Annotated in this window: 217 protein-coding genes and 2 tRNA genes (1 of these 219 cut by a window edge); 61 read left to right on the top strand and 158 right to left on the bottom strand. The window is 65.8% G+C overall.

All coding sequences use genetic code 11. The annotated features are described in order from the left end of the window. Positions 1-1,569, top strand: partial view of a Calx-beta domain-containing protein gene (locus tag E4634_RS04435; protein ID WP_167854765.1) — the 3' portion only. 1,002 nt of this gene lie to the left of the window's left edge; 1,569 of the gene's 2,571 nt are visible here — the last part of the coding sequence; its start codon lies off the left edge, out of view; it ends in the stop codon at positions 1,567-1,569. 146 nt (positions 1,570-1,715) lie between these two features. On the opposite strand, the gene E4634_RS04430 is transcribed toward E4634_RS04435, so the two are convergent. Next, positions 1,716-3,668, bottom strand: coding sequence for a pyrroloquinoline quinone-dependent dehydrogenase (locus tag E4634_RS04430; RefSeq protein ID WP_167854764.1), 1,953 nt, complete (start codon positions 3,666-3,668; stop codon positions 1,716-1,718). 291 nt (positions 3,669-3,959) lie between these two features. On the opposite strand from E4634_RS04430, the gene E4634_RS04425 reads away from it, so the two are divergent. Continuing rightward, positions 3,960-4,736, top strand: a complete 777-nt coding sequence (locus E4634_RS04425) for a putative metalloprotease CJM1_0395 family protein (RefSeq protein ID WP_206046792.1) — start codon at positions 3,960-3,962, stop codon at positions 4,734-4,736. A gap of 16 nt (positions 4,737-4,752) precedes the next feature. Here the strand turns inward: E4634_RS04425 and E4634_RS04420 are convergent, their stop codons facing one another. Further along, positions 4,753-4,932: a helix-turn-helix domain-containing protein gene (locus tag E4634_RS04420; protein WP_167854763.1), complete on the bottom strand. Its 180-nt coding sequence runs from the start codon at positions 4,930-4,932 to the stop codon at positions 4,753-4,755. 156 nt (positions 4,933-5,088) lie between these two features. Continuing rightward, complete coding sequence (locus E4634_RS04415) at positions 5,089-6,666, bottom strand: arylsulfatase (RefSeq protein ID WP_135441386.1); 1,578 nt, start codon at positions 6,664-6,666, stop codon at positions 5,089-5,091. 283 nt (positions 6,667-6,949) lie between these two features. On the opposite strand from E4634_RS04415, the gene E4634_RS04410 reads away from it, so the two are divergent. Further along, positions 6,950-7,723: a hypothetical protein gene (locus E4634_RS04410; RefSeq protein WP_135441385.1), complete on the top strand. Its 774-nt coding sequence runs from the start codon at positions 6,950-6,952 to the stop codon at positions 7,721-7,723. Between the two features lie 24 nt (positions 7,724-7,747). On the opposite strand, the gene E4634_RS04405 is transcribed toward E4634_RS04410, so the two are convergent. From E4634_RS04405 to E4634_RS04390, 4 genes are all read right to left on the bottom strand, one after another. Continuing rightward, positions 7,748-7,835 (bottom strand) — tRNA-Ser (locus tag E4634_RS04405). A gap of 110 nt (positions 7,836-7,945) precedes the next feature. Then, positions 7,946-8,770: an NADPH-dependent 7-cyano-7-deazaguanine reductase QueF gene (queF, locus tag E4634_RS04400; RefSeq protein WP_240725083.1), complete on the bottom strand. Its 825-nt coding sequence runs from the start codon at positions 8,768-8,770 to the stop codon at positions 7,946-7,948. Between the two features lie 15 nt (positions 8,771-8,785). Next, positions 8,786-9,559, bottom strand: coding sequence for an ABC transporter permease (locus E4634_RS04395; RefSeq protein ID WP_135441384.1), 774 nt, complete (start codon positions 9,557-9,559; stop codon positions 8,786-8,788). Then, the gene (locus tag E4634_RS04390) at positions 9,556-10,473 is read right to left on the bottom strand and encodes an ABC transporter ATP-binding protein (RefSeq protein WP_135441383.1); all 918 of its coding nucleotides are present in this window, start codon (positions 10,471-10,473) and stop codon (positions 9,556-9,558) included. Before E4634_RS04390 ends, E4634_RS04395 begins: the two co-directional genes overlap by 4 nt. Before the next feature lie 95 nt (positions 10,474-10,568). On the opposite strand from E4634_RS04390, the gene E4634_RS21660 reads away from it, so the two are divergent. Together E4634_RS21660 and E4634_RS04380 are read left to right on the top strand one after the other, a co-directional pair. Next, complete coding sequence (locus E4634_RS21660) at positions 10,569-10,943, top strand: PA2817 family protein (protein WP_206046791.1); 375 nt, start codon at positions 10,569-10,571, stop codon at positions 10,941-10,943. A gap of 29 nt (positions 10,944-10,972) precedes the next feature. Then, a complete protein-coding gene (locus E4634_RS04380) occupies positions 10,973-11,920 on the top strand; it encodes an XdhC family protein (protein WP_135441382.1) in 948 nt (315 codons plus the stop codon). Between the two features lie 56 nt (positions 11,921-11,976). Here E4634_RS04380 and E4634_RS04375 read toward each other — a convergent pair whose 3' ends face one another. Genes E4634_RS04375 through E4634_RS04340 form a run of 8 tightly spaced genes read right to left on the bottom strand, consistent with a single transcriptional unit; the run spans position 11,977 to position 17,709 of the window. Next, complete coding sequence (locus tag E4634_RS04375) at positions 11,977-13,026, bottom strand: ABC transporter substrate-binding protein (protein WP_135441381.1); 1,050 nt, start codon at positions 13,024-13,026, stop codon at positions 11,977-11,979. After that, positions 13,023-13,403 (bottom strand): peptide-methionine (R)-S-oxide reductase MsrB, encoded by a 381-nt coding sequence (gene msrB, locus E4634_RS04370; protein ID WP_135441380.1) that lies wholly within the window; start codon positions 13,401-13,403, stop codon positions 13,023-13,025. Before msrB ends, E4634_RS04375 begins: the two co-directional genes overlap by 4 nt. Further along, a complete protein-coding gene (locus tag E4634_RS04365; protein ID WP_135441379.1) occupies positions 13,400-14,548 on the bottom strand; it encodes an ATP-NAD kinase family protein in 1,149 nt (382 codons plus the stop codon). The genes msrB and E4634_RS04365 overlap by 4 nt, the downstream gene beginning before the upstream one ends. Further along, positions 14,545-15,702 carry a 4-phosphoerythronate dehydrogenase gene (locus tag E4634_RS04360; RefSeq protein ID WP_167854762.1) on the bottom strand — a complete coding sequence of 386 codons (1,158 nt, stop codon included), beginning with the start codon at positions 15,700-15,702 and terminating at the stop codon, positions 14,545-14,547. The genes E4634_RS04365 and E4634_RS04360 overlap by 4 nt, the downstream gene beginning before the upstream one ends. Beyond that, positions 15,699-16,604, bottom strand: a complete 906-nt coding sequence (locus tag E4634_RS04355; RefSeq protein ID WP_135441377.1) for a 5'-3' exonuclease — start codon at positions 16,602-16,604, stop codon at positions 15,699-15,701. The genes E4634_RS04360 and E4634_RS04355 overlap by 4 nt, the downstream gene beginning before the upstream one ends. Next, complete coding sequence (locus E4634_RS04350) at positions 16,601-17,167, bottom strand: elongation factor P hydroxylase (RefSeq protein ID WP_135441376.1); 567 nt, start codon at positions 17,165-17,167, stop codon at positions 16,601-16,603. The genes E4634_RS04355 and E4634_RS04350 overlap by 4 nt, the downstream gene beginning before the upstream one ends. Beyond that, positions 17,167-17,409: a sulfurtransferase TusA gene (tusA, locus tag E4634_RS04345; RefSeq protein WP_135441375.1), complete on the bottom strand. Its 243-nt coding sequence runs from the start codon at positions 17,407-17,409 to the stop codon at positions 17,167-17,169. The genes E4634_RS04350 and tusA overlap by 1 nt, the downstream gene beginning before the upstream one ends. A gap of 30 nt (positions 17,410-17,439) precedes the next feature. Next, positions 17,440-17,709: a YheU family protein gene (locus E4634_RS04340; RefSeq protein ID WP_135441374.1), complete on the bottom strand. Its 270-nt coding sequence runs from the start codon at positions 17,707-17,709 to the stop codon at positions 17,440-17,442. Positions 17,710-17,783: 74 nt separating this feature from the next. Here E4634_RS04340 and E4634_RS04335 point away from each other — a divergent pair, with 74 nt between their 5' ends. Beyond that, positions 17,784-18,299: a glycine cleavage system transcriptional repressor gene (locus E4634_RS04335; RefSeq protein ID WP_135441373.1), complete on the top strand. Its 516-nt coding sequence runs from the start codon at positions 17,784-17,786 to the stop codon at positions 18,297-18,299. A 135-nt stretch (positions 18,300-18,434) separates the two neighbouring features. Here the strand turns inward: E4634_RS04335 and E4634_RS04330 are convergent, their stop codons facing one another. The 3 genes from E4634_RS04330 to prmB are packed head-to-tail and all read right to left on the bottom strand — an operon-like array spanning position 18,435 to position 20,739. Then, positions 18,435-18,662: a hypothetical protein gene (locus E4634_RS04330; RefSeq protein ID WP_135441372.1), complete on the bottom strand. Its 228-nt coding sequence runs from the start codon at positions 18,660-18,662 to the stop codon at positions 18,435-18,437. 7 nt (positions 18,663-18,669) lie between these two features. Continuing rightward, on the bottom strand, positions 18,670-19,779 hold the full coding sequence (aroC, locus tag E4634_RS04325; RefSeq protein ID WP_135441371.1) for a chorismate synthase: 1,110 nt from the start codon (positions 19,777-19,779) through the stop codon (positions 18,670-18,672). Positions 19,780-19,821: 42 nt separating this feature from the next. Further along, positions 19,822-20,739, bottom strand: coding sequence for a 50S ribosomal protein L3 N(5)-glutamine methyltransferase (gene prmB / locus E4634_RS04320; RefSeq protein ID WP_135441370.1), 918 nt, complete (start codon positions 20,737-20,739; stop codon positions 19,822-19,824). A 114-nt stretch (positions 20,740-20,853) separates the two neighbouring features. Between prmB and folE the strand changes: the two genes are divergently transcribed. Then, a complete protein-coding gene (gene folE, locus E4634_RS04315; RefSeq protein ID WP_135441369.1) occupies positions 20,854-21,402 on the top strand; it encodes a GTP cyclohydrolase I FolE in 549 nt (182 codons plus the stop codon). Between the two features lie 162 nt (positions 21,403-21,564). On the opposite strand, the gene E4634_RS04310 is transcribed toward folE, so the two are convergent. The 4 genes from E4634_RS04310 to htpG form a co-directional block, all read right to left on the bottom strand. Continuing rightward, entirely contained in the window at positions 21,565-22,116 is a 552-nt protein-coding gene (locus E4634_RS04310) for a DUF4892 domain-containing protein (RefSeq protein WP_135441368.1), read from the bottom strand. Further along, positions 22,116-22,976, bottom strand: coding sequence for an alpha/beta fold hydrolase (locus E4634_RS04305; RefSeq protein WP_167854761.1), 861 nt, complete (start codon positions 22,974-22,976; stop codon positions 22,116-22,118). Before E4634_RS04305 ends, E4634_RS04310 begins: the two co-directional genes overlap by 1 nt. Next, positions 22,973-23,473: a SixA phosphatase family protein gene (locus E4634_RS21440; protein WP_167854760.1), complete on the bottom strand. Its 501-nt coding sequence runs from the start codon at positions 23,471-23,473 to the stop codon at positions 22,973-22,975. The genes E4634_RS04305 and E4634_RS21440 overlap by 4 nt, the downstream gene beginning before the upstream one ends. A 95-nt stretch (positions 23,474-23,568) precedes the next feature. After that, positions 23,569-25,485: a molecular chaperone HtpG gene (htpG, locus tag E4634_RS04300; RefSeq protein ID WP_135441366.1), complete on the bottom strand. Its 1,917-nt coding sequence runs from the start codon at positions 25,483-25,485 to the stop codon at positions 23,569-23,571. A 414-nt stretch (positions 25,486-25,899) separates the two neighbouring features. On the opposite strand from htpG, the gene E4634_RS04295 reads away from it, so the two are divergent. Continuing rightward, the gene (locus E4634_RS04295) at positions 25,900-28,224 is read left to right on the top strand and encodes a putative bifunctional diguanylate cyclase/phosphodiesterase (RefSeq protein ID WP_240725094.1); all 2,325 of its coding nucleotides are present in this window, start codon (positions 25,900-25,902) and stop codon (positions 28,222-28,224) included. 749 nt (positions 28,225-28,973) lie between these two features. On the opposite strand, the gene sucD is transcribed toward E4634_RS04295, so the two are convergent. From sucD to sdhC, 9 genes are all read right to left on the bottom strand, one after another. After that, on the bottom strand, positions 28,974-29,846 hold the full coding sequence (gene sucD / locus E4634_RS04290) for a succinate--CoA ligase subunit alpha (RefSeq protein WP_135441364.1): 873 nt from the start codon (positions 29,844-29,846) through the stop codon (positions 28,974-28,976). Then, a complete protein-coding gene (gene sucC, locus E4634_RS04285) occupies positions 29,846-31,015 on the bottom strand; it encodes an ADP-forming succinate--CoA ligase subunit beta (protein WP_135441363.1) in 1,170 nt (389 codons plus the stop codon). Before sucC ends, sucD begins: the two co-directional genes overlap by 1 nt. 127 nt (positions 31,016-31,142) lie before the next feature. Beyond that, the gene (lpdA, locus tag E4634_RS04280) at positions 31,143-32,582 is read right to left on the bottom strand and encodes a dihydrolipoyl dehydrogenase (RefSeq protein ID WP_135441362.1); all 1,440 of its coding nucleotides are present in this window, start codon (positions 32,580-32,582) and stop codon (positions 31,143-31,145) included. Positions 32,583-32,636: 54 nt separating this feature from the next. Then, positions 32,637-33,872 carry a 2-oxoglutarate dehydrogenase complex dihydrolipoyllysine-residue succinyltransferase gene (gene odhB, locus E4634_RS04275; RefSeq protein WP_135441361.1) on the bottom strand — a complete coding sequence of 412 codons (1,236 nt, stop codon included), beginning with the start codon at positions 33,870-33,872 and terminating at the stop codon, positions 32,637-32,639. 15 nt (positions 33,873-33,887) lie between these two features. After that, the gene (locus E4634_RS04270; RefSeq protein WP_206046790.1) at positions 33,888-36,746 is read right to left on the bottom strand and encodes a 2-oxoglutarate dehydrogenase E1 component; all 2,859 of its coding nucleotides are present in this window, start codon (positions 36,744-36,746) and stop codon (positions 33,888-33,890) included. Between the two features lie 205 nt (positions 36,747-36,951). After that, positions 36,952-37,656: a succinate dehydrogenase iron-sulfur subunit gene (locus E4634_RS04265; protein ID WP_135441360.1), complete on the bottom strand. Its 705-nt coding sequence runs from the start codon at positions 37,654-37,656 to the stop codon at positions 36,952-36,954. Positions 37,657-37,667: 11 nt separating this feature from the next. Continuing rightward, positions 37,668-39,440: a succinate dehydrogenase flavoprotein subunit gene (gene sdhA, locus E4634_RS04260; RefSeq protein ID WP_135441359.1), complete on the bottom strand. Its 1,773-nt coding sequence runs from the start codon at positions 39,438-39,440 to the stop codon at positions 37,668-37,670. A gap of 6 nt (positions 39,441-39,446) precedes the next feature. Beyond that, positions 39,447-39,806, bottom strand: a complete 360-nt coding sequence (gene sdhD / locus E4634_RS04255; protein ID WP_135441358.1) for a succinate dehydrogenase, hydrophobic membrane anchor protein — start codon at positions 39,804-39,806, stop codon at positions 39,447-39,449. Beyond that, entirely contained in the window at positions 39,800-40,174 is a 375-nt protein-coding gene (sdhC, locus tag E4634_RS04250; RefSeq protein ID WP_135441357.1) for a succinate dehydrogenase, cytochrome b556 subunit, read from the bottom strand. The genes sdhD and sdhC overlap by 7 nt, the downstream gene beginning before the upstream one ends. 302 nt (positions 40,175-40,476) lie before the next feature. Between sdhC and E4634_RS04245 the strand changes: the two genes are divergently transcribed. Further along, positions 40,477-41,763 (top strand): citrate synthase, encoded by a 1,287-nt coding sequence (locus tag E4634_RS04245; protein WP_135441356.1) that lies wholly within the window; start codon positions 40,477-40,479, stop codon positions 41,761-41,763. A 189-nt stretch (positions 41,764-41,952) separates the two neighbouring features. Here E4634_RS04245 and hisC read toward each other — a convergent pair whose 3' ends face one another. The 3 genes from hisC to E4634_RS04230 form a co-directional block, all read right to left on the bottom strand. Further along, a complete protein-coding gene (hisC, locus tag E4634_RS04240; protein WP_135441355.1) occupies positions 41,953-43,008 on the bottom strand; it encodes a histidinol-phosphate transaminase in 1,056 nt (351 codons plus the stop codon). Positions 43,009-43,076: 68 nt separating this feature from the next. Then, positions 43,077-43,152: transfer RNA gene (locus E4634_RS04235), tRNA-Glu, on the bottom strand. 99 nt (positions 43,153-43,251) lie between these two features. Beyond that, positions 43,252-44,505 (bottom strand): putative porin, encoded by a 1,254-nt coding sequence (locus E4634_RS04230; RefSeq protein ID WP_135441354.1) that lies wholly within the window; start codon positions 44,503-44,505, stop codon positions 43,252-43,254. Between the two features lie 394 nt (positions 44,506-44,899). Here E4634_RS04230 and E4634_RS04225 point away from each other — a divergent pair, with 394 nt between their 5' ends. Next, complete coding sequence (locus tag E4634_RS04225; protein WP_135441353.1) at positions 44,900-45,082, top strand: toxin-antitoxin system HicB family antitoxin; 183 nt, start codon at positions 44,900-44,902, stop codon at positions 45,080-45,082. Positions 45,083-45,237: 155 nt separating this feature from the next. On the opposite strand, the gene phoU (E4634_RS04220) is transcribed toward E4634_RS04225, so the two are convergent. The 25 genes from phoU (E4634_RS04220) to ttcA form a co-directional block, all read right to left on the bottom strand. After that, positions 45,238-45,951 carry a phosphate signaling complex protein PhoU gene (phoU, locus tag E4634_RS04220; protein WP_206046789.1) on the bottom strand — a complete coding sequence of 238 codons (714 nt, stop codon included), beginning with the start codon at positions 45,949-45,951 and terminating at the stop codon, positions 45,238-45,240. Between the two features lie 16 nt (positions 45,952-45,967). Then, positions 45,968-46,714 carry a phosphate ABC transporter ATP-binding protein PstB gene (gene pstB, locus E4634_RS04215; protein WP_240725093.1) on the bottom strand — a complete coding sequence of 249 codons (747 nt, stop codon included), beginning with the start codon at positions 46,712-46,714 and terminating at the stop codon, positions 45,968-45,970. Between the two features lie 157 nt (positions 46,715-46,871). After that, the gene (pstA, locus tag E4634_RS04210) at positions 46,872-48,158 is read right to left on the bottom strand and encodes a phosphate ABC transporter permease PstA (protein WP_135441352.1); all 1,287 of its coding nucleotides are present in this window, start codon (positions 48,156-48,158) and stop codon (positions 46,872-46,874) included. Beyond that, positions 48,151-49,539 carry a phosphate ABC transporter permease subunit PstC gene (pstC, locus tag E4634_RS04205; RefSeq protein ID WP_135441351.1) on the bottom strand — a complete coding sequence of 463 codons (1,389 nt, stop codon included), beginning with the start codon at positions 49,537-49,539 and terminating at the stop codon, positions 48,151-48,153. The genes pstA and pstC overlap by 8 nt, the downstream gene beginning before the upstream one ends. A gap of 77 nt (positions 49,540-49,616) precedes the next feature. Next, positions 49,617-50,765, bottom strand: coding sequence for a substrate-binding domain-containing protein (locus E4634_RS04200; RefSeq protein WP_240725082.1), 1,149 nt, complete (start codon positions 50,763-50,765; stop codon positions 49,617-49,619). A 173-nt stretch (positions 50,766-50,938) separates the two neighbouring features. After that, complete coding sequence (gene phoU, locus E4634_RS04195) at positions 50,939-51,661, bottom strand: phosphate signaling complex protein PhoU (RefSeq protein WP_135441350.1); 723 nt, start codon at positions 51,659-51,661, stop codon at positions 50,939-50,941. A gap of 18 nt (positions 51,662-51,679) precedes the next feature. Then, complete coding sequence (gene phoR / locus E4634_RS04190; protein ID WP_135441349.1) at positions 51,680-52,948, bottom strand: phosphate regulon sensor histidine kinase PhoR; 1,269 nt, start codon at positions 52,946-52,948, stop codon at positions 51,680-51,682. A gap of 21 nt (positions 52,949-52,969) precedes the next feature. Beyond that, positions 52,970-53,671: a phosphate regulon transcriptional regulator PhoB gene (phoB, locus tag E4634_RS04185; RefSeq protein ID WP_135441348.1), complete on the bottom strand. Its 702-nt coding sequence runs from the start codon at positions 53,669-53,671 to the stop codon at positions 52,970-52,972. Between the two features lie 77 nt (positions 53,672-53,748). Continuing rightward, a complete protein-coding gene (locus tag E4634_RS04180; RefSeq protein WP_135441347.1) occupies positions 53,749-54,801 on the bottom strand; it encodes a 2-oxoacid:ferredoxin oxidoreductase subunit beta in 1,053 nt (350 codons plus the stop codon). Positions 54,802-54,806: 5 nt separating this feature from the next. Then, on the bottom strand, positions 54,807-56,663 hold the full coding sequence (locus E4634_RS04175; protein ID WP_135441346.1) for a 2-oxoacid:acceptor oxidoreductase subunit alpha: 1,857 nt from the start codon (positions 56,661-56,663) through the stop codon (positions 54,807-54,809). A gap of 2 nt (positions 56,664-56,665) precedes the next feature. After that, the gene (locus E4634_RS04170; RefSeq protein ID WP_135441345.1) at positions 56,666-58,444 is read right to left on the bottom strand and encodes an FAD-dependent oxidoreductase; all 1,779 of its coding nucleotides are present in this window, start codon (positions 58,442-58,444) and stop codon (positions 56,666-56,668) included. Between the two features lie 203 nt (positions 58,445-58,647). Beyond that, positions 58,648-59,256 (bottom strand): transglycosylase SLT domain-containing protein, encoded by a 609-nt coding sequence (locus E4634_RS04165; RefSeq protein ID WP_135441344.1) that lies wholly within the window; start codon positions 59,254-59,256, stop codon positions 58,648-58,650. Continuing rightward, positions 59,253-61,289 (bottom strand): NAD-dependent DNA ligase LigA, encoded by a 2,037-nt coding sequence (gene ligA / locus E4634_RS04160; protein ID WP_135441343.1) that lies wholly within the window; start codon positions 61,287-61,289, stop codon positions 59,253-59,255. Before ligA ends, E4634_RS04165 begins: the two co-directional genes overlap by 4 nt. Positions 61,290-61,300: 11 nt before the next feature. After that, on the bottom strand, positions 61,301-62,203 hold the full coding sequence (gene zipA, locus E4634_RS04155) for a cell division protein ZipA (RefSeq protein WP_135441342.1): 903 nt from the start codon (positions 62,201-62,203) through the stop codon (positions 61,301-61,303). 13 nt (positions 62,204-62,216) lie between these two features. Beyond that, positions 62,217-65,714 carry a chromosome segregation protein SMC gene (smc, locus tag E4634_RS04150; protein ID WP_135441341.1) on the bottom strand — a complete coding sequence of 1,166 codons (3,498 nt, stop codon included), beginning with the start codon at positions 65,712-65,714 and terminating at the stop codon, positions 62,217-62,219. Between the two features lie 152 nt (positions 65,715-65,866). After that, positions 65,867-67,111, bottom strand: coding sequence for a c-type cytochrome biogenesis protein CcmI (gene ccmI, locus E4634_RS04145; RefSeq protein ID WP_135441340.1), 1,245 nt, complete (start codon positions 67,109-67,111; stop codon positions 65,867-65,869). Continuing rightward, positions 67,108-67,590, bottom strand: a complete 483-nt coding sequence (locus E4634_RS04140) for a cytochrome c-type biogenesis protein (protein ID WP_346763329.1) — start codon at positions 67,588-67,590, stop codon at positions 67,108-67,110. The genes ccmI and E4634_RS04140 overlap by 4 nt, the downstream gene beginning before the upstream one ends. Continuing rightward, on the bottom strand, positions 67,587-68,126 hold the full coding sequence (locus tag E4634_RS04135; RefSeq protein WP_135441339.1) for a DsbE family thiol:disulfide interchange protein: 540 nt from the start codon (positions 68,124-68,126) through the stop codon (positions 67,587-67,589). The genes E4634_RS04140 and E4634_RS04135 overlap by 4 nt, the downstream gene beginning before the upstream one ends. Then, a complete protein-coding gene (locus E4634_RS04130) occupies positions 68,110-70,086 on the bottom strand; it encodes a heme lyase CcmF/NrfE family subunit (RefSeq protein WP_135441338.1) in 1,977 nt (658 codons plus the stop codon). The genes E4634_RS04135 and E4634_RS04130 overlap by 17 nt, the downstream gene beginning before the upstream one ends. Beyond that, complete coding sequence (gene ccmE / locus E4634_RS04125) at positions 70,083-70,532, bottom strand: cytochrome c maturation protein CcmE (RefSeq protein ID WP_135441337.1); 450 nt, start codon at positions 70,530-70,532, stop codon at positions 70,083-70,085. The genes E4634_RS04130 and ccmE overlap by 4 nt, the downstream gene beginning before the upstream one ends. Further along, positions 70,532-70,729: a heme exporter protein CcmD gene (ccmD, locus tag E4634_RS04120; RefSeq protein WP_135441336.1), complete on the bottom strand. Its 198-nt coding sequence runs from the start codon at positions 70,727-70,729 to the stop codon at positions 70,532-70,534. Before ccmD ends, ccmE begins: the two co-directional genes overlap by 1 nt. Continuing rightward, positions 70,729-71,472: a heme ABC transporter permease gene (locus E4634_RS04115; protein ID WP_135441493.1), complete on the bottom strand. Its 744-nt coding sequence runs from the start codon at positions 71,470-71,472 to the stop codon at positions 70,729-70,731. The genes ccmD and E4634_RS04115 overlap by 1 nt, the downstream gene beginning before the upstream one ends. A gap of 59 nt (positions 71,473-71,531) precedes the next feature. Further along, positions 71,532-72,218 carry a heme exporter protein CcmB gene (ccmB, locus tag E4634_RS04110; RefSeq protein ID WP_135441335.1) on the bottom strand — a complete coding sequence of 229 codons (687 nt, stop codon included), beginning with the start codon at positions 72,216-72,218 and terminating at the stop codon, positions 71,532-71,534. Continuing rightward, on the bottom strand, positions 72,215-72,799 hold the full coding sequence (gene ccmA, locus E4634_RS04105) for a cytochrome c biogenesis heme-transporting ATPase CcmA (protein ID WP_276606619.1): 585 nt from the start codon (positions 72,797-72,799) through the stop codon (positions 72,215-72,217). Before ccmA ends, ccmB begins: the two co-directional genes overlap by 4 nt. A 26-nt stretch (positions 72,800-72,825) precedes the next feature. After that, positions 72,826-73,671: a tRNA 2-thiocytidine(32) synthetase TtcA gene (gene ttcA, locus E4634_RS04100; protein WP_135441333.1), complete on the bottom strand. Its 846-nt coding sequence runs from the start codon at positions 73,669-73,671 to the stop codon at positions 72,826-72,828. A 592-nt stretch (positions 73,672-74,263) separates the two neighbouring features. On the opposite strand from ttcA, the gene E4634_RS04095 reads away from it, so the two are divergent. Both E4634_RS04095 and E4634_RS04090 read left to right on the top strand, forming a co-directional pair. Beyond that, positions 74,264-75,244 carry a malate dehydrogenase gene (locus tag E4634_RS04095; protein ID WP_135441332.1) on the top strand — a complete coding sequence of 327 codons (981 nt, stop codon included), beginning with the start codon at positions 74,264-74,266 and terminating at the stop codon, positions 75,242-75,244. Between the two features lie 153 nt (positions 75,245-75,397). Further along, positions 75,398-76,036: a TetR/AcrR family transcriptional regulator gene (locus tag E4634_RS04090; RefSeq protein WP_135441331.1), complete on the top strand. Its 639-nt coding sequence runs from the start codon at positions 75,398-75,400 to the stop codon at positions 76,034-76,036. A gap of 39 nt (positions 76,037-76,075) precedes the next feature. On the opposite strand, the gene arsB is transcribed toward E4634_RS04090, so the two are convergent. Genes arsB through E4634_RS04070 form a run of 4 tightly spaced genes read right to left on the bottom strand, consistent with a single transcriptional unit; the run spans position 76,076 to position 80,781 of the window. Beyond that, entirely contained in the window at positions 76,076-77,107 is a 1,032-nt protein-coding gene (gene arsB, locus E4634_RS04085; protein WP_135441330.1) for an ACR3 family arsenite efflux transporter, read from the bottom strand. A gap of 6 nt (positions 77,108-77,113) precedes the next feature. Continuing rightward, entirely contained in the window at positions 77,114-77,590 is a 477-nt protein-coding gene (locus E4634_RS04080) for an arsenate reductase ArsC (RefSeq protein ID WP_135441329.1), read from the bottom strand. 45 nt (positions 77,591-77,635) lie between these two features. Further along, the gene (locus E4634_RS04075; protein ID WP_240725080.1) at positions 77,636-80,113 is read right to left on the bottom strand and encodes an ABC transporter permease; all 2,478 of its coding nucleotides are present in this window, start codon (positions 80,111-80,113) and stop codon (positions 77,636-77,638) included. Beyond that, positions 80,113-80,781, bottom strand: coding sequence for an ABC transporter ATP-binding protein (locus E4634_RS04070; RefSeq protein WP_135441328.1), 669 nt, complete (start codon positions 80,779-80,781; stop codon positions 80,113-80,115). Before E4634_RS04070 ends, E4634_RS04075 begins: the two co-directional genes overlap by 1 nt. Between E4634_RS04070 and E4634_RS04065 the strand changes: the two genes are divergently transcribed. Both E4634_RS04065 and bioA read left to right on the top strand, forming a co-directional pair. Continuing rightward, positions 80,756-81,412, top strand: a complete 657-nt coding sequence (locus E4634_RS04065; RefSeq protein ID WP_276606618.1) for an arylesterase — start codon at positions 80,756-80,758, stop codon at positions 81,410-81,412. The genes E4634_RS04070 and E4634_RS04065 overlap by 26 nt on opposite strands. Next, positions 81,409-82,713, top strand: coding sequence for an adenosylmethionine--8-amino-7-oxononanoate transaminase (gene bioA / locus E4634_RS04060; protein WP_135441327.1), 1,305 nt, complete (start codon positions 81,409-81,411; stop codon positions 82,711-82,713). Before E4634_RS04065 ends, bioA begins: the two co-directional genes overlap by 4 nt. Here bioA and E4634_RS04055 read toward each other — a convergent pair. Next, on the bottom strand, positions 82,710-83,510 hold the full coding sequence (locus tag E4634_RS04055; protein ID WP_135441326.1) for a PhzF family phenazine biosynthesis protein: 801 nt from the start codon (positions 83,508-83,510) through the stop codon (positions 82,710-82,712). The two genes, bioA and E4634_RS04055, sit on opposite strands and share 4 nt — an antisense overlap. 101 nt (positions 83,511-83,611) lie before the next feature. On the opposite strand from E4634_RS04055, the gene E4634_RS04050 reads away from it, so the two are divergent. The 3 genes from E4634_RS04050 to E4634_RS04040 all read left to right on the top strand — a co-directional run bounded on the left by E4634_RS04050 (position 83,612) and on the right by E4634_RS04040 (position 89,349). Further along, complete coding sequence (locus E4634_RS04050; RefSeq protein ID WP_135441325.1) at positions 83,612-84,499, top strand: ion transporter; 888 nt, start codon at positions 83,612-83,614, stop codon at positions 84,497-84,499. Positions 84,500-84,576: 77 nt separating this feature from the next. Continuing rightward, positions 84,577-87,075: a TonB-dependent receptor gene (locus tag E4634_RS04045; protein WP_135441324.1), complete on the top strand. Its 2,499-nt coding sequence runs from the start codon at positions 84,577-84,579 to the stop codon at positions 87,073-87,075. Positions 87,076-87,225: 150 nt separating this feature from the next. Then, complete coding sequence (locus E4634_RS04040) at positions 87,226-89,349, top strand: YgiQ family radical SAM protein (RefSeq protein WP_135441323.1); 2,124 nt, start codon at positions 87,226-87,228, stop codon at positions 89,347-89,349. Positions 89,350-89,485: 136 nt separating this feature from the next. On the opposite strand, the gene hrpB is transcribed toward E4634_RS04040, so the two are convergent. After that, on the bottom strand, positions 89,486-92,041 hold the full coding sequence (gene hrpB / locus E4634_RS04035) for an ATP-dependent helicase HrpB (RefSeq protein WP_135441322.1): 2,556 nt from the start codon (positions 92,039-92,041) through the stop codon (positions 89,486-89,488). Between the two features lie 294 nt (positions 92,042-92,335). Here hrpB and E4634_RS04030 point away from each other — a divergent pair, with 294 nt between their 5' ends. Further along, a complete protein-coding gene (locus E4634_RS04030) occupies positions 92,336-93,796 on the top strand; it encodes an HAD-IB family hydrolase (protein WP_135441321.1) in 1,461 nt (486 codons plus the stop codon). A 7-nt stretch (positions 93,797-93,803) separates the two neighbouring features. On the opposite strand, the gene E4634_RS04025 is transcribed toward E4634_RS04030, so the two are convergent. From E4634_RS04025 to E4634_RS21435, 3 genes are read right to left on the bottom strand one after another with little or no spacing between them, the layout of a single operon-like run. Next, a complete protein-coding gene (locus tag E4634_RS04025; protein ID WP_135441320.1) occupies positions 93,804-94,817 on the bottom strand; it encodes a dihydroorotate dehydrogenase-like protein in 1,014 nt (337 codons plus the stop codon). After that, positions 94,810-98,469, bottom strand: coding sequence for a pyruvate:ferredoxin (flavodoxin) oxidoreductase (gene nifJ, locus E4634_RS04020; RefSeq protein WP_206046788.1), 3,660 nt, complete (start codon positions 98,467-98,469; stop codon positions 94,810-94,812). The genes E4634_RS04025 and nifJ overlap by 8 nt, the downstream gene beginning before the upstream one ends. 46 nt (positions 98,470-98,515) lie before the next feature. Continuing rightward, complete coding sequence (locus E4634_RS21435; RefSeq protein WP_167854759.1) at positions 98,516-98,812, bottom strand: DUF1330 domain-containing protein; 297 nt, start codon at positions 98,810-98,812, stop codon at positions 98,516-98,518. Positions 98,813-98,993: 181 nt separating this feature from the next. Here E4634_RS21435 and E4634_RS04010 point away from each other — a divergent pair, with 181 nt between their 5' ends. Both E4634_RS04010 and E4634_RS04005 read left to right on the top strand, forming a co-directional pair. Beyond that, on the top strand, positions 98,994-99,875 hold the full coding sequence (locus E4634_RS04010; RefSeq protein WP_135441318.1) for a lysophospholipid acyltransferase family protein: 882 nt from the start codon (positions 98,994-98,996) through the stop codon (positions 99,873-99,875). Positions 99,876-99,884: 9 nt separating this feature from the next. Next, positions 99,885-100,841, top strand: a complete 957-nt coding sequence (locus E4634_RS04005; protein ID WP_135441317.1) for an alpha/beta hydrolase — start codon at positions 99,885-99,887, stop codon at positions 100,839-100,841. 38 nt (positions 100,842-100,879) lie between these two features. Here the strand turns inward: E4634_RS04005 and E4634_RS04000 are convergent, their stop codons facing one another. Continuing rightward, positions 100,880-102,301 (bottom strand): M20/M25/M40 family metallo-hydrolase, encoded by a 1,422-nt coding sequence (locus E4634_RS04000; RefSeq protein WP_135441316.1) that lies wholly within the window; start codon positions 102,299-102,301, stop codon positions 100,880-100,882. A 137-nt stretch (positions 102,302-102,438) separates the two neighbouring features. Between E4634_RS04000 and E4634_RS03995 the strand changes: the two genes are divergently transcribed. Beyond that, a complete protein-coding gene (locus E4634_RS03995; protein ID WP_135441315.1) occupies positions 102,439-102,813 on the top strand; it encodes a VOC family protein in 375 nt (124 codons plus the stop codon). Positions 102,814-102,840: 27 nt separating this feature from the next. Here the strand turns inward: E4634_RS03995 and E4634_RS03990 are convergent, their stop codons facing one another. Both E4634_RS03990 and E4634_RS03985 read right to left on the bottom strand, forming a co-directional pair. Beyond that, positions 102,841-103,392, bottom strand: a complete 552-nt coding sequence (locus tag E4634_RS03990; RefSeq protein WP_135441314.1) for an LOG family protein — start codon at positions 103,390-103,392, stop codon at positions 102,841-102,843. Between the two features lie 133 nt (positions 103,393-103,525). Further along, positions 103,526-103,897 (bottom strand): VOC family protein, encoded by a 372-nt coding sequence (locus E4634_RS03985; RefSeq protein WP_135441313.1) that lies wholly within the window; start codon positions 103,895-103,897, stop codon positions 103,526-103,528. Between the two features lie 66 nt (positions 103,898-103,963). Between E4634_RS03985 and E4634_RS03980 the strand changes: the two genes are divergently transcribed. Next, the gene (locus E4634_RS03980) at positions 103,964-104,836 is read left to right on the top strand and encodes a helix-turn-helix transcriptional regulator (RefSeq protein ID WP_135441312.1); all 873 of its coding nucleotides are present in this window, start codon (positions 103,964-103,966) and stop codon (positions 104,834-104,836) included. Between the two features lie 5 nt (positions 104,837-104,841). Next, the gene (locus E4634_RS03975) at positions 104,842-105,234 is read left to right on the top strand and encodes a YkvA family protein (protein ID WP_135441311.1); all 393 of its coding nucleotides are present in this window, start codon (positions 104,842-104,844) and stop codon (positions 105,232-105,234) included. Between the two features lie 93 nt (positions 105,235-105,327). Here E4634_RS03975 and ypfJ read toward each other — a convergent pair whose 3' ends face one another. After that, complete coding sequence (gene ypfJ / locus E4634_RS03970; protein ID WP_135441310.1) at positions 105,328-106,233, bottom strand: KPN_02809 family neutral zinc metallopeptidase; 906 nt, start codon at positions 106,231-106,233, stop codon at positions 105,328-105,330. A 109-nt stretch (positions 106,234-106,342) separates the two neighbouring features. Between ypfJ and E4634_RS03965 the strand changes: the two genes are divergently transcribed. Beyond that, a complete protein-coding gene (locus E4634_RS03965; protein ID WP_135441309.1) occupies positions 106,343-107,797 on the top strand; it encodes a helicase HerA-like domain-containing protein in 1,455 nt (484 codons plus the stop codon). A gap of 288 nt (positions 107,798-108,085) precedes the next feature. Then, positions 108,086-109,921 carry a DUF885 domain-containing protein gene (locus E4634_RS03960; protein WP_135441308.1) on the top strand — a complete coding sequence of 612 codons (1,836 nt, stop codon included), beginning with the start codon at positions 108,086-108,088 and terminating at the stop codon, positions 109,919-109,921. An 8-nt stretch (positions 109,922-109,929) separates the two neighbouring features. On the opposite strand, the gene E4634_RS03955 is transcribed toward E4634_RS03960, so the two are convergent. Next, positions 109,930-110,856 carry a DUF808 domain-containing protein gene (locus tag E4634_RS03955; RefSeq protein WP_135441307.1) on the bottom strand — a complete coding sequence of 309 codons (927 nt, stop codon included), beginning with the start codon at positions 110,854-110,856 and terminating at the stop codon, positions 109,930-109,932. A gap of 139 nt (positions 110,857-110,995) precedes the next feature. Here E4634_RS03955 and trhP point away from each other — a divergent pair, with 139 nt between their 5' ends. Further along, complete coding sequence (gene trhP / locus E4634_RS03950; RefSeq protein ID WP_135441306.1) at positions 110,996-112,336, top strand: prephenate-dependent tRNA uridine(34) hydroxylase TrhP; 1,341 nt, start codon at positions 110,996-110,998, stop codon at positions 112,334-112,336. A 99-nt stretch (positions 112,337-112,435) separates the two neighbouring features. Here trhP and ppk1 read toward each other — a convergent pair whose 3' ends face one another. The 5 genes from ppk1 to E4634_RS03925 form a co-directional block, all read right to left on the bottom strand. Continuing rightward, positions 112,436-114,598: a polyphosphate kinase 1 gene (ppk1, locus tag E4634_RS03945; protein WP_135441305.1), complete on the bottom strand. Its 2,163-nt coding sequence runs from the start codon at positions 114,596-114,598 to the stop codon at positions 112,436-112,438. 182 nt (positions 114,599-114,780) lie between these two features. Beyond that, positions 114,781-115,182, bottom strand: a complete 402-nt coding sequence (locus E4634_RS03940; RefSeq protein ID WP_135441304.1) for a hypothetical protein — start codon at positions 115,180-115,182, stop codon at positions 114,781-114,783. 386 nt (positions 115,183-115,568) lie between these two features. Further along, entirely contained in the window at positions 115,569-116,438 is an 870-nt protein-coding gene (locus E4634_RS03935) for a universal stress protein (protein ID WP_135441303.1), read from the bottom strand. A 38-nt stretch (positions 116,439-116,476) separates the two neighbouring features. After that, positions 116,477-116,719: a hypothetical protein gene (locus E4634_RS03930; RefSeq protein ID WP_135441302.1), complete on the bottom strand. Its 243-nt coding sequence runs from the start codon at positions 116,717-116,719 to the stop codon at positions 116,477-116,479. Positions 116,720-116,852: 133 nt separating this feature from the next. Continuing rightward, positions 116,853-117,881: an AraC family transcriptional regulator gene (locus E4634_RS03925; RefSeq protein WP_135441301.1), complete on the bottom strand. Its 1,029-nt coding sequence runs from the start codon at positions 117,879-117,881 to the stop codon at positions 116,853-116,855. 127 nt (positions 117,882-118,008) lie between these two features. Here E4634_RS03925 and E4634_RS03920 point away from each other — a divergent pair, with 127 nt between their 5' ends. Next, positions 118,009-119,091 carry a PA0069 family radical SAM protein gene (locus E4634_RS03920; RefSeq protein ID WP_135441300.1) on the top strand — a complete coding sequence of 361 codons (1,083 nt, stop codon included), beginning with the start codon at positions 118,009-118,011 and terminating at the stop codon, positions 119,089-119,091. A gap of 159 nt (positions 119,092-119,250) precedes the next feature. Here E4634_RS03920 and E4634_RS03915 read toward each other — a convergent pair whose 3' ends face one another. The 3 genes from E4634_RS03915 to pspA form a co-directional block, all read right to left on the bottom strand. Then, positions 119,251-119,748, bottom strand: coding sequence for a PspC domain-containing protein (locus tag E4634_RS03915; protein WP_135441299.1), 498 nt, complete (start codon positions 119,746-119,748; stop codon positions 119,251-119,253). Beyond that, a complete protein-coding gene (gene pspB / locus E4634_RS03910) occupies positions 119,745-120,008 on the bottom strand; it encodes an envelope stress response membrane protein PspB (protein ID WP_135441298.1) in 264 nt (87 codons plus the stop codon). Before pspB ends, E4634_RS03915 begins: the two co-directional genes overlap by 4 nt. 72 nt (positions 120,009-120,080) lie before the next feature. Further along, positions 120,081-120,761, bottom strand: a complete 681-nt coding sequence (pspA, locus tag E4634_RS03905; RefSeq protein WP_135441297.1) for a phage shock protein PspA — start codon at positions 120,759-120,761, stop codon at positions 120,081-120,083. Positions 120,762-121,164: 403 nt separating this feature from the next. On the opposite strand from pspA, the gene pspF reads away from it, so the two are divergent. The 4 genes from pspF (at position 121,165) to E4634_RS03885 (ending at position 125,668) form a co-directional block, all read left to right on the top strand. Further along, positions 121,165-122,214, top strand: coding sequence for a phage shock protein operon transcriptional activator (gene pspF, locus E4634_RS03900; RefSeq protein ID WP_240725079.1), 1,050 nt, complete (start codon positions 121,165-121,167; stop codon positions 122,212-122,214). A 91-nt stretch (positions 122,215-122,305) separates the two neighbouring features. Continuing rightward, positions 122,306-123,766 carry a succinate-semialdehyde dehydrogenase gene (locus tag E4634_RS03895; protein ID WP_135441296.1) on the top strand — a complete coding sequence of 487 codons (1,461 nt, stop codon included), beginning with the start codon at positions 122,306-122,308 and terminating at the stop codon, positions 123,764-123,766. Positions 123,767-123,886: 120 nt separating this feature from the next. Then, positions 123,887-124,597 (top strand): P-loop NTPase family protein, encoded by a 711-nt coding sequence (locus tag E4634_RS03890; protein WP_135441295.1) that lies wholly within the window; start codon positions 123,887-123,889, stop codon positions 124,595-124,597. A 63-nt stretch (positions 124,598-124,660) separates the two neighbouring features. Further along, positions 124,661-125,668 (top strand): acyltransferase family protein, encoded by a 1,008-nt coding sequence (locus E4634_RS03885; protein WP_135441294.1) that lies wholly within the window; start codon positions 124,661-124,663, stop codon positions 125,666-125,668. A 231-nt stretch (positions 125,669-125,899) separates the two neighbouring features. Here E4634_RS03885 and E4634_RS03880 read toward each other — a convergent pair whose 3' ends face one another. Further along, positions 125,900-127,756 carry a beta-ketoacyl synthase gene (locus E4634_RS03880; RefSeq protein WP_135441293.1) on the bottom strand — a complete coding sequence of 619 codons (1,857 nt, stop codon included), beginning with the start codon at positions 127,754-127,756 and terminating at the stop codon, positions 125,900-125,902. Between the two features lie 120 nt (positions 127,757-127,876). Here E4634_RS03880 and E4634_RS03875 point away from each other — a divergent pair, with 120 nt between their 5' ends. The 3 genes from E4634_RS03875 to ribB all read left to right on the top strand — a co-directional run bounded on the left by E4634_RS03875 (position 127,877) and on the right by ribB (position 131,374). Continuing rightward, positions 127,877-128,890, top strand: a complete 1,014-nt coding sequence (locus tag E4634_RS03875) for a GlxA family transcriptional regulator (protein WP_135441292.1) — start codon at positions 127,877-127,879, stop codon at positions 128,888-128,890. A 77-nt stretch (positions 128,891-128,967) separates the two neighbouring features. Beyond that, positions 128,968-130,149 (top strand): thiolase family protein, encoded by a 1,182-nt coding sequence (locus E4634_RS03870; protein WP_135441291.1) that lies wholly within the window; start codon positions 128,968-128,970, stop codon positions 130,147-130,149. Positions 130,150-130,258: 109 nt separating this feature from the next. Further along, the gene (ribB, locus tag E4634_RS03865) at positions 130,259-131,374 is read left to right on the top strand and encodes a 3,4-dihydroxy-2-butanone-4-phosphate synthase (protein ID WP_135441290.1); all 1,116 of its coding nucleotides are present in this window, start codon (positions 130,259-130,261) and stop codon (positions 131,372-131,374) included. A 34-nt stretch (positions 131,375-131,408) separates the two neighbouring features. Here ribB and E4634_RS03860 read toward each other — a convergent pair whose 3' ends face one another. Then, complete coding sequence (locus E4634_RS03860; protein WP_135441289.1) at positions 131,409-132,659, bottom strand: hypothetical protein; 1,251 nt, start codon at positions 132,657-132,659, stop codon at positions 131,409-131,411. A 133-nt stretch (positions 132,660-132,792) separates the two neighbouring features. Here E4634_RS03860 and E4634_RS03855 point away from each other — a divergent pair, with 133 nt between their 5' ends. Further along, complete coding sequence (locus E4634_RS03855; RefSeq protein ID WP_135441288.1) at positions 132,793-133,176, top strand: VOC family protein; 384 nt, start codon at positions 132,793-132,795, stop codon at positions 133,174-133,176. Positions 133,177-133,189: 13 nt separating this feature from the next. Here E4634_RS03855 and E4634_RS03850 read toward each other — a convergent pair whose 3' ends face one another. From E4634_RS03850 to E4634_RS03835, 4 genes are all read right to left on the bottom strand, one after another. After that, positions 133,190-134,251, bottom strand: coding sequence for a DUF7064 domain-containing protein (locus E4634_RS03850; RefSeq protein ID WP_135441287.1), 1,062 nt, complete (start codon positions 134,249-134,251; stop codon positions 133,190-133,192). Between the two features lie 167 nt (positions 134,252-134,418). After that, positions 134,419-134,814, bottom strand: a complete 396-nt coding sequence (locus E4634_RS03845; protein ID WP_135441286.1) for an MAPEG family protein — start codon at positions 134,812-134,814, stop codon at positions 134,419-134,421. 190 nt (positions 134,815-135,004) lie between these two features. Further along, positions 135,005-135,679, bottom strand: a complete 675-nt coding sequence (locus tag E4634_RS03840) for a nitroreductase (protein WP_135441285.1) — start codon at positions 135,677-135,679, stop codon at positions 135,005-135,007. A 57-nt stretch (positions 135,680-135,736) separates the two neighbouring features. Next, a complete protein-coding gene (locus E4634_RS03835) occupies positions 135,737-136,489 on the bottom strand; it encodes a transporter substrate-binding domain-containing protein (protein ID WP_135441284.1) in 753 nt (250 codons plus the stop codon). Between the two features lie 158 nt (positions 136,490-136,647). Between E4634_RS03835 and E4634_RS03830 the strand changes: the two genes are divergently transcribed. Continuing rightward, positions 136,648-137,118, top strand: coding sequence for a type III secretion system chaperone family protein (locus tag E4634_RS03830; protein WP_135441283.1), 471 nt, complete (start codon positions 136,648-136,650; stop codon positions 137,116-137,118). A 41-nt stretch (positions 137,119-137,159) separates the two neighbouring features. Here the strand turns inward: E4634_RS03830 and E4634_RS03825 are convergent, their stop codons facing one another. The 12 genes from E4634_RS03825 to purU all read right to left on the bottom strand — a co-directional run bounded on the left by E4634_RS03825 (position 137,160) and on the right by purU (position 152,366). Then, a complete protein-coding gene (locus E4634_RS03825) occupies positions 137,160-138,011 on the bottom strand; it encodes an SDR family NAD(P)-dependent oxidoreductase (RefSeq protein ID WP_135441282.1) in 852 nt (283 codons plus the stop codon). Between the two features lie 19 nt (positions 138,012-138,030). After that, on the bottom strand, positions 138,031-139,122 hold the full coding sequence (locus tag E4634_RS03820) for a mechanosensitive ion channel family protein (protein ID WP_240725078.1): 1,092 nt from the start codon (positions 139,120-139,122) through the stop codon (positions 138,031-138,033). Positions 139,123-139,219: 97 nt separating this feature from the next. Next, entirely contained in the window at positions 139,220-139,975 is a 756-nt protein-coding gene (locus tag E4634_RS03815; protein ID WP_135441281.1) for a hypothetical protein, read from the bottom strand. A gap of 59 nt (positions 139,976-140,034) precedes the next feature. After that, entirely contained in the window at positions 140,035-142,815 is a 2,781-nt protein-coding gene (locus E4634_RS03810) for a M6 family metalloprotease domain-containing protein (RefSeq protein ID WP_240725077.1), read from the bottom strand. A gap of 49 nt (positions 142,816-142,864) precedes the next feature. Further along, the gene (locus tag E4634_RS03805) at positions 142,865-144,292 is read right to left on the bottom strand and encodes a DUF3336 domain-containing protein (protein ID WP_240725076.1); all 1,428 of its coding nucleotides are present in this window, start codon (positions 144,290-144,292) and stop codon (positions 142,865-142,867) included. A 108-nt stretch (positions 144,293-144,400) separates the two neighbouring features. Continuing rightward, a complete protein-coding gene (locus E4634_RS03800; RefSeq protein ID WP_206046787.1) occupies positions 144,401-145,120 on the bottom strand; it encodes a hypothetical protein in 720 nt (239 codons plus the stop codon). Continuing rightward, entirely contained in the window at positions 145,107-145,898 is a 792-nt protein-coding gene (locus E4634_RS03795; RefSeq protein WP_135441280.1) for an FTR1 family protein, read from the bottom strand. Before E4634_RS03795 ends, E4634_RS03800 begins: the two co-directional genes overlap by 14 nt. A 10-nt stretch (positions 145,899-145,908) precedes the next feature. After that, positions 145,909-146,241, bottom strand: coding sequence for a cupredoxin domain-containing protein (locus tag E4634_RS03790; protein ID WP_135441279.1), 333 nt, complete (start codon positions 146,239-146,241; stop codon positions 145,909-145,911). After that, positions 146,238-147,566 (bottom strand): sensor histidine kinase, encoded by a 1,329-nt coding sequence (locus tag E4634_RS03785; protein WP_135441278.1) that lies wholly within the window; start codon positions 147,564-147,566, stop codon positions 146,238-146,240. Before E4634_RS03785 ends, E4634_RS03790 begins: the two co-directional genes overlap by 4 nt. Continuing rightward, positions 147,563-148,225, bottom strand: coding sequence for a response regulator (locus tag E4634_RS03780; RefSeq protein ID WP_135441277.1), 663 nt, complete (start codon positions 148,223-148,225; stop codon positions 147,563-147,565). The genes E4634_RS03785 and E4634_RS03780 overlap by 4 nt, the downstream gene beginning before the upstream one ends. Before the next feature lie 54 nt (positions 148,226-148,279). Further along, positions 148,280-151,414, bottom strand: coding sequence for a bifunctional proline dehydrogenase/L-glutamate gamma-semialdehyde dehydrogenase PutA (putA, locus tag E4634_RS03775; protein WP_240725075.1), 3,135 nt, complete (start codon positions 151,412-151,414; stop codon positions 148,280-148,282). 73 nt (positions 151,415-151,487) lie between these two features. After that, entirely contained in the window at positions 151,488-152,366 is an 879-nt protein-coding gene (gene purU / locus E4634_RS03770; RefSeq protein WP_135441275.1) for a formyltetrahydrofolate deformylase, read from the bottom strand. A 284-nt stretch (positions 152,367-152,650) separates the two neighbouring features. On the opposite strand from purU, the gene E4634_RS03765 reads away from it, so the two are divergent. Both E4634_RS03765 and maiA read left to right on the top strand, forming a co-directional pair. Further along, positions 152,651-154,738: a GGDEF domain-containing protein gene (locus E4634_RS03765; RefSeq protein WP_167854758.1), complete on the top strand. Its 2,088-nt coding sequence runs from the start codon at positions 152,651-152,653 to the stop codon at positions 154,736-154,738. Positions 154,739-154,775: 37 nt separating this feature from the next. Further along, on the top strand, positions 154,776-155,414 hold the full coding sequence (gene maiA, locus E4634_RS03760) for a maleylacetoacetate isomerase (RefSeq protein WP_135441273.1): 639 nt from the start codon (positions 154,776-154,778) through the stop codon (positions 155,412-155,414). Here the strand turns inward: maiA and E4634_RS03755 are convergent. Beyond that, a complete protein-coding gene (locus E4634_RS03755) occupies positions 155,411-155,740 on the bottom strand; it encodes a hypothetical protein (protein ID WP_135441272.1) in 330 nt (109 codons plus the stop codon). The two genes, maiA and E4634_RS03755, sit on opposite strands and share 4 nt — an antisense overlap. Positions 155,741-156,079: 339 nt before the next feature. Between E4634_RS03755 and E4634_RS03750 the strand changes: the two genes are divergently transcribed. After that, positions 156,080-156,640, top strand: coding sequence for a flavodoxin (locus tag E4634_RS03750; protein WP_135441271.1), 561 nt, complete (start codon positions 156,080-156,082; stop codon positions 156,638-156,640). Positions 156,641-157,704: 1,064 nt separating this feature from the next. Here the strand turns inward: E4634_RS03750 and clpX are convergent. The 19 genes from clpX to nifE form a co-directional block, all read right to left on the bottom strand. Next, positions 157,705-159,042 (bottom strand): ATP-dependent Clp protease ATP-binding subunit ClpX, encoded by a 1,338-nt coding sequence (gene clpX / locus E4634_RS03745; protein ID WP_135441270.1) that lies wholly within the window; start codon positions 159,040-159,042, stop codon positions 157,705-157,707. Further along, the gene (gene nifM / locus E4634_RS03740) at positions 159,039-159,935 is read right to left on the bottom strand and encodes a nitrogen fixation protein NifM (protein WP_135441269.1); all 897 of its coding nucleotides are present in this window, start codon (positions 159,933-159,935) and stop codon (positions 159,039-159,041) included. Before nifM ends, clpX begins: the two co-directional genes overlap by 4 nt. Further along, positions 159,928-160,377 carry a nitrogen fixation protein NifZ gene (locus E4634_RS03735; RefSeq protein ID WP_135441268.1) on the bottom strand — a complete coding sequence of 150 codons (450 nt, stop codon included), beginning with the start codon at positions 160,375-160,377 and terminating at the stop codon, positions 159,928-159,930. The genes nifM and E4634_RS03735 overlap by 8 nt, the downstream gene beginning before the upstream one ends. A gap of 16 nt (positions 160,378-160,393) precedes the next feature. Then, on the bottom strand, positions 160,394-160,735 hold the full coding sequence (gene nifW / locus E4634_RS03730) for a nitrogenase-stabilizing/protective protein NifW (RefSeq protein WP_135441267.1): 342 nt from the start codon (positions 160,733-160,735) through the stop codon (positions 160,394-160,396). Positions 160,736-160,761: 26 nt separating this feature from the next. Then, entirely contained in the window at positions 160,762-161,295 is a 534-nt protein-coding gene (locus E4634_RS03725) for a tetratricopeptide repeat protein (RefSeq protein WP_206046786.1), read from the bottom strand. A gap of 57 nt (positions 161,296-161,352) precedes the next feature. Then, entirely contained in the window at positions 161,353-162,135 is a 783-nt protein-coding gene (gene cysE / locus E4634_RS03720; protein WP_240725074.1) for a serine O-acetyltransferase, read from the bottom strand. Then, positions 162,105-163,310 (bottom strand): homocitrate synthase, encoded by a 1,206-nt coding sequence (gene nifV, locus E4634_RS03715; protein WP_206046785.1) that lies wholly within the window; start codon positions 163,308-163,310, stop codon positions 162,105-162,107. Before nifV ends, cysE begins: the two co-directional genes overlap by 31 nt. A 17-nt stretch (positions 163,311-163,327) precedes the next feature. Then, positions 163,328-164,536, bottom strand: coding sequence for a cysteine desulfurase NifS (gene nifS / locus E4634_RS03710; protein ID WP_135441266.1), 1,209 nt, complete (start codon positions 164,534-164,536; stop codon positions 163,328-163,330). Between the two features lie 14 nt (positions 164,537-164,550). Then, positions 164,551-165,522, bottom strand: a complete 972-nt coding sequence (gene nifU / locus E4634_RS03705) for a Fe-S cluster assembly protein NifU (RefSeq protein ID WP_135441265.1) — start codon at positions 165,520-165,522, stop codon at positions 164,551-164,553. A gap of 56 nt (positions 165,523-165,578) precedes the next feature. After that, the gene (locus E4634_RS03700) at positions 165,579-165,902 is read right to left on the bottom strand and encodes a HesB/IscA family protein (RefSeq protein WP_135441264.1); all 324 of its coding nucleotides are present in this window, start codon (positions 165,900-165,902) and stop codon (positions 165,579-165,581) included. A gap of 418 nt (positions 165,903-166,320) precedes the next feature. After that, positions 166,321-167,103, bottom strand: coding sequence for a DUF364 domain-containing protein (locus E4634_RS03695; RefSeq protein WP_206046784.1), 783 nt, complete (start codon positions 167,101-167,103; stop codon positions 166,321-166,323). A gap of 2 nt (positions 167,104-167,105) precedes the next feature. Next, positions 167,106-167,519, bottom strand: coding sequence for a hypothetical protein (locus tag E4634_RS03690; RefSeq protein WP_135441263.1), 414 nt, complete (start codon positions 167,517-167,519; stop codon positions 167,106-167,108). Further along, on the bottom strand, positions 167,516-167,839 hold the full coding sequence (locus E4634_RS03685) for a (2Fe-2S) ferredoxin domain-containing protein (RefSeq protein WP_135441262.1): 324 nt from the start codon (positions 167,837-167,839) through the stop codon (positions 167,516-167,518). Before E4634_RS03685 ends, E4634_RS03690 begins: the two co-directional genes overlap by 4 nt. Before the next feature lies 1 nt (position 167,840). Beyond that, positions 167,841-168,143 carry a ferredoxin III, nif-specific gene (gene fdxB, locus E4634_RS03680; protein ID WP_135441261.1) on the bottom strand — a complete coding sequence of 101 codons (303 nt, stop codon included), beginning with the start codon at positions 168,141-168,143 and terminating at the stop codon, positions 167,841-167,843. Between the two features lie 77 nt (positions 168,144-168,220). Then, positions 168,221-168,439, bottom strand: a complete 219-nt coding sequence (locus tag E4634_RS03675) for a CCE_0567 family metalloprotein (protein WP_135441260.1) — start codon at positions 168,437-168,439, stop codon at positions 168,221-168,223. Between the two features lie 11 nt (positions 168,440-168,450). After that, the gene (locus tag E4634_RS03670; protein WP_135441259.1) at positions 168,451-168,918 is read right to left on the bottom strand and encodes a NifX-associated nitrogen fixation protein; all 468 of its coding nucleotides are present in this window, start codon (positions 168,916-168,918) and stop codon (positions 168,451-168,453) included. Between the two features lie 51 nt (positions 168,919-168,969). After that, positions 168,970-169,446, bottom strand: a complete 477-nt coding sequence (locus E4634_RS03665) for a NifB/NifX family molybdenum-iron cluster-binding protein (RefSeq protein WP_135441258.1) — start codon at positions 169,444-169,446, stop codon at positions 168,970-168,972. Next, on the bottom strand, positions 169,446-170,837 hold the full coding sequence (gene nifN, locus E4634_RS03660; RefSeq protein WP_135441257.1) for a nitrogenase iron-molybdenum cofactor biosynthesis protein NifN: 1,392 nt from the start codon (positions 170,835-170,837) through the stop codon (positions 169,446-169,448). The genes E4634_RS03665 and nifN overlap by 1 nt, the downstream gene beginning before the upstream one ends. Positions 170,838-170,841: 4 nt before the next feature. Further along, a complete protein-coding gene (gene nifE, locus E4634_RS03655) occupies positions 170,842-172,248 on the bottom strand; it encodes a nitrogenase iron-molybdenum cofactor biosynthesis protein NifE (RefSeq protein ID WP_135441256.1) in 1,407 nt (468 codons plus the stop codon). Positions 172,249-172,660: 412 nt separating this feature from the next. On the opposite strand from nifE, the gene modA reads away from it, so the two are divergent. Genes modA through modC form a run of 3 tightly spaced genes read left to right on the top strand, consistent with a single transcriptional unit; the run spans position 172,661 to position 175,212 of the window. Next, entirely contained in the window at positions 172,661-173,416 is a 756-nt protein-coding gene (modA, locus tag E4634_RS03650) for a molybdate ABC transporter substrate-binding protein (protein WP_135441255.1), read from the top strand. A gap of 7 nt (positions 173,417-173,423) precedes the next feature. Continuing rightward, a complete protein-coding gene (gene modB, locus E4634_RS03645; RefSeq protein WP_135441254.1) occupies positions 173,424-174,113 on the top strand; it encodes a molybdate ABC transporter permease subunit in 690 nt (229 codons plus the stop codon). A 7-nt stretch (positions 174,114-174,120) separates the two neighbouring features. After that, positions 174,121-175,212: a molybdenum ABC transporter ATP-binding protein gene (modC, locus tag E4634_RS03640; RefSeq protein WP_135441253.1), complete on the top strand. Its 1,092-nt coding sequence runs from the start codon at positions 174,121-174,123 to the stop codon at positions 175,210-175,212. On the opposite strand, the gene E4634_RS03635 is transcribed toward modC, so the two are convergent. The 7 genes from E4634_RS03635 to E4634_RS03605 form a co-directional block, all read right to left on the bottom strand. Then, positions 175,209-176,072 carry a prenyltransferase gene (locus E4634_RS03635; RefSeq protein WP_206046783.1) on the bottom strand — a complete coding sequence of 288 codons (864 nt, stop codon included), beginning with the start codon at positions 176,070-176,072 and terminating at the stop codon, positions 175,209-175,211. The genes modC and E4634_RS03635 overlap by 4 nt on opposite strands. Before the next feature lie 145 nt (positions 176,073-176,217). Beyond that, positions 176,218-177,390, bottom strand: coding sequence for an esterase/lipase family protein (locus tag E4634_RS03630; RefSeq protein ID WP_135441252.1), 1,173 nt, complete (start codon positions 177,388-177,390; stop codon positions 176,218-176,220). A 42-nt stretch (positions 177,391-177,432) separates the two neighbouring features. Beyond that, positions 177,433-177,897, bottom strand: a complete 465-nt coding sequence (locus E4634_RS03625; protein WP_135441251.1) for a hypothetical protein — start codon at positions 177,895-177,897, stop codon at positions 177,433-177,435. A 226-nt stretch (positions 177,898-178,123) separates the two neighbouring features. Then, positions 178,124-179,104 carry a TauD/TfdA dioxygenase family protein gene (locus E4634_RS03620; RefSeq protein WP_135441250.1) on the bottom strand — a complete coding sequence of 327 codons (981 nt, stop codon included), beginning with the start codon at positions 179,102-179,104 and terminating at the stop codon, positions 178,124-178,126. A 146-nt stretch (positions 179,105-179,250) separates the two neighbouring features. Continuing rightward, positions 179,251-180,087, bottom strand: a complete 837-nt coding sequence (locus tag E4634_RS03615; RefSeq protein ID WP_135441249.1) for a transglutaminase family protein — start codon at positions 180,085-180,087, stop codon at positions 179,251-179,253. A 132-nt stretch (positions 180,088-180,219) separates the two neighbouring features. Continuing rightward, positions 180,220-181,026, bottom strand: a complete 807-nt coding sequence (locus tag E4634_RS03610) for a 2OG-Fe(II) oxygenase (protein ID WP_135441248.1) — start codon at positions 181,024-181,026, stop codon at positions 180,220-180,222. Between the two features lie 305 nt (positions 181,027-181,331). Further along, complete coding sequence (locus E4634_RS03605) at positions 181,332-181,670, bottom strand: hypothetical protein (protein ID WP_135441247.1); 339 nt, start codon at positions 181,668-181,670, stop codon at positions 181,332-181,334. 250 nt (positions 181,671-181,920) lie between these two features. Between E4634_RS03605 and E4634_RS03600 the strand changes: the two genes are divergently transcribed. Then, entirely contained in the window at positions 181,921-182,676 is a 756-nt protein-coding gene (locus E4634_RS03600) for a hypothetical protein (protein WP_135441246.1), read from the top strand. A 381-nt stretch (positions 182,677-183,057) separates the two neighbouring features. After that, entirely contained in the window at positions 183,058-184,665 is a 1,608-nt protein-coding gene (pckA, locus tag E4634_RS03595) for a phosphoenolpyruvate carboxykinase (ATP) (RefSeq protein ID WP_135441245.1), read from the top strand. 62 nt (positions 184,666-184,727) lie between these two features. Here pckA and E4634_RS03590 read toward each other — a convergent pair whose 3' ends face one another. The 7 genes from E4634_RS03590 to E4634_RS03560 all read right to left on the bottom strand — a co-directional run bounded on the left by E4634_RS03590 (position 184,728) and on the right by E4634_RS03560 (position 191,060). Next, positions 184,728-185,627, bottom strand: coding sequence for a nuclear transport factor 2 family protein (locus tag E4634_RS03590; protein WP_167854757.1), 900 nt, complete (start codon positions 185,625-185,627; stop codon positions 184,728-184,730). 171 nt (positions 185,628-185,798) lie between these two features. After that, the gene (locus tag E4634_RS03585; RefSeq protein WP_135441243.1) at positions 185,799-186,599 is read right to left on the bottom strand and encodes a sterol desaturase family protein; all 801 of its coding nucleotides are present in this window, start codon (positions 186,597-186,599) and stop codon (positions 185,799-185,801) included. Between the two features lie 136 nt (positions 186,600-186,735). Then, complete coding sequence (locus E4634_RS03580; protein WP_135441242.1) at positions 186,736-187,353, bottom strand: midcut-by-XrtH protein; 618 nt, start codon at positions 187,351-187,353, stop codon at positions 186,736-186,738. Between the two features lie 219 nt (positions 187,354-187,572). Beyond that, positions 187,573-188,166 (bottom strand): midcut-by-XrtH protein, encoded by a 594-nt coding sequence (locus E4634_RS03575; RefSeq protein WP_135441241.1) that lies wholly within the window; start codon positions 188,164-188,166, stop codon positions 187,573-187,575. Between the two features lie 48 nt (positions 188,167-188,214). Beyond that, complete coding sequence (eutC, locus tag E4634_RS03570) at positions 188,215-189,021, bottom strand: ethanolamine ammonia-lyase subunit EutC (protein ID WP_135441240.1); 807 nt, start codon at positions 189,019-189,021, stop codon at positions 188,215-188,217. Continuing rightward, positions 189,018-190,412, bottom strand: a complete 1,395-nt coding sequence (locus E4634_RS03565) for an ethanolamine ammonia-lyase subunit EutB (protein ID WP_135441239.1) — start codon at positions 190,410-190,412, stop codon at positions 189,018-189,020. Before E4634_RS03565 ends, eutC begins: the two co-directional genes overlap by 4 nt. A gap of 93 nt (positions 190,413-190,505) precedes the next feature. Continuing rightward, positions 190,506-191,060, bottom strand: a complete 555-nt coding sequence (locus tag E4634_RS03560) for a leucine-rich repeat domain-containing protein (protein WP_135441238.1) — start codon at positions 191,058-191,060, stop codon at positions 190,506-190,508. Positions 191,061-191,358: 298 nt separating this feature from the next. On the opposite strand from E4634_RS03560, the gene E4634_RS03555 reads away from it, so the two are divergent. Both E4634_RS03555 and E4634_RS03550 read left to right on the top strand, forming a co-directional pair. Further along, positions 191,359-191,553, top strand: a complete 195-nt coding sequence (locus E4634_RS03555) for a (2Fe-2S)-binding protein (RefSeq protein ID WP_135441237.1) — start codon at positions 191,359-191,361, stop codon at positions 191,551-191,553. A 99-nt stretch (positions 191,554-191,652) separates the two neighbouring features. Continuing rightward, the gene (locus E4634_RS03550) at positions 191,653-192,111 is read left to right on the top strand and encodes a bacteriohemerythrin (RefSeq protein WP_135441236.1); all 459 of its coding nucleotides are present in this window, start codon (positions 191,653-191,655) and stop codon (positions 192,109-192,111) included. On the opposite strand, the gene E4634_RS03545 is transcribed toward E4634_RS03550, so the two are convergent. After that, a complete protein-coding gene (locus E4634_RS03545) occupies positions 192,108-192,305 on the bottom strand; it encodes a hypothetical protein (protein WP_135441235.1) in 198 nt (65 codons plus the stop codon). The genes E4634_RS03550 and E4634_RS03545 overlap by 4 nt on opposite strands. A 212-nt stretch (positions 192,306-192,517) precedes the next feature. Between E4634_RS03545 and E4634_RS03540 the strand changes: the two genes are divergently transcribed. Continuing rightward, complete coding sequence (locus tag E4634_RS03540; RefSeq protein ID WP_206046782.1) at positions 192,518-192,958, top strand: ankyrin repeat domain-containing protein; 441 nt, start codon at positions 192,518-192,520, stop codon at positions 192,956-192,958. Here E4634_RS03540 and E4634_RS03535 read toward each other — a convergent pair. The 7 genes from E4634_RS03535 to nifH form a co-directional block, all read right to left on the bottom strand. Next, positions 192,942-193,712 (bottom strand): 4Fe4S-binding leucine-rich repeat protein, encoded by a 771-nt coding sequence (locus E4634_RS03535; RefSeq protein WP_135441234.1) that lies wholly within the window; start codon positions 193,710-193,712, stop codon positions 192,942-192,944. The genes E4634_RS03540 and E4634_RS03535 overlap by 17 nt on opposite strands. After that, positions 193,712-193,978 carry a DUF6129 family protein gene (locus tag E4634_RS03530; protein WP_135441233.1) on the bottom strand — a complete coding sequence of 89 codons (267 nt, stop codon included), beginning with the start codon at positions 193,976-193,978 and terminating at the stop codon, positions 193,712-193,714. The genes E4634_RS03535 and E4634_RS03530 overlap by 1 nt, the downstream gene beginning before the upstream one ends. A gap of 2 nt (positions 193,979-193,980) precedes the next feature. Next, positions 193,981-194,682: a dinitrogenase iron-molybdenum cofactor biosynthesis protein gene (locus E4634_RS03525; RefSeq protein WP_135441232.1), complete on the bottom strand. Its 702-nt coding sequence runs from the start codon at positions 194,680-194,682 to the stop codon at positions 193,981-193,983. Between the two features lies 1 nt (position 194,683). Continuing rightward, positions 194,684-194,905, bottom strand: coding sequence for a putative nitrogen fixation protein NifT (gene nifT / locus E4634_RS03520; RefSeq protein ID WP_135441231.1), 222 nt, complete (start codon positions 194,903-194,905; stop codon positions 194,684-194,686). 85 nt (positions 194,906-194,990) lie between these two features. Next, positions 194,991-196,571, bottom strand: a complete 1,581-nt coding sequence (gene nifK / locus E4634_RS03515) for a nitrogenase molybdenum-iron protein subunit beta (protein WP_135441230.1) — start codon at positions 196,569-196,571, stop codon at positions 194,991-194,993. Positions 196,572-196,670: 99 nt separating this feature from the next. Then, the gene (gene nifD, locus E4634_RS03510) at positions 196,671-198,158 is read right to left on the bottom strand and encodes a nitrogenase molybdenum-iron protein alpha chain (protein WP_135441229.1); all 1,488 of its coding nucleotides are present in this window, start codon (positions 198,156-198,158) and stop codon (positions 196,671-196,673) included. A 111-nt stretch (positions 198,159-198,269) separates the two neighbouring features. Then, a complete protein-coding gene (gene nifH / locus E4634_RS03505; protein WP_135441479.1) occupies positions 198,270-199,184 on the bottom strand; it encodes a nitrogenase iron protein in 915 nt (304 codons plus the stop codon). 454 nt (positions 199,185-199,638) lie between these two features. Between nifH and E4634_RS03500 the strand changes: the two genes are divergently transcribed. The 3 genes from E4634_RS03500 to E4634_RS03490 all read left to right on the top strand — a co-directional run bounded on the left by E4634_RS03500 (position 199,639) and on the right by E4634_RS03490 (position 201,594). Further along, on the top strand, positions 199,639-200,484 hold the full coding sequence (locus E4634_RS03500) for an SIR2 family protein (protein ID WP_206046781.1): 846 nt from the start codon (positions 199,639-199,641) through the stop codon (positions 200,482-200,484). 254 nt (positions 200,485-200,738) lie between these two features. Then, entirely contained in the window at positions 200,739-201,149 is a 411-nt protein-coding gene (locus E4634_RS03495) for a hypothetical protein (protein ID WP_135441228.1), read from the top strand. 10 nt (positions 201,150-201,159) lie between these two features. Then, positions 201,160-201,594: a YciI family protein gene (locus tag E4634_RS03490; protein WP_135441227.1), complete on the top strand. Its 435-nt coding sequence runs from the start codon at positions 201,160-201,162 to the stop codon at positions 201,592-201,594. Between the two features lie 10 nt (positions 201,595-201,604). On the opposite strand, the gene E4634_RS03485 is transcribed toward E4634_RS03490, so the two are convergent. The 7 genes from E4634_RS03485 to E4634_RS03455 all read right to left on the bottom strand — a co-directional run bounded on the left by E4634_RS03485 (position 201,605) and on the right by E4634_RS03455 (position 205,733). Further along, entirely contained in the window at positions 201,605-201,856 is a 252-nt protein-coding gene (locus tag E4634_RS03485) for a hypothetical protein (RefSeq protein ID WP_206046795.1), read from the bottom strand. A 14-nt stretch (positions 201,857-201,870) separates the two neighbouring features. Further along, positions 201,871-202,239 carry a hypothetical protein gene (locus tag E4634_RS03480; protein ID WP_135441225.1) on the bottom strand — a complete coding sequence of 123 codons (369 nt, stop codon included), beginning with the start codon at positions 202,237-202,239 and terminating at the stop codon, positions 201,871-201,873. Between the two features lie 15 nt (positions 202,240-202,254). Further along, positions 202,255-202,566, bottom strand: a complete 312-nt coding sequence (locus E4634_RS03475) for a rhodanese-like domain-containing protein (protein WP_135441224.1) — start codon at positions 202,564-202,566, stop codon at positions 202,255-202,257. Positions 202,567-202,585: 19 nt separating this feature from the next. Continuing rightward, positions 202,586-203,092, bottom strand: coding sequence for a tetratricopeptide repeat protein (locus E4634_RS03470; protein WP_135441223.1), 507 nt, complete (start codon positions 203,090-203,092; stop codon positions 202,586-202,588). A 15-nt stretch (positions 203,093-203,107) separates the two neighbouring features. After that, positions 203,108-204,802 carry a nitroreductase family protein gene (locus E4634_RS03465; protein WP_206046780.1) on the bottom strand — a complete coding sequence of 565 codons (1,695 nt, stop codon included), beginning with the start codon at positions 204,800-204,802 and terminating at the stop codon, positions 203,108-203,110. Then, positions 204,799-205,056, bottom strand: coding sequence for a nitrogen fixation protein NifZ (locus tag E4634_RS03460; protein ID WP_135441222.1), 258 nt, complete (start codon positions 205,054-205,056; stop codon positions 204,799-204,801). The genes E4634_RS03465 and E4634_RS03460 overlap by 4 nt, the downstream gene beginning before the upstream one ends. 119 nt (positions 205,057-205,175) lie before the next feature. After that, positions 205,176-205,733 (bottom strand): hypothetical protein, encoded by a 558-nt coding sequence (locus E4634_RS03455; protein ID WP_135441221.1) that lies wholly within the window; start codon positions 205,731-205,733, stop codon positions 205,176-205,178. A 446-nt stretch (positions 205,734-206,179) separates the two neighbouring features. Here E4634_RS03455 and hmuQ point away from each other — a divergent pair, with 446 nt between their 5' ends. The 3 genes from hmuQ (at position 206,180) to E4634_RS03440 (ending at position 207,975) form a co-directional block, all read left to right on the top strand. Then, a complete protein-coding gene (hmuQ, locus tag E4634_RS03450) occupies positions 206,180-206,482 on the top strand; it encodes a heme-degrading protein HmuQ (RefSeq protein ID WP_135441220.1) in 303 nt (100 codons plus the stop codon). 21 nt (positions 206,483-206,503) lie between these two features. After that, the gene (locus E4634_RS03445; protein ID WP_135441219.1) at positions 206,504-206,905 is read left to right on the top strand and encodes a DUF2750 domain-containing protein; all 402 of its coding nucleotides are present in this window, start codon (positions 206,504-206,506) and stop codon (positions 206,903-206,905) included. 116 nt (positions 206,906-207,021) lie between these two features. Beyond that, positions 207,022-207,975, top strand: a complete 954-nt coding sequence (locus E4634_RS03440; RefSeq protein WP_135441218.1) for a 2Fe-2S iron-sulfur cluster-binding protein — start codon at positions 207,022-207,024, stop codon at positions 207,973-207,975. Positions 207,976-207,981: 6 nt separating this feature from the next. On the opposite strand, the gene E4634_RS03435 is transcribed toward E4634_RS03440, so the two are convergent. The 9 genes from E4634_RS03435 to nifL all read right to left on the bottom strand — a co-directional run bounded on the left by E4634_RS03435 (position 207,982) and on the right by nifL (position 215,796). Continuing rightward, positions 207,982-208,707: a dinitrogenase iron-molybdenum cofactor N-terminal domain-containing protein gene (locus E4634_RS03435; RefSeq protein WP_135441217.1), complete on the bottom strand. Its 726-nt coding sequence runs from the start codon at positions 208,705-208,707 to the stop codon at positions 207,982-207,984. Positions 208,708-208,797: 90 nt separating this feature from the next. Then, a complete protein-coding gene (locus E4634_RS03430) occupies positions 208,798-209,073 on the bottom strand; it encodes a BolA family protein (protein WP_240725072.1) in 276 nt (91 codons plus the stop codon). Positions 209,074-209,083: 10 nt separating this feature from the next. Next, a complete protein-coding gene (grxD, locus tag E4634_RS03425) occupies positions 209,084-209,413 on the bottom strand; it encodes a Grx4 family monothiol glutaredoxin (protein ID WP_135441216.1) in 330 nt (109 codons plus the stop codon). A 48-nt stretch (positions 209,414-209,461) separates the two neighbouring features. Continuing rightward, on the bottom strand, positions 209,462-210,040 hold the full coding sequence (locus E4634_RS03420) for a nitrogen fixation protein NifQ (RefSeq protein ID WP_135441215.1): 579 nt from the start codon (positions 210,038-210,040) through the stop codon (positions 209,462-209,464). Further along, positions 210,037-210,459, bottom strand: coding sequence for an ArsC/Spx/MgsR family protein (locus E4634_RS03415; RefSeq protein WP_135441214.1), 423 nt, complete (start codon positions 210,457-210,459; stop codon positions 210,037-210,039). Before E4634_RS03415 ends, E4634_RS03420 begins: the two co-directional genes overlap by 4 nt. A 7-nt stretch (positions 210,460-210,466) precedes the next feature. Further along, positions 210,467-210,745, bottom strand: a complete 279-nt coding sequence (locus tag E4634_RS03410) for a 4Fe-4S binding protein (protein WP_135441213.1) — start codon at positions 210,743-210,745, stop codon at positions 210,467-210,469. A gap of 108 nt (positions 210,746-210,853) precedes the next feature. Further along, entirely contained in the window at positions 210,854-212,371 is a 1,518-nt protein-coding gene (nifB, locus tag E4634_RS03405; RefSeq protein ID WP_135441212.1) for a nitrogenase cofactor biosynthesis protein NifB, read from the bottom strand. A gap of 225 nt (positions 212,372-212,596) precedes the next feature. Further along, positions 212,597-214,177 (bottom strand): nif-specific transcriptional activator NifA, encoded by a 1,581-nt coding sequence (gene nifA, locus E4634_RS03400; protein WP_135441211.1) that lies wholly within the window; start codon positions 214,175-214,177, stop codon positions 212,597-212,599. Between the two features lie 14 nt (positions 214,178-214,191). Next, the gene (gene nifL / locus E4634_RS03395; RefSeq protein WP_135441210.1) at positions 214,192-215,796 is read right to left on the bottom strand and encodes a nitrogen fixation negative regulator NifL; all 1,605 of its coding nucleotides are present in this window, start codon (positions 215,794-215,796) and stop codon (positions 214,192-214,194) included. Positions 215,797-216,217: 421 nt separating this feature from the next. Here nifL and rsxA point away from each other — a divergent pair, with 421 nt between their 5' ends. The 7 genes from rsxA (at position 216,218) to E4634_RS03360 (ending at position 221,622) form a co-directional block, all read left to right on the top strand. Next, positions 216,218-216,790 carry an electron transport complex subunit RsxA gene (gene rsxA, locus E4634_RS03390; RefSeq protein WP_135441209.1) on the top strand — a complete coding sequence of 191 codons (573 nt, stop codon included), beginning with the start codon at positions 216,218-216,220 and terminating at the stop codon, positions 216,788-216,790. 16 nt (positions 216,791-216,806) lie between these two features. Beyond that, on the top strand, positions 216,807-217,328 hold the full coding sequence (locus tag E4634_RS03385) for an RnfABCDGE type electron transport complex subunit B (protein WP_240725071.1): 522 nt from the start codon (positions 216,807-216,809) through the stop codon (positions 217,326-217,328). A 2-nt stretch (positions 217,329-217,330) separates the two neighbouring features. Next, complete coding sequence (gene rsxC, locus E4634_RS03380) at positions 217,331-218,845, top strand: electron transport complex subunit RsxC (RefSeq protein ID WP_135441207.1); 1,515 nt, start codon at positions 217,331-217,333, stop codon at positions 218,843-218,845. Continuing rightward, positions 218,842-219,930 carry an RnfABCDGE type electron transport complex subunit D gene (locus tag E4634_RS03375; protein ID WP_135441206.1) on the top strand — a complete coding sequence of 363 codons (1,089 nt, stop codon included), beginning with the start codon at positions 218,842-218,844 and terminating at the stop codon, positions 219,928-219,930. The genes rsxC and E4634_RS03375 overlap by 4 nt, the downstream gene beginning before the upstream one ends. Before the next feature lie 4 nt (positions 219,931-219,934). Continuing rightward, on the top strand, positions 219,935-220,591 hold the full coding sequence (locus E4634_RS03370; protein WP_167854756.1) for an RnfABCDGE type electron transport complex subunit G: 657 nt from the start codon (positions 219,935-219,937) through the stop codon (positions 220,589-220,591). Positions 220,592-220,593: 2 nt separating this feature from the next. After that, on the top strand, positions 220,594-221,277 hold the full coding sequence (locus E4634_RS03365) for an electron transport complex subunit E (RefSeq protein ID WP_135441204.1): 684 nt from the start codon (positions 220,594-220,596) through the stop codon (positions 221,275-221,277). Positions 221,278-221,355: 78 nt separating this feature from the next. Beyond that, on the top strand, positions 221,356-221,622 hold the full coding sequence (locus E4634_RS03360; RefSeq protein WP_135441203.1) for an RnfH family protein: 267 nt from the start codon (positions 221,356-221,358) through the stop codon (positions 221,620-221,622). Here E4634_RS03360 and E4634_RS03355 read toward each other — a convergent pair. Next, positions 221,576-224,347: a cation-translocating P-type ATPase gene (locus E4634_RS03355; protein ID WP_240725070.1), complete on the bottom strand. Its 2,772-nt coding sequence runs from the start codon at positions 224,345-224,347 to the stop codon at positions 221,576-221,578. The two genes, E4634_RS03360 and E4634_RS03355, sit on opposite strands and share 47 nt — an antisense overlap. 515 nt (positions 224,348-224,862) lie before the next feature. Between E4634_RS03355 and E4634_RS03350 the strand changes: the two genes are divergently transcribed. Continuing rightward, positions 224,863-225,786, top strand: a complete 924-nt coding sequence (locus E4634_RS03350; protein WP_135441201.1) for a GAF domain-containing protein — start codon at positions 224,863-224,865, stop codon at positions 225,784-225,786. Positions 225,787-225,919: the final 133 nt, after the last annotated feature.

Raw genomic sequence — 225,919 nt, 5'->3', positions numbered from 1 at the left:
GACGACCTCGGCCGGCAGAACCCGTTCCCGCTGGTGCGCGTCGAGGCGCGCCTCGGCGACAGCGTCCTGGCCACTTCCGACGCGGTGCTGCCCGTATCCAGCGAAACCAGCTGTTCCAACTGCCACGGCGCGCTCGCAGATGTGCCGCAGCGGCTGTCCACCGCGCCGCTCGATGCGCTGGTGGATGCCGGCCTTCCGGTCGCCGACCGCCAACAGGACCCGCTGCTGGGCAGCGTGCCGACAGCGGTGAGTATCGAGTACGGCGCGGATATCAACATCCTGCGCTTGCACGACCTGAAGCACGGCGCGACCTACGTCGACACCGGCAACGCGCCAGCGCCCTGCGATATCCTGGGTGCAGCGCCCAACGGCGACCTGAACTGTCTCGCCCGGCAGGCCATCGAGGAGCGCTCGCCGGTAGTCTGCCAGAACTGCCACTACACCCCTGCCCTGGACCTCGCCCAGGTCGGCCCCGTGGCCGGCCCGGCGGGCAGCGAGGCCAATGGCCGCAACCAGTTGGCGCACGAGAGTAACTCACGCGTCATGCACAACCACCACGGCGCCCTCGACGGCCTGTTCCCGGCGATTCCACCCGCGGTGCAGAACCCCCTCACCGGCGCCATCGAGAACCAGGATGCGCGCCTGGCCGCGCTGGAGGAAAACTGCTACCAGTGCCACCCGGGCAAGGATACCCAGTGCCTGCGCGGCGCCATGTACAACGGCGGCATGCTGTGCAGCGACTGCCACGGCGACCTGCAGCAGATCGGCGCGGACTTCTCCGCCGGAGTGTCCTCCGCTGCACTCGGCGCCTTCCAGCTCGGGCTGGGTAACTTCTACGACCCGGACAGCCCGCAGCCGCGCGTGCCCTGGGCCAACGAACCGGGTTGCGGCTCCTGCCACACCGGCGATGCCAACGACAACCTGGCGGGCGAAGCCGACGTCATGGTCAACCACGTGGACAGCAACGGCGTCAGCGACGGTATCCGCCTGCGCCAGGCCTTCCGTCTCGACGACCCCAAGGCCACGCCGATCGTGCCGCAGAACAAGCTGTTCGCCGAACCGGCCGTGCCGGCCAGTTTCAATGGCTTTGCCAACCCCGGCGCCGGCAACCCGCAACTGTACCGGGTGAGCACCGGTCACGGCGGCGTAATGTGCGAGGGCTGCCACGGGGCGACCCACGCGGAATGGCCGGTGGCGGAACCGCTGGCCAACGACAACCTGCTCGCCCTGCAACTACAGGGTCACGCGGGACCGATCGGTGAATGCAGCGCCTGCCACGACACCGCGGCGATGTCCGCGCGCACCCTGGACGGCCCGCACAACATGCACCTGGTGGACGACCCGCGCTTCTGGCGCGAGGCGCACAAGGACCTCGCCAAGCGCGAGAACGGCAGGCCGGGCGGCGGCCTGTGCGGCGACTGCCACGGCGCGGACCACCTCGGCAGCGTGCTCTCGCGTACGCCTGTCGCGCGCAGCTTTTCCGTGGAGGGACAGACACGCAGCGTCGCCGCCGGCGAACCGGTGGCCTGCAACCTGTGCCACAGCCTGGGCAAGAGTTTCGAGCGGTGATGCGCTGCTCGCAACCTTCGCAGTCCGAGGGTTCATGCGTCGGCGGAGACGTCCCGCGGCCTACCCGGGCACCGCACAGCAGGGCTGCACAAACAGGCAAAAAAAAAGCCGGCCTCCCGGGCCGGCTTTGCGGTTAGCGAACCTGCCTACTTCTTCAGCTTGTACGCCACGTAGGAATCACCGAGCGTGGAACCGTACATGCTGTGGCCGCCCGCGGGCATGACCAGGTACTGCTCACCCTCCCACTCGTAGGTGATCGGCACTCCGGTACCCGCGGCGGGCAGGTCACTTTCCCAGACGATCTCGCCGGTGTCGGCATCGAAGGCGCGCAGGGTGTCATCCAGGGTGTAGCCAATGAACACCAGGCCACCCGCAGTGAGCAGCAAGCCGCCGGCGCCCGGGGTGCCCAGGTGAATATCCAGCGGGATCGGCGCCAGCTTCTTGATGCTGCCCAGCGGCACGTCCCAGAGGATCTTCTTGTTGACGATGTCCAGCGCGGTGAGGCCGGCCCAGGGCAGCGGCGCACAGGGCGTGCCCAGCGGCGACATCAGCGGCGCCACTTCCAGCGCATAGCGCGAACCCGGGTTGGCGAAGGCCATCTTGGCGCGGCCCTCCACTTTCTGCGTTTCCTCGGCATTGGCCTTGTCGCGCGGCACCAGTTTCACCAGCATCGGCACGCGGTTGGTCGGCACGTAGATGATGTGGCGGTTCGGGTCGTGGGAGGCGCCGCCCCAGTTGGGACCGCCGCCGGCAGCCGGCATCTGCAGCGTGCCCTGCTCACTCATCGGGGTATAGATCGGGCCGTAGAGATACCCTTCTTCCTCGATGATTTTGCGACAGAAATAGCTGTCGATGAAGTTCATGCCGAGTTCATCGTCCTCGGTGATCTCCAGCTTGACCAGCGGCGGCATGCCCACCGGGAACGGCTGGGTCGGCGACAGCACCTCACCCGGGGGCAGCGGTGACTGCGGCACCGGGCGCTCCTCGATCGGCACCAGCGGCTCGCCGGTGGCGCGGTCGTAGATGAACACCAGGCCCATCTTGGTGTTCTGCAGCAGCGCGGGTACCGGCTTGCCGTTCACCGGGTAGTCGATGAGCATCGGCCGGGTGGGAATGTCGTAGTCCCAGACGTTGTGGTGCACCACCTGCTGGTGCCAGACCACCTCGCCGGTGGCGCCGCGCAATGCGACCACAGAGGTGGTGTAGTGGTTGTCGCCGGGACGCTCGCCGCCGTAGAAATCGTTGGAGGCGCTGGTGGTGGGCAGGTAGACGAGGTCCAGGTCCGCGTCGGCGGCCATGGAACTCCACACGTTGCCCTGGCCGAAGCCGTCGGTGCCCTTGCCCCAGCTGGCCATGGCCGGGTCGTTGGGGTCGCGCGGCACCGGGTCGAATTCCCACAGGTACTCGCCGGTCAGGGCGTCGTAGGCCAGCACGCGACCGCTCGGGGAATCCACACGCTGGTTGTCCGCCACCGCGGAGCCGACTACGACCACGCCGTTGACCACAACCGGGTTGGAACTGGCCACCACCTCGCCGGGCCACAGCACCGGTTTGCTGGTGGGCATCTCGACCACGCCGTTATCGCCGAAGTCGGCGCAAGCCTTGCCGGTACGCGCGTCGATGGCGAACAGTTTGTAGTCCGCGGTGCCGAAGATCAGTCGGGTTCTGCAGGCCGCGTTCTCCGGCGCCTGCTCGTTGACCCAGTTGGCGACGCCGCGACACTTGCGCAGCCCGGTGGGCGGCGTCTGCGGGTCGAACTCCCAGCGCTTGGCGCCGGTCGCCGGGTCCAGCGCGAACACCTTGCGGCTGATGCTGCACACGATCAGGTTGCCCTCGATCAGTGTCGGCTGGTCCTCCAGGGCGGCCAGGCCATCGACCTTGTGCGGGTCGTCGCCGGTGTGGAATTCCCAGGCCACCTCGAGGTCGTTGACGTTGTCGCGGTTGATCTGGTCGAGGGGGGAGTATTTGGCGCCGTCCTGGTGATCGCCGACCACCGTGGCCATGCCGGTGCACGGCAGGGCCAGCAGGCCGAGGATCACGGCGCAACGGCGCAGGGCGCCGACGCGCGCAGGTGTGTCGCGCAGGGTGCGTTTGGTCATGCTACTTCGCCTTTTAAAGGTCTGTATTTTGTGCGGAAACCGGAGTCCCAAGGTTCCCCGCTGATGGCGGGAATGGTTCGACGCCGTACCGCGCTGCATTTTGACCGGGATCAGCATCTTATGCAAATTCGGGTCACTCATATGACGCAAATAGGCACTGCGGTTCCACAACCACTCTTGTCCACCCAGCCCGCCCATTGAAAGCGGCAGTAGATCACGATCGCGTTCAAGTCGGCCTCCGGAGGGCCGATAACCAGAGGAAGCACCCACACGCCGAGGTGACACGCGATCATGCAAGTCGGCTCCCTACCCCCGGTTGCCGCATTCAATGCCGGCATCCAGAACGCCGCGGCCAACGCTGCGCGCCCCGCCACCGCCGATCCCGCGGAAAACGGGACTGCCGGGACGCCCGGGGCAACCGGCGCTGGCACCGCCAGCGGCGAAACTACGCGCGACGAGGCATCGAAACCCGTTGCTGGCAGTACGGCGACCGAAACCCAGCTGGACGAGGAGGAACTGGCACAGCTGCGCCAGCTACAACTGCGCGATCGCGAAGTGCGTGCGCACGAGGCGGCCCACGCCGCGGTCGGGGGCACCCTGACCGGCGCGCCCAGTTATACCTATGAACGCGGCCCGGACGGCGCGCGCTACGCGGTGGCCGGTGAAGTCTCGGTGTCCGCTCCCGCGGCCTCCGACGACCCGGCCAAGACACTGCAACAGGCCGAACAGGTGCAACGCGCGGCGCTCGCCCCGGCCGACCCCTCCCCGCAGGACCGCCAGGTTGCCGCCCAGGCAGCCCAAATTGCGGCCCAGGCACGGGCGGAACTGGCCAGGCAGCCGGTCGAGGAAAACGCTGCGGGAGAGCAGGCCGGGGAAACGGAAGCATCCGGCGAAGCCGCGGAAGCGGCGAGCGAACCGGCCGGGGACAATGTACAGAGCGAGGGTGTCGAGGCTGAATCGCGCGGCACCGAACCGACGCCCGCGGCTGTGGAACAGGGCCTGGCGGGCTACCGAGCCATCCAGACCCCTGATGCGGCTGCCGCACGCCAGCTGGACCTGCTGGCCTGAGGCTCCAGGGCGGTAATTACTTGATCAGTTGCGAGTCGCTGATGCCCAGCGCATCCGCGGCGCGGGTGCGGGTGTTGGGACGCAATTCCGGCGCCTGTTCCAGTTCGCGGTAGGCGTACTGCGAGATCCCCATGCGCTGGGCCACCTCGCGCTCGGTCAGTCGCAGGTGCATGCGCCAGGCCTTGAGTATCGGCATCCCCTCAAACAGGAACTGCTGCACACGAAGTGGCAGTACGCGTGAGTCTTTTCTGTCGCGCGGCGGGACCATGGGGGAATTATAGGGTGGCGTGCGGTCCGAGGCGATAGGTGTTCGCGAGCCGCCGCACGCAACGGCCCGCGTGCGGAAATGCCGTTACTGCACGGCCTTGTCGATAAACTGCTCCACCACGTTGGACATGTCGAAGCTCTTGCCGCCCTGCACAGGCGGGTAGTCCGCCAGCGACTTCAGGTGGGCCTGCATCAACTCGCCCATGGGCTGGATGAGCCAGGAGACCTTCTGCATCAAGTGCCCATAGGAGTCCTTGGAGTCGAAGCTCTCGTAAGGGTCCATGCGGATATTGAAAACCAGCGGCACAGTGCGGGGGACGACATTGGCGTAGTAGTCCTCCTTGGTGGAGAAATGGAACTTCCACGGGCCCATGCGCACCGCGGTCAGCTTGCTCTCATAGTAATGGAAAATGTGGTCGCGGCTGGATTTGTCCGCCTCGCCCATCCAGTAATCGAGGTTGTTCACACCGTCGATATACTGCTTTTTCTGCTTCATGACGCGCTCGGCGACATCCGGCACCCCCGCGGCCGCCGCCAACGTGGTGAATACGTCCTGGTGACCCTGGATGCCGTTCAGCGTAGTGTCCGCGGGGATGTGGCCAGGCCAGCGCGCCATCATCGGCACGCGCACACCACCTTCGTAGGTGGTCATTTTTTCGCCCCGAAACGGTGTCGTCGCACCGTGGGGCCATGAAGAATGCTCCGGGCCATTGTCCGTGGAGTAAATCACAATGGTATTCCCGGTGAGCCCGTTCTGGTCCAGCCAGTCCAGCACCAGGCCGATGTCGTGGTCGTGCTGCAGCATGCCTGCACCGTGAATGTCGGATTCGCTGGTGATGGTCTCCACCTTGCGCAGCCATTCATCGTCCACCCGGGTGTACAGGTGCATGCGGCTGGTATTGAGCCAGACGAAGAACGGCTCGTCGGCCTTGCGCGCGCGATCCATGAAATCCAGCGCGAGGGGGATGACCTCCCCGGCGTCGAAGTTTTTCATGCGCTCCTGGGTAAGCGGGCCGGTGTCCTCGATAGTCTGCTTGCCGACGCGACCGAAACGCGGCTGGTTGGTCGAGTCATTCTTGCTGGATGCGAACGAATGGATGACGCCTCGCGTGCCGAATTTTTCCTCGTAGGCCTCGAGGCTGCCGGAATAGGCCTTGCCGAAATTCTGGTAGTCGCGCTGCTCGGCCTCTTCCTGGGTGTTCAGGTGGTAGAGGTTGCCGAAGAACTCGTCGAAGCCATGCACCGTGGGCAGGTGCTCGTTGCGATCCCCCAGGTGGTTTTTACCAAAATGGCCGGTGCGGTAACCCTGCGCTTTCATGACCTCTGCCAGCGATGGTGACTCCTTCTGCAGGCCGAGCGCATCGCCCGGCTGCCCCACAGTCGTCATGCCCGAGCGAATCGGGTACTGGCCGGTGATGAACGCAGCCCGACCTGCGGTGCAGGAGGGTTGGGCGTAATGATCCGTAAACATCACGCCCTCGCGGGCAATGCGGTCGATATTCGGGGTGCTGTAACCCATCACGGCGTGGTTGTAGGCGCTGAGGTTCGACCAGCCGATATCGTCGCCCCAGATCACCAGGATATTGGGTTTTTCGCTGGCCGCGTGGGCCTCGATACCAATTAACAGGAGTGTGACAAGGAGTAACTGAATCCAGTGCTTCATCGCTTACCTCCAGGACCAATCCATCATCGGGAAGACCGCCCCCTATGCGGGGCGTATGCGAAATGGAGTCTAGTTCAATGCGGGAGCACCGCCAGTGCGGCAATACCCGACACGGACGTTCTTTTATGAGGGAAAGCAGGAAGCGCTAGCTGCGGAGGCGACTGGCGAACCGGCAGGGGCAGTTTGCGTGAATCAATTCTGTCGCCAGACAAGTCCATCTTCGGCGCATGGAGTGTCCACCAGCCACTTGCATCCGCAGGATGTCGGGTGATTGAAGTGTGCAATGACTGCTCGAATTTGTCTCGTTCCGGTGAATATGGCACTCTCCCGGCCGATGATTCTCAGCCCTGACATTCTGTTCATCCACATTCCGAAAACCGCAGGCGTGTCCTGCACAGACTTTCTGTGCGACAACCTTCGCGGTCCCGTCGCCTATTTCTCGATCCACGCGGTCCTCGGCCAGAAAGCGAAAAAATACCGCCGCGCAAACCTGTACCCGGGGTTCAATCATGAAACGCTGGAGGAAGTGCTCGCCGAAAAAAAGAGGATTCATGACCTCAGCGGGCTGGATGTCGAGGATGTGGGGAAGATCCTGACCGTGATTCGTCACCCCTACGACCTGGAAGCTTCCAGCTATCGTTTTTTCAGGAATGCCGGCAACAACTGGCTGCGGGCATTCTCACAGGATCGCAGTATCCTGGAGCGCATCGAACTGGCCAGGGGCTCTTTCAAGGAGTTTGTTGCCGGCTCCGGGTACTTCCGCAAACGGTCGGGTGCGGCGCCGGGCGATCCGGGCTATCGCACCGAAGAGTACTTCCAGGTAGATGGCATGCTTCCGCCGAAACTGCACATCCTGAAATTTGAGGAACTGGGCACTGACCTGCCCGCCCTCATAGAACCCTACTGCGACGGTGCCATCGAAGGAGGGTTTCCGCACACCAATCGCTCAGTCGGTCGTCGCCAGCAAGCCATCGACATCCACATCGACGACGAGACCCGGGCACTGATCGCCGATAAGCATCAATGGGTATTTGACCAGGGGTTTTACGAGCGCTGATGCCCGGGGCCGGGCTGCTTGATATGGCGGTGAGGCAGGGATTTGAACCCTGGATACGTTTCCGTATACACACTTTCCAGGCGTGCGCCTTCGACCACTCGGCCACCTCACCGTGAGGGCGCGCATGATACCACAAGCTCCGGCGGATGCCAGTACTACACGGCGGTGAAATATACCCTTGTTACACCCTGCTCTGGCCCCGCCAGCAGCACCGCTTCCCCGCTACTGGCGGTTCAGCCGCGGCAGCGGCCGGGCGTCGGCCTCGGTGGAGCGCAGGGGGTTGATATCCATGCCCCCACGACGGGTGTAGAAGGCCTGCACCGTGAGCGTTTCCGGCGCCAGCAGGGCACTGAGGTCGACAAACATGCGCTCCACGCACTGCTCGTGAAACTCCTGGTGACGACGGAAGGCGACGAGGTAGCGCAGCAATGCGCCGCGGTCCACGGCCGGGCCGCGGTAGTGCAGCCAGACGCTGGCCCAGTCCGGCTGGCCGGTGACCGGGCACAGCGAGCGCAACAGGTGGCTGTACAGGCTCTCCTCGACGATCTCATCAGCACAGCGCAGCATGGCGGCGCTGGGGGCGACGTCGTCGATGGCAATGTCCTGGGCGTCGATGCAGGTGCCCGGCAGCGCGGCACCCGCGAGGCTCCCCGCCTCCACCGGCAACAGCTCGATGCCTACCGGGGCACCCACCGCCGCAGACAGGTCCCGCTGCAGCAAGGCCAGCACCTCTTCCTCGCTGGCCTGCCGGGTACTGTTCAGGGAGTTGAGGTAGAGCTTGAAGGACTTGGACTCCACCATGTGCGGCGAATCCGCCGGCACACTGAAGCGCCCCACCCGCACCTCGGGCTTGCCGCGCGGGCCGAGCCAGGAAATCTCGTACCCGTGCCACAGGTCGCAACCGTAAAACGGCAGCGTGCCGCCGATTCCCAGTGACGCGCGGGCGCCGCTGCGGGCGATCGGGTAGAGCAGTTCCGGGCTGTAGTGGTCGACCACCGCGACCTGTTTGCCCAGTAACATATCGCCCGCCTTGCCGTTGTCTTCCACCGGCGACCTCCCCCCCTACTGCCGCAGGCGCTTGCCGGTATTCAGCAGGTGCATGCAGTAGAAAAACGCGACGCCGGTGAACAGCGCCAGCATGCCGAAGGCAAAGCCCTGGCTCACGTCCGACACCCCGAGCACACCGTAGCGGAAGGCGTTGACCACGTAGACCAGCGGGTTGAGCCGGGATACAGCGGCCCAGAAGTCCGGCAGCAGGTCCATGGAGTAGAACACGCCGCCTAGGTAGGTGAGCGGCGTGAGCACGAAGGTCGGTACGATGGAAATATCGTCGAAGCTGTTGGCGTACACAGCGTTGATAAACCCGGCCAGCGAGAACAGCGTGGAGGTGAGCAGCACGATGGCGATCACCACCCAGATGTTGTGGATGTGTAGATGGGTGAAGAACAGCGACACCAGGGTCACTACAATCGCCACCAGCAGGCCGCGGGTCACGCCGCCGGTCACGTAGCCCAGCAATACGATGTAGTTGGGCGTGGGCGAGACCAGCAATTCCTCCACGCTGTGGTTGAACTTCGCACCGTAGAAGGACGACACCACGTTGGCGTAGGAGTTGGTGACGATGGCCATCATGATCAGGCCCGGCACCACGAACTGCATGTAGGTGAAGCCGCCCATCTCCCCGATGCGCGAGCCGATCAGCGAACCGAAAATAATGAAATACAGCGACATGGTGATCGCCGAGGGCAGCAGGGTCTGCGTCCAGATACGCATATAGCGGCGCACTTCCTTGCGCACGATGGTCATGTAGGCGTTGTACTTTTCCGTGGAATTCACGCGGCGCCCTCCACCAGTTTCACAAACATCTCCTCGAGGCGATTGGCGCGGTTGCGCATGCTGGCGATCTGCACGCCCTGGCGGTCCAGGGAGGCGAATACCTGGTTGATGGCCTGGCCCTTCTCCACTTCCACTTCCAGGCAGTGATCGTCCATGCGCCGGGTGACGAAGCCCTCGATGGCGAAATCCGCCGGCAGCGCATCGACGCAGTCGAGAATGAACACCTCGCGCTGCAGTTGCCGCAGCAGTTCGCGGATCGAGGTGTTCTCGACGATCTCCCCGTGATTGATGATGCCCACGTGGCGGCACAGGGCCTCGGCCTCTTCCAGGTAGTGAGTGGTGAGGATGATCGTCGTGCCCTCGGCATTGATGCGCTTGAGGAATTCCCACATGGACCGACGCATCTCGATATCCACACCGGCGGTGGGCTCGTCGAGGATCAGCAGCTTCGGCTCGTGGACCAGCGCGCGGGCGATCATCAACCGGCGTTTCATGCCGCCGGACAGGGCCCGCGAGGGGGTGTCGCGCTTATCCCAGATACCCAGCGCCTTCAGGTACTTCTCGGCGCGCTCCTCGGCCAGGGCCCGGGGCATGCCGTAGTAGCCGCCCTGGTTGGCGATGATATCGAAGGGTTTCTCGAAGATATTGAAGTTGAACTCCTGCGGCACGATTCCGATGTACTTCTTCGCCGCGGGAAAATCGACGTCGATATCCGCATCGAACACCTGCACCCTGCCGGCGCTCTTGTTGACGAGGGAGCACAGGATGCCGATGGTGGTGGACTTGCCGGCGCCATTGGGCCCGAGCAGGGCGTAGAAGTCGCCCTGTGCCACGGTGAGGCTGATGCCCTTGAGGGCCTGGAAGCCGTTGTCGTAGGTCTTGGTAAGGTTTTCGATGGTCAGAGCTGGTAACATACCCGCCGTTTCGCGCTGTGAAGGGAACAAAATATTGTACCCGCTATCCGGCCGCGACACGATTGTGAATCTGACCGAGCGGAGGGTATCGCCCCGTGAACGACGCGCAGTACGCCAGCCACTGCCGCGAGCGCCTAAAGGCTTTCGCCAGCGAATTCGTCACCCGCACCAACAGCCTCGACAGCGAGGAACCCCTGCGCCAGCTGGCTCGCGCCTTCGCCGACCTGCCGGCGGACAGCGTGTATATCGAAGGTCCCGCGCTGGTGTCGCGGCTTTTCACCACCTACCCGGATTTCGCCCCGACCTTCCCCCGCGATTTACTGTGGTTCCTCGGCGGCGAGTGCCTGCACTTCATGCCGGACGATGAAATCGCGCTCTACCAGCGCCTCGACGAGGAACGCGAATCCGCCAGCGGACGCGGTGAAATCCTCGACCTCGAGGCCGCACGCAAGCGCCTGCGCGGCGAGTGACGGCATAGACAACGCGGAGACCGAGCAACTTGCACAGTATCGAACTCGACGTCCTGGAGCGCGTGGCCCACTGGTGTGAGCGCGGCGAACGGCCCTGGCTGTGCACCATCGTCAGGACCATCGGTTCCTCCCCCCGTCCGCCCGGCTCGCTGCTCGCCTGCCTCGACAACGGCGAGGTCACCGGGTCGCTCTCCGGCGGCTGCGTGGAAGAGGACCTGTTGCAGAAGCTGGCTGCCGGCGCCATCGACGACAGCGCTCCGCAAGTGGTGGAATACGGCGTTACCGCCGAGGAGAACGAGCGCCTGGGCCTGCCCTGCGGCGGCCGCCTGCTGGTGCTGGTGCAACGCCTCGACGCCGCGGAGCTGGCGTGGATAAACCCCGTGCTGGAGGCGCTGGCGCGCCGCGAATGCACCCTGCGCAGCCTGGATATCGCCAGCGGTACGACCACGCTGCAACCGGTGCCGCATCACGAGCCGCTGGCCTACAGCGAAACCACACTGCGCCAGTGCTTCGGCCCGCAGATGCGCATGCTGCTGGTAGGTGCCGGACAACTGTCGCAGACGCTCTCGGAGCTGGCCCTGGCCATGGGTTACGAGGTGCTGGTCACCGACACCCGCCAGCATGCCCTGGACCAGTGGCTGGGGCCGGACGTCCCGCTGATCCAGGGCATGCCCGACGACGTGGTGCTGGAGCGGGCGGCGGACAACCACTCCATCGTCATCACCCTCACCCACGACCCGCGCATCGACGACATGGCGCTGATGGAGGCGCTATCCACGGATGCCTGGTACGTGGGTGCGCTGGGCTCGGCGCGGACCACGGAAAAGCGCCTGCGGCGGCTGGCGGACCTGGGTGTTCCCGCGCAGGCCATCGCCCGCCTGCACGCACCTGTCGGGCTGCCGATCGGCAGCAAGACACCGCACGAAATCGCGGTGGCGATCATGGCGCAAATCACGCAAATGCGCCGTGCGCATTGAGGACTAGCGACGTGCGCATTGAGGGCTGGCGCCGTGCGCGCTGGCTGATACCCCCGCTAGTCCATCGCCACAGCGACGCTACGCCCATCGACCCAGCGCCGCGGCACAAGATACCGCCCGTGCAGCGCGCCGCGATCCCAGGCGCCGAAGCCGAGTAACGTCCCCTCTTCCCCCTCCGCCGCGGGCAGCCACTTGGTGAGCTCCAGGCCGCGCAACACGCCCTCGCGGGTGGCTTCCGGCGCACTGGCCAGGGCGTGGGCCACCAGCCGCCCCAGGTCCCAGCCCTTGGCCGCGGCGAAACTGGCCGAGATATCCAGCTCGAAGCGCTGCCGCAGTGCGGCCAGGGTGCGATTGCCCTCGCTCCACAGGTCGACATACACCCAGCCCTCGAGATGCGCGGCGAACTGAGGATGGTAGCCACGAATGCCGGCAGAGGTGGTGATCCGTTCCCCGCACCAGCCCGCAGCGTCCAGCGCCGTGTTCACGGCAGCGATACAGTGGCCGAGACCGAGATACAGGCAGGCAGACGTCGCGCTGTCCAGGACCTGGGCGAGCGCGTCGTCGGCGTTTTCGGCCAACGGGTCGATGGCGCTCGCCGCCATCTCCAGCCCGCGGGTACGCGCGGCGTAGCCCAGCGCCTGCACGTAGCCTTCACCAATCGGCGATGCGTCGTATATCACGGCCAGCTCGCGCGCGCCCCGGCGCGCCAGGTAGTCGGCGAGCAGCAGCGGCTCGTCCTGGTGCGAGCCCACCTGCAGCTGGAACATGTAGCGATTGCGGGCGTACTCGGAGCCTGCCCAGTTGATGGTGGGGAGGCCGAACTGTTCCGCCAGGGGCGTGGCGATGAGTGCGTTGTCGCCGATGGCGGGTCCGACCACCAGCAGCGCACCGGCGTCGGCCAGTTCGGCAAAGGCGCGCTCCACGTTGCCCGCCTCGCCCTGGGGCAGGCCCAGGCCGAAGGCGTGTACGAACTCGACAGGATTTTGCAAGGCACCCGCGGCGTGCAGGTCCTCCACTGCCCGGCGCAGCCAGGGCTCGAGATCCACCGGACCGGGCGGCCCCGACGACATGTCGCCGAGCAGGCCGACCCGCAGTGGCGCGGTCATTTCTTGTCGAGCTTGACCGAGAGGCTGTTGACGCAGTAGCGCAAGCCGGTAGGCTGGGGGCCGTCGGTGAACACGTGGCCAAGGTGGCAGCCGCACTGCTTGCAGGTGATCTCGGTGCGGCTCATGCCGTGGCTGTAGTCGGGGGTCTCCTCGATTACGTCATCGCTGGCGGGCTTGAAGAAGCTCGGCCAGCCACAGCCCGCGTCGAACTTGCTGTCGGAGAGGAACAGCGGTTCGCCGCAGCAGCGGCAATGGTAGACGCCGTCCTCTTCGGTATTCCAGTATTCACCGGTGAATGGGCGCTCGGTGCCCTTCTCCCGGCAGACCCAGTATTCGTCGGGTGTCAGCTTGTCGCGCCAGTGTTCGTCGTCTTTCATTCGCTCTCTTCCTGCCTGTCGTAAGTGGCTACCCGGTAGAGTATACGATCCTCGTAGCCGGTGACGACCTCCCGGTAGCCGCACAGGTCGCGGTCCAGCGCCGGGTCGTTGGTGTCCACCAGCAGGGGCCGCCCCTCCAGCGCCGCGATCTTGCCCTTGCCGGCGACGATGCAGATACGCCCGACACCGACCGCGCGGATCACCGCTGGCGAAAACTGCTGGTTGCCGCGACCGAAGATATGGCCCTGCCCGCCGATGGCAGTGACGATAATCTGTGCCGGGCCATCGTGGCTGGCGAGTAGCTGCAGGAGCGTCGCCTCGTCGGCGTCGCTGGCCAGCAGCTGCCCGTCGCGCACCGCATCCACCCCGAGCAGCGTGTTGGGCAGGCCAAGGCGCTCCATGATGGCGGCGGTTGTGGAACCCGGGCCGACCAGGTAGCAGGTTCGCGGGTCCATCTGTTCCACCACCCAGTCGGCGATCTCCGCGGCGACCAGTTCCTCGCTCTCGCGCCCGCCCACCTTGGTGTGCTGCAGGAACCTGCCCTCACCCGGCACCAGCATGTCACCGTAGAAGCGGCTCTTGACCACATCGTGGCGGAACGCCTCCTCGTCGATATCGCGTACCTCGTGCAGCTGCAATCCGACCAGGCCGCCCTGCACGAGCTGGCGCAGCAGTTCTCCCGCCGCCTCGGGAGAGACGGCGAACACCCCGGAGTGCATCTTGACCCCGGCGGGAATGCCCAGCACCGGCAGGCGCTCACCGACCGCGTCGTAGATGTCCCGCGCGGTGCCGTCGCCGCCGGCGAAAAGCAGCAGGTCGATCTGCTCTGCGCCCAGGGCGGTGGCGGCGGCGCGCGTGTCGGCGGCATCGCTCAAGCCGGCTTTTGCGGCGCCGACGACGCGGCAGCTCAGGCCCGCCTCCCGACACGCCCGCTCGCCCATGACGCCGCCCCAGGCGAGGATCTCCACACCGTCCGCCGGCAGCATGGCCAGTGCCTTCAGCGCACGCTGTTCCGCGCGGGTGACGGCCTCGGCGTCGGCCTGTGCCGCAATCTCGCGCACCTGCGCGCCGTCGCTGCCCTTGAGGGCGCGGCTGCCACCGAGGCCAGCCAGGGGGTTGATCAACAGGCCGATACGCAGTTTCATGCACCGTCCTTCGCAACGGCAACGGTGCAGCCCAGCGCTGTCACCCAGCGCTCGAGCGCTGTCGTCGTGCCCGCGGGCAACTGAACCTGGCTGCCGGCCAGTTCCCGTCGCTCGCGATACTGTTTGCGCAGGCGGTCGAAGTTGCCTGCGGCCGTGTCGGTGTCGCAGCCCAACACGGCCTCGCGCAACAGCCGGTCATCGTCGGCGACACGGTAGCGTGCCGCCAGCAGGCTGCGCAGCGTATCGGGCACGGAAGCAGCGCTGTCCAGTGCCAGCGCGGCCTGGGCACCGCTCTTCGTGGACGGCGAATACTCCAACTCGAAAACCTTCGCCAGCGCCTGGCACAAGACCCGCGTGGCGGCCAGCTTGCCGTCCAGGCTGTAGCCGGCGATGTGTGCGCTGCCCAACCTGACGCGCTGCAACAACGCCGGTTCCACCCGGGGTTCTTTCTCCCACACATCGAGCACCACAGCCGGCGCATCCGGTGCCTGCAGGCACTGTAGCAACGCGGCGTTGTCCGCCACCGGGCCGCGGGCGGCGTTGATGAGCAGCTGCCCGGAATTCAGCGCAGCCAATTCCGGTGCCGCCAGCAGGTGGCGCGAGGGCCACGGCGCGGTATCCACCAGGGATGTGTGCAGGCTGATCACGTCGCAGGCGAGAATCTCTGCCAGGGTGGCGGGATGCGGGATACTCCCCGGCGCCAGCCACGGGTCACAGGCGACGCTGGCAATACCCAGCTGCGCCAGGCGCGCGGCGAGCGCGCGACCGATGACGCCGTAACCGACGATTCCCACCCGGCCGCCGGCGAGCAGGCGCTCGAGGAAGTCATCCACCTCGGCGATGGCGCAGAGCACGTACTCGACCACGGAATTGGCGTTGCAGCCAGGCGCAAAAGCGAACGCCACACCCTGCGCGGACAACCACTCGCGGTCGATATGATCGAAGCCGCTGGTGGCGGTGCCGACAAAACGCACCGGGGTGCCTGCCAGCAGTTCGGCGTTCACCGGGGTTACCGAGCGCACCAGCAGCGCGTCGCACTCGCGCAGGTCGGCGCGCCGGATCTGCCGGCCGGGCTTCCGCCGCAGGCTGGCACCCGGCGGCAACAGCGATTCGAGTCCGGGAATGTTTTCATCGGCGAGCACGCGCAGGGTCACGGCGCCCTCCCCAGCTTGTTCCAGCGGGCGACCAGCGGACCGCCCAGGCCCAGTTCGCGCAGGTAGTCGACTACCGCCTGGTTGCCGTCGGCATCCCGGCTGCAGGCCGGCATCGCTTCGAGTTCGGGCACATGCGCTTCCAGCCGGGCGAGCCGGCGCGCCAGCAGCGCCTGCTCCCAGTGCGGTTCCAGCCGCTGCCACAGGCGTTTTGCGCCGCGCAGCGGCAGGCTTTCCATCTGCCCCGCATTGTCGGCGATACCTTCCAGTGAGTCGTAAGCCTGCAACAGGGCGGCGGCGGTTTTCGGACCGATACCCGGTACCCCGGGGATGTCGTCCACTGCATCGCCAACCAGCGCCAGGTAATCGGCAAACTGCCGCGGAGCGACACCGAACTGCGCTTCGAACCCCGCCGCGTCCAGGCTGCGCTGGGCGGCGAAATCCCACCAGCGGTCTTCCGCGTGCTGTAGCAGCTGGCCGAGGTCCTTGTCGCGGGTGAGCACGGTGACCGGCAGCCCTTGCTCCCGGGCGAGCCGGGCGAGGCTGGCGAGGTAGTCGTCCGCCTCGTAGCGCGGACCGCCGAAACAGGGTACGCCGGCGCGCTCGGTGAGTTCGCGGCAGGCCTGCAACTGGAACGCCAGCGCTTCGTCCGGCAGTTCGCGGCTGGCCTTGTAACCGGGGAAAATCTCGTTGCGAAAGCAGCTGCCCAGGCTTTCGTCGAAGGCAGCTGCCACGTGCAGGTCGGGGTGGGTCTGCGCGAGGGCGTCGTAGAGGAAGCCGGCATAGCCGACCACCGCGTTGAGGGGCATGCCCGCCGGAGTGTGCCAGCGATCGGGCATGGAAAACCAGGCGCGGAAGATATACACGGAGGCGTCGACCAGCCACGCCCGGGGAGCGCCGTTCATTGCACCGCGCGGCTGTCGAATTCCAGCGCTGCCAGGCTCAGCCCCGGCCTGTAGTGGTCGGCGAGCGCGGTAAAGAAGCGGGCTGCACGCGGTGGCAGCGACGCCTGCTGCCATGCCCGGGCGCGCGCTGCGACCAGTTCGCGGAAGCCCGCGGTGTCCGCCGGGGTACCGTCGTCGCTAAAATTGTCGACGCTGACCCGGAAGCGATAACCGCAGGCTGACGAGAGGATCCACTCCAGCGCCTGGGGCGTCACTTCCACTGCCTCGAAAGCGGCCTGCTGCTGGGGACTACGGCCCTCCGAGGCGTACCAGTAGCCGAAGTCCAGCTGTTGCCGACGTTCCGTACCGGCGATGCACCAGTGTGCAATTTCATGCAGGGCGCTGGCGAAGAAGTCTTCCCGGTAGTGCAGCTGCGCACAGGCGCCATCTGCGGCGGGTGGCAGGTATACCGGTTCCGCCGCGCCGCCGAAGAGGCGGGTGTTCTCGCTATCAGCGAAGCAGCGGTTGAACAGGCGCTCGAGGTCGCGGCTGTCGAAGCGGGTGTGTGGCAGCGCGCTGCCCATCAGCCGCTCTCGCACTTGCGCAGCCAGTAGTGGAACTGGCCCTCGACCTCTTCCTGCTGCAGCAGGTCGTGGCCGAGGAAATTGCAGAACTTGGGGATGTCGCGGGTCGTCGAAGGGTCGGTCGCCAGCACCTGCAGCACCTCACCCACCGCGATGTCGCGGATGCGGTTGTGCAGCAGCATCACCGGTTCCGGGCAGAACAGACCGGTGGCGTCGAGGATATGGTCCGGTTCGATGGGCATCTCTGTGGTCGTCTCCCGCGGCGTGGCGACTCAGTTTTCGTCCCCGTTATTGACGTTCTCTGCGGCGATCAGTTCAGCGGCCCGTTGCCGTTCGACCAGATCCCACTGCTCGGTGTCGAGGTGGTAGAGAATGCAGAGCTCGCCGCTATCCAGTTGGCGGCGCAAATTGCCGGTTTTTTCGACCAGGGTCAACTCCACCGCGCCGTAATCCGTGCCGTCGCGGCTGGCGAATTCCTCGAGCAGGGCCTGCAGCGTTTCTGCGGCGATGCGCTCGACGGGGACAGCGATGTAGGAGGACATGGCGTACGCGCTTTCTGCCTGGCCGGGATGCGGGGTACTATACGGCCTGCGCAGGGCAATGTGGAGCACGACAGGTGCACAGTACGTTCATCATTACCTTCATTGGCGACGACCGTCCCGGCCTGGTCGAGCAACTCTCCGCCGCCATCGAGTCCAGCGGCGGCAACTGGCACGAGAGCCGCCTGTCACAACTGGGCGGCAAGTTTGCCGGCCTGGTACTGGTCTCACTGCCCGAGGCGCAGGCGGCGACCCTGGAGCAGACCCTCAAGGACCTCGGCGAGAGCGGCCTCAGCGTGCGCGTCACAGCCACCGGCGAGACCCCGCCCAGCGTTGGCGGCCGCGCCATCACCCTCAATGTGCTGGGCCCGGACCGCCCCGGCATCGTGCACGAGATCGCCAGCGCACTGGCCCGGCGCGAGATCAACGTGGTGGAAATGGAAAGCCAGGTGGACAGCGCGGCGATGAGCGGCGAGATGCTGTTTCGCGCCACCATCGACGCCCAGGTGCCGGCGGACAGCGATCTCGCGGAGTTGCAGGAAAACCTGGAGGCCATCGCCAACCAGATGACCCTGGAAATCGACCTGGATTAAAACTTCCGGCTCGAGCGGCCTGGGCTAACCCCTCAGGAGCAGCCCCTCAGGAGCACGCCCTCAGGAGCAGGCCCTCAGGAGCAGGCCCCCAGCACCAGTCCTTCAGCCCCAGACCTCGGTACCGGTCCTTCGGGACTACGTCTCGTCACGCCCGCGCAACAGTTTGCGCAGCCCTATCCACGCCGCCGTGCCCAGCGCGGCCACCGCGATTACCACCCCGATCACCAGCAGCGTGGCCAGCAACAGGTCGCGCATGTCCTGCCAGGGGATGTCGAACTGGTCGACCGCGAACCACACCATGGCGCCGAGGGCGGCGACCCCCAACAACACCGTGCGGTAATAGCGGCGGGAACTGCGTGCCATGGCCGGCTCAGTCGTTCCCGGGCGCGCTGCCGGGAATTGCGGGCGTGGCGCAGTTCACGTCGGCGTTCTGGCCGCGGTGACGCAGCAGGTGGTCCATCAGCACCAGCGCCAGCATGGCCTCGGCGATAGGTGTGGCGCGAATGCCCACGCAGGGGTCGTGGCGACCGTGGGTCACTACCTCGATGGCCTCGCCGCGGGTGTCGATGCTGGCACCCGGCAGGCGAATGCTCGAGGTGGGCTTCAGGGCGATGCTCACGGTGATGTCCTGGCCGCTGGAAATCCCGCCCAGCACGCCGCCGGCGTTGTTGCCGACGAAGCCCTGCGGGGTCAGCAGGTCGCGGTGCTCGCTGCCCTTTTGCTCGACACAGTCGAAGCCGGCGCCGATCTCCACGCCCTTGACCGCGTTGATGCCCATCATGGCGTGGGCGATGTCGGCATCCAGGCGATCGAACACCGGTTCGCCCAGGCCCGCCGGCACGCCGCTGGCGACCACGTTGATGCGCGCGCCAATCGAGTTGCCTTCCTTGTTGAGGGCGGCCATGTAGGCTTCCATCTCGCCGATACGATCGGCATCCGGACAGAAGAAGGGGTTGGTTTCCACCAGGTCCCAGTCGAGCTTCTCGGCGCGGATCGGCCCCAGTTGCGCCAGGTAGCCGCGCACCAGGATACCGTAACGCTCGGCCAGGTATTTCTTGGCGATGGCGCCGGCGGCGACGCGCATGGCGGTCTCGCGCGCGGAGGAGCGACCGCCGCCGCGGTAATCGCGGAAGCCGTACTTCTGGTCGTAGGTGTAGTCCGCGTGCGCCGGGCGGAACGTGTCGGCGATGTTCGAGTAATCCTTGGAGCGCTGGTCGGTATTCTCGATCAGAAGGCCGATGGCAGTGCCAGTGGTGCGCCCCTCGAAGACACCTGAGAGGATGCGCACCTCGTCCGCCTCGCGGCGCTGGGTGGTGAACCGCGAGGTGCCCGGCTTGCGCCGGTCGAGGTCGCGCTGCATATCGGCCTCGCACAGGGCAAGCCCGGGAGGACAACCGTCGATAACGCAGCCCAGCGCCGGCCCATGGCTTTCGCCAAAGCTGGTGACCGTGAAGAGTTTGCCCAGAGTGTTGCCCGCCATCGTCCGCTGCTGCCTGCCGTCCAAAACGGCGCATTATAGCCGTTATCGACGCAGACTTGTGGCGTATTCCTGCAGTTGTGCCGCACTCAGGGCAAACACCCCGTGCCCACCGTTGGCGAACTCCAGCCAGGTGAACGGGACTTGCGGATAAGCCGCCTCCAGCGCCTCCCAGCTGTTGCCCACTTCCACCACCAGCAGGCCCGTGTCCGCCAGGTAGTCCGCCGCGCAGGCGAGAATGCGCCGCGTCAGGTCCAGGCCATCGTCGCCGCTGCCCAGGGCCAGGGCCGGTTCATGGCGGTACTCGTCAGGCATGCCGGCGAGGTCCGCGGCGTCCACATAGGGCGGGTTTGACAGGATAATGTCGTAGCGTGCCGGGGGCAGGCCATCGAACAGGTCCGAAGTGAAAATTTCCACGCGGTCCTCGAGCCCGAACCGCTGGCGGTTTTCCGCCGCCAGGGCCAGGGCATCGGCGTCGATGTCGGCGAGATCGACCTGCGCCTGGCTGTAGTGAGCCGCTGCGAGACCGATGCAACCGCCGCCGCAGCACAGGTCGAGGATGCGGCGCGGCGCAGGCCCGGTATACCAGGGGGAATAGTCGTCGAGGATCAGCTCCGCCAGCGGCGAGCGCGGAATGATGGCGCGAGAGTCACAGGCAAACTCCAGGCCGGCGAACCAGGCGCGACCCAACAGGTAAGGCAAGGGCTGGCGCTGTTCGATGCGCTGCTGCAGCAGCTCCAGCGCGCGATCGCGCTGTGCCGGGGTCACCGCGAGATCGAGGACTTCCTCGCCACAGTCCACCGGCAGGCCGGCGACATGTAACACGAGTTGTACCGCTTCATCCCAGGGATTATCGGTGCCGTGCCCGTAATAGACATCGGCGCCACACAGGGTTTCGTGGCAGTGGTGCAGCAGTTCACCCAGCGTGGATGGCAGCCGGGAATGCGTATCCGGAGTCGACATGGCGAGAGTGTAAACCCGCCCCGGGTTCGATTGCCACGCCGGAGGCGGGTTGTTACCATTCCCGGCCCCGGCCCTGACTGGCCAGATAGATAATCAAACACAGGAGCACTGTCTGTGGAAAAACATTGGGCCGCGATCATCGAAGCAGTCGGCGAAGACCTCGAGCGTCCGGGGCTGGTCGACACACCGAAACGGGCCGCCAAGGCCTTCGAGTTCCTCACCCGCGGCTATAACCAGTCGGTGGATGACGTGGTCAATAATGCGCTGTTTCCCTCGGACTCCAGCGAGATGGTGCTGGTGCAGGACATCGAGCTCTACTCCATGTGCGAACACCACCTGCTGCCGTTCATCGGTAAGTGCCACGCGGCTTATATTCCCACCGGCAAGGTGCTCGGCCTGTCGAAGGTCGCCCGTATTGTCGATGTGTTCGCCCGCCGCCTGCAGATCCAGGAAGCGCTGACCTCGCAGATTGCGAGCACCATCATGGAAGTGACCGGCGCCGAGGGTGTCGGGGTGATTATCGAGGCGCAGCACATGTGCATGATGATGCGCGGCGTGGAGAAACAGAACTCGGTGATGAAGACGTCCGCGATGCTGGGCAGCTTCCGCGATTCGCAGAAGACCCGCGACGAGTTCCTGCAGCTACTGCAGATGCGCCGCTAACGGCGCTCAACCTTCCCGCGGCGCGCAGGCTGTCTCCCGCCATCGCGCGCTGCAAATACCCACAGGCGACACCCACAGGCGACACCCACAGACAGCGGCCACAGGCGCCCGCTCACACGCGATACCCCACAGGCGAACCCCCGCAGAAAAACGCGCCAGGCCTTACTCGACCCGCAGGATTTCCGCGTGCAGGTACTGGCGGTCCGCCATGCGGGCGGCGCTGAACAGCAGTACGCGATAATCGGCTGCGGCGCCCGCCGGCGGGCCATACACCCGGTAGTGCTGGTTCTCGTCGCGTCCGTAGAGCAAGCGCTGGCCGAACACGCCATTGGCCCACTGGGAACCCTGGCCGCAGGCCCGGCTGTCACAGGCAAAAAGCATCTCGCTACTGGCGACCAACTCCTGCTCCAGCCTGGCCAGCACCTGGGCCGCGGTGAAACCGTCGACGACCTGCCAGGTGTAGCGCTCCAGAGTCCCGCTCAGGCGCTCGCTGCGCTTGAACTGCCAGGCGCCGCTGCGTTTCTGGATCGCCCCCAGGCCGACTTCGTAATCAATAACGCTGCGCACCTCATGCTCCAGGCGACGCGTGTGCGGGTAGCCGTCCAGGCGCTCGAGCAAGTCGCCCGGGGCATCGGCGCGCACCGGCAAGGCGAGGAACAGCGCGAGCAGCAGGAAAGGCGACAGGAAGTAACGGGGTAAACGGCGGTTCGGCATCAATCGGCGGCGAGAAATTGGTTTATGCTGCGCGCCAGTGTAACGACACCCTCCTCGAGATGGAAATGGTGTCCGCCCGGCAGCTTCACCAGGCTGGCGTGGCGCAGGTGCTCGCGCTGCGCCAGGTAGTTCTCCATCTGTGCGCCGCCGAGGCCGTTTTCCGCCAGTAGCAGCAGCGCCGGCGCCGCCACCGCAGCCAGGGCAGACTCGATCTGGCCGACGCTAAGCTTTATGGCCGAGGCCCCGCGCAGCCGCGGGTCCGTGGTCCAGCAAAAGCCGCCGTCGCGCGCCACCAGGTTGCGCGGCACGATCAGCCGCGCCGCCTCCGGCGGCAGGCCATAGGCCTCGCGCACAGAGATGGCCTTTTCCAGGGAGGGATACACCGATTGCTGGCGCGACAGGTAGCGGGCGCGTTCGAGCACGAACTGCCGCAACTGGCCGGAGAACTCCGCCTCGGGCGTGGGCTGCGGCACGAGGCCGTCCAGCAGCACCAGGCGCGACACCCGCTCGGGAAAACTCGCCGCATACAACACGGACATGATCGCCCCGCGCGAGTGACCGAGCAGCGCGCAACGCTCCCAGCCGAGATGCTCCAGCAGCGCGTGCAGTTGCGGCAGGTCATCGTAAATCTGGTAGGTGGCATCCACCGAACGCCAGGCGGACTGGCCGTGCCCGGGAAGGTCGATGGCGAGAATGAAGTGGCGATCGAGCAGCGGCGCGAGGCGGGCGAAACTCGCGGCGTTATCCAGCCAGCCATGCAGCGCCAGCACCGGCGGTGCCGCCGGATCGCCCCAGCCGAGTGCCGCCAGGCGCAGGCCCTCGACCTCGAAACTGTAGTCGCGCGCGCCCTGCGGCGTCACAGCACCCCCTCGAATTCGGGGGGTTGTGCACTGAACAGCAGCCGGCCACAGCCCATCGCGGCGACGTCCAGTTGCAGGCTGGCGAAAGCCCCGGGCACCAGCGGCGCCACCCTCCCCGGGTCGTCCAGGTAATAATCGATAAGGCTGGAGACCAATGGCTGGTGCGAGACCAGCACGATGTGCTGCGCGGCGCCGTCCTGCGCGCGATGCTGCAACTCGCTGTCGACCAGGGGGCTGCGCTGGCCCGGAATCAGGGCCTCGCAGGCTTCGCGGCTGGCAGCGGGCAGGCGCGAGCCGATGATGTCGGCGGTCTGGCTGGTACGCAGCCAGCGGCTGTAGAGAATCAGGTCCGGCACGGGAATACCGCGCTGTTCACACAACTGCAGGAACTGGCTGCAGCCAAAGCCGACGTCATCCAGTCCGGTCTCGGTCAACTCGCGATCGCGGTCGCGCACTGCGTTGCCCGCCTGTCCGTGGCGCCAGATCGTTACAATCACCCGTGTCCTACTCCCGCGAATGGCGGCCCGGAGCAAGCCGGGCCAGAACCCGCCAGTCTAGCAAACTGTGCGGCCTGCGGCGCGACCCGCCCGGCTCAGCGGCCGCTCAGGGTCAGCAGCAGTTTGTTCAGCCGCGAGACGTAGGCCGCCGGGTCCTCCAGTTGCCCGCCCTCGGCCAACTGGGCCTGGTCGAACACGATGCTGGCGAGGTCGGCAAAACGGTCCTCATCGGCTTCCTGGTCGAGCATTTCCAGCAGAGGGTGGTGCGGATTGACCTCCAGGATGGGCTTGGATTCCGGCACCGGTTGCCCGGCCGCCTCCATGATGCGTCGCATTTGCGCGCCCATGTCCTGCTCGCCCACCACCAGGCAGGCGGGGGAATCGGTGAGGCGGCCCGAGGCGCGAACCTCGGCGACACTGCTCTCCAATACTTTTGCCAGGCGCTCGACCAGGCCCTCGCTCTGCTTCGCCAGTTGCTCGCGCTCGGCTTTTTCCTCCTCGCTCTCCTCGCCCAGTTCCAGGTTGCCGCGGGCGACGTCCTGCAGCGGCTTGCCGTCGAACTCCTGCAGGTGACCCATCAGCCACTCGTCGATGCGGTCGCTGAGCAGCAGCACTTCGATACCTTTCTTGCGGAACACCTCGAGATGCGGGCTGTTCTTCGCCGTGTTGAAGTTCTCCGCCACGACGTAGTAGATCTTGTCCTGGTTCTCACCCATGCGCGAGACGTAGTCCTCCAGGGACTGGTCCTGGACCGGGGTATCGGTGTGGGTAGTGGCAAAGCGCAGCAGTTTTGCGATCTTCTCGCGGTTAGCGAAGTCTTCTGCCGGACCCTCTTTCAGCACTTCGCCGAACTGTTTCCAGAACTCGGCGTAGTCGTCACCCTCCTGGCGGGACAGTTTGTCCAGCATATCCAGGGCGCGCTTGGTCAGTGCACTGCGCATGGACTCGACCTGCCCGTCCCGTTGCAGGATCTCCCGCGACACGTTGAGCGGCAGGTCGTTGGAGTCCACCACGCCCTTGATGAAACGCAGGTACATGGGCAGGAACTGCTCGGCCTCGTCCATGATGAACGTACGCTGCACGTACAGCTTGAGCCCGCGCGCCATGTCGCGGTTCCACAGGTCGAAGGGAGCGCGTTTGGGCAAATACAGCAAGCTGGTGTACTCCAGCTTGCCCTCGACCCGGTTGTGGCTCCAGGTCAGCGGGTCGTCGAAATCGTGGGAGACATGGCGGTAGAACGCCTTGTATTCGTCGTCAGACACCTCGGTGCGGCTGCGCGTCCACAGCGCGGTGGCCTCGTTGACCGCCTTGTACTGCGGCGCGGCGGGCTCGGCGCCCTCCTCGGGCTCCGCTGCCGGCGGTTCGGACTCCAGCATCATCACCGGCACCGAAATGTGGTCCGAGTATTTCTTGATCACGCTGCGCACGCGGTAGTCGTCGGCGAATTCCTCGCAGCCCTCTTTCAGGTAGAGCGTGACCCGCGTGCCGCGCCCAACTTTGTCGCGCTGTTCCACCGAGAATTCCGACTCGCCGTGGGATTCCCACAGCACGCCGGCGCCGGCGTCATCCCCGGCCTTGCGCGTGTGCACCTCGACGCGGTTGGCGACGATAAATGCGGAGTAAAAGCCGACCCCGAACTGGCCGATCAGCTGGGAATCCTTTTTCTGGTCGCCGCTGAGGTTCTGCAGGAAGGCCGCGGTACCGGACTTGGCAATGGTGCCCAGGTGCTCGATAACCTCGTCGCGGTTCATGCCAATGCCGTTGTCATCGATGCTGATGGTCTTCGCCTCGGGGTCGACATCGACCTGAACCCGGTAGTCGCCCTGGCCTTCCAGCAGGCTCTCGTCGGCAAGTGCCGCGAAACGCAGCTTGTCGATGGCGTCGGAAGCGTTGGAGATCAGCTCACGCAGGAAGATCTCGCGGTTGCTGTACAGGGAGTGGATCATCAGGTGAAGCAGCTGCTTCGCCTCGGTCTGGAAGCCCAGGGTCTCCTTGTTCATCTCGGCGGTCATGGCGTCCTCTTCTGGCTGTTTTGTGCGATGGCTTTGCGCAATTTTGCGACGTGAATCCGCGATTTGCGTCGCGCGCATTTTGATCCGTCGGACATGGGGACCCGGGGCGGGGATTTCAAGGCGCAGCAGGCGGATATTTTCGCTCCAGCGCCGCCGACACGCCTGCGCGATGGAAAATGGCTCAACATCTGTTCAATCTGTGAACCGCGACACATGTGTCAGTTTTCTTTACACACCCCCCCGGCTATATTGATTGCTCGTTCAATGTCGCCGGATTGGCGATATATCACCTGAAACTTCCCCTGTCGGCGAGGGAATCTCGACCGTACGGGCTGACGCTGTCTATTGAGGAGTCTGCATGAGCAGATTGAGCTTGCTGCGAGAGAAGTCGGGAATTGTCCCGGCTTGTGGGCGATGAATCTCGCCGCGCGGCTGGGCAGCATTTTCGGCGTCTGCGCCATCCTGATTGCGGGTCTGCTCAGCGCCGGTGTGGCGCTGCGCGAGTACGACGCCGGCTACCAGGCGTTGCGCGGGGACATGCACAACCTGGTCCTGTCGGAATCCAGCCTGCCATTTCGTCTGCTGCGCGAAGATGCCAACGGACTGCAACGTGAGGCCGGCCTGTTGGTCGAGGACCCGAGGATCAGCACCGCCATCGTCTATGACGCCACTGGTGAACAGATTGCCGTGGCCCGCCAGGCCCGCAGCGAGGGCGCGGCGCCACTGCCCTTCGCCCGACTGCGCGGTACCGTGCTCTCCGACGAACCGGGCGCACTGCTGGTCGACGTTAGCGGCAACGCCCGGCAGCCGAATTACTGGAGCGGCCTGCTGCGCCTGAATTCGCAGCTGCAACTGAGCTACCCGATTATTTCACCGGTGACCCCCGGCACCTTCAGCCAGGATTCAGAGAGCCTTTCGCGCGCACTCGTGGAAGGCAAGTTCGGGCACTCCAACTGGGTGGTCGGCTACGTGCACCTGGGTGTGGACAACCGCAGCCTGGTAACCGATGCGCTGCGCGTATCGTTGGGTACCTTCGCGATTTCCGTACTCGTCACGCTTTTGTTTAGCGGCGTACTGTTTCACTACACGCGGCGCCTTACCCGGCCGTTGCTGGAGATCGGTGCCGCGGCACAGCGCATTATCGACGGCGATTTTTCCACGCCGCTGCAGGTCGACGGAAAGGGCGAGATCGGCGACGTGATGCGCTCCGTCAACGACGTGCTCTACGGTGTACGCGCCTACCGCGCCGAACAGGAACGCGACCGCAAGCAGCTCGCACGCAAGATTGAAGAGAGCGGCCAGCAACTGTCCGAGCGGGACGCCGCGCTGGATAAAGCCGCACAGGAGGCCGAACAGCGTCGCTCACTGATGCGCAAGCTGGCCAACTACGACCGCCTCACCCAGTTGCCCAACCGCCAGCTGTTCGGTGAACAACTGGCGCTGTTGCTGCGCCTGAGCCTGCGCAAGAAGCGCAAACTGGCCCTGTTGTTCATCCAGATCGACGGCTACCGCCGCATCAACGACGCCCTCGGCATGGCCGCTGGCGACATCGTGCTGCGTGAGGTTTCGCGCCGCCTGAGCGCCACCGTGCGCGGCAGCGACAGCGTCGGTCATTTCTTCCACAGCAACGCTGAAATCGCGGTATCGCGCCTGGGCGGCGACGAATTCACCGTGGTCCTCAACGAGGTGGAATCCGAGGACGCGGCGCGCCAGGTGGCCAAGCGCATTCTCGACCAGCTGCGCCTGCCGATCGATATCGAGGGCAAGCAGATCGTGCTGCGCTCCGGGGTCGGCGTGGCCATGGCGCCCAACCACGGCGCCGACGTGGACAGCCTGCTGCGCGCCGCCAGCGCGGCCAAGCAGCACGCCCTGGACGAGGGCGGCGATACCATCGTCTTCTACGAGCGCGCCATGAACTCCGGCAGCGAGCAGCGCCTGCAACTGGAATCCGACCTGCGTCGCGCCATCGAACGCGGCGAACTCGCCCTGCACTACCAGCCGCAGGTAGACACCCTGACCGGCTCGGTGGTCGGCGCCGAGGCCCTGCTGCGCTGGGAACACCCGGAGCTGGGCCTGATTCCCACCGGCGATTTCATCAAGCTCGCCGAGGAGATCGGCATGATCGAAGCCCTCGGCGACTGGGTCCTGATCGAGGCCTGCCGCCAGGTGCGCGAATTCAACAAGGCGGGCCTGAAGCTGCCCAAGGTGGCGATCAATGTCTCCGCCCTGCAGTTCGACGCGGGCTTCGTGCGTCGCATCTCGGAAGTGGTCGCCCAACAGGGCATCCCCCCGTCCCAGCTGGAACTGGCGCTCACGGAGGGCATCATGACCAGCAACCACCCGGAGACGGTACACGCCCTCAGCGTCCTCAAGCGCAGCGGTATCTACCTCTCGGTGGACGATTTCGGCACGGGCTACTCGCCGCTCAGCTACCTGGGCGAATACCCGCTGGACGAGCTCAAGCTCAAGCGCAAATTCCTGCTGCAGGCTGCCGGCAGCGAGAACGGCGCCAAGCTGGTGATCGCGATCATCGCTATGGCCCGCTCGCTTGGCCTGCGCGTGCTGGTCACGGGCGTGGAGACGGCCGAACAGATGCACTTCCTCACGGACAACGGCGCCCACCTGGCCCAGGGCTACCTGTTCAGCGAACCGGTCCCGGCCGACGACCTGGCGCGCATGCTCACGCCCTGGCACTTTGTCCGCAAGATCCAGGACCTCGCGGCGATGGGTGCTGCCTGAGCTTCCCCGCTCGGCTCCCCATTCCCGCGCGATACCACCCCGCTCCTCTCGTGACGCCCTGCCCCCGGGGGCCTCTTTCTGCTCGCGGGGCCGCAGGTACTGCTCGTGGACCGGAGCGTTCACCCCTCGGGGTGAACGCTCCGGTCCCAGCAGCACCGCGCTGGTCGCAAGATTGCTGCGGGATAGGTTCGTGACGGACGGACTGTCAGCGGGGGTGTTGGCCGCTCCAGTCTGGCGCCGCTCCGCGGTGCCCTCAGTTGGTGCCCGATAAAGCGGGGCAGGCTCTCGGGAGCCCGCGAGCGGTCTCCCTCCACGCCCTCGGCGCCAGACGTGATTTCCGCGTCCAACACCCCCGCTGACAGTCCTCGCATTGCCTGAAGCTCCAAGTTCACAGGTTCGAGCCGCAAGTGCCGGGAGACGGGCGGGTGGTGCGCTCGCAAAAGACGCGCCGAAGGAGTGGAGCGAGACCGCTTGCGGGCTCGCGACCGACCGAGGGCACCCCGGAGGGGCGCGATCTTCAGAGCGCTCCGCCCGCGGGTCTCCCGGCAACCCTCGAAGCACACCGGGCCGTGCAGGCGATCACCGCCTGAGTCGAACCGGCAACAGGCAGTCGCGAGCGTGGCATACCTCCACCGCGACTGAGCTTTTGGAGCGAGTGGGGGCATGCCACGCTCGCGACTGCCGGCCAAACAACGCCGACACAAAAAAAGCCCGCACAAAGCGGGCTTTTCGAAAAGAGCCAGGAAAGCTTACCAGCCGGTAACCTCACCCAGCGCAGTGCCGATCTCGGCCAGGGAGCGAACAGTGCGCACACCGGCAGCTTCCAGGGCGGCGAACTTCTCGTCCGCAGTGCCCTTGCCGCCGGAGATGATCGCACCTGCGTGGCCCATGCGCTTGCCTTTGGGCGCCGTGACGCCTGCGATGTAGGACACTACAGGCTTGCTCACGTTGTCCTTGATGAAGGCGGCGGCTTCTTCTTCAGCGGTACCGCCGATCTCACCGATCATGACGATCGCCTCGGTCTTGGCGTCCTTCTCGAACATCGCCAGGATGTCGATGAAGTTGGAGCCCGGGATCGGGTCGCCGCCGATGCCCACGCAGGTGGACTGTCCGTAGCCCGCGTCGGTGGTCTGCTTGACCGCCTCGTAGGTCAGGGTGCCGGAACGGGAGACGATACCGACCTTGCCCGGCAGGTGGATGTGGCCCGGCATGATGCCGATCTTGCACTCGCCGGGAGTGATCACGCCCGGGCAGTTCGGGCCGATCAGGCGCACGCCCAGTTCATCGCACTTCACTTTGCAGTCGAGCATGTCCAGGGTCGGGATGCCCTCGGTGATGCACACGATCAGCTTCACGCCGCTGTTGGCCGCTTCCAGGATGGAGTCCTTGCAGAACGGTGCCGGGACGTAGATCACGGACGCATCGGCGCCGGTCTCGGCGACCGCGTCGGCCACGGTGTTGAATACCGGCAGGCCCAGGTGCTCCTGGCCGCCCTTGCCCGGGGTGACGCCGCCGACCATCTTGGTGCCGTAGGCGATGGCCTGTTCGGAGTGGAAAGTACCCTGGGACCCAGTGAAGCCCTGACAGATGACCTTGGTGTTGGAATCGATAAGGATACTCATTATGCCGCTCCTCCTGCTGCTTTTACGGCTTGCTGAGCAGCGTCGGTCAGGCTGTCCGCAGCGATGATGTTGAGGCCGCTGTCGGCCAGCATTTTCTTGCCAAGCTCGGCATTGTTACCTTCGAGGCGCACGACGACGGGCACTTTCACGCCCACTTCTTCTACCGCGCCAATCACGCCCTCTGCGATCAGGTCGCAGCGCACGATGCCGCCGAAGATGTTGATGAGTACGGCTTTCACCTTGTCATCGGAGAGGATGATCTTGAACGCCTCGGAGACGCGCTCCTTGGTGGCGCCACCGCCCACATCGAGGAAGTTGGCGGGGAAACCGCCGTGCAGGGCGACGATGTCCATGGTGCCCATGGCCAGGCCGGCACCGTTGACCATGCAGCCGATGTTGCCGTCCAGGGCGACATAGTTGAGCTCCCACTCGGCGGCGTGCGCCTCGCGCTCGTCTTCCTGGCTGGGGTCGTGCATCTCGCTGAGGGCCGGCTGGCGGTACAGCGCATTGCCGTCGACGCCGATCTTGGCGTCCAGGCAGTGCAGGTTGCCTTCCTCGGTGATCACCAGCGGGTTGATCTCGATGAGTGCCAGGTCCTTGTCGATGAACATCTGCGCCAGGCCCATGAAGATCTTCACGAACTGCTTGATCTGGTCGCCGGACAGGCCCAGTTTGAAGGCCAGTTCGCGGCCCTGGTAGGGCTGCGGCCCGGCCAGCGGGTCGATGGTCGCCTTGAGGATTTTCTCAGGGGTTTCCTCGGCCACTTTCTCGATCTCCACGCCACCTTCGGTGGAGGCCATGAAGACGATGCGCCGCGAAGAGCGGTCGACGACCGCGCCGAGGTACAGTTCCTCGGCGATATCGGTGCAGGTCTCGACGAGGATCTTGCTGACCGGCTGGCCATTTTCGTCGGTCTGGTAGGTGACCAGGTTCTTGCCCAGCCAGTTGGCGGCGAAATCCTTGATTTCGTCCTTGGTCTTGACCAGCTTTACACCGCCGGCCTTACCGCGACCACCGGCGTGTACCTGGGCTTTGACCACCCACATATCGCCGCCAATCTTGTCTGCCGCTTCCGCCGCTTCTTCAGGGGTATCCACCGCAAACCCCTTGGAAACCGGCAGTCCGTATTCGGCAAACAGCTGTTTGCCCTGGTACTCATGAAGGTTCATGTATCGTCCTGCTTTAGTCCATGTACTGCTGCTTGAAAGTCGGTTTGTCGCGGCTACGGGCTGCGACAACCCCCTATAATGCCTGCGGCGCCGGCGATTGGATTTATTTTACGCGCACAGGCAAGAACTACTTACGCTTCTTGCGGTTCGGGATATGGATAGCATGCCCGTCCACCGCCAGCGCTGCTTCGTGTACCGCCTCCGACAGGGTCGGGTGACCGAATACCGTCAGCGCCAGATCTTCGGTGCTGGAACCGAACTCCATGGCGATCACTACCTGCTGTACCAGGTCGGCCGCCGAGGGGCCGACAATGTGACAGCCCAGGATACGGTCCGTCTCCTCGTGGGCGAGGATTTTAACCATTCCCTCGTACTCGTTGGAAGCCAGCGCGCGACCGCTGGCGACGAACGGGAAGGTGCCCGCCTTGTAGGGCACGCCATCGGCCTTGAGTTCCTGTTCGGTGCGGCCCACCGCAGCGACTTCCGGGTGGGTGTAGATAACCGAGGGAATACAATCGTAGTTCATCTGCGCGGGCTTGCCGGCGATGCGCTCGGCGACCATCACGCCCTCCTCCGAGCCCTTGTGCGCCAGCATCGGGCCGCGCACCACGTCGCCCACCGCGTACACGTGGGGCGCCTCGGTCTCGCAGTAGTCGTTGACGAAGATAAAACCGCGCTCGTCCAGGGTGATACCGCTGTCGGTGGAGAACAACTCCTCCGAGCGCGGCTTGCGGCCAACCGCGACGATCAGCTTGTCGAAGACCTCGGTGTGCTCGCCATCGGCGGTGCTGTAGGCGACGTTCACCTTGCCGTCCTTGACCTCGGCGCTGGTGACCCGTGCACCCAGGCGGATATCCAGGCCCTGTTTCTTGAGGATCTTGCCGGTCTCGGTGGCGATCTGGGTGTCCATCATCGGCAGGAACTCGTCCAGCGCCTCGAGGATGACCACCTCGGCGCCGAGGCGGCCCCAGACGCTGCCCAGTTCCAGGCCGATCACGCCGGCGCCAATCACGCCCAGGCGTCCGGGCACGGACTGGAAGGCCAGCGCGCCGGTGGAGTCGACGATGTGCTCGCCGTCGATCGGCGCCGGCGGAATATTAACCGGCACCGAGCCGGCGGCGATGATCACGTTGCCGGCCTGCAGTTCGGAGACATTGCCGTCCTTGTCGGTGACTTCCACGCGCGCCCCGGAGAGCACGCGGCCGGTGCCCTGCACCACGGTCACGCCGTTGGCCTTGAACAGGCCGGTGATGCCGCCGGTGAGTTGGTCGACAATCTGGTCCTTGCGGCCGATCATCGCCGGCACATCGATACTCGGCTCCTTCACGCCGATGCCGTGGAGGTCGAGGTTCGAGCAGACCTCGTGGTACTTGTAGCTGCTGTCGAGCAGCGCCTTGGAGGGGATGCAACCCACGTTGAGACAGGTACCGCCCAGGCGAACCTTGCCCTTGTCGTCCAGCCACTGCTCCACACAGGCAGTGGAGAGACCCAGCTGCGCTGCCTTGATGGCGGCGACGTAGCCCGCCGGACCCGCCCCGATGACTACGACATCAAACTTATCAGACATGTTTCTTCCTGTGTGATTTGGCCCCCGCCGCCGAACCGCCGGGGGCCGGGTTGATTACAGTTGCAGCAGGATGCGCGCCGGATCCTCGATCAGGTCCTTGATCGCCACCAGGAACTGCACGGCGGTCTTGCCGTCGATCAGCCGGTGGTCGTAGGACAGCGCGAGATACATCATGGGCAGGATCACCACCTGCCCGTCCACCGCCATCGGCCGCTCCTGGATCTTGTGCATACCGAGAATACCGGTCTGCGGCGGGTTGAGGATCGGCGTGGAGAGCAGCGAACCGAACACGCCGCCGTTGGACACGGTGAAGGTGCCGCCGGTCATGTCGTCGATGGTCAGTTTCTTGTCGCGGGCGCGCACGCCGAGGTCGCGGATTGCCGCCTCGATGTCGGCCACAGACATGAAGTCCGCATCGCGCAGCACCGGTACCACCAGGCCATCGGTGGTGGACACGGCGACACCGATGTCCTGGTAGCCGTGGTAGACGATATCGTTGCCGTCGATGGAGGCATTGACCGCCGGGAAACGCTTGAGCGCCTCGCAGGCGGCGCGCACGAAGAAGCCCATGAAGCCCAGCCGGGTGCCGTTGTGCACCTCGGAGAACTGGTCCTTGTACTTGCTGCGCAGAGCCATCAGCGGCGCCATGTTCACCTCGTTGAAGGTGGTCAGCATGGCGGTGCTCTGGGTGGCGTCGAGCAGGCGCTCGGCAATCTTGGCGCGCATGCGGGTCATCGGCACGCGGCGCTCGACGCGCTCGCCCGAGGGCTGCACCGGCGACTCGGGGACCGCCGGGCTGGCCGGGGCCTTGGCCGCCGGTGCCGGGCTCGGGGCCGGCGCGCTGTCGCGCTCCTTGAGATACTTGAGGATGTCTTCCTTGGTGATACGGCCGTTCTTGCCGCTGCCGGGAATCTGGCTTACATCGAGCTGGTGCTCCTCGACCAGTTGCCGCGCCGCGGGACCCAGCGGGACGTCGCCCTCGGCGTCGTCCTCGGCCGCTGCCGGGGCGGGCGCTGCCTGCGCCGGCGCGGGTGCGGCAGCGCCGGTGGCGGCGCCCTGCTCCAGCTGCGCCAGCACCTGCTCGCTCTGCACGGTTTCACCCTCCTTGGCCAGGATGCGGGTGAGCGTGCCGGTTTCCGGCGCCACGACTTCCATCACGACCTTGTCGGTCTCGATCTCGACGATCAGTTCGTCGCGCTCCACTTGCTCGCCTTCCTGCTTGTGCCAGGTGGCGACCTCGCCATCAGCGACCGATTCGGGAAACGCGGGTGCCTTGATTTCAATTGCCATGTGTCGTCCTTCGCACTAAGACACCCAGGGCACTTCAGGCGCCAGGGCGTTATTGATAAACGTCTCCAGTTGCTGCATGTGCAGCGCCATATAGCCGGCGGCAGGTGCCGCCGAGGCGTCGCGACCCACGTACTGCAGGTACACGTCCTTCTTATGATTGAACAGGACCCGGCGCATGTGGTGCTGGCTGGAATACCAGGCGCCCTGGTTCATCGGCTCTTCCTGGCACCATACCGCCTCGCGGATGTTCGGGTAACCGTTGAACACCGCCAGCAGGTCGTCTTCCGGGAACGGGTAGAGCTGCTCGATGCGGATGATGGCGATATCCTCGATCTCGCGCTCCTGGCGCGCCGCGCGCAGGTCGTAGAACACCTTGCCGCTACACATGATGACCCGCTTGACCTTGCTCTTGTCCAGGCCGTCCGGGTCGTCGAGCACCGTGTGGAAACAGCCGCCGGCCAGTTCCTCGACGGTGGAGATGGCCTCCTTGTGGCGCAGCAGGCTCTTCGGCGACATCACGATCAGCGGCTTGCGCAGCGGGCGGATGGCCTGGCGGCGCAGCATGTGGAACACCTGCGCCGGGGTCGTCGGCACACACACCTGGATGTTGTGTTCGGCGGACAGCTGCAGAAAGCGCTCCAGGCGTGCCGAGGAGTGCTCCGGCCCCTGCCCTTCGTAGCCGTGCGGCAGCAGCATGGTGAGGCCACACAGGCGCTGCCACTTGTGCTCGCCACTGGTGATGAACTGGTCGATGACCACCTGGGCGCCGTTGGCGAAATCGCCGAACTGGGCCTCCCAGATCACCAGACCCTTGGGCATGGTGGTCGAGTAACCGTACTCGAAGGCCAGTACCGCCTCCTCCGAGAGCAGCGAGTCGTAGATGACGAACGGCGCCTGGTCCGGCGCGATGTGCTGCAGCGGGATGTGGATGCTCTCGTCTTTCTGGTTGTGCAGCACGGCGTGGCGGTGGGAGAAAGTACCGCGGCCGACGTCCTGGCCGGTGATGCGCACCGGGTACCCCGCCTCGAGCAGCGTGGCATAGGCCATGGTCTCGGCGAAGCCCCAGTTCACCGGGGTGGCGCCGGCGGCCATCTTGCGCCGGTCCTCGAGAATCTTGCTGACCTGGCGCTGCAGCGGGAAACTCTCCGGCGCGACATTGATGTCGTGGGCCAGGGTCTGCAGCTTATGCAGGTCGATGGCGGTGTCGGCTTCATCGGTCCAGTGGTGGCCGAGGTACGGCGACCAGTCGACGAAAAGCGTCTTGTTCGGCTCGGACACCAGGCTGCTGACCAGCGGCTCGCCGCGGTCCAGGGATTCGCGGTAGCGCTCGACCAGGAAGGTGTCCTCCTTCTCCGTGACCACGCCGTCGGCGACCAGGCGCGCGGCGTACAGGTCGCGGGTGGTCTTGTGGCTGCGGATCGCCTTGTACATGGCGGGCTGGGTCACCGAGGGCTCATCCGCCTCGTTGTGGCCGCGGCGGCGGTAGCAGACCAGGTCGATGACCACGTCCTTCTTGAACTCGGTGCGGTAGTCCACCGCCAGCTGGGTGACAAACAGTACCGCTTCCGGGTCGTCGGCGTTGACGTGGAAGATCGGCGCCTGGACCATCTTGGCGACGTCGGTGCAGTACTCGGTGGAGCGCGCGTCCTCGCGTTTACTGGTAGTGAAGCCGACCTGGTTGTTGAGCACGATGTGCACGGTGCCGCCGGTCTTGTAGGCGCGGGTCTGCGACATCTGGAAGGTTTCCATGACCACGCCCTGGCCGGCAAAGGCGGCATCGCCGTGGATCACGATGGGCGTCACCAGCGCACCGGTGTGGTCATCGCGGCGCTCCTGGCGGGCGCGCACGGAGCCCTCTACCACCGGCGAGACGATCTCCAGGTGGGAGGGGTTGAAGGACAGCGCGAGGTGGATCTCGCCGCCCGGGGTCATCACGTTGGAGGAAAAACCCTGGTGGTACTTGACGTCGCCGGACGTTGTGTAGGCGACCTTGCCCTCGAACTCGTCAAACAGTTCCGAGGGGTTCTTGCCGAGAATGTTCACCAGCACGTTGAGGCGGCCGCGGTGGGCCATGCCGATAACGATCTCCTGCACGCCGTAGCTGCCCAGGCGCTGCACCATCTCGGCGAGCATGGGGATCAGGCTCTCGCCGCCCTCCAGGCCGAAGCGCTTGGTGCCGGGGTACTTGGAGCCGAGGGACTTCTCCAGGCCCTCGGCCTTGATCAGCCGGCGCAGCAACTGGATGCGGATGTCCTTGCCGTAGTCCGGGGCGCTGCGCACGGACTCCATGCGGTTCATGATCCAGTGGCGCTCCTCAGTGTTCACGATATGCATGAACTCGGCGCCCACGGACTGGCAGTAGGTGCGCTCCAGGGTGTCGTGGATCTCGCCCAGGGTGGCGTCGGCCTTGCCGATGTGCAGGCTGCCGGTCTGGAAAACGGTGTCGAAGTCCGCCTCGGACAATTCGTGGAAGGACAGCTCCAGGTCGCGCACGTGCTCGCGCTCGGCGATACCCAGCGGGTCGAGGTTGGCCTTCTGGTGGCCGCGCTGGCGGTAGGCGGAAATCAGCTGGACCACGCGGACCTGCTTGCGCTCGTACTCGGTGGCCTGGGAATCGTGGGAAACAGTGGCCTCGGTGCGGATGCGCATCTTGCTGATCTGCGCGAAGCGCTCGCGGATCACCGAGTGGGGAATGTCCTCGGTCTGCACCAGATCAGTGGTAACCCGGGGCAGCTTGTCGAAATAGTCGCGCCACTGTTCGGGCACGCCATTGGGATCCTTGAGGTAGTTCTCGTAGAGGTCTTCCACATAAGTGGCGTTGCCGCCAGCGATGTGGGAGCTCCGCCACAACTGTTCCATTGAGCTTTCTTGCATTGCGGCCCTTCCGGAGTTGGGAGTTGGGCGCCCGCCAGTGGACGCGTTCACCGAATTCTAGCAGTGGTGATCGGCGGCTAAGGACTAGACCTTAGCCGCAAATGCACCAGCGCGTGGCCGCCGCCGCCCTACAGCAGCAGCGGATTCCTCAAAAGCCTTTCCAAACAACAACTTGTGACGATAAGTTAAAGCTATTGCCTGAATATCAGGTTGCCCTGCTCAGCAGCATGTTGCGAATGTGGCCGATGGCGCGGGTGGGATTGAGGCCCTTGGGACATACATTAACGCAGTTCTGGATGCCGTGGCAGCGGAACACGCTGAAGGGGTCGTCCAGCTTCGCCAGGCGCTCGTCGGTAGCCGTATCGCGGCTGTCGGCGAGGAAACGGTAGGCCTGCAACAGGCCGGCGGGACCGATAAAGCGGTCCGGGTTCCACCAGAAGGAGGGGCAGGAGGTGGAACAGCAGGCGCACAGGATGCACTCGTAGAGGCCGTCCAGCTTGGCGCGGTCCTCCGGGGATTGCAGTCGCTCGATGGCGGGCGCCGGCGTGTTGTTCTGCAGGAAGGGCTGGACCTTCTCGTACTGGCGATAGAACAGGCTCATGTCGACCACCAGGTCGCGCACTACCGGCAGGCCCGGCAGCGGGCGGATCACCAGTTTGTTGTCGCGCACGGTGTCGGACAGCGCCGTGATGCACGCCAGGCCGTTCTTGCCGTTCATGTTGAGACCGTCAGAACCGCACACGCCTTCGCGGCAGGAACGGCGGTAGGCTACGGTGGTGTCCTGGGCCTTGATCATCTCCAGGACGTCCAGCACCATCAGGTCCTTGCCGCCAGTGTCGACCTGGAAATCCTGCATGGACGGCGCTGAGTCGGTCTCCGGGTTATAGCGATAGATACTAACTTGCAACATCGTATTCGACCTCAGTAAGTCCGGACTTTCGGCTGGAAGGTATCGACTGTCTTGGGCTCAAAATTGACCGCCCGCTGACCGACCCGCTTGTCGGTCGGGTAGTACATCGAGTGACACAGCCAGTTCTCGTCGTCGCGCTCCTGGAAATCCTCGCGGGCGTGGGCGCCGCGACTTTCCTTGCGCTCTTCGGCGGCGATGGCGGTAGCCTCGGCCACTTCGAACAGGTTGTGCAACTCCAGTGCCTCGATGCGTGCGGTGTTGAAGGCCTGGGACTTGTCTTCCAGCGTTACGTTCTCGATACGCGAGCGCAGCTCGGCCAGTTTAACGATACCCTGCTGCATGAACTCGCCGTTGCGGAACACACCGAAGTGGTTCTGCATGATGCCCTGCAGTTCCTTGCGCAGCTCGGCGGTTTTCTCGCCGCCATTGGAGTTGTTCAGCCGGTCGAGACGGGACATGGCCTGCTCGATGTCGGACTCCGAGGCGTCGCGCATGTCGATGCCTTCACGCAGGGCCTGCTCGATGTACAGGCCGGAGGCGCGGCCGAAGACCACGAGGTCGAGCAGCGAGTTGCCGCCCAGACGGTTGGCGCCATGCACCGAAACGCAGGCCACCTCGCCGCAGGCGTACAGGCCCGGGATCACCTGGTCGTTGCCGTTGGCGTCCACGGTCAGCGCCTGGCCGTGCACGTTGGTCGGGATACCCCCCATCATGTAGTGACAGGTGGGCACGACCGGGATGGGCTCCTTGACCGGATCGGCGTGGGCGAAGGTCCGGGAGAGCTCGCAGATGCCGGGCAGGCGGGACTCGAGGACTTCCTCGCCGAGGTGGTCCAGCTTCAGGAAGACGTGGTCACCCTCGGGGCCGCAACCGCGGCCCTCAATGATTTCCAGCACCATGGAGCGCGCCACCACGTCACGGCCGGCGAGGTCCTTGGCATTGGGCGCGTAGCGCTCCATGAAGCGCTCGCCGTCCTTGTTGATCAGGTAACCGCCCTCGCCGCGACAGCCCTCGGTCACGAGGACACCGGCGCCGGCGATGCCGGTGGGGTGGAACTGCCACATCTCGATGTCCTGCACCGGGAAGCCGGCGCGCAGGGCCATGCCGATGCCGTCGCCAGTATTGATGTGAGCATTGGTGGTGGAGGCGTAGATGCGCCCCGCTCCGCCGGTGGCAAATACCGTGGCCTTGGACTTCACATAGACCGTCTCACCGGTTTCCATGCAGATGGCGATCACGCCAACCACTGCACCGTCCTGGTTCTTCACCAGGTCGGTGGCGTACCACTCGTTGAAGAACACGGTGTTGTTCTTCATGTTGCCCTGGTACAGGGTGTGCAGCAGGGCGTGGCCGGTGCGGTCCGCCGCGGCGCAGGTGCGCGCGGCCTGGCCGCCCTCACCGTAGTTCTTGGACTGGCCGCCGAAGGGGCGCTGGTAGATGCGGCCTTCCTCGGTGCGCGAGAACGGCAGGCCCATGTGTTCCAGCTCGAACACCGCCTCGGGGCCGACGCTGCACATGTATTCGATCGCGTCCTGGTCGCCGATGTAGTCGGAGCCCTTGACCGTGTCGTACATGTGCCAGCGCCAGTCGTCGTTGGGGTCGGCACTGGCGATGGCACAGGTGATACCGCCCTGGGCGGATACCGTGTGCGAGCGCGTCGGGAACACCTTGGAGATCACAGCCGTCTTGTAGCCGGATTGCGCCAGCTGCAGCGCGGCGCGCATGCCGGCACCGCCGCCGCCAACGATGACGCCGTCGAAGGAAATAGTACGAATAGCCGCCATAGTGTTTTAACCCCAGAGGATCTGGATAGTCCAGATGACGTAGACAAAGATGACCAGGCCGCAACCGATCTGGTAGGCCAGGCGCAATACGTTACCCGTTTTGCCCATCAGGCGCTCGGTCAGGTAGTCGGTGCCGACCGACCACATACCGATCCAGGCGTGGGCCGCCAGCGACAGGACCGCCAGCAGGGTAAAGATACGCATGGCGGTGCCTTCGAACATGGATTTCCACTCGGCGTAGCTCACACCACCCAGCAGGGAGGCGCCGATACACAGGAAGTAGGCGACGAGAATGACAGCGGTGACCCGCTGCAGCAGCCAGTCGGAGAGACCGGAACGCCCGAAACTGGTGACAGCCCTTACCATATCCAAGCCCCCGCAATGATGATCAGAACAACTGAAAGCGCGATAACGATACGCGCGCCGAGCACCCCGCCTTCCATGGTTTCACCGATGCCGAAATCCATGATGAGGTGCTTGATGCCGGCCAGGGTGTGGTAGATCAGGCCGGAGACGACCGCCCAGATGACCAGCTTGGCAAACACGTTGTCCAGGCAGTCGCTGAGGGAGGCGAAGCTTTCCGCGCTGTGCAGGCTGACATCGAGCAGCCACAAGAGCACGGCCATGCCGACAAAGAGGAGTACGCCGGAGGCGCGGTGGGTAATGGACGCCCATGCGGTAATAGGAAGCCGCATGGTACCGATGTCCAGGTTAACGGGACGGTTGTCTTTCACGTTGGGTACCATCGTTGGCGCCAGAAGGCGGTTAAAGTGTTCAGCGCAGGACACTGCGAATCGCTGCCCGTTGCGCGCAGCGTGTCAAAACGCGCAAAATTATAAGGATTAAGCGCCCTAATTACAAACCCGCAGTGCAGCGCCAGCCACCGCGAGTACTTGTGGGGAGCACCCTGCACCGGGATAGGGCAAAAGCGCCGCAGAGCCTTTCTGCAAAGCCTTTTGCGAACACCCTGTCGATTGACAAAAAAAGCTGAAACTCTATAGTGAAGCCCCCACTGAGTTACTTGCAGGACCCGCTAATGACCGACAAAAAAGCCACTCTGACTATCGACGGAATCGATGGTCCGATTGATCTGCCCGTCTACTCCGGCACCCTTGGACCCGACGTCGTCGACGTGGGCGGCCTGACCGGCAAGGGCATGTTCACCTACGACCCCGGTTTCGTCTCCACCGCGTCCTGTGAATCACAGATCACCTATATCGATGGCAACAATGGCATCCTGCTGCACCGTGGCTACCCCATCGAGCAACTGGCCGAGCACTCAGACTACCTTGAAACCTGCTACCTGCTGCTGTACGGCGAACTGCCCACCAAGGCGCAGAAAGAAGAGTTCGTGAAGACCGTCACCCACCACACCATGGTGCACGAGCAGCTCGCTCACTTCTTCAACGGTTTCCGCCGCGACTCGCACCCGATGGCGATCATGTGCGGCGTGGTCGGCGCCCTCTCCGCCTTCTACCACGACTCGCTGGACATCACCGACGACAACAACCGCCAGGTCGCGGCTTTCCGCCTGATCGCCAAAATGCCGACCATCGCCGCGATGAGCTACAAGTTTTCCATCGGCCAGCCGTTCATGTACCCGGACAACAGCAAAGGCTACGCGGAAAACTTCCTGCACATGATGTTCGGCGTGCCCTGCGAGCCGAGCAACGTCAGCCCGACCCTGGCCAAGGCCATGGATCGCATCTTCCTGCTGCACGCGGACCACGAGCAGAACGCCTCCACCTCCACCGTGCGCCTGGCCGGCTCCTCCGGTGCCAACCCCTTCGCCTGTATCGCCGCGGGTATCGCCGCGCTGTGGGGTCCGTCACACGGCGGCGCCAACGAGGCGGTGCTGGAAATGCTGGAAGAGATCGGTGACGTCTCGCGTATCGACGAATTCGTTGCGCGCGCCAAGGACAAGAACGACCCGTTCCGCCTGATGGGCTTCGGCCACCGCGTGTACAAGAACTTCGACCCGCGCGCCAAGGTCATGAAGGAAGCTGCCGACGACGTGCTGGCGGAACTGGGTGTCGACGACCCGCTGCTGGCGGTGGCCAAGCGCCTGGAGGAGATCGCCCTGTCCGACGAGTACTTCATCTCCAAGAAGCTCTACCCGAACGTGGACTTCTACTCCGGCATCATCCTCAAGGCCATCGGCATCCCCACCAGCATGTTCACGGTGATCTTCGCCGTCGGCCGCACCGTCGGCTGGATTGCCCACTGGCACGAGATGATCAGCGGTTCCTACCGCATCGGCCGTCCGCGCCAGCTTTACACCGGCCATACGCAGCGCGATTACCTGCCGCTGGACAAGCGCTAGGGCTGCCACCGGATGGGCTCAGGGCTCCCCCCTGATCCCATCTGGTTCTCGCACGGTACACCCCAAAAAAAGTGGGGTCAGAGTCCAGACTCTGACCCCACTTTTTTTACGCCCAGTCCCCTCGTCCACCAGGGCAGCGCTGCCTGCTGCACCAACATCACTTCCGTCCAAAAAGGGCTCTGACCCCTTTTAGAGGATGTCTTCCAGCGCCGTGCAGAACGCATCCATCTCGGCATCGGTGCCGACGGAGATACGCAGGTACTCGCTGATGCGCGGCTTGTCGAAGTAGCGCACGATGATCTTGCGCTCGCGCAGGGCGGTAAACAGGTCCTTCGCCGCGTGCTGCGGGTGCCGGGCAAAGAGGAAATTGGCGGCCGAGGGCAGCACGTCAAAGCCCATCTCGGCCAGGCGCGCGGCGCTGCGCTCGCGGGTGGCAATCACCTGGTCGCAGCAGCGGCGGAACCAGGCCTCGTCCTGCACCGACGCCAGCGCCGCCTGCTGGGCGACGCTGTCCAGGGGATAGGAATTGAAGGAGTCCTTGACCCGCACCAGTGCCTCGATCAGGTCGACGTGGCCGTAGGCCATGCCCACCCGCAGGCCCGCGAGCGAGCGCGCCTTGGAGGTCGTCTGTACCACCAGCAGGTTGTCGTACTCGGGCACCAGGCGCACGGCGGACTCGCCGCCGAAATCGACGTAAGCCTCGTCGATCACCACTACGGCGTCCGGGTTGGCCTCGAGCAGGCGCCGGATCTCCGCCAGGGGCAACAGCACGCCGGTCGGCGCGTTGGGGTTGGGCAGCAGCACTGCCCCCTGCCCCGCCGCGTAATCGTCCACGTCGATACTGAAATCCTCGCGCAGCGGGATGGGCCGGCAGTCCACCGTGTACATGGCGGCCCACACCGGGTAGAAGCTGTAGGTGACGTCGGGGAACAGCAGCGGTGCACCGTGCTTGAGCAGGCCGGCGAAGGTGTGGGCGAGCACCTCGTCGGACCCGTTGCCGATGAACACCTGCTCCGGCAGCAGTCCCTCGCGCTGCGCCAGGGCCTCGCGCAGTTGGGTCGATTGCGGGTCGGGGTAGCGGCGCAACTGGTCCGTGCTGACCGCTGCGAGTGCCTCGAGGACGCCGGGCGCGGGCGGGTAAGGGTTCTCGTTGGTGTTGAGCTTGACCAGCCCGGTGCCGCGCGGTTGTTCGCCGGGCACATAGGGCGTGAGCCCCGCCGCCAGTTCGCTCCAGAATCGACTCATGCGCCCTACTCCTCGCTGTTTCCCCGCCAGAAACAAAAAAACCCGGCAGCGCCGGGTTTTCCTGAAGATGGCATCCCCTAGGGGGTTCGAACCCCTGTTACCGCCGTGAAAGGGCGGTGTCCTAGACCACTAGACGAAGGGGACGCAGTGGTCCGGCGTTTGCCAGAAGCGCGCATTATAAGGAACGCGCGATGCTTTGCAACACTTCCCGTATAAATTAGCCGCGGTCTTTTTTACGGCTGATCAATACTTGAACATCGTGTCGATAATAAAGCGATCGTAGCTCAGCGCACCGCCCTCGTCAGCCAGGTTTACCTCCCCTGCCTCGTTGTCCACGTACCAGGTAAAGCCCAGCGACCACTGCTTGGTCAGGCCCATGCTGCCGCCGATGCGGTGGCCCTTGCCGTCGGTGCCACCACCGGCGAAATCGGAGTCGCTGAGCAGGCCCAGGACCGCGTCGGCCTCCAGGTCCTGGTAGGCGTAGGCCAGGCTCCAGCTGCCCCAACCCGAGACCTTGCCGAGCACGACGCCCGCCTGCCAGCCGATGTCGTTGTCGTCGGCGTCCTGGTTCTGCACGAAGTCGCCGTACACGCTGAGCGGCATGTCCGCGACTGCAAGCAGCAGTTCCGCCGATGCCTCGACCAGCTGGTAGTCATACAGGTAAGTGCCATCCACCGAGCTGTTGCCGAAGAAGTCGTCCTCATAGAACGGTGTTGAACCCTTTGTCGGGAAGTCGAAATAGGCCAGCGCCGCGGTGAGGCTGGCATCGCCCAGCGCCATGCGGGCACCGCCCTGCAGGCCCCAGGCGAAGGCGTCGTTGTCGCCGCCGGAATCGCTCTCCAGCCAGTTGCCGAGGAAGTTGGCGAACAGCGCGCCGCTGTTCCACTGGGCACTCACGCCCTCGGGACGCCAGTCGCCGTCCCACAGGAGGCCATTCTTCTGCGGCCGGTACAGCGGGTTGCTGTATTTACCCGCCAGGATCGCCAGGCTGTCGGTGGCGTTCCATTTGAAGTACGCCTTGTCCAGGGCGATGTCCTTGGTGCTGTTGCCGTTGCCCAGGGTCTGGTTGCCGGACACCGGGTCGTCGCCACCGGTGGACAGGCCGAAGCCGACTTCGACATCGCTGGGCAGTTCGGCGGTCAGGGCGACCCGGGCGCGAATACGGTTGCGCTCGCGATCGTCGCGATTCTCGACATCGATGGTCTCGTAGCGATAGCGGAAGTCACCGGCAACACCGATAGTCTCGGCCCAGTCGGTCGACGCGTTTTGCTCTTTCAGGGTGGCGACGTCCGCCTTGAGTACGGAGAGGTCCTCGACCGGCACCGTGCTGCCCTGGCGCAGGCGGGCGTTTTCCGCCTCCAGCGCCTTCACGCGAGCTTCCATTTCGGCGAACTTCGCCTTGAACTGTTCCCACTCCGCATCCGGAACGGCGGCGCCCGCCTGGGCTGCCCAGGTGAGACCGATGGCGCCGATGGCGCGGTAGAGTTGACGCTGCATGGTATTCCCCCTTTCGCTGGGCGCCGCGAAGCACGACGCCCTCCCTTGCGGGCGGGGGGAATGATAGGTGAAGAACGGGGGGAGTCAACACGAACCGGTGATTCGGGGAAGGTAAGCTACCCTCCCCGCACGGTTCGCGACGGTATCAGTCGACCAGGCCGACCAGTAACAGGGTGAAGGCCACCATGCCGGCGGCTTCCAGCAGAAGAAACTGCAGGCCCACGCGGGGCGGCTCACCCAATTCATTTTTTGCTGCACGTAAGTTCATAAACCACAACTCATCCGGTTGCATTTGTATATACATAATCTACACCAGCGCCATTGTGTTTTCAATGTACATACCTGTGCTAAAGTACCGATTCTTCAACTAAAGTTCCGAAAAAGCCCGCTAGCCATGTCCAAAACCAAGGTGCTGAACATCCGTATCGAGCCCGAGCTGAAAAAGAAGGCCAAAAAGCTCGCCGAGGCCGACGGCCGGTCCCTGTCCAACTGGGTGACCAAGCTCATCAGCAGCACGGTTAAAGATGCCGAACGCCAGAAATCAGGCGAAAAGCCGGAGGAGAAGTCGGCCGAATAGGCGGAACAGGGGCTAGCGGCTGCGGCGCCGCGAGTGCGGTGTCTTATTCAGACAGGCGTAACCTTTCCCATAGTAGACACCCAGGCGAGCGCCGGTGCCGTCACCAGGCGCGCTTCTGCCCGCCTCGGCAGCCGCCATCAAGGCGGACTCACCCGCTACAGGAAGCGGTCCTGCACCTCTTTCAGGCTCAGGTGACGCACGTCCGACCCCTTCACCAGGAAGATCACCTCTTCGCAGAGGTTCACCGCGTGATCGCCGATGCGCTCGAGGGCGCGTGCGCACCAGTTGACCCGCAGCAGTGACTTCACCGCGGCGGGCTGTTCCATCATGTGGGAGATCAACAGCCGGGTCACCGACTCGAATTCCTGGTCGATTTCCGGGTCCTGGGCCGCGGTTTCGATAGCCGCGCTGACATCCAGGCGGGCGAAGGCGTCCAGTGCGCCGCGCAGCACGGCAATGGCCAACTTACCCAGGTGCTTGGGATCGCCCCGAAACGCACCGGCGTCGCGCCTCTCGGCCAGGGTCTGGGCGAAACGGCCGATTTTCTCCGCCTCGTCACCGATGCGCTCGAGGTCCGCGGTCATGCGGATGATGGCTACTACCACGCGCAGGTCGGTGGCCGCCGGCTGGCGCAGGGCTAGGATATCCATGCAGCGGGCGTTGATCTCCACCTCCATCTCGTTGATACGGTAGTCGCTGTTGGCGACCTCGATGGCCAGTTCGAGGTTGCCCTTGGTCAGCGCCTTCAGCGCCTTGCGGCACTGCTCCTCGACCAGGCCACCCATTTCCAGCAGCCGTGCCCGCACATCCTCGAGTTCCTCATTGAAACGGTGCGAGGTGTGTTGATCCAGATTCAGTGAGTCGGCCACGCCGCGCCCTCCCCGGTCAGCCGAAACGGCCGGTAATGTAGTTCTCGGTCAGTTCATGCTGCGGATTGGTGAAGATCTGCTTGGTCTGCCCCACCTCGATCAGCTTGCCGAGGTGGAAATAGGCGGTGCGCTGGGAAACCCGCGCGGCCTGCTGCATGGAGTGGGTGACGATGGCGATGGTGAAACGCTCCTTGAGCTCGTCGATCAGCTCCTCGATGCGCGCCGTCGCGATCGGGTCCAGTGCCGAGCAGGGTTCGTCCATGAGGATGACTTCCGGGCTCACGGCGATAGCGCGGGCGATACACAGGCGCTGCTGCTGGCCACCGGACAGGCCGGTGCCGGGCTTGTCCAGCACGTCCTTGACCTCCTCCCAGAGGCTGGCCCGGCGCAGGCTGTTCTCGACGATCTCGTCCATTTCGATCTTGTTGTGGGCCAGGCCGTGGATGCGCGGACCGTAGGCCACGTTCTCGTAGATGGACTTGGGAAACGGGTTGGGCTTCTGGAATACCATGCCGACGCGGGCGCGCAGCAGCACGGTGTCCTGGCGCGAGTGGTAGATGTCCTCGCCGTCGAGTTGGATATCGCCCTTCACGCGGCAGATGGGAATGGTGTCGTTCATGCGGTTGAGGCAGCGCAGGAAGGTCGACTTGCCGCAACCCGAGGGGCCGATCATGGCGATCACCTCGTTGCCGCCGATGTCCAGGGACACGTCCATGATCGCGTGCTTCTCCCCGTAATAGACGTTCACGTTGCGCGCGGACATCTTCGGGTTGTCGAGCAGCGGGTCGCCGGTGGTCTCGTAGTTGGAGACGTCGGCGTGAGCGTGGATGTCGAGACCCCTGGCCTCTTCCGGCACGGCTGCGTCGGCGGTCTTCATCTGGTTCATGTCGTCATTTCCCTGCATGTCGCAACCTGTGTCATTACTTCAGTTCGAACCGCTTGCGCAGATAGATGGCCAGGGCGTTCATCATGATGAGGAAGCCCATGAGGACCATGATCGCGGCGGAGGTCTTCTCGGTGAACCCTCGCTCGGGGCTGTCCGCCCACAGGAACACCTGTACCGGCAGTACCGTCGCCGGGTCGGTCACGCCGGCAGGCGCGTCCATGATAAAGGCCACCATGCCGATCATCAGCAGCGGCGCTGTCTCGCCCAGGGCCTGGGCCATGCCGATGATGGAACCGGTGAGAATACCCGGCATCGCCACCGGCAGCACGTGGTGGAACACCGCCTGCAGCTTGGAGGCGCCGACCCCCAGGGCCGCCTCGCGAATCGACGGTGACACTGACTGGATCGCCGCGCGCGAGGTAATAATGATAGTCGGCAGCGTCATCAGGGCGAGCACGATACCGCCCACCAGCGGCGCCGAGCGCGGAAACTCGAAGAAGTTGATGAACACGGCGAGACCGAGCAGGCCGAACACGATGGACGGCACTGCGGCCAGGTTATTGATGTTGATCTCGATAAGGTCGGTGAGCCGGTTGGTCGGCGCGAACTCCTCGAGATAGACCGCGGCGCATACACCGATCGGGAACGCCAGCAGGAAGGTCACCGCCAGGGTCAGGAACGAGCCGTACAGGGCCACCCGGATGCCCGCCAGTTCCGGTTCGCGGGAGTCGCCGGCGGTAAAGAACTGGGTATTGAAACCGGACTTGGTGCGCTCGTCGGCGTGCAGCTGATCGAGCCAGGTGATCTGCGCATCCTTGACCCGGCGCTCAGCTTCCGGCGAGTTAGGGTCGACCTGACCCTTCAGGTAGCTGGCCGCCTCGGAATGGGCCAGCAGCCACAGCGACTGGCGCGTACCCACCAATGCAGGGTCAGCCATCACACGGTCGCGCAATTCGTACTCGGCGCCGACGCTCACCAGGCGGTAGAGCATGCGCTTGTCGCTGCGGCTCTTCACCTCGGGGAACATGTCGCGCAGGGAGGACTTGATCACCCCGGCGTAGTTGGCGCGGGACAGGGCTTCGGCATCGGCATCCGGGGCAACGTCCAGGGCATCCGCGGAAAGGTCCAGGTCTATCAGCAGGTACTGTTGGGTGAACGCGGGCAGCCCCTTGCCGACGATATCGAACAGCAGGATGAACAGGAACAGGAAGCCGAGGAAGACCGCGAAGCGGCCCATCCACTGAAAGCGCTTTTCACGGGCGTAGCGTTTTTTCAGCGACGCCTGGATCAGCGCCGTGTTCTTGTAGGTCTCGTTACTCATATTGTTCCCGGTAGCGGCGCACCACATACAGCGCCACGACATTCAACAGCAAGGTGACGAAGAACAGCACCAGGCCCAGGGCGAAGGCCGCCAGGGTTTTGGGACTGTCGAACTCCTGGTCGCCGACCAGCAGGGTCACGATCTGCACGGTAATGGTGGTCACCGCCTCCAGCGGGTTGACGGTGAGCTTGGCGGACAGCCCGGCGGCCATCACCACGATCATGGTCTCGCCGATGGCGCGCGACACGGCGAGCAGGATGCCGCCGACGATGCCCGGCAGTGCGGCCGGTATCAGCACCTTGCGAATGGTCTCGTTCATGGTGGCGCCGAGCCCCAGCGAAGCCTCGCGCATGCTGTCCGGCACCGCGTTGATGATGTCATCGGACAGGGACATGACAAAGGGGATGATCATGATCCCCATCACCAGGCCCGCGGCCAGCGCGCTCTCCGAGGCGACGGTGAGGCCCAGGCTTTCCCCCAACTCGCGAATGAACGGCGCGACCGTCAGCGCGGCAAAAAAGCCGTAGACCACGGTCGGCACGCCGGCGAGAATCTCGAGGATCGGCTTGGTAATCGCCCGGAACTGCTTGCTGGCGTATTCAGAGAGGTAGATCGCCGACATCAGGCCCACCGGCACGGCGATCAGCATGGCGACGAAGGAGATCAGCAGCGTGCCCACCAGCAGCGGGATAAAGCCGAAGGAGCCGGAGGCGCCGACCTGGTCGGCGCGAATGGCGATCTGCGGGCTCCACTGCAGGCCGAACAGGAAGTCCGTGGCCGGGATCAGGCGGAAGAAGCGCACCGCCTCGAACAGCACCGAGAGCACGATGCCCAGGGTGGTGAGCACGGCGATGAACGAGCAACCGAACAACATCCAGGTCCAGATGTTCTCGACGTGGTTGCGCGCGCGCAGGTCCGGTTTGATGCGGCCGAGCACCAGCAGCGAGCCGGTTACCGCGACCACCACCACCAGCGCCAACTTCAGCCAGCCGCTTTCGCTTTTCAGCGCGTTGTACTGTTCCGCCGCGGCGAGTTGCGGCTCGGAGAGTGTCGAGGCATCGATGCCACCCGCGGCATAGGCGATGATCTGGTTGTAGTACAGGCCGAGACGGCTCTCGCTGAGCGCCTGCACGTCTGCGGGCAGGCCGGCGATCACTCGCCCCTCTATAAAGCGCCCCTCGAGCAGCATCCAGACCAGCAATACCAGCAGCGCAGGCAAGGCGGCAATCATTGCCGAGAGATAGCCGTAATGATGCGGCAGGGAGTGCAAAAGATGGATGCCGCCCGCCTGTTGCCCCACGGCGCGGGAGCGGAAGCGGCCCACGGCAAAGCTCACACAGCAGAGCGCGAACAGGACAAGGATTACCGTCGATGTCTGCATGGCGAACTCTTAATAAGGTGTGCGCCGCTCAACGCGGCGCACGGGTTACAACATAAAGGTAGCAGGATGACGCCGGTTCACATCTGCAGCGGTTTGAGCGACTTCACCGCGGCCTGGATTTCCTCCAGTGCCTCTTCTTCCAGCGGGATCAGGCCGCGTTCGGGCAGGTAGCCGTCCTCGCCCATGGCGCGCTCGGAGACGAACTCCTCGGCGAACTCCTGGATGCCGGGAATACGGCCGACGTGGGCCGCCTTGATATAGAAGTACAGCGGGCGCGATACCGGGTAATCGCCGTCGGCAATAGTATCGAAATCCGGGGCCACACCGTCGATCTTCGAGCCCTGTACCTTGTCGGCGTTCTCCTCGAGGAAGCTGTAGCCGAAGATGCCCAGGGCGCTGGGGTTGGCCTCGAGCTTCTGCACGATCAGGTTGTCGTTCTCACCGGCTTCGATATAGGCGCCATCCTCGCGCACGGAATAGGCGATGGTCTCGAAAATGTCGCCGCCCTTGGGCGCCTTGCCCTTCTTCTGGGCCAGCGCGTCGTACAGGGATTCGGGGACGCCCAGTGCAGCCATGGCAGCCTTGATCGCGTCGACCTCGTCGGCGCCGAGCTTGGACAGCGCGTGCAGCGCGGGGATCTGCTCCGCACCGCCGCCCATGGCCAGTTCGGCGAAGGCGTCGCGGGTACCGGAGGTCGGCGGCGGGCCGAGCACTTCGATGCGGGTGTCGGGCAGGTTCGAGTCGACTTCCTTCCAGGTGGTGTAGGGGTTGGGGATCAGCTTGCCATCCGCGCCGGGCACGTCCTTGGCCAGGGCCAGGTAGATGTCCTTCAGCGACAACTCGTACAGGGGCGCCTCGCGGGAGTTGGCGAAGGCGATGCCGTCAAAACCGATCAGGACTTCGACGACGTCCTTGACGCCATTGTTCTGGCAGTCGTCGAACTCGCTCTTCTTGATGCGGCGGGAGGCGTTGGTGATGTCCGGGGTAGCCGTGCCGACACCCTTGCAGAACAGCTTCAGGCCGCCGCCGGAACCGGTGGATTCGATTTTCGGGGTCTTGAAGCCGCTGGAGCGGCCGAAACGCTCGGCGACCACGGTAGCGAAGGGATAGACGGTGGACGAGCCGACGATGCTGATGATGTCGCGGCCCTGGGCGTTGGCCAGGCCGGGAAGGAAGGCTGCTGCTGCGGCAGCCAGCGCCAGTGCGCCTGTCATGCGTCTAGTCACGTGTGAGTCACTCCTGTCTTTTCTATGGTGCGCGATATAGATCGCGCGGTTTGGGCCGGTTCTGCAGACCGTATCGCCGGCCAGTCTATGTACCGTTTGTTACCACAATATTACAAGTCTAAGCCTTTGATTTTATTGGCTTTCACAAAATGCTTTGCGAGACCAACAAAAGGCTACTCTTCATTAACCTTGTCGAGGAACTCCTCGAGGGTCTTCTGGTGGCGCACATCACGGCCGCGCACCAGGTACACCACGTGCTCGGCGATATTCGCCGCGTGGTCGCCGATGCGCTCGAGGCTGCGCAGGGCCCACATCTCGTTGAGGATGGGGCCGATATCGCGCGGGTCCTCCATCATGAAGGTCACCAGCGAGCGCAGCGCGCTGCCGTATTCCTTGTCGACGTCATTGTCCTCGCGCACCACGTCCACCGCCTGCTCCAGGTCCAGCCGGGCGAAGGCGTCTAGCGCCTTGCGCAGCATGGAGGCGACGTGGTTGCCGATATGCCGGACCTCGACGTAATTGGTCGGCGAGAGGTTGTCCTCGGCCAGGCGCACGGCCTGGCGGGCAATTTTCGCCGCCTCGTCACCGATGCGCTCGATGTCGGTGTTGACCTTGATCACTGTCAGCACCAGGCGCAGGTCGCTGGCCGCCGGCTGGCGCCGCGCCAGGATGGTACTGCACTCGTCGTCGATGCGCATTTCCATCTGGTTGACCTCGTGGTCGCGATTGATGATCTCCTCGGCGGCCGCGGAGTCGCGGGCCATCAGGGCATCAATCGCGGCCATGAGTTGGCGTTCCACCTTGCCGCCCATCTCCAGCAGGTGGTTCTTGATCTCCTCGAGTTCGCTATTGAACTTTTCGGAAATGTGCTGCTTGTAGTCGTCCTGTTTCAACATCGTCCTGTGCCCCCGCTGTTATGTCCTTTGAGGGAGTATGATCGTGAACGTACTGCCCTGCCCTGCCCTGCTTTCTATGTTCAAACGCCCGCCGTGCGCCATCGCCACGTGCTTGACGATGGCCAGGCCCAGCCCGGTGCCGCCGGTCATCGACGAGCGGCTGTCGTCGACCCGGTAGAAGCGCTCTGTCAGCCGCGGGATATGCACCGGGTCGATGCCGCGGCCATGGTCCCTCACCGCGAGGTGGTAATCCTCGCCCTGTTTGCGCCAGGATGCAATGACCGGCTTGCCCTGGCCGCCATACTTGTAGGCGTTGATTACCAGGTTGGAGACCGCGCTGTAGAGCTCCCGGTAGTCGCCCGGAATCCGCTCCTGGCATTCGACCTGCAATTGTAGTGGATTGTCCGGGTGCAGGTTGCCCATTTCATCCTGCAGTTCGGCCAGCAGTGCCCCCATGTCGACCTGCTCGTCCTTGGCATCGCGCTCTGTGGTCTCGATACGCGTCAGCCACAACAGGTCCTTGAGCAGGTTTTCCATGCGCGAGGCCTGGCCGTCCATCTGCTCCAGCGCGCGCACATAGGGCGGTGGCAACCCCGAGGTGTCCGCGAGCATGGTGCCGAGGTAACCGGTGATGACCGTCAGCGGCGTGCGCAACTCGTGGGAGACGTTGCCGACGAAATCCCGGCGCATGTTCTCATTCTGCACCCGGTCTGTGACATTTCGTACGAAGAGCAGGATATCGCCCTCAGCAAAGCGCGTGGCGACCAGCATCAGGTGGGTTTTCGGCTCGCCGCCGCGTTCGAACACCAGGGGCGTGGTGTAGTCGCCGGCCTGCAGGTACTGCTTGAACTCGGGGACCCGCACCAGGTTGGTAATCGCCTGGCCGGTGTCCTCGGGGTAGCGCAGGCCGAGCAGCGGCTGCACCGCGTCGTTGCACCAGCGGATTGCGCCGCCGTCCTCGAGGATGACCACCCCGTCGCGCATGGCGGCGAATGACTGCAGCAGGTAGTCGACGGTGGATTGCAGTTGGCTGATGGTCGCGCTGGCATTGCGCTCCTGGCGGTAGATATGCCCCACCAGTTCCGCCCACAGGCCGTGCACGTTGGGCGGCGCCTGGGAGGAGTCGCGCAGCCAGTGCTCCACCAGCCACATCTGCTGTAGCCAGTAGAGCACCACCGCGCTGGTGGCGAGGATCGTTCCAACCAGGGCGTGACCGAAGACCAGGCCCACCAGGGTGCCTGCGGCAATAAACAACAGGACGCGGGCAACCGCGGTAAACCATTTCATCGCTGCGGTTGCCGCCCCGGTTCAGAGGCCGCGGGAGGAGAAGCGGTACCCGGTGCCACGCACCGTCTGGATGAGGCCGCTGTAATCGGCCATATCGGTCTGCAGCGCCTTGCGCAGGCGGCGGATATGCACATCAACCGTGCGTTCCTCGACGTAGACATTGGCGCCCCACACGTGGTCGAGCAGCTGCCCGCGAGTATACGCCCGCTCCGGGTGCGACATGAAGAACTGCAGCAGGTTGAATTCGGTGGGACCCATGTCGACAGGATCGTCGCCGACGAAGATGCGCCGGCTCTCGCCGTCCAGCACCAGGCCGTTGACCTCCAGCCGTCCCTGGTCCTGGCCCGGCGTGGCGCGGCGCAACAGCGCGCGGATCCGCGCGATCAGCTCGCGCGGCGCGAAGGGTTTGGTGATGTAGTCGTCGGCACCGACATCCAGGCCCTGGATGACGTTGTCCTCGGCGGTCTTCGCGGTGAGCATGATCACCGGCAGTTCCTGGGTGCTCTCCTCGCGCTTGAGCCGGCGCAGCAGCTCGATGCCGCTGCCGCCGGGCAGCATCCAGTCGAGCAGCACGATGTCCGGCTTGTTGTCCAGGATACGGGTATAGGCATCCTGGATGTTGTCGGACTCGAGGACGTTAAAATCCGCGATTTCCAGCGCCATTCGCAACATGTCGCGAATGGCGGTTTCATCATCGACAATCAGTACGCTACGTTCTGGCATGCCTGCATCGGTTCCTCGTGGGTTGGACAGCAGGTATTAGATGATGAAATTGTGACCATAACGTTACAAACGCCGGCCTAGCGCAGGCTGGCGTTGATATTTTTCAGCATCTGGTTGCCCGGGCAGAGATCTTCCTCGGTGAGCTGGCTGAGCGGGCGCCGGGAGGTCTCCAGCTGCTCGTGCAGGTCGCGCGAGGCCTTGTCCATATAGATGAGGCCGGTGAGGATGTCGCCCGCCGCGCGATGGCGCTCCATGGCCAGCAGGGCCGAGGTGCGATCGAAGGGGTCGAGGTCCTGCTCCAGCTTGTACAGGTGGATGGAGGAGCCATCGTGCAGGGTCACTTCGTGGCTGTAGCCCGGCTTGTAGTCGGTGGTGATCTCCTTGCGCATGGGCACGAAATCCACCGCGCCGGTGGCTTCGGCGTGCTCGCGTACGAACTCGTAGCTCTTGGTCGAGCCCTTGTTGTTGTTGAAGGTCACACAGGGCGAGACGACGTCGATCAGGGCGAAGCCGCGGTGGGCGATAGCCGCCTTGATCAGCGGCACCAGCTGGGTCTTGTCGCCGGAGAAGCTGCGCGCGACAAAGGTGGCGCCGAACTGCAGCGCGGTGGCGCACAGGTCGATGGCGCTGAATGGGTTGGGCTCGCCCTTCTTGCTCATCGAGCCCTCGTCGGCGGTGGCCGAGTCCTGGCCCTTGGTCAGGCCGTAGCAACCGTTGTTCATGACGATGTAGACCATGTTCAGGTTGCGCCGGGCGACGTGGGCGAACTGGCCCATGCCGATGGAGGCGGTGTCGCCGTCGCCGGAAACGCCCAGGTAGAGCAGTTCGCGGTTGGCCATGGCCGCCCCGGTCACCACCGAGGGCATGCGTCCGTGTACCGAGTTGAAGCCATGGGACTTGCCCAGGTAATAGGTCGGCGTCTTCGAGGAGCAGCCGATACCCGAGAGCTTGGCAATCTTGTGCGGCTCGATGGACAGCTCGTGGCAGGCCTTGACGATGGCGCCGGAGATCGAGTCGTGGCCGCAACCGGCGCACAGGGTGGAGATGGCACCCTCGTAGTCGGCCTTGGTGTAACCCAGGTCGTTCTTCGGCAGCTCGGGGTGGCGGAACTTGGGAAGCTGGTAACTCATACTCTTTATTCTCCCGTGGCGCCGGCCGCGCGAGCCACTTCCTGCGGCTCCTCGTCCAGCTCCGGCATGTGCAGGCGGATCTGCTTGCGGATATTGCGTGCGCTGATCGGCGTGCCATCGAAGCACAGTACCGACTTCAGCTTGTCCGGACCGAGCTCGAACTCGGCCATGAGCAGGGTGCGCAGTTGCGCATCGCGGTTCTGCTCGATGACGAAGACGCGCTCGTGGGCGTGCAGGAAGTCCTCCACCTCGTCGTTGAAGGGGAAGGCGCGCACGCGCATGGCGTTAAGGTGGATGCCCTCGTCCGCCAGGCGATCCAGCGCCTCCAGGGAGGCCTGCTCGCTGGTGCCGAAGTACAGCACCGCCATGTCGGTCTCCTGCCGTGCGGGAATCGTCTCCGGCGCCGGCACGTGCTCCTTCATGGTCTCCCACTTCTTCATCAGGCGCAGCATGTTGCGCTCGTAGGCCTCGCCCTTCTCGGTGTAGACCGCGTACTCGTCGCGCGAGGTGCCGCGGGTGAAGAAGGCGCCGCGATGCGGGTGGGTGCCCGGCAACGTGCGGTAGCAGATGCCGTCGTCGTCGACGTCGAGGTAGCGGCCGAATTCGACACCGGCCTCCAGCTGCTCGGCGGTCATCACCTTGCCGCGGTCGTACTTGCGCGAGTCGTCCCACTCCAGCGGGGGCGACATGTTGTCGTTCATGCCCAGGTCGAGGTCGGTCATCAGGATGATCGGCGTCTGCAGGCGCTCGGCGAGGTCGAAGGACATCGCGCCCATGTCGAAGCACTCGCGCGGCGTCGACGGGAACAGCAGCACGTGCTTGGTGTCGCCGTGGGACGCGTAGGCGCAGGACAGGATATCGCCCTGCTGGGTACGCGTCGGCATGCCCGTGGACGGGCCGGTGCGCTGCACGTTGAACAGCACTGTGGGGATCTCGGCGAAATAGGCAAGGCCGAGGAATTCGCTCATCAGCGATACGCCCGGGCCGGAGGTCGCGGTGAAGGCGCGCGCGCCGTTCCAGCTGGCGCCGATCACCATGCCCATGGCCGCCAGTTCGTCCTCTGCCTGCACGATGGCGTAGTTGCGCTGGCCGGTGCCCGGATCGATGCGCATGCGCTTGACGTATTTCTCGTAGGCGTCGACCACCGAGGTGGACGGCGTGATCGGGTACCAGGCGGCGACGGTGGCACCGCCGTAGATGGCGCCCAGGCCGAGTGCGGTGTTGCCGTCGAGCAGGATCTGGTCGCCCACCTCGTCGGCGGCCTGCACGCGGATACCGATCGGGCAGTCCAGGTTGGCGCGCGCGTATTGGTGGCCGAGTTCCAGCGCGTGGATGTTCGGCAGGATCAGCTTTTCCTTGCCCTTGAACTGGTCCGCGACCAGGTCAGTGAGCACCTTGAAGTCCATGTCCAGCAGCGCGGCCAGCGCGCCGACATAGATGACGTTCTTGAACAGCTGGCGCTGGCGCGGGTCCTTGTACTCTTCATTACAGATGCGCGTCAGCGGCAGGCCGATGATGTTGACGTCGTCGCGCACCAGGCGCAGGTCCAGCGGCTTGGTGTTGTCGTAGATGAAATAGCCGCCCGGCTCCACTTCCTGGATGTCGGCGGCCATGCTCTGCGGATTCACCGACAGCGCGATATCCACCCCGCCGCGGCGGCCGAGGTAGCCTTTCTCGCTCACCCGCACCTCGTACCAGGTCGGCAGGCCCTGGATGTTGGAGGGGAAGATGTTCTTCGGGCTCACCGGCAGGCCCATGCGGAACAGGGCCTTGGCGAACAGGTTGTTGGCGCTGGCCGAACCGGTGCCGTTGACGTTGGCGAACTTGATGACGAAGTCGTTGACGGACTCGATGCTCTTCATGGTTACCGCCCCGCCTTGGTCACGTTGTAGAGGAATTTCTGCATGTCCCAGGCCGAGGTCGGGCAGCGCTCGGCGCACAGGCCGCAGTGCAGGCAGACGTTTTCATCCTTGACCATCACCCGCGTGGTGGGCAGGTCCTCGGAGACATACAGGTCCTGGGCCAGGTTGCCGGCGGGTGCCGTCAGGCTGTGGCGCAACTGTTCCTCTTCGGCATTGCCGACGAAGGTGATGCAGTCGGTCGGGCAGATGTCGACGCAGGCGTCGCACTCGATACAGCGCGCCTCCTCGAACACGGTCTGCACGTCGCAGTTGAGGCAGCGCTCGGCCTCCTTGTAGCCGGTGCCGCGGTCGAAGCCCAGTTCCACCTCGAGCATGCGGTCGGACAGTGCTTTATCCAGTGGCGCGTGGGGAACCGCGTAGCGCTTGTCGGTCTCGATCGCATTGTCGTAGGACCACTCGTGTACGCCCATCTTCTGGCTCAGCAGGCTGGTGAACGGCGCCGGGCGCTCGTCCACGTCCTTGCCCTGGCAGAACAGGTCGATGCTGATCGCGGCCTGGTGGCCGTGGGCCACGGCGGTGATCACGTTCTCCGGGCCGAAGGCGGCGTCGCCGCCGAAGAACACTTTCGGGTTGCTGGACTGGAAGGTGTTGCGGTCGACCACCGGCATCTCCCACTTGTCGAAGGCGACACCGAGGTCGCGCTCGATCCAGGGGAAGGCGTTTTCCTGGCCGATGGCCATCAGCACCACGTCCGCTTCCATGAACACCAGGGGCTCGCCGGTGGGCACCAGGCTGCGCTTGCCGTCGGGGTCGTACTCGGCCATGACCTTTTCAAAGTACATGCCCTTGAACTCGCCATCCTCGATGACAAACTCCTTGGGCACGTGGTTGTTGTAGATGGGGATGCCTTCGTGCATGGCGTCGTCTTTTTCCCAGGGCGAGGCTTTCATGTCCTCGAACGGGCTGCGCACGACCACGCGCACGTCCTCACCGCCGAGGCGGCGCGAGGTACGGCAGCAGTCCATGGCGGTGTTGCCGCCGCCCAGCACCAGCACTTTCTTCTCGATGCTGGTGGTGTGACCGAAGGCCACGCTGGCCAGCCAGTCGATACCCAGGTGCACGTGCTCGGCGGCGTCTTCCAGGCCCGGCAGGTTGAGGCCCTTGCCGCGCGGCGCGCCGGTGCCGACGAAGACTGCGTCGTAACCCTTGTCGAGCACCTCGCGCAGGCTCTGCACCTCGATATCGAAGGTGGCGTTGATGCCCATGTCGAGGATGTAGTTGACCTCCTCGTCCAGCACTTCCGCGGGCAGGCGGAAGGAGGGAATCTGGCTGCGCATCATGCCGCCGCCGGCGTTCTGGTTATCGAAGATGTCGATGCTGTAGCCCAGCGGCGCGAGGTCGCGGGCGACGGTCAGCGAGGCGGGACCGGCGCCGATCAGCGCCACGCGCTTGCCGTTCTTCTCGGCGGGAATCTCCGGCATGCGCGAGGCGATGTCGGCCTTGTCCTTGTTGTCGGCGGCGACGCGCTTGAGGCGGCAGATCGCGACCGGCTCTTCCTCGACGCGGCCGCGGCGGCAGGCCGGCTCGCAGGGCCGGTCGCAGGTGCGCCCGAGGATGCCCGGGAATACATTGGATTCCCAGTTGACCATGTAAGCGTCGGAATAGCGTTCTGCGGCGATCAGGCGGATGTATTCCGGCACGGGCGTATGCGCCGGACAGGCGTACTGGCAGTCCACTACCTTGTGGAAGTACTCGGGATTACTGGTATCGGTCGGTTTCACTGTACTGCTCGTCGGTGACTGGTCGGTGTGCGTATTTTCACTGCGGTTAAACGGCTGGGATTGTGTCACAAGTGGACCCGCATTGCACCCGGTGGGGGCGACGCAATGCGTTACTTTTCCGACACATAAGCGGGTTTTCGCAGGGGATCAAGTCACTGTTGCGCGCCGGTACAAGCGCCCCGGCCGGCGCGCCAGCACCGGGTTCAGAACCAGCCGAAGAACCAGCCGCGGTCCTTCAGGTCTTCCTCGCAACCGGCCAGTTGCTGGCCGTAACTGCCGGCGCGCCGCTCGACGCTGCGCGCCACGTTCTGCAGCCAGTCCTTGGACTTCCAGCTGCCGCGGCTGAAGCCGCCGTGGCCCTCGTGGTAGGCCAGGTACAGGCCGTAGGTGTTGTTCGGGCTGATGCCGTTGCGCCGCTTGGAGCGATGGTTGTACCAGCCGATGAAGTCGATGGCGTCACCGAAGTCGTCGCGGTCGGCGCCATAGTTGCCGGCGTCGCGTACGTATTCCTTCCAGGTGCCCTTCTTCGCCTGGCTGTAGCCGTAGGCGTCGGACGGACGGGTCCAGGGAATGAACCCCATCAGCTTGCGTCGCGGCGGCTTGGCCTTGGCATTGAAACGCGACTCCTGGTGCATGATCGCCATCATCACCGGGATCGGGCTGCCCCAGTTGTCGCGAGCGTCCGCGGCGTCATCGTACCAGTCGTCCTTCTCCTCGAAGATATCGCACAGGTTGTCGGGGTTGCGCGGCGGGCCGGTGGTGCAGCCACCGAGGGTCAGCGCGGCGAGCAACAGGCACAGGCAGCGGATCATTGGGCCACCCCGTGCTCGCGCAACAGTGCAAGGAAGGCATTTTCATCGATCACTTCCACTCCCAGTTCCTCCGCCTTGGCCAGCTTGGAGCCGGCGCCGGGGCCTGCGACCACGCAACTGGTCTTCTTCGACACGCTGCCCGCGGCCTTGGCGCCGAGCGCCTGCAGCGCGGCCTTGGCCTCGTCGCGGCTCATCGCCTCCAATGTACCGGTAACCACCCAGGTCTGTCCCGCCAGCGGCTGGGCCTCGGCCGGGGCGACCTCGATATCTTCCCAGTGCACGCCGGCCTCGACCAGCGCCGCCACCACCGCCATGCTGTGCCGGTCGTCGAAGAACTGACGCAGGTGATCCGCGACCACGGGACCGACATCTTCCACCTCGAGCAGTTTTTCCTCCGATGCCGCCGCGAGCTTGTCGAAGTCGCCGAAATGCCGGGCCAGGCCGAGCGCAGTCGCCTCCCCCACCTCGCGAATGCCGAGGGCAAAGATGAAGCGCGGCAGGGTCGTCGACTTGCTGCGCTCGAGGGCTTCGAGCAGGTTGTCGGCGGATTTCTCGCCCATGCGCTCGAGCGCGACCAGCGGCTCGCGTTCGAGCTTGTAGATATCCGCGACGGTCTCGAGCATGCCGGCGTCCACCAGTTGCTCGACGAGCTTGTCGCCCAGGCCCTCGATATCCATCGCCCGGCGCGAGGCGAAGTGCTTGATCGCCGCCTTGCGCTGGGCCGGACACACGAGGCCGCCGAGGCAGCGCCATACCGCGCCGTCCGCCTCGCGCTCGACCGCCGAGCCGCACACGGGACAACTCTGCGGAAAGTGGATTTCCGCGCTGTCCGCGGGCCGCCGTTCCGCGACCACCGACACCACCTGGGGGATGACGTCCCCGGCGCGGCGAACGACCACGCTGTCGCCGATGCGCACGCCGAGTCGCTCGATTTCGTCCGCGTTGTGCAGCGTGGCGTTGCTCACCGTGACGCCGCCGACGAACACCGGCTCCAGCCGCGCCACCGGGGTGATCGCGCCGGTGCGCCCGACCTGGAATTCGACGTCGAGCAGGCGGGTCATCTCCTCCTGGGCCGGGAACTTGCGGGCGATGGCCCAGCGCGGGGCGCGGGCGACGAAGCCGAGACGCCGTTGCAGGTCCACACGGTCGACCTTGTAGACAATGCCGTCGATGTCATAGGGCAGGCTGTCGCGCTTCGCGGCGAGACGCTCGTAATAGGCTTCGCAGCCGGCGGCCCCCTCCTCCACCGCCATTTCCGGGTTGATACGCAGGCCCCACTCGCGGAACTGTTGCAGGATGGCCGATTGCTCGGGCGGTAGTTCACCGCCCTGCACCAGGCCGTAGCCGTAGCAGCAGAATTCCAGCGGGCGGCTGGCGGTGAGCCTGGGGTCGAGCTGGCGCAGGCTGCCGGCGGCGGCATTGCGCGGATTGACGAAGGGCTTGCCGCCGCTCTCGCGCTGGCTGGCGTTGAGCGCCTCGAAGCCGGCGCGCGGCATGTAGATCTCGCCGCGCACCTCCAGGGTGTCGGGATAGCCCGCACCGCGCAGGCGCAGGGGAATCGAGTCGATGGTGCGCACGTTGGCGGTGATGTCCTCGCCGGTACTGCCGTCGCCGCGGGTGGCACCGCGCTCGAGCACGCCGTCGCGGTACAGCAGGCTCACCGCGATGCCGTCCAGCTTGGGTTCGCAGCAGTAGGCGAGTTCAGCGTCCGGGGTACCCAGCCGGTCCAGCGCGCGGCGCTCGAAGTCCGCCAGTGACTGAGCATCGAAGGCGTTGTCCAGCGAGAGCATGGGCACTTCGTGTACCACCTCGGCGAACTTCTTCAACGGCTCGCCGCCGACGCGCTGGGTGGGCGAGTCGGGGGTGACCAGTTCCGGGTGGTCCGCCTCGATTTCCGCGAGGCGTTTGAAGCAGCGGTCGTACTCGCTGTCGGGGACGCTGGGGTCGTCCAGCACGTAATAGCGGTAGCTCCAGTCCTCGAGTTGCGCGCGCAGCTCGAGGACCTCGTCGCGAAGCGGGGTGTTGCCGGCCATGGCTGTGTCCGTCAGCGCGCCCTGGCCAGCAGGCGGCGCTCGAGGTCGCGGATCAGCTGGCGCGAGTGCTCGAGGGTCTGCCGCGTGAGTACGCTGCGCGATTCGTCGAGCACGTCGCCGCCGAGGTTGCGGGCTACCGCCTGGGCGGTCTCGAGCATGTAGTCGAAGGCTTTCATCATGTCTTCCGGCCCCGGCAGGGTGAGGAAGAACACCAGCCCCGGCGTGTTGAAATCGCCCATGTTGTCGATGTCGAAGACACCGGGCTGCATCATGTTGGCGACGCTGAACTGGATAGCGCCCTTGCCCGCCTCGAACTCGTGGCGGTGGAAGAAGTTCATGTCGCCGAAGCGCAGGTCGCAGGCGAGCAGGATGTGCAGGATGTCCTCGCCGCGAAAGCCGCGCGGGTCGCGGGCCACCACGTTGAGCATGAACACCTCGGACTCCTGGGAGCGCGGCAGTCGGCCTGGGTCGTCGGCGAGCGGTACTGCCGCGGGCGCGGCGTCGGCATGGTCCTCTTCCGCGTCGTCGCGACTGGCGCTGAGGCCGGAGAGAAGGTCTTCCTGCCCGTCGTCGCGCTGACCGCTCAGGTCGGCGGCGAGATGGTCTTCGTCGTCGAATGCCCCGGCGTCGATATCCGTCGCTGCCTCCTGTTCCTGGCGTGCATCGTACTCGGCCTGGGCGGCGAGCAGGTCGCCGCGGCGCACCACGCGGGCGCCGCCGTTGGGCAGCTCCTTCAACCAGGAGAGGTCGTCCGGGCGAGTGGGCTCCTCACCCTCCTCGCCCGTCGGCTGCAATTTCATGCGCACCCCGGAGCGGCGCTCGTTGCGCACCCGGCGCCAGGCGTCCAGCAGCACTGCCACGATGAGCAGTACCCCGATAATCACCATCCAGTCGCGTATCGTCAGTTCCGCCATCACCTAAAACCTGTCAGCTCGCTGCCAGTTCCGCCGCTTCGTCCACGTCCACGCTGACCAGCCGCGATACCCCGGGCTCATGCATGGTCACGCCCATCAGCTGATCCGCCTGCTCCATGGAAATCTTGTTGTGGGTAATGTAAATGAACTGCACTTTTTCCGACATCTCTTTCACCATGCGCGCGTAGCGCCCGGTGTTGGCGTCGTCCAGGGGCGCGTCCACCTCGTCCAGCATGCAGAACGGCGCCGGGTTGAGCTGGAAGATGGAGAACACCAGGGCGATGGCGGTCAGTGCCTTCTCGCCGCCGGAAAGCAGGTGAATGGTGCTGTTCTTCTTGCCCGGCGGGCGCGCCATGATCGCGATGCCGGTGTCGAGCAGGTCGTCGCCGGTCATCTCCAGGGAGGCGGAGCCGCCGCCGAACACGCGGGGGAACAGTTCCTGCAGGCCGCTGTTGACCTTGTCGAAGGTCTCCTGGAAGCGGTTGCGGGTTTCCTTGTCGATTTTGCGGATCGCCGCCTGCAGGGTTTCCAGGGCGGTTTCGAGATCCTCGTTCTGCGCGTCCAGGTAGGTCTTGCGCTCGGATTGCAGGGTGTACTCGTCGATCGCGGCGAGGTTGATCGGCCCGAGCCGGGCGATGCGCGCGGCGATCTTCTCCAGCCGGGTCTGCCACTCGGCTTCACTGGCCTCCTCGGGCATGGCCTCGAGCACGGCCTCGAGATCCTGCTGGGCCTCGGCGAGCTGGCGCTGGATGGTCTCCAGTTGCACCTGCAGGGTCTGGCGGGTGAGGCGCTGCTGTTCCAGCTCGCCGCGCACGCCGCCGGCGCGGTGCTCGATGCCCGAGCGGCGCTGCTCGCACTCGCGCAATTCGTGCTCCACCTCGGCCACGGCCTGGCGGGCCTCGGTGAGCTCGGCCTCGGATTGCAGGCGCAGTTCCAGTTGCGCTTCGAGTTCCTGCTCGAGACCGTCGAGGGGGTCGTTGCTCTCCTGCATGCTCTCGCGCAGGCGCTCGCTGCGCTCCAGCAGCTGGTCGACCTGGGCCTCGGTGCGCGCGATGGTATCGCGCATGGCACTGGCCTGGGTGCTCAGGGACTGGTGGCGCATGGCCAGCTGGTGGGCGGTGTCCTTGTCGTGGCGGGCCTTCTGGCGGTGGCTGTCGAGGCGGTTGCGGGCCTCGTCGCGGGCGGTGAGCAGCTCCTCGCGCTGGCGCGAATCCACTTCCATGCCCTCGATGGCCTCGGCCAGCAGCTGGCGCGCCTCGGCGACGGCCTCCTGCTCCTGGCGAAACTGATCCTGGGCGTCGCGGATATCCGCGGCCAGGCGCTCGCGACGCACTGCAACCTGTTCGAACTTGGCTTCCAGCGCGGAGCGCCGGGAGGCGGTTTCAGCGTGTTGCCGGGAGGCGGACTGCACCGCGCGCTGGCACTCCTCGCGCTGTGATTCCAGCTGGCGCAGGGCGTCCTGGGCCTCGCCCAGCGCCTGTTCCAGGGCCTGTTCGCGCTCCGCGGTCTCGGCCAGTTGCAGTTCGAGTTCCTCCAGCTGCTGCTGGCGCGCGATAACCCCGCCCTGGGCGCCGCTCTCGCGCGCCACGCGCAGCCAGTTGGGACCCAGCCAGATGCCGTCTCGGGTAATCACCGACTCGTGGGGCTGCAGCGAACCGCGCAGCGCCATAGCCTGGGCCAGGTCGTCGGCAGCGCGCACACCGCCGAGCAGCGCGCCCGCGTGGCCGGCGCTGCGCACCTTGCCGGCCAGCGCATCGCCGCCAGCGGCCGCTTCGGCACCGGACTCAACCAGTGCCAGCACGCCCTTCTCCAGGCTGCCGAGCATGCCGCCGAGGCTGCCGAGGTCATCGACGCAGACCGCCTGCAGGTAGTCGCCGAGCACGGTTTCCACCGCCAGCTGCCAGCCTTCGTCGACCTGTAACTGTTCCAGCAGGCGCGGGCGACCGGCCAGCTGCTGTGCCTCCAGCCAGGCGCCGATGCCCTCGCTGGAATCCTCGCGCGCCGCCTGCTGCAGGGCCTCCAGGGAGGCCTGCCGGCCGCGCATCTGTTGCGTTTGCGAGCGCACCTCATTGAGCTGGTCGGCGAGATCGCCGCAGCGCTCGCGCTCGGCGGTGATCGATCCCGCCAGGGCCTCGCTGCGCTCGCCCTCTGCGGCCACCAGCATTTCGGCTTCGGCCAGTTCCTCGGCGAGCAATTCGAGTTCGCCGTGGTCCTCGCCCGGGGCCAGCGCCGCGCGCTCCTCCTCGAGCTGGCGCGAGCGGTTCTGGATGCGGTTCAGCACCTGCTCCAGGTGCTGGATACGCGACTGCTGTACCTCGGCCTGCTGCCGCGGCTGTGCGGCGCGCTGGTTGAACTCGTCCCAGCGCTGCTGCCACTGGTGCATGGCCTCCTCGGCCTGTAGCAGCGCCTGGCCGGAGTCTTCCTCCACGGCCTGCAGCATCTCCAACTCGGGGGCGATGCTTTCCAGCTCCTCCTCCCAGGCCACGAGTTTCTCGCGGTCCTCGCCGAGGTGGCGCTGCGCCTCCTGCAGGCTGGTACCAGTCTGTGCCAGGTCTTCCTCGAGCTGGCGGCTGCGCTCGCGCTGGTGGCGGATGGTCTGCTCGATGCGCGCGACCTCTGCGCCCAGCGAATAATAGTTGGCCTGCACTTTATTGAAGGCGTCGGTGCGGTCCGTGTGCGCCACCCGGTGCTGCTCGATGGCGGTATCGACCTGCTGGTGCTCGGCGTGGATGCCCTCGAGCTTGACCTCGAGTTCGCCGATGGCGCGGGTCGCCGCCTGCACCTGGGTATCCAGGGCGCGCCACTGCAGGGCCATCAGCTGGGCCTTGTGCGTGCGCTCGTCCTCTTTATATTCGCGGTACTTCTCGGCGGCCTGTGCCTGGCGCTGCAGGTGCTGCAGCTGGCGCTCGAGTTCGTCGCGCAGGTCGGTGAGGCGCTCGAGGTTCTCCAGGGTCCGGCGCATGCGGCTCTCGGTTTCCTTGCGCCGCTCCTTGTACTTGGAGATGCCCGCCGCTTCCTCGATGAACACCCGCAGTTCCTCGGGCTTGGATTCGATCAGCCGGGAAATCATGCCCTGCTCGATGATCGCGTAGCTGCGCGGGCCGAGACCGGTGCCGAGGAAGATGTCGGTGATGTCGCGGCGGCGGCAGCGCGAGCCATTCAGGTAGTACTCGGACTGCCCCTCGCGGGCGACCTGGCGCTTGATCGAGATTTCCGCGTAGCGGGCATATTCGCCGCCGACGCTGCCATCGCTGTTGTCGAACACCAGCTCGATGGAGGCCTGGCCGACTGGCTGGCGGTTCACCGAGCCGTTGAAGATGACGTCGTCCATGGACTCGCCACGCAGGTTCTTGGCGGAGCTTTCACCCATGACCCAGCGCACAGCGTCGATGACATTCGACTTGCCGCACCCGTTGGGCCCGACCACAGCGCTCATGTTGCTGGGGAAGCTCACGGTGGTGGGATCGACAAAAGACTTGAATCCCGCCAGCTTGATCGACTTTAATCTCATCTGACTTTAACAGCTCGCTCTATGTCTTTGTTTATTATATATTTTTAGACGTTTTTACTGGTTTTCACGCGAATTCAGAACCACAAGATATAGTGTATCGGTTTCAATCCGATAACACTATGCCTGAGCCGAAAAAAGGCGGGCAATCCGCCTCAGCTGCCGGCGTTGGGCGCCAGGGTGATGCTCACGGGCTGCTCCGAGAGGTCCGGTGCGAGGGGGCCGGCCTGGCCCAGCCAGCTGGCGTTCTCTGCGCCAGGGCGGCCGTCGGGGGAGACCTGGACCTGCACCAGCACCGAGGCGAAACCGGAAATTTTCTGCCCCGCCATGCTGTTGCTGTCGTCCAGGCGAATGGTCACCGGCAGGTCGGCGGCGCGCAGGCGCTGCACGGCGATCGGCATGCGGCTGGTGCCGGCGCCGTCGCGGGCGAGGATGAATACGGTGGCGGCCGGGTCGAGCGTGGCGTCGGCCGGGGCGGTGACACTGACCGTAACCCCCGCGGAGGGACCCGCAGCCGGCGCGGGCCCAGTCGCGCCGGGTCCGCCCGCCGCTGCGGCCATGGCCTGCTCCCGGGGTGGCATGCCCAGGCGCTCGCGGGCGGTGTCGATAACCCCGGAGATCATGCGGTAGCTGTCCGAACCCGGGGGCTCCACCGCCAGCAGGCGCTCCCAGTAGCCCATCGCATCGCGGTACTCGCCCGCCTCGAAGGAGGCCATGCCGAGCAGGCCGAGGGCGGTGCGCTGGTGCGGGTTGATCGCCAGCGCCTGTTGGGCGCGGCGGCGGGTCTCGTCGGTGAGGCTGCGCCCGGCGGCGAGGTAGTGGGCTTGGGCGGCATAGGCCAGGGCGCCGGCATCGCCGGGGGCGGCGGCGGCCAGGGTGTCGTAGTAACGGGCTGCGGCGGCATAGTCCTGGCGCTGCATGGCGAACTGGCCGAGCATCACCGTGTAGTCGAGATTATCCGGACGCTGCGCGGCGCGCGCGGTGATGGCATCGGCCAGGGCCTGCAATTCCTGCGGCGGCATATCGCTGTGCAGGTCCTGCAATTGCCGGGCGATGACAACATCCGGCGCGGCGCCCAGGCGGTAGTAGACGACAACGGCAAACACCAGCAGCACCGGCAGCAGGAGCCAGGCGAGGAAGCGGCGCGCTGCGGGGGGCGGCGCTGCCTGCGTTGCGGCGGGTGTCGCGCCGGCGGTGTCCTCGAGCAGGCGCAGCTTGGCGTCCTCCGCCAGGGCATCGTCGCCCTCCCCGGCCAATTCCTCCCGGCGCAGGCGGTACCAGGCGAGGTTGGCAGCTTCGGGGTCGTCGTCCACCGGCCGTTCGCGCCCGGCCAGCGGTACCAGCAGGAATACGGCGGCCAGCGCCACCAGTGCGGCGCAGGCGAGATAAAACACGGTCATTGGCGCTCGTCCCCGTCACCTAACAGCGACGACAGCCGCTCGCGATCCTGCGCATCCAGCGCCTGCTTGGGCGCCACCGCTTGGCCACCGCGCCGGCGCAGGGTCAGCCAGGCGATCAATGCGGCCAGCGCCAGCAAAATGGCCGGGGCCAGCCACAGCACAGCGGTCGCGCCGGAAAAGCTCGGCCGGTAGCGCACGAACTCGCCGTAGCGATCAACCATGTACTGGCGGATCTCGTCGTCGGAGGCGCCGGCTTCGAGTTGCACGAACAACTGCTTGCGCAGGTCCTGGGCAATCGGCGCGTTGGAATCGGCGATATTCTGGTTCTGGCACTTGGGGCAGCGCAATTCATTGCTCAGGGACTGGTAGCGCTGCTCCAGCGCCGGGTCGGTGAAGTCGTAGGTCTCGATCACCGCCGCGGCGGGCAGGGCCCAGGCGAAAAACAGGCAGGCCAGCAGTTGCGCGTAGCGACGGATCACTGGCCGCCCTCCCCGCCGTACTGGCGATAAAGCGGGCCGAGGGTCTCGCTCCACACGGTGTCGTCGACCACGCCGACATGGCGGTAGCGCACCACCCCGTCACCATCGACCAGGTACGTTTCCGGCGCACCATACACACCCAGGTCCAGGCCCAGCGTACCCTCGCGATCGACGATCACCGCGGTATAGGGGTCGCCGAGGTCACGCAGCCACTGCCGCGCGGGTTCGTCCTGGTCCTTGTAGTTAATGCCGTAGACCGGCACGCCGCGGCGCGCGAGGTCGATCAGGAACGGGTGTTCCACGCGGCAGGTCGGGCACCAGGTGGCCCAGACGTTGAACAGCGCGGGGCGGCCGGTAACCGCAGCCTTATCCAGCGTCGCACCGCCCGCCAGGGCCGGCAGCGAAAACTCGGGAAACGGCCGGTCGATCAGCGCCGAGGGCAGCTCGCGCGGGTCCAATTGCAGACCGCGCACCAGGAACAGCGCCAGTACCGCGAAGATGATCAGCGGCAGGAACAGCTTAAGCCGCGCCGGCATGTGCCACCTCGGGAGCGGTGCGCGCGCCGCGCTGTTGCCGGTAGCGGCGGTCCGCCACCGTGGCGAAACCGCCCAGCGCCATGAAGATGGCGCCCAGCCACATCCAGCGCACCATCGGCTTGTAGTGCAGGCGGATGGCCCAGCCGCCATCGCTGCCGACCGGTTCGCCCATTGCCACGTACAGGTCGCGGAACAGGCCCGGGTCGATCGCCGCCTCGGTCATCATCGAGCCGCCGGCCAGGTAGCGACGCTTCTGCGGCGCCAGCCGGGCAATGACTTCACCACCCTGACTGACCTCGAATTGCGCCTCGCTGGCCAGGTAATTGGGGCCGCGCTTCTGCTCCAGCGCCACGAAACGGAATTCGTAGCCGGCCAGGGTCTCGGTATCCCCCGGGGTCATTTTCAGGTCGTGCTCGATCGAATACTGACTGGTGGCGACGATACCGATCAGCGCCATGGCGAAACCCAGGTGGGCCAGCACCATACCCCAGTAGCTCGGCGCCAACCGGCGCAGGCCGCGGCCGAGGTCGCCGACCCGCTTCACGCGGATGATCACGTCGCGAGCCAGCCCGACCACCAGCCAGGCCGCGAGCAGTACCGCCAGCGCCACCCACAGGTTGAAACCGCCGCCCAGCCAGGGCAGGGTCACCGCGCAGCCCAGGGCGACCAGGGCCGGCACCAGCAACTCCCGTTGCCAGCGCGCGCCGCTGTCCTGTTTCCAGCGCGACAGCGGCCCTAGCCCCATGAACGGCGTGAGCAGCGCCATCAGCGGCACGAACACGGCGTTGAAGTACGGCGGCCCCACCGAATACTTGCCGAAGCCGAGGGCATCCATGATCAGCGGGAACAGCGTGCCGAACAGTACGGTCAGCGTGGCCACCAGGAACACGACGTTATTGGCGAGCAGCAGGGTTTCCCGCGACACCCAGGCGAAGCCGACGCGACTGCTCACCGCCGGGGCACGCAGCGCGTACAGGGTGAGCGAGCCGCCCACGACGATGCCGAGGAACACCAGGATGTACATGCCGCGCGCCGGGTCGGTGGCGAAGGCGTGAACCGAGGTGAGCACGCCGGAGCGCACCATGAACGTCCCCAGCAGGCTCAGGGAGAAGGCAAAGATGGCGAGCAGTACCGTCCAGCTTTTGAACAGGCCGCGCTTTTCCGTCACCGCCAGGGAGTGCACCAGCGCCGTACCCGCCAGCCAGGGCATGAACGAGGCGTTCTCCACCGGGTCCCAGAACCACCAGCCGCCCCAGCCCAGCTCGTAGTAGGCCCACCAGCTGCCGAGCATGATGCCCAGCGACAGGAAGGCCCAGGCGATATTGGTCCAGGGCCGCGACCAGCGCGCCCAGGCCGCGTCCAGTCGACCGCCGAGCAGCGCCGCGATGGCAAAGGCAAAGGCTACGGAGAAGCCGACGTAGCCCATGTACAGCAAGGGCGGATGGATGATCAGGCCAGGGTCCTGCAGCAGCGGGTTGAGGTCGCTGCCATCGGCCGGCGCGCCGGGCAACAGGCGCGCGAAGGGATTGGAGGTGAGCAGTGAGAAGGACAGGAAACCGACACCGACCCCACCCATCACGGACAGTACCCGCGCCAGCATCACCAACGGCAACTGGCTGCTGAACACCGCGACGGCGGCGGTCCACAACGCGAGGATCAGCACCCACAGCAACAGCGATCCCTCGTGGTTGCCCCACACGGCGCTGAACTTGTAGATGTCGGGCAGCAGCGAATTACTGTGATTGGCGACCAAGGCCACGGAAAAATCGTCCTGCAGGAAGACCGTGGCCAGGCAGGCGAAACTGATGCTCACGAATACCAGCATGCCGATGGCCAGGCCCGGCGCCAGGGCCATGGCCGCGACGTTGCGCCGCCAGGCGCCCCAGGCCGGCACTACCGCCAGGCACAGGGACAGGCCCAGCGCCAGGATCAGGGCGAAATGACCGATCTCGGCAATCACTTGCTGTTCCCCCCGGGGCTTGCACCCGAGCGTTCCAGCGCCTCGGCCACCTCCGGCGGCATGTAGTTTTCATCGTGCTTGGCCAGCACTTCCGAGGCCACCAGCACACCGTCGGCATTCAGCTGCCCCGAGGCTACCGCCCCCTGCCCCTCGTCGAACAGGTCCGGCAGGATGCCTTCATAGATGACCGGCACCGTGGCGGCGTAGTCGGTCAGCTCGAAGCGCACCTCGAGGTTGTGCTCGCTGCGCTGGATGCTGCCGTCCACCACCATGCCGCCGACGCGGATGGACTGGCCCAGCGGCGCCTTGCCGGCGGCGACCTCGGCGGGCGGGAAGAACAGGTTGATGTTGCCGCGCAGGCCATAGACCACCAGGCCGATGGCGATACTGGAAAACGCCACCAGGAACAGCACCAGGTACAGGCGTTGTTTGCGAACAGGATGCATCAGGCTTCACTCCCCTGGGTCGGCACACCGCGCTGGCGCCGCGCCTCCGCGCTCATCTCGCGCAGCAGGCGCCGGCGACGGCGCAGCGGCGCTACAACAATCAGCAGCAGCACAACGCAGGTAATGGCGTAGGCCGCCCAGACAAAGGCGCCGTGGCCATCCATGTGCAGCGCGCTGTGCAGATCGTGGAAGTACATCAGACCGCATCGGCCTCCAGGAGTTTGCGCACCCAGCCGGTACGCCGCTCGCGGTCGAGAATTTCCGCGCGCATGCGCAGCAGCAGCGCGCAGGCGAACAGCGCGTAGAACGCTGCAATCATCAGCAGCAGCGGGTACAGCATGCTCGGGTGGATGCTGGACTCGCCGGTGAACTTGATCGAGGCCGGCTGGTGCAGGCTGTACCACCAGTCCACCGATTTGTAGATGATCGGGATATTAACCGTGCCGACCAGGCTCAGCACCGCGCAGGCCCGCGCCGCGGCGGCCTTGTTGTCGTAGGCCTCGTAGAGGGCGATGACCCCCAGGTACAGGAACAGCAGGATCAGCATCGAGGTGATGCGGGCGTCCCACACCCACCAGGTACCCCAGGTGGGCTTGCCCCAGATGGAGCCAGTGACCAGCGCGACGAAGGTCAGCGCGGCACCGATCGGCGCGCAGCACTGCATGGCGATATCCGCCATCTTCATCTTCCAGATCAGGCTGATGGCGCCAGCCGTGGCCATCACGTAGTAGCCGGCCAGGGCCACCGCCGCGGCGGGAACGTGAATATAGATGATGCGGTAGCTGTCGCCCTGGCGGAAATCCGGCGGCGTGAACAGCAGGCCCCAGACCATCCCGACGCCCAGCGCCAGCAGCGTGGCCGGCAAAAGATACTTCAGGATGCTGCCGGAGATGGCGTACAACCAGGGCGGGGAGCCGAGTTTATGGAAGAAGGTCCACATAGCGCGGGCAATTATACAGGGGGCCACATTAGGGACAACTTAAACCGCTCGCAATCGGATCAGGCGTCGATACTGATGCGCAGGCCGGCGGCGGTCGCCAGCGGCGCCAGGGCGATGGCCAGGCAGAACATGGCGCCGAGAATGGCCAGCTGCGGTCCAGCGGGAAAACCCTGGGCCGCGGCGCGCACCGCGGCGCTGCCAAAAATCAGTACCGGCATGTACAGGGGCAATATAAGCAGCGAGATCAGCATGCCGCCGCGCTTGAGGCCCACGGTCAACGCGGCGCCGACCCCGCCTACCAGGCTCATCACCCCGCTGCCGAGCAGCAGGCTGGCCACCAGCGCCGGCAGGGCCTCCAGCGGCAGGTTGAGCATCAGCGCGAACAGCGGGGAGATCAGCGCCAGGGACACGCCGGTCAGCAGCCAGTGGGCGCCCAGGTAGGCGAGCACGGAGAAATACAGTGGCTGCGGCGCCAGCAGCAGTTGCTCGAGGCTGCCGTCGTCGTAATCGCCGCGAAAGATGGTATCCGAGGTCAGCAGGTTGGAGAGCAGCGCAATGATCCACAAGGTACCGGCGGCAAAGCTCGCCAGGGATTTCGGGTCCGGCCCCAGGCCGAGCGGAAACAGCGCCACCACCATGGCGAAAAACAGCAGCGGGTTGAGAATCTCCACCGGCCGGCGCACCGCCAATACCAGTTGCCGGCGCACCAGGCGCAGGCAGAACGCCGGCAGCGAGGGCGCGCTCACAGCAGGCCCCGGCGCAGGCACAGGCGGCGAACGTTGTAGTTGCCGCGCATCGGTTGGTGCGAGGTGAACACCACGGCGCCGCCGGCGGCCACGTGCGCGGCCTTGCGCTCCTCCAGGGCCGCCACCCCGTCGACATCGATGGCGGTAAACGGCTCGTCCAGCAACCACAGCGGGCTGTTGGACAGGTACAGCCGGGCCAGACTCACGCGCCGGTGTTGCCCGGCGGAGAGCGCGTGACTGGGCACGTCCTCGTAGCCGTACAGCCCGACCCGGGCCAGTGCCGCATCGATGGCGGCGGCGCCGAAGTCCGCCTCCCCGGCCACGTGCCAGGCCAGGTTTTCGCGCGGCGTAAGCATCGCTTTCACCGCAGGTTGATGGCCCAGGTACAGCAGCGGTGCATGGCGTTCCACGCGCCCCTCGAAACCGTAGCGCGACAGCCCGGCGAGGATGCGCAGCAGGCTGGTCTTGCCGGCACCGTTGGCGCCCTCGATCTGCACCAGTTGCCCGGGACAGATATCGAAACTGAGCCCGCCGAACAATTCGCGGCCACCGCGCGACAGCGCCAGTTGCTGCGCGCTCAGCAGGGGGCCACTGGCGGCGGCTGCGGTCAGAGGTTCACCACGTTGACAAGGGGGATATGCAGGTCGGTATCGATCTGCTCGGCGCGCAGGGAGCGGAAATCGAACAGCTCACCGTCGGCCAGTTGCGAGGGGGCGACGTTGCGGATGCTGCGGAAAATGGTCTCGGTGCGTCCGGGGTACTCGCGCTCCCAGTCCGCCAGCATCTTCTTCACCTGCACGCGCTGCAGGTTTTCCTGCGAGCCGCACAGGTTGCAGGGAATGATCGGGAATGCCTTGTAGTCGGCGTAGCGGGCCAGGTCCTTCTCGCGGCAGTAGGCCAGCGGGCGGATCACCACGTTCTTGCGGTCGTCGGAGAGCAACTTGGGCGGCATGGCCTTGAGCGTGCCGCCGAAGAACATGTTGAGGAACAGGGTCTCGACGATATCGTCGCGGTGGTGACCCAGGGCGATCTTGGTGGCGCCGATATCCTGGGCGAAGCCGTACAGGGTGCCGCGCCGCAGCCGCGAACACAGGCCGCAGGTGGTCTTGCCCTCGGGCACCACGGACTTGACCACGCTGTAGGTGTCTTTTTCGAGGATGTAGTAAGGAATGCCGATGTCATCCAGGAATCCGGGCAGCACGTCCTCGGGAAAGCCGGGCTGTTTCTGGTCGAGGTTCACCGCCACCAGCTCGAAGTCGATGGGCGCGCTGTGTTGCAGGTTCATGAGGATGTCGAGCATCCCGTAGGAGTCCTTGCCGCCGGACAGGCACACCATGACCTTGTCGCCCTCCTCGATCATGTTGTAATCGACGATGGCGTTGCCGGCGTTGCGCCGCAGGCGTTTCTGCAGCTTGTTGAACTCGGTTTTTTCCTTGCGGGACAGCTCGCGCACGATTTGGGCCGTTAGTGCTTGATTTGGCGGGCATTTTACTTGCTTCGGGCTTGGGGAGTCCAGTTTGGTGGGCTACTTCCCGTTCACCGGCTGGCTGAGGGGTGTTGTACGTTCGCTACTCCGCCGGGCCGGTGAATGGCAGGCGCCTCCCCGGGACCGCAAAGGCGCCATCCATGGCAGCTCGGCCGAGGCCATCCATGGCCTCGGACGTCCCGGGGAGGCGCCTGCCATCCCCCGTCCCTGCAACTGGCGTATCCCCACAGCCGGTAAAGGGGCACCAACGTATTTCGGCAGAGCCGACTTACATGGGGACTCGCAGCGAGAAATTGGCGCCGAGTGGCACCGGAGCGAGGACCGGGAGGTGGAAGGCCCGTGGAGAAAACGTGCGAGGCCATGGATGGCCGAGGCCGAGCTGCCATGGATGGCGCTTTTGCGGTTTTCGGAACGGGCCTTCCGCCTTCCGGGCCGCTAGCCAGCCCAAGCCCAACTACCAGTCAGAGGGACGCCCGACCGGCTTGTATTTTCCCGGGATTCCCCCGACAATGTGCGCCCCGAAATACCCCACCGAAATACCAGCGAGGAACCCACTCCGATGAAAGCACCCGTACGCGTGACCGTCACCGGCGCGGCAGGCCAGATCGGCTACGCCCTGCTCTTCCGCATTGCCTCCGGCGCCATGCTCGGCGACGACCAGCCCGTGATCCTGCAACTGCTGGATATCACGCCCGCCATGGATGCCCTGAACGGCGTCAAGATGGAACTGGAGGACTGCGCGTTCCCGCTGCTGTCCGGCATCGTCTGCACCGACGACCCGAACGTGGGCTTCAAGGACACTGATTACGCTCTGCTGGTCGGCGCCCGCCCGCGCGGCCCCGGCATGGAGCGCAAGGACCTGCTGGAAGCCAACGCGGCAATCTTCTCCGTGCAGGGCAAGGCGATCAACGACAACGCCAGCAAGGACATCAAGGTACTGGTGGTGGGCAACCCGGCCAACACCAACGCGCTGATCACCCAGCGCAACGCGCCGGACATCGACCCGCGCAACTTCACCGCGATGACCCGCCTGGACCACAACCGCGCCAAGACCCAGATCGCGATCAAGACCGGCAAGACCGTCAACGACGTGAGCAAGATGACCATCTGGGGCAACCACTCCGCCACCCAGTACCCGGACCTGTTCAACTGCAAGGTCGGCAGCGACACCGCTATCAGCCTGGTCGACCAGGAGTGGTACGAAGGCGAGTTCATCCCCGTGGTACAGCAGCGCGGCGCGGCCATCATCAAGGCCCGTGGCGCCTCCTCCGCGGCTTCCGCGGCCAACGCCGCCATCGACCACATGCGCTCCTGGGCGCTGGGCACCGAGGGCGACGACTGGGTCTCCATGGGCGTGTACTCCGACGGTTCCTACGGCATCACCGAAGGCCTGATCTACTCCTTCCCCTGCCGCTGCAAGGGCGGTGACTGGGAAATCGTCCAGGGCCTGGAGATCGGCGAGTTCAGCGAAGCCAAGATGAAGGCCACCGAGCAGGAACTCACCGAGGAGCGCGACGCGGTCCAGCACCTGCTGCCGTAATTCCTGCCCGCAAGTTCAGGAAGGCGTCGCCCGCAGGGGTGACGCTTTTTTTTGCCTGTTTTTCATGGGAATCTGCTGGCGCAGCCCGCCGCGGGCGCGTCGGAGAGTCCCGCGCGTGACTTGCCCGGCCAATACTGCTCTAATGCCAGTACCATGACCGAAGCCGCCAACCAGAAAACCTACCACCACGGCAACCTGCGCGCCGAGTTGCTGGACACCGCCATCGCCCAGCTCGGTGAGATCAGTGTCGAGGACCTCAGCCTGCGCGCCCTGGCGCGGGCCATCGGTGTATCGCAGACCGCGCCCTACCGGCACTTCACCGACAAGGGCGAGTTGCTGGCGGCGATCGCCACCCGAGGCTACCACGAACTGTTCGCGGCCCTCGGCGCCGCCCGTGAGCGCGCCGGAGACAACCCCACCGACCAGTTGTTCGCCCTCACCCACGCCTACGTCGACTACGCCGCGGAGAACCCGCAGATGTTCAAGCTGATGTTCGGACCCGCGGTGCAACCGGCAGCGCGCTACCCGGAACTGCGCGAGGCCAGCCGCCAGACCCTGCGGCTGGTGCAGGCGGTGTTACAGCACGGCATAGACCTCGGCCTGTACCGGGCGGCGGATCACCCCACTTACCTGGCCAACGCCGCCTGGTCCGGGATTCACGGCCTGGCGACGCTGCGCGTGGATGCGCCGGAATTGTTCGAGCGGCATATCGACCTGCGCCGGCAGATGGACCTCGGGGTGGCCACGTTTATCGCCGGGATCAGCGCCGCTCCCCAGCCCGCGGCGGGCTGACCCGGGCCCGGCCAGGGCTGCGCATCGCGCGCCCGCAAATTACCCCGCAGAGCCCGGTTCAAACCAGTGCCGCGTGCGGTTGGCGAAGGCCACCAGCGACAGCATCACCGGCACCTCCACCAGCACCCCGACCACCGTCGCCAGCGCGGCGCCGGACTCCAGGCCGAACAGGGATATCGCCACCGCCACCGCCAGCTCAAAGAAATTCGAGGTGCCGATCAGGCAGGCCGGCGCGGCGATCGGGTGCGGCAGGCGCAGCCAGCGCGCGGCGGTATAGGCCAGGGCGAAAATGCCGTAGGTCTGCAACAGCAACGGGATGGCGATGAGTACGATGGCCAGGGGGTTGCCGATGATGCGCTCGGCCTGGAAGGCGAACAGCAGAACCACGGTGAGCAGCAGGCCGAGAATGGAAAACGGTTTCATGCGCGACAGGAAACGCTGCAGGCGCTGGTGGTCGCCGGCGGAATCCAGGGCGCGGCGGGTGAGCACGCCGGCGATCAGCGGCAGCACCACGTACAGCGTGACCGACAGCAGCAGCGTCTGCCAGGGCACCACCACATCGCTGAGGCCGAGCAGCAGCGCACACAGGGGCGCGAACAGGAACACCATGATCACGTCGTTGAGCGAGACCTGGACCAGGGTGTAGGTGGCGTCGCCGCGGGTCAGCTGGCTCCACACGAACACCATGGCGGTACACGGCGCGACGCCGAGCAGGATCATGCCGGCGATGTATTCGGTGGCGGTCTCCGGCGCTACCAGGTCGGCGAACAACACGCGAAAGAACAGCCAGCCCAGGGCCGCCATGGTGAAGGGTTTGATCAGCCAGTTGACCACCAGGGTCAGGGCCAGGCCACGCGGCTTGTCGCCCACATCGCGCAGGGAGGAGAAATCCACCTGCACCATCATCGGGTAGATCATCACCCAGATGAGCACGGCCACCGGCAGGTTGACGTGCGCCAGTTCCAGCGCAGCCACCGCCTGTACCGGCGCCGGCGCCAGCGCGCCGAGCACCACCCCGACGCCAATCGCCAGGCCCACCCACACACTGAGGTAGCGTTCAAACAGTCCCAAGATCGGTTACTCCCCTGCCAATGCCTGCATCGCCGAGCGCAACGCGTCACCGCGCTGCCGGTAAATCCCCGCGTCCACCAGGCGCAAAATACGCGATTCGAGGGTGTCGATCACCCGCGCAAATGCGGCGTCGCGGGCAGCGCCCGGTTGCGCCCGCGAGGGATCTTCCAGCCCCCAGTGCAGGCGCGGTGTGTCCTGCAGCCACAGCGGGCAGGTCTCGCCGGCGGCGCTGTCGCACAGGGTGATGACCGCGTCCGGCTCGCAACCCAGGCCCGCGTCCCAGGCCTTGCTGTGCAGGCCGGCCACCGGGTAGCCACGGGCTTGCAGTGCCGCGAGGGTATCGGGGTGCACTTCACCCGCCGGGGCACTGCCGGCGCTGTACGCGCGCAGGCAGCCGCCGCCGCGGCGCGTGGCAATCGCCTCGGCGAGAATGCTGCGACAGCGGTTATGGGTGCACAGGAATAATAGCGTCAGGTTTTCCACCGGGGCAGCCTGCCAGCGTTTTGTGACGGTTATATTACCCGGGCGTCACAATTCGCGCAGCACCGCCACCGGCGGCGCGGAGACTACCCGCCGCGCACTGAAGACGCCGAGCGTGCCGATCAGCACCGCACCCGCCAACAGCCCGAGGGGCCAGGACCAGGGCGACGGCGTGTAACGCATGTCCAGCGCCAGCACCTGCAGCGCGCCGACACCGACCTCCGCCGCCACCACCGCAAGCACCCCGGCGAACAGCCCGAGTACACTGAACTCGATCGCCAGCGCGCCCAGCACCCGCGAGCGCGGCGCCCCCAGCGCGCGCAGGATGGCGCCCTCGCGCAGGCGCTCGTCGAGGCTCGCCTGCACGCCGGCGATCAACACCAGGGCACCGGTCACCAGGATCACCGCAAGCACCAGTTCCACCGCCGCGGAGACCTGGTCGATAATGCCGCGCACCTGGCTGATCACCTCGTCCATCTCGATCAGCGTGACGGTGGGAAACTCACGCACCAGCCGGTTGAGGAACAGCTTGTCGCCGGGGTCCAGGTAGAAGCTGGTCATCCATGTCGCCGGATAGTCGCTGAGCACCGCCGGCGGGAACACCAGGAAGAAGTTCGGCCGCATCGACTCCCACTGCAGCGAGCGCAGGCTGGCGACCTTGGCCTCCAGCGGCCGCTCGCCCACCAGCAGGGACATGCGGTCGCCTACCTGCAGGCCCATCTGCTCGGCGTAACCGGCCTCCACCGAGACCAGCGACTCCTGCGTATCCGGATCCCACCACTGCCCTGCCACCAGTTCATTGTCCGCCGGTAGCGTGGCCGAGAAGGTCAGGTTGCTCTCGCGCTGGTGCGGCTGGTCTTCACCGGCGTCCTCGCGGCTGGGCAGGTCCACCCCGTCGATCGCCATCAGGCGGGCACGGACCATGGGGAACAGCGGCTCGCTGTGCAGGCCGGCCTCGGCCATGGCCGCTTCCAGGCGCGGTGCATCCGCCGGCGCGATATTGATCAGGAAGTGATTGGGCGTGTTCTCGGGCAGCTGCAGGCGCCATTCCTCGAGCAGCGACGTGCGCACCAGCAACAGCACCAACAGCTGCATGATGGCGAGGCCGAACACCACCACCTGCAGCGCATTGCCGATGCCGCGCCGCTGCAGGCTGCCCAGGGCCAGCCTCCACAGGCTGCCGGCGCGCATGCCCAGCGCGCGGCCGCTGCGCAGCAGTAACAGTGCGCCGCCCACGCCCAGGGCGACCACCACGGCCATGCCGGCCAATACCGCCGCGGTGAGCCGCCAGTCCTGCGAATACCACAACATCAACAACACGACCGCGGCGAAGCCGAGCAGGTAGTCCCCGCCGCTGCGGCGCACCGCTGAGGGCAGGTCCCGGCGCAACACGCGCAAGGGACTGGCGCCCGCCAGCCGCCGTATCGGCGGCCAGGCGAAGGCCAGCACGCAGACCATGGCGGTGACCGCGCCGACCAGGTAGGGGCGCACACCCGCCGCCCCCGGAGTCAGCGGCAGCTCGTCGGCGAACAGGCGGAAGAAGGTCGCCTGCAGGCTCCAGCCCAGCAGGCAACCGGTTACCGCAGCGGCGAGACCGAGCAGTGCCAGGCTGCCGCCGTAGAGCCGGGTGATACTGCCGGAAGTGGCGCCGAGGCTCTTCATCACCGCGACGTAGTCCGCGTGGCGCTCGCTGAAGCGGGCCGCGGCCAGGGCGATGGCGACCCCGGCCAGCACCACCGCCAGGCTGCCCGCAAGCAGCAGGAAACGCTCGGCGCGTTGCAGGGCGCGGCCGATACCGGGCTGCCCGCGGTCCAGGTCCAGCACGCGCTGGTCGCCCGCCAACTGCGGTTCCAGCCACTGCCGGAAGTCCTCCAACACCCCCGGGTCACCGGCGAACAACTGCCGGTACTCGACCCGGCTCCCGGGCTGCACCACGCCGGTGGCGGGGATATCGTCGAGATGCATCATCAGGCGCGGCCCGTAGCCGTAGAAGCCGGCGCCCTGGTCCGGTTCGCCGCGCACGGCGCCGGTCACCCGCAGCTGGGCATCGCCGAGCCCGACCTCGTCGCCGCTTTCCACCTCGAGCAGGGCAAACAGGCGCGAGTCCAGCCAGCTCTCTCCGGGCACCGGCCCGCGCGCGGCCGCCTGGGCCGGGGCGAATCCCGAATCGGCATACAGCAATTCGCCGCGCAGGGGGTAGTTGTCGCTGACCGCCTTGACCGACACCAGGTGCATACGCTCGCCGTCACCAAAGGCCATGGACGGGAAACTCAGGGTCTGTGCCGTACGCAGGCCGCGCCCCTCGGCCTCCTCCAGCCATGCGGAATCCAGCGGCCTGGCACTGCGCAGCACCAGGTCGGCGGCGAGAAAGCGGTGGCTCTCGCGCTCCAGCGCGTCCTGCAGGCGCGCGGTGAACGCGCTGATGCCGGAGACCAGGCCCACCGCGAGCACCAGCGCTGCCACCAGCACACCGAGTTCGCCGCCGCGCCAGTCGCGCGCCAGCATGCGCAGGGAGGCGCGGGCCATCAGGCGGTATCGCCGACCAGTGCGCCGGCCTCCAGGGTCAGCTGGCGCGAGCAGCGCGCGGCGAGGCCGGTATCGTGGGTGACCAGCACCAGGGTCGTGCCCTCCTCCCGGTTCAGTTCGAACAGCAGATCGACGATGCGCTCGCCGGTGTGAGTGTCGAGATTGCCGGTGGGTTCGTCGGCGAACAGGATCGCCGGGCGGGCGGCAAAGGCGCGGGCGATGGCCACCCGCTGCTGCTCGCCGCCGGACATCTGCCGCGGGTAGTGGTCCAGCCGTGCCTCCAGCCCGACCCGGGCGAGGAAGCGCCGCGCCTGTTCACCGGCGCTGTGCTCGCCGCGCAACTCCAGCGGCAGCATCACGTTTTCCAGCGCGGTGAGCGCCGGCAGTAACTGGAAGGCCTGGAACACGAAGCCGACCTTGCGTGCGCGCAGCAGGGCGCGCCCATCTTCGTCGAGTGCGCCGAGGTCCTCGCCGTCCAGCCACACGCGCCCGGCACTGGATTCATCGAGTCCCGCGAGCAGCCCGAGCAAGGTGGATTTTCCGGATCCGGAGGCGCCGACGATCGCAACGGAATCGCCCCCCTTGATTTCCAGCGTTATCCCTTTCAGTATTTCCAGCTCGCCGCCGCCCACAGACACCCGCTTGCCCAGATTTTCTGTCCTGATCATGCCTTCCGCCTTTTCCCTCCTGTTACGGTACACCTGGCTGTGTGGATTATGCCTGTGCCTGCTGCTGGCCAGCGGCGCCCGCGCCGCACCGACCCGGCTCATGGTGCTGGGCGATAGTATCAGCGCCGCCTATGGCATGTCTTTGCAACAGGGCTGGGTGAGTCTATTGGCCGACGAATTGCGCGACGGGGATATCGCGGTGATCAACGCCAGCATCAGCGGCGAGACCACCGACGGCGCCCTGCGCCGCCTGCCGGCACTGCTCGAAACCCACGCGCCGGACCTGGTCATCATCGAACTGGGCGGCAACGACGGCCTGCGCGGCTTCCCCCTGGCCACCCTGCGCGAGAACCTCACGCAACTGGTGACCCAGTCACAGGCTGCCGGCGCCGAGGTGCTGTTGCTGCCCATGCATATTCCGCCCAACTACGGCCGCCGCTACACCGAGGCCTTCCACACCAGCTTTGCCGAGGTGGCGCAGGCCACCGGCGCCGGGCTCGGCCCCTTTATCCTCGATGGCATCGCCGGCCGGCCCGAATTAATGCAGGGGGACGGCATCCACCCGCAACCGGAGGCCCAGGCGCAGATGCTGGCCAACGTGCTGCCCGCCATTCGCGAGGCGCTGCAGTGAGCGACGCCGGCGACAACACACGCAAATTACAGGCACTGGATCGCGAACTGCTGTGGCATCCCTACGCGGCGTCACCGCCGGCTGGGGAGATCTACCCGGTGACCAGCGCCAGCGGCGTGCGCCTGCGCCTGGCGGACGGCCGCGAACTGATCGACGGCATGGCCTCCTGGTGGTGTGCGATCCACGGCTACAACCACCCAGTGCTCAACCGCGCGGTACAGGCGCAGCTCGAGGACATGGCCCATGTCATGTTCGGCGGCCTGACTCACCCGCCTGCGATCAAGCTGGCGCAGCTACTCACGCGCATCACCCCGGAGCCCCTGCAACGGGTGTTCTTCAGCGATTCCGGTTCAGTCGCCGTGGAAGTGGCCATGAAAATGGCCATCCAGTACCAGTACGCGCGCGGCCGTGGCAACAAGCGCAAGCTGGTCGCGCTGCGCCAGGGTTACCACGGCGACACCTTCGGCGCCATGTCCGTATGCGACCCGGTGACCGGCATGCACCACCTGTTTGGTGACGTGCTCTACCCGCACTTTTTCGTCGATGCCCCGGACTGCCCGGTCGACCGCGAGTGCCCGGAGTCACAGATGACCCAGGTCGCCGACCTGCTGGCGGAACAGGGCGAACAGATCGCAGCGGTCATCGTCGAGCCCGTGGTCCAGGGCGCCGGCGGCATGCGCTTTTACTCCCCCGACTACCTGCGCAAGCTGCGCGCCCTGTGCGACGCCTTCGACGTGCTGTTGATCTTCGACGAGATCGCCACCGGGTTCGGCCGTACCGGCAAGCTGTTCGCGCTGCAGCACGCGGACGTGACGCCGGACATCCTGTGCCTGGGCAAGGCACTGACCGGCGGTTACATGACCCTGGCGGCGACCCTGGCCACCGAAGAGATCACCGCGACCATCAGCGCCGGCGAGGGCGGCGCCTTCATGCACGGGCCCACGTTCATGGCCAACCCGCTGGCCTGCGCCACGGCCATCGCCAGCGTGGAACTGCTGCTCTCGCAGCCCTGGCAACGCGAGGTGCAGCGCATCGAAAACGCCCTGGGCAACGGGCTGGCACCGGCGCGCGAGCTGCCCCAGGTCGCCGAGGTGCGCACCCTGGGGGCGATTGGCGTGATCGAGTTGCGCGAACCGGTGGACCTGGCCAGCGTGCAGCCGCGCTTTGTCGAGCGCGGGGTGTGGGTGCGGCCCTTCGGCAAGCTGGTGTACTGCATGCCGCCCTATGTGATGTCCGACGCGGATCTGGCGACGCTGACCGGGGCGATGGTCGAAGTCGTCGGGCAGCTGCCCGGCGGTTAAGCTTCGGCGGCCAGATCCACCTCGCCGCACAGATAGGTCCGCGCGGTACCCGTGAGAAAGACCCGGCCATCGCGCAGGACGCAATCGATATTGCCGCCGCGCGCCGAGATCTGCCGCGCCTGCAAGTCGTCCCTGCCCAGCCGCTTAGCCCAGTACGGCACCAGCGCGCAGTGCGCCGAGCCGGTGACCGGATCCTCGTCGATGCCCACCTGCGGGCCGAAAAATCGCGAGACGAAATCACAGTCATCGCCCGGCGCGGTGGCCACCACGCAGCGCGGCGTGGCCGCGAGCAGCGCCGGAAAGTCAGGCGACAGCGCAGCCACTTCGGCCTGGCTATCGAACACACACAGTTGCTTGTCCGCGCCTTCCACCCACAGAAACTCCCTCGGCGAAGCGCCCAGGGCAGCGGTGACCGCCGCGTCCGCGGGTACCTCGCGCAGGGCGTAGGGCGGGAAATCCAGCGTGAGGGCAGCGCCCTCGCGCGCCACCCGCAGGCGCCCGGAGCGCGTATGGAAGGTCACCGCCGGCGCCGCCAGTCCGAGATGGGTGAACAGGACGTGGGCGCTGGCCAGGGTAGCGTGGCCGCACAGCGGCACCTCGACGGCGGGCGTGAACCAGCGCAGTTCCCAGTCGTCCCCTGCAGGCACCAGGAACGCGGTCTCCGCGAGATTGTTCTGCGCGGCGACCGCCTGCATCAGCGCATCGTCGAGCCAGCCCGGCAGCGGCATCACCGCGGCGGGATTGCCGGTGAACGGTCCGCTGGCAAAGGCATCGACCACGTAGAGTGGGTTGGTCATGTTCTGGTCCTGGGTTTGGGCAAACCCCGGCGCGTTGTGCTGGCCGGGGCGCTTTACTATAGTGGCTGCTCTTCGCCAGGGATAGTGGACCGCCGACGCGCATGAGCACCAGAGAACAGACACCGCTGCAGCGCAGATACTACGAGGTCATCTTCGGTACCGAGACCACCGCCGGCAAGTGGTTCGACCTGGTCCTGATCGCCATCATCATCACCAGCGTCATGGTGGTGTTGCTCGACTCCATCGCCGACTACCACCGCGACTACGGTGCGCTGTTCCTGCGCATCGAGTGGGTGTTCACCGCCCTGTTTACCGTGGAATACCTGGTACGGCTGTGGTGCGTTCCCAACCGCAAGGGCTACGCAACCAGCATCTACGGCGTGGTCGACCTCCTCGCCCTGTTGCCCACCTACCTCTCATTGCTGTTGCCGCAAACGGCACCGCTGCTGATCATCCGCCTGTTGCGCATCCTGCGTATTTTCCGCGTGCTGCGCCTGCTCGCCCTGCTCAACGAGGCCAACGACCTGGCCGGTGCGCTGCACCGCTCAACGCGCAAGATCTTCGTGTTCTTCTCGCTGATGATCATCCTCGCCACGATTTTCGGCTGCCTGATCTATGTCATCGAGGGGCCCGAGCACGGCTTCAACAACATTCCCCACAGCATCTACTGGGCGATCGTCACCATCACCACCGTGGGCTACGGCGACGTCACGCCGCAGACACCGCTGGGGCAGATACTGTCATCTGTGGGCATGCTGATCGGCTACGCGGTCATCGCCGTGCCCACTGGCATCGTCACCGCAGAGATGACCCGCGGCCAGATGCGCGAGCGCGCCGACCGCCTGCGCAACCTGCGCAACTGCACCACCTGCGCCGCCGCAGAAACCGACCCCACGGCACACTACTGCCGACGCTGCGGCAGCCACCTGCCGGCCCCCGGACACGCCCCCGAGACCCAGTTGCGCAGCGAAGACGAGGCCGGCGAATAGGGTCGATTTAGCGGTGGATTCCGCGGCGTCAATTTCCTTATGATGTGCCCCATCCCGCAAGCCACCGGAAGACAACAATGCCTACATTCCTTCCCCGCCCGCTCGCCACTGCGGTTATTGCCGCCACCGCAACCCTCGCCCTTGCGCCACTGGCCCAGGCCCAGAACACCCTGGAGGAAGTCGTGGTCACCGCGCAAAAGCGCGCGGAGAATGTACAGGACGTACCCATCGCCATCAGCGTGTTCACCGCCGAAAACGTCGAGGACCTCAGCGCGCGCAACCTCGGCGACCTCGGCCAGTTCACCGCCGGCGTGGAGATGGACGTGTTCAAGTCGCTGCAGCCGACCTACTCGATCCGCGGCGTGCAGACCAATGACTGGACCGTCGGCTCCGATCCGGCGGTCGCGGTGTATATCGACGGCGTCTACGCGGCGCGCGGCGCCGGCGCCGAGACCGCCCTGGTGGACCTCGCGCGTATCGAAGTCCTCAAGGGCCCGCAGGGTACTCTGTTCGGGCGCAACGCCACCGGCGGCGCCATCCACCTGGTGACCCAGGACCCGGTGTTCGAACAGGAGGGCCGCGCCAAGCTCTCGGTGGGCAACTACGGCCGCGTCGACGGGGAACTGATGTGGAACCAGCCGCTGACTGACGACCTCGCCGTGCGCGTGGTGGCGGTGTCGCGCAACCGCGACGGCTATGTTGAAAATCTCAACGGCACCGACCTCAACGACGAGGACATCCAGGCCATCCGCGGCAGCCTGCTCTGGAACCCGACCCCGGACACCGACGTGCGCTGGCGCCTCGAGTACAGCGAGTTGGACCAGCACTCCGCCGCACGCCAGACCACCATCGCCTCGGTGTTCGAGAACGCCAACCCGGGTCGCAGCTATTCAGACTTCGGCAAGATCCACACTGACTACGTCAACCGCGAGGCCCGCGACCAGTTCGCCACCTCGCTACAGGTGGATCACAGCTTCGGCGACAAGACTTTCACCTCGATCACCGCCTGGCGCGAATTCAACACCGAACTGGATGAAGACCTGGATGGCTCCAACAACCTGGACCACCTGTTCAACTCCAACAACCCGGAAGAGAACGACTACTTCTCGCAGGAATTCCGCCTGACCGGCGCCAGCGACAAGCTGAAATGGACCACCGGCGCGACCTTCTCGCGCGAACACGTCAGCCACCTGACCACCGCGGTCTTCAACGTCAGCACCCTGGAAAGTTTCGCCTGGGCGGAACTGCTCAAGGGCGCTGGCTCCGAGACCTCCGACGTGTTCCTGGCGACCTTCGCCGGCCAGACGCCGGAGGACCTCGAGTACCTCGCCACCCTGAGCAACTCGGAAATCGACGAGCTCGCGCCAAGCTTCCGCCAGCAGCAGAGGGACGCCGGGCTCGACGGTATCGCCGCCTCCTCCTTTGTCTGGGCATTCCTCAACGGCGAGGGCACGCTGGGCGATTTCGGCCTTTCAGACAACCCGTTTATCGGCATCTTCCAGCAGATCCTGCCCAGCCTGCAGCCGCGCATCGCCGCCTACGAGCCCTGGGTCGAAGAGGTCTACTCCGACGGCACCTACGAGAGCTACGCCGTGTACGGCGACGCCACCTACAGCATCACCGACCGCATGAACCTCTCCGCCGGCCTGCGCTACACCTACGACGAGAAAGAGTTCAGCCTGTTCAGCCAGTACCAGAACACCATCGCCGGCGCCAACTTCGGCCTGGCGTTCTACAACAACGGGCAGCCGCTGCTGGACGCCACCCAGTCGGACTCCTGGGACAACCTGTCCGGCCGCGTGGTGCTCGACTACGCCCTGGCCGATGACACCATGCTCTACGCCAGCGTCGCCACCGGCTTCAAGTCCGGCGGCTTCAACAGCCTCAACTTCGGCCCGGACATCGACACCTCCTATGACGAGGAGGAAGTGATCAACTACGAGGTGGGCAGCAAGGGCCAGTACTTCGACCGCTCCCTGCAACTCAACGCGTCGGCGTTCTTCTACGACTACCAGAACCTGCAGGAACTGAAACTGCTGGGCCAGCCGATCCCCTCCTACAACCTGCGCAACTCCGACGCGGAGGGCTACGGTATCGAGCTGGAGACCTACTGGCTGGCCACCGACAACCTGACCCTGGCCGGCAACTACAGCTGGCTGAAGACCGAGTACACCAAGTTCCGCATCCTCGAGGCCGCCGGCGAGACCGAGGAGGACGACCTCACCGGCAAACCGCGGGTCGGCACCCCGGAGCACAAGGTCAACCTCTCCGCCGAGTACCGCTGGCAACTGGGCGACTTCGGCGCCCTGCTGCCGCGCATCGACTACACCTGGAGCAGCGAACGGGTGGAGAGCCTGAACGATCCCGCGCGTGAGATCGACGCGTTCTACCTGATCAACGCGCGCATCGCCCTGCTGCCGGACAACGGCGACTGGGAGGTCGCCCTGTGGACCACCAACCTCACCGACGAGGAACATTTTGGCGAGTACGGTGACAACGGCGACGCGGTGGGCTCCCTCACCGGGGCGCGCATCCCGCCGCGCATGTACGGGGCGGATTTCATCTACAACTTCTAGGCCGGACGCGGGACGCGACACCGGGCGGGGCTCACCAGCCCCGCCCTTCCACTCTCCGCGCCAGTCTTCGGGCCGGTCCCGAGCCTCGTTCTACAGCCGCAGTCGTTTGCGGTACAATCGCCGGTCCATTGCCACTGCCCGACCCGGACCATGCCCACCCCGCTGTTCGACTATCGCAAGTACTGGGCCGAGTGTTTCGGCCCGGCGCCGGAACTGCCCATAAGCCGGGCGGAGATGGACGCCCTCGGCTGGGATTCCTGCGACATCATCATCGTCACCGGCGACGCCTACGTCGACCACCCCAGCTTCGGCATGGCGGTGATCGGCCGCGTGCTGGAAGCGCAGGGTTTTCGCGTCGGCATCATCGCCCAGCCCGACTGGGACAGCGCCGAGCCGTTCAAGGCCCTGGGCCGCCCCAACCTGTTCTTCGGCGTCGCCGCCGGCAACATGGATTCGATGATCAACCGCTACACGGCGGACCGCAAACGCCGCAATGACGATGCGTATACCCCGGGCGATGCCGCCGGCAGGCGCCCGGACCGCGCGGTGATCGTCTACAGCCAGCGCGTGCGCGAGGCCTACCGCGACGTGCCGCTGGTGATCGGCAGCATCGAGGCCAGCCTGCGGCGTATCGCCCACTACGATTACTGGAGCGACAAGGTGCGCCGCTCGATCCTGCTCGACAGCCGCGCCGACCTGCTGCTCTACGGCAATGCCGAGCGCGCTATCGTCGATGTCGCCCAGCGCCTCGCCGCCGGTGAGCCGATCCACAAAATCCGCGACCTGCGCGGCACCGCCTTCGTCTGCAAGCGCGTGCCCGAGGGCTGGCGCGAGGTCGATTCCACCAGTATCGACGTGGTCGGCCCGGTGCAGGCGCACCCGGACCCCTACGCCATGACCCAGGGCGCGGAATGCGCCAGCGACGAAGTGGCCGTGCAGGTCGGCGCGGATGTCGTGCGCGTGCTCGACACGGTGGACGACGCGCGTCCCGCGGTGGTGCGCATCCCCGCCTACGAGGCGGTGCGCGATGACCCTGCGCTGTATGCCCACGCCTCGCGCATCCTGCACAAGGAGACCAACCCGCACAATGCGCGACCGCTGGTGCAAGCCCACGGCGACCGCGAGGTATGGCTCAATGCCCCCCCGCTGCCGCTGACCACCGAGGAACTGGACTGGGTATTCGAGCTGCCCTACACGCGGCTGCCGCACAGCACTTACGGCGAGGCGCGCATCCCCGCCTACGAGATGATCCGCCACTCGGTGAACATCATGCGCGGCTGCTTCGGCGGCTGTACTTTCTGCTCGATCACCGAGCACGAGGGGCGCATCATCCAGAACCGCTCGGAGGACTCCATCCTGCGCGAGGTGGAGAAGATCCGCGACACCTCCCCCGCCTTCACCGGCGTGATCTCCGACCTCGGCGGCCCCACCGCCAACATGTGGCGCCTGGCCTGTAAGAGCCCGGAGATCGAGGCGAAATGCCGCAAGCTGTCCTGCGTGTTCCCCGGTATCTGCAAGAACCTGAATACGGACCAGAAACCGCTGGTCGAGCTGTACCGCAAGGCGCGCGAACTGCCCGGCATCAAGAAGGTGCTGATCGCCTCCGGCCTGCGCTACGACATCGCGGTAGAAACCCCGGAATACGTGGAGGAACTGGTCACCCACCATGTCGGCGGCTACCTGAAGATTGCCCCGGAGCACACCGAGGAAGGCCCGCTGTCGAAGATGATGAAGCCCGGCATCGGCACTTACGACCGCTTTAAGGCCATGTTCGACAAGTACTCCCAGGCCGCGGGCAAGAAGCAGTACCTGATCCCCTATTTCATCGCCGCCCATCCGGGCACCAGTGACCGCGACATGATGAACCTCGCCCTGTGGCTTAAGCGCAACGGTTTTCGCGCCGACCAGGTGCAGACCTTCTACCCCTCGCCCATGGCCACCGCCACCGCCATGTACCACAGCGGCAAGAACCCCCTGAAAAAGATCACCCGCGACGGCGACAGCCTGCCGACGGTGAAGGGGCTCTCCCAGCGCCGCCTGCACAAGGCCTTCCTGCGCTACCACGACCCGGACAATTGGCCGGACCTGCGCCGGGCGCTGAAAAAGCTCGGGCGCAGCGACCTCATCGGCAACGGCAAGATGCACCTGGTGCCGCCGCGCCAGCCGGGCAAGCGCCACCCGGTGGTCGAGGCGGGCACCCAGCCCTTCGCCACCCAGCACAACGGCCTGCCGCGCACACCGCAGGCGCGCCGCCGGCGCACACCGCGCAAATAAAACGGTGGTGTGCCCCGCGAAAGCCGTGCGCTAAAGCTGGCCAGATCCAGGCCAGATTCAAAGGTACTTCAGAGTAATCCCATAGCAGGCCAGCCCGAAGGGGCCGGCCCAGACCGCATCGGCCAGGAGCGTCGGCTCAGACCAGGCCGAGCTGGGACTTGGTGCGCCGGGTCGGCGGCGCCTGCAGCGGGTCTTCCGGCCAGGGGTGCTTGGGGTAGCGGCCGCGCATTTCCCGGCGCACGTCCGCGTAGGCATTGCGCCAGAAGCTGGCCAGGTCCTGGGTGACCTGCAGCGGGCGGCCGGCTGGCGACAGCAGGTGCACCTGCAGGGCGACGCGTCCGTCCGCCACCGTCGGCGTCGCCTCGCAGCCGAACATTTCCTGCAGTTTCACCGCCAGCACCGGCGGCGTCTGCGTGTAATCGATGCGCACGCTGGACCCGGAGGGCACGCCGAAATGCTCCGGCGCCAGGCGCTCGAGGTCCAGCGGCAGCGGCCAGGGCAGCATGGCGCGCAGGATCGTGTGCAGGTCGACCTGGCGGAAGTCATCCAGCCGGCGCACCTCGTTCAGGTAGGGCAGCAGCCAGTGCTCAAGCGAACCCATCAGCGCCGTGTCGGACAGGTCCGGCCAGGGGTTGTCGGTGGGATCGGGGTGGTTGTCGTGCAGCAGTTGCACCCGGGCGCGCCACTGGCGCAGGCCAGCGGTCCAGGGCAGCAGGTCCAGCCCGCGCCGGCGGATCACGCCGAGCAGGGCGCGGCCGCGGGCTTCGCCGGAGACATCCGGTAAGGGCTCGCGGGAGAGCTCCAGGGCACCAATGGCGCGCCGCCGCTCGGCGACGAAACGCTCCTGGCGCAGGTCCCATTCCACCACTTCCTCCTGCTGCACCAGCGAGGACAACACGGTGTTGAAGCAGCGCGGGTTGAGCGCCGCGGCGGTGTAGATACGGTCGCTGTCGCTGCCCGCCTGTCCGCCGATCTCCGCCACTGCAAGCCAGCCCTCGCGCAGCAGCGGGTCGCCCTCGGCCAGTTGCGCGCCGCGGCCGTTACTGAGCAGGTAGTCGCTGCCGCTGTCGCCGCGCCGGCGGCCGATGCGGTCCGGCCAGGCGCTGGCTACCAGGATGCCGACCACGTCGGCGGCATCGACATCCAGGGCAAACTTGCGCGGCTTGTGCACATCCGTGGCCTGGCGCGCGTAACGCCGTGCCTGCAACCAGGTCTGCCGGTACCAGGCCTGGGCGTTGGGCGGACACGACTGCTCGCCCATCAGTACCGCCAGGGTGGCGGCGATGTCCGGGCCGGCATCCGCCAGCGGGTTGCGCTCGGAAAGCACCGCCGCCAGCAGGCAGGCAGTCTCGGTAGCGTGGATGTCACAGCCCACCAACAGCATGTGCGCCAGCCGCGGGTGCAGCGGCACCTGGGCCAGGCGCACCCCGTGCGGTGTGAGCTGCGGCCGCCCGGCCTCGTTGAAGAACACCGCGCCGACCTGTTCGAGGATGCCCAGGGCCTGCTGCCAGGGCGCTGAGGGCGGCTGGTCCAGCCAGGCCAGCTCCGCCGGGTTGTCCACGCCCCAGGCGAGTAGCTGCAGGGTCAGCGGGGCGAGGTCCGCGTGCAGGATCTCGGGGCTGGTCTGCGCCACCAGCTGGCTGTCCTGCTCCTCGGACCACAGGCGGTAGCAATGGCCCGGGGCCAGGCGCCCCGCCCTGCCCCGGCGTTGTTCCGCCGAGGCGCGGGAGACGCGCCGCGTAGTCAGCCGGGTGATACCGGTGCCCGGGTCGAACTCGGCCTCGCGCACCAGGCCGGAATCCACCACGGCGGTGATGCCCTCGATGGTCAGGCTGGTCTCGGCGACATTGGTGGCGAGTACTACCTTGCGCTTGCCCGCCGGCGGCGGGTCGATGGCCGCCTGCTGGCGCGCCAGGCTGAGGCCGCCGTACAGGGGTTGCAGTTGCACATCCGCGGGCAGGCCATCGCGCAGCGCGCGTCCGACCTGGTTGATCTCGCGCTGGCCGGGCAGGAATACCAGCACGTTGCCGTCCTGCTCCTGCAGGGCGCGGCGCACCGCGGCGGCGGTGGGCGCGGCGATCGGGTCGCGCAGGCGCTGCGGACCCAGCTGGTGGGTTTCTACCGGGTACTGCCGCCCCTCCGAGGCTATCACCGGCGCACCGCCAAGCAGCCGCGACACCGCCTCGCCGTCCAGGGTGGCGGACATGACCAGCAGGCGCAGCGGTCCACCCTCGCGGAACAACTCGCGCCCCTGCAGGCACAGGGCGAGGCACAGGTCCGCGTCCAGGCTGCGCTCGTGGAACTCGTCGAAGATCACCAGCCCGACATCCTCGAGACCGGGGTCGGTCTGCAGGCGGCGGGTGAGGATGCCCTCGGTCACCACCTCGATGCGGGTGTGCTCGCTGGTGCAGTTCTCCAGGCGGATGCTGTAGCCGACGGTGCGGCCCACCGGCTCGTCGAGCATCTGCGCCATGCGCGCGGCGGCGGCGCGGGCGGCCATGCGCCGCGGCTCGAGCATGACGATCTTGCGACCGTCCAGCCAGGACTCGCGGACCAGGGACAGCGGTACGGCAGTCGTCTTGCCCGCCCCCGGCGGTGCCTCCAGCACCAGCTCGTGGCCGCGACGCAGGGCCGCGGCGACCTCCGGCAGGCTGGGGTAGATGGGGAGTGTGGAAAAATCGACTATTTTCATCGCGCTATCTTAGCGGAGCTCCCCCGGGCAAGCCAGCTGTGGCGCGCCGGGGAAGCGCCGCCCGGGGGGGCCAGTGCTGCACCCTCGAGCTCGGCTGTTTTTGGGGCGCCAGGCTGCTCCCTGCGCACCAGATCGGACCATCGGGCGGCCACGCCCGGGTGTCCTGTACTCCAACTACCCGACGCGAATCACTACTTTGTCACAGAGAGCGCGCATACTCCCCGCGCTGGCAAGCTTCTTGCTGATCACATATTAACCAGAAACACAGACGGCCCCCCGGGCCGGGGTTGGCCGATGAACACGCTGGACTCACATCTCGACAGCATCGCGAGCAATACAGGTGGCCCCGGCCGCGTGGCCTTCTTCGACCTCGATCGCACGCTGATCGCGGGCTATTCGATCCTCGCCATGGGTATGGAGACCGCCCGCCACGCGGCCACCCGCGGCAAGCTCGCCGACGCCGCCAAGATCATGCAGGAGGTGCTGCGCCAGCGCACCGCCGGCAGCGGCGGCAATTACCACAAGCTGGTCAAGCGCCTGGCGCGGGCCCTCACCGGGGTGGATGAAGCCACCCTGCGCGAGCTCGGCAACCGCGCCTTCGACAACAGCCTGGCGCGCAACCTCTACCCGGAGGCGGTGGCCCTGGTCGAGGCGCACCGCGCCGCTGGCGACCACCTGGTCATAGTCACCGCCGCCAGTCGCTACCAGGTCGAACCGGTGGCGCGCATCCTCGGCATCGACGAGATCTGCTGCACCCAGCTGGAGGTCCAGCAGGGACGCTTCACCGGCAACGTGATCGCCCCGCTGTGCTACGGCGAGGGCAAGACCATGGCAGCGCGCCGTGTAGCGCGCAAGTTCGACTGCCAGCTCAAGCACGCCTATTTCTACAGCGATGCCAGCGCCGACCTGCCGCTGTTGAAAAAGGTCGGCCACCCGGTGGCGGTCAACCCCTCGGAGAAACTCGCGGTGCACGCGCGCAACAAGCACTGGCCGCAACTGCACTTCGCCAGCCGCGGCATGCCGAAGCTGGAGAACATCGCGCGCACGGCGCTGGTGATGGAATCACTGCTGGCGGCCACCGCCCTGGGCGCGATCAGCCGCAAGCTGGGACTGGACCCGGCGCTGAACGCCAACCGCGTCACCCGCATGGTCGGCGACTTCGCCTCCAATTTCGCCGGCCTGGAACTGGATATCGAGGGCTACGACAACCTGCACCGGGAGCGCCCGGTGGTGTATATCTTCAATCACCAGAGCCTGATGGATTCGGTGGTGCTGGCACGCCTGCTGCGCGACGACGTGGTAGCCCTGTGCAAGAAGGAAATGGCGAGCAAGCCGATCATCGGGCCGATGCTGCAGCAGGTGGACACGATTTTCGTCGACCGCGACGAGCGCGACCAGGGCGCCGTGCTCAAGCGCGCGCTGGCGGCGCTGGAGAGCGGCCGCTCGCTGGTCATCGCGCCGGAAGGCACCCGCAGTACCCTGGGTGACATCCAGCCGTTCCGGCACGGCGCCTTCCTGCTGGCGAAAAAAGCCGGGGTGCCGATCGTGCCTATCGTGCTGCACAACGTGAAGGACGCGCTGCCCAAGGGCGCGTTCCTGGTGCGGCCGGCGCGGGTGCGGGTCACGGTGCTCGAGCCGATTCCGGCGCAGTCGATTACCAGTGTGCGCGGCGCCTGCCGCGACCTCGAGGACACCTACAGCGAATTGCTCGGCAAGTCACCCCAGGCGGCGTTACCGCACACGCTCAGCGCGTGAGAGAACCCTACCAGTGCACGCCGGGCGGTGGCTGGTAGCTGTCCAGCACATTGACGTAGTTGGCGCGCAGGAAGGCCGCGGAATCCGTGGCGGTGCGCTGGCTCACGCTTCCCTTCATCTGTTCCACCGACGCGTATTCCCGCTGTTCCAGCCAGTCGCGCAGGGCCTGTAGCACCACCGCCAGGTGGCCCGGGCCGCGGCGCAACAGGGCGCTGCACATGTGGACCACGTCGGCCCCCGCCAGCAGCGCCTTGGCCACGTCGTTGACGTTGTGCACGCCCCCGGTAATCGCCAGCGAACATTGGGTACGGCCGTGCAGGATGGCCAGCCAGCGGATGCGCAGCAGCGCCTCCTCAGAGGTGGACAGCTGCAGTTGCGGGGTGACCTCCAATGTCTCGAGGTCGATGTCCGGCTGGTAGAAGCGGTTGAACAACGCGAGGCCGCTGGCCCCGGCCTCCTCCAACCGGTGGGCGAAATGCATCGGCGCGGTGAACTGCGCCGAGAGTTTCATGACCACCGGGATAGCCACCTGCTCACGCACCGCGCTCAGCACGTCCACGTAACGCTGCTCCACTTTCTGCCCGTCGTCATTGAAGGCGGCGGGTATGTAGAACACGTTGAGTTCCAGGGCGTCGGCGCCCGCCTCTTCCAGGCTCTTGGCGTAACTGACCCAACCGCCATTGGTGGTGCCGTTGAGACTGGCGATCACCGGGATGTCCAGGCCGCTTTTCAGCGCGTGGAGTTGCTCCAGGTACTGCTCCTCGATACTGCGGTAGTTGTCCGGCACCGGGCGGAAGCTGTCCGCCTCGGCATGGCCCAGGGACTGCTGGTGGAAGAAGCGTGCGAGGCGCGCGTCCTCGGCCTCGATCTGCTCCTCGAACAGGGAGTGCATGACCAGCGCCGCGGCGCCGGCATCCTCCAGCCGCCGCGCGGTGTCCAGGTGCCGGGACAGCGGTGAGGCCGAGGGCACCAGCGGGTTTTTCAGGTCCAGCCCCAGGTAGCGCGTGCTCAAATCAACCATCGTGTTTCTCCTTCTCCGCTGCCGGTGTTGCGGCCGCGGCATCTGTACCGCGCTGCGCCTTGACCTGTGCCACCAGTTCCTTGTCGCTCCAGTCCAGCCCGGCGAGTTGCTGGTAGAAGTGGTAGCGGTGATTGACGAAGCGCTGCTCCTCCTCCACCAGTTGTTCGGCCACTTCCGGGTGCGTGTGCCACAGCATGCTGAAGCGTGTCTCGCTCTGCACGTAGTCCCGGTAGGGTACGCTGGGCGGTTTTGAATCCAGTTTCATCGGCGCCTTGCCGCTGTCGATCTGCGCCGGGTTGAAGCGGAACAGCGGCCAGTGCCCGCTGTTCACCGCGAGGTCCTGCTGCCGGTGATTGCCGGACAGGTCCACGCCGTGGGCGATACACGGCGAGTAGGCAAGGATCAGGCTCGGCCCTCGGTGCGCCTCGGCTTCCAGCAGGGCGTGCAGGGTCTGCGTGTCCTTGCCGCCATAGGCGACCCGGGCCACGTAGACGTGCTCGTACTCCATGGCCAGCAGTGCGAGATCCTTCTTGCCTGTACGCTTGCCGCCGGCGGAGAACTTGGCGACCGCACCGCGCGGGGTGGCCTTGGAAGTCTGGCCGCCGGTATTCGAATACACCTCGGTGTCCAGCACCAGGATGTTGACGTCCTCCCCGGAGGCGAGCACGTGGTCCACGCCGCCATAACCGATATCGTAGGCCCATCCGTCGCCGCCGACAATCCACACGCTCTTGCGGCTCAGGTTTTCGGACAGGGTCAACAGCCGGCGGGCGCTGTCGCTGTCGATACCGCGCAGCTGTTCATCCAGTTGTGTGACGCGTTCACGTTGGGCGTGAATCCCTGCTTCGTCACTTTCGTCCGCCGCCAGCAGCGCATCCACCAGCGCGGGGTCGAGTGCATCGCGCAAATCCTGCAATAGTTCGCGGGCCATCTCGCGCTGCTTGTCCACTGCCAGGCGCATGCCCAGGCCGAACTCTGCGTTGTCCTCGAACAGCGAGTTGCTCCAGGCCGGCCCGCGCCCCTCGCCGTTGACCGTCCAGGGCGTGGTCGGCAGGTTGCCGCCGTAGATGGACGAACAACCGGTGGCGTTGGCCACCAGCATGCGGTCGCCGAACAGTTGCGAGGCCAGGCGCAGGTAGCTGGTTTCGCCGCAACCGGAACAGGCGCCGGAGAACTCGAAGAGCGGGTCCATGAGCATGGCGCCGGCGATGGTGCTCTCCTTGAGTTCGCGGCGGTCATAGGCCGGCAGGGAGAGGAAGAAATCCCAGTTGCCGCGCTCGGCTTCGAGCAACGGCGGTTGCGAGGCCATGTTGAGGGCCTTGTGACTGACGTTGGACTTGTCACGGATGGGGCAGATGTCCACGCACAGGCCGCAGCCGGTGCAGTCCTCCGGTGCCACCTGGTAGCTGATGTGGTAGCCCTCGGGGAAACCCTTGGCCTTGACCGGTGCCGACTTGAAGTCTGCCGGCGCGTGTTCCAACGCCGCAGCCGGGAATACCCGCGAGCGGATGGCGCTGTGCGGGCAGACAAACGGGCACTTGCCGCACTGGGTGCACAGGTCGGTATCCCACACCGGGATCTCCAGGGCGAGATTGCGTTTTTCAATCGCGGCGGTGCCCAGCGGGAAGCTGCCGTCGGCAGGCATGGCGCTGACCGGGATGAGATCGCCGCGCCCGGCGATAATCTCCGCGGTGACCCGGCGTACGAAATCGCTGCCGGTCACTTCAGCCGCCACCGGTGTCGGCCCTTCTGCGCCAACTGCCCCGCGCGGTATCACGTGCAGGCACTGCAGGGTTTCGTCGATCGCGCGGTAGTTGAGTTCGGTAATGCGCTTGCCCTTGCGCCCGTAGGTCTTCTCCACCGCGCGCTTGATCGCGTCTATCGCGTCCGCCCGCGGCAGGATGCCGGAGATGGCGAAAAAGCAGGTCTGCATCACCGTATTGATGCGTTTGCCCATGCCGCTGGCCCCGGCCACACCATAGGCGTCGATGCTGTAGAGGGTCAGGTCCTTGTCGATGATCTGCTGCTGTACCTGCGCCGGCAGACTCTGCCACACGCGGTCCGGCGCTTCCGGCGAGTTGAGCAGGAACACGCCGCCGGGCGCAGCGAAGGACAGCACGTCGTACTTGTCGAGGAAGCGCGGCTGGTGACAGGCGACAAACCGCGCATCGCCCTCGCCGACCAGGTAGCTGGAGCGGATCGGCTGCGGACCGAAGCGCAGGTGCGACACGGTCACCGCGCCGGATTTTTTCGAGTCGTAGACGAAGTAACCCTGGGCGTAGAGGTCGGTGCATTCACCGATGATCTTGATGCTGTTCTTGTTGGCGCTCACGGTGCCGTCGCTGCCCAGGCCGTAGAACACCGCCTGGAAGGTGTCCGCGTGTGCATCGGTGCGCACACCCGGGTCCCAGGCCAGGCTGGTGTGACTGACATCGTCGTGTATGCCGATGGTGAACAGGTTGCGCGGACTGGCGGCATCGAGCTCGGCGAACACCGCGCAGACCATGCCCGGGGTGAACTCCTTCGAGGACAGCCCGTAGCGCCCGCCGATCACCCGCGGCATCTGCGCGAAGCGTTCTTCACCGGCGCAGTGCGCCTGGGCGACGGCAGCGAGCACGTCCTTGTACAGGGGTTCGCCGTCGGCGCCCGGCTCCTTGGTGCGGTCGAGTACCGCCAGCGCGCGCACGCTGGCGGGCAGCGCCTGCAGCATGGCCGCTGCGTCGAAGGGGCGATACAGGCGCACCTTGAGCACCCCGACGCGCTCGCCGCCGGCGACCAGGTGCTCCACCGTCTCGTGCACGGTCTCCGCGCCGGAGCCCATCAACACGATGACCCGCTCGGCCTCCGGGTGGCCCTCGTACTGGAACAGGTGGTACTGCCGGCCGGTGAGTTCGGCGAAGCGGTCCATCAGCGCCTGGACGGCGCCGGGCAGTTCGCTGTAGAAGGGGTTCACCGCCTCTCGCGCCTGGAAATACACGTCCGGGTTCTGCGAGCTACCGCGCAGCACCGGGTGCGCCGGCGACAGCGCGCGCGCCCGGTGGGCGTCGACCGCCTGCGGATCGAACAGCGCGCGCAGTACTGACTCGGGTACGGCCTGCAGCTTGGCAACCTCGTGGGAGGTGCGGAAGCCGTCAAAGAAATGCAGGAAGGGAACCCGGCTGGTGAGCGTGGCCGCGTGGGCGATCGCCGCGAGGTCCATGACTTCCTGCGGGCAGTTGGAGGCGAGCATGGCGAAGCCGGTCGGGCGCGCCGCCATCACGTCCGAGTGGTCGCCGAAAATCGACAGGGCCTGGCAGGCCAGCGAGCGCGCCGCGATGTGGAACACTGTCGGCGACAGTTCACCGGCGATCTTGTACATGTTGGGCAGCATGAGCAGCAGGCCCTGCGACGCGGTGAACGTGGTCACCAGTGCCCCCGCCTGCAGCGCGCCGTGAATCGCGCCGGCGGCGCCGGCCTCGCTCTGCATCTCGACCACCCGCGGCACCGTGCCCCAGAGGTTGGCGCGCCCGTTGGCGGACCACTCGTCCGACAACTCGCCCATCGGCGAGGCCGGCGTGATCGGGTAGATCGCCACTACCTCGCTGGCCAGGTGTGCAATGGTGGCAGCCGCCTGGTTGCCGTCGATGGTAACCATGCCCTCGGTGTCTTTCATGCCAGTTCTCCAGGTGGTGGGCGCGGCGCAGCGCCGGCCCGCCTGCTCAGTGATCGTGGAGCCCGCGCACTGCGATCAGGGAGGAACGACTGCAGGCGCGGCGCTGTTCCTCGAGCGCGAGGTACTCTTCGCTGTGGTAAAAATCCGTCAGCGCATCCATGGAGGGAAACTCGACCAGCAACAGGCAATGCGAGGCTTCCGGCCCCTCCAGCACTTCGCACTCGCCGCCACGGGCGAGGTAGCGCGCCTGCGCTTTTTCCAGTAGCGGTCGCACCGCGTGCTGGTAGCGCAGGTAGGCCTCGATATCCAGTACATCCACATCCATGATAGCGTAGGCTGTCATCGGCTCACCCGTTGCCGCGTTGGTCATCACACCGTTAACCAACATACCGGCACATGTCCGATACGCATTGTCCTGTATCAAGAATTGCGCGGCGTTCACCTCGCGCCCGGCGCGACAGCCGATGCCCGATCCCGCCGAAGGCTTTATACTGGAACCCCTTTCACGGCCACGGATGCCCGGCATGTCCATCATCGACAAGAACACCCAGCCCTTCGACGAACAGGCCGCACTGCAAGCGCATATCGAGGACGTCCTCGGTGTGACCGCGCCTTCGGGCACTGCATTGAATGTCCTGCATCGAGTAGTGCACACGGTGTTCAAGCCGGTGGTGGTGGGCGCGGAGAAAATTCCCGAGCGCCCCTGCCTGTTCGTCGGCAACCACAGCCTGTTCGCACTGGACGGCTACCTGCTCGGTCCGATCTTCTTCAACGACCTCGGTCGCTTCGTGCGTGGCCTCGCCGACCGTTTCCTGTTCGCCTCGCCCAAACTGGGCGAGTTCCTCAAGGACTATGGCTGCGCCCTGGGCCACCCGCAGGTATGCTCCGCGCTGATGGAAGCCGGGCAGGACATCATGGTATTCCCCGGCGGTGCCCACGAGGCGGTCAAGCCGGCCAGCGAGATCTACCAGCTGCAGTGGCGCGAACGCTACGGCTTTGTGCGCCTGGCCGCCCAGCACGGCTACACCATCGTACCCTTCGGCACGGTCGGCCCGGACGAGTTGTACGGCCACCTGCTGGAGGGCCAGGACATTCCGGACTCGCCCCTCGGCACACTGCTCAAGCGCCTGGGGGTACTCAACGAGAACACCCGCCCGGACATGCTGCCGCCGTTGCCGGTCGGCGCGCTGGGCACGCTGATTCCCAAGCCGCACCGCATCTACATGGGCTTTGGCGAGCCCATAGACCTCAGCCGCTACGCCGGGCGCACGCCGACCAAGCGCCAGCAGCAGAAGATCCGCGGTGAGGTGGCAGAGCAGATCGAGGAACAGATCGCCCAGATGATGGTGGTGCGGGCACGCAACCGCGGCAACGAGGGCCTGTTGCGCCGCCTGCTGACGATCTGAGTCGCTCCCGTGCGCGCACGCAGATGGCTGGCGCTGGTGGCAGTCGCCGCCAGCGTGCTGGTCATTGCAGGAGCCGGCGTGTTCGGCTGGTATACGCCGCGGCAGATGATCTACCGGCCGCCGCACACGATCGCTGTGACACCTGCGAATGTTGGCCTGGCCTACACGGACTTCACCCTGGAACTGGCGGACGAGGCGCTGTCCATCGCCGGCTGGTGGATGCCCGCGGCCCGGCCCCGCGCCGCATTGCTATTCCTGCATGGCGGCGGCTCGAGCCGCAACAGCGAGTTTTTTCGCAGCCTGGACTTCTACCGCGCATTGGTGGAGCAGGGCATCTCCGTCGCCGCCATCGACCTGCGCAACCACGGCAACTCTGGCAGCGATGGTCGCGGACTGCAGTTCGGGCGCACGGAGAAAATCGACGCGCTCGCCGCCCTGGCCTGGATGCGCGAGCGCAGCCCGGACCTGCCGCAATTCGTGATGGGAGTATCGATGGGCGGCGCCACCGCGCTGCAGGCCCTGGCGGCCGGCGCGGCGGTGGACGGCGTGATCCTGCTGGACCCGGCCCTGGACACCGCCAGCGTGCTGGCCCAGGCCGCCTGGGCCGAGACCGGGCTGCCGCCGGCCCTGTTCGGCCTGTCGACGCGGGTCGCCATTGACGGCTACGGCCTGCCCGGGGGCGAGCAACAGGCGCTGGCGATCGCCACGCGGATGCGCACCCCCACCCTGCTGATACAGGACCCGGAAGACCCGATAGCGCTGGCCGGGTTCGCCCGCGCTGTGGCGTGTGACAACCCACAGATCAGCTACCTGGAAGTCCCCCCTGTGTCCGAAGCTGAGCGCGCCGGACTCGCCTGGAAAGGCAAATGGGGCAGTCATGTGGCCGCCTTCAGCCTCTACCCGGATCAGGTGCTGGAGAGCATCGAAGCGTTTATCGAGGGAGCCGGCGCCACCGCACAGCAGTGACGGCCGGCTTGTGGCGCAAGCCGCTGCGCCGCGAGGGTTTAGCGGTAGAGCTCGCCGCCGTTGGCCACCTGGTACAGGAAGGCGGCATACACCGCGACATTCTGCGCCAGGTCGTCCGGGTCGATCTTGTCCAGGGTATCGTCCGCCGTGTGGTGCAGGTCAAAATAATCCAGGCCGTTCTGCAGCAGGGTGACCACCGGGACGCCGCTCTCGCGCAGGTATTTGAGGTCCGGCCCGCCCCTGGCGCGGTCGTTGCCGGGCACCACACCAAACACCGCCATCGGCTGCGCCAGTGCCAGTGCCGCGTCGCGCGCGCCCTCGCCCACCCCGGTATCGAAGCGCCAGATACGCCCGGCACCGAAATCCGACTCCGCGGCAATCACATGGTTGGCGAGTTCCTCACGGTGCGCCTCGGCGTAGGCTTTGGCGCCGACCAGGCCGACCTCCTCGGCGCCGAACAGCACGATACGCACAGTGCGTGCCGGACCGCGCGGCATGGCATCCATCAGGTGTTTGGCCGCCGCAGTGACGATAGCCACGCCGGCGCCGTCGTCCACCGCACCGGTGCCCAGGTCCCAGGAATCCAGGTGGGCGCCGACCAGCACGATCTCCTGCGGCGCCAGGCGCCCCGGAATTTCCGCCACCACGTTGGCGGACTTGCCGGCGGGACGCTGCTGCGGGGTAAGCACCAGGCGTACGCGCGCGCTGCCGGCGCGGGCCAGTACCCGGGCCAGTTGGTCGGCGTCCGGGGCGGACAGCGCCGCCGCTGGTACGCCGGGGTTGTCGCCGGGCTCGGTCACCCGGCGCATCTGGCCGGTGTGCGGCAGGCGATGGCTGTGGGTGCCCACCGAGCGGATCAATACCGCCAGTGCACCTTTTTCATGGGCGGCGTAGGCCGCCGTGCGCCGTTTGGCCGCCGCCACACCATAGCCGGAACCGTCCTGGGTGCGGGTCATGACCTCGTCGACGAACACGATACGCCCGGCCACCGCGTCCGCCGGAAGCCCCTGCAGCGCGGCCACCGTGGCTACGGACAACACCTCGCCCTCCACGCCCTCGGGGCCGGTGGAGACACTGCCGCCCAGGGTGGTAACGGCCAGCGGCTGCGGAAATGGGGCGGTGATCTCCGCGATTTCCAGGCCGCGCCGCCACACCGGTAGCTCGAAGGGTTCCTGGCGCACATTGCTGAAACCCAGTGCCTTGAGTTTGTCCACCGCCCAGCGGCGCGCCCGCGCCTCCTCCGGCGTGCCGGCCAGGCGCGGCCCAACCTCGGTGGTGAGGGAAGTGACCAACTCGTAGGCCAGGCTCTCCTGCGCGACGCGCTGGGCGAATGCCTGTGCCTCGGCAGCGCCCTCCCCGGCGCGGGCCAGGGACAGCGGCGCCAGCGCCAGCAGGAGCGCCAGTGCCCACGGTGGCGCCAGCGAGTGAGAACGATAGAGAGTGGACAGGAAACGGGACATGCGGGTACCTCCTCGAAACCCCGATACTACGCGTTCGCCCTACAGCCGGGCAACGCGCCACTGGACGAGCGGAGGACCGTCACCAATACTCCAGCAGCCGTCGCGACCGCGGCGCGCCCAACGACAGGATTTTCACCATGCACAAAAGCAAACTGGTCGGCTTCATCATCGACTGCCAGACCGAGGACCTGCAAACCGCCGCGGATTTCTGGAGCCAGGCACTGGGCATGGCCCTGTCCGGCGAAGAGGACGAGAAATACGTAGTCCTCGAGGACCCACACGACGAACTGCATATCGAGGTGCAGAAGGTGGAACACGAAAGCCGCGTGCACCTGGATATCGAGACCGACGACATCGAGGCAGAGGTGCGCCGACTGGAGGCCCTCGGCGCCCAACGGGTGGGCAAGGTCAGCACCTGGTGCGTGATGCAGGCGCCCACCGGACAGCGGTTTTGCGTGGTGCGCAAGTCCTCCACCGCGTTTGACGCCAAAGCCAACGTCTGGGCGGACTAGCCTCGACCGCTCAGGCGGCGCGGGGAATCACTCCGCCGCCGCAAACGCCTGCATACGGTCCACCAGCGCCACCGGGCAGGTTTCCACCAGCAGCAGTTCGCGATGCTGCTGGCGCACGAAGCCCTCGGCGACCGCGTTATCGAGGAAGGCGAGCAGGCTGTCGTAGTAGCCCTCGACATTGAGCAGGCCGACCGGCTTGCGGTGGAAGCCGAGCTGATTCCAGGTCCACACCTCGAACAACTCCTCCATGGTGCCGAGGCCGCCGGGCAGCGCCACCATGCCGTCGGAGGCCTTGGTCATGGTCATCTTGCGCTCGTGCATGTTCTCCACCACATGCAGTTCGGTGACGCCGTCGTGGCGTTTCTCGCGCTCGGCGATGTCAGCGGGAATCACGCCCACCACCCGGCCGCCCGCCGCCAGGGCGGCGTCCGCGGACACGCCCATCAGGCCGACATGGCCGCCGCCGTAGACCAGGGTGATACCGCGCCCGGCCAGTTCCCTGGCCAGCGCCTGCGCCGCCTCGGCATAGGCGGGGCGGTTTCCGGGGTTGGCCCCGGTGTACACACAAATGGATTGCAAGCCTGTTCTCCTTACCTGTTCTGGACTCACTCGCTCTGAACTGAACTGCTCTGGACTGGCCTGGCCTGGACTAACGCGGCCTGCTCCAGCCCGGTCTGGACCAGTTCACTCAGGGACAATCGGATAACCCCGTTCACACGTGCTGGTCGATCAGCACCGGGTTGCCATCGGGATCGAGCATGGCGATATGCGCCGGCCCGCTGCCGCTCTCGTCGGCCTCCTGGGTCAGCGCGATACCCTGCTCGCGCAGGTGGCGCTGGATCTCACGCACGTCGGTGAATTCCTCGAGATTGCCGGCCTGGGCATCCCAGCCGGGGTTGAAGGTGAGCGCATTGCGCTCGAACATGCCCTGGAACAGGCCCAGGGTGGTGTCGCCGTTACGCAGGATCAGCCAGTTCTGGTCCTGGTCGCCGCCCACCACCGCGAAGCCCAGGGCCTCGTAGAATGCTCTTGAGGCCGCGATATCCTTCACCGCGAGACTGACCGAAAATGCGCCGAGTTGCATCGCTCCCTCCTGTTGTCCGCCACTCGCCTGTATTATGGCAGGTCGAGCCGCCAGGTGAATGCCGCAATGCAAACCGACCAACCGCGCTGGCCGTTCCGCTGGGAACTGCTGGTGCGCTACCGCTACATCGAGACCATCGCCCTGTGGGAGGGGCGCCTGACCACGCGCCACCTGTGCGACACCTTCGGCATCGGCCGCCAGCAGGCGAGCAAGGACATCAACAACTACCTGCGCGAGGTCGGTCCCGGCAACCTCGAGTACGACAAGTATCTCAAGGGCTACAAGCCCGCCGCGGACTTCTCACCGCGCGTCACCCAGGGCCTGGCGGACGAGTACCTGCACCTGGTGGCGCGCAACAACGAACTGGCTGGCATGTTCGAATCCCTGGCGCTGGACGTGGGCAATATCGAGGTGCTCGCCCAGCCGGTGCGCGACGTGGCGCCACAGACCCTGCGTCCCATCCTGCAGGCGGCGCGCCAGCAGCGACGACTGGAGTGCGACTACGTCTCGCTCAACCATCCGGACCGCGAGGGGCGCATCATCGTGCCTCACACGCTGGTATTTACCGGCCTGCGCTGGCACGTGCGCGCCTGGTGCGAGAAAAACCAGGAGTACCGGGATTTCGTGCTCAGCCGCTTTCGCGACGTACCGGAGATCATGGACCCCTCGCCCCACGGCGTGGAGGGCGACAGCGACTGGACCACCCGGGTGGAGATCCGCATCGAGCCGCACCCGGGGCTGTCCCCCGCCCAGCGCGAGGTGGTGGAGTGCGACTACGGCATGCGCGATGGCGCCCTCGCTATCGAGACCCGCGCGCGGCTGGTACCCTATGCGCTCAAGCTCCTGCACATCGACCCGCTGGAGGAACGCACGGACCCCATGGCACAGCAGATCGTCGTCGCCAACCGCGACGCACTGGCGCCCTGGCTGTTCGGCTGACAGATATGAGCGAACAACCGAATCCCTACGAAGAGGCCTATAGCGAAGAGGGCCTGCGCGACAAACTGGGCCGCTACGCGAAAACCGCCGGGCGCGAGGTGGTGGAGAAGGCGCTGCTGCTGTACTACGCCGCGCAGCAGGACGACACTCCGCGCTGGGCCAAGGCGACCATCATCGGCGCCCTCGGCTACTTCATCGCGCCGCTGGATGCCATCGTCGACCTGACCCCGGGCATCGGTTACGCCGACGACCTCGGCGTGCTGGCCCTGGCCCTGGCCACCGTCGCCAGCCAGGTCAACGACGACGTGCGGCAGCGCACGCAGGCGCGCCTGACGCAGTGGTTCGGGGGCGAGCAGCCGTCGCCGGAGGGCGGAGACGCTGACAAAGAGAAAGAATAATCCAGCTGAGATAAATCTCTTAACAGATTGTTTTTATAATATTTTTCCAATACTTAAAGCTGATTCTACGCGGTGTTTCAAGCAGCGGTGACGCTACCCCGCCCCCGCCGCAAACGTATCGCAATCCTCCAGGCTGCCGCCCTCGAAGCCGGCGCGGAACCAGCGCACGCGCTGCTCGGAGCTGCCGTGGGTGAAGCTGTCCGGCACTACCTGACGGCCCGCTTCGCGCTGCAGGCGGTCGTCGCCGATCGCCGAGGCGGCGCGCAGGGCTTCCTCCAGGTCGCCGGGGTCGAGCATCTGCCGCTGGGTGTGCGCCGCGTGCCCCCAGATGCCGGCAAAGCAGTCGGCCTGCAGTTCCTGGCGCACGGAGAGCGCATTGACCTCGGCGGCGCTGCGTCCCGCCCCCGCCTGGTGCACTTTCTGGCTGATGCCGAGCAGGGTCTGCACGTGGTGGCCGATCTCGTGGGCCAGCACGTAGGCCTGGGCGAAATCCCCCGGGGCGCCGTGGCGCCGGGCGAGATCATCGAAGAAAGACAGGTCGATGTACACCTGCTGGTCGCCGGGGCAGTAGAACGGCCCCACGGCGGAGGTGGCGCTACCGCAGGCGGAATTGACGCGGCCGGTGAACAGTACCAGGGTCGGGTCGCGGTAGGTGGCGCCGCGGGCGCTGAAGATCTCGCGCCAGGTATCCTCGGTATCGGCGAGCACCACCGCGACGAAATCCGCGCGCTGCTGCTCCGCCTCGCTGAACTCGGCAGTGCGCGGCGCGCTGCCGGACGAACCCCCGGCGAGCAGCGAGAGCACATCGACCCCGAGCATCTGCCCGCCGACCAGCACCACAAGCCCGACCACGAGGATGGTGCGGCCGGTTTTCGAGCGCAGCAGGCCCGGTAAAAAGCGCAGCAGCAGGGGCGCTGCCCCGGCCGCCGCCATACGCGGTGCGCTTTCGCCGCGCCGGTCGTCCACGTTGTCACTACGCCTGCCGTCTTCCCAGCGCATGGGTACCCTCCACTTACAGTCACCCTAATCTAGCAGCCGTGGAAAAACTGGCAAGGCCGCCGGCATGTGGTTAATCTGGCCGGGTTTGCCACAGGAGTTCCCCCGCACCATGAGCATTCTGATCGGCGGCAGCGATGCCGGCCAGGTATTCCTCGATCCGCGCTACGCCAATCGACACGGCCTGGTGGCCGGCGCTACCGGCACGGGCAAGACCGTCACCCTGCAATGCCTGGCCGAGGGTTTTTCCGACCTCGGCGTGCCGGTGTTCCTGGCCGACGTCAAGGGCGACCTCTCCGGCCTGTGCCAGCCGGGCAAGCCGCACCCCAAGGTGGATGAGCGGGTGGAGAAGATCGGCATTGCCGACTACAGCCAGCGCGGCTACCCGGTGGCTTTCTGGGACCTGTTCGGCAAGCTCGGCGTACCGGTGCGCGCAACCATCTCCGAGATGGGTCCGCAGCTGATCTCGCGCCTGCTGGAACTCAACGAAACCCAGGAGAGCGTGCTCACCCTGGTGTTCGAGTTCGCCGATGCCGAGGGCATTCTGCTCGTCGACCTCGCCGACCTGCGCACCACCTTGCTCTACCTGGCCGACCACAGCGCCGACCTCGGCACCGGCTACAGGGTGGCGAAATCCTCGGTCAACGCCATCCTGCGCCGGCTGCTGATGCTCGAGCGCGAGGGCGGCAAGTCCTTCTTCGGTGAACCCGCACTGCAGCTGTCGGACTTCATGCAGGTGACCCGCGAAGGGCGCGGGGTGATCAATGTGCTGGCCGCCGAGACACTGATCCTCAGCCCGCGCATCTACTCCACCTTCCTGCTGTGGCTGCTCTCGGAGTTGTTCGAGACGCTTCCGGAACTGGGCGACCCGGAAAAACCCGTGCTGGTGTTCTTCTTCGACGAGGCCCACTTGTTGTTCAAGGGCGCGCCGAAATCCCTGCTCGAGAAGATCGAGCAGGTGGTGCGGCTGATTCGCTCCAAGGGCGTCGGCGTTTACTTCATCACCCAGAGCCCGGCGGACATCCCGGACAGCGTGCTCGGCCAGTTGGGCAACCGCGTACAGCACGCCCTGCGCGCCTACACGCCGAAAGAACAAAAAGCGGTGCGCGTCGCCGCCCAGTCGTTCCGCGAAAATCCCGCGCTGGACACGGTGAGCGTGATCAGCGAACTGGGCGTGGGTGAAGCGCTGGTCTCGACCCTGCAGAACAAGGGTATTCCCGCGCCCGTGCAGCGGGTGCTGGTACGCCCGCCCAGTTCACGCATGGGCAAGGCCAGCGCCGAGGAACGCAAGCTGCAGATCGAGCGCGATCCCAACCTGCGCCTGTACGGCACCGCGGTGGACCCGCGCTCGGCCCACGAGGTGCTCACTGAGCGCATGAAGGCGATGCAGGCGGAACAGGACGAGGCGGAGCTGAAAAAACGCGCGAAGAAAGCCGGCACCACACCGGCGCGCAGCAGTTCCCGCCAGAGTGTGGGCGAGGCCTTCCTCAAGAGCCTGGCGCGCAGCCTGGGTTCCGCCACCGGCCAGCGCCTGATGCGCGGCATTCTCGGTTCGCTGCTCAAGTGACCCTGGCTGAAGCTTCAGTTTGCCCTGGCACTTCAAGTTGCGCTGGAACTTCAGATTACGCTGAAACTGCAGATTGCACTGGAGCTTCAGTTTGCATGCGAGCCTCAGCTTGCCACAGCGGACACCGCCCGGTCCGGGCGGCCTCCCCGCGGTTGGCAAGCCCGGCCCACGCGTGTATAGTTCCGCCCCGGCTGGCCAGTGATCCTGGCTGAAACCACTGAAACAGCAACCCGCAGGCCCTACCCTGGCACCGCGGGTTCCTGTTTCTTCCAACCCGATGGAAATACTATGTCCCTACGCCTGCTCGGCGCGGTCATCGCCGCCGTCACCGCCCTCGCTTTGTCCGTTGCACCGGTTTTTGCCGAACCCCCTTCCAAACCCGCCGCCATGTCCGACAGCGCAACCGCGTCCGCGCAGGCCCGCGAGCTGTTCGCCGAAATCTGGGCAGGCTACCTGAGCCGGGATCCGGAAGAGCAGACCGACCTCGGCATCAAGGATGACTACGACAAGTGGAAGGACTACTCCAGCGCGGCCCTGGACCGTGAGCTGGCCCAGGACAAGGCCGACCTGGCACTGCTGGAAGCCATCGACAGCGACACGCTGGATGCGGCCACCGCGCTCAGCCACCGCCTCTACAGCGACCGCCTGCGCGCGGAAATCGACGACTACCGCTGGCGCTACTACAAGTACCCGGTCGACCAGATGCGCGGCAAGCAGTCGGAGATTCCCGCGTTTCTCATCAACAAGCACCGCATCGACAGCAGCGAGGACGCTGCGGCCTATATCGCCCGTCTCAACGGCATATCCGGGCTGATCGACCAGGTCATCGAGCGCCTCGAACTCAGCGCTGAGAACGGCATCGTGCCGCCGGATTTCGTGCTGCCCCACGTGCTGTCCGACGCCCGCAACCTGATCAGCGGCGCGCCCTTCGACGGCGGCGAACCCAGCCCGCTGCTGGCCGACTTCAGCGACAAGATCGGCGCCCTGGAGATCTCCGCGGCGGAGCGCTCGCGCCTGCTGCGCGAGGCGGAAACCGCCCTGCTGGAGAGCGTACAGCCGGCCTACCGCAGGCTCATCGCCGAGGTAGAGAAGCTGCAGAAAAGTGCAAGCCACGACGCCGGCGTCTGGCGCCTGCCCGACGGCGATGCCTACTACGCCAACCGCCTGCGCTACTTCACCACCACCGACCTCAGCGCCGAGCAGATTCACGCGCTGGGCCTGGCGGAAGTAAAACGCATCCACGGCGAGATGCGCGCCATCAAGGACAAAGTCGGCTTTGAGGGCAGCCTGAACGAGTTCATGCAGCACCTGCGTGAGGCGGACCAGTTCTACTACCCGGATACAGATGAAGGCCGTGCCCAGTACCTGGCCAAAGCCAACGCGGTACTCGACGACATGCGCGAGCGCCTGCCGGAACTGTTCCTGACCCTGCCCAAGGCGCCGCTGGTGGTGAAGGCAGTGGAACCCTTCCGCGAGAAATCCACCGGCAAGGCGTTCTATACCGCGCCGGCGGCGGACGGCTCGCGCCCCGGCATCTACTACGCCAACCTCTACGACATGCGCGCCATGCCCACCTATCAGCTGGAAGCGCTGGCCTACCACGAGGGCCTGCCCGGCCACCACATGCAGATCGCCATCAAGCAGGAGCTCGAGGAACTGCCGGACTTCCGCCGCTTCCAGGGCTACACCGCCTACAGCGAGGGCTGGGGCCTGTACTCCGAGGCGCTGCCCAAGGAGATCGGCCTGTACCAGGACCCGTACTCGGACTTCGGCCGCCTGGCCATGGAGTTATGGCGCGCGGTACGCCTGGTGGTGGACACCGGCATGCACGCCAAGCGCTGGAGCCGCGAGCAGAGCATCGAGTTCTACGTGGCGAACACGCCCAACGCGCGCTCCGATGCGGTGAAGATGGTCGAGCGTCACGCGGTGATGCCCGGCCAGGCGACCGCCTACAAGGTGGGCATGCTGAAGATCGTGGAGGAGCGTGAGAAGGCGCGCGCCGCACTCGGCGACAGGTTCGACCTGCGCGCCTTCCACGACGTGGTACTGCGCAACGGCGCGGTGCCGCTGTACGTGCTCGAGGAGCAGGTGGACGCGTACATCGCCGCCAACCGCGCGCCCTAGGGCGCGCTTCAGCGGCGCAGTTTCGCCACGCCCTGCACCACCAGCAATACCACCGCGCCGGCCAGCAGGCCGACAATCACGCCGGCCAGGGTCGGCAGCAGCGCACCCAGCGCCGGCGCCATGCCGGCGGCCGCATGCTCCACCGCGTGTCCCAGCGGGTGTATGCCGTGCAACAGGATGCCGCCGCCGACCATGAACATGGCCACGGTGCCGATCACCCCCAGCGCTTTCATCAGCCAGGGCGCGAAGTTGACCAGGCCCTGGCCCAGGCTCCGCTGCACCCTGCCCCAGCCGCTGTCGCGTTCACTGCCGCGCTCGAACAGGTAGAGGCCGATGTCATCCAGTTTGACGATACCCGCGACCAGGCCGTAGACGCCCAGCGTCATCACCAGGGCGATACCCGCCAGCACGCCGATGCGCACGATGAATTCGGACTCGGCGACAATGCCCAGGGTAAGCACGATGATCTCGGCGGAGAGGATAAAGTCCGTGCGCACCGCGCCGCGGATTTTCTCGCGCTCGTACTGCACCAGGTCCACCGCCGGGTCTTCCAGCTTCTGTACCAGCTTGTCGTGCTCGGCGGCATCCTCGTCGGCGCTGTGCAAAAAGCGGTGGGCGACCTTCTCGAAACCCTCGTAACACAGGTACAACCCGCCGGCCATCAACGCCGGGGTGATCAGCCAGGGCGCGATGAAGGATACAAGCAGGGCCAGCGGCACCAGGATCACCTTGTTCAGCAGCGAGCCGCGGGCCACCGCCCATACCACCGGCAGCTCGCGCTCGGCGCGCACGCCGGTGACCTTCTCCGCATTCACCGCGAGGTCGTCACCGAGCACGCCGGCGGTTTTCTTCGCCGCCACCTTGGTCATCAGCGAGACGTCGTCCAGCACCGCCGCGATATCGTCCAGCAATACCAGCAAACTGCCGCCAGCCATGCGCTTCTCCAGCCCGTTTCAGAAGCCCCAAGTGTGCCCGCGGGGGCGCCAAAACACTAGTTCCCGGGTTCTCTGGCGGGTAAAATGCGCGGCTATTTTTTCACCAGCCCGTTTTTGACCAGCACGCGGTAGCCCCGACATGACCACGACAGCAGCGCCGGAACTGCTCTCCCCCGCCGGCACCCTGAAATCCATGCGCTACGCCTTCGCCTACGGTGCCGACGCGGTGTACGCCGGCCAGCCGCGCTACAGCCTGCGCGTGCGCGAGAACGAGTTCAATCGCCTGGAGAACCTGGCCGCGGCGATCGACGAAGCCCACAACCTGGGCAAGCAGTTCTACCTGGCCTCGAATATCGCCGCGCACAACGACAAGGTGCGCAGCTACCTGCGCGACCTCGAACCGGTGATCGAAATGGGGCCGGACGCGCTGATCATGTCCGACCCGGGCCTCATCATGCTGGTGCGCGAGCGCTGGCCGGACCAGGAAGTGCACCTTTCGGTGCAGGCCAATGCGGTGAACTGGGCCGCGGTGGAATTCTGGCGGCGCCAGGGCATCAGCCGGGTGATCCTCTCGCGTGAACTGTCGCTGGAGGAGATCGCCGAGATCCGCGAGCACTGCCCGGGCATGGAACTGGAGGTCTTCGTCCACGGCGCCCTGTGCATCGCGTATTCAGGACGCTGCCTGCTCTCGGGCTACATGACCCACCGCGATTCCAACCAGGGCGCATGCACCAACTCCTGTCGCTGGGAGTACAACGCTCACGCCGCAACCGAATCCGATACTGGCGACCTGATCGCGGTGGACGGCGTCGGCCAGTTCTCACCGCAGGACAGCGCGCCCAGCCCGGCGCAGGAGCCGATGCTGCTGCAGGAGAAGAACCGCCCCGGCGAATACATGCCCGCCTACGAGGACGAGCACGGCACCTACATCATGAACTCCAAGGACCTGCGCGCGGTACAGCATGTGGAGCGCCTGGTCGGCATCGGCGTACATTCGCTAAAGATCGAGGGGCGTACCAAGAGCCACTACTACGTGGCGCGCACGGCGCAGGTCTACCGCCGCGCCATCGACGCCGCGGTGGCCGGCGAACCCTTCGACATGCACCTGCTCGCGGAACTCGACCACCTCGCCAATCGCGGCTACACCGAGGGTTTCTACCGCCGCCACGTGCCCAGCGAATACCAGAACTACGAGGTCGGCCACTCCGGCAATCCCAACCAGCAATTCGTCGGCGAAGCCGTGGCCTGTGACGGTAAGTGGCTGACCATCGATGTGAAAAACCGCTTCGGGGTGGGCGATACACTGGAGTTGATCACTCCCGCGGGCAACCGCAGCTTTGCCCTGGAGGCGCTGGAATCACCCCAGGGCAAGGCGCTGGACGTGGCGCCGGGGTCTGGCCACGTGGTGCGCATCCCGCTGGCCGAGGCCGCCAGCCTGGATGGCGACGGCGGTCACGCGCTGCTGATGCGCCACCTGTAGGACGGCGCCGAAGCAATCCCGGTACGGTAGTTCCACAGCCGCAAGCCAGCGCTTGCGTCCATCTGCGACTGCGCCTTCAATAACTGCGCGCTTTCCCCCTCACTCGGCGCGCGGCGGTACCACGGGCTTCTTGCGCCGACGTTTGGCCGGCACCCGCATGCGCGACTTCGGGTAGCGCGGCAGCTTGCCGGTGGAGAGGTAGCGGTGAATGCTCTCCTGTGAGCGGATGTGCGCCACGCCCTTTTTCTCCGGCACGTAGGCGTTGGCCTGGTCGCGGTCGATGATGCGGCACTTCACGTTGTCGTGCCACTGCTGGTCGAGGATGTCCTGCAGCATCTGCTGCGCCTCCGGGTCCTGCACCGGCGCCATCACCTCCACGCGGTAATCGAGGTTGCGCGTCATCAGGTCCGCCGAGCTGATCAGGTAGCGCGGGTTGCCGCGGTTGTAGAACACGTAGACGCGCGGGTGCTCGAGGTAGCGATCGACGATGCTCAGCGCCTCGATATTTTCCGACAGGCCCTTCACACCGGGCACCAGCGAGCACATGCCGCGCACGAGCAGGCGAATGCGCACGCCTGCTTCGCTGGCCTCGTAGAGCTTCTTCACCAGTTCATGGTCGACCAGGTTATTGCACTTGAGCGTCATGCGCGCGAAGTAACCGGCGCGCGCGTGGGCGATCTCCCGGTCGATGAGCTCGGTGATACCCGGCCGCGTGGTGTGCGGCGAGACCAGCAGCACCCGGTATTCCGGGCGCTTGTAGTTGTACTGCAGGAAATCGAAGACGTTGTACACGTCGCGGCCGATGCTCTGGTCGTAGGTGAGCAGCGTGAAGTCAGTGTAGATGCGCGCGGTCTTCTCGTTGAAGTTGCCGGTGCCGATATGGCTGTAGTAGCGCACCGCGTTATTCTCGCGCCGCTCGATAAGAATCAGCTTGGAGTGCACCTTGAGGCCGGGTATGCCGAACAGCACGTTGATCCCGCTGTCGGTCAGCCGCTGCGCCCAGTCGATATTGGCCTGTTCGTCGAAACGCGCGGCCAGTTCCACCACCGCCAGTACGCGCTTGCCGTTGTCCACCGCATTGACCAGGGCGTCGATCACGCGCGAGTTCTTGGCCACCCGGTACAGGCAGATTTTGATGTCGGTGACCTGCGGGTCCAGCGCCGCGGTCTTGAGCAGGTCGATGAGGTAGTCGAAGGGGTGGTACGGGTAGTACAGCAGCACGTCCTTGTCGCGGATCGCCTCGAACATGCTGCCGGGCTCGTCCAGGCGCGGCACACGGATCGGCGGCAGCGGCTTGAACGCCAGGTATTTCGGCCCGACGTTGGGAAAGCCGATGAAATCCTTGGAGTTGTGGTAGCGGCCGCCGGCGATCAGGCTGTCGTACTTGCCGAAGCGGAAGCGCGCACTGAGGTACTCGAGCAGGCGTGAGGGCATCTCCGCATCGTAGGACATGCGCACGGCGTCGGCCCGGCGGCGCTGCTTGAGGCTCTTCTCCATGCGCTCGAGCAGGCTCTGGGTGATCCCGGTGTCGATCTCCAGTTCGGCGTCGCGGGAGAGCTTGAAGCAATAGGCGTGCGCCTCGTCCACCGGCATGACGCCGCGGAACATCTGCGGCAGGCAGGCGCGGATGATGTTGTCGAGGACGATGAACACCTTGCCCTGCTTGCCCTTGCGCTGCGGGATCTCGACGAAACGGCCGATGCGGTCGGTGGGCACCTCGACCACCGCGTAGCGGTAGCTCTCGCCGGAGCGGATCTCCACGGCGAGGTACAGCGACTCGTCGTTGAGCGTGGGCATGGGCCGGCCGTCGCGCAGCAGGATCGGGTCCAGCTCCGGCAGTACCTTGTCGGTAAAGTAGCTCTGCACAAAGGCCGACTGGCTCTCGTCGAGTTGGCGCTCGTTGATCATGTAGATCTTGCGGCTGGAGAGTTCGTCCATGATCTGTGCATAGATCTGGTCGAATTCCTTCTGCAGCGAGTACACGCGCTTGAGGATCGCCGCCAGCAGGCTCTTGAAGTGCTCGCGGTCGGCGCCGCTGGACACCGAGATCAGGCGCCGCACCTCGGCCACGCGCACGCGGAAGAATTCGTCGGAGTTATTGGAGAAGATACCGAGGTAACGCACGCGCTCGATCAGCGGCACGGTGTCATCGGCGGCCTCCTGCAGCACGCGCGCATTGAACGAAAGCCAGCTCAGTTCCCGCGGGTAATACAGTTCGTGCTCGCGCAGGTCGACCACGCGATTCTTGACGGGGTTGCTCATAGAGTTCCTGTAACGCGTCCCAACGGGAACAATCTAGTACAGATTTCCCGGAAACTGAATTACAAGATTGTGACAACGGCGAGCAAGCACTCGGCCGCCAACAAAAAAAGCCCGGTAATTCCCCGAAACGTTCGGGGCCGGGCTTAAGGTAGGGATCGGTATCAGGAGATCGCAGCGCCGCTTCAGGCGGCCCGGGCAGTCTCCTCGGGGAACGCGCTGCACACGGCGGCAAAACTGTAGTCTTCCATCTGCAGGGCGCGCAGAACCGGCAGCACCTCCTCACTGTCGCGTGCCTCGCTGCGCTTGCGCACCGCGGCGAGCAGGCCCACACGCTTGGCCAGCTGCCAGGTGCCGGTGGCGCGGGTACGGCGGCCGCGCTGCTGGCTGATCGCCTCCTCGTAGGCGAAGATGGCGCGCACCGCCGCAACTTCCGCGGCATCCGTCGCCCCGTAGGCTTCGGTGCGCAGGTCGACGGCACGACGGAACGCCTGCACGGCGAGTTCCGGGTGACCCTGGCGCTGGGCGTTGCGGGCGAACACGTAGCAAAGTTCCGGTTCGCGGATTCGTTCGACGAGTTCGTGCATCTGGCTCCTCCTGTGCCGGTCGCCCGGCGTTGCTTGATGGAGCCATAGTAGGGATAAGCCCGCGCGCGCCACATGGCCGCCCGCGCCACCCGCATGACCGCGGGCGACAACCCGTACAAGAAGCTATTTCTAGCTTTAAGCTTGGCTTACAACTGATTGTTTTCTGGATATTCCGGGCAATAAAAAAGCCCACCTACACGGGGAAGTGAGGCGGGCTAACAGCCGTATGCTTCGGGGCAGAAACATCGGCCAGGGGACGTGTTAGCACGCGCAGGAAGCGACGTGCTATGAAAAACAATAGACCGCCGGGGACAAATAGCAAATTTTTGGTAAAAAATTTTGCCCCGGGGGCCCGAACGGGCCAGCCCCGGGGCGGCGGGAGTCGCTCAGGGCTTGAGCGCCAGGATGTCGGTGTGCAGGTGGGCCAGCACCTTTTCCGCGGTGTTGCCAAGCAACTTGGCGCGCACGCCCTTGCGCCCGACACAACCCATCACCACGATCTGCGCGCGCCGCGCGGCGGCCTCGCTGGCAATCACTTTCTCTACCGGTCCGCGCTTCACCTTGAACAGTTTCTCCGACAGGGCGTAGCGCCTGGCCAGGGTGGCGATCTGGCCGGCCATCGCCTCGCGCGCGTCGCTGACGTACTTGCCCGGATCGACCAGGTCGAGTTCCTTGAGCAGCGCGGGCACTTCGACTGCGGCGATAATGTTGATCTTCTCACCCATGGCCTGCGCCAGTTCCACCGCCTCGCGCAGGATGGCGTCATTGAGCTTTTTCTTGGTGGCGCTGGTGGCGGTCAGGTCCAGCGCGGCGAGCACCGGGGCCGTATTGCGCCACTTGTTGTCGGCGACAATCAACACCGGGGCGGCGCATTCGCGCAACAGGGTCCAGTCGGTGGAAGTGTGCATCAGCGTCTCGCTGCGCTGGCCGGTCTTGACCACGAACTCGAAAGCCTCGTCGGCGCAACGCTCGCACACCCAGTGGGAGACATCCTGTTCCCACAGTACCCGCAGGCGCACCTTCTGCTTGCCCGCGCGCAGCTTGTCGACGGCGGCTTCGAGCTCTTCCTTGCGCTTGGCCAACAGGTGACTCTTGATGCTGGAACGCCCCGCACCCTGCAACTTCAACTGCCCCAGCTGCGCGTGAACGAAGGCGCACACTTCCGCGTCCAGCCCCAGCCGGCCGGCCAGTTCCAGGCCCCGCGGCAGGGCACTGCCAGTGCCTTCGCGGTCGACGATAATCAGGATTTTCCCCATCGGTGATTCCCCGGCTGTTTTCGCCCCGATTATAGGCTTTACGTCGCGGGATACCAGAGGCCCTGCTCGCGGACCGCCCTGCCCTGGCGCTGCAGTTCGCCGAGGGTGCGCTCTACCAGGCCGCTGTGCCAGGCCTGCGCGCCGGCCTCGCTGGCGTCGCGAATACAGGCGCAGATTTGCGCCGGCGTCAGGCCGCCGCTGCGCGAGACGAGTGCGAGGTAGACCGCGGAGCGGGTCATACGGGTAACCTTGTCGGTCAGGTTGAGCAGCGCGTGGTTCATGGCGTCCTCCAGGGTTTGCCCCAGACTACGCGTTCGGGTAGGGATACCCCATTGCCCGCGCCGCCAGGGTCGTGGCCGGGGACGCCAGGCGGCCAGCCTTCACCGACCACAGCCTGGTTAAAACCCAGCGGCGTCACGCCTCCTCCCCGGTGGCCTCGCGAAAATCTGCAGGGGCGACGCCGGTCCAGCGCTTGAAAGCCCGGGAGAACGTGCTCGGCTCGGAAAAGCCGAGCAGGTAGGCGGTCTCTACCACGGAGCGGCTGTGCTGGCGCAGGTACTTGCGCGCGAGCTGCAGGCGAGTGTCCTGCAGCAGGTCGGAGAAGCTGGTGTCCTCATCGCGCAATTTGCGCTGCAGGGTGCGGTTGCTCAGGTGCAGGGCCGCGGCGACGTCATGCTGGGCCGGCGGGCCGTCCGGCAGCATCTCCAGGATCTTGTCCACCACCTGGCGCGCGGTGGACTGGTTGAGGAAGCTGTCCAGGTGGGACTGGGTCGCCTCGTCATTCGCGCGCGCCAGCGCGGGGTCGCCGGTGACCAGCGGTTCGAGGATATCCGAGCGGTACCACTGCAGGGTACAGGTGGGGGCGTCGAAGGCCACCTGGCTGCACAGCAGCGCGGCCCAGCGGTCGGGCGCGGTGGGCGGCGGCCGGTCCAGGCTCACCAGCACCGGCGCCAGGTATTCGCCCAGGGCCAGGGTACACATGCGCGCCACCGAGCCTGCCGCGTAGTCGCGCAGCGCGTGGTAGCCCTGGTCGGCGAGCGGGGTGTCGCCGAGGTCGATGACCACGAACTCGCCCTCCTCCCACATGCGCATGCGCGTCGAGGTACTCACCAGCTTGCCGAAACGCACCAGGCGCCTGAGTCCGTCGTAGACAGTATCGCTGGCCAGCCAGGCCAGCCCCAGGCCGTGCAGCACCGCCGGCTGGATCTGCTGCGCCGCGAGCAGGCCGAAGGCCTCGTCCTCGCTGGCTTCCACGCTGCGCGCCATCAGCGCGCCGAAGCGGTCGTTGGGAATACGCCAGTCCGGGTTGGCGAGCTTGGCGCCGTCGATACCGACCTCCGCCATCAACTCCAGCGGGTCGATGCCGAAGCGCCGCAGGGCCTGCGCCACGGGCAACACGAAAGTGCCCAGTATGGAGTGTTGCAGTGGCGGGGTCTGGCGCATGGCGGGCAAAGTGGTGGCGATGCCTCACTATAGCACCTGGCGGCGCGATTTCGGTGTGACGCGCCGCCGCCCACTTGCGCAATTGCCCGCGCCCGGATACTGTACATTCATACAGTTCTGGTGTTGCATGAAACGCTCCGAGATTCCCATCGTCAACCAGCAGGTGGCGCACCCCGGCCGCGGCGCGCGCAGCAACCGTGAGTCCCGCTACCAGCCCACCCGGGTCGACTGGGACGACGGCATCTGCGGGCCCTCGCCAGTCACCGAGTGCCGCGCGGTCACCGCGCGCAGCATCATCACCCGCAACCAGTCGCCGGACGTGCCGTTCTCGCAATCCATCAACCCCTACCAGGGCTGCGAGCACGGCTGTATCTACTGCTACGCGCGCCCCTCCCACGCCTACCTGGACCTCTCGCCGGGGCTGGATTTCGAGACGCGCCTGACCCGCAAAACCAACGCCGCGGAATTGCTGCGCCGAGAACTGGCCCGCCCCGGCTACGTCTGTCGCGGTATCACTCTGGGCGCCAATACCGACCCCTACCAGCCGCTGGAGAAGGAACACCGCATCACCCGCCAGTTGCTCGAGGTACTGCTGGAGTGCCGCCACCCGGTCGCCGTGATTACCAAGGGCGCCCTGGTGACCCGCGACAAGGACCTGCTCGGGGCATTGGCGGACCACGGCCTGTGCAGCGTGATGATCAGCGTCACCACCCTGGACGCGGACCTGAAACGGCGCCTGGAGCCGCGCGCCGCCTCCGGCGCGGCACGCCTGGCGGCGATGCGCGAACTGCGCGAGGCAGGTGTTCCCGTGGGGCTGCTGTACGCGCCGGTGATTCCCGCACTCAACGACCACGAGATGGAGAGCATCCTGGCCGCGGCCGCACAGGCCGGCGCCACCAGCGCCGCCTATATCCTGCTGCGCCTGCCGCTGGAGATCGCCGAATTGTTCCAGGACTGGCTGGAAGCGCACTACCCGCAGCGCGCCGGGCATGTCATGAGCATCCTGCGCCAGAGCCGCGGCGGGCGCGACAACGACAGCCGCTTCGGCCACCGCATGCGCGGCGAGGGACCCTTCGCCGACCTGCTCTCGCAGCGCTTTCGCGTCGCCTGCCGGCGCCTGGGTATCGACCTCGGCGAACGCGGCGAAGCGCGCACCGACCTGTTCCGACCGCCGCGATCGGCCCAGGGGGATCTTTTCAGCGAGGCCTGATTGCCGGGGGAGTGATGTGCGGGGCCTGGTTTACCGGAGCGATTTGCCGAAAAGTAATTCGGCGGAGGCTGGTTCGTCGGGACTGATCCGTCGGGGGCTTAATCGTCGGGGGCTGGTTGGTCGAAACCGGCGGGGTCGGACCCCGCCGGGGGAGAGGGATTACAGCTTGGAGAATTCCCGGTCCAGGTCGAAGCGGCGCGAGGTCACGTAGGACTCCATGTCCTCGACCCGGCGCAGGGTGGCGTCGAGTTTCTCGCGCGCCCGCTTCAGCCGCACACTGCTCGGCTCCGGGTAGCGGAACACGCGCTTGGGCCGGTAATCGTGGTAGCGCTCGTCGTATTCCATGGCCACACCGATATCGGCACAGTCCTCGATATCATCCTCGCCGTAGCGCGACGGCTGCGGCGACAGCAGTATCCAGGCGCCCACATAGGCCCACAGGGCCAGGGTACCGGTGAACAGGAAGCCGCCGATCCACACCAGGCGCATCACCCAGTGGGCGATATCGAAGTGGTCGGCGAGGCCGGCACACACGCCGGCGATCTTGCCGTCGCGGGTGTTGCGGTACAGTCCCATGCCCCAGCCGCGCGCCTTGCTGCTGCGGGTGCGGCGGTAGGCGCTTTCGTAGTGGGAGTCCTTGCGATTGCGACGACTCATGAATGCTCCTCCTCGCGACTGCGGTTGCGCACCGAATCCCGCCACTCCGGATGGTCTGCATCGAGCAGGGATTCCAGCGTGGCGATGCGCTCGGCGAGCGTGTCCACAGTCTCCAGCATGTGCTCGACGGTTTCGCGGTCTTCCTCGGAGAGGCTGCGCGACGACCGGTTGAGGCTGCGGTAGTGCATGGTGATCCAGATTGGCGCCACGACCACCATGAACAGGATGGTCGGGGCCAGCATAAAGTTCCAGAATTGCATCAGTGGTTTCCTTGGGCAGACTGCGCCGTAGCACTCATGCTGCCATTGTTCCTCGAGAGAGCCAATTCAAGTTCATTCCTGGTTCGGGCGCTGCCCCAGTTCGGACTTCAGGCGCTCCAGTTCGCCGTTCACGCGCTCGTCCTCCTCCAGGGAGTCGATTTCCGCCGCCAGGTCCGGGGAGACGTCGCGCCCCAGGTCCATGGACTCGAGCTGGCTTTCGAGGTTGTCCATGCGCCGCTCGAAGTGCTCGAAGCGGTTGAACGCCTCGTCCAGCTGCTCGCGATGCATCTGGCGCTTGACCTTGATGCGCGATTCCACGGTGCGGCTGCGCATGGTCAGCGCCTTCTGCTTGGCGCGGGCGTCGGTAAGCTTCTGCTGCAGCTGGGCGATCTCGTCGTTCAGCTGGGTGATGTGATCGTCGGCCGCCTTCAGTTCCGTTTCTATCGCCGCGATCTCGTCCTCGATCGCGTACTTTTCCTGCAGCGCGGCGCGGGCGAGGTCCTCGCGGCCCTTGCTGATCGCCAGGCGCGCCTTGTTCTCCCAGCTCTCGGCCTCGGCCTGGACCCGCTCCAGCTTGCGCGCGGCGGTCTTGCGATCGGCGAGCACCCGGGCGGAGGAAGAGCGCACCTCGACGAGGGTGTCCTCCATCTCCTGGATAATCAGGCGGATCATCTTTTGCGGATCCTCGGCCTGGTCCAGCAGCGCGTTGATGTTCGAGTTGATGATGTCGGTCATACGGGAAAAAATACCCATCACAGTTCTCCTGTTGCTCAGTGGCCGGCGTTCCGCCCGGCGTCGCGGGCGGGTTTGGCCAACCAGTAAATCAGTTCAATCACCACTACCACCTGGAAGAAACTCAGCGCCCCCGCGGCCGGGGCAACTGCGATTCCGGTGAGACCACAAAGCACAAGTAACGCAGAGTAGATAACCAATCGCTCACTCAACCTGGGCATTGTCGTTTCCTTTTTTCTCCAGTGGTTGCGGTTTCAGTGTTGCCTCTATCTCCTATCAGGGTTCGTGCCAGAATCTGTAGTCCATTGTTTTTTATGATTTTATTGGGATTCCACGTACGATTTGGCCAAATTACGCCTAACTATTTGGCATATTTAGCCTAATAAAACGGCCTTATTGACCTACTATTTGGTATTATTAACCCATGAAACGTGCTCCCGACACCATGATCGGTAATTCCGCCCTCCTCGCCGAGGCGCTGGACCACATCTCGGCCCTTGCCCCGGTGCCGCGCCCGGTCCTGGTCCTCGGTGAGCGCGGCACCGGTAAGGAACTGGCGGCGCAGCGCCTGCACTTCCTGTCACCGCGCTGGGACGCGGCACTGGTCAAGGTGAACTGTGCCGCCATGGCCGAGGAACTGCTGGAGTCCGAGCTGTTCGGCTACGAGCCGGGCGCGTTCACCGGAGCCACGCGCCTGCACCACGGTCGTTTCGAGCGCGCCGACGGAGGCACCCTGTTCCTCGACGAACTCGGCACCATGTCCCTGCGCCTGCAGGAAAAGCTGTTGCGCGTGGTCGAGTACGGGGAATTCGAGCGCCTCGGTGGGCAGCAGAGCATTTCAGTCGATGTACGGGTGGTCGCCGCCACCAATGCCGACCTGCCGCAGCTCGCCGCCAGCGGCGAATTCCGCGCCGACCTGCTCGACCGCCTGAGTTTCGACGTCGTGCACCTGCCGCCGCTGCGCGAACGCCGCGAGGATATCGCCGAACTGGCGACCCACTTCGGCGTCGGCATGAGCGCAGAACTGGGCTGGGAGCTGTTCCCCGGTTTTGGTGAGACGGCGATGGCCACCCTGCTCGACCACGACTGGCCGGGCAACGTGCGCGAATTGAAGAACGTGGTCGAACGCTCGCTGTACCGCTGGGGCAACGCCGACGCGCCGGTGGGCGAGATTGTCATCGACCCGTTCCGCCGCCCCTGGGCAAGCTCACCCGCAGCGCCGCCGATGCGCTCCGACCCGCCACCCGCAGCTGAACCGGGTTCGGAAACCGCGAACAACGGGAACAGCGGGAACACCAGTGAAGTCAGCGATTTCGCCGCACACATGGACGCACTGGAAAAACAGGTGCTGGTCGAGGCCCTGGCCCGCCACGGACAACACCAGCGGCGCACCGCCGACGCCCTAGGCCTGACCTACGACCAGCTGCGCGGCCTGGTGCGCAAGCACAGCCTCTCTCGCCGCCGGCGCAATTAATCGCCGCGCCCTCCCACCCCGGGGGATGTTTGGAGTATAGTTGCGGCCTTACAATTTCCACCTCCCGCGAGCCCGAGAAAAGGATACGACCATGTCCCTGCCCCTGTCCGACCCGCAACTGCTGAAAACCCAGGCCTTTATCAACGGGGAGTGGGTGGACGCCGACGACGGGGCCACCTTCCCGGTGCGCAATCCCGCCAATGGCGAGGTGATCGCCGAGGTCGCGAAGACCGGCACCGCGGAAACAGCCCGCGCCATCGCCGCCGCGGATGCCGCGATGCAGGACTGGAAGCGCCTGCCGGCCAAAGCGCGCGCCAACATCATGCGCAAGTGGTTCGACCTGATGATGGCGCACCAGGAAGACCTGGCCATCATCATGACCGCCGAGCAGGGCAAAGTGCTGGCGGAGTCCCGCGGTGAGGTCGCCTACGGCGCGGCCTTCGTCGAGTGGTTCGGCGAGGAAGCCAAGCGCATCGATGGCGACGTGATTCCCGGCCCCGGCCCGGACAAGCGCATCGTCTGCATCAAGCAGCCGGTCGGTGTGGTCGCCGCCATCACCCCCTGGAACTTCCCCAACGCGATGATCGCGCGCAAGGCCGCCCCGGCCCTGGCCGCCGGCTGCAGCATCGTCATCAAGCCGGCCACCGAGACCCCGCTGTCCGCCTTCGCCATGGCCGAACTGGCCCACCGTGCCGGCGTACCCGCCGGGGTGATCAACGTGCTCGCCGGCAGCAGCAGCCAGATCGGCGCGGAAATGACCTCCAACCCCATCGTGCGCAAGCTGACCTTCACCGGCTCCACCCCGGTGGGCAAGCAACTCGAAGCAGAGTGCGCCGGCACCATGAAGAAGACCTCCATGGAACTGGGCGGCAACGCGCCGTTCATCGTGTTCGACGACGCCGACCTCGACGCCGCCATCCAGGGCGCGATGATTTCCAAGTACCGCAATTCCGGCCAGACCTGCGTGTGTTCCAACCGCCTGTTCGTGCAGGACGCCGTGTACGATGCCTTCGTCGAGAAACTGGTCAAGGCCACCGCGGAGTTCAATGTCGGCGACGGCATGCAGGAAGGCATTACCATCGGTCCGCTGGTCAACGCGCAGGCGGTCAACGACGTGCACCAGCTGGTGGAGGCCTCGGTCGCAGCGGGTGCTAAGGTCGCTCTCGGCGGCGCCCCCCACGACCTCGGCGAATGCTTCTACCAGCCCACCGTGCTCACCGAAGTGACCTCGGAAATGGCGGTGTTCCGCAACGAGATCTTCGGCCCGGTGGCGCCGGTGGTGCGCTTCAAGACCGAGGAGGAAGTGATCGCCATGGCCAACGACACCGAGTTCGGCCTCGCCTCCTACTTCTACACCCGCGACATCGGCCGCGTGTGGCGTGTCGCGGAGGCCCTGGAGTACGGCATCGTCGGCATCAACGAGGGCATCATCTCCAACGAGATGGCACCCTTCGGCGGCATCAAGGAGTCCGGCTCCGGCCGCGAGGGTTCCAAGTACGGCATCGACGATTACGTCGAGATCAAGTACATGCTGATGGGCGGGCTGGCCTGACAGCGCGTCCCGGGGGCGACGGCGTCGGCCCCCCCCCCCTCATCGCGCCGCCCGCGTGCGGCGCACACCTCAACTACACTGTTACCAAAGCCTGGACCGATGGGTCCCCGGAGCGATTTCGTGAGCAATATCCATTTTGTCGGCGGCGAGAAAGGCGGCGTGGGAAAATCCGTGTTTTCCCGCCTGCTGTCGCAGTATTTCCTGGACCACAGCCAGACCTACCTCGGCCTCGACGCCGACCAGTCCCACGGCACCCTGACCCGCTTCTACCCGGAATTCACCCGGGCCATCAACCTCGACACCTTCAGCAGCATCGACCAGATCATGGAATCGGCGCTGGAGGAGGAACTGCAGGTGATCGTCGACCTGCCGGCGCAGAGCGAGCGCTTTCTCGAGCGCTGGCTGGAGGAGAGCGGCGTGCTGGAGCTGTGTGAAGAGACCGGCACCGGTTTCACCTACTGGTACGTGATCGACGACGGGCTCGACTCGGCGCAACTGCTGCAGAAATTCCTCGGCAAGCACGCGACCAATATGCCCTGCGTTGTGGTGCAGAATCTCGGCTGCGGCAGCAATTTCTCCGCGGCGGACGCCGCGCTGGCGGCCACCGGCGAGGCGGCATCCTGCGTGCGCCGCGCCAGCGTGCCGGAGTTGCACGCGGACACCATGCGCAAGATCGACAACCTCAGCCTGAGCTTCTGGGCGGCGCAGCACCTGAAAGACGCCGACACCCCCGGCCTCAGCCTGATGGAGCGCCAGCGCGCGAAGATGTGGTTGAAAAAGGCCTACCAGGCCATCGGCCAGGCGCTGCCCGCGCAGGCGCCGGCGGTCTAGCGGTTTACTTACTACCGGGGGCTCAATCCCTGGGTCATATCAAGCGCGCAATACCTGGTATTTATGGAAATCCGCAAACTGAACACGCTGCGTGCTCTGGCCGCCCTGATTGTGGTTCTGAGCCACTACAGCAATGTGTCAATGCTTTGGGGAGAGCTTCTGGGCAGCGCCGCCGGCCAGCTCGGCGTAATGTTGTTTTTTATTCTGAGCGGCTTCCTGATGTCTCATTTGTACCTGGAGCACGCTTACGACAAAGCGCGCGCCCGCCAATTCCTGGTGGCCAGAGTCGCGCGGGTCATGCCCTTGTTCGTAGCCGTCGTTCTGCTCTCATATGCGCTGCATAAGCTTGGGGTCAAGTATATCTTTTATGGGGTGATTAATGTTCCCAGCCTGATCTCACACCTCACCCTACTGTCCGGCAGGGATGTATTGTGGACCATAGCGCCTGAAGTACAGTTCTATTTACTTTTCGTTCCATTATGGATGCTATACACGAAGCGTCCGGCCTACCTGTATGCTCTGATGGCCCTGGTTTTTTTGATCCTGGCCGCAATGCATTTCCCGAATCCGATCTGGGGGCACCGAGGGTATATTCTCGACACTAAAATACTGATCGCCCTACCCTACTTTTTCGTGGGGATCGTGCTGGGGCGCTTGTATACATACCGGCAGAAGCTGGCGCCCTGGCAGTCCGCCTGGTATCTGCTCGCCTTGCTGTTGATTTTTTTGCTGTATCCACAGGTGTTCGAGGCGGTCTTTTCTGTCCAGCATGGAACCTGGCAGGACCCGATGGTCCTGTTGGTGATGGGTCTGGCCTTTTTTTTCCTGGTGTTCCTGGTTCCGGACAACAACCGGCTGCTCGCCAACCCCGTGGGGGATTTCTTGGGCAAGATCTCCTACTCTTGGTACTTTTTGCACCTGCCGGTCTTACGACTGATGGGGGAGAATGTTAGCCAGTACCCAGCACTGGCGCTGCCAATTTTTATGGCCTTGTCATTGTTGGTGGCCTACCTGTCCTACAGACTCATCGAAGTGCCAAGCAGGCGGGCGATTCGCCGAAAATTTGCTTGAGCAGGGTGTCTCCAGAACGCCATTCACGCTGGCGCTAGCCGACCGCCGGCTCTGTATTACTGACGCCATTACGGTACCCCCTCCTCAGAAATAGCTGTGTGGGTTGGCTCGCTGCCGCAGATACCCTGGCTGGCAGCCTCGGAGGGCTGGTGACCGGCTGTTGCGGCCGGCTCTCACGTTGGGAACAGAACGGGCACTGTTGCGGAGCCGAGAACCAGCCCCGATCAACCGTCAGAGCTGCATATCCTCGAACGGATTCGGCAGGTCGAGATTGATCGGCAGGCCGCCGACCGCCATTTGCCGCGGCCCGAGATCGACGTCGCCGTCCAGCAGCACGCCGTGGTCGAAGCGGTACACCGGTTCGCGAGTGCCGTCGATCATGCCCTCGTCGTAATCCTCCTGCGCCTGCAGCACCGATTCATTGGCGGCCTGCCAGGCAGACCACTCGCTCTCGGAATAGCGCTGCTGCAGCATGCGCTGTGTGGTGGCCGGGCTGAGCAGCGTCGCGGTGGCGTTGTTGCCGCCGAACCCCTTGGAATTGACGATGGCGTAGGCGGCCTCCTGCGGGTCGAAGCGGCGATGCTCGCGGCTGAAGGCCAGGTGCTCGGTGCGCACATCGCCGGCGAGGTCGTCGATGGTGCTGATGCCCGGGATCACGCCGTGGTGCCACATGCCCAGGGTAGCAGCCACCTGGTCGCCCGAGGCGGCCCCCAGCGAGTGGCCAAGGTAGCACTTGAGCGCCGCCACCGGCCAGCTTTCGATGCCGAAGTTGCCGGCGATGCGGCTCATGATCTCGGACTCGGTGACCCGGTTCTGCGGCGTGCCGGTGCCATGGGCCTGAATGATGCCGTTGTGGCGCAGGGCCTGCTCACCGACGATGGCGCGGGTGGTCGCCATGGCCCGGGCCATGGTGATGTAGTTGCCGACGCCGGGGCCGGAGATGGACTTCTTGTAGCCGTCGGCGTTGACGAACACCTCAGGGGCAGCGCCAAGAATAGTGGCGCCCAGTTCCATGGCCAGGGCGTCGTCGAACAGCACGACCATCTGCGAGGATTCGGCGATGGTGAACCCGCAGTTATCGGCGAAGGGGCGGCAGGCGCGGCGGTGATCAGGCTCCGCGCCCGGGCCCAGACGGTCCAGTTCGCGCAGCTCCTTGTCCGAGGCCAGCGCGCCCATGGAGTAGTAGCCCTCCATGATCTCCGGGTTGATCGGCGCTTCCGCGGCGCCAACGAAGGCGACGCGCGCGCGGCCAGAGCGAATATCGGCAATGCCGTTCTTCAGGTTGTAGAGGAACGAGGCGCAGGCGCCGAGGGTAGCGCCGGTCGAGCCCATCGAACCGAGCACGTAGCCATTGATGAAATCCGCCGGCATCTCGGCCAGGCTCAGGGGGCAGTACTTGGAAGTGACCCGCTTGCCCATGTAGCGCGACTTGAGCATGCCGCCGGCGCCGTTCCCGTCCAGCTGGCCCATGGCGCTGCCGGCGTAGACGCTGATCTGGTCCGCAGGCACCTTGCGGCGAATGACTTCCCAGTCGATGCCGAGGTTGCCCAGGGCATCGGAGGCGGCGCAGACGGTCAGGGCCAGGCCGCGCGGGTGGCTGCGCGCCGGGTACAGTTTGTCCGGCTCGAAACCGGTGGGCAGCTGGCTGGCCGCCTTGACCTCGAACTCGCGGTAGGTGGGCAGGAGAAATTCCTGCTGGCCGCGGATGGTCACGTTGACGTGAGTCACCGAGGTCGGGGTGATGGTCCAGCTGGCGGGCACGTCGTCCGGCAGGTGGCGGCGCTCCAGGTCGAAATTGACCGGGTGGCCGTTGCTCTCGGTGGGGAAGCGCTGGTTCCAGAGCACGGAATCGACGTCGAAGTGCTGCTGCTCGATGCGCCGGATCAGGGTGTGGTCGAGGATGTACTGCTCTTTGTCGAGCGGGTCGGATACACCCATCATGGCGCCGAGGGCGGACAGGGTGCGCACCTGCGTCGGCCGATCCATGGCGGCGTAGGCCAGGCGCGCCACCGCGTGATGACCGGAGGCCCGCCCCGCGCCGTTGAAACCACCGACACTGACGACTACCGGTAAACGCTGCCTGGACATGTATGGGAATCCCTCTGGGTAATGCTCTGGATGATGGGTAAAGTGTACGAGTCCGCCCGGGGCTATTCGAGGGCATTTCTGCCATAATCTATGGCATTATTGCCATCGCGGAGTTCCGCCGTGCACCGTGTCGCCGCCCTGCTCTACCCCCAGGCCCTGGCCACCAGCATCACCCTGCCCCTGGAAATCCTCCAGGCCGCCGCCCAGAGCGCGCGCACCCGCTCGCGCCACAGCCCGGGCGTCAGTTCGGTGCTGGCCGCGGACCAACCCGGCCCAGTGCGCCTGTTCAGCGGCATTACACTGGAAGCCACGCACCGCGTCGAGGATCTGGCCGGGATAGACCTGCTGATCGTGCCGGCAATCTGGCGCAACCCGCAGTCGGTAGTTACCTCGACGTGCGCCTGGCAGCCTGCGCTGCAATCCCTTGCCGCCGGCGAAACCCTGGTCTGCGCCGTCGGCACCGGCGCCACCCTGCTCGCCGCCAGCGGCCTGCTGGATGGGCGCCCCGCCACCACGCACTGGAACTACCTGGACGAGTTCGCCGCGCGCTACCCGCAGGTCCAGTTGAAAACCCGCCACCTGATCACCCAGAGCGACAACCTGTACTGCGTGGGCAGCGTCAACTCGATTGCCGACCTGATGGTGCATATCGTCGAGCAGTGGTATGGCCACGGCATCGCCCGGGCGGTGGAGAACCAGTTCTCGCCGGAGATCCGCCGCCCGTTTCGCGCCGCCGCCTACCAGAAGGACGAGGACCCCAGCCACCATGACGAGCTGGTCGTGGAGGCGCAGCAGTGGCTGCGCGACAACCTCGGCCGGGCGATCAGCATCGGCGAGCTGGCCGAGCGCTTCGGGGTCAGCTCGCGCACCCTCAACCGGCGCTTCCGCCAGGCCACCGGGCACAGCCCGCAACAGTGGCTGCAGCGCCTGCGGGTGAGCGAGGCGCGCGACCTGCTGCGCCGCTCCAACCTGCCGATCAGCGACATCGCCTGGCAACTCGGCTTCCAGGATGTCAGCCACTTTGGCAAGCTGTTCCGGGCACAGGCCGGCATCACTCCGGGGCGCTACCGGGAGGCCGTACGCGGCAAGCTGTTCGGGCCGGAACCGGCGCCGCTCGCGGCCGGGTCGGCTTGAGGAAAACGCATGCCTGTGGCTAAATGAGCGCCCTTTTGGAACGATCCCCCGACGACCCCACAGAGCGACTTATCGGTATGAGTGAAGAAACGGTAGTTATCGTCAACGGTGCGCGCACGCCCATGGGCGGCCTGCAGGGCGGCCTCGCCAGCGTGACCTCCCCCCAACTCGGCTCGGTTGCGATTGCCGAGGCCCTGTCCCGCGCCGGGGTGGCGCCGGACGACGTCGACGAAGTCTTCATGGGATGCGTACTGCCGGCCGGCCTCGGCCAGAGCCCGGCGCGCCAGGCACTGCTGGGAGCGGGCCTGCCCAAGTCCACCGGTGCGGTAACCCTGAACAAGGTCTGCGGCAGCGGCATGCAGGCGGCGATGTTCGCCCACGACAGCATTCTCGCCGGCACCAACAAGATGGTGGTCGCGGGCGGCATGGAGAGCATGACCAATGCTCCGCACCTGATTCCCGGCGCCCGCGGCGGCGTGCGCAGCGGCCATAAGACCATCTACGACCACATGTTCCTCGATGGCCTGGAAAACGCCTACGACGGCCGCGCCATGGGCAGCTTCGCCCAGCAGACCGCGGACGACCGCGGCATCACCCGCGAGCAGATGGATGCCTACGCCATCGAGTCCCTGCGCCGCGCCAAGAGCGCCATCGAGAAGGGCCTGCTGAAGGCCGAGACCGTGCCGGTCACGGTCAAGACGCGCAAGGGCGAGGTCGTGGTCGAGCACGATGAACAACCTTTCAGCGCCGACGAGACCAAGATCCCCAAGCTGCGCCCGGCCTTCGCCGAGGACGGTACGGTCACCGCGGCCAACTCCAGCTCGATTTCCGACGGCGCCAGCGCCCTGGTCCTGACCAGCGCCAGCGAGGCGGAAGCCCGCGGCCTCAAGCCGATGGCGAAAATCCTCGGCCACAGCCGCCACAGCCATGAACCCGGCCTGTTCACCACCGCCCCGATCGGCGCGATCAACAAGCTGCTGGACCGCCTCGGCTGGACGGTGGACGACGTCGACCTGTGGGAGATCAACGAGGCCTTCGCTATGGTGGTCATGATGGCCATCACCGACCTCGGCCTGGACCCGGCGAAAGTGAACGTCTACGGCGGCGGCTGCGCCATGGGCCACCCGATCGGCTCCACCGGCTCGCGCATCATTGTGACCCTGATGTACGCCCTGCAGCAGGCCGGCAAAAAGCGCGGCATCGCCTCCCTGTGCATCGGCGGCGGCGAAGCCACCGCCATCGCCATCGAACTGCTCTAAGCGGGGTCAGAGCCCTTTTCGACTAAAATTGATGGCCTGCCCTTCCGCGGCAGGCATCTTTTGCAGCCGAAAAGGGCTCTGACCCCTGTGTTTTTCCAAGGTATAGCGCATGTCACTGTCCAGCATTCCCGATATTCTCGATGACATTCGCGCGGGGCGCATGGTCATCCTCATGGATGACGAGGATCGCGAGAATGAGGGGGACCTGATCATCGCCGCCGAGGCGGTGACGCCGGAGGTGATCAACTTCTTCGCCAGCGAGGCCTGCGGGTTGATCTGCATGCCGATCACCGAGGAGCGCGCTCGGCGCCTGCAACTGCCGCTGATGGTGCGCGACAACCGCTCGCAGCACGAGACCAATTTCACCGTGTCCATCGACGCGGCGCAAAAAAAAGGCCCGGGCATCAGCGCCGTGCAGCGCGCCCATACGGTACAGGTGGCGGTCGCGGCGAATGCCGGCCCCGCCGACATCCGCCAGCCGGGCCACATCTTCCCGCTGGTCGCAAAGCCCGGCGGCGTGTTGCGCCGCGCCGGCCACACCGAGGCCGGGGTCGACCTGGCGCGCATGGCCGGCTTCGAGCCGGCGGCGCTGATCGTGGAGATCATGAACGAGGACGGCACCATGGCGCGGCGTCCCGAACTCGAGGTCTTCGCCCAGAAGCACGGTCTGCACATCGGCACCATCGCCGACCTCATCCAGTACCGCGCGCTGCACGAGCAGTCCGTCGAGTTGTGCCACAGCAAGCCGGTGGACACCGAGTTCGGACCGTTCACCCTGCATGCCTTCCACGACCTCATCGACGACACCGTGCACTACGCGATGACCTGCGGCGAACTGCGCGAGGACGAGGACGTGCTGGTGCGCGTACAGGGCCTGAACACCCTGCGCGACGTGCTCGGCACCCGCATCGACGCGTCCGCACCCGGCTGGTCGTACCGCCGGGCGATGCAGGCTATTGCGGAAGAAGGTCGCGGTGTGGTGCTGCTGATCGGCCAGGCCTACAACGCAGAGCAGATGCTGGCGGAGGTCGCACAGTTCCCCGAACCAGTGCGGGTGATGGGGGCCGTCGGCAGTGCAGGGCAGCCGAACTACCGGGTGATCGGCACCGGCTCGCAGATTCTCAAGCGCCTTGGCGTCGGCCGCATGCGCCTGATGTCCGCCCCGGTGCACTTCAACGCACTGTCCGGCTTCAACCTGGAAGTCACCGACTTCGTCCAGCCCTGAGTATCCAGCCCCCGCGGGGCCTTGTGCGCCTGCGCTACAACACGCCGAAGCGCACCCACACCGGCACGCTGACCTGCGGCGTGTCGAAGTGGCTGTCGAATTCCCAGGCCCGCGCTGTCACTGACGCCGGACCGATGCGGAAGCCCTGGTCCACGCGATCCATCTCCACACGATAGCTGCCCACCCCGCCGACGCAGGCGGCGGTAGCGCTGTCGCTGGCAACTCGCTGGCCCTGGGTTACCGTCAGCTCCACCGTGAGCTGCGCCAGTGGCGCATCGCAAAACACGAACCCGCGCACCACGAGGTGCCGGTCGGGTACGAAGATGGGGTCGATCCAGTCCCGGGTCACAAAGGTGCTTACCAGCGGCGTCACCTCGATGCTGCCGCCGAGGGGCGGCGGCGAGGGGCGCACCGCGATGTCCACGATTCTCGAGTTCACCGCCTCGGTACCCGAGGCAAATTCGACGCGGTACAGCTGCCCCGGCTGGGCGAGAAACCGTGTGGCGCCGCGCCTGGATTCACCTTCGAAACTGCAGGCCACCAGTTCCAGATTGTCGAGGTCACCGGTAAAAACGCCGACATAGGGCGAACCGGTGTCCGAGGCAAACAGCGCATCCACTTCCTGCGCCTGGCTCACCTGCAGCGTGTACCACAGGGTATCGCCGAGCCTGCTGGTCGCCTGCGGGTCGTTGCAGTAGCGCGGGTCGTAACCGGAGTCGCCGCGCGCCGCGCCCATGTCGGTAGTCAGCGCAAATGGCAGCGCCGCGATCGGCTGCGCGTACCAGAAAAAGTCGTTCGCTGGCGGTATCGGAGACGTCGGGTTGGTAACGGAATGGGGCGAGACGGAAAGCGAGGCGCGTTCGACACCGCCGTCTGCCGGCGAGGACACCATGACCAGGTACTCGGTGCCGGCGACCGCCTGCACGCCGGCGGCATGCGCATCCGGGTGACAATCCTGCGCAGCGAGCGCGCCGGGCTCGCCAGTCCACACCGAGAGCCGCGGGCGAACACCGGTACTGCTGAGAATATCGAAGCGCAGGTACTGGTCGACCGGCGAGACAAAGGACAACCACACCGACTGGTAGACCGGCGTGCCGCAGCCCGGGTCGTCGACAGCGGCGGTCGCCTCGCTCATGTCCAGCGACAGCGAGGCACCGGTTGCAGGCAGCGACAGGGGCGACGCGATATCGTCATAGGTCGGGGGAGCAGCATGGGCGCCAGGCACCCAGGCCAGCGCCAGCAGGCACAGCGTTGCGAGCGCGGGACCGCGGTGAGCGTGAAGCATCTGCAAGACCTCGAGTCACAGCCTGGGCAGGCGGGACAGTCAGTATAGACGCTATCTCGCCACCCTCCCCGGCACCTATACTGTCCGCGTCGGGACACCACCCGGCGCCATGCCAGCCGCCAGGAGTCGCCCCATGAGCGTCGTCGCCCTCAACCACATCAACATCGCCGCCCCGGCCCCGCTACTGGCGCAGGTGCGCGATTTCTACGTGGATGTCGTCGGCCTGGAAGACGGCAGCCGCCCGGAAATGGGCCTGAAGGGATACTGGCTGTACGCGGGCGACGCCGCCATCGTGCACCTGATGGCGCGCGACACCCCGGCGGCGCAGGCCGGTGCGGGCTACCTGGACCACGTGGCCTTCACCTGCACCGGGCTCGAGGCCACGGAACACCGCCTGACCACACTGGGCATCGACTACCGCAAGAACGATTTCCCCGAGCGCGGCTTCGCCCAGTTGATCGTGCGCGACCCCACCGGCCTCGGCGTGGAACTCAACTTCTCGCTAGCGTCCGCCTGAGACAGGCCACGATTCACTCGTAGCCGTTTTCCATCTGCGCGCCGGTGGCCGAGCGCTCGATCATGCCGTAGGCGACCTGGTCGTCCCAGGTGTAGCGCGCCCCACCCTGCTGCAGGGTGAAGCCCACCGCGCCCAGCGCCGCCATGTCCGCGTTGGCCACGCGGAAGGTGGACATGCAGGTGCTGCCGGAAATGCGGTGCACGCCCAGCTCCGATTCCAGTTCGAGGGTGACGTCGTCGCCCTCGGCGAGGATTTCGCGGATGTACGGGATTCTGGTCGCCTTTGCCGGATACATCTTGCCGTCCTGCACCACGTAGGCGATGTTGAACTCCGGCGCCTTGGGGTTGGCCGGGTAGGAGATGGTGCCGAAGGCGCGGCCGTCGGGGAACACCGCGGACTGCCAGCAATGGCCGCGAAAGGCGTCCAGCGGACGCACACTCTGGCGCTTGATGCGCGAGCCCACCAGGCGAAACTCGCGGGTAGCACCGTCGACGGTCAACTCGCCAGTGCCGCGACCCCAGTGTTCCAGGCGCCAGCCGATGCCCATGCTCTGGGCGTCGTCGCGCTCTTTCTGCGACATCTTCGCGACCTTCTCCGGGGAATAGTCCGCGACCCAGGCCGGCGTCTCCATGTGCAATTCGACTTCCAGCTTCACCGGGATGCGCGGCCGCTGTTCCAGCGAGCCGTCGAGCTGGTCGGCGAAGCTGCCGTCGAGGGCCATGCCCTCGTAGGTCATCAGCCAGCGGCGGAAGGGCTCGACACAGCGAAAGGTCAAAGGACCTGCGCCGAATACCGAGGGTTTGCCGTCCGGGCCGAGGCACGGGGGCGCGGCACCGCGGGCCGCATCGAGCAACACGCGCTGGTTTTCCAGGGCGAAGTTGACGTGGTACATGCGGTTTTCCCAGGAGTGCGCCTCACCCTCGATACCGATGCGCGGGAAACCGAAGGCACCGTTTTCCTCGAACAACCACACGGAGGTGCTTTCGCGCATCTCCGGATCATCGGGTTTTTCCGGGAAAAAATAATCGTGTTCCGGGGTCAGGCCGTTGGTCATCTGCGCGAGAGTCAGGGGCATGTGGCGCTCCGTTTGAGTTGTTATGGGCTATTGTTCGGCGACGGAAAAGCAGCGCAAGAGTCTGCACCAAAGCCCACGCGCATGTAAACACTCCTGTTGATTAAGCATACGACCAGGACGCCGCGGCCGGCGCCCGTCCACCCTTCCCGGCCGCGGCGCAGGCGTGATCAGAACACCGCAGTGTAGAGCAGGTACACGGCGAGCACCGTGCCAAAAATATAGGTCGAGAGCGCGCCCAGGAAGCGCAGGGGATGGGGCTTGGCGATGGTCGGTGACAGCACCAGGCCGAAGAACAGCATGTAGCGCGCGAGGGTCACCAGCACCATGCACACCAGCACCCAGGACGGCGGACCCATGGCACCGAGTATGGCGATGACCAGGGCGATGGCCGGCGCGTACTCGACCGTGTTGCCATGAGCGCGGGCGGCCTTGTGCAGCGGGTGCGCGGGGTCGTCCGGGTAGCCGCAGACAATCATGCTGCGCGCGCGACAGATCGAAACATAGAATCCGCCGGCCACCACCAGCAGGACCAGCAGGGCGACACAGAGGTGGGCGATATTCATGGTAAGACTCCTTTTTTATGATTGTTCAGCGATCTTCGTTGTCGTTGGCGGTGGTGAGCGCGCCCCGGTCTGCAGGCTCAGGTCTTTGTCATGCTACTACACGTCCTATGTCCGGGAGGTCGACACTTGACTCTGCGAGGCTGGCAACTGATTCAGGGAAGCTGACGCCTGATTCACGGCGGCTACCGCCTCAGCCATGAAAACTCACGACATCGTCGCGCGCAGTGACACAGGCGTTGACCGGTGCATCCGGGTCGGGATACCCGAAGGAAATCCCGAACAGCAGTTTCAGATCCGCCTCGATGTCCAGGCACTCGCGCACCGCATCGGCGAGGAATCCCAGCGAGGTCTGCGGGCAGGCACCCAGGCCGTGGGCTGCCAGTGCCAGCAGCAGGTTCTGCGCATACATGCCGACGTCCGCCGCCTCGCGCAGGCCGAAGTCCTCCGGCATGAACAGGAAGGCGACATGCGGCGCGTCGAAGAAGCAGAAATTGCGCATGAACTGCGCGTCACGTCCGGCGCGGTCCTCTCGCGCGATACCGGCAGCGGCATACAGCGCGTGCGCGGCGGCGAACTGGCGCTCGCGGTACACGCCCGCATACTTGCCCTCGTAGGGATAGTCGAGGCTGAGCTCGCCGCGGGCAAATCGTTCCGGCAATACTTCACGCAAGCGCTCCAGCGAGGCGCCGGAGGCCACGTGCACCACCCAGGGTTGCGTGTTGCAGTTGCTCGGCGCGCGCCCGGCGAGATCGAAGACCTCGGCCAGGACCGGCGCCGCAACCGGCTGGGGCAGGAAGGCGCGCTGCGAGCGGCGCTCGCGCACCAGCAGGCTGAACGCCGCGCAGTTGGGGTTGCTGTTGCTCATGGATAGTTATCGCTCGGGGCTGTTATCACTCGCAGAGGGCTGTCTCCGATGGCTCGCTCACTGCACCTGGATGGTGACGGGAATCCAGCGGTTGAGAATATAGTCGAGGGTCCCGTTCTGGCGCATCAACTGCAGCGAACGGTTCAGGTCGGCGAGCAGGGCCGGATTGTCCTTGCGCACCGCCCAGGCCAGCATCTCCTCGGTCAGCGGCTTGTACAGGCTGATGAGGTCGTCGTTCTCCATGCTGTTGGCGAGCAGCCAGCTGGTCGGGGCGTCGTGCAGGTAGATGTCGATCACGTCCCCGCGCAGGCCGGCAAAGGCCTGCTCCGGGTTCTCGAAATAGCGGATCTCGGCATCCGGCAACTCGCGCTCGGCGAAGGCGTCGCCAGTCGTGCCCGGCTCCACGCCGACACGCACCCCGGGACGGTAGATAGCCCAGGGCTGCGAGTAACCGCCGACCTTGTCGCGGTGGATGATCGCCATCTGGCCGACCCGCAGGTAGGGCTCGGTGAAGTCGACCAGCGCGCTGCGCTCGGCGGTCACACTGAGTCCCGACATGACCACATCCACCTGGCCTGCCTGCAGTGCGTCGAGCAACTCGCCAAACGGCAGGTTGACGATCTGCAGCGGCCGCGAGAGCATCTTCGCCACCGCCGTTGCCGCATCCACCTCGAGGCCGTACATCTTGCCCTCCTGGGCAAAGGCCAGCGGCGGGTAGTCCGTGCTCATGCCCACCTTCAGCGGCTGGGCGGCCAGCGCCAGGCACGGGGCGAGCCAGAGACAGAGCAGGCACAACAGTTTTTTCAGCATGGGGTTCCTCGCTGGCGTCGACAGGAGCCGGCGGCGGGTGCCGCCGGCGCGCCCCCGACTTTACCACTCCTGCGAGTCGCGCCAAACCGCGGCGGGCCTTGGGCCGCGCCGCCAAGTCACGTATCATGGCGCGATTGAACTGGCAGGCGAACGGCACCATGAGCTCACCAAAATCCCTCACTCTGGCAACCCTCGAAGAATGGCTGACGCGCTCGCGCGTGGAGTTTCACACCTGCGACCAGTGCGCCGGGCTGCACCTGCCCGCACTGCAGGACATCGAGGGCGTGATCGACAGCCGCCTGTTCCTGGAAACCTGGGGCCTGCTGCTGACCACCGAGCTGGAGATCCGACCCATGGCCCTGCTGCCGCTGGCCGCGGACCTCGGCCGCCTGAACATGGATTACCCCACCCTGAAGCTGTTCCAGGACGTGGTCGACGACGCCACCCCGCAGCTGGTGGTCGCCGGCATCCAGCTGGGCGGCGCCGGGCTGACCCTGGAGCAGTTCGCCGGCTATGTCAGCGCAACGGTCTCCGCCACCCGCCAGGTGGCCGAGGAATGCCTGCAGCTGAACTACCTGTTCGCCCCGGCGGACCCGGAACTCGCCCCCGGCTCCCGCGCCCTGCACTGACCCTGCGCTCGCGCTGATCCTGTGCCTGCGCCGACCTTGCACTAGCCGCGCGCCGGCGCGAACCCCGCCAGGCCAAACTTGCGCGCCATCACCGCGTCGAACCACGCGCGCGGCAACAGGCGCTTCATCCAGACCAGCACGACACTGCCGCGCCCGCCGCGAATCACCGCCGGCGGGTGATCGCGCAGTAATTTATCCACCACAGGCTCGACGAACGCCGCGGTCGGCGTGGCCCCGCGCTGCCCGGCCTGGGCGCGGTCCCGAATCCCCACCTCCAGCGGCTGGTAGGGCGACCCCTCCGGCAGGCTCAGGTGCGCCTCGGCGTTGTCGCCAAAGGCCGATTGCACGCCGCCCGGCTGCACGGTGACCACCCGGATACCGAAGGGCGCCAGTTCCATGCGCAGGGCATCGGACAGCGCATGCAGCGCCGCCTTGCTGGCACAGTAGGCGCCGGCGAAGGGCGTGGTGAACAGGCCGACGATACTGCCGATATTGACCAGCTGCGCGCTGCCATTGGCGGCGACAGCGGCGCGTAACAGCGGCAATGCCGCCCGCGCCAGGTCCACCGGTGCGATGGTATTGGTCTCGAACTGCTCGCGCAGGGCGTCGCGCTCGAGGTCCAGCAGCGCGCCGACCTGGGAGCGGCCGGCGTTGTTGACCAGCATATCCAGGCGCCCGGCGCGCTCGCCGACCTGCGCCAGGGCGGCGGCGATACTGGCCGGATCGTTGACGTCCAGCGCCAGGGTGGCGATGCCTTCGGCGGCGAGGGGAGCCAGGCTCTCGGGCCGGCGCGCAGTGGCGAACACGCGCAGCCCGCGACGGTGGAAGGCGCGCGCCATGGCGGCGCCGATGCCGCTGGAGCAGCCGGTGAGCAGGACGACTTTCTGTGACATGGGTTCCCCCCGGGACGGTTCAGGCCTGGTCGGCGCCCGGCGGGATGGGACCCGCACCCTCCTGGGTGGTGTTCAGGGCGCGAATCGGGAACGGTATCACAATGCCCTCTTCCGCGTAGCGCTTGTGCAGCGCTTTGACGAAGGCCGACTTGACCCAGAAGCGCTTGAAATACTCCTCGGCGCGCAGCATCACCGTGAGGTTGATGCTGGAACTGTCGAAGGTGTGGAACAGCACGAAGGTCTCGTAGTCGCTCACCCCCCACTCGTGCTCGCGCAGCACCTGGCGCGCCACCTCCAGTGTCACCCGCTCGACGTGGTCGAGGTCGGAGCTGTAATGCACGCCGACCTCCACCGGCACCGACAGCTCCGGCGAGGGGTAGAAATAGTTGATGATCTTGGACTCCGCCATCACGCTGTTGGGCATGATGATGGTGTTGTTCGGCAGCATGCGAATCCAGGTCGAACGCCAGCCGATCTTGTCCACGAAGCCCTGCTCGCCGGACTCCAGTTCGATGAAATCGCCGACCCGGATCGGCTTGTCCATCACCAACTGCACGCCGGAAAAGAAATTGCCCAGGGTCGGCTGCAGGGCCAGGGCCACCGCCAGCGAGGAGATACCCAGGGAGGCGACGATCGGGGTGATGGAAATACCCAGTGTGCCGAGGATCATCAACAGGCCCAGGGCCAGCACCACGCCGCGGGTGACGCCGACGAGAATGCCGCGACTGCTGCGCAGGGTCTGCGAGCGATCCGCCTGCAGGTGTAGCGCACCGACCACGAAGCGGTCGACGAAGACCAGGATGGCGAGAATCAGCAGGATCTTGGCGGCCAGCATAGCGTTGCCGTTGAGCACGCTCTGGCGCACCCCGAAACGGTGCAGCAGTGCATCGAGAACGAACAGGCTGAGCACGAGGATGGCGATGTTCAGCGGCACCCGCAGGGAGCGCAGGATCAGTGAGTCGTAGCGGAACGGGGTGCGCTCGCTGACCCGCTGCAAGCGCACCAGAATAATGCGCTTGATCACCAACATGACGCAGGCAAAGGCCAGGGCGATCCCGGCGGCGGTCATCCAGGGCGGTATGGGCAGGGCTTGCAGGTCGATCTCGGGCATAAAGTAGGTGTTCGGCGGCCTTCCCGGGATGAAACTGCAAGTTTTGTTCCGGGCGGGCGGGCTGGCTCGCTCAGGGGAGACTCCGTCGCCCGGTCGCTCAGGGCTGGCGCAGTCCCGCGCGCCGCCGCGGCCGGGTGACGCGCAACACCGTGTGCTCCTCGAGTCCGGCGAGGCGGTCGTAGAGGTCGCCCCAGGTGTGCAGCAGCACCGGCAACACCCAGATCAGGGGGATGCCCAGCAACAGGACGCTGCCCGCCAGCAGCAACCCCGCAATCAGGTTGAGGGTGAACATGCGGAACCAGACCGGGGTCACCAGTTCCCGCGAACGGCGCATGGCCGCCCACGGGCCGAGTTGCTTGTCGATCGCCAGGGGGATGGCGAACTGCAGGCAGACCAGCAGGTAGATGCCGGGCAGCACAAAGAACAGCAGGCCGAGCAGGATCAGCAGGTGGGAGAGAATGATCACCAGCAGCAGGGTCAGCGAATGGTCGTACCACTCGAATATGCTCGCCGGACGCGGCGTCAGTCCGCGCGCGAAGGTCGCGCCAAAGATGAACAGGCCGGCGAGCATCGGCAACAGGATGAGACCCTGGACCAGTTCATCGATGAGGCCGGGAAGATTGGGCAGGCCGAAGGAGTACGACCCAGGTTCGTCCGGAGCAAGCAAGAGGAAGGCGCCGTTGAACAGCACGATGATGCCGACATACGCACCCAGCCCGCGCCAGGCAAGACCGAGGCGGCCGCGACTGCCGCGCCAGGCGGCCAGCAGGATGCCGGCCACGGTGAAGTCGCTGCGCTTACCGGGTTCCGTAACCGGGGAGCCCGGCGCCGACCGGGATTGCCCCGTACTCATACCACGCAAAGTCTGGAAGTGAACGAGCGATCACTATACCACGCCGCCGGACACCCGCCCTACTCCCGCCACCGGTAGTTCACGCGCACCACGCTGCCGGCCGGGGCTTGTTCGCCAGGCTGCGCGAGTTCGAACTCGAAGCCGGCCTCGGGAATATCGGCGCCGCCGAAGGGCAGTTTGGGGCTGAGGTAGCGATTGGGCCGCGCATCGGTGAAGCGGCTGACCGGCGCGAACGGGCGCGCCTCGCCCGGGCGCATCTCGCCGTCGCGCGGGTGGTAGAACTGGATACCGCGTTCGAAGGGATCCAGGGCAAACGGGGCGTCTGCGGAGTGCATGGCGCGCAGCAGCCGGTCGTACAGGCGGTACTGGGTGACGCCATCGCGGATACGCAGGTCGTAGAAGGTACCGGCGGCCTTGCGCGACTCGCGCTCGATGCCGGGCAGGTATTCGTTGATGATGGTATAGCCGTAGGTGAGCTCGCGCCCATCCCAGCGCAGGGCCTCCACCGGCGGCCGGCCGTCCAGCAGTTGCTCGCTGCAACTGGCACGCGCCGCCGCTGCCACGTCCGAGGAATAGTAGGGCGGACGCCGCTCGAAACACATGACATCGACAAACGCCTTCTCCAGCAGCGGCTGGGCATCGTCATCGAAGGACCAGGCGCTCCAGCCGTCCTCGCGCTGGAAATAGCGCGGCGGCATCAGCGGCAGTTCGTACTCCTGCGGATTAGCATCGACCAGCAGCAGGTAACCGTGCCCGGGACCGAACTCCGCCGGGTCGTTCTGGCTCCACAGGTACTCACCGTTGTAGTACCAGGCCAGCACACCCGGCCGGTAGTTGATGGAGATTGCCGTCATGCCAGTTTTGGCGTCCGGGTAAAACGTGAAGCCGGGCCTGACCAGCGCCGCATCGTAGTTCTTGCCCGCGCCGAAATCGGCGTAGGGGTCGCGGTACTCGAGTATATAGAACTGCGGCACCGTGAGGTGGTGACTGCCCCCGGACAGGGTGAAGCCGGTGTTGTCCCAGCCATCGATTGACGGGCCCTCGAAGTCCTCGCGAAAGCCCAGCGCGGGCACCAGGATGTTGTCGACCAGCGCGCCGTTCTCCACCGCGGCGGTATCGGTGAAATAGGTGATGCGCAGGTTGACCGCATCACCGCGGAACTCGCTGAGGTCGAACATCGCTGTCACCCACTGCGCCACTGCGCAGGGGTCCTCTGTGGTATCGCCGATATTGTCCTCGGCCAGTTTGCGCTCCTGGGTCGGGTCGCAACCGGCGGCGGTCTCCACCTTGGTGTCGCCGTCCAGGTCGCCGCTGCGCCCGGAAAAACCGGGCAGGGAGCCGTTGCCCTCGTGCCCCTTCTTCCAGGGCATGACGCTGGCCTGGTCATCCACACCGTCCTTGTCCAGGGGCAGCAGTCGGCGGTAGGGCTCGCCGTCGCGCGCAGCCTCTACGTAGAGGTAATCCCACTCGGTCTCGATCTCGAACCACAGGTCCATGGACAGCAGTATCGGTGTCTCCTCATCCACGCCATTGAGGTCAAAGCGCCGGGCAAGACTGCGATTCATGTCGTTGCCCTGCCCCGAGTAGGCCGCCTGCCTGCCATTGCCCGGGCGCAGCGGGCCGAGTTCGATATCCCGGTACTTGGGCGGCAGGATGACCATGGCGGCGTCGCAGGCACCGTTGCCTGCACCACTGGCGTTCATGACCTTGAGGTCGATACCGCCCTTCTTCTCGCCACCAAACTGCGGCGAGCGCACCACGCACGGTTGCAGCCAGCCGAGCACCATGCGCGTCCAGGCGCTCATTTCCTGGGGCACCGGGCTCGCCGTGCTGGACATCACGTCCCAGGCCGCGGTGGAGTTGTTGGTGAGCCGGGCGTAGATGTCCGGCAGTCCCAGGGAGTGACCGAACTCGTGAATAAAGGTACTGACGTCGGTGTACTCGGACTGCATGTTGTAGTCCAGCAGCCACAACCCGTTACCCACCGGGATGCCGCCACGCACGTTCTTGTTCGCGCCCAGTTGCGGGCCGTCGTCGAGGTTGAAGAGCAAGGAGGAGCGATGCGGCCAGATACGGTCGGCGCAGTCCTGCTCGGCCTGGGTGAGCTTGTCGAAGGCATCCGGCGGCGCCTGCACGTTGAGCTTCTCGCCCAGCTTGTACAGCCCCTGGCAGCTCGACTGGCCCTTGCCGGCGACAATCATGACGAAGTGGTCGATGTAGCCATCGGGCTCATCGCGATTACCGTCGCCGTCGAAATCCGCCGGGTCCCACTGGTCGTAGTCCGCCCAGGGGAAGTCCGGGTGTGCCTCAAAGGCGGCGGCGATGGCATCCACCACCAGGTCCTGGGTGTTTTCGTCGTTGCGCCACTCGCCGTTGCCGCTCTGCACCGGGCGGCCGTAGTAATGCAGTGGTTTTTCCAGCTGCACCACCGGGAAGATGTCGCCGGTGATGTTGTAGCGTCCGCGCGACTGGTGCTGGTAGTAGTGGGTCAGGGTGTCCTCGCTGGCGTTCTCCACACCACCGGCGAACAGCAGGTCCTGGAACCAGGCGCGGTTCTTCACATCCTGTTCCGGGTCGCCGGCAAAGCGGTCGTAGCCCTTGTCGGAAAAACGCACCGGCATGATCAGCAGGCGGTGCGGACGCGACGCCGGCGCGGAGACCGGGTGGATGGAATCGCTCTGGATCTGCGGGTGGCCCAGGGCGTCGAAGCGCAGGGCCGCGAGATTGTCGACCATCGCCGCGGCGTCCGCGCCGGCGCTCGCTGCCTGCAGTGGCGCCGCCGCCAGTGCGGTGACTACCGCCAATACCAGGTTCCGCGCAGTGCGGGCCGCGTTTTTCATGTTTGCCTCCGGGGTGTGAAACAGGTGCTGCTCAGCCTGGTGCGGTGATTCAAACCTGGCATCCCAGCTCCGCGCAGATATCTTCGAGGGTGCGTCCGACCTGCGTTTGCAGGCGAATCATTTCAATTTTCGGCCAGGTGCTGCGCTCGCCGAGCCTAATGAGCCGGTAGATTTCGTCCGCCGACAGCCGCGCCAGGATGCGCGTCGGGTTGTGAAAGCGGAACGGCGGGATGATGTTGATATCGCCGACGTAATCCTGGTTGATGATGGCCAGCATGGTGTTGGTGAGCTGGTTCAGGTTCGGGTAGCGCGACAGCTGGCCCTGGGCCAGTTCCATCGAGGCATTGATCCACTCCCGCGCGGTGCGCGTGGCAGCCGCGCGAATCACCCCGCTCTTGGAGCGGCGCCGACGCGAGTCGCGCACGAAGGGGATGACGTGCGGGTTGGTCTGGCTCACCACGTAGTGATTGACGCCGTACAAGCGCGCCAGGCGCTTGGCCGGCAGGTCGTCGCTCACCGCGCCATCCACCCACTTGCGCGAGGGCAGGTAGGCTTTTTTGTCGCCGTGTTTGTCGCGCGCCACCAGCATCACCGGGGGGTAGACGCCGGGCACCGCCGCCGAGGCCATGATCGACTGGCGGATCAGTACGTTGGGTGTGGTGGTGGCATTGAGCAAGCGCGAGGTCTGGTGGGTTTCCGCGGGGGCGATGGAAATGTTCAGGTGGCGGCCGGTATGCGCCAGCGCCTCCTGGAAGGTCAGGTCCGGCACCAGGCGCTCGATGATCGCCTGGATCTCGTCCACCTGCAGGATCTGCGGCCGGATGCGGTGCAGCACGGCCAGCGGGCCCTTCTCCTGCTCGATCTCCTCGACCAGGTACTCCGGGCTGAACATCTTGTGCAGTTCGTTATCGGCGTGGGTGGCGAGGATACTGCCGACAAACGCGCCGCCGCTGGAGCCGGAGAAGATATTCGGCAACAGGTCCTGTTCCAGCAGCGCCTTGACCACTCCCACGTGGAAGTACAACAGCATGCCGGAACCGCTCATCATCAGCGCGGTGCGGCCGAAACAGTGGGCGGCGCGGCGGAAGAAATCCAGGCGCTCCTCCTCGGAGATGTCGGGGTCGTCGACGGTGGCCAGCAGGCGCAGGGAGTCGGCGATTTCCTCGATGTACTCGGCAATCACCTGCTTGGTGCCGAAACGCGCCACCTGGTAGAGGCGTGAACTGCCCATGCCGCCGACGTTGCCGTGGATTCCCTCGTTGAGGGTGAACAGCAGCCCCGCGTGGTCGTGCCGGGCACGCAGGGAGCGCAGGCGATCCAGCCGCTGGCGGATGGAGACGTAGTCGAATTGCGAGGACTTGTCGCGATTTTTCCAGTGCAGCTTGCCGGAGGCGAGGTCGTGGGCGCGGGCCGCCTCGCACCACTCCTCGTAGCTCTCGGCGGATTCCATGGTTTTTTCCAGCTTACGCAGCGACAAATACCCCACCGCTACACTCCACTATTTGCAGCCCCTGTTGATCCTCCAGTGTACCATTTTTCGGCGCCTGGCAGGCGCGTCGGGTGGGCCGCGCCGCCTCAGGCCGCCTCAGAATTCGAACTCCAGCGCCAGGCGCCAGGTGTGGTCGGCCGTGTCATCGTCCAGGCCGAGGATGACCCCCAGTTCCCAGGACAGCGAACGCCGCGACCCGAAGCGCTGGCGACCGAGGATCACCGGCCCCAGTCCGCGCGTGTTCTCCCCGGCGTAGAACTCCAGTGCCGGCTCGAACAGCGGCGCGTAGCGGTAGCGCGCCTGCAGGGCGGCGCTGGTCTCCCACCGGTCGCGCAGGCGCTCACCCCACTCGCGGATCAGGCCGAGGTTGGCGGTGGCGCTGAAACGGCCGAATTCACGCTCCACCAGCAACACGCCGGCAGCCTGCCAGGCATTCTCGCCGTGGCGCTTTTCCAGCTCGAAGAGCGCGCCGAAATCCGCCGCGTACTCCCCCTGCTCGGTGAGCTGCCACAGCAGCTCGGTGGCATAGCCCTCCAGGGACAGCGCCTCGTCCGAGGCGCGTTCGCCGCTGACGTAGAGCTCGGCGAACACGCTGTCAGACAGCGCGGCACCAAAGCCCAGCACATGCTGCTCTGCGCGGCGCTGACCCGAGGCCGGGTCCTCGGAGGCATGGGTTGCGCGCCACTCCAGCTCGCGCTCCATGGGGTCGACATAGGGGTGGTAGACGCGGTCTATGGTCGAGCCGCCCGCGTGTGCAGCGGTGGCCGCCAGCAGCAACGCGGCCAGCACGGGCCGCACGGTGTCAGGCCGGGGCACGACGCTGCCTCCAGGGCGCGCGACCAAGCCACCAGGCGGCGGGAACCGCCAGCGCGCTGCCCAGCCACAGCCAGGCCTGCAGTGGCGCGGGGCTGGCCTCATAGCCGACCACGGCATACAGCAGCTGACCGGGCACAGACTCCTCGCTGAGCCAGGCGGAAGTGTTCCACAGGGGCTCCCCGGGCGCGATCCAGTCGATCTGTTCCAATAGCTGCGAGGACTGCACCACCAGCCCGGCGCCAATCACCGCCACCAGGCACAGGCACAGGACGTAGGCCGCTCGCGCGGACATCGCGCGTAGGCCGCCATAGGCGAGCACCCCGAGGCTGACACCGATACCAGCGCCGATGACCGCGCCGACATAGACCGCGGTGCGCTGGTCCGGCGAGGCGGCGAACGCGGTCACGTAGAGATAGATCTCCGCCCCTTCGCGCACCATGGCGCAGATCACCGCGATACTGAAACCCAGCGCCAGCAAGGGGGATTGCCGGGCGCCGGCCCGCACGCGTTCACCGAGGCAGATGACCAGCAGGCAGGCCGCGAACGCCGCGAGCTGCAGGCCGGCGGTAAGCAGTTCCTGGCCGGTCCCCTCCAGCGCATCGGTGATACTGTCGAGGAACACCGCGAACAGGCCGATACCTAGCACCGCCAGCGGCAGGCACAGGGCGAGCCAGCGCATGGAACAGCGCAGGTTCAGCGACAGGGCGAGCATGACGCTGAGCAGCAGCGCCGCCTCCAGCACCTCGCGCAGAACCAGGACTACCGAGTTGATCAGCACACCGCCACCCTCACTCGACCACCACCCTGCCCTGCGCCGTGCGCGGGTTGAACTCACCGAAGAACGGGTAGATGCCGGGTTGCAGGGGGCCGATAAACAGGGTCGCCTTGCGCCCGCCCATGATCACTTTTTCCCGGTTTAGCTCGTAGCTCTCGAATTCCTCGGGTGTCGGATCGCGGTTGTAGACCACCAGCTTGATCTTGGTCGCGGCGGGAATGCGGATCTCGTCGGGCAGGAACAGGTGGTTGTGTATCTCCAGTTCGTAAACTGGCGGGCCGGCGCTGGCAGCCGCGGCCAGGACACCCAGCAGTAGCGACGGCAACAGGCAAAAAGGCAGTTTCATCGCGGGAAACTCACGCGCACGGCCAGTCCGCCCAATTCGCTGCGCTGCAGGGTGATCCGGGCGCCGTGGGCACGCACGATGTGCTCGACGATGGCCAGTCCCAGGCCGGTACCGCAGGCCGCGTCCGGACTGGCACGGTAAAAGCGCTGGAACACGCGCTCGCGCTGGTCCTCGTCGATGCCCGGCCCGGAATCTTCCACCGCCAGCGCCACGGCGCTGTCGGTCGCAGTGATGCGCACGCGCACCGCGCCGTGGTCCGGCGTGTACTTGCGCGCGTTGTCCAGCAGGTTCTCCAGCAGGATCTCGAGCATAGCCTCGTCGCCCGAGAAGCGGGCCGGTTCATCCCCTTCCAGTTCCAGCGACAGCCCCTTCTCCTCGAAGGCGGGCCACAGCTGCGCGGTCACCCGGCGTGCCAGGGCGTGCAGGTCCAGCGGCGCGAATTTGCCCTGGCGCAATTCCGGGTTGCTGCGGCTCAGGTCCAGCACCTGCTCGACCAGGTGGCACATGCGCTCCACTCCGGCATTGGCGTGTGCCAGCGACGGCTCCCCCGGGGGCAACTCGGCGCCGAGGTTGTGCAGGTGAACCTTGAGAATGCTCAAAGGCGTGCGCAACTCGTGGGCTGCGTGGGTGGCGAACTCTTTTTCCCGCTGGAAGGCGGCGGCCAGCCGCGCCAGCAGCGAGTTGGCGGACTCGACCAGGCGCACCAGTTCCAGCGGCGGCCGCTCCAGCGCGACCGGCGATAGATCGTCGCTGCGCCGCGCGTTGATCTGCTGCCCGAGGTCGCGCAGGGGTTTCAGGCCCCAGCCGACCACCACCCACACCAGCAGCGCGGCGACCGGCAGCCAGAGCACCAGCGGCAGCACCGACTTGAGCACCACTTTTTCCGCGATCAGGTAGCGCAGGTCGGCGCGCTCGGCGACCACGAACACATCGCCATCCGCCGCCACCCGGGTGAACACGCGCCAGCGGTAACCGCCGGAATTGGCAAAGCGGTAGCCCGCCTCGAGTTCGCCGATGGGCTCGACCGACGCCCGCGGCGAGGCGAACAGCAGCTGGCCCGCGCGCCACACCTGGAAGGCGAACTCCTCGCCGTTCCCCGCGCCATTCACCACAGCACTCGCTGCACCAATCGCAGCGGGATCGCGCTGCTGCGCGCCGCCCGAGTAGGCCTGCTGCAGCACGCTGCTGGCGTGGCGGAGCTGGCGGTCCAGCAGTTGCTCCGCCTCGCGCATGGAGATGAGGTAACCGTTGAGCGCGGCGAGAAAGGTGACCAGGGTGAAGGCGGCCATCAGCATCGCCACCAGGTAGGTGCGGATCGATCTCACCGTCGGGGCACGCTGTAGCCGATACCGCGCACAGTCTTGATGAACTTCTCCGGCAGCTTCTTGCGCAGGTGGTGGATGTGTACCTCCAGCGCATTGCTGGCGATCTCCTCGCCCCAGCTGTACAGACGCGCCTCCAGGGCCTCCCGGGTGAGTACCTTGCCGGCGTTCTCCATCAGCGTCTTGAGCAGCATGTACTCCCGGCGCGGCATCTCCACTTCGCAGCCGGCGACGCTGATCGCATGGGCGGCAGTGTCCAGTTCAACCTCGCCCACGCGCACCACGTGGCTCACCGCGACCGAGGACAGTCGGCGCTCGAACACCCGCAGGCGCGCGCAGAGTTCCTGCATGTCGAAAGGCTTGGCCAGGTAGTCGTCGGCGCCGCGGTCGAGACCGGTGACCTTGTCGTCCAGCTGGTCCCGCGCGGTGAGCACCAGCACCGGTGTGCGCAGGCCCTTGCTGCGCAGTTCGCTGAGCACCTGCAGGCCGTCCATGTCCGGCAGGCCGAGGTCCAGCACCAGCACATCTGGCGGCTCGCTGGCGAAAGCCGCCAGCGCCAGGCGCCCGCTGGGCACATGGTTGACCACATAGCCCTGCTTGCCGAGCGCCTGTTGCAGGCCCTCGGCCAGGGAGGAGTCATCTTCTACCAGCAGGATATGCATGGGGCCGCAGTCTAGCCCGCATCGCCGCATGCGGCCAAGCCAGGCGGCGAGGTATCAGGATTCGCGCAGGCTGAACAGGTCGGTGTTGCCGCCGCGGGCGGTCAGGTTATCGGTACGGGTTTTCTCGGTGGCGAAGCGCGCCAGGTAGTGCGGCCCGCCGGCCTTGGGACCGGTGCCGGAAAGCCCCTGTCCACCGAACGGATTGACCCCGACCACGGCGCCCACCATGTTGCGATTGATGTAGGTATTGCCGACCCGGGTGGCGGCGAACACCTCGCGGGCGAAGCCGTCGATGCGGCTGTGCACGCCCAGGGTGAGGCCATAGCCCGAGGCGTTGATCTCCTCGAGCACCTTCGGCAGTTCGTCGCTGCGGTAGCGCACCAGGTGTAACACGGGGCCGAACACCTCCCCCGGCAGCTCGGCCATGCTGCGTACCTGGAAGACCCGCGGCGGCACGAAACAGCCGCGCTGGTGGGAATCGTCCAGCGTGCAGGCGGCGAGCTCGGTCGCCGCATCGCGCATGCGCGCGCAGTAGGCCTCGAGGTGGTCGCGGGCGGCCGGGTCGATCACCGGTCCGATATCCGTGGCCAGCGAGGCCGGGTCGCCCAGGCGCAGCTCGCGCATCGCCCCACCGAGCATGGTGATCACGCCGTCGGCGATATCGTCCTGCAGGTAGAGCACGCGCAGGGCACTGCAGCGCTGGCCGGCGCTGCGGAAGGCAGAGTTGATGACGTCGTCCACCAGTTGCTCGGGCAGCGCGGTGGCGTCGGCGAGCATGGCGTTGAGGCCACCGGTCTCGGCGATCAGCGGCACGATGGCGCCCTCGCGGGCGGCGAGTTGGCGATTGATCGCGGCGGCGGTATCCAGGCCGCCAGTAAAAGCGACGCCGGACAGACGCGGGTCGGCGAGCACCTGCGCGCCGATGCGCGGACCGTCGCCGGGCAGCAGGTGCAGCACGTCTCCGGGGACGCCCGCCTCGTGCAACAGGGCACAGGCGCGCGCGGCGACCAGCGGCGTCTGCTCCGCCGGCTTGGCCAGCACCGTGTTGCCGGCGACCAACGCGGCGGCAACCTGGCCGAGGAAAATCGCCAGCGGGAAATTCCAGGGGCTGATACACAGGAACACCCCGCGGCCGTGCAGGCTGAGCTGGTTGCTTTCCCCGGTGGGTCCGGGCAATTCCTGCACGCCCCACTGGGCGCGCCCCTGGGCGGCGTAGTAGCGGCAGAAATCCACCGCCTCGCGCAACTCGGCGAGGCCATCGTCCAGGGTACGGCCGGCTTCCGCGGCAAGCAGCGCGATAAACTCGTTGCCGCGCGCCTCGAGCAGGTCCGCGGCGCGCTCCAGGCAATCGGCGCGCAGGGCGACGCCGCCGGCGTCCCAGCCACGCTGGGCGGTGCTGGCGCGCGCCAGGGCATTCTCGACCGCCGCCGCGTCCGCCTCGACCACCGACCCAACCACCACCGCGGTGTTCGCGGGGTTGCGAACATCGTGCACCGGGCCGCCCGGACACGCCACGCCGCCGACCAGTGGCGCCGCGCTGAAGCGCTGCCCGCGCACGCTGTCCACCGCCTGCAGCAGGGGCGCCAGCGCCTGCGGGTCCGCCAGGTCGAAACCCGCGGAGTTGCGCCAGGGCTGTGGCGCCTGTGCATAGAGTTCCCGCGGCGCCGGGATCTGCGCGTGACGCAGCGCGGGCTGCGCGCAGGTATCCTCGCGCGGGTCGCCAAGCAGGGTTTCCGCCGGTACGTCTTCGTCCAGGAAGCGGTTGACGAAGGAGCTGTTGGCGCCGTTCTCCAACAGGCGGCGCACCAGGTAGGGCAGCAGGTCGCGGTGGCTGCCCACCGGCGCGTAAACCCGCACCGGCGTGTCCGGCGCTGCAGCGAGCAACTGGTCGTAGAGCAGGTGACCCATGCCATGCAGGCGCTGGAACTCGAAGCGTCCGCCGCGTGCGGTGAGTGCCCGCACCAGCGAGACCGTGTAGGCGTTGTGGGTGGCGAACTGGGGGTAGATGCAATCCTGCGCCGCGAGCAGTTCACCGGCGCACACCTCGTAGGAGAGGTCGGTGTGGCACTTGCGGGTGAACACCGGGTAGTCAACCAGGCCCTGCTCCTGGGCGTGCTTGATCTCGCTGTCCCAGTAGGCGCCCTTGACCAGGCGCACCATAATGCGCCGGCCGCTCTCGCGCGCCAGCGCGGCCAGCCAGCGGGCGACGTGGACCGCGCGCTTCTGGTAGGCCTGCAGCACGAAGCCGAGGCCGTCCCAGCCGGCCAGGGCCGGGTCGCGGGCGAGCGCGGCGAACAGGTCCAGGGACAGGTCCAGGCGGTCGCACTCCTCGGCGTCGATACTGAAACCGATGTTGCCTGCGCGCGCCATCTGCGCCAACGACTGCACCCGCGGCAGCAGTTCGGCCAGCACCCGCTCGCGCTGCCGGTAGGCGTAGCGCGGATGCAGCGCGGAGAGCTTGACCGAGATGCCGTTGGCGCTTTCCACGCCACCACCCGCATCGCTGGCGATCACCTCGATGGCCGCCGCGTAGGCGGCGTGGTAGCGCTGGGCATCGGCGTCGGTGCGCGCGCCCTCACCGAGCATGTCGAAGGAATAGCGGCTGCCCTGGTGCTCGTCACCGCGGCCGCGGCGCAGGGCCTCGCGAATATCGCGCCCGAGCACGTACTGGCCGCCGAGGATACGCATGGCCTGCAACACCGCGCGACGCACCACCGGCTCGCCCATCGAGGCCACCAGCCGGCGCATCAGCGACGGCGGGTTGGCCTGGGTCTCGCTATCCAGGGGGATGATGCGACCGGTGAGCATCAGCCCCCACACGGACGCATTGACGAAGGCGGAGCTGGACTTGCCACGGTGCGCGGCCCAGTCGCCGGAGTGGATCTTCTCGGCGATCAGCCGGTCCGCGGTCTCCTCGTCAGGCACCCGCAGCAGCGACTCGGCCAGGCACATGAGGGCGATACCCTCCTGGTTGGACAGCCCGAATTCCTGCATGAAGGCGTCCAGGGTACCGGCGCGATGACTCTCGCCCCGGCAACGCTCGACCAGGGCGATGGCTTCGGCGCGCACCGCCCGGCGCTGGGCGCCGTCGAGGCTGGTGGCCTCGAGCAGCTCGCGCATGATCGCGGGTTCGTCGGCAAAGGTGGCCGCGCGAATGCGCTGGCGCAGGGTATCGAGGGATTCAGCCACGGTGTCACCTCCAAAAGGGGCGCCATTGTCCGCTCCCCCGCAGGCAACTGGATATCCCCCCTCGCGGGGAGGATCAGAGGATAACCGTGCGCTGGCCGTTGAGGATAACGCGCTGCTCGCAGTGCAGGCGCACGGCCTGGGACAGGGCCGCCGATTCAATATCATGGCCCAGGTGCACCATTTGCTCCACCGAAATCTCGTGGTCGATGGGGCGCACCTCCTGGGCGATGATCGGGCCCTCGTCGAGGTCCGGGGTGACGTAATGGGCGGTGGCGCCGATCACCTTGACCCCGCGCTCATAGGCCTGGTGGTAGGGCTTGGCACCCTTGAAGCCGGGCAGGAAGGAGTGATGGATGTTGATCGCGCGGCCGCGCAGCTTCTCGCACAGGGTGTCGGAGAGAATCTGCATGTAGCGGGCGAGCACCAGCAGGTCGCCGCCCGCCGCCTCGAACACCTCGAGCATCGCCGTCTCCTGCTGCGGCTTGGTCTCGCGGGTGATCGGCAGGTGGTGATACGGCAGGCCGTACCACTCGCTCAGTTCGCGGCAATCCTCGTGGTTGCTAACCACGCCCACGATATTCGCCGGCAGCGCCCCAGCGCGCCACTTGGTGAGCAGCGCACTCAGGCAGTGATCGTACTTGGAGACCGCCAGCATCACCCGCGGCCGCTCGGCGACGCAGCGCAGCGTGTACTCCATGTCGAGTTCGGCGGCCAGCGCCGCCAGGCGCGCGGTGAACTCCTCGAAATCCACGGTGATGCCACTGATATCGAAGACGCAGCGCAGGAAGAAGGTGCGGGTAACCGGGTCGGAGTAGTTCGAGACCTCGGTGATGTTCGCCTCGACTGCGTAGAGCAGGCCCGAGTACAGCGCCACCACGCCGATGCGGTCGGGGCACTTGAAAGACAGGATATAGGCGTCGCAGGCGTCCGCGGCGCTGGCGTACTCGGGCATGGGCTCGGTCCGTGGGGTTCGAGGTGGCGAAGGTCGCGTATTGTTCCAAAGCCCCAACCGGTCGTAAAGGGCGCGGCGGGAGGACTTTCTGTAGATTTGCGCAACTTCGCGTTGCCCCGGCATTCCGCCAAATGATACGGTGCCGGATTTGCCCAGGGACTCATCCGCGACCGATGTGTTATGTCCGGACAATAGCAGGCCTGTTGCCGTGCGCGCTGATGTTGTTGCGTGGGCTATCGCTCGCCTGTGTTCTCTGCACGGGTGCCGCGCTGGCGGACGAACCCGTGCCGGAGACCGGGCCGATTCCCACCATCGAGGCCGCCCGCCGCGAGGGCGACCTGGCAAAAGCAGACCAACTGGCCAACACCCTGCTCGACGTGTCCCGCGCCGGCGGGGCGCGCGAGGACGAGGGCCGCGCCCTGCTCGAACTGGCGGCCAATGCCCGCGACCGCAACGACTACCCGGCGGCCCTGGGCTATCTCGAACCGGCCTTCAGCATTGCCGCCGCCACCGGCGAACCGCGCCTGCAAGCCCGCGCGCACACGCTGCTCGGCCAGGTGTATCGCTTCCAGGCGCGCTACCAGGCGGCGCTGGATGAGGCCTACCGGGCGATGGAAATCTACCTGGAACTGCGCGACCAGGGCGCGATCGGCGATACCTACAGCAACATCGGCACCACCCTGGAGCGGGTCGGCCAGTACGAACCGGCCCTCAACGCCCACCTGCAGGCCCTGGAAATCCACTCTGCCCTGGACGACAGCGAGGCCGCGGCCAGCGATATCTACAACCTCGGCCACCTGTACGTGGTGATCGGCGATTACCCCTCTGCCCTCGGCTACTTCCAGGACGTTCTGCAACTGGACCTGGCCTCCGGCGACGTGGGCAACATCGCCTACACCAACAACAAGCTGGGCGTGGTGTTCACCGCCATGGGCGATTACAAACAGGCGCGCGAACACCTGGACGAGGCGTTGCGCCTGTTCCAATCGATCCCCGCACCACGCGACGTCGACTGGTCGCGCAGCCTGCTCGCCGAGCTGGCCCTGGCCCAGGGTAACCTGGACACGGCAGCAGGCATCATCGACGGCGTCATCCAGCGCTCCCGCGCGGGTCAGTTCAACAGCCTGCTGATCGATGGCCTGGAGACCGCCGGGGAAATCGCCCTGCGCCGCGGCGAACCGGACCTGGCCCAGGCCTATATCGACGAGGGCATCGAGCGCGCCCGCGACGTCGGCCAGCGCCACGACCAGTCACACCTGGAGAAGCTGCGCGCCGAGGCCTACCGCCAGCAGGGCGCATGGCAATCGGCCTATGCCGCGCTGCAACGGCATGTGGCGATGGAGACCAATATCCTCGGTGAAAACCGCGTGGCGGCCATGGGCAGCGCGCAATCGCAGGCGGAGTTCCTGCGCCGTGGCCAGCAGATAGAGCTGCTGCAGAACCGCCAGCAGCTGCAGGAGGCGCAACTGGAGAAAGCGCGCCTGAACCGCCGCGGCTGGGTGCTCGCCGCCTGCGCCACCTTCGCCCTGCTCGGCCTGCTGCTGCTGCGCTACCTGCAGTGGCGGCTCAACCGGCGGCTGCGAACCGAAGTGGCGGCGCGCACCGAGGAGTTGTCGCGCAAGAACCGCGAGCTCGAGGAGGCTTACCAGCGCATGGAGCTGATCAGCCTGACCGACAACCTCACCGGCCTGTACAACCGCCACTTCCTCGAGAGCCTGATCGACGGCGAGCTCGAGCACTGCCTGCGCCAGCACGCCGGCTGGCTGTCGGGCAAGACCGCACGCCCGGAACAGGCGGACCTGGTAGCCTTCCTCATCGACATCGACCACTTCAAGCGGGTCAACGACCGCCACGGCCACAGCGCCGGCGACGACGTGCTCATACAGTTCCGCGAACGCCTGGAGCAGGTGTTCCGCCACTCCGACTTCCTGGTGCGCTGGGGCGGCGAGGAATTCGTGGCCATCGCCCGCTTCACCGACCACGCCGGCGCACGCCACCTGGCCCAGCGCCTGATGAGCGCCATCCGCGACACGCCGTTCCGCGTCAACGGCGACGGCCTCGAGACAGTGACCTGCTCGGTGGGGTATGTCTGCTACCCGCTGGTGCGCGGCACCCTGCAACAGCCGGACTGGCAGACCATCATCCGCCTTGGCGACCTGTGCCTGTACGCGGCAAAGTATTCCGGGCGCGACACCTGGATCGGGCTGGAATCCTTCAACGGGCCGGCGCGGGACATCCCGGTCTCGGTCAGCGGGCACACCCTCGCCCAGTGGACCCGGGCCGGTCGCATGCAGCTGGCCAGTTCCCTGCCGCCGGAGACCGAGATACGCTGGGAGACCGAGGACCGCGAAGCGCTGGCGGACGTCGGCTGACACTCAACGCGGCAACCGCCGCCGGGAGGCTGCAAACGTGAAACTGTATGCGTTCTACCGATCCTCCGCCGCCTTTCGCGTGCGCATCGCGCTCAACCTCAAGGGCCTGCAACCCGAATACATCCCGGTCGACCTGATGGCCGGCGAACACAAGTCGCCGGACTACCTGGCGCGCAATCCGCAGGGGCTGGTGCCGGCCATGGAGTTGCCCGGCGGCGAGGTCATCGGCCAGTCGGTGGCGCTGCTGGAGTGGCTCGAGGAAACCCACCCACAGCCGCCGCTACTGCCCGCCGATCCCGCACGGCGCGCGCGGGTGCGCTCGGTAGTGGGCTGCATCGCCTGCGACATTCACCCGCTGTGCAACATGGCCATTCCCAACTACCTGCGCGAACACTTCGACGCCAGCGAGGCCCAGGTCCTCGACTGGTATTCGACGTGGATGCACCGCGGCTTTCAGGCGGTGGAGACAGTGCTGGCGGAAACTGCGGGGGATTACTGCTTTGGGGATGGGCCGACCCTGGCGGATGTCTGCCTGGTACCCATGGTGTACAACGCGCGGCGTTTCGAGGTCGTGATGACACCTTTCCCGCGGATCAACGCGGTGGTGGATTACTGCTTGGCGCAGCCCGCTTTCGCGCGCGCCGCGCCGGAAGCACAGGTGGACGCGCCGGCCTAGACCAGCGCCCGCGGCCGGCCCTGGGCGCTGGCCAGCCGTGCGCGCAGGCTGTCGACCCGGGACTGGGCCTCGTGCAGGGCCTTCTCTGCCCGCGCCAGCTCGTATTCCAGCTCGCCGATCTCCCCACCCTCGTCGGCCACGGTAGGGGTGGGCGTGACCTCCGCCTCGAACAGGTGTGCCTCAGGCTTGGGATTGAGGATCGCGGTAATCCGCTGGTGGATCGACATTCCGTTGACGTTCTCGTGTGACACTGGCCTGCTCTCTTGTCGCTGCTGCGGTTCGACCTGGGTGGCGTAGCCCATGGCTTTGGGGTTGGGATGACGCATCGCTTTCTCCTCGGGATACGGATTCTTTCGGCAGCGACACGCCCCGATTTACCCCTGCCACGAGCATTCCACGCCTTAAATTTCACCCTGTCGACTTTGCGACAAAGGGCAAAAACCCCCGCCGGAGCGCTTGTCGGGTTTGCGACAGGGGTGCCCACAGCACCCACACCTACCTATAAATATTCAAATATAACAGCCAGTTAGCAGATTCCGGATTGCGCCAGCAGGTGGCACGCCACGTGCAACTAGAGGGTCAGGGAGGCGGCGCACCGCCCGCACAGGCACTCGCGCCCCGGCAGTTTCAGCAACCGCAGCGAACCACAGGTGAGGTACACGACAATGGCCAAAATCGGAATTTTTTTCGGCACGGACACGGGCAAGACCCGCAAAGTAGCCAAGATGATCAAGAACCGTTTCGATGACGAGACGATGGCGAAGCCGGTGAACGTGAACCGCGCCAGCCTGGAGGAGATCTCCTCCTACGAATACCTGATCCTGGGTACCCCGACCCTCGGCGAAGGGCTGCTGCCGGGACTCTCCGCCGACTGCGAAAGCGAGAGCTGGGAAGAGTTCCTGCCGCAGGTCGAGGAAGTGGACTTCACCGGCAAGACCGTGGCCATCTACGGCCTCGGCGACCAGGTCGGCTATACCGACGAGTTCGTCGACGCGATGATGGAAATCTACGAGTTCGTCACCGAGCGTGGCGGCAAGGTGGTCGGCGCCTGGCCGACCGACGGCTACGAGTTCGAACACTCCGAAGCCCTGCTGGACGGCAAGTTCGTCGGCCTGGCCCTGGACCTGGACAACCAGGCCGGCCTCACCGAGGCGCGCCTGGACAGCTGGCTGGCGCTGATCGCCGACGATTTCGGCCTGCCGGAAGTGCACGCCAAGGCGAGCTGATCTCCGCCAGGAGAGACTCTCCGCCGGGGACTACCCTGGCGGAATTTGTTGAAGAACGCCGGCGTGACGTCGGCGTTTTTTGTTTGGGGCTCCCAGAGCTTCGGGCTTCGGGCATCAAGTAGGCGCGCACCCGGGAGGCTACCCGGCGGCCTGCCAGCGCCGCATGCCTTCGCCGAACGGACTGGCGCCCCTCCGGGGTGCCCTCAGTCGGTCGCGAGCCTGAAAGCGCTTCGCTGTCTCGCTCCACTCCCTCGGCGCCATCCTGATTGTTCCGCGAAGGCATGCGGCACTGGCAGTCCTGGCTTTGGGTGAGCTGGGGATTTCGAGGTTTGTGCTGGAGAGTGCCGTTTGCTGTCTGGAGCTACCGTCTAATACGGGACCTGCCATTTCAGTCGGGAACGCTGCGCTTTGTCGCCAGGCGTTCCCGGACAGGGGGCATGGAGAATTCCGCGTGAGCCCGGTGAGGCTCAGGACGAAACCGAAGCCGCAGCCGCAGCCGCAGGCTCGGCCTGGACCTGGACAACCAGTCAGGCCTCACAGAGGCGCGCCTGGATAGCTGGCTGGCGCTGATCGCCGATGACTTCGGCCTGCCGCAAGGGCACGCCAAGACGAGTTGATCTCCACTGGAGACTACCCTGGCGGATTTTCTTGAAAAACGCCGGCGTGACGTCGGCGTTTTTTGTTTGGCGTTCTTCGGGCTTCGGGCTTCGGGTATCAAGCAGGCGCGCATCCAGGAGGCTACCCGACGGCCTGCCAGCACCGGACACCTCGCTGGCAGGCACAACAGACATCACCCACGATCAAATCCTCGACCTCACCAGCCAACCCGATACAAGGCCGGCCAGTGGCGGGTGCTTTCGCGGAACAATCAGGATGGCGCCGAGGGAGTGGAGCGAGACAGCGAAGCGCTTTCAGGCTCGCGACCGACTGAGGGCACCCCGGAGGGGCGCCAGTCCGTTCAGCGAAGGCACCCGCCGCTGGCCGGCCGCCGGGTAGAGCCCGTCACCCGAGCGTCCGGTATCTCGCGAGAAGGGGCATGTACCCGCGACACAGACCGACGCAGCTCAGGACGAAACCGAAGCCGCAGCCGCAGCCGCAGGCGTGGATTGAGTATCCTCATCGACCGAAGCAGTGGACATGACCCGTTCGACCGCCAGGCGCGGTTCGGCGCCCTCCTCCTCGACCAGCTCGACGCGACAGGCGGCGAGCTGCAGCGAGGGCAGCTCGAACATCGTCTGGCACAGGGCGCTTTCGAGCAGTGCACGCAGGCCACGGGCGCCGGTGCCGCGTTCAACGGCCTGTTCGGCGACGTGGGAGATTGCGGCGTCGCTGAACTCGAGTTCCACGCCCTGGTAGGAGAACAGGCGGCGGTACTGCTTGACCAGTGCATTGCGCGGTTCGACGAGGATGCGCTTGAGCGCTTCGACATCCAGCTCCTGCAGGAAGGTGACGACCGGGAAACGGCCGATGAACTCCGGGATGAGGCCGAAGCGCTGCAGATCTTCCGGGTGCAGGGCGGCGAGCAGTTCGTTGTTGTCGAAGCTGCACTCCTCGCGCAGGGGCGCGTTGAAGCCGATGCCGGCATCGCTCGGCTGCAGCCGCTTGCTCACCAGTTCGACGAGGCCGGGGAAGGCGCCGCCGACGATAAACAGGATGTTCTGGGTGTTGAGCTGGATTTCCTCGCCGTGGCCCTCGCGCTGCCCCGGCCGGGTGACGCGTACCTCGCTACCCTCGATCATCTTCAGCAGGGCCTGCTGCACGCCCTCCCCGGAGATGTCACGCACCGCGGTGCCGCCTTCGCCGCGACGGGCGATCTTGTCGATCTCGTCGATGTAGACGATGCCCCACTCAGCCTGGCGTGTATCCCAGTCCGCGGCCTCGAGCAGCCGCTTGAGCAGGCTCTCCACGTCCTGGCCAACGTAACCAGCCTGGGTCAGTGAGGTGGCGTCGCCGATCACGAAGGGCACGCCGATGATGCGTGACAGGGTCTTCACCAGCAGGGTCTTGCCCGCGCCGGAGGGACCGGTCATCAACACGTTGGATTTTTCCACCTCTACCGATTCGCGCTCGGGATGGCCGGCGTTGAAGTCCGGCAGTTCCTCGTGCTGGTGGTTGAGGCGCAGGTAGTGGTTGTACAGGGCCACCGAGAGAATGCGCTTGGCGTCCTCCTGGCCGATGATGTACTTGTCGAGGTGTGCCTTGATCTCGGCGGGCGCCTTCAGCTCCGGGCGCACCAGTACGGCCTTGCGCCCCCAACTGCTCACCACCTGGTGGGCGAGCTTCACGCACTGCTCACAGATGTGGCCGTTGTTGCCGGCGATCAGCGGTACACTCGCGGATTTCTCCACGCCGCAGAAGGAACAGGACAGCGGTTCGCTCTTTACGGGTTCGGCTTCGCTCATGCTAACTCCCTGGCCCGGTCGACGGGCGCCTGTGCCGGCGCGTCCAGGGCCTGCTGTATCCAGCGTTTAACGAAGCGCGAGCTCTGCTTTTCCTGCATCTGCTCGCGCAGGCGGCCGGCCACCTCGCGCAGCGGGACGGGGCCGGCGGGACGGATCTTCTCGCACAACAGCACGTGCAGGCCCACGGGGGATTCGATCACCTCGCTCACCTGCCCCTCGCGCATCCCGAACAACACGGCATCCAGTTCCGGGTACAGGTTGTCGCGCTGCACCTCGCCGAGCAGGCCGCCCTGCAGTGAGGTCGGGCACTCGGAGTGCTTGCTCGCCTGCTCGCTGAAGCGCGCCGGGTTCTTGAGCACGCGGCGGCGGATCTGCTCGATGCGGCGGCCCGCCTCCTCGCGCGTGTTCTCGACAAACTCCGGGTTCACAGTCACCAGGATGTGCCGCGCCACCCGTGTTTCCGGGCGGCGGAAACGGTCGCGGTTCATGTAGTAAAAAAGATTGACCTCGGTATCCTCGACCTGCGGTGCACGCGCGCCGACTTTCGCCAGTACGGCCTCCACGCGCAACTCGCGCTCCAGGGCCAGGCGCAGTTCACGCACGCCCAGGCCGTTGCTTTGCAATTCCGCCTGGAACGCCTCGTCATCGCCGTAGCGCGCGCGAATCTGTTCCACGGCGTGGTCCAGCTGCGATTCGGGTATCACGATATCCGCCGCTTCCGGTGCCGAAAGCACCGCCTGTTCGATCAGGTATTCGCGGGCGGCGATGTTGCGCACCTCGACATACTGCGCTTCTTCCAGGGCAGCCGGCGGTCGCTCGAAACGCTCGGTGGCGATGCGCAGCAGGCGATAGTTGACGCTGGCGCGCTGGGGTTCGCTGTTCAGCTCAGGCATCTTGCTCTTCCTCCAGTGCGAGCAGCGACTGCTCGGGTACCAGGAACGTGCGCTCGCCGAAGCGCGCGTGATAGAAAATGCGGCCGGGTTCGCGCAGCACTTTCTGCACCTCGCCCTCGTCGCCGGCGGCGACAATCACCTCGCCGTCGATGGCCAGCGACGCGGCGGCACGCACCTTGTCGCGAAACTCGAAGCGGTTCTGGATCCACTCGGCATCCACCGGGATCAGTTCTTCCTCGCGACAGCCCACGGTGCGGCCCTCGCCGATGAAATGCACGCGGTAGATCAACTGGTCCTGCAGGTAGGTGCCCACATCGTAGACGCAGCCCACGGCGCCGCGCTTGATCAGCAGTGCGCCCACGTCCATACCCGGGTAGGTACCGTCGTTGCGTACGTTGCGGACCAGGCGGACTTCCTCGCCGTATTCGAATCGGGGCTGCATGGCGCTCTCCCGGGCCTCAGCCCTGCAGCAGGGAATCCGCGGAGACAAACGTGGTCTGCGGGCCCTGCATCTTGAATACCTTGAACACTTTTTCCGTCAGCGCATCGGAGTCGACGAAATCCTGGTAGGCGCGCTGCAGGAGCGCGGCGTAGGCGGCGCGCATGGCCTCCTCGTTGCCGGTGTACTCCTCCAGGCTGGTCTCGCTCTGGCCGAGGTAGTCGTGGAAGCGCTGCATGATGTGCAGGCGATTGACCTGCACTACCGACGGTTCGAACTCGACCCCGAAGTAGAGCAGGAAATCCTCCGCCGAGCTGAGTTCTTCCAGGGCGTCTTCCAGTTCCAGCGTATCGTCGTTCATGGTGTCACCTCGTTCAGTTGATGGGTTCAGACCGCGCAGGCCTCGACCTTCGCCACGGGCCCTGCGGAGATCGCGGCCGGTCCCATGGCGCGCAGCAGGGCACCGGCGCCGAGACGGTCCCGGCTGTCCAGTTCGATAACCTTGTTGAGCATGCGCACACCCTGCTCGATCTCGCCGCGGCGCAGGTGCAGGTAGGCGGCGCCCTTGAGCGCCAGCAGGTAGAAGCGCACCTGGGTGAAGGACTTCATCAGGCCGTTGGCCAGGTTGGCGCCGGAAATCTCGGTCCAGTGCCCGGGGAAATCGATCATCGGCGCCACTTCGCGCATCACCTGGTCGGCAATATCGATGGCGTCGGCGTAGCGGTGCTGGTAGTAGTAAAACCGGTACAACGCGACCAGCACGCTGAGGTTGCCCGGGTCCAGGGCGTAGGCCTTGAGCAGCAGCGGTTCGGCGCGGCCCTCGGCGTAGACCTCGGAGGCCTCCTGCAGCAGCGTTTCCACTTCCGCCGCCATGGGTCGGTCGAAGTACAGCGACTGGGCTTCGAAATCCTGCAGGTCCATAGACGTTCTCCCGTTCCTCGCTGGCGTTCGCCTGGTAATCCGCGTTAGCTGAAAGGCCTAGTGATTGACCGCCATGCCGCGGGTGCAATCGTGTTCACAAATCTCGTTGTCCGGATCGCAGTCCAGTTCCGCGGCAATCACCTCGCGCGCACCCTGCACCTGGATTTCCAGTGCATCGATGCGGTCCAGCAGGCAGGCGATAACCTTGGACACCGGGTCCGGAATCAGGTGGTGATCCAGGTCCACGCCGTAGGGGTTGGGGGTACCGGCGCTGCGCACCTTCACTACCTTGCCGGGAATACCCACCACCGTGCAGCCGGCGGGGACCGCATCGACTACCACCGAGTTGGCGCCGACGCGGGCATTGCGGCCGACCACGATGTTGCCGAGGATCTTGGCGCCGGCGCCGACCAGCACGCCGTCCTCCAGCGTGGGATGGCGCTTGCCCTTGTTCCAACTGGTGCCGCCGAGGGTCACGCCGTGGTAGAGGGTGACGTTGTCGCCGATGATGGCAGTCTCGCCGATCACCACGCAGGCGCCGTGGTCGATGAAGAAGCGCGCGCCAATCTGTGCGCCGGGGTGGATGTCCACGTTGCTGATGAAGCGACCGATGGCCGACAGCCAGCGCGCGGCGAAGCGCCAGCCGCGCTGCCACAGGCGGTGGCTGAGGCGGTGCATCATCACCGCGTGCACGCCGGGATAGGTGGCCAGGACTTCGAGGGAAGTGCGCGCCGCGGGGTCGCGCTCGAACACGCAGGCGATGTCGTCGCGCCACTGGCGCCACAGGCCCATGCGCGGTTGTTCCTCGATCAGAGTGCTATCGGCTGTGCTGTGTGACATGCGAAACCTCCCAAGCCTGGCGCATCCACCGCCGCCTCGCTGGCGAGGGCGTCGATGGCCATGTACAGGTCCATGAGTTCATCCGGCAGTGGGCTGCGCTTGGTCGCGGTCACCAGGACACGCACCTGGGACAACAGCGCCGGCACCTGCCAGTCGAGTAATTCGATATTCAGTTCGCGGTAGGCCTCGCGCAGCATGCGGCCGCCGGAGTGCTTGCCCAGCACCAGCTGGTGCTGCTTGCCCACTTCCAGCGGGTCCAGCCCCTGGTAGTTGCGGCTATCCTTGAGCAGGCCATCGACGTGAATACCCGCCTCGTGGGTGAACACGCCGGCGCCGACAATGCTTTTCTGCCAGGCCACGGCGCGGCCCGAGGCCTCTTCCACCAGCCGCGACAGCGCGGGCAGGCCGCGGGTGTCGATGCCGGTATCGATGCCGTGCAGGTGCTTGAGCGCCAGCGCGCACTCTTCCAGCGGTGCGTTGCCGGCGCGTTCGCCGAGACCGTTCACCGTGGTATTGATGTGCGTGGCACCGGCGGCGACCGCCGCCAGGGTATTGGCGGTGGCCAGGCCGAAGTCGTCGTGGGCGTGCATTTCCAGCTCGAGATCCAGCGCCGCGCGCAGCCGGCCGAAGGCGCGCTGCACGGCGGAGGGTTCGAGAATGCCCACGGTATCGGCGAAGCGCAGGCGTCGTGCGCCGGCGTTCGCGGCGGTCTCGCCGACGCGGACCAGGAAGTCCAGGTCGGCACGCGAGGCGTCCTCGCAGCCGACACACACGGCGTAGCCTTGCGCGACGGCGCGGCGCACCATGGTGTCGACCTGGCGCAGCACCCAGCGCCGGTCGCGGCGCAGCTTGTGTTCGATCTGCTGGTCGGAAACCGAGATCGACAGGTCGACCATGTCCACGCCAGTGCCCGCCGCCGCGGCGAGATCCGCCTCGTGCATGCGACACCAGGCCAGGGTAGAGAGCGGCAGGCCGAGCCCGGTGATGGCGCGCATCACCTCGCGCTCCTCATCGCCCATGGCGGGAATGCCGATCTCCAGTTCAGGGACGCCAATCGCCGCCAGCTGCCGTGCGATCTGCAGTTTTTCCTCGGCGCTGAACGCGACGCCGGAACTCTGCTCACCATCGCGCAGGGTGGTGTCGTCGATGATCACTGCTGGCCGCGACTGGTTCACGATAGCGTCCCTGACCCTCAGGCGTAGACCGGCGCGAAGGCCTGGTCGGGATTTTCCACCGGGCCGTTCTCGCCCCAGTAGGGAGAGAGCTTGCGCAGCTGGGCGACGATCGGGGGTACCGACTCGATCACCCGCTCCACTTCCTCGGCGGTGTTGTAGCGCGACAGGGAAAAGCGCACGGTGCCGTGGGCGGCGGTGTAGGGAATGCCCATGGCCTTCATTACGTGGGAGGGTTCCAGCGAGCCGGAGGTGCAGGCGGAACCGCTGGAGGCGGCGATGCCCACCTTGTTGAGCAGCAGCAGGATGGCCTCGCCCTCGATGTACTCGAACGCGATATTCAGGGTGTTGGGCAGGCGGTTGTCCGGGTCGCCGGTGACGAAGGCGTTGGGAACCGCGGCCAGAATGCCTTCCTGCAGGCGGTCGCGCAGGGCTTTCACCTCGGTGTTCTCGTGGGCCATGTTGGCCATGGCCAGTTCGGCTGCAACGCCGAGGCCGATGATCGCGGTGACGTTCTCGGTGCCGGCCCGGCGGCCGCGTTCCTGGTGGCCGCCGCGCAGCAGCGGGCGGAAGCGCGTGCCGCGCTTCAGGTACAGCACGCCGACGCCCTTGGGCGCGTGCAGCTTGTGGCCGGACAGCGACAGCATGTGGATCGGGCTGTCCTCCAGCTCGATCGGGATCTTGCCTACCGCCTGCACTGCGTCGGTGTGAAACATGACGCCGGCCTCGTCGGCCATGGTCGCCATTTCCATGATCGGGAAAATGGTGCCGGTTTCGTTGTTGGCCCACATCACGCTGACCACGGCGACGTCGTCGCTGAGCAGTGACTTGTACTCTTCCAGGTCCAGGCGGCCCTTGGCGTCCACGCCCAGGCGATGCACGGTGTAGCCCTCGCCTTCCAGGTGCTCGCACAGGTTCAGTACCGCCGGGTGCTCGACCACGGTGGTGATGATGGTGCGCCGCTCCGGCTGCGCCCGCAGCGCTGACATGATCGCGGTGGAGTCGGATTCGGAGCCGCAGGAGGTGAAGATGATCTCGGACTCGTGCTCCGCGCCGAGCAGCTTCTGCACGCTTTTGCGCGCTTTTTTCAGGGCGAAACCGACCTTGTTGCCGAAGCTGTGCAGGGACGAGGGGTTGCCGAACTGCTCGCTGAAGTAAGGCAGCATGGCCTCGACGACCAGCGGGTCGCACTGGGTGGTTGCGTTGTTGTCCAGGTAGATATCAGACATGGATCTCTCCTCCCTCAGGCCAGGGCCTGCTGCTGGGCGGCCGCCTTGGCCTTGTCGACGGGGATGACCTTGACGAACTCGCCAAGGGCCTCGATCATTTTTTGCTGGATGCCGCCGACAGTCATCGCCGCCATCTGGCAGCCACTGCAGGCGCCGACCAGGCTGACATAGATGTTCTTGCCGTCGACGTCGAGCAGTTCGCAATCGCCGCGGTCGGCCTGCAGGTTGGGACGGATCTCCTCGATCACCGCCTCGATCTTCTTGATGCGCTGGAAGGCGGACATGCCGGCGGGCGCCGCGGGGGCGGGTTCGGCGGCAGCGGGCTCGGCGACCGGCATCTCCAGGGACACCAGCGCCTCCTGCTTCTTCGGTGCCTTCTTCTTGCCCTTGGCGTGCGCGGCGACGAACACTTCACCGCGGGCGGCGAGTTCCTCGATCAGGATGTTCTCGATGCCCTCGTGGCAGGAGGAGCAGCCGCCGCCCGCCTTGGTGTAGTTGGTGACGTCCTCGACGCTGGACAGGCTGTTCTCGCGGATGGTCTCGCGGATCATCACGTCGTCGATGGCGAAGCACTTGCAGATCAGTGCGCCCTCTTCGTGATCGTCGACCCACTCCTCGCCGCGGTAGTTGGCGACCGCCGCCTGCAGGGCTTCGCGGCCCATTACCGAGCAGTGCATTTTTTCCGGGGGCAGGCCGTCGAGGAAGTCAGCGATGTCCTGGTTGGTGATGGTCAGCGCCTCGTCCAGGGTCTTGCCCTTGACCATCTCGGTCAGTGCGGAAGATGACGCGATGGCGGAACCACAACCGAAGGTCTGGAAACCGGCGTCGAGGATGACTTCGTTTTCCGGGTCCACCTTCAGGGTCAGGCGCAGGGCATCGCCGCAGCTGATCGAACCGACATCACCGACGGCATTGGCCTGCTCGACCGCGCCGGCGTTCTTGGGGTTGTAAAAGTGTTCCTTAACCGTTTCCGAGTAATCCCACATGATTGCAGATCTCCTGGCGCGTGACTGTTGGTTGTACCGATACCGGGTCTAGCGGATCAGCAGGTGAATGATTTGCCGCAGCCGCAGCTGCCTGAGGCGTTGGGGTTTTCGAATTTGAAACCGGTGCCTTCCAGGCCGTCGATGAAGTCGACGGTGACACCGTCGAGCAGGCCGGCACTGTCACCGTCCACCAGCACCTTGACGCCGGTGAAGTCGAGTACCGAGTCGTCCTCGGCCACGTTCTCTTCCAGGCGCATGCCGTATTGCAGGCCGGAGCAACCGCCGCCCTCGACCTTGATGCGCAGGCCGGCGATGGGCTTGTCGGCGGAATCGATGAAACGCTGTACGGCGCTGACGGCGCTGTCGGTCAATGTAAGCATGGTGGTCGCTCCCTCGAGGTGGAAAACTGGTTGGTAACAGGGGAGTTGCAATGCCTGTGCCAGCGGCTGAAATCAATTTTATTGTGTTTATATTCAGCAACTTACAACTATGAGCCAGGCGTTTTGGGCTGTCGCAAAATACACTTGGGAGGGTCCCTGTCGAGGGCTTTGTCGCACTTGCGACACGCGCTGTGTGCAGGGCCTTGGGGGCACTTGCGACAAAGCGCTACAAACCAGATCAGCGTCGTGTTTCGCACCAGGTGGCAGTGTGTTCCCGTGGGCCGAGTGTTCCAGTGGACAGGGTGTGCGAGGGCTGTGAGTGCGGGAACCGCGTGTGTCAGGACCGGGCTGGTGAGGACGGGATGAGAAACAGAAGTTGAGCGAGAGCGGCCGCCAGCGTCGGCGAGATTGTCGGCAATCAGCCGGTAACGCGGACCAACTGGTAGGCCAGGGCGTCGCGGAAAATACGCGTACCGCCGGCCTCGGCGACGATCTGCCGCAGGGCGCTGGCGTCGCGCACCTGCACACCGGCCAGGTAGTCCACGCCGAAGCGTGCCCAGTCGGGCATCCAGGCCAGGCTCGGGCCCATGAGTACGACGCGTGCAGCGCGCGCCAGCTCCAGCAGTTGCGGCGCGGTGCCGTTGGCGATGCTGCTGGCGGTGACGAACACCCAGTCCGAGGCCGGCAACACGCTGGCGGCGGCGTCCTCGGGCAGGTCCCCGGGGCCGGGTCGGCGCTCGATGCACTGGTAGTCGAACCGGCCCGCGAAACGCTGCATACCCGGGTAGCGGCCGACGATCGCCACGCGCGCGCCGGCCAGCTGGTCGGCGAAGTGTTCGAACACGGCCAGGTGCGGCGCCGCGTCGCAGAGCAGCCGCGTCGGGGTGGAGGCGCCGGAAACACGTTCTGAAAAACTCTCGAAATTGAGCACCGCGTTGACACTGGCCACCGCGGCGGCCATCTCGCAGGGATGATCGCTGCGCAGCCAGTCGAGCATTGCGGACACCGGGCGACCGGCGAGCTCACCGGCCCAGGGGATATCGCGCGGCGCGCCGGTGGGACTGAAGCACAGGCCGCAGGCACCGTTGTCGAGTTCCACCACCGTCCAGCTAAGGCCGAATAGCACGCGCGCCACCCGAGCGTCGCTGGCGGCGCGCTGCTGCAGCAGGGAATAGAGTTCGGGTGCGGGTGCGCCCGCCACGTTCAGTCGCCCAGTGCGGGCAGCAGGCGCGGCTCCGCCTTGATGTTGTCGGCCTGGCCCCAGGCGGTCATCGCCTCGATAACCCACTGCGCGCGCGAGGGGTGCGGGCGCAGCACGTCGAACTCCGCGTAGACCTGGCCACCGCCGTGAATCAGCAGGTAGCCGAGCAGCGCGCCCGAGGGCGTGCGCCATTCCGCGAACAGGGAGACGCTGCCGTCGAAGCTGTCCTTGCGCAGTTCCGGGTTGACCAGGCGTTCGCCGAGCGCTTCGGCGAGGTCGTCGAAGCCGAAGCGCTGCATCTCGCCGACCAGGGTGCTGCGCAGTGCGGCGATCGTCGGGCGCTCGAGTTCCATGCGCTCGCGCAGGGCGTCGGCATACACCTGTTGCGTGGGGGCCGCCCCGTTCACAGCGCTCACCAGGCCGACTCCGGCGCCAGTTTCTCGGTCACCGGCTCACCGCCGGCGAGATGGCGCTCGACGATCATCTCCACGTCCTGTGGTTGCACACCGCTGTACAGGTAGGCGCCGGGGAACACCAGCAGATTGGCGCCTTCACTGCACGGGCCGAGGCAGGCGGTGGGTACGATGGACACCTTGCGCAACAGGTTGCGCGCCATCACGCTCTGCGACAGCACCGGCATCAGCGCACTGGCGCCCTTCTCGCCGCAACTGCTGCGCGGATGTCCCGCGGGGCGCTGCTGCGAACAGACAAAGACGTGGTACTCGGGCCGGCTCATCTCAGGCGCCCGCCAACGCTTCGTGCGTATGGCACTGCTTGGGGCAGACCCGCGAGCAGGACATGCAGCCGATGCAATCGAGCGCGTCCTTGATGGTCATGACCATCATCTCGTCGTCGTCATCGTAGAAATCGTCGTCGTCATCGACCATTTCGGTGCGCTCGGTCAACTCGAACACGTCGCGGGGACACACCTTGTAGCAGCGGCCGCAACCGATACAACGGCCGGCGTCCAGCGCGACCACAAACTCCGGGGTCCACTCCTCGCCACCGCGAGTGCGTCCCACAATTACCGCTTCACTCATCTGTGCATACCTCCGCTTGGTTGCCCTCGGGCGCCGCTGCTGCGGCGCCGGGCCTGCGCGCTATTTCACGCGCAGTTTCAGGCGTGCTCTCGGGCGCTTTCCGCCTTGTAGCGCGCATTGGTTTCAGCCCATTCCTCGCACGCGGCGACGGTCTGCTGGGCCAGGGTTGGCAGTTGTCCGTAATCGCTCAGCAAGCGGTCCTCGACCAGGTCGTGCACCTGGGAGGCGAAGTCCATGGCGATACGTTTCTTGGTGCTGACTTCTTTTTTCAGCGCCTTGATTTCCTCGTCGTTCATCTGCGTGCCTCCTACATTTCCGCCACGTCGCGGTGGGCGTTGACCAGTGCAACCGCCTGGGCGACCTGCTTTTCCATGTCCTCGACCAGCTTCTCCAGCGAGTCGAAACCGAAGCGGTGCACATCGCGCAGGGTGCGGTTGAGCACCACCAGGCGGCCGACCAGGATCAGGCCCTTGCCAAAGCCTTCGTGTGACAGGTTCACCACCGGCACCGCCATCAGTTCGACCTCGCGCTCGATGCCCGCGGCGATCGCGTTGTAGTAGGCCTTCAGGCGCGAGATGGTGGTCTCGTCCGGGTCGCCGACAACGGGGATTTCGCGGCGGCGTTCCTTGGTCAGGATCATCGGGTCCAGCACCTTGAAGTCGGGCCAGGTGTCGTAGGTCCCGTAGCTGTCCAGTGCGCGTAACTGGGTGACGATCTGACGCACTGCCGGGTGGCCGATCAGGTCGTCGCTTTCCTGCAAAACTGCTTCGCTCATATGCACCTCGATACTCTGTATACGGTTGGTTCGTGTTGGCCGCGGGCGGGACTAGTCCAGCCAGCCCTCGGACTCCATGGCGTCGAATCGATTGTCGTCGGCGACCTGGTTGCGTTTGATCGCCTTGGCCAGCCAGCTCGACGGTCCCTCTTTCAATTCCTGCTGCAGGGCCGCGATCAACGGCGCGATCTGGGCGCCCTCGCTGACCTTCACCGGCTGCACACCGAGCGCCAGCAGCTGGCGTACCGCGGAGGCACCGCAGGCGCGACAGTACACGGCGATGCATTCCTGCAGCGTTTCCAGCTTGATCGCCAGCTTGTCCTCGTTGCCGTCCTGGGCCAGGTCGCCGAATTCGGTGACCGTGAGCAGGCGCGCCTCGTCCAGGCCCACGCCGTAGATGGCAAAGGAGCGCGCCGAACCGAAATGCTGGTTCACCACCTGGCGGTCGGAGGTGGCGAAAGCCACCTTGAGCAGCTGCCGGTCTTCGCTGTCGTCCAGTACGCGCAGTTGCCGGGTCACCTCGCTCATCAGTGCCTCCACTGGCTGGCGGGCATCAGCACAGCGCCCTCGCCCGGCTTCTGGGCGTAGATGGAGTAGTACGGCGAGGTCTCCTGGTGGTGGCTCATGACCAGGTTGGCGAGGTCGAACAGCGCCTGCGCCGAGCCGCGGTAGCCGAACCAGCAGCGCTGGAAGCCGCCGACCAGGTCGTACTGTGGAAAGCCCACACGCAGGATGGGCACGCCCAGGCGCGCGGCGCTCTCCACGCCGTGGCTGTTGGCCAGCAGCAGTTGCGCGGCGCGCTCGTTGGCCAGCTTCTCGAGATCCTCGAGGTCGCCCACCTGCACCTGCTCCAGGCCGCTGTTGAGCAGGCCCGGCCCCTTGGCCGGCACCACCGCGGCGACGGTCTCGGCGCCCATGCCCGCCACCAGGCGGTTGAAGCCGACCAGCAGGTCCGGGTCCGCGGCGATCGCCACCCGCGAGTGGCCGATCATGAAATGGGTATCCAGCATCGCGTCCTGCAGCTGGCGGCGCTGCTTCTGCCAGCGCTGCGGCACCGGGTTGCCGCTGATCTCGGCCAGGGCCATGAACCAGTCGTCCACTTCCTCCAGCCCCATCAGGTGGCCGAACAGGTGGCTGGGCACGCCGCTGCGCTTTTCCAGCACGCCGGCGGCATTGTGCATACTCTCGCCAACGGCCAGGGTGGCGATGCTCTCGCCGGCGGTGGCGATATCATCCACGGCCACACCGCCGGTGGTCAGTGCGTTGTACTCGTTCTCCTCGAGGTGACCGTCGAGGGAACCGGACAGGTCCGGGATGAGCAGTGCGCGCAGGCCGAAGCTCTCGATACTTTCAGTCACGAACTCGATGTCGCCCGGGGTCAGGTTGGCGCCGCACAGCACGTTGACCTGGCGCTGGCGCAGGCCAACCCGGCTGCTGTCTTCCGGTACCAGGGCCTCGATGATGCCGCGCACCGCCAGCGCGTAGCCGCTCTCGAAGCTGCCGCTGAAGTCCGGGGTGTTGACCGCGACCACGGCGACCTCGTCGAATTCCGGGTGTGCCGTGCGAAACTCGTAGACGGCGCGGCGAATGTCCGCGCCCTGGGTCTCGGCGAGTCCCGTGGTGACCAGGCCGATAATCGCCGGCTTGTTCTTGTCGCTGATGGTGCGCAGGGCCTCGACGATATTGTCGTCGGCGCCCATCACCGAGCTGACCTGGTCCATGGCCGTGGTCTGCAGCGGAATCGGCTCGCGAAAGTGCCGCACAAAAAACACCTTGGCGAAGGCGGTGCAGCCCTGCGAACCGTGCATCAGCGGCATGGCGCGGTTGACGCCGAGGAAGGCGAGCGCCGCGCCCACCGTCTGGCTGGTTTTCAGCGGGCTGACCGACAGGGCTTTCTTGCGCTTGAGAATTTCCGTCATGGTCTCAGCCCTCCGCCGTCAGTGCCGTGCCGGCACCTGCCGCCCAGGGCGCGGGCTTGCGCACCGCCTCCCACACCGGGCTCTCCAGGGTCAGCGCCAGCTGGCGCACCAGTTCCAGCATGCCGTCGTAGCCGGCGTAGCCGAACTCGCGCTCCTGGTTGATATCGAGGAACGGGATGCGCGCCTTGAGCGCGGTATACATGTTGCGCCCGCCGGCGATGAGGATGTCCGCCTGGTAGTCCGCCACCGTCTGCAGCAGCACTTTCGGGTTCCCCTCGTCGAGCATCTTGACGTCGTCACCCATCAGTTCGCGGATGCGCGCCTTATCTTCCTCGGTGGATTTCTTGGTGCCGGTGGCGACCACCTTCATGCCCAGGTCCTGCAGCGCGGAGATCACCGACCAGGACTTCACGCCGCCAGTGTAGAGCAGCACACGCTTGCCCTCCAGGCGCTGCCGCCAGGGTTCCAGGGCTGCGCGGATACGCGCTTCCTCGCGCTCGATCAGCGCCTCGGTGCGTGCGCTCAGGTCCGGGTCGCCGATCAGGCGGGCGAAATCGCGCAGCGCCTGGGAGGTGTCGGTGATGCCGTAGAAGCTGCCCTCGAACCAGGGAATGCCGAATGTGTCCTCCATCTTGCGCGCCACGTTGAGCATGGCCTTGGAGCACACCATCATGTTCACCTCGGCGCGGTGCATGGTCTGCACCTCGCGAAAGCGCGCGTCGCCGGACAGCGTGCACAGCACGCGGATGCCCAGTTCGTCGAGCAGCGGCAGCACGTACCAGAACTCGCCGGCGATGTTGTACTCGCCGACCAGGTTGACGTCGTGCACGGTGATGCCCTCGCGCTCGCTGCCCTGCGGCAGGGGGTCCGGGTCGCGGGTGCCGATCACGTGCTTGACCATGGCGTCGCCGGCAATGCGGTTGCCGAGGTTCTTGGTGCCGTAGAAGCCGGCGGCATCCACCGGGACAACCGGTACGCCCCAGCGTTCCTCGGCGGCCTTGCACACGGCATCGACGTCGTCGCCTACCAGGGCGGGTACGCAGGTGTTGTAGACGAACACCGCCGGCGGCGCGTAGTCGTCGATGGCCTGCTTGATGGAATGGAACAGGCGCTTCTCGCCGCGCCCCATGACCACATCCTGCTCGGTGAGGTCGGTGGTCATGCCGATGCGGTACAGGTCCGGGCCGCTGGAGCGGGTGCCGCGGTTATCCCAGGAACTGCCGGCGCAGGCGATCGGCCCGTGCACGATGTGCGCGACATCGGCGATCGGCAGCAGCGCAATCTGCGCGCCGTCGAAGGCACAGCCACCCGCGGAAGCCCCCGGCTTGGGCTTGGCACAACCGGATTTCTCCTTCTTGTTGTGCTCGCAGGCCGGTTCGTCCAGCAGTTCGGCGATGTCCTTGGCTTTCATCGGCTAGCACCCATCGTTGGCGGGCGCACACGGCGCGCCCTTTACGGGGTGGTTGCAATACCCGGGCCATACACTTACCTCTCTGTTTTTATTCAGTTTTCTGTGCTTTGTCGGGTGTCATTGTTGCGACAGTGCGGGGGCATTGCAGCAAACGCGACAATCGTCACGACTCGCCCGGGGCTGGCACTGCCGGGGCGCGTCGGGTTTCCGACAAACTCCCACGGGGCTTGCCAGCGCCAGTCGCGCAAGTGCTTTAGAATCAGCAGCTTGAATCGCTATACTGCGCACTGGCCGGCACGGCCCGGGATTTGCTTCGGCTTGTGCAGGTTTGCGAAGGGGCAGTACCGCGAAGTCCGGCTCATTGCCGCGGCACACGCCATGCCCGATACGCGTCATCACCGGGGAACACGACATGCGACACCCTCTGGCCGGCTTGCTGGCCATCTTCCTGGCTTGCGTCAGCTGGTCTGCGGGCGTCGCCGCCGGCCAGGTGCGCGCGGCGGTTGCCGCCAATTTCACCGCTCCCATGCGCGAGATCGCCGCCGCCTTCGAGCAACAGAGCGGCCACCGCGTGGTGCTGAGCTTCGGCTCCTCCGGCAAGCTGTTCGCGCAGGTGGTGAACGGCGCGCCCTACGACGTCTTCCTGTCCGCGGACACCGCCAAGCCGGACGCGCTGCTGGAGGCCGGACTCGCCGTGGATGGTTCGCGCTTCACCTATGCCATCGGCACCCTGGCACTGTGGTCGCCCGGTGCCGCCGACCCGCGCGCGCGCCTGCGCTCGGGAGACTACCGGCGACTGGCCATCGCCAACCCCCGCGTCGCCCCCTACGGTGCGGCGGCACTGCAGGTGCTGGTCGCCGAGCAGGTTGCCGCGGCGGCGAAACCAAAGCTGGTCAGCGGCGAGAACATCGCCCAGACCTACCAGTTCGTCGCCAGCGGCAACGCGGACCTCGGCTTTGTCGCCCTGTCCCAGGTGATCGACCAGGGCGCCGCACCCGCGGATGCCTGGGTGGTGCCCGCAGAATTGCATGACCCTATCGCCCAGGACGCGGTCTTGCTGCAGCGCGGCGCGGACAATGCCGCGGCACGTGCGCTGCTCGCTTTCCTGGATGGGAAAGCGGCGCACGAGATCGTGCAGCGCTACGGCTACGGCATCCGCGCACACTGAAACCGACATGACGTTCTCCCCCGCCGACCTCACCGCCATCTGGCTGACCCTGAAACTCGCCACCTGCGTGACGCTGCTGCTGTTGCTGGTCGGCACACCGCTGGCATGGTGGCTGGCGAACACGCACAGCCGCTGGAAGAGTCCGGTGAGCGCGGTGGTCGCCCTGCCCATCGTGCTGCCGCCCAGTGTGCTCGGCTTCTACCTGCTGGTTTTTATGGGGCCGAACGGGCCGCTGGGCGAGCTGACCCAGGCGCTGGGGCTGGGCGTTTTGCCGTTCACTTTCAGCGGGCTGGTGCTGGCCTCCGTGGTGTACTCCCTGCCCTTCGTCGTGCAGCCGATCCAGAACGCCATTGAGGCCTTCGGCCAGCGTCCGCTGGAGGTTGCCGCTACCCTGCGCGCCGGGCCGCTGGACCGTTTCTTTTCCGTGGTGCTGCCGCAGGCGCGGCCCGGTCTGCTCACCGCGGCGGTGCTGGGTTTTGCCCACACCGTCGGCGAGTTCGGCGTGGTGCTGATGATCGGCGGCAATATTCCGGGGGAGACCCAGGTGGTATCGGTACAGATCTACGACCATGTGGAGGCGCTGGACTACGCCGGCGCCCACAGCCTGTCGCTGCTGATGGTGGTGTTCTCCTTCGTCGTACTGTTCGCCCTGTATGCCTTTAACCCACGGGCGGTGCTCGGCACCGGCGTGAAGTGAGGCGGCGATGAACGAGATCCTCGCCCGCCTGCGCCTGGACTACCCCCAGTTCAACCTGGACGTGGACGTGAGCATGCCCGGCCGTGGCGTCACCGCCCTGTTCGGCCACTCCGGCTCGGGGAAAACGTCTTTGCTGCGCTGCATCGCCGGCCTGGAACGCGCCGGGCGCGGCGAACTGCGTTTCAACGGCGAGCTGTGGCAGGCAGAGAAGGTGTTCGTGCCGCCGCACAAACGCCCCATCGGCTACGTGTTCCAGGAGGCGAGTCTGTTCAGTCACCTCAGCGCACTGGGCAACCTCGAGTACGCGGTGAAACGCGCGCCGCGGCAGGTGGAACGGCCGATCGCCTTCGACCAGGCGGTGGAACTGCTGGGCATCGGCGGACTGCTCGAGCGGCGCCCGCACCAGCTCTCCGGCGGCGAGCGCCAGCGCGTGGCCATCGCCCGCGCCCTGCTGATCCAGCCGCGCCTGCTGCTGATGGATGAGCCCCTTGCGGCGCTCGATCTGCCGCGCAAGCTGGAAATCCTGCCCTACCTCGAGGGCCTCAAGCGGGAACTGGAATTGCCCATCATCTATGTCAGCCACGCCGCCGATGAAGTGGCGCGCCTTGCGGACTACCTGGTGGCGATGGAGGACGGCCGCGCCGTGGCCACCGGCACGCTGGCGGATACCCTGTCGCGCCTGGACTTCCCCCTGCACCTGGGCGAGGAAGCGGGCGTGGTGCTGGAGGGCATGGTCGCCGAGCGCGACCGCGAGTGGAAGCTGGCGCGCGTGATCTTCGACGGCGGCGAAGTGTGGCTGCGCGACGGCGGCCACGCGGTGCACTCGGAAGTGCGCGTGCGCATCCTCGCCCGCGACATCAGCCTGGCAAAGGAGCGGCAGCAGGACTCCAGCATCGTCAACGCACTGCCGGCCACCGTGGCGCAGGTCACCACCGACGAGCACGCCGGCCTGGCGCTGGTGCGCCTCGAGGTGAAGGACCCGCAGACCGGCGAGTGCAGCTTCCTCGTCTCCCGCGTCACCCGCCGCTCCGCCCACCTCCTCGGCCTCGCCCCCGGCACCCCCATCTGGGCCCAGATCAAGTCGGTTGCCGTTATCTAAAGTGCGGCCAGGGCCAGCGCGTAGAGCACCGGCGTTGCCAGTGTGAGCACGACGTTCATGCCCATGAAGGGGATCAGGGCGGCGATGTTTTCATGGTGCCGCCACAGGCCGCGGGTGATGACAACAGCCAGCGGTGCAAGCAGGAAGACGATAAATACGCCAACCGGGGCATGGCCTGTCACCACCGCGAGCACGACCGACAGCGCCAAGGACAGCATCAAGCCGGTTAATACGTAGACTCCGGCACGCGTGCCGTGGACTACCAGCAGGTGGCGTCGCCCGACGCTGCGGTCGGCATCGACATCCGGGAACTGGTTCATCAGTAACAGGCCGCTGACCAGGAACAGGGGCGGCAGCGATGCCATTGCCGCTGTGGGGCTGAACTGCCCGGTCAGGGCGATGTTCGCGCCGGTCACCATGACCGGCCCAAAACCCGAACCAGGTGCAAGCAGGCAGGCCAACGGCGAACGCGTGAGCCAGCGGGTGTAGAGAACGACGAGGCCCACCCCTGTCACCCCCAACGGGATCAGCGCCGCGCCGCGCAACTGCACGAAATACAACCCGACCCCTACAGTGACCAGCAATGCCAAGAGACCGGTGGCCAATGCGTAACGCGCCCGCTCCGGCTGCGCCGGCAGCGCACCGCTACCGCCACTGAAGGGTGTGCGCTCGGTCCGCAAGTCCAGGCCACTGCGGAAATCCTCGTACTCGTTGAGCGCGTTGACACTGATGTGGGCGGCCAGCCCGCCAAGCAGAACCAGCACCAGGTCGCCCGGTGCGACCGGGAGCCCGTCGTACGCAGCCGCCGCCCAGGCCAGGCCCAGGCAGGCTGGCACCAGCAACAGGAACGGCAGCCGCATGGGACCGAATACGGCCTGAAACTGGGGAGCGAGTGGCATCAGCAATCAAATATCGGTTGTGGCAGAACTTCCTGGACGACAATCGCCAGCGCTTTCTTCTCGGGACCTGCAAGCCTATCGAAACATGGCAACTGCGACTGCCCCCTTACCCATGCCTGGGGGACAGGTGTTGCCTGAGCCATTCGACGATGCACTCATGCACACGCGTATCGCGCAACAGGTCGAAGTGATTCTTTTCGTGGAACACCCGCAAACAGCGTGGTTCGACAGGAAGACGCCGCTGTGGATCGCGATGCTCTCCGCTGGCGCTATCCAGGCGCACCAGTAAATCGCCGAACAGGTGGCCCATCGGATCCCGCGAGTGCTTCCCCACCGACGCGGCAATGAACAGGTACTCCACGCCCGGCACCAGTGGCACATTCTCGCGTCGGTCCGCAGAGGGAGCATCGTGCCGTAGCCCCTGCCAATCCTCATCCAGCAGGTTGCCGTATTCGAGGTCCTTGACCCCCGCGCTGCGCCGGGCGCCGAACGCGAGCGGGGCCGTGTAGGGCAACGTCAACAGCACGCGGTCGAGCGCCGCGCCCGCCTTTTCCAGCGGAGCGCCGTGATGCGGGGAGCCAAGACAAGTGACCCCGCGCAGTTGTTCCAGCCACCGCCGGTTTTCACGCTGCGCGTAGCGGCACGCACTGCGTATCACCAGCCCTCCCATGCTGTGACCGACAAGCGTCAGGGAGTTGACGGGCACGGGCCAGCCTGCACACAGCTCCTCCAGCATGCGCGAGAACTCGCGACCGTTGGTTGAGATGTGCCGTCCCGTGTTGTATCGCAGGTAGATCGGCGTCGCACCGAGGTCGCTGCGCAACCGCCCGCCGAGGCCGGACTCGTCCAGCCAATTGCGCTCGCTCAGTCCCAGGCCGTGGACCATGACTACAATGTCGCCACTCGCGATTGCGTCCTGGTGCGCCGCCTGGAAACTCATGGGCAGCGCCAGCGGATTACCGCTCGCGGCGAGAAAATCACCGCAGACACCGTTGAGCGCGGCTATCGCTGGCAGCTCCCTGTCCCGGGGTTCCTCGCCGGAGGCAAACTGCGAGCCAAGCTGGTCCAGCGCGAAGCGCAGGCCGTTGGTACTGCCGCGAATCGTCCGGTACACGAGACCGGCCACCGGGCCTGCGCTTCGCCCGGACGCGGCGAGTAGTCCGCCGCTCGCCTGGCGGGCGATTGTCCCGTGCAGGCGTTCCACCGCCGTGGTCACTCCGCGTGCGATATCCAGCGTCAGCAGCGCTCCCCCGTGCAGTGTGGTTCCGGAAATTTCCATCTCTGGCCTCCCGCCAGCACGCTGGCAGTCATCAAGTCGGGATTATTCGGATGGCACCTTGCCTGGCTCGGGCGTACCCGCAGAAAGCGCCGCGAGGCATGCGAGGCAGAGTAGGACGGGGCGCGCCTGAACCGGCAAGCCGATCGCCGCGCGCTCGCCCCTGGGCAGCAGGGTATTGCACTGCTCGCAGACCCCGTTGAGGTTCAGCGTCGCCTCCTGCCAGGCGATGACCGCCGGGCCCGGACTTGCGTCCGCACTACTGCCCACAGCTGGCTGCGAGCCCGGGGCACACAGGGTCATGCCCAGGCGTGCGCTATCGCTGACGACGTCTTCCACCAGGTCAAAGGTATTCAACAGGACATTCCTGACCACGGTGGATACCGACAGGCCGAGCTGTTCGGCACGGCCGCGCAGTTGGTCGTCCAGTTGCGTCGGGATTCGCGCCTGCAGAACGCGGTCCTTGGTAGCGGCCCGCTTTGCGCGTGTGCGTTGCTTTTTCTGTGGCATCGCCGGGGGTTGTCCTGTCGAGGTCCGTTCCTGCAAGCTTAAATGTAGTACATTAGATCTATTTGTACTACATTTTATTACGAAGGACTACCCCAGCATTTCCCGCGAGTGCGGGCGTTGAAGACAGGATTGGTAGCGAGCAGCCGTAGCTCAGTGTCAGCCGCCTGGGGAATAGCACCGCCGCACTACCGGGTATCCGGTAGTGCGTTGGTGAGGGAAAGCGGGGTCAGGCGACGTCGCGGGAGACTTCGCCGACTTTCTTGCCGTCTTCGAAGTAGCCGAGGCCGTAGTCGCCCTTGATGGTGGTGCGCAGGGTCTGGCGCTCGTACTTCGCGTCGCAGCCTTCGACGGCGTGCAGCATGCGGTGGTTGTCCCAGATCAACATGTCGGTCTCGCTCCAGTCGTGCCAGTAGGCGCTGGTGCCCTTGCCGAGGCGGTTGATCTCGTGGCACACGTCGTCCAGCAGGGTGTCGCCCGCGGCGTCCTCGTGGTGCTCGACACCGACCGACATCCACGGCCCGACATGCAGCGCCTTACTGCCGTCTTCACGCGTCCACACCGCGGGGTGCATTGCGCGGGGAAACTTCGCGGCCTCTTTCAGCAGCTCCTGGTTGATCGGGTCTTCGCTCACCGGCTTGAAGTTGACCCCGAAGCGCATGGTGCTGAGACGCGTATCGAGGGTGTAGATGATATTCAGGTCCTCGATCCGCGCGCGCAGCTCCGGCGAGAACTGCTGGTAGCACTCCACGCCGTCCATGAAGCCGGTGCGACCGCCCTGGGGCGGCACGATGGGGCAGCGCAGGACGCCGGCATAATTCAGTTCGTCGTTGTAGCAGTGGTCGAAGTGCCACGGGGCAAAACGCGCGAGCACCTGTCCCTCGAACTCGATAAGTCCACCGGCCGCGTGCTTCTCGTCGTCGGGAATGTAGTGCATGTCGATCACGCCGAGGGCGGCGTCGCCGGTCTCTTCGTCGCGCGGCGTGGTCTTGGTCGGGTGATCCTTGATCGGCCCGAACACCTTGCTCAGTTCCACCTGCAGGCGCGAGCTCGGCTCCATGTTCCTGAACACCAGCACGCCGCGGCGCTTGAACGCCTCGCGCAGTTGCTCGCGCACGGATTCGTCAGCGAGGGTTTCAAAGGTGACCCCCTCGACGCTGGAGCCGAAGGAAAGATCGTCGCGCAGATCGCTTATCGTGATACCTGTCATGGTGTGTTCCCTGTTATTGGCATGTACGCAAAGGCCACCCCGCTCGCGGGCAAAGCCTGTCGGAAAGACGAATATGATTACCTGAAAGGCGCCAGGAAACAAGCATCAGGTAACACGCGAGGTTGCCTGGTAACACGCCGATAATTTCAGACCACGTCGTCGCGTACCCGTACCCTGACCGCGTACTTCAGGTCACTGGTGACATCCACGCCGCTGAACCCGCCGGTCACCGGCATGGTGTCCGCGGGGTCCGCGGCGGCCGCAATAGTGACGTGGGTATCGGTGACCGCCACCCCACGGGTCGGGTCGAAACCGCGCCAGCCGAGGCCGTGAATAAAGACCTCCGGCCAGGCGTGCAGGTCGCGCTCTGCGCGCTGCGGGTCGCCGCGGTGATAGCCGCTGGCGAAGCGCGCGGGAATCCCGCGAGAGCGACAGCAATCGACGAACAGCACGGTGAGGTCGCGGCAGGCGCCGCGGCGCAGTTGCAGGGTTTCAACCGGGGATTGCGGTGCACCGATCTCGCGTCGCTGGCGGTGAAAATCGTTGAACAGGGTGCGCGTCAGGGCATGCAGGAAACAGGGCACGTTGTCCTTGGTGGCCAGCGCCACCGACGCGGCAAACGCATCCACCATGGCATTGGGGGCGCGGCGCAACAGGTAGGCTGTAGCGCTGGGCAATGGCGGTGTGGCGGACGAACCGGGCAAGGCCTCGACGCCGGCCAGCGGCGGGACCTGGGTGGCCACCTGCATGAACACGGTAATACTCAGGTGATCTGTGGGCTGGGCAAAATCAACCCGCAATACCGGGTTGCCCTCCCCGTCCAGGTACTCTTCGGTAAAGCTCGGCTGCGGCTGCACCTCGCAGCGAAAGGACAGGATGCGCTGGTAGTCGTCGCTGCGTGGCCGGAAGCGCAGGAACTGCGGCCCCAGTTGCACCGGCGACGAATAGCGGTAGCGGGTTTCGTGTTTAATCTCGAAATGCACGTGGTTCAGCGAATCCCGGAGCACCTGCAGAGGTAACCGGCCTGCGGGCGCTGTTGCTGCCCGGGCGGTGATGGCGGCTTGATTGCGGCGTGTGGCGAAAACCCTGTCACTGATGCGTACCCATACTCCGAATCAGGCCTGCCGTTGCGGCGAGATCACTCGCTTCACCGTGCCCTTGGTACGCTGCCACAGGGTGGGCTTGCCGAGTTCCTCGCGCCTGCCGTCCCGGGTGAGAAACACCGTGCTGTGTGCCGCCGCTTTCTGGTCGCCGCGGTCATTCGCGGTGTAGTAGTAGAGCGCCAGCGAAATGCGGTGGCGGTCCTCCGGGCAGGTCAGCGGCTCGGGGTGGCCGTGGAAACTGGTCGCAGTGGTGGTGAAGATCGCCATGCGATTGAAAATCGGCAGCAGCTTCACCTGGGCGGATTGCCTGTGCTCATCCCACAACTCGAAGTAACCGCCGTACTCCTCTTGCCAGTCCCGGTTCAGGTAGATCAACACGTTAAGGCGGCGGAACACGTTCATCTTCTGGTGTTTGTTGAAGTCCACGTGCACGCCGAGCCTGCCGCCGCGGGGAATCTTGTGCAGACCGCCGCCCACGAGGTATGGGTCGGGAATGAGGTTCTTCACCCCGGTCAGGGTCTCGAGGAACTGCAGGAAGGGCTCGGAGTTCAGGTTGTGAATAAACGCGCGGGTGACGGGCCGCAGGTTCGCGTCCCGGTTCATCTGGAACTTCTTCTCGTATTTGGAGGAGAACTCGTGCCAGTCGCGGTCGCTCTGCTCGAATTCCTCGATGATTGCATCCAGCACCGCGTCATCGAATATGCCGTCAAAACAGCCGTGGGCGAAGGGCAACGCGCCCTGGTAGTTATCCGCCTCTCGCTCGGCCAGCGTCTTCAATTTTTCCACCGGCAGCATGGTGTTGTAGTCAAAGGCTGCCATAAGTATTTTCCCTCAATGGACTGTTTCGTTCGCGACCCGGGGCTAACCCTGGGTTCGATAGCGACATGACCTGGCGTGCACTGCCCGCTCGCGGGCAACATACCCCGACGCAGGGTGGCAGGAGAGCATGGGTGTACGCCGGGCAGCGTCACTGTCTCCTGCCCCGGCAAGTTTGATATGGCGCTGGAGGGTAGGCATATGGCCCAGTCGGGCCACGACTCGCGCTGCGCGGCCCGGGTCAGCGCTGGCGCCGCCAGGCCGCGACGGTGCTGGCGTGGTCGATGGTTGCGGTCAGCGCGTTGGCGTCAGGCCTGGCGGCCGAGCAGAAGTTGCCGCGCGTCCCCGCCGCTGGTCAGTGTGAGCACGAAAATATAGGCAAACGAAAACAGGCTGCCGCCGAAGGTGCAGCACAGGCCGGCGACGATCCCGCGCGTGGAAAATCGCTCGCGCCAGGCCGCCCACAGACCGACCAGCGCCATGTTTACCAGCAGGTCGCTGTTGAACTGGGTGCGCCAGTTGCCGGCGGCGAGGTCGGCGGAAAATACATCGACGGAGGCGCTGAGACCTGAATTTCGAAAAGCGGTAACCGTCACGACGGTGACCACGATCCAGGCCAGTACCAGTCCCAGTTGAAACAAACGCATCCTGCACTCCTCCCTGATTTGCACTTCATACAGTCTAGCGATTTCTGCGGTGGCGGTGTGGCGAATAGCACAGTTGGCGCAATTCCGGTTTTCGCGGTTGGCTACAGACATACACGACAAGTGCGACGCGCCAGCCAGTTGCGACGAGACCATGCCACAAACGCGTCCCCAATCAGGTATGCTCTTGATGAGTCACATCCCGGCCGCATCAACACCGCCTGCATAGGTCAGGTCCAAGAACACACCGCCAATGTCTATACCAGCAACCCAGCTACGCACTCTCGTCCTTGCCGCTATCGTTTTCTCTTCCTGTGGCAATGGGTCAGAAAGCAAAAATGCCGCACTGCAGCAACTGGAGCAGGATCCCGAGCTGTATCGGCAGGCCAAAGAAGAATGCCGGGAAGTCGCGGCTGCCGACATGTCAGGCTATATCGATATGGGGCTCGAATCCGCAGTCGTTTGTGACTACGTCAACCTGGTGTCCTGGGATGTCGTGGAATCCTATCTCGAACAACGCATTGCATCGCGGGTGGCAAATGAGGAAACCGCCGTCTGGCAGTTCAACGTTACAACCTACATGTACGTGCAACATTCTGCCTCCTCGCCTTTGGCAGCAAGATTGGCCGCCGCGCATCTGCAGGACCCGCGTATTCTCGCAATCGACGCAAACGGCCGCTATCGCATGCTGCTGGCCGTCGTGTACCTGAACTCAGCCTGCCATGAAAAGCAGCAGGCAATCCTGCGCATACTCGACGAGTCCTACGCCAGGGGGGGCATCCCTGGCGCTGCGCTGAGGGTCTACCTGTACGCAAATCCCTACGCCTGCTTCGATCAGGACCTGGTTAAAGCACAACACTACCGCGAAGAGTACGAGACGCTGTCCGATGGCAAGTATGACTACAATAGAGTGATAGAGCTGCTGATCAAGGAGGATTTGCTCAGCGTAGGCACCGACGCGACCGGGGAAGAGGACACCTTCCCGATCACGCTCAGACCCCGGCCCTGACAAGCGCCCAGTACAGGCGCGCCTGGAGCATCTTGGAGACCCAGTGAAGCACAACTATGCGAACAGCCCACGCACCCTATTTGGGCGCAACGCACCAGCATCTACCACCGCGACGCCGGGCGGGGAACCAGCGTGTCCCATTTCGGGTGGCCCGGATTTTGCTTCGAGAGTTCATGGAAATTTTATACCGACGCAATCCCATCGTCGTACAATGAAGAATTGTCCGTTACATACGTGAAAGACCCAGCATTCGTACCGGTTGACGAGCTTCCAGGTTGAAAGAGCCGTGCTGATCATCAAGAGCCCCAGCCACCGCGCACCCTCGCGTGCGCAAGCCCGCAACCCCTTATTCCTGCCATTGCCAACGCCGAGGCCCGACCAATGACCCTGGACTTGTCCATCTACGGCATCGAGAATGCCGCCGAAATCCTGCACAACCCCTCCTACGAAACACTGTTCGCCGAGGAAACCCGGCCGGAGCTGAGCGGCTTCGAAAAAGCGGTGGTCACCGAACTCGGCGCAGTGGCCGTGAACACCGGCATATTTACCGGCCGCTCGCCCAAGGACAAGTTCATCGTCTACGACGATGTCAGCAAGGAACACCTGTGGTGGACCAGCGAGGCCAGCCCCAACGACAACAAGCCGATCTCCCCCGAGGTCTGGACGGACCTGAAATCGCTGGTGGTCGAGCAGCTCTCGGGCAAGCGCCTGTTTGTCGTCGACACCTTCTGCGGAGCCAACGAAGACACCCGGATGAAGGTACGCTTCATCATGGAGGTCGCCTGGCAGGCGCACTTCGTCACCAACATGTTCATCCGCCCGACCGCTGAGGAACTGGCCAACTACGGCGAGCCCGACTTCGTGGTGATGAACGGTTCCAAGACCAGCAACCCGAAATGGCAGGAGCACGGCATGAACTCCGAGGTGTTCACCGTGTTCAACATGACCGAGAAGATGCAGCTCATCGGCGGCACCTGGTACGGCGGCGAGATGAAGAAAGGCATGTTCGCCATGATGAACTACTACCTGCCACTGGCGAACATGGCATCCATGCACTGCTCCGCCAACGTCGGCGAGGCCGGCGACGTGGCGATCTTCTTCGGCCTGTCCGGCACCGGCAAGACCACCCTGTCCACCGACCCCAAGCGCCGCCTGATCGGCGACGACGAGCACGGCTGGGACAAGGACGGCATCTTCAATTTCGAGGGCGGCTGCTACGCCAAGACCATCAAGCTGGACAAGGAGAGCGAGCCGGACATCTACCACGCGATCCGCCGCGATGCCCTGCTGGAAAACGTGGTGGTGGACGACGCCGGCCACATCGACTTCGACGACGGCTCGATCACCGAAAACACCCGCGTGTCCTACCCGATCTACCACATCGACAACATCGTCAAGCCGGTGTCGCGCGCCGGTCACGCGAAGAAGGTGATTTTCCTCACCGCCGATGCCTTCGGGGTACTGCCGCCGGTGGCCAGGCTGGACCACGAGCAGTGCATGTACCACTTCCTCTCCGGCTTCACCGCCAAGCTCGCCGGCACCGAGCGCGGCATTACCGAACCGGTGCCGACTTTCTCAGCCTGTTTCGGCAAAGCCTTCCTCACCCTGCATCCGGTAAAGTACGCCGAGGAACTGGTGGACAAGATGGATGCGGTGGGCGCGACCGCCTACCTGGTCAACACCGGCTGGAACGGCACCGGCAAGCGTATTTCCATCAAGGATACCCGCGGGATAATCGACGCGATCCTCGACGGTTCCATGGATGCCGCCGAGACAACCACCCTGCCGGTATTCAACATCGCCATTCCCACCGCACTGCCGGGTGTGGACAGCGGTATTCTCGACCCCAGGGACACCTACGCCGACCCCGCCGAGTGGGACACGAAAGCGCGCACCCTGGCGGAAATGTTTATCGACAACTTCGCGAAATTCACCGATGACGAGCGCGGCAAGGCGCTGGTCGCGGCGGGGCCGCAGTTGCCCGCGTAAGCGGGTGCCATGCAGCGTGGCCCTGCGGTGACGTCGAACCGCAGAGCCGCGCGCCAGGCCGTCTACCGGTCCGGCGCCAACACGGCATTCACCAGTGCCGTGTCGCAGTACTCTGTCACCGAGTGGATAAGCCCGCCGCGCAAGGAAAATATCTGGCAGTAGCTGTTGTTGTAGGGAACCCCTTCCAGAGTCTCGGCCTGCCCGGAGGCCACCACCACAACCCGGTCATTCTCGGCGGTGACCTGCTCCACCGTCATATGAATACCCGCCTCCAGGCGTGAAAACAGCGGGCCGATAAGTTCCGCCAGCACCGCCTGCTTGCCCTCGTAGCGACCCGCGAACGGCGTGGTGCCGACATCGGTCCAGACCAGGTCGTCGGCGAGCAACGCAAAGCAGGTGTCCATGTCACCGCGGTTGGAGGCGTTGATGAAGTCGAGCACTACCTGCTTGCTGGCCTCCGTAGTGGCATCACTGACAGTGTCGGCCATGCGTTCGCGGTAATCCCAGCTGAACAGCCGTGTCGGTCGAATACAGATCCACAGTTCTTCCTGCGCCCGCGACAGTAGCCAGCGCCCCAGGCGGGACTGCGTCCCCCCGAGGTAGCGCTGCAGCAGGGACTCCAGAAGTTGCACGTCGTCCAGCGGTGCCAATTGTGCGTCACCCTGGCCGCGCAGCCCGAAATACGGCGGCGCATCGCCGGATATCTCGAACCCCACGCGCGCGTCCTGCCGCAGCAGCGCCGCCAGCGCCGAGTCACGGTGGGTAACACAGTGCAGCGCCTCGTCGCCGTACTGGTACCACAGGGAGGCCACACGCGGATAACCGTCGGCGGCGGTACAGGCCAGGCGGATCGGGCAGGTGCTGGCTTCCAGGAACGCGATGGCGGTCTCGCGATCCCAGGGGCCCTTGAGTGAGTCGAACATGCTGTGTTTTCCCAGGTCGGCGACCGGAGCGGCGGTCATGATTTTCGGTCCAGTATAACGGCAGGATACAACGGCGTGGGCAGGTCCGGGAGAGGCGTCCATCACCACCTGCGGGTGAATCTTGCACCACGCCTGGACCGGGGCGCCCGGCGCGGGCTGTTCATGCCCCGGGCCAGTGCTCCGCAGGCCCGTGTCCCACAGCAGACCTGCTCAGCCGGTTGAGCGACGCTCGACGAAGGGCGCCAGCAGCATGCCGTCCAGCCGCTGCTCGTTGCGCGTGTGAGTGTCGAGGCCGAGCGCGGCGTCGCGCTGTTGCGCATCCGAGGTAGGGCGGTAGGTCCGGAACAGGTAGTCGAACCAGGGCAGCGACGAGCTGTAGTTGGAATCCGTGTACTGGCGCTCGGCGAAATGGTGGGTGCGGTGGAACGCCGGGGTCACGACCAGCCAGCGCAGATAGCGCTCCAGCGGCGCGGGCAGCGCGACGTTGGTGTGCGTCAGGACGGTGCTCACCAGGTCCCAGGTGCGGTAAACAAGGAATACAACAGGCGCGCTGGCCAGCAGCACGAACAGGGCGGTCATCGGCACCGTCATGAACAGGCCCTCCAGGGGATGGTGACGGAAGGCTGTACTCACATCCACGGCATCATCGGCGTGGTGCACCGCGTGCAGGCGCCACAGGACGGGCACCTTGTGCATCGCCACATGCAGCGCGTAGCGCAACAGTTCGATGGCGAGAAACGCCAGCGGCAGGTCCAGCCACAGCGGCAGGCTGGACAACCCGGGCCAGGTCAACGGCCGCAGGTTGTACAGCGCCAGCATGCCGAGCCAGGTGCCCACCACGTGCAGTACACCGTAAGTGAGCAGGGCGAGCAGCGCGTTGTTGGCCCAGCGCGCCGGCGCGGGCGCCAGGTCGCGTGCGGGCCTGAGCATTTCCAGCAGCATGCAGACCACCAGCGCGCCGACGGTGACGGCCAGAAAATCAATGTGCGGCGTGGAGGTCGCTTCGATCATGTGAGAACGGGTCTAACGGTGCGCGTTGACCGACCGGGCGCAACGCCACATCGGTATTACGTGATGGGAGGCGGGTTTGAGGGTGGCGGAGCGGCCGCGAATCCGGCCACTCCACCACACCAGGCGAGGGGCGCGATCAGCTCGGGTTGTCGCCGCCATCGAAGATTTCTTCGCAGTAGGCCGTCCCGTAGGACCCGCCATCGCTGGGGACCGAGGAACCGTCCAGGGCATAGGGACCGCCCTCCCCGTTATCTCCACAGTAGTACAGGAAGGTGCAGGTCCCCGGCGTGAGCGGCGTACCGAAACCGTCCGCGCCCTCGATAAAGGTGTAGGTGACTTCAACCGGCTGGCCGCAGGTGTTGACGAAGCACGGCGGTGGTCCGCTGTCCGCCACCGCGGTGTAGGTCGAGGAGCCGCTGCAGTTGCCGTCTGTCTCGACAGAGGGCGGCGTCATGACCAGACCGGCGACGCTCTGGTTCGGATACAGCGAAGCCGTCGTGGCCACGGCGCCAACACCCAGCGCCAGCAGCGGCGCCAGCATGCGCAATACCGCCCCCTTGTGACGCGTCATGCGCAACGCCACCAGGGCGACCAGAACCGCCAGCAACGCGATGGCGTAGGTGCTCATGGTCGGCACGGCTTCGACGTCGGCCGCAGCCCAGTTGATGCGAATCGTCGAGAATGACGTCGGCTGCGCGTGACACAACTGCGCAAACGCCAGCCCGAAAAACGAACCCGCCAGATATTTTCTCATGGTCGATAATCTCCCCTGTGTGTGCTCCCGGCACTGTGACCGGGTATTCAAGTTTCACCCCACGGCCGCATCAGGCGGCGCGCAGGGCTCGCTAATTGATCGGGTCTGCTTAGGCGCAAACAAGCATCGATTGGCGCTGCAGCGAATGTGCGTGGAAGACAGGCCCGATGCGACCACGGTGACAGCGCAAGCAGGCGCCAGCCGCGGTCACCACGCCCACTATGAATCGGGCGCGAACATCTCCTGGCAATACGCTGTGCCATAGGACGCGCCATCACTGGGTACGCTGGCACCGTCGGTGGCCCTGTCGCTCTCGCCGGGGCAGAAGTAGTTGAAGGTGCAGTTCCCCTCGGTGATCGGGGTGCCGAATTCGTCCATCGCGTCAATAAAGGTGTAAGTGACCTGGACAGGCTGGCCGCAGGTGTTGACGAAACACGGCGGGGCCAGGCCCGGGGTAGCGGTATAGGTTGCAGTACCACTGCAGTTCCCACCGGAGAGCACCGGCGGCTGGGAAGGCGCGCCGGCCACTACCGAGTTGGGCAGCATGGTAGCGACTGTGGCCAGGGCACCGATGCCCAGCGCCGCGACGGGTGCGAGCATGCGCAGCAGGCTGCCCTGGTTGCGGGTGAGGCGATACACCACCAGTGTGACCAGCGCGGTGAGCAGTGCCAGGGCGTACACACTCATGGTCGGCACGGCCGCTGTCTCGCCCGCCGACCAGCTGATGCGAATAGTGGAAAACGCCGGATTCTGCGCATATGCAACCTGCGCAAAGCCCAAGCCTGCAACCAGGCCGGTAATCAGCTTCTTCATGGTAGCCCCCTAAAAAAACGAACAGTAAAGCCTTTTTATGGGACATCGTCAACCGCGCCCCCGGGTATCACGAAAGAACGGGACACGCTGGGTCCGCGGGCTGTCTACCACCACCGAATCATCCTTGAGTTGCACCCCGCTCAGCCTGCGCTGCAGCGCGTTGCGACACAGGTACAGGCAGGTCTCCACCGCCCGCTCGTAGTCCAGTCCGTGTGGTGGCCGGATGTTCGATACGCAGTTGCGCTCCGCGTCCACGCGCCCGCGGCGCGGGCCGAAGGTCAGGTACAGGCCGAGGCTGTCCGGCGAACTGAGGCCGGGGCGTTCGCCGATCAGTACCAGGCTCAGGCGTGCGCCCAGGGCTTCGCCGATCTCGTCGCCGATCGCCACCCTGCCCTGGGCGACAATCGATAGCGGCGCCAGCTTCAGCCCATTGTCGCGCAGCGCGGGTAGCAGGCGTTCGAGCAGCGGTGCCGCGTGGGTTTCCACGGCGATGGACGACAGGCCATCAACCACGGCGATGGCGACATCCGCCGCGCCCGCCGCACCCACGGCACTCTCCAGGCGACTGCGATCGGCCCTGGCCAGGCGGCGGCCGAGGTCCGGGCGCTGCAGGTACTGGGCACGGTCACTGACCTCGCTGTTTACCCGCAGCACGGGCGGGCCGAGCTTGAGCAGGCGCTCGGCGAGTTGCGCACTGTCCAGCGGGTGCCACACGGCATCGCGGGCGCGGGCATGGTCCAGCTGGAACTGCAGTTGCGCCCGGGTCGGCTGGGCGTGGCCGACGCGCCCGGTGGCAATGCGTGCGGGGGTGTACTGGCGCAGGCTGTCCCAGCGATTGCGGGTGATATCGCTCACGCGGTGCCCCCGGTCAGCTTCAGTTGCGCCGCCAGGGCCGGCGGCGGCGACTCGCCGGTGACCAGGCGACCACTGTCGTCGAAGATACCCTGCTCCAGCAGCCAGCGCTCGAACTCCGGCGCCGGACGCAGGCCGAGCACCTCGCGTATGTAGAGTGCGTCGTGGAACGAAGTGGACTGGTAGTTGAGCATGATGTCGTCCGCCCCCGGCACGCCCATGATGAAACTGCCGCCGGCCACGGCGAACTGGGTGAGCAGCGCGTCCATGTCGTCCTGGTCGGCCTCGGCATGGTTGGTGTAGCAGATGTCGCAGCCCATGGGCAGGCCGAGCAGCTTGCCGCAGAAGTGATCCTCCAGCGCGGCCCGCGCAATCTGTTTGCCGTCGTACAGGTACTCCGGCCCGATAAACCCGACCACGGTGTTGACCAGCAGCGGCTCGAAGGCGCGTGCCACGGCGTAGGCGCGCGCCTCCAGGGTCTGCTGGTCCACCCCGTGGTGGGCGCCGGCGGACAGCGCACTGCCCTGCCCGGTCTCAAAATACATGACGTTGTTGCCGAGCGTGCCGCGACCGAGCGCCGCGGTGGCCTGCTGTGCCTCGCGCAGCAACGCGAGGTCGATACCGAAGCCGGTGTTCGCCGCCTGGGTGCCGGCGATGGACTGGAAGCACAGGTCCACCGGCGCGCCGCGCGCGATCGCCTCGAGGGTGGTGCTGACATGGGTCAGCACACAGCCCTGGGTGGGAATGGAAAAGCGCCGGATGACGTCCTCGAGCAAGTGGTTGAGCCGGATCACCGCCTGCACGTTGTCGCTGGCCGGGTTGATGCCGATCACCGCGTCGCCGCTGCCGTAGAGCAACCCGTCGATAATGGATGCAGCGATACCGGCGACATCGTCGGTGGGATGATTCGGCTGCAGGCGCGTGGAAAACCGTCCGGGCAGGCCGATGCGGTTGCGAAAGGCGGTCGTCACGCGACACTTGCGCGCCACGCTGATCAGGTCCTGCACGCGCATCAGCTTGCTCACCGCCGCGGCCATCTCCGGGGTGAGCCCGGGCCGCAGTGCCGCCAGCGCGGCGCTGTCGGCGCTGGCCAGCAGCCAGTTACGCAACTCGCCGACGGTGAAGTGCGCGACCGGTGCAAAGGCCTCACGGTCGTGGCTGTCGAGGATCAGACGGGTGACCTCGTCCTCCTCGTAGGGAATCACGGCCTCCTGGAGAAAGTGCGCCAGCGGCACCTCCGCCAGCGCCCACTGGGCGGCGACCCGTTCCTCGTTACTTGCGGCACCGATACCCGCGAGGTAATCGCCGGAGCGCGCCGGGGTGGCCTTGGCCAACAGAGTGCGCAGGTCGTCAAAGCGGTAGCTGTGACTGCCGATCAGGCTGTGGAAAGGCATGCGTGGCGCTGGCCCCGGTTGCAGTTCAACCGGAATTATCCACCACTTGCCGCGGGCTGCGCAAAACCCGCGGCCGCGCGTCGAATGCCCCGCCTACAATCTGACGCTGCAGCCCGAGAGCGCGCTGCGCAGCGCCGCCACGGCTTGTTCCGAGAGGCGGTTGTTGCTGGCGCACAGGCTTTCCAGCGTATCGCCTTCGGGCAGCGTGATGCGCTGCAGGCGATTGTCGTTCAGCTGCACTTCGCACAGTGCCGGGTTGGCAGAAAGATCTACCTCGTCGAACTCGTTGCCATTGGCGTAGAGAATCTCCAGCCTGGCGTTAGCGGTCAGATCCAGGGATTCCAGCTCGTTCATGAAAATCTCCAGGCCCTCGAGTTGCGACAGCCCGGTCAGGTCCAGCGACTCGAGCTGGTTGTTGCCCAGGAACAGCTGCTTCAGCTTCGGGTTGCCACTGAGGTCCAGTTCCGTCAGGCGGTTGCGGGTCAGGTCGAGGACCTCGAGATTGGGCAGGTGCTCGATACCGCGAGCGCTGCTGATCTTCTGCTTGCGAGCGCGCACCACGCGCACCGCTTCCGCCTCGGTCTCGCCGCTGGCGAGGACGGCGGCGCGAAAGGCCTCGTCTGCAAAGGGGATGTCTTCCACTTTCATGCCGGTGATCTCCAGGAAAAACCATACCCGGAAGATATGGCAAAAAGCGCGCCAGCTGCGAACCTGCGCAGATTCAAGCACTTGTGTCGTGCAGTGTCGGGGATGCGACACCCTGCCCCCGCTTCGATGCGCTGTTTCCTGTCGCAATCGCGACAAACAAACCGACGTCCATTCCGGCAGAAGCGGCCTAAACCCTTGATTTATCGGCCAGTCTTCAAGACCTGGACAACCCGGCCCGGAGTTTGCAGTTACCCACGCAAATGCGAATGTTTCCTAACTGCAGCGAGGGAGCCCAGCGATGTACGTCTGCCTGTGTCGAGCCGTCACCGAACGCCATATCGTGGAAGCCGTGGACGGCGGTGCCGAACGCATGAAACACCTGCGCCACGACCTCGGCGTCGCCACCGAGTGCGGGCGCTGCGCCACCTGTGCCAAGGACTGCCTGAAGGAAACCCTGGCCAGCCGGCGCGCCGAGCAGCCCTCGGTATCCTGACGCCAGACCTTTCACCACAGGCCCAGAATCACAGACCCAGAATCACAGACCGGGATCACAGACCCCGGATCACGGGCCCTGAATAACAGGAGAAACACGATGCCAAGCGACACCCCGGCGCAAGCCCACAGCGAAAGCGCGACCCACAGCGATGCCCTGGACGATGCGGGCCTGGCCCTGGGCTACCCGCAGATGGACGACACCCACCGCGAGTTCCTCGCCCTGGCGCAGCTGGCGGCGCAGGCCCCGGGGGCAGCCCTGGCGCCCGCGCTGCACGAATTATTCGAGCACACACAGGCCCACTTCCTGAGCGAGGAGTCGCGCATGGAGGCGGTCAACCACAAATTGCTGGGCGAGCATCGCGCGGAACACCAGCGCATCCTCGGCGACATGCAGCGGTTTTGCGACCGGGCAGAAGCCGGTCGCGGGGGAATGGCGCGGGCCTGGGTCAGCGACAACCTGATGGAGTGGTTTGGCAACCACGCCCGCACCATGGACAGCGCGCTGGCGGCGGACCTGTGCCTGCGCGCTGCCGGAGAGGAGGATGCCGCGGACTAGCTGGCGGCGATGCACTGCGGGCAGCAACTGACGTCGCTGAACATCCCGACCGCCTTGGCGTAGGCCGCTTGCGGATTGCCGTAGGAACCGAGATAGCGACCGGGCTCCTGGCTGGCCAACTCGGCGCAATTGAGGTTGTGCACCGTGTACTGGGCAGCTTCGGTATCGAGTTTCTGCAGGGTGTATTCAGCCATGACATGTCTCCGTGACGTCGGTGAAGTGGAACAAATGGCGCCCCGCGCGGGCCGGCACTAAGGCTGTGGCGACACCGGCGAAGGCTGGCACTGTGGGTATTGCCAGATCCGTACCAACGGCAACTCGCGACGCCCAAAATTTTCTGTCATGTAATCAATCGCTTGGCGCACGCGCCCGACAGCGCGCGGCACAATCGAGGGAGATTCGATGTATGTTGTCCGACAACACACGCGCCTGGATGCGCGACAACGGCTTTGACCCCGCGGTGATTGACGCGCCGGGCAAGTACGCCGACACCGCGCTGATGCTCGCCTGCCGCCACGGCGCAACCGCGATAGCACTGGAATTGCTGGGCGCCGGCGCCGACCACGCGCACCGCAACATGGACGGCACCGACGCGCTGTGGGCCTGCGTGGTTTCAAACAATGTGGAACTGGCCGACGCCCTGCTGGCCGCCGGCACGGATATCGACAACCAGAACGACAACGGCGCCACCGCGCTGATGTACGCGGCCTCGGCGGGCAAGACCCAGTGGGTGAAGTACTTCCTGGAACGCGGTGCGGACACAGGCCGCCGCTCGCTGGACGATTTCAGCGCGCTGGACCTGGCCAGCAATATCGAGTGCCTGCGCCTGCTCAGGGCGAGCGCGTAGCGATACTGTCCTGTTCCGCGAAGCGCCGCTGTACCGCCTCGCGCACCTCCGGGTCGCTGTCGTTGACCAGTGCACGCAGGCGGCCCAGCGGCGCGTTTTCCACCGCCGCCAGGCGTACGGTCCAGTCATCGTCCTCGAGTAGCGGCAGCACACAGTCCCCATCCAGGCGACCGGCGACGATGCGCCGGATCTCCGGTTCCGGGTCGCAGATCATCATGTCCAGGGTTTCCACCGGCAGGCGCCGCGCGACCAACTTGCGCACCTGGCGGTCCTCATCGCGCATGAAGCGGAACAACCGGCCCACCGGCACGCGCTGTACGACGTAGGCGCGCACCAGGTAGTCCGGGTCGTCGGCCATGCGCTCGAGTTGCTCTGCCGGCAGGCGATCGGCGACGGTGATGCGCACTTCGCGATCCTCGTCCTCGAGCATCTCGCCGAGGCGTTCGCGCGGCAGGCGGTAGGCGACGGCGCGGCGCACCGCTTCGTCCTCGTCGTCGATCAGCTCGTCGAGCAACTCGGTGGGCAGGTAGCGGGCGGCGATGGCGCGGCGCTCCCAGAACGCATCGCGCATGTAGCGCGGGGCGAGTTCCGGGTTGGCGCGCAGGAAGCGGTCGATCTGCCGGCCGCTGTCGACCACCACGCAGGAATCCCCCGGCGCACAGCGGCCCTGCGGCAGCAGGGTTTCGCTGTAGCGACAGGACAGGCAGTCCGCGCGCGGGGTCAGGTCCGGGTTGCCCTCGTCACCGCTGGCCATCACTCGTCGTAGACCTCGGCCAGCACCATGCCGGAGGCACCTTCAACCTCGCGGGTCAGCACCGAGCAGTGATCCTCGGAGTTGACCAGGTAGACGTTGAAGCCCGCGCACTCGCGGTAGGGCCGGGCGTCGCCGATGTCGTCGTCCGAGCAGTAGGTGAAATGCGCACCGCCGAATTGCTGGCGCAGCCCGGCGATGGTGGTTTCACTCAGTCCCTGCTCGCCGACGATACCGATCACGGCATCGATGTCGTTTGTACTCAGCATGTTCAGGCCTCCACCGCGAAGCGCACCCGCGACTGCGGGTCCTCGCCCATGATTTTCGCCAGCCAGGGCGGCGGCGAACCGGAGAGCACCACCTGCAACTCGGCCATCAGCTCCGGCGCGGGCCGCGGCTGGGCGAGTTTCATCGGGTGCAGGCCGGCGCGTACCACCTTGGCCGTGGCCGGGCCGCCGATCGAGGCAGTGCACAGCACATGGCAGTCGGCGATCAGATCCGCGCGCAGCTTGTTCTTGTCATCGTCCGGGCCTGCGGCGGGAACATCGCGCAGTTCGATCAGGCGCACTTCCTCCGCCGAGACCTGGTAGATAAGGAAACGCGCACAGGAGCCGAAATGCCCGTCGATGCGATCGCCGCTGTTGGAAGTGCAGGCGATGCGGATCGACCCGGGCATGTCGCCCGCGTTGTAATCGACCACATCGGGGACAGGCTCGGCTTCCAGTTCGAAGCCGCGGCCCTTGAGGAAGTTGACCGCGCGGGAGAGCTGCTCGTCGCTGGCCTGGTCGAGCAGGCCATTGGCCGCGCCCAGCAGGCGCGCCTTGCGCAGCTTGGACAGGCGTGCGGCGGTCAGCGGGGTGCCGATCGCCTGCAGCAGGATCTTCAGCAACAGGCTGGCATCGACATCGGGCAGCTCTCTTGCCGCCAGCCCCACCCGCAGTGCTACCTGCTCGGACAGTGGAGCGCCGCTCATGTCAGGCGCCCCCCGCGCGCCTCGCGCGCAAGGTGATGGGCAGGTTGGGCGCCGCGGCGAGCGGCTCGATGTAGTAGGCGGAGCCGTCGGCGAGGGTGAACTCCCCTCCCCACTTCTCCTCGGATTCGTGCTCGATGGAAACCACGGTTTCCTCGAGGTCCTTCTTGGCAACGTACAGGGTCATCTGACCGTTTTCGTTGCGACGTAACATGACGCTGGGCATGGTGGCCTCCACGGTACATTGAATGGTGCAGAGAAACTCCGCGGCGGTGCAGTACCGCCGCGGAGGGGATCGACCAACGGACCGGTTAGCGCACCAGGTCGTAGTTGTAGTCGGTGGTCTGCATACCGCGGGTCTTGTTGTCCAGGTGCTCCAGCTCCGTGTTCACCAGGGTGGTGAGGATCTGCATGGCACCCTCGTAACCCAGGGTGGTGGCACGGTGCAGGTGGTGACGGTCGAAGATCGGGAAGCCGATGCGGATCAGCGGCACCTCGAACTCCTCGCCCTTGTACAGCGTGTCGCGCTGGATGAACTTGCCGTAGGAGTTGCCGATCATGTAGTCCGGCTTGTCGGTGAACACCAGGGAACGCATGTGCCACAGGTCCTTGCCGATGTGCACTTCGCTGTTGGCGCCGTAGGGGCTCTCGGCGAGGATCGCCTCCATGGCCTTCTTCCAGCGCTTGTTGGCGTTGTTGGCGAGGATGTGGATCGGCTCGCAGCCCAGTTCCAGCAGGAACTTGGTCATGCCCATGACGAAGTCCGGGTCGCCCCACAGTGCGTAGCGCTTGCCGTGCAGCCAGGCGTGGGAGTCGGTCATCATGTCGACCAGGCGGCCGCGTTCCTTGGCCAGCGACTCGGCGATTTCCTGGCCGGTAACTTCGCTGACTTTCATCAGGAAAGCGTCGGTCCAGTCCAGACCCATGGGGATCTTGAAATCTTTCTCGCCGGGCGCGTCGTGCTGCCAGGTGTTCTTCACGAACTTGAGGCTCTTGGTGGACTGCCAGGGCTGCAGGAACAGCGTGTTCAGGGCGTTCGGTGCATCCTTCATCTCGTCCATGGTGGTGCCGCCGGCGTACATGCGGAACTTGCCATCGGCCGGGGTATCCAGCACTTCCTCGGGATCGGAGAGCATGGTGTAACCCACGTCCATCTCGTCGAGCATGCGCTTGATCACACGGAAGTTGCCCAGGTAGGTCTCGAAGCCCGGCACAATATTGATCTTGCCGTTGCTGCCGACCTGCTTGTCTTCCATATAGTTCAGGGTGAAGTAACGCGCGATGCCCTCGAACATGTTGTCCCAGCCGGTGGTGTGGCTGCCGACAAAGCTCGGGGTGTGGGCGAAGGGTACCGGGTAGTCGTCCGGGATGTGGCCTTCCTTGCGCGAGTTGCCGATGAAGGCGTTGAGGTCGTCACCGATGACTTCCGCCATGCAGGTGGTGGAGACCGCGATCATGTCCGGCTTGTAGGTGGCCTTGCAGTTTTCCAGGCCGTCGAACATGTTCTTCTGGCCGCCGAATACCGCAGCGTCTTCGGTCATGGAGTCGGACACGCAGGAGATCGGCTCCTTGAAGTGACGGTTGAAGTAGGTGCGGAAGTACGCGACACAACCCTGGGAGCCGTGTACGTAGGGCATGGTGTTCTCGAAGCCCAGGGAGCACAGTACCGCGCCCAGGGGCTGGCAGGCCTTGGCCGGGTTGACGGTCAGCGCCTCGCGCTCGAAGTTGAGCTTCTGGTATTCCTCAGTGGTGGTCCACATGAAGGTTTCGTCGATCAACTCCTGGGGATGCTTCTCCTCGAAGTTGTCGCGCTTGTTGGCCAGGCTATCCTTGTAATCCTGGTCACGGAACAGTGGATAGCTGGGCTTGATGTTGTCGACACTCTGGCTCATTGGTATTTCCTCCTCCCGCGCCACTAATCTGTGGTCCGGCGGGTAATGGTTAAGGAACGGGCTTCGCTCAGCCGCGAGACGAAGCCCTTACATCTTCAGTTACGCACTGGCGGCTACTGCCTCATCACCTGCTGCTTCGTCCTGCTTTTTCCAGGGCGCCTGCAGCTTGTGCCAGCACGGGTTGTTCAGGGTCATGTCCATGTCCCGGGCAAAGATGGCGAAGCCGTCAAAGCCGTGGTAGGGGCCGGAGTAGTCCCAGGAGTGCATCTGCCGGAAGGGAATACCCATCTTCTGGAAGATGTATTTTTCCTTGATGCCGGAACCGATGAGGTCGGGCTTGACCTTCTTCACGAACTCTTCGAATTCGTAGCCGGTGACGTCGTCGTAGAGCAGCGTCGCATCGCCCATTTCCTTCAGGGTGCGGTCGTAGTCGTCGTTGTGACCGAACTCGTAGCCGGTACCGACCACTTCCATGCCCAGGTCCTCGTAGGCACCGATCACGTGACGCGGGCGCAGGCCGCCGACGTACAGCATGACGCGCTTGCCTTCCAGGCGCGGACGGAATCTGGCGATGACCTCTTCCCACTCACCGCGGTACTTCTCGATGACTTCCTCGCACTTGGCCTGGATGCTCTCGTCGAAGTAGGACGCGATCTTGCGCAGGGACTCGACAGTCTTGGTCGGGCCGAAGAAGTTGTACTCGACCCAGGGGATCTGGTACTTCTCTTCCATGTGGCGCGAGATGTAGTTCATGGAGCGGTAGCAGTGAACCAGGTTCAGCTTCACTTTCGGGGTCAGCTCCATCTCGGAGATGGTGCCGTCGCCGGACCACTGGGCCACGACACGCAGGCCCATCTCTTCGAGCAGGATGCGTGAGGACCAGGCGTCACCGCCGATGTTGTAGTCGCCGATGATGGCCACGTCGTAGGGCGTGGTCTCGAAGCTGTCGTCTTCATCACGTGCAGACAGTACCCAGTCGCGCACCGCGTCGTTGGCGATGTGGTGACCGAGGGACTGGGAAACACCGCGGAAACCTTCACAGCGCACCGGTACCACAGTCTTGCCGTGTTCCTTGGTCTTGGCCTTGGACACAGCCTCGATGTCGTCGCCGATCAGGCCGATCGGGCACTCGGACTGGATGGTGATGCCCTTGTTCAGCGGGAACAGGGTCTCGATCTCGTCGATCAGCTTGGCGAGTTTCTTGTCGCCGCCGAACACGATGTCCTTCTCCTGGAAATCCGAGGTGAAGTTCATGGTGACAAACGCGTTCACACCGGTGGTGCCGATGTAGTAGTTGCGACGTCCGGCACGGCTGTACTGGCCACAGCCCACGGGACCGTGGGAGATGTGGATCATGTCCTTCACCGGGCCCCAGACAACACCCTTGGAACCGGCGTAGGCACAACCGCGAATGGTCATGACGCCCGGCAGGGATTTCTTGTTGGAGGTGATGCACTTCTTCGATTGCTCGAGTTCCGGGTCGTTGGGCGACAGGTGCTTGGCACGGTTCGCCTTGGCTTTCTCCGGGTAGACCTCGAGCACTTCCTGAATCAAGGATTCAACTTCATCTCGTGACATAACGGCCATGATTAAGCCTCCTATAAAAAGGTTGCGGGTAACGGGAGGGACTTCCAGCGCACTGGAAGGCCCTCGCCGGCAGGGCTAATCCGCCCTGCCCCGAACACGCCCGATCTCAGATCAGGCAGTTGCCTCGTCAGCGGCGGTCTTGCCGACGATGGACAGGTCTTCCTCGTCCATGATGCCGAATTCCATCAGCAGGTCTTCCAGCTCATCCATGGTGATGGGAGTCGGGATGACCAGCTTCTTGTTCTCGATGATCTTGTTGGCCAGGGCCCGGTATTCGTCGGACTGCCCGGCTGCAGGATCGTATTCGATACAAGTCATGCGACGGATCTCGGCGCGCTGTACCACGTTGTCGCGGGGAACGAAGTGGATCATCTGGGTGCCCAGCTTTTCAGCCAGGGCCATGATCAGCTCGTCCTCGCGGTCGGTGTTGCGGCTGTTGCAGATCAGGCCTGCCAGACGCACGCCGCCGGAGTTGGCGTACTTCACGATGCCCTTGGAGATGTTGTTGGCCGCGTACATGGCCATCATCTCGCCGGAGACAACGATGTAGATTTCCTGGGCCTTGTTCTCGCGGATCGGCATGGCGAAACCGCCGCAGACCACGTCGCCGAGAACGTCGTAGAAGACGAAGTCGATGTCGTCCTCGTAGGCGCCTTCTTCTTCCAGGAAGTTGATTGCGGTGATAACGCCGCGGCCGGCACAGCCGACGCCCGGCTCAGGGCCACCAGACTCGACGCAGCGAACGTCGCCGTAACCGGTCTTCAGCACATCTTCCAGTTCCAGGTCTTCCACGGTGCCGGCTTCTGCCGCCATTTCCATGATGGTGTTCTGGGCCTTGGAGTGCAGGATCAGACGGGTAGAGTCTGCCTTCGGGTCGCAGCCGACGATCATCACTTTCTTGCCAGCTTCTGCCAGTGCGGCGACCAGGTTCTGGGTGGTGGTGGACTTGCCAATACCGCCCTTACCGTAAATTGCACATTGACGCATTGCCATGGTATTTCCCTCCGTTGTTAACAGGCGACTGATGCCTTGCTTACTTCTGGCTGCAGGCAACAATTACCTGCATTGCGGGTGCTGCCTGTTCACTGTGGGTAGGTGCAGGCTTTGTGCCAGAACCTGGCATAAGGTATATCTCATTGTTTTTTATGATTTTTTAGGGCTCATCAGCGCCCCAGCACAGGCGTACCCTGTGCGACAATCCGCAGCCAATGTCAGATAGACAACACGCAATTTGTGGTTTTTTGCCGACACCCGCCCCACTGCGACAAGCCGGGCCATTTCTGTCGCAAACCCGCCAAAGCGCGACCGGCTGCGACCGCCGTTTGCGCTTTGTCACCTTTGCGCCAAGCGCAAACCACTACAAATCAAGCGCTTAGCGCTGGCCTGGTTCTTGCGACAGGGATTTCCGAATGTAGATGAAGGCGTAAGGGCTGCCCCCGAACGCCTCGCGAGTCACGGACCCAGCCCGGAGGAAAAGCCAATGACCACCACAGCGACACTCAACACCATTTACGATGGCATGCTCAGCGGCGCAGTCGTGCCCTACCTGGGCCCCGGCGTACTGCGCGGCGTCACCAGCAAGGGCGACGGCAAGCCGATGCCGGCGGACAGCGAGAGCCTGATCCTGGCCATGAACAACGGCACGCCGATGGCGCCCAAGTTGATGTACGAGTTCCCGCGCGCGGCGATGAACCTCGAACAGAAGAAGGGGCGCAAGTTTATCGAGCGCTTCCTCACCACCACCTACGGCGACACCCAGTGGAGCGACAGCAGCTTTCACCAGTGGCTGGCCGACGCGCAGCTGCCCTACATCATCGACATCAACCGCGACACCCAGTTGCAGCAGTGCTACGCCGGCCGGCCGCACACCCTGGTGGTGGGCCTGGCGCGCATCGCCGGCACCGACTACCGCTTCAAGCTGTACGAAAACCGCGGCGGCCAGTACACCGAGGTCACCCTGGACCAGGTGGACGCCTCGCTGCCGGTGCTGTTCAAGCCTATGGGCACACCGCTGCCGGAGCCGAACTTCATCGCCTCGGACGCGGACTATGTCGACTACATCACCGAGTTGATGGGCGGCTTCGCCATCCCGGCCTTCCTCAAGGAACACCGGCTCGGCAAACAGTACGTGTTCCTCGGTATGCGCATGCTGCGCGACACCGAGCGCATGGTGCTGAGCGACGTGATCTGGGGCGCCGGCAACCCGGCGGGTTGGGTCCTGCTGCCGGAGCCGACCGACAAGGAAAAGCGCTTCTGCGCGAAGAAAGGCCTGGAGATCGTCGAGGCCGACTTCAGCGACCTGCTGCAGGCGCGCCAGGCGGCCTGAACCCCGGGGTTGGCACGCGCCCGTGTTCGGGTGTCGTGCCACTCACCACGGTGCGCGCGATCGTGCCAGGCGCCCGAACTCGCGCCATCGTGCCAAGCGCCCGAATCCGCGCCATCGTGCCAGGCGCCCGAACCCGCGCCATCGTGCCAAACGCCCGAATCCGCGCTATCGTGACGGAAGGCAACCCGGCCTTCCGCCACCGCGCCGCCATGGCAGTGGGAGAGGAGGCTCACTGACACAGGCAGTCTCGCCCCATGCGGCCCCTACTGACACTCTCGCTACGCTATTTCGCCTGCGTCTTCGCCGCCGGCTTCGCACTGGGCACGATACGTGTGTTGTTCCTGCTCGAGGCACTGGGCGAGCGCCGCGCGGAACTACTGGAAACGCCGTTCATGCTGGCGGTGATCGTGTGGAGCGCACACCACCTGGTGGCACCGCGGGCGCGGCAGCTCTCGGCGCTGCAGGCGTGGCTGCTGGGCACCCTGGCGCTGGCCTGGCTGCTCACGGTGGAGTTCGGGGTGGTGCTCGGCCTGCGCGGCCTGAGCCTGGAGGAATATTACGCCGAGCGCGACCCGATAGCCGGCAGCGTCTACCTGGCCAGCTTATTTCTCTACCTGGCGATGCCGTATATCATCCGCAAGGTGGCATTGCGCCACGACCAGTAGGAGTCCAACCATGCCTGCCGACTTTACCCGCCGGCGCTTCACCGCGATGCTCGCGGCGGCACTCGCCGTTCTGGGCGGACATGCCGCCGTGTCCTCCACTTCAACACCTTCTTCACCAACGCCGTCAAATGCAAAACAGGGACACCCCATGAAGGATATCCGCTATGTCGTGTTTCACCGCCAGGGACCCAACTGGCTGCCCGGCAAGACGCTGTTCGACCAGCCCGGTGTCGAGGAACACGTTGCCCACTACCGCAAGGTGCTGGAGGCCGGCCAGCTGGCGCTGGGCGGGCCGCACCTGGATGCCACAGGCGGCGGCATGATGATTCCGGCAGCGGGAGTCAGTGAAGAGGACGTGCGCGGTTTCGCCGCGGCGGACCCGGCGGTGGTCTCCGGTGTACTGGACTACGAAGTGCGCCCCTGGCTGATCGGCATGAGCGGCTAGCCGCGCCGGCTCAGTCGCTCTCCCCCCACAGGTACTCGTCGATCTCGCGCATCAGCCCGGGGTGGTGGGGAATATTGCGCGCCAGCGCCTCGGCCTCGCCGGCGTCGTAGCCATCGAGGTTGAAGCTGAGGTTGCCGGCCGGGTGGCCGTCGTAGAGCAGGCGCAGGGTCATCACCCAGCGCTGCTCGCCGCGCGGGCTGAGGTTCACCGCCGCTTTCAGGCGACCCTCCAGCGCGGTGATAAGATCGAGGTTGTCGCCCACGGTATCCAAGGTGGTTAAACGCCCGCCGTGCAGAAATGCGCGGCGAGCATGTCGCCAAGACGCGCCGGGGTGAGGTCCTCGTAGGTTTCGTAGGTCGGGCCCTGGCCGTCGACCGGCGGGAACTCCAGGTGCAGGCCCGCCCTGCCCGCCTGCTGGCCGTGCACATGCAGGTAAGCGCGCAGGGCAGTGTCCGCGGGATGGGTGAGGTAGATGCCATCCGGATTGGTGCGCGCGCTGGCATCCACCCGCCAGTGCGCGTCATCGAGCTGCGCCGCAACGCGGATCAGCAGGCTCTTGATACGCGGACTCTTGCGCAGGGACCAGGGATTCACCGGCTCGCCGGGAGCGGGCGTGTTGTCAAAGAAACTCTGCAACCACAACATGCTGACACCTCCCCCTCAGGCCGGTGGCCGGCTCTCCAGCCAGCGGGCGTAACCGCCCTCGACACTGTACACGTTCTGGAACCCGAAGTTGCCGAACAACTCCGCCAGGTGCTCGCTACTGTGACCGTGGTAGCAGTAGATCACCAGCGGCGTGGCCTTGTCGGCCTTCTTGATCAGCGACTCCACCAGGTCGTCGTGGGCGTGCATCGCATTCTCGATATGCCCCTCGCGGTAGTCGCGCAGCAGGCGACAATCGAGCAGCAGTGCGTCGTCGGCCGCCAACAACTCGGGCATGCCGGTGACCGTTACCGTGGAAAACTTTTTCATGCTCACCTCCGTTACTGTTTCATGCCTCTGCGTCGTCGCGCAAGCCGCAGGCAATATCGTGGACGACGCTGCCGCCCACCTGGTCCTGGGGGTCCAGCTCGCGCAGTTTCTCCAGCACCGCCAGCGCGCCGTCGATGTCGCCGCGGCGCAGGTGCACGAAGCCCATCGCCTTGAGCGTGTACAGGTAGTGGCGCACATCGCCCTCGGCGGGATGCCAGGCCGCGCTGCCGCTGTGCAGGCTGCGCCAGTCGGCACTGAAGCCGGCGCCCTGGGCAGCGCTGGCCAGTACCTCCTCGATCAGTGCCAGGGCCTGCTCGAAACGATTGCTGTAGGCGTAGAGCTTGTAGCGTGCGATGCGCGTCTCCAGCCGGCCCGGCATGGCGTCCTGGGCGCGTTGCAGCAGGGCCTCGGCGCGCTCCCAGTCGGCGCTGGCATCGAGGTCCTCGCGCAGCAATTGCTGCAGTTCCAGCGGCACCACCGCCGCGCTGGCGTGCGGCAGGTCCGCGAACAGGTCACGCAATTGCATTGGCTTTCTCCGGAGTCATGATCGGCGCCCACTGTAGGGTGGCAGGCTGACGATACGGCTGTCGCGCAGCGGCCTGCCCACCGTGAAATGGTAGAGGCTCTGCAGGGCGTCGCCGCGCACACCGAGCAGTTCGTGCACCGGCTCGTCGAAGAAACAGCCGATGCCGGTGCCGCACAGGCCCGCGTTTTCCGCCTCGATATACAGGGCCTGGCCCAGTGCGCCCGCCTCCCAGAACAACTCCCGGTAGCGCCAGGGGCGGTCCTCTATAGCTGCCCCGAACTCCGCAAGCATGGCCAGGCTGAACACGCCGTCCGCGGCGATCGCCTGCTGGCAACTGAGGCGCGCCGCGGCGCGCTCGGCCCGGGCGCCGACCAGTTGGTACAGCGGCAACTGCGGCGGCGCATCCGCCACCGCACTCCAGGCAAACTCTGCGCGCAGTTCTTCGCGCATCAACACTTCGCCGGTGGCGCTGCGCGGCAGTGCGTACAGGCCCGGCGCCAGACCCGCCACCCGGTGCACGAACAACACGCAGTGAATCGAGCCGGTGACCGCGGGCAGCGCATTCCACGGCGCCAGTCCAGGGCGCGGCAGCAGGTGATCGAGCAGCCGCAGGAAGTGCTCGCGAGGCATCTCGGCGGCGCTGTCGAAGGCCTGCGCCGAGCGGCGCCGGCGCACCAGGGCCGATAGACTTTCACCGCGCAGGGCGGGCAACGGTGCGGCGCGCTCCTCGACTGGCGGCGGCGCGAGTTCGCCCGCTGCCGATGCCGGCCGGGCAGCGCTGCGCGCCACCGCATCCAGTACCGGCCACTCGTAAAAATGCCGGCGGTCGATCACTTCCGCACGGCCGTACCACTGGCCGGCATCCGCCGCGGCGGCCAGTGTCGCGGGAATGGCGGCGAGCGGCGCTGTGTCGGCGGCGGGACGCAACTGCAGCAGGCAATCGGCCCACTCCTCCTCGCCGGGAATAAAGTCCGCCACACGGTCGGTACCGAGCAGGCTGGCGAGAGTGTCGTCGGCAACCGCCAGCGGCGCCAGCGACCAGTGGTTGAGCAGCGCAGCGTAGGACAAGGCCGCCACCGCGTGGCCGATATCCAGCTGGCAATAGCGATAGGCGCGCTCGCCGTACTTCCAGGCCTCGCGCCACAGCAGGCTGCTCAGGCCGACCAGCACCAGTGGTTCATCGCTGCTCACCGCGGTATACGCACAACGCAGTTCCAGCGCGTGCAGGTCCGCGCGGTAGTGATAGAGCCCGTCGCGCAGGCCGTCGACACCACACAACACGAGGTAGGCCTCGGTGGGGTGCAGGTTGCCGCTCGACGGGTTGCAGCGCACCGACCAGCGCGCACCGCCGTGTTGCTTCCAAGCGGACAGTGCCAGGCTGTGTTCCAGCCAGGCACCGAGGCTGTCCGTGTCGAGCGCCACGCCGGTGCCCTCAACATTGGCAGGCACAGGGGCGAGCGCCGCGCTGGCGTCAATATCCGCAAACCAGGCGGACGCGGCGTCGGCACGTCCCTGCCACAGGGGCAGCGGCAGGCACTGCGCCCCGTCGAAGCGGCGAAACGGGTCCGGCTGGCGATCCCAGTCGATGGTACCCGGGCCGCGGGCATAGGCCTGGAAGCTGTGCCTGCTCAGCGCGTGGTATTCGCGCACATCGCGCAGCGGCGATTCGTCGCGCGGCACACGCGGCAGGTTTTCACCCAGCGATGTCACGACAGCGGCGAGGCGCTGATCTCCTCCGCCAGGCAGGCCACGGGGGGACCTGCATTGCCGTCGGCATCGCGGAAGCTGACCAGGAACAGTTCGGTGTCCGGCTCCAGTTCGACATAGCCGGTGTTGATCAGCATGCCCATGGTGCCGGCGGTGGCGAACACCTCGTTCTCCCCGGCGCCCGGCACGGAGCCGTCGTTGACGATGGTACGGGTGGCGAAGACCGCGTCACCGCGCTGCAGTTGTGCGTGTTCCATGTGTGTCCTCCGCTGGTTGTTTCACGCTGTGCTTTTTATGGGCCGCAGCGCTTTATGGGCTGCAGCGCTTTGTCGGCTGCAGCGCTTTGTGGGCTGCAGCGCTGGGGCTAGCGCGACGCTCAGACCGCGCCCCAGGCCTCACGCACCTGGCTGGTGGTGGCGGCCAGCAGCTCGTCCATGGATTTCACTGCACCCTTGGCGCGGTAGGACTTCATCTCGCCGTAGAGGGTGGCGACCTTGTCCGCCGGGGTCTGGCCCTTGAAGTCGCTCTTTTCCAGGGCTAGTTCGTCGATAGCCTCGTTCCAGCACACGCCCTGGACCAGGGGGATGATGGTAAACACGCGACCCTCGTAATCGAACTGGGCGCGCTCGCTGGCGTTGACCACGAACAGCATCACGCTGGCGTCCGCCGCCAGGTCGGCGCCGAAACGCTCGAGCAAGGTGGGCAGCATCTCGATCTGGTCGAGGCTGCCGATCAACAGCTTGATGTCCTCGCCGGCCAGTACCACCGCACCGCGCAGCACTTCGTGCGGCGGGTTGGGGTGGCCCTTGTCGTCCAGGCCGCCGTCGACGATCACCAGGTCGCCGCGATAGGCAGCGAGGCCCGGCTCGCTGGTGGCGTCGCAGAAGTTGGCGTTAAACAACAAATTGTCGGCTTTGTACGTATCCAGTTTCACGGTGGCCTCCTCGGCGCTGCGGCGATGTGGCGCGGCTGCCCGGGGCGTTGGTCCCGGAGTCTCCCGCACGCAGATCAATGGGTTCTACCGCTATCCATGGCAATCTCCATGCCCAATTTTTCGATCTCCGATAAGTCGTTATTAATCGGATAGTTACCGGCCGCGTTTAAATTTCTTTTCAGCGTTTTGTCGGGGTAACGACATTCCCCGCGGGGGCGGCAGACGACGCTTTTGGCGCAAATGCCACAAAGCCGGCGTGCGCCACAGGTGCTACAGGCGCCGTTTGCCGGCATACTGCGGCGCCCTGTCCACGTGCTGCAAAGCCGGCAAGAAAGTGGACTGAAAATTGCAGAACGAAAAACAGAATCTGCCACACAGCAGTCACCTGCCGGCCGTAACATGCGCGGGCGGCAACGACAGCAGCAGCGCCGAGGAGACGCCCGACCATGTACATCGCCATGAACCGCTTCCGCATCGCTCCGGGACGGGAACAGGATTTCATCGACATCTGGAAAAACCGCGAGACCTTCCTCGAGGAGGTCCCGGGGTTTCGCGAGTTTCATTTGCTGCAGGGTCCGAGCAGCGAGGAGTGCACCCTGTTCGCCTCTCACTCCACCTGGGACTCCGCCGAGGCGTTTTCCGAGTGGACGCGCTCCGAGGCCTTTCGCAAGGCCCACGCGGGCGCCGGCAGCAGCCGCGACATCTACCTCGGGCCGCCGCAGTTCGAAGGCTTCGAGGCCGTCGCCTAGGCCGACAGGGAGAGACAGACCATGCGCTACGCGCCCTACCCCCAGGAATACGCCGCCCTGCAGGACATGAGCGAGGCCGATCTGCTCGAGTACTTCCTCACCCGGGTCTTCGAGACCGAGGAAGTGTGGGGGCTGGACGACGGCTGCGAATGGCTCATGCAGGAGGCCGGCGAACAGTGGATCATGCCCGTGTGGCCTTACCGCCAGCTCGCCGAGGAGGCCAACACGGTCAAGGGTTACACGCCGCTGGCGGAATCCCTCGAGGACTTCGTCTACCAGACACTCACCGCGCTGATTGAGGACAACGCCATGCTCAGGGTGCTGCCCTCGGCGCACAGCGAGGGCTGCCTGGTCTCACCGGAACGGCTCTACGACATTCTCACCGGCATGTTTGACGCCGGCGAATACAGGCTGGACGCATGAACACGCACGCAAGTATTTACAGCCCGACCGTGCATGCGTAATCTAAACACTGCGCGTTTGCCTGCGCGCAGTCACATCGCCCGCCCGTAGCGAAGCCACACAGCGAAGTCAGTGAGATGCCTGTCATAACCTGCCAGGAGCGTCGCATTGCCTGTGGCGACGACGACGTCCTTCACAGCCTCGAGCGCGCCGGTATCGAGATACCGAGCAGTTGCCGCACCGGTCACTGCCAGAGCTGCCTGGCGCAGCTCAAGCAGGGCGAACTCACAGCCCGCGCCCAGCGCGGCCTGAATGAGCGCCAGCGCGCCCTCAACTATTTCCTCACCTGCCAGTACCGCCCGCGGGATGACATCGAGATCGAACTGCTCGACACCCACAGCCGCCGCCACGCCACGCTGGTGGAAAAACACGTGCTGGATTCGCGGGTGCTGCGGGTCAGGCTGGAGGCCGAGGTCGACTGGCGCGCCGGCCAGTACCTGACCCTGTGGCGCAACACCAAGCGCGGGCGGGTCTACTCCATCGCCAGCCTGCCCGCGGAAGGTTGCATCGAATTGCACATGCGCCGCCGCGGCGGGCAGATCAGCGGCTGGGTGGAACACCAGCTGCAGGTCGGTGAGGAATGCGCGATCAGCCTGCCCCGCGGAGACTGCTATTACAGCCCGGCGATGCCGGGACAGCCATTGGTCCTGGTCGGAATCGGCACCGGCCTGTCACCGGTGTACGGCGTATTGAAACAGGCGCTGGCGGACGGCCACCACGGCGAGATCACCCTGTACGCCTGTGCCGGGGAACCCGGGCAACTGTATCTTTTGCGGGAACTGCGGGCGCTGGACGACGATGCCGGCCGCTTGAACATCATCCCGGTGGTGCGCCGGCAGGCGGCACAGCTGGACGGTGCGCTGCAAGCGGACATCACGCAATTGCTGGCCCACAACCACCCCAGCCTGCGCGGGCACCTGGTCTACCTGTGCGGCACCCCGGCGCTGGTCGCTCACCTGCAATACCAGAGTTTCATGCAGGGCGCGCACCACAGCGACATTTTCTGCGACCCGTTCGAGTTCGCCCAGTAGCGACGCTCAGGCGACGTCCGCCTCGCTGCGGGTGAAGCGCACCCGCTCCTGTGCGTCGACGCCGAGGATCTTGGCCAGCCAGGGCGGCGGCTTGCCGGCCATGACCTGTTGCAAGCCGGCGATGATCTCGCCCGCTTCACCGCCATCGATCTGCTTGATCGGGTAGACGCCGGCGCGGATCACCTTGGCCGCGGCCGGGCCGCCGACGGAGACCACGTAGAGCACCTGGCAGTCGCGGATGAGGTCGGCGCGAAAGCCGTTGCGATCGTCGGAAAAGTCGGCCTCGATAGCGGAGCGCACATCCACCAGTCGGTAGTCGGTGGTCGAGACGTCGTAGACCAGATAGCGCAGGCAGGAGCCGAAATGCCCGTTGAGCGACTCGCCGCTGTTGGAGGAGATCGCCACGCGCACGGCGCCTGCCAGCGGCGTGTCGTAGCTGCCCGGCTCCGGCAGGTCCTCCTCGTCCTGCTCGCCCCAGAGAATACGCACCGCCTCCTTCAGGGCCGGCAGGCCGATGCCGATGTCCTCGCCGTCCTCCTCGCCGTCGACGCTGGCAAAGCCGGTCTTCAGGTCGGTGACGGTGATGGTTTTCAGGCTCTCCTCGCTGAGCTCGCCGTGGATGCGCCGGTGCAGGATGTCGAGCAGCTTGGACACGCCGATATCCGGCAGGACCCGCGCCGCCAGCGCGATACGCAGCGCCGCCTCGCGGCTGAGATTGCTGACGTCGACCATGTGCTTACCTCCTTGATAAACGTGCGCGCCTGGCGCGTTGCGCCCACGCCGCAAGCGCAGCGCAAACGCGACGAATTCACTGCGCTCGCGCTAAAGCGCGAGCTGGGTCAGGGACTGGGCCTGTTTCTTCTGCCACTCCTCGGGCGTGAGGGCGCGCACCGACAGCGCGTGCAGTTCGCCACTGGCGATCACGTCGGCAAACGCAGCCAGCACCTGCTGCTGGCGCTTGACCGGGCTGACGCCGGCAAAGCCCTCGCTCAACACCACCGCGGTAAAGTCGCAATCGGCGCCCTCGACCTTGATCTCCTGCGCCTGCGGCACCGCCGCCTCGATGCGCGCGATCACCTCTTCGCGTTGCATTGCCATGCCGCTACCCTCAGGCCGCCGCAGTGGCCTGCTGCAGCAGGGGCTGCAGCTCGCCGCTGTCGATCATCTCGCAGATGATGTCGCTGCCGCCGATCAACTCGCCGTTGACGAACAGCTGCGGAAAGGTCGGCCAGCCGGACACCTTGGGCAGGCGCTCGCGGATGAACGGTGCCTGCAGCACATTGACGAAGGCGAGATCGGCGCTGGTGGTGTTCAGCGCGGCAATCGCCTTGGCGGAAAAGCCGCACTCGGGCGCCTCGGGCGAGCCTTTCATGTAGATGATCACCGGGTTGTCGGCGATCTGGCGGCGGATGATTTCTTCGGTGGACGGTTTGTTCATGGCGTCATCTCCTGTCTGACCGGACCCCGGTGAGGGCCGGCATCTGAACTAAAGCTCGGGGCCGAAGCAGTCGTCGTAGGCGGCGCATTCCTCGCAGCTCGGGGCACGGCACACGTAACCGCCCTCCTGTTCGCACAACTGCTTGTAAAAAAACTTTTTCCACTTCATGTCGGCGCTGTTCTTTGTTGCCAGGGCGGGAAAGAACAACTGCATCAACTCGCCCAATACAGCGCGCGAAGGCAGGCCCAGGTCGCGCCACAGGTGCTCGCCGCCGAGGCAGCCGGCGGCGACGATGTCCGCCATGGCCACTTCCAGGGGATGCTCGCCCGCGCGGTGCGCGAGCAGCAGTTCGCGCAGGTCCTGCCACTCGTCCCGGCGCATCTCCAGCAGTTCCTGGCGCAGCTGGCCGCGCTCCCAGGCAGGGCTCTCGGGACCCGGCGAGAGCGCCGCAGCGCGCTCGGCGTGCTGCAGTTCGCTTTCCACCAACCACAGGAACACCAGCGGCTGCAGGCCGAGGAAATTGGGCAGCGCGCCGCGCCCGGCGCGTTGCGCGTGCAGCAGTTCGGCGAGCAGGCGGGCCTGGTGGTTCGGCGCCGGTGCGGCGCGCGCCGGTACCTGCGCAGTCATGGGCAGACCGCCGTCGCCGGGTCGCGGCGCGAACAGGCCTCGACCGCGCTGTCGCCGGCGGCGAGGCGGATGCCGAGAATGCCCTCGAGGCGCTGCTCGTCGAACCCGGCCATACGCCGCCCCTCGAATTCCAGCAGCGGCCGGCGAATCAGCAGCGGCTCGGCGAGCAGCATGGCCAGGGCCGTGTCCGCATCCAGTCCTGCAGGGTCGATCTCGCCGTCGCGCACGGCGGGCGCCGCGGTGTTAAACCACTGCGTTACCGGCAGGCTGGCCAGGTAGCTGCGCAGCTCCTCCACCTGCCAGGGATGGGTCAGCAGGTTCAGCTGCAACGGCTCGTAACCCGCGGCGCGCAGCAGCGCCTGCTGGCGGCGGTTGGTCTTGCAGCCGGGCTTTTCGAAGAACGCGATGGTCGGTCCCATGAACGGCTTACCGCGACTGGAACTCGAGCATGGCCTCGGCCATTTTTTCCGGCGGGATGCCGGTGAGCGAACCGGGCGGGTTCATGGCCACCCCGCCGGCGTCGAGGATTGCCTCCTCGATCGGGCAGATGGTGGCGCACTGCGGGTGGGCGTAGTCGCCCTCGCACTCGGTGCACTTCTTCGCATCGATCAGGAAGTGCGGCGCGGACTGGTAGATGGCGTCACTGGGACACACGTCGTAGCAGGCCCAGCAGTTTACACAGGAATCAACGATCGACAGTGACATGGCGTCCTCCGGCATGGCGGGCCCGGGTTACGGGCGCCGCGGTATTACATTGGCGTGGTGCGAAAAAGAACGGGCGGCAAGTGGAAAACCGCCCCAAGGGTCTCGCTTTCACGCAGAAACTTGCTGTGCCCGGGCCGCCGGCACGGGCTCCTCGAGGGCGCCGGACTCGGCCATCTCGCGATACACCGCGAGCACCGCCTCCTCGATCGGCTCCATGGCGTGTTCGCCATTGGGCACGATGCCGGCCTCCTCCAGCTGCGACCAGGGCTCGAAACCGATCTTCGAGCACAGCACCGCCTCGCAGCCGTGCAGCGAGCGGATGCTGCCGGACAGCGCCGACTCCTTCTCGCCGCAGGTGTCGTTGCCGATGCAGTACTGGTCGACCTTGCGGTGGCCGATGAAGCGCACGCCGTTGGGCGAGGCCTCGTAGACCAGGAACTCGGTGGCGTGGCCGAAGTGCTGGTTGATCAGGCCGCCGCCGCTGGTGGCCACCGCCATCAGTACCGGGCGGGTATCCACCAGGCCCTGGGCATCCGGCACGCTGGCCGCGGCCAGGCGCTCGCGCTTGGCCTGCTTCTCGTCCAGTTCCTCCATGATGCCGGCGTGCACGACCGCACGGGTTTTCATCGCGGCGCCGTAGTCGATTTCCATGGCCTCGATCTTGTCCAGGGTGAACTCTTCACCGCGGTCTTCGCCGAGCAGGCCGACGGCGTCGGCGCGGCACTGGCGGCAGTGGCGCATCATGTTCATATCGCCGGCGCAGTCGTCCTGCAGGTCCTGCAGTTCCTCGGGCTCCGGCCCGCGCTGGCCCATGACGCCGTAGAAGGTGCCGTGCTCTTCCTCGGCGATCAGCGGCATGACGTTGTGCAGGAAGGCGCCCTTGCTCTTGACGATGCGGCTGACCTCCTTGAGGTGCTCGTCGTTGACGCCGGGGATCATCACCGAGTTGACCTTCACCAGGATGCCGCGCTCGACCAGCATCTCCAGGCCTTTTTGCTGCTGCTCGATGAGGATCGCCGCGCCCTTCTCGCCGCGGATGCGGCGGTTGTTCCAGTAGATCCACGGGTAGATCTGCGCGCCGATTTTCGGGTCCACACAGTTGATGGTGATAGTGACGTGATCGATATTGTGCTTGGACAGTTCCTCCACCGACTCGGGCAGTGCCAGGCCGTTGGTGGAAACGCACAGCTTGATGTCCGGCGCTTCCTCGGAGAGACCGCGGAAGGTCTCGAAGGTGCGCTCGGGGTTGGCCAGCGGGTCGCCGGGGCCGGCGATACCGAGCACGGTCATCTGCGGGATGTTGGCGGCCACCGCCTTGGTTTTCTTGATCGCCTGTTCCGGCGTCAGCAGTTCGGAGACCACGCCGGGGCGCGACTCGTTGGAGCAGTCGTACTTGCGGTTGCAGTAATGGCACTGGATGTTGCAGGCCGGGGCCACCGCCACGTGCATACGCGCGAAGTAGTGGTGAGCCTCTTCCGAGTAGCAGGGGTGGTTCTGTACCTTTTCGCGGATCGCATCGGGCAAGTCCGACATCTGGTCGTTGGTGCTGCCACACGAACCGGTGGAGCAACCGCTATCCGCAACGGCCGCGGCCGCCTCATCCTGTCCAAGCACTGTCAGTTCCATCGCAAGAACTCCTCTTTCTACCCTGGCGGGTGGTGAATGCTGTTGACTGCGTGGCGCGCGGCCGGCGCAGTGCTTGATACAGGTAATGCAATGCCTGTGCCGGTTTTTATGTGACTGTTTTTATTGGTTTTTCTAGTCTCTGGAGGGAGTGTTTGTGGGCTTTGATACAAGCCCTTTGCGACTAATTGTGCTCTAGGTGACAGCCACGGCGGACACCGTGGCGACTCAGATTTTGCGCACGTTGATGTTCATGGTCTGGATGCGATACGCGATCTGCCGCGGCGTCATGCCGAGCAGGCGCGCGGCCTTGGCCTGCACCCAGCCGGCCTGTTCCAGCGCGGCGATCAGGCGCTCGCGCTCGTCCAGTTCCGGGTCGTTGAAATCCACCGCGGGATTCGCCGGCTGCAACATCGGCGCGACGATGCTGCCGGCGGAGCCGTTGAGCGAGATGACGTCGGCGTCGATGGTCTCCGCCTCGGTCATGATCGCCGCGCGCTCCAGGCAGTTTTCCAGTTCGCGCACGTTGCCCGGCCAGTCGTAGCTGACGAGCTGGCGGATGGCGCCGTCGGTGAGGCGCAGTTGCCGCCCCTGGCCCTTGGCGATCTTGCCGATCAGGAACTGCGAGAGTTCGGGGATGTCCGCCAGGCGCTCGCGCAACGGCGGCAGCTTGATCGACATGACGTTCAAGCGGTAGTAGAGGTCCTCGCGGAACTTGCCTCGGTCCACCTCCTCTTCCAGGTTGCGGTTGGTGGCGGCGACGATGCGCACATCCACCTTGATGGTCTGCGTGCCGCCGACGCGCTCGAACTCGCGCTCCTGCAGCACGCGCAGCAGCTTGGCCTGGAACATCGGCGAGATCTCGCCGATCTCGTCGAGGAACAGGGTGCCGCCGTCGGCCTGCTCGAAGCGCCCCTTGTGCTGTTTCACCGCGCTGGTGAACGCGCCCTTCTCGTGGCCGAACAGCTCCGACTCGAGCAGGGTCTCCGGCACCGAGGCGCAGTTGAGCTTGACGAAGCGCTTGTGTGCGCGCGGCGAGTTGTAGTGAATCGCGCTGGCAATCAACTCCTTGCCGGTGCCGGACTCGCCGAGCACGAGCACGGTACTGTCCCACTTGGCCACGCGCCGCACCTGGTCAAACACCCGACGCATATTGTCGGTGCCGCCCACCACCATGTTCTCGAAGCCGTACTTGCCGCGCACCTCGCGGCGCAGTTCGTCGCGCTCGCTGGCCAGGTTCTGGCCGCGCTCGACGTTGACCAGCAGGCGCGTGGTCTGCGCCAGCATGTCGCCAACCGCCTTGAGGAAGGTGGTGCGGTCCGGCATGTAGTCGTCCGCCGGCACATCCGGCTGGGCGGCGAGCACGCCGATGGCCGAGCCGTCGGTGTCGCGGATAGGCACGCCGATGAACGGCAGCTCCAGGTCGTACAGCGCAAGCTTGTCGAGAAAGCGCGGCTCGGAGGAGATACGCCCCAGCACGATAGGCTGGTTGTGCTGCAGGATGCGGCCGACGATGCCCTCGCCGGACTGGTAGCGGATACCGCTGGAGGCCTTGCGCACCGATTCCGAATCGCTGTACACCGCGCCCACCTGCAGCTTGGAATGCTCCGGGTCGGACAGGGTGATGATGCCGTGCTGCAGGCCGGCATCGTTGTGCAGGATGCCGAGGATTTCGCGCAGGGTGTCCTCGATGCTGGTGACCTGGCACAGGCTGTGGGAGATACGGCACAACGCGTTGAACTGTCGCTCGATGAGTTCCGGACGACTGGACGCGCTAAACCCCGCACTGGCAAACGTCGATGGCGCCATCGGCTACAACCGCCTCACTCGGGTATCGCTAGAGGTAACTGGACAATCACGCGACAGCCGTCGGCGTAATCCGGGTCGATGTACACGGTGCCCGCGTGGTCGGCGACAATCTCCTGCACCATGGGCAGGCCCATGCCGCGAAAACCGTTGCGGGTCTTCTTGCTGCTGTAAAACGGCTGGAACACCTTCACCCGCTGGTCCGCGGGAATACCCGGGCCGGTGTCGGAGATCTCTACCTCGAGAATTTCGCGCTGCTCGCGGGTGACGATGGTGAGGTCGCGGGTCTTTACGCCGCGGTCGGACATCGCCTCGATGGCGTTCTGCACCAGCTGTTTGAACAGGCTGCGCAGGCGCCGCTCCTGGCCGATCACCGCCGGCAGGTGCAGCGACGGCTGCCAGGAGATGATCACGCCGTGGGCGAGCATCTGGTCGGTGGACAGCGCCAGCACCTCGCGGATCGACTGGTTGATATTCACCGGCTGCTTGCTCTCTTCCAGCGGCGGCGGCAGCGTATCCATGAGGTTGTCCAGCGCCTGGCGACCGGCGGTCAGCGCTTCCTCCGCGGCGGCCAGCACCAGGGCGTCCTCCTCCTCGTTGCCGGCGCGGCGCTTGAGCGTCTTCACCGCGGCATCGATCAGGTTGACCGGGCCCTGCAGCTGGTGGATGGCGCCGTTGACCGTCTCGCGCATGCCCTGCACCAGGTCTTCCTCGGCCATCAGCGCCTTAAGGGTGTTGACCTGCATCTCTTCCTGGTGGCGCCGCAACTCGCTGATATCGGTGATCATCAGCAGCAGGTAGTGACCCACCTCGCGCTCGAAGAAACCGTCCGGACTCTCGCCGGAGATATCGATAGTGGTACCGAAACAGGAGAAGCGCCGCGGCGAGCCGTCGCCGCGGTCGAGGGTGATTTCGCGGCTGTTGAAGCGCCGCTGGCGTTTCTGCAGCAGTTCGAAGTCGCCTTCGAGCTGGCCGGCGAGCACCTCGACGAAGGCGGCGCGGTCGCCGCCCGGGGCGAGGTCGCCGGCCATGGCGTCGAAACTGGGGTTGGACAGCTCGATATCGCCGTTGGCGTCTATCAACACCATGGCCGCGGGCACCGAGTTGACCACCGATTCGATCATCAACTTCTGGTTGAGCACCCGCTGCTGCAGTTCGTGGACCTCGGTGCCGTCCCGGTGCATGCCGAGGTAGTAGACGGTCTTGCCGCCCTCGTCGATCACCGGTGCGACGGTCAGCTCGGCGAGGTACATGCTGCCGTCGCGGCGCCGGTTGACCAGCATGCCGGTCCACGGCCGTTGCTGCGCCAGGCGCCCCCACAGCGCCTGGTAGACCAGGCGCGGCGTGGTGTGGTTGGAGAGGATGGACTCGTTCTTGCCCACCACCTCGTCCTCCGGGTAGCCGGTCACCTGGGTGAAGGCGCGGTTGGCGTAGAGAATGTTGGCTTTCAGGTCGGTGATGGACACCGCCACCGGGCAGTGCTCAACCGCCTGGAAGAACACTTCCGGCGACAACCCCTCATCGCCCAGGGGCAGCCCGGCGTGGGCCAGCGCGGCCCCCTGCCCGGCGTCGATGGCCACCGATACCCGGGTACCCGCATCTGTAGGCTTGCTTTTGGACATGCTGGATCCTCTTCATTGAACGTCCCCGCGGCCGCGGGGGCATCCTCTGGCCGGGGCGGGCCGCGCCTGCCCCACGAGGTGAGCTGCAAAAGCCATGCCGGGTGGCAAATCCCCGGTTCCATGTCGAAAAACGACATTTCGGCGGCCGGTTTGTCGGTTGTGCGACAAGCACGAAAATTTTCGCCGACGGCATTTTGTCGTGTTTGCGACAAATTTCGGGCCAGCTTTGGGCCGGTTGTGCGCCTGAATCCCCAACACAGCATGATCCAGATCAAGGTCCTGTGGGATACGCGCCATGGCACGCTTAATGCAATTACCCCCCTGAGACGGCGCGACATGCGACACAAACCTGCCGCAGTCGACGACCGGCAACTCGCAAGCGACTCATCTGTTATCACGCACGCGTTAGAGAGTGAGAGCAATGGAGTACCTGACACTGCTGGGCAGCACCATTTTGGTGAACAACATCGTACTGGCGAAGTTTCTCGGCCTGTGCCCGCTGATGGGCGTGTCCAACAAGCTGAGCTCGGCGCTGGGCATGGGGCTGGCCACCGCTTTTGTACTCACCCTCTCCGCCCTGTGCGGCTGGTGCCTGGAGAACTACATCCTGCGGCCGCTGGACCTCGGCTTCCTGCGCATTCTCTCTTTCATCCTGGTGATTGCGGCCATCGTGCAGTTCACCGAACTGGTGATGCGCAAGTTCAGCCCAATCCTGCACAAGGCGCTGGGCATCTTCCTGCCGCTGATCACCACCAACTGCGCGGTGCTAGGGGTGGCGCTGCTCAACGTGCGCGAGGACCACGGGCTGGGCGAGAGCCTGATCTACGGCCTGGGCTCTGCGCTGGGCTTCTCCCTGGTAATGGTTATCTTCGCCGGGCTGCGCGAGCGCCTGGCACTGGCCGAGGTGCCGGCCACCTTTGCCGGCACCCCGGTGGCGCTGGTGACGGCGGGCATCCTGTCGCTGGTTTTCATGGGCTTTGGCGGAATGTTGTGAGGGACTGATTATGTTTATGGCGACTCTGGTACTGACGATTCTCGGCTTCACCCTGGGCTCGGCCCTGGCCTTCGCGGCGAAGGTGTTCGCGGTGGCCGAGTCCAACCCCATCGTCGAGGAGATCGAGGCGATGCTGCCCAACAGCCAGTGCGGCCAGTGCGGCTTCGCCGGCTGCAAGCCCGCCGCCGAGGCCATGGCCGACGGCAGCGCTGACCCGACCTGTTGCCCCCCCGGTGGCCGCGCCCTGGCCGAACGCGTGGCCGAGCTGCTGGGCATCGATATCAATACCCTGGGCGAGAGCGCCGCGCCGCAACTGGCGAGCATCGACGAGAGCCTGTGCACCGGCTGTACCCGCTGCTACAAGGCCTGCCCCACCGACGCCATCGTCGGCGCCAACAAGCAGATTCACGCGGTGATCAAAAGCGCCTGCACCGGCTGCGGCAAGTGCCTGGACGCCTGCCCCGAGGATTGCATCCATCTCGGCGCCGAAACACCCGATCTGCACAACTGGCAGTGGCCCAAGCCGATGGTGGCCTGAGCATGTCAATCTTCTCTCCCATTCGCGGCGGCGTTCACCCGGAGGGTCGCAAGGGCGACACCGCGGGCCAGGCTATCCTCACCGATATCCCGCTGCCCGCGCGCCTGAGCCTGCCGCTGTTCCAACAGGCCGGCGCCAGCGCCCTGCCCGTGGTGCAGGTGGGCGAGCGCGTGGCCAAGGGCCAGTGCATCGGGGTTTCCGGTGCGGGACTGTCGACCCGCCTGCACGCGCCCACCTCGGGCAGCGTGGTCGCCATCGAGGACATCGTCGCGCCGCACCCTTCGGGGCTGCCCGCGACCTCCATCATCATCGAGCCGGACGGCGAAGACCGCTGGCAGGAACGGCCGCGCGAGGACGACCCGTTCGCCCGCTCTCCGGAAGAGCTGGCCGAAGAAGTTGAACGCGCAGGCATTGTCGGCCTCGGCGGCGCGGTGTTCCCGGCGGCGATCAAGCTGCGCCAGGGGCGCCGCTACGAAATCAGGACGCTGATCATCAACGGCGGCGAGTGCGAGCCCTACCTCACAACCGACGACCACCTGATGCGCGAGCGTGCGGCGCAGATCGTCGAGGGGGCGCGGCTGATCCAGCATATCGTCGAATGTTACGAAGTGATCATCGGCATAGAGGACAACAAGCCCGAGGCCGTCGCGGCGATGCGCGAGGCGGCGGCGCCCTTCGGCAAGGTGGAGGTGAAAACCGTGCCCGCGATGTACCCGATGGGTTCGGCAAAACAGCTGATCCAGGCCCTCACCGGGCGCGAGGTACCCGCCGGCGGTCGCAGCAACGACCTCGGCATCCTGGTGCACAACGTCGCCACCGCCTACGCCATCCAGCAGGCCCTGCGCCACGGGCGGCCGCTGTTGTCGCGGGTGCTGACCCTGGCCGGCGGTTGCGTGTCGCGCCCGCGCAATGTCGAGGCGCTGTTCGGCACCCCCATCGAACACCTGCTGGAACAGTGCGGCGGCCTGCGCGACACCCCCGCGCGACTGGTCATGGGCGGCCCGATGATGGGCCAGGCACTGCCCTCCACCGCCGTCCCCGTGATGAAAGGCACTTCCGGCGTACTCGCCCTGACCCGGCGCGAGGTGAACGACCAGGCGCCCTCGCCGTGTATTCGCTGCGGCCGCTGTGTCGACGCCTGCCCGATGGGCCTGATGCCGGTGGAGATGGCCAAGTTCGCCCGCGCCGACGATTTCGATGGCGCCGCCGAATACGGCCTGCGCGACTGTATCCTGTGCGGCACCTGCTCCTGGGTCTGCCCCTCGCACATCCCGCTGGTGAACTTCTTCGAGTACGCCCGCGGCGAGATGAAGCAGCGCCGCGCCGCCGCCCAGAAACTGGAGTACACCCAGCGCCTGACCGAGGCGCGCAACGCGCGACTGGAGCGCGAAGCCGAGGAAAAACGCGCCGCCAAGGCGGCCCGCGCGGCGAAGAAGAAAAAGCCCGCACGGCGCGCCACTGCGAAAGCCGACAACGAAGCCAGCACCACGACCAGCACCGAGGACTGTGACTCATGAGCGGCGCGGGCCTGACGATAACCGGTCGCGCGGCGCCGCACAGCCATGCCGGGTCCTCGGTGGACCGCATCATGCTGCAGGTGTGCCTGGCGCTGGTGCCGGCGACCGTGTTCGGCCTGTACCTGTTCGGCTGGCCGGCGCTGCTGTTGTGGGTGATCACCTGCGCCAGCGCGGTCGCCACCGAGGCCCTGTGCCTGCTGCTGCAGGACAAACCGCTGTCGAGACTGCGCGATTCCTCTGCCCTGCTTACCGGCTGGCTGCTGGCGCTGACCCTGCCGCCCTGGGCGCCGTGGTGGATCGGCGCCGGCGGTGCCGCCTTCGCCATCGCCGTGGGCAAGCAGTTGTACGGCGGCGTCGGCCAGAACATCTTCAACCCCGCCATGCTGGCGCGGGTCGCCCTGCTGGTGTCCTTCCCGGTACACATGACCACCTGGGTGCAGCCGGACCTGCTGTCCAGCGGCGCACCGGGTCCGTGGGCCGCGCTGGATATCGTGTTCGGCGGCGGCATCCCGGACGGCGTCACCGGCCCGACTATTCTCGGTGAAATGAAAACCGCCCAGGGTGCGGGCACGGTCAGCGAACTGGCCGCGGGCAGCTTCAACTGGCTGGACTCCCTTACCGGCAGCACCGCCGGCAGCCTCGGTGAAACCTCCGAACTGCTGGTGCTGCTGGGCGGCCTGTGGCTGCTGGCCCTGCGCATTATCAGCTGGCACATCCCGGTGGCCATGCTCGGCACCACTGTCCTGCTGGCGGCCATCTTCCACCGCGCGGACCCGGCACACTACGCCAGCCCCCTGTTGCACCTGACCAGCGGCGGCATCATGCTCGGCGCCTTTTTTATCGCCACCGACTACGTCACCTCGCCCTCGTCGAAGACCGGCCAGTTGATCTTCGGCGCCGGCTGCGCCGCGGTGCTGTTTGCCATCCGCGCCTGGGGCGGCTTCCCCGAGGGCGTCGGCTTCGCGGTACTGTTCATGAACGCCTTCACCCCATTGCTGGACCGCTACTGCAAGCCGCGCGCCTATGGCCGCAACCTGCGCGGTCGCCCGACGGTGGCGCGTACCCCGGCGCGCAAGGTGCGCTAAGTACATGACGAGCGCAGCGCAACCCGCCTACCGCCAGCGCCTGGGCTATCACGCCGGGTTGCTTGGCGGCATCTGTTTCCTGGTCAGCGTGTTGCTGATCATCGGCAACCTGGAGACCAGCGACCGCATCGCCGCTCACATCGAGGCGGAAAAACGCGCGATGCTCGCCGAGGTGCTGCCCGCCAGCCTCTACGACAATGCACCGCTGGCATCGCCCGCCGTGCAGGCGGTGAGCGCGCCGTTCTCTGCCCCGCTCACCATCTACACCGCCACCCTGGACGGGCGCTATAACGGCGCCGCCCTGCAGAGCGCGATCTACGGTTGGGGCAGCGACATCCAGTTCATCGTCGCCGTGGACGGCACCGGCACCATCACCGGTGTGCGCGTAATCAGCCACGGGGAAACTCCCGGCCTGGCGGACGGTATCGACATCGCCCGCGACCCGTGGATTACCGGTTTCAACGGCAAGTCGCTGGACAACCCCGACAAGCGAGGCTGGGGGGTGAAGAAAGACGGCGGCCAGTTCGACCAGTTCACCGGCGCCACGATCACCCCACGCGCGATGGTCAGGGGCGTTCACGCTTCGCTGCAGGCGCTCGACGCCTGGCGGCAACAACAACTGGCCGCCACAGCGACGGCGGCAGACTCCCAGGAGGATTGAGTATGTCTTCCCCCTACCGGCAGATCTTCGGCGACGGCCTGTGGAACAACAACGTGGCCATGGGCCAGATGCTGGCCCTGTGCCCGCTGCTCGCGGTGACCACCTCGGCGACCAACGGCCTGGGCATGGGCCTGGCCTCGGTCGCGGTACTGGTGCTGACCAATATCATCATCGCCAGCCTGCGCTCGTTCATCACGCCGCAGGTGCGCATCCCGGTACTCATCGTGCTCATCGCCACCGTGGTTACCCTGGTGGACATGGCGATCAACGCCTGGATGCACCCGCTGTACAAGGTGCTGGGCTTGTTCATTGCGCTCATCGTCACCAACTGCGCGGTGTTCGGCCGCGCCGAGAGCTTCGCCTGCAAGAACTCCGTGCGCCTGGCGGCGGCGGACGCGCTGGCCATGGGCCTGGGCTTCACCTGGGTACTGGTGGCCATCGGCGGCATGCGAGAGATTCTCGGCAGCGGCACCCTGTTCGCCCACGCCTCACTGCTGCTGGGGAACGGCTTCTCCTGGCTGGAGATGACCCTGATCCCGAACTTCGGCGGCATCCTGCTGGCGGTGCTGCCGCCGGGCGCCTTCATGGCCCTGGGTTTCCTGATTGCCGGCAAGCGCCTGATCGACCGCTGGCTGAGCGCGGGCAAGTCCGCCGACACGCTGGTCATGCCGAGTATGGCGCCCTAGCGGCGAATGCTGGCGACAGTGACGAACACTGGCGACAGCGACCAACTCCAGCAATAGCGAGCAAAGAGGGTAAGCGATATGAAAGTCAGCGTCTGCTACGCCGGCCCGCGCCACCAGTCATGGGTGGAACTGGATGTCGTCGAGAACACTACCGTGGAGCAGGCCATTGCCAGCAGCGGCCTGCTGGAAAAAATGCCGGAGATCGACATCGACAGCATGAAAGTCGGCATCTTCGGCAAGTTCACCAGCCTCGACAAGGCCCTCAGCGAGGGCGACCGGGTGGAGATCTACCGGCGTATCACCCGGGTGCTGGACGAGGATGATGATGACGATGACGACGACTGAATAGCTTATCCAGTTCGATGGCGATGAAACTGGGCAGGAAACAGGCCAGGATCAGCGGCCACCACTCGGACGGGAACGACGCGGTGCGGAACAGCGACGCCGCCTCGGGAATGAACGTGGGGATAAAACGGATCGCCACGCTGAGCACGATACCGCCGATCAGCCACGGGTTGCTGAACGGGTTGAGGCGGAACACGGAGGTTTCCACCGAGCGCGCCGACACCACGTAGCCGAAGTGCGCCATGAGAATGCCCCAGAACGCCGCGGTCTGCGCCTGGGTCAGCAGCAGTTCGTCGACCACCTGGTCGCCCACCACGCCGGCCGCGCCGAGGTGGTAGTAGAGCAGGAAACCGGGCACCGAAATGGCCAGGCCCATGATCACCAGGCGGCGCAGGAACAGGCCGTCCATCAGGCGCTCCTTCGGCCCGCGCGGCGGGTCCTGTAACAGCCCGCGCTCTTTCGGCTCCATCACCAGCGGCATGGTCAGCAGCACGGAATCCAGCAGGTTAATCCACAGGATCTGCACCGGCTCGAGCACGAAACGGTGGGAAAACAGCGGCACCCAGGCGGCGACCATCACCGCGCCGATGATCAGCAGCGCCTGCGCGGCGTTGGTCGGTAGGGTGTAGAGAATGGCCTTGCGCAGGTTCTTCCAGGCGTGGCGCCCCTCCTCTACCGCGGCGACGATGGTGGCGAAGTTGTCGTCCACCAGCACCATGTCGGAGGCTTCCTTGGCCACCTCGGTACCGGCCTGGCCCATGGCGATGCCGATGTCGGCAACCTTCAGCGCCGGCGCGTCGTTCACCCCGTCGCCGGTCATGGCCACGATCAGGCCGTGGCGGCGCAGGCTCTGGGCAATCTGTTCCTTGTGCTCCGGCGCCACCCGGGCGAACACCGAGACCTGGCGGGTCAGTTCGAACAACTCGTCCTCGTCCAGGCGCGTGAGCTCGGCACCGGTCACCGCGCGCTCGGCGGGAATGCCGAGCTTGGCGGCTACCGCCTGCGCCGTCTCCGGGTGGTCGCCGGTGATCATCACCGTGCGGATACCGGCCGCGGAGCACTGCGCCACCGCCTCGATGGCCGACTGCTTGGGCGGGTCGATCATGCCCTGCAGCCCGAGAAACTGCAGGTCGTGCAGGTCGTCGTGGGTGAGGTCGCGACAGGTGTCCGACACCGGAAGCCAGGCCACTGCCAGTGTGCGCAGGGCCTGCTTGGCGAAGCTCCCGGCCACCGACAGCGCCTGCTGCGCATCGAGCGGCTGCGATTCGCCGCTCGCGTCCAGCTGTGTTGAACACATGGCCACTACCACTTCGGGCGCGCCCTTGACCAGCACGCGATGGGCGTCGCCGTCGCGCACCAGGATCGCCATGTACTTGGTGGCGCTGTCGAAGGGGATTTCCTCCAGCCGGTGCAGGCCCTCGGCGGTGATGTCCGCCTTGGCGCCGGACACCTTGAGGGCGATCTCCGTCGGGTCGCCGGTGTGGGCGGTGCTGCCGCTGGTCAGCGAGGCGTTGTTGCAGGCGTAGCCGGCGTACAGGTTGTTGTACAGCGCCGGCGCCGCGCGCGGGTCCAGCGCCGCGCCATCGCGCAGGAACTGGCCGCTGAGCGCGCCACCGCCGCCGCTGACCTCGAACTCCTCGCCGCCGGCGAATACCCGGGTGACCGTCATGCGGTTCTCGGTGAGGGTGCCGGTCTTGTCCGAGCAGATGACCGATGTCGCGCCGAGGGTCTCGGCGGCGGGCAGCTTGCGCACCAGGGCATTGCGCCTGGCCATGGCGATGCTGGACAGGGCGAGGATGGACGTCACCAGCGCCGGCAGCATTTCCGGGATGGCGGCGACCACCAGCGAAACCGCGCCGAGGAAGCTGTAGCTCGCCGCGTAGCCGAGGTAGATGCCGAAACCGAAGTTAATCACCCCGACCACCAGGATGATGCCGATCAGGGCGCGCACGAAGGATTGCATCTGGCGCTGCAGGGGCGTCGGACCCGCATCTGCCGATTGCACGAGGTCCGCCATGTGGCCGAACACGGTGCTGGCGCCGGTCTCCACCACGACGGCCAGCGCGCTGCCGCGGGTGAGGAAGGTGCCGGAAAAACCCATGTTGCGCTGGTCGCCGGGCACCAGGTCGCTGCCCTCCACCGGCGCCGTGCGTTTTTCCACCGGCACCGATTCCCCGGTGAGAGAGGATTCATCCACGTGCACGTTGCTCGCCTCGATGAAGCGCACGTCGGCGGGAATGCGGTCGCCGCCCTCCAGCACCACGATGTCGCCGGGCACCAGTTCGCGGGCGGGCAGCTTCGCCTGGCAACCCTCGCGCACCACCAGGCACTCCTGGACCATCATATTGCGCAGGGCGTCCATGGCGCCCTCGGCTTTGCCCTCCTGCACGAAGCCGAGGATGGCATTGAGGATGACCACGCCGACGATGACCAGGGTGTCCGGCAGCATGTGACTGCCGGCGATGGTCAGGCCGCCGGTGACACAGGCGGTGATCAGCAGGATGATCACCATCGGGTCGCGGAACTGGCGCAGGAAGATCACCCAGGCCGGCGTGCGCGAGAAGGTCAGTTCATTGGGGCCGAAACGCGCCTGGCGCTCGGCGATGACCGCCTGGCCGAGGCCGTCGCGAGAGCTGGCCAGTGACTCGAGCACGGCTTCGCCGGATATGGAATACGCGGGGACGCTGTCCGCAGTGGCGGGCGGCGTGGGGGAATCGTTCGTCACAGATTGCTCCTGGGTACCAGCTTGCATGGGCGGCGCACAGTGACGCCGGCCTTCCCCTATCTTAGGCCGATGAGGTTACGGTTTGAACAGTGCGGGCTGAATCCCGTTGCGGACCAGGGGTCAGAGCCGCGGGGAATACCCAAACCAGGGGTCAGAGCCGCGGGGAATACCCAGACCAGGGGTCAGAGCCATGGCTCTGACCCCGTTTACCCCGATCCCCTGCTTACCCAAACGCTGGGATTACCCGGACAAGGGGTCAGAGCCATGGCTCTGACCCCGCTTACCCCGATCCCCTGCTGACCCAGACGCGGGGAATACCCGGACAAGGGGTCAGAGCCACGGCTCTGACCCCGCTTACACCGACCCCCGCTTACCCAGACGTCAATTTGTGGCTGCCAGGGGCTGCCAGGAACCGCGTTTCAGCCTATAATAACAGCACGAGCCCGCGACAGACGGGCCGCACCGAACACGCTTTGACCCCGCCCGCATTGACGTCATTCTTCGAGGAACCGTCGATGCATCCTTTTGTTCGTGTCGTTGAAATCTGGGTACCGGACGCCTCCGGCGAGCACCTGAAATGGCATGCCGGCACCTACGGGCCGCTGGCGGAGTTCGCCGACCACAGCCGCGACATCACCTTCGCCCCGGGCATCGGCCTGCCGGGACAGGCCTGGCGCGAGGCCCGCCCGATCATCATGAAAGACCTCAGCGACGGCGCTTTCCTGCGCGCCGACGCCGCGCAGTCGGCCGGCCTTACCTCCGGCGTGGCCATGCCCATCTTCCAGGGCCGCGATCTGCGCGCGGTGCTGGTCTTCCTGTGCGGCGACCACGGCCGCGGCGATGGCGCCATCGAGGTATGGAAGGACGACGGGCTCAGCGGCCAGTCGCTGGTGGACGGTTACTACGGCAAGCTGGCGCGCTTCGAGCGCCAGTCGCGCAATATCAAGTTCCCGCTGGGCCGCGGCCTGCCCGGCATGGTCTGGAAAAGCGCCACGCCGATGATCGCCGACGTCGCCAACACCAACGCCTTCCTGCGCTCCCAGGCTGCGCTGGAGGCGGGTATTTCCATCGGCATCGGCATCCCGCTCAACTCGGACCACAACATCGACGACATCGGCTACGTGGTCACTTTCCTCTCCGTCCACGCCACGCCGATCGCGCGCGGTTTCGAGATCTGGAACGTCACCGACACCGGCGACGGGCTGTGCTTCAGCTCCGGCATCGAGGATTCCGTGCACCGCATCCTCGCCGACGAACCCGACCGCCGGCTGGCCCGCGGCGAGGGCATCGCCGGCAAGGTGCTGGAAACCGGCCTGCCCTGGCTGGAGCCCTCTGCGCAGGGGCACGCCGGCAGCGATCCGGAGGACGATCTCGCCCAGCTGGCGATCCCGGTGTACTACCTGAACGAACTGCGCTCGGTGGTCAGTTTCCGCTATTGATGCCCGCATGTACGGGGTCCGTGTGTACGGGGTCAGAGTCACGACTCTGACCCCTTGTTTGAGCTTTGCGCACATTCCCTGACACAGTCGCAGATCCCCGCGTGCACGGGGTCAGAGTCACGACTCTGACCCC

Source organism: Mangrovimicrobium sediminis, assembly GCF_004745945.1.
Lineage (GTDB): Bacteria > Pseudomonadota > Gammaproteobacteria > Pseudomonadales > Halieaceae > Mangrovimicrobium > Mangrovimicrobium sediminis.
This window is presented reverse-complemented; position numbering and strand designations above follow the sequence as displayed.

What these genes read in the sequence shown, in the direction of transcription:
- aroC (WP_135441371.1), bottom strand. Translation starts at nt 19,779, where the DNA reads ATGGCGGGCAACACTCTGGGCAAACTCTTCACGGTCACCAGCTTTGGC.
- modA (WP_135441255.1), top strand. Translation starts at nt 172,661, where the DNA reads ATGCGACACCCTCTGGCCGGCTTGCTGGCCATCTTCCTGGCTTGCGTC.
- E4634_RS04045 (WP_135441324.1), top strand. Translation starts at nt 84,577, where the DNA reads ATGCCTACATTCCTTCCCCGCCCGCTCGCCACTGCGGTTATTGCCGCC.
- E4634_RS03590 (WP_167854757.1), bottom strand. Translation starts at nt 185,627, where the DNA reads ATGACCGCCGCTCCGGTCGCCGACCTGGGAAAACACAGCATGTTCGAC.
- phoB (WP_135441348.1), bottom strand. Translation starts at nt 53,671, where the DNA reads ATGCCAGAACGTAGCGTACTGATTGTCGATGATGAAACCGCCATTCGC.
- pstA (WP_135441352.1), bottom strand. Translation starts at nt 48,158, where the DNA reads ATGAGTAACGAGACCTACAAGAACACGGCGCTGATCCAGGCGTCGCTG.
- hisC (WP_135441355.1), bottom strand. Translation starts at nt 43,008, where the DNA reads ATGAGTCGATTCTGGAGCGAACTGGCGGCGGGGCTCACGCCCTATGTG.
- E4634_RS04270 (WP_206046790.1), bottom strand. Translation starts at nt 36,746, where the DNA reads ATGCAAGAAAGCTCAATGGAACAGTTGTGGCGGAGCTCCCACATCGCT.
- E4634_RS04375 (WP_135441381.1), bottom strand. Translation starts at nt 13,026, where the DNA reads ATGACCGCGCCACTGCGGGTCGGCCTGCTCGGCGACATGTCGTCGGGG.
- sdhD (WP_135441358.1), bottom strand. Translation starts at nt 39,806, where the DNA reads ATGGTAAGGGCTGTCACCAGTTTCGGGCGTTCCGGTCTCTCCGACTGG.
- E4634_RS04090 (WP_135441331.1), top strand. Translation starts at nt 75,398, where the DNA reads ATGACCGAAGCCGCCAACCAGAAAACCTACCACCACGGCAACCTGCGC.
- nifU (WP_135441265.1), bottom strand. Translation starts at nt 165,522, where the DNA reads ATGTGGGATTACTCGGAAACGGTTAAGGAACACTTTTACAACCCCAAG.
- hrpB (WP_135441322.1), bottom strand. Translation starts at nt 92,041, where the DNA reads ATGAAAATAGTCGATTTTTCCACACTCCCCATCTACCCCAGCCTGCCG.
- pspA (WP_135441297.1), bottom strand. Translation starts at nt 120,761, where the DNA reads ATGGGTATTTTTTCCCGTATGACCGACATCATCAACTCGAACATCAAC.
- ccmE (WP_135441337.1), bottom strand. Translation starts at nt 70,532, where the DNA reads ATGCATCCTGTTCGCAAACAACGCCTGTACCTGGTGCTGTTCCTGGTG.
- E4634_RS03960 (WP_135441308.1), top strand. Translation starts at nt 108,086, where the DNA reads ATGTCCCTACGCCTGCTCGGCGCGGTCATCGCCGCCGTCACCGCCCTC.
- E4634_RS04415 (WP_135441386.1), bottom strand. Translation starts at nt 6,666, where the DNA reads ATGAAGCACTGGATTCAGTTACTCCTTGTCACACTCCTGTTAATTGGT.
- E4634_RS04000 (WP_135441316.1), bottom strand. Translation starts at nt 102,301, where the DNA reads ATGTCCCGTTTCCTGTCCACTCTCTATCGTTCTCACTCGCTGGCGCCA.
- E4634_RS04025 (WP_135441320.1), bottom strand. Translation starts at nt 94,817, where the DNA reads ATGGTTGATTTGAGCACGCGCTACCTGGGGCTGGACCTGAAAAACCCG.
- E4634_RS03625 (WP_135441251.1), bottom strand. Translation starts at nt 177,897, where the DNA reads ATGCCACAGAAAAAGCAACGCACACGCGCAAAGCGGGCCGCTACCAAG.
- E4634_RS03855 (WP_135441288.1), top strand. Translation starts at nt 132,793, where the DNA reads ATGAGCGTCGTCGCCCTCAACCACATCAACATCGCCGCCCCGGCCCCG.
- E4634_RS03470 (WP_135441223.1), bottom strand. Translation starts at nt 203,092, where the DNA reads ATGCAATTGCGTGACCTGTTCGCGGACCTGCCGCACGCCAGCGCGGCG.
- E4634_RS03635 (WP_206046783.1), bottom strand. Translation starts at nt 176,072, where the DNA reads ATGCGGCTGCCGTTCCTGTTGCTGGTGCCAGCCTGCCTGGGCCTGGCC.
- E4634_RS03685 (WP_135441262.1), bottom strand. Translation starts at nt 167,839, where the DNA reads ATGAGCCGGCCCGAGTACCACGTCTTTGTCTGTTCGCAGCAGCGCCCC.
- E4634_RS03870 (WP_135441291.1), top strand. Translation starts at nt 128,968, where the DNA reads ATGAGTGAAGAAACGGTAGTTATCGTCAACGGTGCGCGCACGCCCATG.
- tusA (WP_135441375.1), bottom strand. Translation starts at nt 17,409, where the DNA reads ATGCCCATCGAACCGGACCATATCCTCGACGCCACCGGTCTGTTCTGC.
- E4634_RS03995 (WP_135441315.1), top strand. Translation starts at nt 102,439, where the DNA reads ATGCACAAAAGCAAACTGGTCGGCTTCATCATCGACTGCCAGACCGAG.
- E4634_RS03810 (WP_240725077.1), bottom strand. Translation starts at nt 142,815, where the DNA reads ATGAAAAACGCGGCCCGCACTGCGCGGAACCTGGTATTGGCGGTAGTC.
- E4634_RS04095 (WP_135441332.1), top strand. Translation starts at nt 74,264, where the DNA reads ATGAAAGCACCCGTACGCGTGACCGTCACCGGCGCGGCAGGCCAGATC.
- E4634_RS04010 (WP_135441318.1), top strand. Translation starts at nt 98,994, where the DNA reads ATGTCCATCATCGACAAGAACACCCAGCCCTTCGACGAACAGGCCGCA.
- E4634_RS03370 (WP_167854756.1), top strand. Translation starts at nt 219,935, where the DNA reads ATGACGAGCGCAGCGCAACCCGCCTACCGCCAGCGCCTGGGCTATCAC.
- nifB (WP_135441212.1), bottom strand. Translation starts at nt 212,371, where the DNA reads ATGGAACTGACAGTGCTTGGACAGGATGAGGCGGCCGCGGCCGTTGCG.
- E4634_RS03755 (WP_135441272.1), bottom strand. Translation starts at nt 155,740, where the DNA reads ATGCGTCATCCCAACCCCAAAGCCATGGGCTACGCCACCCAGGTCGAA.
- pstC (WP_135441351.1), bottom strand. Translation starts at nt 49,539, where the DNA reads ATGCAGACATCGACGGTAATCCTTGTCCTGTTCGCGCTCTGCTGTGTG.
- E4634_RS03535 (WP_135441234.1), bottom strand. Translation starts at nt 193,712, where the DNA reads ATGGCCAGCGGTGACGAGGGCAACCCGGACCTGACCCCGCGCGCGGAC.
- E4634_RS04365 (WP_135441379.1), bottom strand. Translation starts at nt 14,548, where the DNA reads ATGAAACTGCGTATCGGCCTGTTGATCAACCCCCTGGCTGGCCTCGGT.
- E4634_RS03920 (WP_135441300.1), top strand. Translation starts at nt 118,009, where the DNA reads ATGAAACGCTCCGAGATTCCCATCGTCAACCAGCAGGTGGCGCACCCC.
- E4634_RS04245 (WP_135441356.1), top strand. Translation starts at nt 40,477, where the DNA reads ATGACCGACAAAAAAGCCACTCTGACTATCGACGGAATCGATGGTCCG.
- E4634_RS04430 (WP_167854764.1), bottom strand. Translation starts at nt 3,668, where the DNA reads ATGACCAAACGCACCCTGCGCGACACACCTGCGCGCGTCGGCGCCCTG.
- lpdA (WP_135441362.1), bottom strand. Translation starts at nt 32,582, where the DNA reads ATGTCTGATAAGTTTGATGTCGTAGTCATCGGGGCGGGTCCGGCGGGC.
- E4634_RS03780 (WP_135441277.1), bottom strand. Translation starts at nt 148,225, where the DNA reads ATGCATATCCTGCTGGTAGAAGATGACTCCTCCCTGGCCGAGGGCCTG.
- E4634_RS03955 (WP_135441307.1), bottom strand. Translation starts at nt 110,856, where the DNA reads ATGGCTGGCGGCAGTTTGCTGGTATTGCTGGACGATATCGCGGCGGTG.
- E4634_RS03525 (WP_135441232.1), bottom strand. Translation starts at nt 194,682, where the DNA reads ATGAGCGGCGCTCCACTGTCCGAGCAGGTAGCACTGCGGGTGGGGCTG.
- E4634_RS03415 (WP_135441214.1), bottom strand. Translation starts at nt 210,459, where the DNA reads ATGGGACCGACCATCGCGTTCTTCGAAAAGCCCGGCTGCAAGACCAAC.
- E4634_RS03675 (WP_135441260.1), bottom strand. Translation starts at nt 168,439, where the DNA reads ATGAACGACGAGGAAATCAAGGCGCTGAAAAAAGAAGTCAGCACCAAG.
- E4634_RS04295 (WP_240725094.1), top strand. Translation starts at nt 25,900, where the DNA reads ATGAATCTCGCCGCGCGGCTGGGCAGCATTTTCGGCGTCTGCGCCATC.
- E4634_RS03420 (WP_135441215.1), bottom strand. Translation starts at nt 210,040, where the DNA reads ATGACTGCGCAGGTACCGGCGCGCGCCGCACCGGCGCCGAACCACCAG.
- ribB (WP_135441290.1), top strand. Translation starts at nt 130,259, where the DNA reads ATGTCACTGTCCAGCATTCCCGATATTCTCGATGACATTCGCGCGGGG.
- purU (WP_135441275.1), bottom strand. Translation starts at nt 152,366, where the DNA reads ATGCCCGAGTACGCCAGCGCCGCGGACGCCTGCGACGCCTATATCCTG.
- zipA (WP_135441342.1), bottom strand. Translation starts at nt 62,203, where the DNA reads ATGGCGGAACTGACGATACGCGACTGGATGGTGATTATCGGGGTACTG.
- E4634_RS03350 (WP_135441201.1), top strand. Translation starts at nt 224,863, where the DNA reads ATGCATCCTTTTGTTCGTGTCGTTGAAATCTGGGTACCGGACGCCTCC.
- E4634_RS03940 (WP_135441304.1), bottom strand. Translation starts at nt 115,182, where the DNA reads ATGCACGAACTCGTCGAACGAATCCGCGAACCGGAACTTTGCTACGTG.
- rsxC (WP_135441207.1), top strand. Translation starts at nt 217,331, where the DNA reads ATGTCAATCTTCTCTCCCATTCGCGGCGGCGTTCACCCGGAGGGTCGC.
- E4634_RS03840 (WP_135441285.1), bottom strand. Translation starts at nt 135,679, where the DNA reads ATGAGCAACAGCAACCCCAACTGCGCGGCGTTCAGCCTGCTGGTGCGC.
- E4634_RS04135 (WP_135441339.1), bottom strand. Translation starts at nt 68,126, where the DNA reads ATGCCGGCGCGGCTTAAGCTGTTCCTGCCGCTGATCATCTTCGCGGTA.
- E4634_RS03410 (WP_135441213.1), bottom strand. Translation starts at nt 210,745, where the DNA reads ATGTCACTGTCGATCGTTGATTCCTGTGTAAACTGCTGGGCCTGCTAC.
- E4634_RS03850 (WP_135441287.1), bottom strand. Translation starts at nt 134,251, where the DNA reads ATGCCCCTGACTCTCGCGCAGATGACCAACGGCCTGACCCCGGAACAC.
- E4634_RS03670 (WP_135441259.1), bottom strand. Translation starts at nt 168,918, where the DNA reads ATGAGCGAAGCAGTTTTGCAGGAAAGCGACGACCTGATCGGCCACCCG.
- ppk1 (WP_135441305.1), bottom strand. Translation starts at nt 114,598, where the DNA reads ATGAGCAACCCCGTCAAGAATCGCGTGGTCGACCTGCGCGAGCACGAA.
- nifD (WP_135441229.1), bottom strand. Translation starts at nt 198,158, where the DNA reads ATGGCCGTTATGTCACGAGATGAAGTTGAATCCTTGATTCAGGAAGTG.
- E4634_RS03835 (WP_135441284.1), bottom strand. Translation starts at nt 136,489, where the DNA reads ATGCTGAAAAAACTGTTGTGCCTGCTCTGTCTCTGGCTCGCCCCGTGC.
- modC (WP_135441253.1), top strand. Translation starts at nt 174,121, where the DNA reads ATGAACGAGATCCTCGCCCGCCTGCGCCTGGACTACCCCCAGTTCAAC.
- E4634_RS03975 (WP_135441311.1), top strand. Translation starts at nt 104,842, where the DNA reads ATGAGCGAACAACCGAATCCCTACGAAGAGGCCTATAGCGAAGAGGGC.
- trhP (WP_135441306.1), top strand. Translation starts at nt 110,996, where the DNA reads ATGACCACGACAGCAGCGCCGGAACTGCTCTCCCCCGCCGGCACCCTG.
- E4634_RS03540 (WP_206046782.1), top strand. Translation starts at nt 192,518, where the DNA reads ATGTTGTCCGACAACACACGCGCCTGGATGCGCGACAACGGCTTTGAC.
- htpG (WP_135441366.1), bottom strand. Translation starts at nt 25,485, where the DNA reads ATGACCGCCGAGATGAACAAGGAGACCCTGGGCTTCCAGACCGAGGCG.
- E4634_RS03700 (WP_135441264.1), bottom strand. Translation starts at nt 165,902, where the DNA reads ATGCTTACATTGACCGACAGCGCCGTCAGCGCCGTACAGCGTTTCATC.
- E4634_RS03385 (WP_240725071.1), top strand. Translation starts at nt 216,807, where the DNA reads ATGGCGACTCTGGTACTGACGATTCTCGGCTTCACCCTGGGCTCGGCC.
- E4634_RS03360 (WP_135441203.1), top strand. Translation starts at nt 221,356, where the DNA reads ATGAAAGTCAGCGTCTGCTACGCCGGCCCGCGCCACCAGTCATGGGTG.
- E4634_RS03620 (WP_135441250.1), bottom strand. Translation starts at nt 179,104, where the DNA reads ATGACAGGTATCACGATAAGCGATCTGCGCGACGATCTTTCCTTCGGC.
- E4634_RS04425 (WP_206046792.1), top strand. Translation starts at nt 3,960, where the DNA reads ATGCAAGTCGGCTCCCTACCCCCGGTTGCCGCATTCAATGCCGGCATC.
- sucC (WP_135441363.1), bottom strand. Translation starts at nt 31,015, where the DNA reads ATGAACCTTCATGAGTACCAGGGCAAACAGCTGTTTGCCGAATACGGA.
- E4634_RS03885 (WP_135441294.1), top strand. Translation starts at nt 124,661, where the DNA reads ATGGAAATCCGCAAACTGAACACGCTGCGTGCTCTGGCCGCCCTGATT.
- E4634_RS04420 (WP_167854763.1), bottom strand. Translation starts at nt 4,932, where the DNA reads ATGCCGATACTCAAGGCCTGGCGCATGCACCTGCGACTGACCGAGCGC.
- E4634_RS03610 (WP_135441248.1), bottom strand. Translation starts at nt 181,026, where the DNA reads ATGGCAGCCTTTGACTACAACACCATGCTGCCGGTGGAAAAATTGAAG.
- E4634_RS03575 (WP_135441241.1), bottom strand. Translation starts at nt 188,166, where the DNA reads ATGAAGAAGCTGATTACCGGCCTGGTTGCAGGCTTGGGCTTTGCGCAG.
- E4634_RS03895 (WP_135441296.1), top strand. Translation starts at nt 122,306, where the DNA reads ATGTCCCTGCCCCTGTCCGACCCGCAACTGCTGAAAACCCAGGCCTTT.
- rsxA (WP_135441209.1), top strand. Translation starts at nt 216,218, where the DNA reads ATGGAGTACCTGACACTGCTGGGCAGCACCATTTTGGTGAACAACATC.
- E4634_RS04040 (WP_135441323.1), top strand. Translation starts at nt 87,226, where the DNA reads ATGCCCACCCCGCTGTTCGACTATCGCAAGTACTGGGCCGAGTGTTTC.
- clpX (WP_135441270.1), bottom strand. Translation starts at nt 159,042, where the DNA reads ATGAGCGAAGCCGAACCCGTAAAGAGCGAACCGCTGTCCTGTTCCTTC.
- E4634_RS03925 (WP_135441301.1), bottom strand. Translation starts at nt 117,881, where the DNA reads ATGCGCCAGACCCCGCCACTGCAACACTCCATACTGGGCACTTTCGTG.
- E4634_RS04310 (WP_135441368.1), bottom strand. Translation starts at nt 22,116, where the DNA reads ATGCCGAACCGCCGTTTACCCCGTTACTTCCTGTCGCCTTTCCTGCTG.
- E4634_RS03565 (WP_135441239.1), bottom strand. Translation starts at nt 190,412, where the DNA reads ATGCCTTTCCACAGCCTGATCGGCAGTCACAGCTACCGCTTTGACGAC.
- E4634_RS04330 (WP_135441372.1), bottom strand. Translation starts at nt 18,662, where the DNA reads ATGGCACGCAGTTCCCGCCGCTATTACCGCACGGTGTTGTTGGGGGTC.
- nifJ (WP_206046788.1), bottom strand. Translation starts at nt 98,469, where the DNA reads ATGAAAGACACCGAGGGCATGGTTACCATCGACGGCAACCAGGCGGCT.
- nifK (WP_135441230.1), bottom strand. Translation starts at nt 196,571, where the DNA reads ATGAGCCAGAGTGTCGACAACATCAAGCCCAGCTATCCACTGTTCCGT.
- fdxB (WP_135441261.1), bottom strand. Translation starts at nt 168,143, where the DNA reads ATGAGTGAAGCGGTAATTGTGGGACGCACTCGCGGTGGCGAGGAGTGG.
- E4634_RS21435 (WP_167854759.1), bottom strand. Translation starts at nt 98,812, where the DNA reads ATGACAGCCTACGCTATCATGGATGTGGATGTACTGGATATCGAGGCC.
- E4634_RS03665 (WP_135441258.1), bottom strand. Translation starts at nt 169,446, where the DNA reads ATGAGCGAGGTGACCCGGCAACTGCGCGTACTGGACGACAGCGAAGAC.
- nifW (WP_135441267.1), bottom strand. Translation starts at nt 160,735, where the DNA reads ATGAACGACGATACGCTGGAACTGGAAGACGCCCTGGAAGAACTCAGC.
- phoR (WP_135441349.1), bottom strand. Translation starts at nt 52,948, where the DNA reads ATGAAATGGTTTACCGCGGTTGCCCGCGTCCTGTTGTTTATTGCCGCA.
- ccmD (WP_135441336.1), bottom strand. Translation starts at nt 70,729, where the DNA reads ATGTACTTCCACGATCTGCACAGCGCGCTGCACATGGATGGCCACGGC.
- E4634_RS03365 (WP_135441204.1), top strand. Translation starts at nt 220,594, where the DNA reads ATGTCTTCCCCCTACCGGCAGATCTTCGGCGACGGCCTGTGGAACAAC.
- pstB (WP_240725093.1), bottom strand. Translation starts at nt 46,714, where the DNA reads ATGTCCGCGCGCAACGTGAACGTCTATTACGGGGAGAAGCACGCGATC.
- E4634_RS03555 (WP_135441237.1), top strand. Translation starts at nt 191,359, where the DNA reads ATGTACGTCTGCCTGTGTCGAGCCGTCACCGAACGCCATATCGTGGAA.
- pspF (WP_240725079.1), top strand. Translation starts at nt 121,165, where the DNA reads ATGAAACGTGCTCCCGACACCATGATCGGTAATTCCGCCCTCCTCGCC.
- nifM (WP_135441269.1), bottom strand. Translation starts at nt 159,935, where the DNA reads ATGCCTGAGCTGAACAGCGAACCCCAGCGCGCCAGCGTCAACTATCGC.
- E4634_RS04165 (WP_135441344.1), bottom strand. Translation starts at nt 59,256, where the DNA reads ATGATCCGCTGCCTGTGCCTGTTGCTCGCCGCGCTGACCCTCGGTGGC.
- sdhA (WP_135441359.1), bottom strand. Translation starts at nt 39,440, where the DNA reads ATGGCGGCTATTCGTACTATTTCCTTCGACGGCGTCATCGTTGGCGGC.
- cysE (WP_240725074.1), bottom strand. Translation starts at nt 162,135, where the DNA reads ATGTCACACAGCACAGCCGATAGCACTCTGATCGAGGAACAACCGCGC.
- E4634_RS04030 (WP_135441321.1), top strand. Translation starts at nt 92,336, where the DNA reads ATGAACACGCTGGACTCACATCTCGACAGCATCGCGAGCAATACAGGT.
- E4634_RS03545 (WP_135441235.1), bottom strand. Translation starts at nt 192,305, where the DNA reads ATGGCTGAATACACCCTGCAGAAACTCGATACCGAAGCTGCCCAGTAC.
- sucD (WP_135441364.1), bottom strand. Translation starts at nt 29,846, where the DNA reads ATGAGTATCCTTATCGATTCCAACACCAAGGTCATCTGTCAGGGCTTC.
- E4634_RS04050 (WP_135441325.1), top strand. Translation starts at nt 83,612, where the DNA reads ATGAGCACCAGAGAACAGACACCGCTGCAGCGCAGATACTACGAGGTC.
- nifT (WP_135441231.1), bottom strand. Translation starts at nt 194,905, where the DNA reads ATGCCCAGCGTCATGTTACGTCGCAACGAAAACGGTCAGATGACCCTG.
- E4634_RS04070 (WP_135441328.1), bottom strand. Translation starts at nt 80,781, where the DNA reads ATGATCAGGACAGAAAATCTGGGCAAGCGGGTGTCTGTGGGCGGCGGC.
- E4634_RS03830 (WP_135441283.1), top strand. Translation starts at nt 136,648, where the DNA reads ATGAGCTCACCAAAATCCCTCACTCTGGCAACCCTCGAAGAATGGCTG.
- E4634_RS04350 (WP_135441376.1), bottom strand. Translation starts at nt 17,167, where the DNA reads ATGGGCAGCGCGCTGCCACACACCCGCTTCGACAGCCGCGACCTCGAG.
- E4634_RS03935 (WP_135441303.1), bottom strand. Translation starts at nt 116,438, where the DNA reads ATGGGGAAAATCCTGATTATCGTCGACCGCGAAGGCACTGGCAGTGCC.
- ligA (WP_135441343.1), bottom strand. Translation starts at nt 61,289, where the DNA reads ATGGCCGGCAACACCCCGCTTCGCGACGAGGTCCTCGAGCTGCGCGCG.
- E4634_RS03790 (WP_135441279.1), bottom strand. Translation starts at nt 146,241, where the DNA reads ATGAAACTGCCTTTTTGCCTGTTGCCGTCGCTACTGCTGGGTGTCCTG.
- E4634_RS03630 (WP_135441252.1), bottom strand. Translation starts at nt 177,390, where the DNA reads ATGGAAATTTCCGGAACCACACTGCACGGGGGAGCGCTGCTGACGCTG.
- E4634_RS04390 (WP_135441383.1), bottom strand. Translation starts at nt 10,473, where the DNA reads ATGTTACCAGCTCTGACCATCGAAAACCTTACCAAGACCTACGACAAC.
- E4634_RS04055 (WP_135441326.1), bottom strand. Translation starts at nt 83,510, where the DNA reads ATGACCAACCCACTCTACGTGGTCGATGCCTTTGCCAGCGGACCGTTC.
- pckA (WP_135441245.1), top strand. Translation starts at nt 183,058, where the DNA reads ATGACCCTGGACTTGTCCATCTACGGCATCGAGAATGCCGCCGAAATC.
- ccmI (WP_135441340.1), bottom strand. Translation starts at nt 67,111, where the DNA reads ATGACCGTGTTTTATCTCGCCTGCGCCGCACTGGTGGCGCTGGCCGCC.
- E4634_RS03820 (WP_240725078.1), bottom strand. Translation starts at nt 139,122, where the DNA reads ATGCCCGAGATCGACCTGCAAGCCCTGCCCATACCGCCCTGGATGACC.
- E4634_RS04225 (WP_135441353.1), top strand. Translation starts at nt 44,900, where the DNA reads ATGTCCAAAACCAAGGTGCTGAACATCCGTATCGAGCCCGAGCTGAAA.
- E4634_RS03500 (WP_206046781.1), top strand. Translation starts at nt 199,639, where the DNA reads ATGACCACCACAGCGACACTCAACACCATTTACGATGGCATGCTCAGC.
- nifS (WP_135441266.1), bottom strand. Translation starts at nt 164,536, where the DNA reads ATGTCTGATATCTACCTGGACAACAACGCAACCACCCAGTGCGACCCG.
- hmuQ (WP_135441220.1), top strand. Translation starts at nt 206,180, where the DNA reads ATGTACATCGCCATGAACCGCTTCCGCATCGCTCCGGGACGGGAACAG.
- E4634_RS04075 (WP_240725080.1), bottom strand. Translation starts at nt 80,113, where the DNA reads ATGGCCCGCGCCTCCCTGCGCATGCTGGCGCGCGACTGGCGCGGCGGC.
- E4634_RS03815 (WP_135441281.1), bottom strand. Translation starts at nt 139,975, where the DNA reads ATGAGTACGGGGCAATCCCGGTCGGCGCCGGGCTCCCCGGTTACGGAA.
- prmB (WP_135441370.1), bottom strand. Translation starts at nt 20,739, where the DNA reads ATGTCGACTCCGGATACGCATTCCCGGCTGCCATCCACGCTGGGTGAA.
- pspB (WP_135441298.1), bottom strand. Translation starts at nt 120,008, where the DNA reads ATGCAATTCTGGAACTTTATGCTGGCCCCGACCATCCTGTTCATGGTG.
- E4634_RS04115 (WP_135441493.1), bottom strand. Translation starts at nt 71,472, where the DNA reads ATGTGGACCTTCTTCCATAAACTCGGCTCCCCGCCCTGGTTGTACGCC.
- E4634_RS03965 (WP_135441309.1), top strand. Translation starts at nt 106,343, where the DNA reads ATGAGCATTCTGATCGGCGGCAGCGATGCCGGCCAGGTATTCCTCGAT.
- E4634_RS03480 (WP_135441225.1), bottom strand. Translation starts at nt 202,239, where the DNA reads ATGTTGTGGTTGCAGAGTTTCTTTGACAACACGCCCGCTCCCGGCGAG.
- E4634_RS03985 (WP_135441313.1), bottom strand. Translation starts at nt 103,897, where the DNA reads ATGCAACTCGGCGCATTTTCGGTCAGTCTCGCGGTGAAGGATATCGCG.
- E4634_RS03930 (WP_135441302.1), bottom strand. Translation starts at nt 116,719, where the DNA reads ATGAACCACGCGCTGCTCAACCTGACCGACAAGGTTACCCGTATGACC.
- E4634_RS03845 (WP_135441286.1), bottom strand. Translation starts at nt 134,814, where the DNA reads ATGAATATCGCCCACCTCTGTGTCGCCCTGCTGGTCCTGCTGGTGGTG.
- E4634_RS03490 (WP_135441227.1), top strand. Translation starts at nt 201,160, where the DNA reads ATGCCTGCCGACTTTACCCGCCGGCGCTTCACCGCGATGCTCGCGGCG.
- nifN (WP_135441257.1), bottom strand. Translation starts at nt 170,837, where the DNA reads ATGACGGAAATTCTCAAGCGCAAGAAAGCCCTGTCGGTCAGCCCGCTG.
- msrB (WP_135441380.1), bottom strand. Translation starts at nt 13,403, where the DNA reads ATGAAAGACGACGAACACTGGCGCGACAAGCTGACACCCGACGAATAC.
- E4634_RS04355 (WP_135441377.1), bottom strand. Translation starts at nt 16,604, where the DNA reads ATGAACGGCGCTCCCCGGGCGTGGCTGGTCGACGCCTCCGTGTATATC.
- E4634_RS03585 (WP_135441243.1), bottom strand. Translation starts at nt 186,599, where the DNA reads ATGATCGAAGCGACCTCCACGCCGCACATTGATTTTCTGGCCGTCACC.
- E4634_RS03750 (WP_135441271.1), top strand. Translation starts at nt 156,080, where the DNA reads ATGGCCAAAATCGGAATTTTTTTCGGCACGGACACGGGCAAGACCCGC.
- E4634_RS04265 (WP_135441360.1), bottom strand. Translation starts at nt 37,656, where the DNA reads ATGTTGCAAGTTAGTATCTATCGCTATAACCCGGAGACCGACTCAGCG.
- E4634_RS03530 (WP_135441233.1), bottom strand. Translation starts at nt 193,978, where the DNA reads ATGCTGAGTACAAACGACATCGATGCCGTGATCGGTATCGTCGGCGAG.
- E4634_RS03880 (WP_135441293.1), bottom strand. Translation starts at nt 127,756, where the DNA reads ATGTCCAGGCAGCGTTTACCGGTAGTCGTCAGTGTCGGTGGTTTCAAC.
- E4634_RS03825 (WP_135441282.1), bottom strand. Translation starts at nt 138,011, where the DNA reads ATGTCACAGAAAGTCGTCCTGCTCACCGGCTGCTCCAGCGGCATCGGC.
- E4634_RS03460 (WP_135441222.1), bottom strand. Translation starts at nt 205,056, where the DNA reads ATGGAACACGCACAACTGCAGCGCGGTGACGCGGTCTTCGCCACCCGT.
- E4634_RS03495 (WP_135441228.1), top strand. Translation starts at nt 200,739, where the DNA reads ATGCGGCCCCTACTGACACTCTCGCTACGCTATTTCGCCTGCGTCTTC.
- E4634_RS03735 (WP_135441268.1), bottom strand. Translation starts at nt 160,377, where the DNA reads ATGCAGCCCCGATTCGAATACGGCGAGGAAGTCCGCCTGGTCCGCAAC.
- E4634_RS03435 (WP_135441217.1), bottom strand. Translation starts at nt 208,707, where the DNA reads ATGGTCGACGTCAGCAATCTCAGCCGCGAGGCGGCGCTGCGTATCGCG.
- phoU (WP_135441350.1), bottom strand. Translation starts at nt 51,661, where the DNA reads ATGTTGAAACAGGACGACTACAAGCAGCACATTTCCGAAAAGTTCAAT.
- odhB (WP_135441361.1), bottom strand. Translation starts at nt 33,872, where the DNA reads ATGGCAATTGAAATCAAGGCACCCGCGTTTCCCGAATCGGTCGCTGAT.
- E4634_RS03445 (WP_135441219.1), top strand. Translation starts at nt 206,504, where the DNA reads ATGCGCTACGCGCCCTACCCCCAGGAATACGCCGCCCTGCAGGACATG.
- E4634_RS03475 (WP_135441224.1), bottom strand. Translation starts at nt 202,566, where the DNA reads ATGAAAAAGTTTTCCACGGTAACGGTCACCGGCATGCCCGAGTTGTTG.
- E4634_RS04230 (WP_135441354.1), bottom strand. Translation starts at nt 44,505, where the DNA reads ATGCAGCGTCAACTCTACCGCGCCATCGGCGCCATCGGTCTCACCTGG.
- E4634_RS03860 (WP_135441289.1), bottom strand. Translation starts at nt 132,659, where the DNA reads ATGCTTCACGCTCACCGCGGTCCCGCGCTCGCAACGCTGTGCCTGCTG.
- nifL (WP_135441210.1), bottom strand. Translation starts at nt 215,796, where the DNA reads ATGTCCAAAAGCAAGCCTACAGATGCGGGTACCCGGGTATCGGTGGCC.
- modB (WP_135441254.1), top strand. Translation starts at nt 173,424, where the DNA reads ATGACGTTCTCCCCCGCCGACCTCACCGCCATCTGGCTGACCCTGAAA.
- E4634_RS04180 (WP_135441347.1), bottom strand. Translation starts at nt 54,801, where the DNA reads ATGAGTTACCAGCTTCCCAAGTTCCGCCACCCCGAGCTGCCGAAGAAC.
- E4634_RS03600 (WP_135441246.1), top strand. Translation starts at nt 181,921, where the DNA reads ATGTCTATACCAGCAACCCAGCTACGCACTCTCGTCCTTGCCGCTATC.
- E4634_RS03980 (WP_135441312.1), top strand. Translation starts at nt 103,964, where the DNA reads ATGCAAACCGACCAACCGCGCTGGCCGTTCCGCTGGGAACTGCTGGTG.
- smc (WP_135441341.1), bottom strand. Translation starts at nt 65,714, where the DNA reads ATGAGATTAAAGTCGATCAAGCTGGCGGGATTCAAGTCTTTTGTCGAT.
- grxD (WP_135441216.1), bottom strand. Translation starts at nt 209,413, where the DNA reads ATGAACAAACCGTCCACCGAAGAAATCATCCGCCGCCAGATCGCCGAC.
- E4634_RS04340 (WP_135441374.1), bottom strand. Translation starts at nt 17,709, where the DNA reads ATGTCCTCCTACATCGCTGTCCCCGTCGAGCGCATCGCCGCAGAAACG.
- nifA (WP_135441211.1), bottom strand. Translation starts at nt 214,177, where the DNA reads ATGGCGCCATCGACGTTTGCCAGTGCGGGGTTTAGCGCGTCCAGTCGT.
- E4634_RS03605 (WP_135441247.1), bottom strand. Translation starts at nt 181,670, where the DNA reads ATGCGTTTGTTTCAACTGGGACTGGTACTGGCCTGGATCGTGGTCACC.
- E4634_RS03440 (WP_135441218.1), top strand. Translation starts at nt 207,022, where the DNA reads ATGCCTGTCATAACCTGCCAGGAGCGTCGCATTGCCTGTGGCGACGAC.
- E4634_RS03550 (WP_135441236.1), top strand. Translation starts at nt 191,653, where the DNA reads ATGCCAAGCGACACCCCGGCGCAAGCCCACAGCGAAAGCGCGACCCAC.
- E4634_RS04175 (WP_135441346.1), bottom strand. Translation starts at nt 56,663, where the DNA reads ATGAAGAGCATCGAGTCCGTCAACGACTTCGTCATCAAGTTCGCCAAC.
- nifE (WP_135441256.1), bottom strand. Translation starts at nt 172,248, where the DNA reads ATGAAAGCCAAGGACATCGCCGAACTGCTGGACGAACCGGCCTGCGAG.
- E4634_RS04410 (WP_135441385.1), top strand. Translation starts at nt 6,950, where the DNA reads ATGACTGCTCGAATTTGTCTCGTTCCGGTGAATATGGCACTCTCCCGG.
- E4634_RS03580 (WP_135441242.1), bottom strand. Translation starts at nt 187,353, where the DNA reads ATGAGAAAATATCTGGCGGGTTCGTTTTTCGGGCTGGCGTTTGCGCAG.
- E4634_RS03560 (WP_135441238.1), bottom strand. Translation starts at nt 191,060, where the DNA reads ATGAAAGTGGAAGACATCCCCTTTGCAGACGAGGCCTTTCGCGCCGCC.
- E4634_RS03915 (WP_135441299.1), bottom strand. Translation starts at nt 119,748, where the DNA reads ATGAGTCGTCGCAATCGCAAGGACTCCCACTACGAAAGCGCCTACCGC.
- E4634_RS03430 (WP_240725072.1), bottom strand. Translation starts at nt 209,073, where the DNA reads ATGGCAATGCAACGCGAAGAGGTGATCGCGCGCATCGAGGCGGCGGTG.
- E4634_RS03375 (WP_135441206.1), top strand. Translation starts at nt 218,842, where the DNA reads ATGAGCGGCGCGGGCCTGACGATAACCGGTCGCGCGGCGCCGCACAGC.
- ypfJ (WP_135441310.1), bottom strand. Translation starts at nt 106,233, where the DNA reads ATGCGCTGGGAAGACGGCAGGCGTAGTGACAACGTGGACGACCGGCGC.
- E4634_RS03725 (WP_206046786.1), bottom strand. Translation starts at nt 161,295, where the DNA reads ATGGACCTGCAGGATTTCGAAGCCCAGTCGCTGTACTTCGACCGACCC.